This window comes from Micromonospora fiedleri (assembly GCF_016774385.1).
GTDB lineage: Bacteria > Actinomycetota > Actinomycetes > Mycobacteriales > Micromonosporaceae > Micromonospora > Micromonospora gifhornensis.
The window spans coordinates 1-227,557 of the sequence record NZ_JAETXL010000010.1 but is presented as its reverse complement, the minus strand read 5'-3'; the positions used below and the strand labels follow the sequence as shown (position 1 = coordinate 227,557).

Annotated in this window: 203 protein-coding genes, 1 pseudogene and 1 riboswitch (1 of these 205 cut by a window edge); of the genes and pseudogenes, 95 read left to right on the top strand and 109 right to left on the bottom strand. The window is 71.8% G+C overall.

Annotation, left to right across the window (positions count from 1 at the left end; translation table 11 throughout):
* Window positions 1–2,059 carry the 5' end (the start) of an ATP-binding protein gene (locus tag JMF97_RS25890; RefSeq protein ID WP_203223879.1) on the bottom strand. Its footprint begins 3,404 nt before the window's first position, so only the first 2,059 of its 5,463 coding nucleotides appear in the window; its start codon is at window positions 2,057–2,059; the stop codon falls past the left edge of the window.
* Window positions 2,060–2,336: 277 nt separating this feature from the next.
* Here JMF97_RS25890 and JMF97_RS25885 point away from each other — a divergent pair, with 277 nt between their 5' ends.
* The 5 genes from JMF97_RS25885 to JMF97_RS25865 all read left to right on the top strand — a co-directional run bounded on the left by JMF97_RS25885 (window position 2,337) and on the right by JMF97_RS25865 (window position 8,069).
* Window positions 2,337–2,783: a helix-turn-helix transcriptional regulator gene (locus JMF97_RS25885; protein ID WP_203223878.1), complete on the top strand. Its 447-nt coding sequence runs from the start codon at window positions 2,337–2,339 to the stop codon at window positions 2,781–2,783.
* A gap of 37 nt (window positions 2,784–2,820) precedes the next feature.
* A complete protein-coding gene (locus JMF97_RS25880; protein WP_203223877.1) occupies window positions 2,821–5,205 on the top strand; it encodes an ATP-binding cassette domain-containing protein in 2,385 nt (794 codons plus the stop codon).
* Between the two features lie 54 nt (window positions 5,206–5,259).
* Window positions 5,260–5,670 (top strand): VOC family protein, encoded by a 411-nt coding sequence (locus JMF97_RS25875; protein WP_203223876.1) that lies wholly within the window; start codon window positions 5,260–5,262, stop codon window positions 5,668–5,670.
* A 115-nt stretch (window positions 5,671–5,785) separates the two neighbouring features.
* Entirely contained in the window at window positions 5,786–6,310 is a 525-nt protein-coding gene (locus JMF97_RS25870) for a hypothetical protein (protein ID WP_203223875.1), read from the top strand.
* Window positions 6,311–6,485: 175 nt separating this feature from the next.
* Window positions 6,486–8,069: a GGDEF domain-containing protein gene (locus tag JMF97_RS25865; RefSeq protein WP_203223874.1), complete on the top strand. Its 1,584-nt coding sequence runs from the start codon at window positions 6,486–6,488 to the stop codon at window positions 8,067–8,069.
* Between the two features lie 38 nt (window positions 8,070–8,107).
* Here the strand turns inward: JMF97_RS25865 and JMF97_RS25860 are convergent, their stop codons facing one another.
* Window positions 8,108–8,674, bottom strand: coding sequence for a nucleosidase (locus tag JMF97_RS25860; RefSeq protein ID WP_203223873.1), 567 nt, complete (start codon window positions 8,672–8,674; stop codon window positions 8,108–8,110).
* A gap of 59 nt (window positions 8,675–8,733) precedes the next feature.
* On the bottom strand, window positions 8,734–10,071 hold the full coding sequence (locus JMF97_RS25855; protein WP_203223872.1) for a glycoside hydrolase family 18 protein: 1,338 nt from the start codon (window positions 10,069–10,071) through the stop codon (window positions 8,734–8,736).
* A gap of 200 nt (window positions 10,072–10,271) precedes the next feature.
* On the opposite strand from JMF97_RS25855, the gene JMF97_RS25850 reads away from it, so the two are divergent.
* The 10 genes from JMF97_RS25850 to JMF97_RS25805 all read left to right on the top strand — a co-directional run bounded on the left by JMF97_RS25850 (window position 10,272) and on the right by JMF97_RS25805 (window position 19,421).
* Window positions 10,272–11,039 (top strand): (Fe-S)-binding protein, encoded by a 768-nt coding sequence (locus JMF97_RS25850; protein ID WP_203223871.1) that lies wholly within the window; start codon window positions 10,272–10,274, stop codon window positions 11,037–11,039.
* Window positions 11,040–11,056: 17 nt separating this feature from the next.
* Window positions 11,057–12,466, top strand: coding sequence for a lactate utilization protein B (locus JMF97_RS25845; protein WP_203223917.1), 1,410 nt, complete (start codon window positions 11,057–11,059; stop codon window positions 12,464–12,466).
* On the top strand, window positions 12,463–13,065 hold the full coding sequence (locus JMF97_RS25840; RefSeq protein WP_203223870.1) for a LutC/YkgG family protein: 603 nt from the start codon (window positions 12,463–12,465) through the stop codon (window positions 13,063–13,065). The genes JMF97_RS25845 and JMF97_RS25840 overlap by 4 nt, the downstream gene beginning before the upstream one ends.
* A 247-nt stretch (window positions 13,066–13,312) precedes the next feature.
* Entirely contained in the window at window positions 13,313–14,053 is a 741-nt protein-coding gene (locus JMF97_RS25835) for a cellulose binding domain-containing protein (RefSeq protein WP_238360124.1), read from the top strand.
* 68 nt (window positions 14,054–14,121) lie between these two features.
* Window positions 14,122–15,018 carry a bile acid:sodium symporter family protein gene (locus JMF97_RS25830; RefSeq protein WP_203223869.1) on the top strand — a complete coding sequence of 299 codons (897 nt, stop codon included), beginning with the start codon at window positions 14,122–14,124 and terminating at the stop codon, window positions 15,016–15,018.
* Window positions 15,019–15,192: 174 nt separating this feature from the next.
* Window positions 15,193–16,566, top strand: a complete 1,374-nt coding sequence (locus JMF97_RS25825) for an FAD-dependent monooxygenase family protein (protein ID WP_203223868.1) — start codon at window positions 15,193–15,195, stop codon at window positions 16,564–16,566.
* An 81-nt stretch (window positions 16,567–16,647) separates the two neighbouring features.
* A complete protein-coding gene (locus JMF97_RS25820) occupies window positions 16,648–16,968 on the top strand; it encodes a DMT family transporter (protein WP_043723563.1) in 321 nt (106 codons plus the stop codon).
* A gap of 150 nt (window positions 16,969–17,118) precedes the next feature.
* Entirely contained in the window at window positions 17,119–18,033 is a 915-nt protein-coding gene (locus tag JMF97_RS25815; RefSeq protein WP_203223867.1) for a cation diffusion facilitator family transporter, read from the top strand.
* A gap of 114 nt (window positions 18,034–18,147) precedes the next feature.
* The gene (locus tag JMF97_RS25810; RefSeq protein ID WP_203223866.1) at window positions 18,148–18,804 is read left to right on the top strand and encodes a DsbA family protein; all 657 of its coding nucleotides are present in this window, start codon (window positions 18,148–18,150) and stop codon (window positions 18,802–18,804) included.
* Window positions 18,801–19,421: a vitamin K epoxide reductase family protein gene (locus JMF97_RS25805; protein ID WP_203223865.1), complete on the top strand. Its 621-nt coding sequence runs from the start codon at window positions 18,801–18,803 to the stop codon at window positions 19,419–19,421. Before JMF97_RS25810 ends, JMF97_RS25805 begins: the two co-directional genes overlap by 4 nt.
* Before the next feature lie 25 nt (window positions 19,422–19,446).
* Here JMF97_RS25805 and JMF97_RS25800 read toward each other — a convergent pair whose 3' ends face one another.
* Window positions 19,447–20,052 carry a DedA family protein gene (locus tag JMF97_RS25800; RefSeq protein WP_203223864.1) on the bottom strand — a complete coding sequence of 202 codons (606 nt, stop codon included), beginning with the start codon at window positions 20,050–20,052 and terminating at the stop codon, window positions 19,447–19,449.
* Between the two features lie 126 nt (window positions 20,053–20,178).
* Between JMF97_RS25800 and JMF97_RS25795 the strand changes: the two genes are divergently transcribed.
* The gene (locus JMF97_RS25795; protein WP_203223863.1) at window positions 20,179–22,524 is read left to right on the top strand and encodes a flippase-like domain-containing protein; all 2,346 of its coding nucleotides are present in this window, start codon (window positions 20,179–20,181) and stop codon (window positions 22,522–22,524) included.
* On the opposite strand, the gene JMF97_RS25790 is transcribed toward JMF97_RS25795, so the two are convergent.
* The 4 genes from JMF97_RS25790 to JMF97_RS25775 form a co-directional block, all read right to left on the bottom strand.
* On the bottom strand, window positions 22,482–22,838 hold the full coding sequence (locus JMF97_RS25790; RefSeq protein ID WP_203223862.1) for a hypothetical protein: 357 nt from the start codon (window positions 22,836–22,838) through the stop codon (window positions 22,482–22,484). The genes JMF97_RS25795 and JMF97_RS25790 overlap by 43 nt on opposite strands.
* Complete coding sequence (locus JMF97_RS25785; protein ID WP_307817106.1) at window positions 22,826–23,851, bottom strand: polysaccharide deacetylase family protein; 1,026 nt, start codon at window positions 23,849–23,851, stop codon at window positions 22,826–22,828. Before JMF97_RS25785 ends, JMF97_RS25790 begins: the two co-directional genes overlap by 13 nt.
* 80 nt (window positions 23,852–23,931) lie before the next feature.
* Window positions 23,932–24,312 (bottom strand): YccF domain-containing protein, encoded by a 381-nt coding sequence (locus JMF97_RS25780; protein ID WP_119574031.1) that lies wholly within the window; start codon window positions 24,310–24,312, stop codon window positions 23,932–23,934.
* Between the two features lie 94 nt (window positions 24,313–24,406).
* On the bottom strand, window positions 24,407–26,506 hold the full coding sequence (locus JMF97_RS25775; RefSeq protein ID WP_203223861.1) for a cellulase family glycosylhydrolase: 2,100 nt from the start codon (window positions 26,504–26,506) through the stop codon (window positions 24,407–24,409).
* Window positions 26,507–26,751: 245 nt separating this feature from the next.
* On the opposite strand from JMF97_RS25775, the gene JMF97_RS25770 reads away from it, so the two are divergent.
* Window positions 26,752–27,948 (top strand): FUSC family protein, encoded by a 1,197-nt coding sequence (locus JMF97_RS25770; protein ID WP_203223860.1) that lies wholly within the window; start codon window positions 26,752–26,754, stop codon window positions 27,946–27,948.
* Window positions 27,949–27,980: 32 nt separating this feature from the next.
* On the opposite strand, the gene JMF97_RS25765 is transcribed toward JMF97_RS25770, so the two are convergent.
* The 4 genes from JMF97_RS25765 to JMF97_RS25750 form a co-directional block, all read right to left on the bottom strand.
* On the bottom strand, window positions 27,981–28,514 hold the full coding sequence (locus JMF97_RS25765; protein ID WP_203223859.1) for a DUF3558 family protein: 534 nt from the start codon (window positions 28,512–28,514) through the stop codon (window positions 27,981–27,983).
* Between the two features lie 21 nt (window positions 28,515–28,535).
* Window positions 28,536–29,048, bottom strand: coding sequence for a hypothetical protein (locus JMF97_RS25760; protein WP_203223858.1), 513 nt, complete (start codon window positions 29,046–29,048; stop codon window positions 28,536–28,538).
* A 110-nt stretch (window positions 29,049–29,158) separates the two neighbouring features.
* Window positions 29,159–31,927, bottom strand: coding sequence for an AAA family ATPase (locus JMF97_RS25755; protein ID WP_203223857.1), 2,769 nt, complete (start codon window positions 31,925–31,927; stop codon window positions 29,159–29,161).
* A 134-nt stretch (window positions 31,928–32,061) separates the two neighbouring features.
* Window positions 32,062–33,789 (bottom strand): hypothetical protein, encoded by a 1,728-nt coding sequence (locus JMF97_RS25750; RefSeq protein ID WP_203223856.1) that lies wholly within the window; start codon window positions 33,787–33,789, stop codon window positions 32,062–32,064.
* 292 nt (window positions 33,790–34,081) lie between these two features.
* Between JMF97_RS25750 and JMF97_RS25745 the strand changes: the two genes are divergently transcribed.
* The 4 genes from JMF97_RS25745 to JMF97_RS25730 are packed head-to-tail and all read left to right on the top strand — an operon-like array spanning window position 34,082 to window position 39,033.
* Window positions 34,082–34,915 (top strand): ABC transporter ATP-binding protein, encoded by an 834-nt coding sequence (locus tag JMF97_RS25745; protein ID WP_203223855.1) that lies wholly within the window; start codon window positions 34,082–34,084, stop codon window positions 34,913–34,915.
* A 33-nt stretch (window positions 34,916–34,948) separates the two neighbouring features.
* Window positions 34,949–35,935, top strand: a complete 987-nt coding sequence (locus tag JMF97_RS25740) for an ABC transporter substrate-binding protein (RefSeq protein WP_203223854.1) — start codon at window positions 34,949–34,951, stop codon at window positions 35,933–35,935.
* Window positions 35,932–38,040: an iron ABC transporter permease gene (locus tag JMF97_RS25735; RefSeq protein WP_203223853.1), complete on the top strand. Its 2,109-nt coding sequence runs from the start codon at window positions 35,932–35,934 to the stop codon at window positions 38,038–38,040. Before JMF97_RS25740 ends, JMF97_RS25735 begins: the two co-directional genes overlap by 4 nt.
* Before the next feature lie 33 nt (window positions 38,041–38,073).
* Window positions 38,074–39,033: a siderophore-interacting protein gene (locus JMF97_RS25730; RefSeq protein ID WP_203223914.1), complete on the top strand. Its 960-nt coding sequence runs from the start codon at window positions 38,074–38,076 to the stop codon at window positions 39,031–39,033.
* Between the two features lie 202 nt (window positions 39,034–39,235).
* On the opposite strand, the gene JMF97_RS25725 is transcribed toward JMF97_RS25730, so the two are convergent.
* Both JMF97_RS25725 and JMF97_RS25720 read right to left on the bottom strand, forming a co-directional pair.
* A complete protein-coding gene (locus JMF97_RS25725) occupies window positions 39,236–39,751 on the bottom strand; it encodes a 2'-5' RNA ligase family protein (RefSeq protein ID WP_013732513.1) in 516 nt (171 codons plus the stop codon).
* A gap of 32 nt (window positions 39,752–39,783) precedes the next feature.
* The gene (locus JMF97_RS25720) at window positions 39,784–40,830 is read right to left on the bottom strand and encodes an NAD(P)-dependent alcohol dehydrogenase (RefSeq protein WP_203223852.1); all 1,047 of its coding nucleotides are present in this window, start codon (window positions 40,828–40,830) and stop codon (window positions 39,784–39,786) included.
* Between the two features lie 150 nt (window positions 40,831–40,980).
* On the opposite strand from JMF97_RS25720, the gene JMF97_RS25715 reads away from it, so the two are divergent.
* The gene (locus JMF97_RS25715) at window positions 40,981–41,880 is read left to right on the top strand and encodes a DUF72 domain-containing protein (RefSeq protein WP_203223851.1); all 900 of its coding nucleotides are present in this window, start codon (window positions 40,981–40,983) and stop codon (window positions 41,878–41,880) included.
* A gap of 75 nt (window positions 41,881–41,955) precedes the next feature.
* On the opposite strand, the gene JMF97_RS25710 is transcribed toward JMF97_RS25715, so the two are convergent.
* The 4 genes from JMF97_RS25710 to JMF97_RS25695 form a co-directional block, all read right to left on the bottom strand.
* Window positions 41,956–42,336 (bottom strand): hypothetical protein, encoded by a 381-nt coding sequence (locus JMF97_RS25710; protein WP_203223850.1) that lies wholly within the window; start codon window positions 42,334–42,336, stop codon window positions 41,956–41,958.
* Window positions 42,337–42,447: 111 nt separating this feature from the next.
* Complete coding sequence (locus JMF97_RS25705; RefSeq protein ID WP_203223849.1) at window positions 42,448–43,077, bottom strand: hypothetical protein; 630 nt, start codon at window positions 43,075–43,077, stop codon at window positions 42,448–42,450.
* Window positions 43,078–43,159: 82 nt separating this feature from the next.
* A complete protein-coding gene (locus JMF97_RS25700) occupies window positions 43,160–44,011 on the bottom strand; it encodes an alpha/beta hydrolase family protein (RefSeq protein WP_013732518.1) in 852 nt (283 codons plus the stop codon).
* Between the two features lie 87 nt (window positions 44,012–44,098).
* On the bottom strand, window positions 44,099–45,310 hold the full coding sequence (locus JMF97_RS25695) for a globin domain-containing protein (protein ID WP_307817105.1): 1,212 nt from the start codon (window positions 45,308–45,310) through the stop codon (window positions 44,099–44,101).
* A 146-nt stretch (window positions 45,311–45,456) separates the two neighbouring features.
* On the opposite strand from JMF97_RS25695, the gene JMF97_RS25690 reads away from it, so the two are divergent.
* Window positions 45,457–45,891: an RrF2 family transcriptional regulator gene (locus JMF97_RS25690; protein WP_203223848.1), complete on the top strand. Its 435-nt coding sequence runs from the start codon at window positions 45,457–45,459 to the stop codon at window positions 45,889–45,891.
* A gap of 52 nt (window positions 45,892–45,943) precedes the next feature.
* Here the strand turns inward: JMF97_RS25690 and JMF97_RS25685 are convergent, their stop codons facing one another.
* Entirely contained in the window at window positions 45,944–47,203 is a 1,260-nt protein-coding gene (locus JMF97_RS25685) for an SGNH/GDSL hydrolase family protein (RefSeq protein WP_203223912.1), read from the bottom strand.
* Window positions 47,204–47,539: 336 nt separating this feature from the next.
* Between JMF97_RS25685 and JMF97_RS25680 the strand changes: the two genes are divergently transcribed.
* Both JMF97_RS25680 and JMF97_RS25675 read left to right on the top strand, forming a co-directional pair.
* Window positions 47,540–49,597, top strand: coding sequence for a DNA gyrase/topoisomerase IV subunit B (locus JMF97_RS25680; RefSeq protein ID WP_203223847.1), 2,058 nt, complete (start codon window positions 47,540–47,542; stop codon window positions 49,595–49,597).
* A 31-nt stretch (window positions 49,598–49,628) separates the two neighbouring features.
* Entirely contained in the window at window positions 49,629–52,112 is a 2,484-nt protein-coding gene (locus JMF97_RS25675; RefSeq protein WP_203223846.1) for a DNA gyrase/topoisomerase IV subunit A, read from the top strand.
* A 128-nt stretch (window positions 52,113–52,240) separates the two neighbouring features.
* Here the strand turns inward: JMF97_RS25675 and JMF97_RS25670 are convergent, their stop codons facing one another.
* From JMF97_RS25670 to JMF97_RS25635, 8 genes are all read right to left on the bottom strand, one after another.
* The gene (locus JMF97_RS25670; RefSeq protein WP_203223845.1) at window positions 52,241–53,584 is read right to left on the bottom strand and encodes a uracil-xanthine permease family protein; all 1,344 of its coding nucleotides are present in this window, start codon (window positions 53,582–53,584) and stop codon (window positions 52,241–52,243) included.
* Window positions 53,585–53,871: 287 nt separating this feature from the next.
* The gene (locus JMF97_RS25665) at window positions 53,872–54,906 is read right to left on the bottom strand and encodes a PseG/SpsG family protein (RefSeq protein ID WP_203223911.1); all 1,035 of its coding nucleotides are present in this window, start codon (window positions 54,904–54,906) and stop codon (window positions 53,872–53,874) included.
* Window positions 54,903–55,637, bottom strand: coding sequence for a cytidylyltransferase domain-containing protein (locus JMF97_RS25660; protein WP_203223844.1), 735 nt, complete (start codon window positions 55,635–55,637; stop codon window positions 54,903–54,905). Before JMF97_RS25660 ends, JMF97_RS25665 begins: the two co-directional genes overlap by 4 nt.
* Window positions 55,630–57,453, bottom strand: a complete 1,824-nt coding sequence (locus JMF97_RS25655; protein WP_203223843.1) for a class I SAM-dependent methyltransferase — start codon at window positions 57,451–57,453, stop codon at window positions 55,630–55,632. The genes JMF97_RS25660 and JMF97_RS25655 overlap by 8 nt, the downstream gene beginning before the upstream one ends.
* Window positions 57,450–58,289 (bottom strand): hypothetical protein, encoded by an 840-nt coding sequence (locus JMF97_RS25650; RefSeq protein WP_203223842.1) that lies wholly within the window; start codon window positions 58,287–58,289, stop codon window positions 57,450–57,452. The genes JMF97_RS25655 and JMF97_RS25650 overlap by 4 nt, the downstream gene beginning before the upstream one ends.
* A 9-nt stretch (window positions 58,290–58,298) precedes the next feature.
* Window positions 58,299–59,456: a DegT/DnrJ/EryC1/StrS family aminotransferase gene (locus JMF97_RS25645; protein ID WP_203223841.1), complete on the bottom strand. Its 1,158-nt coding sequence runs from the start codon at window positions 59,454–59,456 to the stop codon at window positions 58,299–58,301.
* On the bottom strand, window positions 59,453–60,463 hold the full coding sequence (gene pseB, locus JMF97_RS25640; protein ID WP_203223840.1) for a UDP-N-acetylglucosamine 4,6-dehydratase (inverting): 1,011 nt from the start codon (window positions 60,461–60,463) through the stop codon (window positions 59,453–59,455). The genes JMF97_RS25645 and pseB overlap by 4 nt, the downstream gene beginning before the upstream one ends.
* Before the next feature lie 109 nt (window positions 60,464–60,572).
* The gene (locus JMF97_RS25635; RefSeq protein WP_203223839.1) at window positions 60,573–61,082 is read right to left on the bottom strand and encodes a GNAT family N-acetyltransferase; all 510 of its coding nucleotides are present in this window, start codon (window positions 61,080–61,082) and stop codon (window positions 60,573–60,575) included.
* Between the two features lie 77 nt (window positions 61,083–61,159).
* On the opposite strand from JMF97_RS25635, the gene JMF97_RS25630 reads away from it, so the two are divergent.
* From JMF97_RS25630 to JMF97_RS25615, 4 genes are all read left to right on the top strand, one after another.
* A complete protein-coding gene (locus JMF97_RS25630; RefSeq protein WP_238360123.1) occupies window positions 61,160–61,411 on the top strand; it encodes a phosphopantetheine-binding protein in 252 nt (83 codons plus the stop codon).
* The gene (locus JMF97_RS25625; RefSeq protein ID WP_203223838.1) at window positions 61,408–62,652 is read left to right on the top strand and encodes an AMP-binding protein; all 1,245 of its coding nucleotides are present in this window, start codon (window positions 61,408–61,410) and stop codon (window positions 62,650–62,652) included. The genes JMF97_RS25630 and JMF97_RS25625 overlap by 4 nt, the downstream gene beginning before the upstream one ends.
* The gene (locus JMF97_RS25620; protein ID WP_238360122.1) at window positions 62,645–63,403 is read left to right on the top strand and encodes an SDR family NAD(P)-dependent oxidoreductase; all 759 of its coding nucleotides are present in this window, start codon (window positions 62,645–62,647) and stop codon (window positions 63,401–63,403) included. Before JMF97_RS25625 ends, JMF97_RS25620 begins: the two co-directional genes overlap by 8 nt.
* Before the next feature lie 346 nt (window positions 63,404–63,749).
* A complete protein-coding gene (locus JMF97_RS25615; protein WP_238360121.1) occupies window positions 63,750–64,172 on the top strand; it encodes a hypothetical protein in 423 nt (140 codons plus the stop codon).
* Window positions 64,173–64,824: 652 nt separating this feature from the next.
* Here the strand turns inward: JMF97_RS25615 and pseI are convergent.
* Window positions 64,825–65,874, bottom strand: a complete 1,050-nt coding sequence (gene pseI / locus JMF97_RS25610) for a pseudaminic acid synthase (protein ID WP_203223837.1) — start codon at window positions 65,872–65,874, stop codon at window positions 64,825–64,827.
* A complete protein-coding gene (locus tag JMF97_RS25605; RefSeq protein ID WP_203223836.1) occupies window positions 65,871–67,004 on the bottom strand; it encodes a glycosyltransferase family 2 protein in 1,134 nt (377 codons plus the stop codon). Before JMF97_RS25605 ends, pseI begins: the two co-directional genes overlap by 4 nt.
* 233 nt (window positions 67,005–67,237) lie before the next feature.
* On the opposite strand from JMF97_RS25605, the gene JMF97_RS25600 reads away from it, so the two are divergent.
* The 5 genes from JMF97_RS25600 (at window position 67,238) to JMF97_RS25580 (ending at window position 72,194) form a co-directional block, all read left to right on the top strand.
* On the top strand, window positions 67,238–68,362 hold the full coding sequence (locus tag JMF97_RS25600) for an acyltransferase family protein (protein WP_203223835.1): 1,125 nt from the start codon (window positions 67,238–67,240) through the stop codon (window positions 68,360–68,362).
* A 106-nt stretch (window positions 68,363–68,468) separates the two neighbouring features.
* Complete coding sequence (locus JMF97_RS25595) at window positions 68,469–68,888, top strand: hypothetical protein (protein WP_203223834.1); 420 nt, start codon at window positions 68,469–68,471, stop codon at window positions 68,886–68,888.
* A gap of 223 nt (window positions 68,889–69,111) precedes the next feature.
* The gene (locus JMF97_RS25590; protein ID WP_203223833.1) at window positions 69,112–69,861 is read left to right on the top strand and encodes a hypothetical protein; all 750 of its coding nucleotides are present in this window, start codon (window positions 69,112–69,114) and stop codon (window positions 69,859–69,861) included.
* 318 nt (window positions 69,862–70,179) lie between these two features.
* Window positions 70,180–70,322, top strand: a riboswitch (cyclic di-AMP (ydaO/yuaA leader).
* 126 nt (window positions 70,323–70,448) lie between these two features.
* Window positions 70,449–71,345 (top strand): C39 family peptidase, encoded by an 897-nt coding sequence (locus JMF97_RS25585; RefSeq protein WP_203223832.1) that lies wholly within the window; start codon window positions 70,449–70,451, stop codon window positions 71,343–71,345.
* 105 nt (window positions 71,346–71,450) lie between these two features.
* Window positions 71,451–72,194, top strand: coding sequence for an alpha/beta fold hydrolase (locus JMF97_RS25580; RefSeq protein WP_203223831.1), 744 nt, complete (start codon window positions 71,451–71,453; stop codon window positions 72,192–72,194).
* Between the two features lie 10 nt (window positions 72,195–72,204).
* Here JMF97_RS25580 and JMF97_RS25575 read toward each other — a convergent pair whose 3' ends face one another.
* From JMF97_RS25575 to JMF97_RS25555, 5 genes are all read right to left on the bottom strand, one after another.
* Window positions 72,205–72,426, bottom strand: a complete 222-nt coding sequence (locus JMF97_RS25575; protein ID WP_203223830.1) for a hypothetical protein — start codon at window positions 72,424–72,426, stop codon at window positions 72,205–72,207.
* Window positions 72,427–72,531: 105 nt separating this feature from the next.
* On the bottom strand, window positions 72,532–74,229 hold the full coding sequence (locus JMF97_RS25570; RefSeq protein ID WP_203223829.1) for a CDP-glycerol glycerophosphotransferase family protein: 1,698 nt from the start codon (window positions 74,227–74,229) through the stop codon (window positions 72,532–72,534).
* A gap of 34 nt (window positions 74,230–74,263) precedes the next feature.
* On the bottom strand, window positions 74,264–75,766 hold the full coding sequence (locus tag JMF97_RS25565; RefSeq protein WP_203223828.1) for a bifunctional cytidylyltransferase/SDR family oxidoreductase: 1,503 nt from the start codon (window positions 75,764–75,766) through the stop codon (window positions 74,264–74,266).
* Window positions 75,767–75,914: 148 nt separating this feature from the next.
* Entirely contained in the window at window positions 75,915–76,715 is an 801-nt protein-coding gene (locus JMF97_RS25560; protein ID WP_043720190.1) for an ABC transporter ATP-binding protein, read from the bottom strand.
* 10 nt (window positions 76,716–76,725) lie between these two features.
* On the bottom strand, window positions 76,726–77,625 hold the full coding sequence (locus tag JMF97_RS25555; protein WP_203223827.1) for an ABC transporter permease: 900 nt from the start codon (window positions 77,623–77,625) through the stop codon (window positions 76,726–76,728).
* Window positions 77,626–77,843: 218 nt separating this feature from the next.
* On the opposite strand from JMF97_RS25555, the gene JMF97_RS25550 reads away from it, so the two are divergent.
* The 5 genes from JMF97_RS25550 (at window position 77,844) to JMF97_RS25530 (ending at window position 83,697) form a co-directional block, all read left to right on the top strand.
* Window positions 77,844–78,443, top strand: a complete 600-nt coding sequence (locus JMF97_RS25550; RefSeq protein ID WP_203223907.1) for a TetR/AcrR family transcriptional regulator — start codon at window positions 77,844–77,846, stop codon at window positions 78,441–78,443.
* 195 nt (window positions 78,444–78,638) lie between these two features.
* Window positions 78,639–81,017 (top strand): DUF6077 domain-containing protein, encoded by a 2,379-nt coding sequence (locus tag JMF97_RS25545; protein ID WP_238360120.1) that lies wholly within the window; start codon window positions 78,639–78,641, stop codon window positions 81,015–81,017.
* 139 nt (window positions 81,018–81,156) lie between these two features.
* Window positions 81,157–81,468 (top strand): hypothetical protein, encoded by a 312-nt coding sequence (locus tag JMF97_RS25540; protein WP_013732551.1) that lies wholly within the window; start codon window positions 81,157–81,159, stop codon window positions 81,466–81,468.
* A 98-nt stretch (window positions 81,469–81,566) separates the two neighbouring features.
* The gene (locus tag JMF97_RS25535) at window positions 81,567–82,223 is read left to right on the top strand and encodes a response regulator transcription factor (RefSeq protein ID WP_203223825.1); all 657 of its coding nucleotides are present in this window, start codon (window positions 81,567–81,569) and stop codon (window positions 82,221–82,223) included.
* 10 nt (window positions 82,224–82,233) lie between these two features.
* Window positions 82,234–83,697 carry a sensor histidine kinase gene (locus JMF97_RS25530; protein WP_203223824.1) on the top strand — a complete coding sequence of 488 codons (1,464 nt, stop codon included), beginning with the start codon at window positions 82,234–82,236 and terminating at the stop codon, window positions 83,695–83,697.
* A 9-nt stretch (window positions 83,698–83,706) separates the two neighbouring features.
* Here the strand turns inward: JMF97_RS25530 and JMF97_RS25525 are convergent, their stop codons facing one another.
* The 4 genes from JMF97_RS25525 to JMF97_RS25510 all read right to left on the bottom strand — a co-directional run bounded on the left by JMF97_RS25525 (window position 83,707) and on the right by JMF97_RS25510 (window position 88,034).
* Complete coding sequence (locus tag JMF97_RS25525) at window positions 83,707–84,669, bottom strand: TAXI family TRAP transporter solute-binding subunit (RefSeq protein ID WP_203223823.1); 963 nt, start codon at window positions 84,667–84,669, stop codon at window positions 83,707–83,709.
* Window positions 84,670–84,766: 97 nt separating this feature from the next.
* Window positions 84,767–85,441 (bottom strand): hypothetical protein, encoded by a 675-nt coding sequence (locus JMF97_RS25520; RefSeq protein WP_203223822.1) that lies wholly within the window; start codon window positions 85,439–85,441, stop codon window positions 84,767–84,769.
* A gap of 99 nt (window positions 85,442–85,540) precedes the next feature.
* Entirely contained in the window at window positions 85,541–86,335 is a 795-nt protein-coding gene (gene yaaA, locus JMF97_RS25515) for a peroxide stress protein YaaA (RefSeq protein ID WP_203223821.1), read from the bottom strand.
* Between the two features lie 67 nt (window positions 86,336–86,402).
* Entirely contained in the window at window positions 86,403–88,034 is a 1,632-nt protein-coding gene (locus JMF97_RS25510; protein ID WP_203223820.1) for an ArnT family glycosyltransferase, read from the bottom strand.
* A gap of 176 nt (window positions 88,035–88,210) precedes the next feature.
* Here JMF97_RS25510 and JMF97_RS25505 point away from each other — a divergent pair, with 176 nt between their 5' ends.
* Window positions 88,211–89,251, top strand: coding sequence for an App1 family protein phosphatidate phosphatase (locus tag JMF97_RS25505; protein ID WP_203223819.1), 1,041 nt, complete (start codon window positions 88,211–88,213; stop codon window positions 89,249–89,251).
* A gap of 397 nt (window positions 89,252–89,648) precedes the next feature.
* Here JMF97_RS25505 and glgB read toward each other — a convergent pair whose 3' ends face one another.
* From glgB to JMF97_RS25485, 4 genes and pseudogenes are all read right to left on the bottom strand, one after another.
* On the bottom strand, window positions 89,649–91,751 hold the full coding sequence (gene glgB, locus JMF97_RS25500; RefSeq protein ID WP_203223818.1) for a 1,4-alpha-glucan branching protein GlgB: 2,103 nt from the start codon (window positions 91,749–91,751) through the stop codon (window positions 89,649–89,651).
* On the bottom strand, window positions 91,739–93,802 hold the full coding sequence (locus JMF97_RS25495) for an alpha-1,4-glucan--maltose-1-phosphate maltosyltransferase (protein ID WP_203223817.1): 2,064 nt from the start codon (window positions 93,800–93,802) through the stop codon (window positions 91,739–91,741). The genes glgB and JMF97_RS25495 overlap by 13 nt, the downstream gene beginning before the upstream one ends.
* Window positions 93,803–93,864: 62 nt before the next feature.
* Window positions 93,865–94,227: an SDR family oxidoreductase gene (locus JMF97_RS25490; RefSeq protein ID WP_307817110.1), complete on the bottom strand. Its 363-nt coding sequence runs from the start codon at window positions 94,225–94,227 to the stop codon at window positions 93,865–93,867.
* Between the two features lie 139 nt (window positions 94,228–94,366).
* Window positions 94,367–95,113: pseudogene (locus tag JMF97_RS25485) on the bottom strand (FAD-binding protein); the annotation flags it as partial.
* A gap of 139 nt (window positions 95,114–95,252) precedes the next feature.
* Here JMF97_RS25485 and JMF97_RS25480 point away from each other — a divergent pair.
* The 3 genes from JMF97_RS25480 (at window position 95,253) to JMF97_RS25470 (ending at window position 96,644) form a co-directional block, all read left to right on the top strand.
* The gene (locus JMF97_RS25480) at window positions 95,253–95,864 is read left to right on the top strand and encodes a dihydrofolate reductase family protein (RefSeq protein WP_203223816.1); all 612 of its coding nucleotides are present in this window, start codon (window positions 95,253–95,255) and stop codon (window positions 95,862–95,864) included.
* Window positions 95,865–95,959: 95 nt separating this feature from the next.
* Window positions 95,960–96,199: an AbrB/MazE/SpoVT family DNA-binding domain-containing protein gene (locus tag JMF97_RS25475; protein WP_126712329.1), complete on the top strand. Its 240-nt coding sequence runs from the start codon at window positions 95,960–95,962 to the stop codon at window positions 96,197–96,199.
* 13 nt (window positions 96,200–96,212) lie between these two features.
* Window positions 96,213–96,644, top strand: coding sequence for a type II toxin-antitoxin system VapC family toxin (locus JMF97_RS25470; RefSeq protein ID WP_307817104.1), 432 nt, complete (start codon window positions 96,213–96,215; stop codon window positions 96,642–96,644).
* A gap of 131 nt (window positions 96,645–96,775) precedes the next feature.
* Here JMF97_RS25470 and glgA read toward each other — a convergent pair whose 3' ends face one another.
* Window positions 96,776–97,999 carry a glycogen synthase gene (glgA, locus tag JMF97_RS25465; RefSeq protein ID WP_238360118.1) on the bottom strand — a complete coding sequence of 408 codons (1,224 nt, stop codon included), beginning with the start codon at window positions 97,997–97,999 and terminating at the stop codon, window positions 96,776–96,778.
* 71 nt (window positions 98,000–98,070) lie between these two features.
* On the opposite strand from glgA, the gene glgC reads away from it, so the two are divergent.
* Together glgC and pgm are read left to right on the top strand one after the other, a co-directional pair.
* Window positions 98,071–99,303 carry a glucose-1-phosphate adenylyltransferase gene (glgC, locus tag JMF97_RS25460; RefSeq protein WP_203223814.1) on the top strand — a complete coding sequence of 411 codons (1,233 nt, stop codon included), beginning with the start codon at window positions 98,071–98,073 and terminating at the stop codon, window positions 99,301–99,303.
* Between the two features lie 52 nt (window positions 99,304–99,355).
* Complete coding sequence (gene pgm, locus JMF97_RS25455; protein ID WP_203223813.1) at window positions 99,356–101,002, top strand: phosphoglucomutase (alpha-D-glucose-1,6-bisphosphate-dependent); 1,647 nt, start codon at window positions 99,356–99,358, stop codon at window positions 101,000–101,002.
* A 39-nt stretch (window positions 101,003–101,041) separates the two neighbouring features.
* Here pgm and wecB read toward each other — a convergent pair whose 3' ends face one another.
* Window positions 101,042–102,127, bottom strand: coding sequence for a non-hydrolyzing UDP-N-acetylglucosamine 2-epimerase (gene wecB / locus JMF97_RS25450; protein WP_203223812.1), 1,086 nt, complete (start codon window positions 102,125–102,127; stop codon window positions 101,042–101,044).
* A 173-nt stretch (window positions 102,128–102,300) separates the two neighbouring features.
* Between wecB and JMF97_RS25445 the strand changes: the two genes are divergently transcribed.
* Window positions 102,301–104,469 (top strand): Gfo/Idh/MocA family oxidoreductase, encoded by a 2,169-nt coding sequence (locus tag JMF97_RS25445; protein ID WP_203223811.1) that lies wholly within the window; start codon window positions 102,301–102,303, stop codon window positions 104,467–104,469.
* Window positions 104,470–104,562: 93 nt separating this feature from the next.
* Here JMF97_RS25445 and JMF97_RS25440 read toward each other — a convergent pair whose 3' ends face one another.
* The 3 genes from JMF97_RS25440 to JMF97_RS25430 all read right to left on the bottom strand — a co-directional run bounded on the left by JMF97_RS25440 (window position 104,563) and on the right by JMF97_RS25430 (window position 108,835).
* Complete coding sequence (locus JMF97_RS25440; RefSeq protein WP_203223810.1) at window positions 104,563–105,732, bottom strand: glycosyltransferase family 4 protein; 1,170 nt, start codon at window positions 105,730–105,732, stop codon at window positions 104,563–104,565.
* Window positions 105,729–107,729, bottom strand: coding sequence for a heparinase II/III domain-containing protein (locus JMF97_RS25435; protein ID WP_203223809.1), 2,001 nt, complete (start codon window positions 107,727–107,729; stop codon window positions 105,729–105,731). The genes JMF97_RS25440 and JMF97_RS25435 overlap by 4 nt, the downstream gene beginning before the upstream one ends.
* Before the next feature lie 176 nt (window positions 107,730–107,905).
* Entirely contained in the window at window positions 107,906–108,835 is a 930-nt protein-coding gene (locus JMF97_RS25430) for an NAD(+)/NADH kinase (protein WP_203223808.1), read from the bottom strand.
* A 243-nt stretch (window positions 108,836–109,078) separates the two neighbouring features.
* Between JMF97_RS25430 and JMF97_RS32095 the strand changes: the two genes are divergently transcribed.
* A complete protein-coding gene (locus JMF97_RS32095; RefSeq protein ID WP_203223807.1) occupies window positions 109,079–110,086 on the top strand; it encodes a glycosyltransferase in 1,008 nt (335 codons plus the stop codon).
* A 10-nt stretch (window positions 110,087–110,096) separates the two neighbouring features.
* On the opposite strand, the gene JMF97_RS25420 is transcribed toward JMF97_RS32095, so the two are convergent.
* The 10 genes from JMF97_RS25420 to JMF97_RS25375 form a co-directional block, all read right to left on the bottom strand.
* Entirely contained in the window at window positions 110,097–111,239 is a 1,143-nt protein-coding gene (locus JMF97_RS25420) for a glycosyltransferase family 4 protein (protein WP_203223806.1), read from the bottom strand.
* Window positions 111,226–112,455 carry a hypothetical protein gene (locus JMF97_RS25415; RefSeq protein ID WP_203223805.1) on the bottom strand — a complete coding sequence of 410 codons (1,230 nt, stop codon included), beginning with the start codon at window positions 112,453–112,455 and terminating at the stop codon, window positions 111,226–111,228. Before JMF97_RS25415 ends, JMF97_RS25420 begins: the two co-directional genes overlap by 14 nt.
* A complete protein-coding gene (locus JMF97_RS25410) occupies window positions 112,448–113,554 on the bottom strand; it encodes a polysaccharide pyruvyl transferase family protein (RefSeq protein ID WP_203223804.1) in 1,107 nt (368 codons plus the stop codon). The genes JMF97_RS25415 and JMF97_RS25410 overlap by 8 nt, the downstream gene beginning before the upstream one ends.
* Window positions 113,551–114,708 (bottom strand): glycosyltransferase family 4 protein, encoded by a 1,158-nt coding sequence (locus JMF97_RS25405; protein WP_203223803.1) that lies wholly within the window; start codon window positions 114,706–114,708, stop codon window positions 113,551–113,553. Before JMF97_RS25405 ends, JMF97_RS25410 begins: the two co-directional genes overlap by 4 nt.
* Window positions 114,709–114,725: 17 nt before the next feature.
* Window positions 114,726–116,576, bottom strand: coding sequence for an ABC transporter ATP-binding protein (locus JMF97_RS25400; RefSeq protein ID WP_203223802.1), 1,851 nt, complete (start codon window positions 116,574–116,576; stop codon window positions 114,726–114,728).
* On the bottom strand, window positions 116,573–117,418 hold the full coding sequence (locus JMF97_RS25395) for an FkbM family methyltransferase (protein ID WP_203223801.1): 846 nt from the start codon (window positions 117,416–117,418) through the stop codon (window positions 116,573–116,575). Before JMF97_RS25395 ends, JMF97_RS25400 begins: the two co-directional genes overlap by 4 nt.
* 34 nt (window positions 117,419–117,452) lie before the next feature.
* Window positions 117,453–118,601 carry a DegT/DnrJ/EryC1/StrS family aminotransferase gene (locus JMF97_RS25390; RefSeq protein ID WP_203223800.1) on the bottom strand — a complete coding sequence of 383 codons (1,149 nt, stop codon included), beginning with the start codon at window positions 118,599–118,601 and terminating at the stop codon, window positions 117,453–117,455.
* Window positions 118,598–119,230, bottom strand: a complete 633-nt coding sequence (locus tag JMF97_RS25385; RefSeq protein WP_203223905.1) for a sugar transferase — start codon at window positions 119,228–119,230, stop codon at window positions 118,598–118,600. The genes JMF97_RS25390 and JMF97_RS25385 overlap by 4 nt, the downstream gene beginning before the upstream one ends.
* 200 nt (window positions 119,231–119,430) lie before the next feature.
* Window positions 119,431–119,847: a hypothetical protein gene (locus tag JMF97_RS25380; protein WP_203223799.1), complete on the bottom strand. Its 417-nt coding sequence runs from the start codon at window positions 119,845–119,847 to the stop codon at window positions 119,431–119,433.
* Between the two features lie 78 nt (window positions 119,848–119,925).
* Window positions 119,926–122,379 (bottom strand): Tex family protein, encoded by a 2,454-nt coding sequence (locus JMF97_RS25375; protein WP_203223798.1) that lies wholly within the window; start codon window positions 122,377–122,379, stop codon window positions 119,926–119,928.
* 62 nt (window positions 122,380–122,441) lie between these two features.
* Between JMF97_RS25375 and JMF97_RS25370 the strand changes: the two genes are divergently transcribed.
* A complete protein-coding gene (locus JMF97_RS25370; RefSeq protein WP_203223797.1) occupies window positions 122,442–123,953 on the top strand; it encodes a deoxyguanosinetriphosphate triphosphohydrolase family protein in 1,512 nt (503 codons plus the stop codon).
* 10 nt (window positions 123,954–123,963) lie between these two features.
* Here the strand turns inward: JMF97_RS25370 and JMF97_RS25365 are convergent, their stop codons facing one another.
* The 7 genes from JMF97_RS25365 to JMF97_RS25335 all read right to left on the bottom strand — a co-directional run bounded on the left by JMF97_RS25365 (window position 123,964) and on the right by JMF97_RS25335 (window position 131,884).
* Window positions 123,964–124,647 (bottom strand): NeuD/PglB/VioB family sugar acetyltransferase, encoded by a 684-nt coding sequence (locus JMF97_RS25365; protein ID WP_203223796.1) that lies wholly within the window; start codon window positions 124,645–124,647, stop codon window positions 123,964–123,966.
* A gap of 141 nt (window positions 124,648–124,788) precedes the next feature.
* A complete protein-coding gene (locus JMF97_RS25360) occupies window positions 124,789–125,928 on the bottom strand; it encodes an MBL fold metallo-hydrolase (protein ID WP_203223795.1) in 1,140 nt (379 codons plus the stop codon).
* A gap of 51 nt (window positions 125,929–125,979) precedes the next feature.
* Window positions 125,980–127,056 carry a serine hydrolase gene (locus tag JMF97_RS25355; protein ID WP_238360115.1) on the bottom strand — a complete coding sequence of 359 codons (1,077 nt, stop codon included), beginning with the start codon at window positions 127,054–127,056 and terminating at the stop codon, window positions 125,980–125,982.
* An 81-nt stretch (window positions 127,057–127,137) separates the two neighbouring features.
* Window positions 127,138–128,322: a zinc-dependent alcohol dehydrogenase gene (locus JMF97_RS25350; RefSeq protein WP_203223794.1), complete on the bottom strand. Its 1,185-nt coding sequence runs from the start codon at window positions 128,320–128,322 to the stop codon at window positions 127,138–127,140.
* A 174-nt stretch (window positions 128,323–128,496) separates the two neighbouring features.
* Window positions 128,497–129,255 carry a succinate dehydrogenase/fumarate reductase iron-sulfur subunit gene (locus JMF97_RS25345; RefSeq protein ID WP_203223793.1) on the bottom strand — a complete coding sequence of 253 codons (759 nt, stop codon included), beginning with the start codon at window positions 129,253–129,255 and terminating at the stop codon, window positions 128,497–128,499.
* Window positions 129,252–131,189 carry a fumarate reductase/succinate dehydrogenase flavoprotein subunit gene (locus tag JMF97_RS25340; protein ID WP_203223792.1) on the bottom strand — a complete coding sequence of 646 codons (1,938 nt, stop codon included), beginning with the start codon at window positions 131,187–131,189 and terminating at the stop codon, window positions 129,252–129,254. The genes JMF97_RS25345 and JMF97_RS25340 overlap by 4 nt, the downstream gene beginning before the upstream one ends.
* Before the next feature lie 2 nt (window positions 131,190–131,191).
* Window positions 131,192–131,884 (bottom strand): succinate dehydrogenase cytochrome b subunit, encoded by a 693-nt coding sequence (locus tag JMF97_RS25335; protein ID WP_203223791.1) that lies wholly within the window; start codon window positions 131,882–131,884, stop codon window positions 131,192–131,194.
* A 71-nt stretch (window positions 131,885–131,955) separates the two neighbouring features.
* Between JMF97_RS25335 and JMF97_RS25330 the strand changes: the two genes are divergently transcribed.
* The 3 genes from JMF97_RS25330 (at window position 131,956) to rfbB (ending at window position 135,657) form a co-directional block, all read left to right on the top strand.
* Window positions 131,956–132,894 carry a LysR family transcriptional regulator gene (locus JMF97_RS25330; RefSeq protein ID WP_203223903.1) on the top strand — a complete coding sequence of 313 codons (939 nt, stop codon included), beginning with the start codon at window positions 131,956–131,958 and terminating at the stop codon, window positions 132,892–132,894.
* Between the two features lie 65 nt (window positions 132,895–132,959).
* Window positions 132,960–134,303 carry an FAD-dependent oxidoreductase gene (locus JMF97_RS25325; protein WP_203223790.1) on the top strand — a complete coding sequence of 448 codons (1,344 nt, stop codon included), beginning with the start codon at window positions 132,960–132,962 and terminating at the stop codon, window positions 134,301–134,303.
* 307 nt (window positions 134,304–134,610) lie between these two features.
* Entirely contained in the window at window positions 134,611–135,657 is a 1,047-nt protein-coding gene (rfbB, locus tag JMF97_RS25320; RefSeq protein ID WP_203223789.1) for a dTDP-glucose 4,6-dehydratase, read from the top strand.
* A gap of 4 nt (window positions 135,658–135,661) precedes the next feature.
* Here rfbB and hrpA read toward each other — a convergent pair whose 3' ends face one another.
* Window positions 135,662–139,720, bottom strand: coding sequence for an ATP-dependent RNA helicase HrpA (gene hrpA, locus JMF97_RS25315; protein ID WP_203223788.1), 4,059 nt, complete (start codon window positions 139,718–139,720; stop codon window positions 135,662–135,664).
* Window positions 139,721–140,550: 830 nt separating this feature from the next.
* Here hrpA and JMF97_RS25310 point away from each other — a divergent pair.
* Window positions 140,551–140,931: a cytidine/deoxycytidylate deaminase family protein gene (locus JMF97_RS25310; protein WP_203223787.1), complete on the top strand. Its 381-nt coding sequence runs from the start codon at window positions 140,551–140,553 to the stop codon at window positions 140,929–140,931.
* A gap of 247 nt (window positions 140,932–141,178) precedes the next feature.
* Here JMF97_RS25310 and JMF97_RS25305 read toward each other — a convergent pair whose 3' ends face one another.
* Window positions 141,179–142,072 (bottom strand): putative endonuclease domain-containing protein, encoded by an 894-nt coding sequence (locus tag JMF97_RS25305; protein WP_203223786.1) that lies wholly within the window; start codon window positions 142,070–142,072, stop codon window positions 141,179–141,181.
* A 192-nt stretch (window positions 142,073–142,264) separates the two neighbouring features.
* Complete coding sequence (locus tag JMF97_RS25300) at window positions 142,265–142,909, bottom strand: hypothetical protein (RefSeq protein WP_203223785.1); 645 nt, start codon at window positions 142,907–142,909, stop codon at window positions 142,265–142,267.
* 189 nt (window positions 142,910–143,098) lie between these two features.
* Here JMF97_RS25300 and JMF97_RS25295 point away from each other — a divergent pair, with 189 nt between their 5' ends.
* On the top strand, window positions 143,099–144,700 hold the full coding sequence (locus JMF97_RS25295) for a COG1361 family protein (protein WP_238360112.1): 1,602 nt from the start codon (window positions 143,099–143,101) through the stop codon (window positions 144,698–144,700).
* 189 nt (window positions 144,701–144,889) lie between these two features.
* Here JMF97_RS25295 and JMF97_RS25290 read toward each other — a convergent pair whose 3' ends face one another.
* Window positions 144,890–147,394: a DEAD/DEAH box helicase gene (locus JMF97_RS25290; RefSeq protein ID WP_203223783.1), complete on the bottom strand. Its 2,505-nt coding sequence runs from the start codon at window positions 147,392–147,394 to the stop codon at window positions 144,890–144,892.
* Window positions 147,395–147,512: 118 nt separating this feature from the next.
* Entirely contained in the window at window positions 147,513–148,154 is a 642-nt protein-coding gene (gene trmB / locus JMF97_RS25285) for a tRNA (guanosine(46)-N7)-methyltransferase TrmB (RefSeq protein WP_238360145.1), read from the bottom strand.
* A 216-nt stretch (window positions 148,155–148,370) separates the two neighbouring features.
* On the opposite strand from trmB, the gene JMF97_RS25280 reads away from it, so the two are divergent.
* Complete coding sequence (locus tag JMF97_RS25280) at window positions 148,371–148,964, top strand: aldo-keto reductase family protein (protein WP_412101328.1); 594 nt, start codon at window positions 148,371–148,373, stop codon at window positions 148,962–148,964.
* Between the two features lie 327 nt (window positions 148,965–149,291).
* A complete protein-coding gene (locus JMF97_RS25275; RefSeq protein ID WP_203223901.1) occupies window positions 149,292–149,972 on the top strand; it encodes a class F sortase in 681 nt (226 codons plus the stop codon).
* A gap of 71 nt (window positions 149,973–150,043) precedes the next feature.
* On the opposite strand, the gene JMF97_RS25270 is transcribed toward JMF97_RS25275, so the two are convergent.
* The 3 genes from JMF97_RS25270 to JMF97_RS25260 all read right to left on the bottom strand — a co-directional run bounded on the left by JMF97_RS25270 (window position 150,044) and on the right by JMF97_RS25260 (window position 152,234).
* Complete coding sequence (locus JMF97_RS25270) at window positions 150,044–150,355, bottom strand: antibiotic biosynthesis monooxygenase family protein (protein WP_126712604.1); 312 nt, start codon at window positions 150,353–150,355, stop codon at window positions 150,044–150,046.
* 58 nt (window positions 150,356–150,413) lie between these two features.
* Window positions 150,414–151,211: an exodeoxyribonuclease III gene (locus JMF97_RS25265; RefSeq protein WP_203223781.1), complete on the bottom strand. Its 798-nt coding sequence runs from the start codon at window positions 151,209–151,211 to the stop codon at window positions 150,414–150,416.
* A gap of 111 nt (window positions 151,212–151,322) precedes the next feature.
* The gene (locus JMF97_RS25260; RefSeq protein ID WP_203223780.1) at window positions 151,323–152,234 is read right to left on the bottom strand and encodes a proteasome assembly chaperone family protein; all 912 of its coding nucleotides are present in this window, start codon (window positions 152,232–152,234) and stop codon (window positions 151,323–151,325) included.
* 191 nt (window positions 152,235–152,425) lie between these two features.
* Here JMF97_RS25260 and JMF97_RS25255 point away from each other — a divergent pair, with 191 nt between their 5' ends.
* Window positions 152,426–153,196 carry an EcsC family protein gene (locus JMF97_RS25255; protein ID WP_203223779.1) on the top strand — a complete coding sequence of 257 codons (771 nt, stop codon included), beginning with the start codon at window positions 152,426–152,428 and terminating at the stop codon, window positions 153,194–153,196.
* Here JMF97_RS25255 and JMF97_RS25250 read toward each other — a convergent pair.
* Window positions 153,184–154,032 carry a GDSL-type esterase/lipase family protein gene (locus JMF97_RS25250; protein WP_126712602.1) on the bottom strand — a complete coding sequence of 283 codons (849 nt, stop codon included), beginning with the start codon at window positions 154,030–154,032 and terminating at the stop codon, window positions 153,184–153,186. The two genes, JMF97_RS25255 and JMF97_RS25250, sit on opposite strands and share 13 nt — an antisense overlap.
* Before the next feature lie 180 nt (window positions 154,033–154,212).
* On the opposite strand from JMF97_RS25250, the gene JMF97_RS25245 reads away from it, so the two are divergent.
* The 3 genes from JMF97_RS25245 to JMF97_RS25235 are packed head-to-tail and all read left to right on the top strand — an operon-like array spanning window position 154,213 to window position 156,909.
* Window positions 154,213–154,476 (top strand): DUF6343 family protein, encoded by a 264-nt coding sequence (locus JMF97_RS25245; RefSeq protein ID WP_203223778.1) that lies wholly within the window; start codon window positions 154,213–154,215, stop codon window positions 154,474–154,476.
* A gap of 16 nt (window positions 154,477–154,492) precedes the next feature.
* On the top strand, window positions 154,493–155,905 hold the full coding sequence (locus JMF97_RS25240; RefSeq protein WP_203223777.1) for an NADP-dependent succinic semialdehyde dehydrogenase: 1,413 nt from the start codon (window positions 154,493–154,495) through the stop codon (window positions 155,903–155,905).
* Window positions 155,906–155,946: 41 nt separating this feature from the next.
* On the top strand, window positions 155,947–156,909 hold the full coding sequence (locus JMF97_RS25235; RefSeq protein WP_203223776.1) for a TIGR03885 family FMN-dependent LLM class oxidoreductase: 963 nt from the start codon (window positions 155,947–155,949) through the stop codon (window positions 156,907–156,909).
* Between the two features lie 116 nt (window positions 156,910–157,025).
* Here JMF97_RS25235 and JMF97_RS25230 read toward each other — a convergent pair whose 3' ends face one another.
* Both JMF97_RS25230 and JMF97_RS25225 read right to left on the bottom strand, forming a co-directional pair.
* Window positions 157,026–157,547: a GNAT family N-acetyltransferase gene (locus JMF97_RS25230; protein ID WP_203223775.1), complete on the bottom strand. Its 522-nt coding sequence runs from the start codon at window positions 157,545–157,547 to the stop codon at window positions 157,026–157,028.
* A 180-nt stretch (window positions 157,548–157,727) separates the two neighbouring features.
* Window positions 157,728–160,340 (bottom strand): glycoside hydrolase family 9 protein, encoded by a 2,613-nt coding sequence (locus JMF97_RS25225; protein ID WP_203223774.1) that lies wholly within the window; start codon window positions 160,338–160,340, stop codon window positions 157,728–157,730.
* A 219-nt stretch (window positions 160,341–160,559) separates the two neighbouring features.
* Here JMF97_RS25225 and JMF97_RS25220 point away from each other — a divergent pair, with 219 nt between their 5' ends.
* The gene (locus JMF97_RS25220; RefSeq protein WP_203223773.1) at window positions 160,560–161,288 is read left to right on the top strand and encodes a PP2C family protein-serine/threonine phosphatase; all 729 of its coding nucleotides are present in this window, start codon (window positions 160,560–160,562) and stop codon (window positions 161,286–161,288) included.
* Window positions 161,289–161,433: 145 nt separating this feature from the next.
* Here the strand turns inward: JMF97_RS25220 and JMF97_RS25215 are convergent, their stop codons facing one another.
* Together JMF97_RS25215 and JMF97_RS25210 are read right to left on the bottom strand one after the other, a co-directional pair.
* Window positions 161,434–161,634, bottom strand: coding sequence for a DUF397 domain-containing protein (locus JMF97_RS25215; protein ID WP_203223772.1), 201 nt, complete (start codon window positions 161,632–161,634; stop codon window positions 161,434–161,436).
* Between the two features lie 43 nt (window positions 161,635–161,677).
* The gene (locus JMF97_RS25210) at window positions 161,678–162,520 is read right to left on the bottom strand and encodes a helix-turn-helix domain-containing protein (protein ID WP_203223771.1); all 843 of its coding nucleotides are present in this window, start codon (window positions 162,518–162,520) and stop codon (window positions 161,678–161,680) included.
* A gap of 145 nt (window positions 162,521–162,665) precedes the next feature.
* Here JMF97_RS25210 and JMF97_RS25205 point away from each other — a divergent pair, with 145 nt between their 5' ends.
* Genes JMF97_RS25205 through JMF97_RS25195 form a run of 3 tightly spaced genes read left to right on the top strand, consistent with a single transcriptional unit; the run spans window position 162,666 to window position 165,458 of the window.
* Window positions 162,666–163,292: a GOLPH3/VPS74 family protein gene (locus tag JMF97_RS25205; RefSeq protein ID WP_203223770.1), complete on the top strand. Its 627-nt coding sequence runs from the start codon at window positions 162,666–162,668 to the stop codon at window positions 163,290–163,292.
* A gap of 40 nt (window positions 163,293–163,332) precedes the next feature.
* On the top strand, window positions 163,333–164,859 hold the full coding sequence (locus tag JMF97_RS25200; RefSeq protein ID WP_203223769.1) for an APC family permease: 1,527 nt from the start codon (window positions 163,333–163,335) through the stop codon (window positions 164,857–164,859).
* On the top strand, window positions 164,859–165,458 hold the full coding sequence (locus JMF97_RS25195; RefSeq protein ID WP_203223768.1) for a GNAT family N-acetyltransferase: 600 nt from the start codon (window positions 164,859–164,861) through the stop codon (window positions 165,456–165,458). Before JMF97_RS25200 ends, JMF97_RS25195 begins: the two co-directional genes overlap by 1 nt.
* Window positions 165,459–165,513: 55 nt before the next feature.
* Here the strand turns inward: JMF97_RS25195 and JMF97_RS25190 are convergent, their stop codons facing one another.
* The gene (locus tag JMF97_RS25190) at window positions 165,514–166,335 is read right to left on the bottom strand and encodes a SigB/SigF/SigG family RNA polymerase sigma factor (RefSeq protein ID WP_013732617.1); all 822 of its coding nucleotides are present in this window, start codon (window positions 166,333–166,335) and stop codon (window positions 165,514–165,516) included.
* A 272-nt stretch (window positions 166,336–166,607) separates the two neighbouring features.
* Between JMF97_RS25190 and JMF97_RS25185 the strand changes: the two genes are divergently transcribed.
* Together JMF97_RS25185 and JMF97_RS31835 are read left to right on the top strand one after the other, a co-directional pair.
* A complete protein-coding gene (locus JMF97_RS25185; RefSeq protein WP_203223767.1) occupies window positions 166,608–167,330 on the top strand; it encodes an acetoacetate decarboxylase family protein in 723 nt (240 codons plus the stop codon).
* Between the two features lie 47 nt (window positions 167,331–167,377).
* Window positions 167,378–167,506 (top strand): hypothetical protein, encoded by a 129-nt coding sequence (locus JMF97_RS31835; RefSeq protein WP_013732619.1) that lies wholly within the window; start codon window positions 167,378–167,380, stop codon window positions 167,504–167,506.
* A gap of 50 nt (window positions 167,507–167,556) precedes the next feature.
* Here the strand turns inward: JMF97_RS31835 and JMF97_RS25180 are convergent, their stop codons facing one another.
* Together JMF97_RS25180 and JMF97_RS25175 are read right to left on the bottom strand one after the other, a co-directional pair.
* Window positions 167,557–168,546 carry a pirin family protein gene (locus JMF97_RS25180; protein WP_203223766.1) on the bottom strand — a complete coding sequence of 330 codons (990 nt, stop codon included), beginning with the start codon at window positions 168,544–168,546 and terminating at the stop codon, window positions 167,557–167,559.
* Window positions 168,547–168,557: 11 nt separating this feature from the next.
* Window positions 168,558–169,034: a MarR family winged helix-turn-helix transcriptional regulator gene (locus JMF97_RS25175; RefSeq protein WP_203223765.1), complete on the bottom strand. Its 477-nt coding sequence runs from the start codon at window positions 169,032–169,034 to the stop codon at window positions 168,558–168,560.
* A gap of 168 nt (window positions 169,035–169,202) precedes the next feature.
* Between JMF97_RS25175 and JMF97_RS25170 the strand changes: the two genes are divergently transcribed.
* Entirely contained in the window at window positions 169,203–169,727 is a 525-nt protein-coding gene (locus tag JMF97_RS25170; RefSeq protein ID WP_203223764.1) for a GNAT family N-acetyltransferase, read from the top strand.
* 74 nt (window positions 169,728–169,801) lie between these two features.
* Here JMF97_RS25170 and JMF97_RS25165 read toward each other — a convergent pair whose 3' ends face one another.
* Window positions 169,802–170,389, bottom strand: a complete 588-nt coding sequence (locus JMF97_RS25165) for a general stress protein (protein ID WP_203223763.1) — start codon at window positions 170,387–170,389, stop codon at window positions 169,802–169,804.
* A 143-nt stretch (window positions 170,390–170,532) separates the two neighbouring features.
* On the bottom strand, window positions 170,533–171,903 hold the full coding sequence (locus JMF97_RS25160; protein ID WP_203223762.1) for a glycoside hydrolase family 6 protein: 1,371 nt from the start codon (window positions 171,901–171,903) through the stop codon (window positions 170,533–170,535).
* A 184-nt stretch (window positions 171,904–172,087) separates the two neighbouring features.
* Between JMF97_RS25160 and JMF97_RS25155 the strand changes: the two genes are divergently transcribed.
* Window positions 172,088–173,047, top strand: coding sequence for an NAD(P)/FAD-dependent oxidoreductase (locus JMF97_RS25155; RefSeq protein WP_203223761.1), 960 nt, complete (start codon window positions 172,088–172,090; stop codon window positions 173,045–173,047).
* A 33-nt stretch (window positions 173,048–173,080) separates the two neighbouring features.
* Here the strand turns inward: JMF97_RS25155 and JMF97_RS25150 are convergent, their stop codons facing one another.
* Window positions 173,081–175,201 carry a SpoIIE family protein phosphatase gene (locus JMF97_RS25150; protein ID WP_203223760.1) on the bottom strand — a complete coding sequence of 707 codons (2,121 nt, stop codon included), beginning with the start codon at window positions 175,199–175,201 and terminating at the stop codon, window positions 173,081–173,083.
* Between the two features lie 189 nt (window positions 175,202–175,390).
* On the opposite strand from JMF97_RS25150, the gene JMF97_RS25145 reads away from it, so the two are divergent.
* Window positions 175,391–176,233, top strand: coding sequence for a mechanosensitive ion channel family protein (locus JMF97_RS25145; RefSeq protein ID WP_203223759.1), 843 nt, complete (start codon window positions 175,391–175,393; stop codon window positions 176,231–176,233).
* A 52-nt stretch (window positions 176,234–176,285) separates the two neighbouring features.
* On the opposite strand, the gene JMF97_RS25140 is transcribed toward JMF97_RS25145, so the two are convergent.
* From JMF97_RS25140 to JMF97_RS25115, 6 genes are all read right to left on the bottom strand, one after another.
* Window positions 176,286–176,660, bottom strand: coding sequence for a DUF6401 family natural product biosynthesis protein (locus JMF97_RS25140; RefSeq protein WP_043720247.1), 375 nt, complete (start codon window positions 176,658–176,660; stop codon window positions 176,286–176,288).
* A gap of 286 nt (window positions 176,661–176,946) precedes the next feature.
* On the bottom strand, window positions 176,947–177,159 hold the full coding sequence (locus JMF97_RS25135; protein WP_126712589.1) for a hypothetical protein: 213 nt from the start codon (window positions 177,157–177,159) through the stop codon (window positions 176,947–176,949).
* Between the two features lie 119 nt (window positions 177,160–177,278).
* Window positions 177,279–177,536 carry a hypothetical protein gene (locus tag JMF97_RS25130; RefSeq protein WP_013732636.1) on the bottom strand — a complete coding sequence of 86 codons (258 nt, stop codon included), beginning with the start codon at window positions 177,534–177,536 and terminating at the stop codon, window positions 177,279–177,281.
* Window positions 177,537–177,677: 141 nt separating this feature from the next.
* Complete coding sequence (locus JMF97_RS25125) at window positions 177,678–178,139, bottom strand: SRPBCC family protein (protein ID WP_013732637.1); 462 nt, start codon at window positions 178,137–178,139, stop codon at window positions 177,678–177,680.
* 49 nt (window positions 178,140–178,188) lie between these two features.
* Window positions 178,189–178,605 (bottom strand): DUF2795 domain-containing protein, encoded by a 417-nt coding sequence (locus tag JMF97_RS25120; RefSeq protein ID WP_203223758.1) that lies wholly within the window; start codon window positions 178,603–178,605, stop codon window positions 178,189–178,191.
* A 46-nt stretch (window positions 178,606–178,651) separates the two neighbouring features.
* Window positions 178,652–179,632, bottom strand: a complete 981-nt coding sequence (locus JMF97_RS25115) for a YihY/virulence factor BrkB family protein (RefSeq protein WP_203223757.1) — start codon at window positions 179,630–179,632, stop codon at window positions 178,652–178,654.
* 142 nt (window positions 179,633–179,774) lie between these two features.
* Between JMF97_RS25115 and JMF97_RS25110 the strand changes: the two genes are divergently transcribed.
* Window positions 179,775–180,176: a ChaB family protein gene (locus JMF97_RS25110; RefSeq protein WP_203223756.1), complete on the top strand. Its 402-nt coding sequence runs from the start codon at window positions 179,775–179,777 to the stop codon at window positions 180,174–180,176.
* Between the two features lie 82 nt (window positions 180,177–180,258).
* Here JMF97_RS25110 and JMF97_RS25105 read toward each other — a convergent pair whose 3' ends face one another.
* Window positions 180,259–181,692 carry an aldehyde dehydrogenase family protein gene (locus tag JMF97_RS25105; protein ID WP_203223755.1) on the bottom strand — a complete coding sequence of 478 codons (1,434 nt, stop codon included), beginning with the start codon at window positions 181,690–181,692 and terminating at the stop codon, window positions 180,259–180,261.
* A gap of 69 nt (window positions 181,693–181,761) precedes the next feature.
* Between JMF97_RS25105 and JMF97_RS25100 the strand changes: the two genes are divergently transcribed.
* On the top strand, window positions 181,762–183,375 hold the full coding sequence (locus tag JMF97_RS25100; RefSeq protein WP_203223754.1) for a phytoene desaturase family protein: 1,614 nt from the start codon (window positions 181,762–181,764) through the stop codon (window positions 183,373–183,375).
* Window positions 183,376–183,450: 75 nt separating this feature from the next.
* Here the strand turns inward: JMF97_RS25100 and JMF97_RS25095 are convergent, their stop codons facing one another.
* On the bottom strand, window positions 183,451–184,218 hold the full coding sequence (locus JMF97_RS25095; RefSeq protein ID WP_013732643.1) for a polyprenol monophosphomannose synthase: 768 nt from the start codon (window positions 184,216–184,218) through the stop codon (window positions 183,451–183,453).
* A 126-nt stretch (window positions 184,219–184,344) separates the two neighbouring features.
* Window positions 184,345–184,791, bottom strand: coding sequence for an SRPBCC family protein (locus JMF97_RS25090; RefSeq protein WP_203223753.1), 447 nt, complete (start codon window positions 184,789–184,791; stop codon window positions 184,345–184,347).
* Window positions 184,792–185,006: 215 nt separating this feature from the next.
* Between JMF97_RS25090 and JMF97_RS25085 the strand changes: the two genes are divergently transcribed.
* From JMF97_RS25085 to JMF97_RS25050, 8 genes are read left to right on the top strand one after another with little or no spacing between them, the layout of a single operon-like run.
* Window positions 185,007–186,623, top strand: a complete 1,617-nt coding sequence (locus JMF97_RS25085; RefSeq protein ID WP_203223752.1) for an HAD-IIIA family hydrolase — start codon at window positions 185,007–185,009, stop codon at window positions 186,621–186,623.
* Window positions 186,620–187,591 (top strand): glycosyltransferase family protein, encoded by a 972-nt coding sequence (locus tag JMF97_RS25080; RefSeq protein WP_203223751.1) that lies wholly within the window; start codon window positions 186,620–186,622, stop codon window positions 187,589–187,591. Before JMF97_RS25085 ends, JMF97_RS25080 begins: the two co-directional genes overlap by 4 nt.
* Window positions 187,582–188,799 carry a glycosyltransferase gene (locus JMF97_RS25075; RefSeq protein WP_043720253.1) on the top strand — a complete coding sequence of 406 codons (1,218 nt, stop codon included), beginning with the start codon at window positions 187,582–187,584 and terminating at the stop codon, window positions 188,797–188,799. The genes JMF97_RS25080 and JMF97_RS25075 overlap by 10 nt, the downstream gene beginning before the upstream one ends.
* Entirely contained in the window at window positions 188,799–189,503 is a 705-nt protein-coding gene (locus tag JMF97_RS25070) for a D-sedoheptulose-7-phosphate isomerase (RefSeq protein WP_438803777.1), read from the top strand. The genes JMF97_RS25075 and JMF97_RS25070 overlap by 1 nt, the downstream gene beginning before the upstream one ends.
* 10 nt (window positions 189,504–189,513) lie before the next feature.
* A complete protein-coding gene (locus JMF97_RS25065; RefSeq protein WP_203223750.1) occupies window positions 189,514–190,941 on the top strand; it encodes a PfkB family carbohydrate kinase in 1,428 nt (475 codons plus the stop codon).
* A complete protein-coding gene (locus JMF97_RS25060; protein WP_203223749.1) occupies window positions 190,938–191,633 on the top strand; it encodes an SDR family oxidoreductase in 696 nt (231 codons plus the stop codon). The genes JMF97_RS25065 and JMF97_RS25060 overlap by 4 nt, the downstream gene beginning before the upstream one ends.
* Window positions 191,630–192,583 carry a glycosyltransferase family 9 protein gene (locus tag JMF97_RS25055; protein WP_203223748.1) on the top strand — a complete coding sequence of 318 codons (954 nt, stop codon included), beginning with the start codon at window positions 191,630–191,632 and terminating at the stop codon, window positions 192,581–192,583. The genes JMF97_RS25060 and JMF97_RS25055 overlap by 4 nt, the downstream gene beginning before the upstream one ends.
* Window positions 192,567–193,550, top strand: a complete 984-nt coding sequence (locus tag JMF97_RS25050; protein ID WP_203223899.1) for a DNA topoisomerase IB — start codon at window positions 192,567–192,569, stop codon at window positions 193,548–193,550. The genes JMF97_RS25055 and JMF97_RS25050 overlap by 17 nt, the downstream gene beginning before the upstream one ends.
* A 7-nt stretch (window positions 193,551–193,557) precedes the next feature.
* On the opposite strand, the gene JMF97_RS25045 is transcribed toward JMF97_RS25050, so the two are convergent.
* Complete coding sequence (locus JMF97_RS25045) at window positions 193,558–194,313, bottom strand: TetR/AcrR family transcriptional regulator (RefSeq protein WP_203223747.1); 756 nt, start codon at window positions 194,311–194,313, stop codon at window positions 193,558–193,560.
* Between the two features lie 84 nt (window positions 194,314–194,397).
* Here JMF97_RS25045 and JMF97_RS25040 point away from each other — a divergent pair, with 84 nt between their 5' ends.
* Entirely contained in the window at window positions 194,398–195,363 is a 966-nt protein-coding gene (locus JMF97_RS25040) for an ATP-binding cassette domain-containing protein (protein ID WP_203223746.1), read from the top strand.
* Complete coding sequence (locus JMF97_RS25035) at window positions 195,356–196,120, top strand: ABC transporter permease (protein WP_203223745.1); 765 nt, start codon at window positions 195,356–195,358, stop codon at window positions 196,118–196,120. The genes JMF97_RS25040 and JMF97_RS25035 overlap by 8 nt, the downstream gene beginning before the upstream one ends.
* Before the next feature lie 86 nt (window positions 196,121–196,206).
* On the opposite strand, the gene JMF97_RS25030 is transcribed toward JMF97_RS25035, so the two are convergent.
* The 3 genes from JMF97_RS25030 to JMF97_RS25020 form a co-directional block, all read right to left on the bottom strand.
* Window positions 196,207–196,710 (bottom strand): hypothetical protein, encoded by a 504-nt coding sequence (locus JMF97_RS25030; protein ID WP_203223744.1) that lies wholly within the window; start codon window positions 196,708–196,710, stop codon window positions 196,207–196,209.
* A gap of 69 nt (window positions 196,711–196,779) precedes the next feature.
* Window positions 196,780–198,411 carry a RecQ family ATP-dependent DNA helicase gene (locus JMF97_RS25025; protein WP_043720261.1) on the bottom strand — a complete coding sequence of 544 codons (1,632 nt, stop codon included), beginning with the start codon at window positions 198,409–198,411 and terminating at the stop codon, window positions 196,780–196,782.
* Window positions 198,412–198,468: 57 nt separating this feature from the next.
* On the bottom strand, window positions 198,469–199,419 hold the full coding sequence (locus JMF97_RS25020) for a TIGR03557 family F420-dependent LLM class oxidoreductase (RefSeq protein ID WP_013732658.1): 951 nt from the start codon (window positions 199,417–199,419) through the stop codon (window positions 198,469–198,471).
* A 310-nt stretch (window positions 199,420–199,729) separates the two neighbouring features.
* On the opposite strand from JMF97_RS25020, the gene JMF97_RS25015 reads away from it, so the two are divergent.
* The gene (locus tag JMF97_RS25015; protein ID WP_126712581.1) at window positions 199,730–201,241 is read left to right on the top strand and encodes a glycoside hydrolase family 3 protein; all 1,512 of its coding nucleotides are present in this window, start codon (window positions 199,730–199,732) and stop codon (window positions 201,239–201,241) included.
* Here the strand turns inward: JMF97_RS25015 and JMF97_RS25010 are convergent.
* The gene (locus JMF97_RS25010) at window positions 201,225–201,506 is read right to left on the bottom strand and encodes a GNAT family N-acetyltransferase (RefSeq protein WP_232510765.1); all 282 of its coding nucleotides are present in this window, start codon (window positions 201,504–201,506) and stop codon (window positions 201,225–201,227) included. The two genes, JMF97_RS25015 and JMF97_RS25010, sit on opposite strands and share 17 nt — an antisense overlap.
* A gap of 76 nt (window positions 201,507–201,582) precedes the next feature.
* Between JMF97_RS25010 and JMF97_RS25005 the strand changes: the two genes are divergently transcribed.
* The 7 genes from JMF97_RS25005 (at window position 201,583) to JMF97_RS24975 (ending at window position 205,850) form a co-directional block, all read left to right on the top strand.
* On the top strand, window positions 201,583–201,942 hold the full coding sequence (locus JMF97_RS25005; RefSeq protein WP_203223898.1) for a hypothetical protein: 360 nt from the start codon (window positions 201,583–201,585) through the stop codon (window positions 201,940–201,942).
* Between the two features lie 60 nt (window positions 201,943–202,002).
* Entirely contained in the window at window positions 202,003–202,824 is an 822-nt protein-coding gene (locus JMF97_RS25000; protein ID WP_203223743.1) for a DUF1206 domain-containing protein, read from the top strand.
* A gap of 107 nt (window positions 202,825–202,931) precedes the next feature.
* Window positions 202,932–204,122 carry a mechanosensitive ion channel family protein gene (locus tag JMF97_RS24995; protein ID WP_013732664.1) on the top strand — a complete coding sequence of 397 codons (1,191 nt, stop codon included), beginning with the start codon at window positions 202,932–202,934 and terminating at the stop codon, window positions 204,120–204,122.
* Between the two features lie 204 nt (window positions 204,123–204,326).
* Window positions 204,327–204,797: a phage holin family protein gene (locus JMF97_RS24990; RefSeq protein ID WP_013732665.1), complete on the top strand. Its 471-nt coding sequence runs from the start codon at window positions 204,327–204,329 to the stop codon at window positions 204,795–204,797.
* Window positions 204,794–205,114, top strand: coding sequence for a DUF3618 domain-containing protein (locus JMF97_RS24985; RefSeq protein ID WP_013732666.1), 321 nt, complete (start codon window positions 204,794–204,796; stop codon window positions 205,112–205,114). Before JMF97_RS24990 ends, JMF97_RS24985 begins: the two co-directional genes overlap by 4 nt.
* On the top strand, window positions 205,111–205,383 hold the full coding sequence (locus JMF97_RS24980; RefSeq protein WP_013732667.1) for a DUF4235 domain-containing protein: 273 nt from the start codon (window positions 205,111–205,113) through the stop codon (window positions 205,381–205,383). Before JMF97_RS24985 ends, JMF97_RS24980 begins: the two co-directional genes overlap by 4 nt.
* Window positions 205,384–205,646: 263 nt before the next feature.
* Entirely contained in the window at window positions 205,647–205,850 is a 204-nt protein-coding gene (locus JMF97_RS24975; protein WP_013732668.1) for a cold-shock protein, read from the top strand.
* Window positions 205,851–205,949: 99 nt separating this feature from the next.
* Here the strand turns inward: JMF97_RS24975 and JMF97_RS24970 are convergent, their stop codons facing one another.
* On the bottom strand, window positions 205,950–206,225 hold the full coding sequence (locus JMF97_RS24970) for a hypothetical protein (protein ID WP_013732669.1): 276 nt from the start codon (window positions 206,223–206,225) through the stop codon (window positions 205,950–205,952).
* Window positions 206,219–207,202, bottom strand: coding sequence for an aldo/keto reductase (locus JMF97_RS24965; RefSeq protein WP_013732670.1), 984 nt, complete (start codon window positions 207,200–207,202; stop codon window positions 206,219–206,221). The genes JMF97_RS24970 and JMF97_RS24965 overlap by 7 nt, the downstream gene beginning before the upstream one ends.
* A gap of 91 nt (window positions 207,203–207,293) precedes the next feature.
* Between JMF97_RS24965 and JMF97_RS24960 the strand changes: the two genes are divergently transcribed.
* Both JMF97_RS24960 and JMF97_RS24955 read left to right on the top strand, forming a co-directional pair.
* The gene (locus JMF97_RS24960) at window positions 207,294–208,088 is read left to right on the top strand and encodes a trans-aconitate 2-methyltransferase (protein WP_203223742.1); all 795 of its coding nucleotides are present in this window, start codon (window positions 207,294–207,296) and stop codon (window positions 208,086–208,088) included.
* Window positions 208,085–209,110 carry an adenosine deaminase gene (locus tag JMF97_RS24955; protein ID WP_203223741.1) on the top strand — a complete coding sequence of 342 codons (1,026 nt, stop codon included), beginning with the start codon at window positions 208,085–208,087 and terminating at the stop codon, window positions 209,108–209,110. The genes JMF97_RS24960 and JMF97_RS24955 overlap by 4 nt, the downstream gene beginning before the upstream one ends.
* Window positions 209,111–209,372: 262 nt before the next feature.
* On the opposite strand, the gene JMF97_RS24950 is transcribed toward JMF97_RS24955, so the two are convergent.
* A complete protein-coding gene (locus tag JMF97_RS24950; RefSeq protein ID WP_203223740.1) occupies window positions 209,373–210,785 on the bottom strand; it encodes a HAMP domain-containing sensor histidine kinase in 1,413 nt (470 codons plus the stop codon).
* 29 nt (window positions 210,786–210,814) lie between these two features.
* Window positions 210,815–211,504: a response regulator transcription factor gene (locus JMF97_RS24945; protein WP_043720268.1), complete on the bottom strand. Its 690-nt coding sequence runs from the start codon at window positions 211,502–211,504 to the stop codon at window positions 210,815–210,817.
* A 74-nt stretch (window positions 211,505–211,578) separates the two neighbouring features.
* Here JMF97_RS24945 and JMF97_RS24940 point away from each other — a divergent pair, with 74 nt between their 5' ends.
* Complete coding sequence (locus tag JMF97_RS24940; protein WP_203223739.1) at window positions 211,579–212,499, top strand: ADP-ribosylglycohydrolase family protein; 921 nt, start codon at window positions 211,579–211,581, stop codon at window positions 212,497–212,499.
* Window positions 212,500–212,509: 10 nt separating this feature from the next.
* On the opposite strand, the gene JMF97_RS24935 is transcribed toward JMF97_RS24940, so the two are convergent.
* Window positions 212,510–213,373, bottom strand: coding sequence for a DUF1775 domain-containing protein (locus tag JMF97_RS24935; protein WP_203223738.1), 864 nt, complete (start codon window positions 213,371–213,373; stop codon window positions 212,510–212,512).
* A gap of 199 nt (window positions 213,374–213,572) precedes the next feature.
* Between JMF97_RS24935 and thrS the strand changes: the two genes are divergently transcribed.
* The gene (thrS, locus tag JMF97_RS24930; RefSeq protein WP_203223737.1) at window positions 213,573–215,573 is read left to right on the top strand and encodes a threonine--tRNA ligase; all 2,001 of its coding nucleotides are present in this window, start codon (window positions 213,573–213,575) and stop codon (window positions 215,571–215,573) included.
* A 52-nt stretch (window positions 215,574–215,625) separates the two neighbouring features.
* Here the strand turns inward: thrS and JMF97_RS24925 are convergent, their stop codons facing one another.
* A complete protein-coding gene (locus tag JMF97_RS24925) occupies window positions 215,626–216,375 on the bottom strand; it encodes a D-Ala-D-Ala carboxypeptidase family metallohydrolase (protein ID WP_126712575.1) in 750 nt (249 codons plus the stop codon).
* A gap of 213 nt (window positions 216,376–216,588) precedes the next feature.
* On the opposite strand from JMF97_RS24925, the gene JMF97_RS24920 reads away from it, so the two are divergent.
* Window positions 216,589–217,101: an HIT family protein gene (locus JMF97_RS24920; RefSeq protein ID WP_013732680.1), complete on the top strand. Its 513-nt coding sequence runs from the start codon at window positions 216,589–216,591 to the stop codon at window positions 217,099–217,101.
* Between the two features lie 33 nt (window positions 217,102–217,134).
* Here the strand turns inward: JMF97_RS24920 and drmC are convergent, their stop codons facing one another.
* The 6 genes from drmC to JMF97_RS24890 all read right to left on the bottom strand — a co-directional run bounded on the left by drmC (window position 217,135) and on the right by JMF97_RS24890 (window position 225,542).
* Window positions 217,135–217,938, bottom strand: coding sequence for a DISARM system phospholipase D-like protein DrmC (drmC, locus tag JMF97_RS24915; protein ID WP_203223736.1), 804 nt, complete (start codon window positions 217,936–217,938; stop codon window positions 217,135–217,137).
* Entirely contained in the window at window positions 217,935–219,779 is a 1,845-nt protein-coding gene (gene drmB, locus JMF97_RS24910) for a DUF1998 domain-containing protein (RefSeq protein ID WP_203223735.1), read from the bottom strand. Before drmB ends, drmC begins: the two co-directional genes overlap by 4 nt.
* Window positions 219,776–223,279, bottom strand: a complete 3,504-nt coding sequence (gene drmA / locus JMF97_RS24905; protein WP_203223734.1) for a DISARM system helicase DrmA — start codon at window positions 223,277–223,279, stop codon at window positions 219,776–219,778. The genes drmB and drmA overlap by 4 nt, the downstream gene beginning before the upstream one ends.
* Window positions 223,280–223,375: 96 nt before the next feature.
* A complete protein-coding gene (locus tag JMF97_RS31545; protein ID WP_307817101.1) occupies window positions 223,376–223,795 on the bottom strand; it encodes a hypothetical protein in 420 nt (139 codons plus the stop codon).
* Between the two features lie 319 nt (window positions 223,796–224,114).
* A complete protein-coding gene (locus JMF97_RS24895; protein WP_203223733.1) occupies window positions 224,115–225,029 on the bottom strand; it encodes a DNA-processing protein DprA in 915 nt (304 codons plus the stop codon).
* A 174-nt stretch (window positions 225,030–225,203) separates the two neighbouring features.
* The gene (locus JMF97_RS24890) at window positions 225,204–225,542 is read right to left on the bottom strand and encodes a hypothetical protein (RefSeq protein WP_203223732.1); all 339 of its coding nucleotides are present in this window, start codon (window positions 225,540–225,542) and stop codon (window positions 225,204–225,206) included.
* A gap of 108 nt (window positions 225,543–225,650) precedes the next feature.
* On the opposite strand from JMF97_RS24890, the gene JMF97_RS24885 reads away from it, so the two are divergent.
* Both JMF97_RS24885 and JMF97_RS24880 read left to right on the top strand, forming a co-directional pair.
* Window positions 225,651–226,535: a helix-turn-helix domain-containing protein gene (locus JMF97_RS24885; RefSeq protein ID WP_307817100.1), complete on the top strand. Its 885-nt coding sequence runs from the start codon at window positions 225,651–225,653 to the stop codon at window positions 226,533–226,535.
* Window positions 226,536–226,640: 105 nt separating this feature from the next.
* Window positions 226,641–227,534: an IS5 family transposase gene (locus tag JMF97_RS24880; RefSeq protein WP_203220936.1), complete on the top strand. Its 894-nt coding sequence runs from the start codon at window positions 226,641–226,643 to the stop codon at window positions 227,532–227,534.
* The last annotated feature ends 23 nt before the right edge of the window (window positions 227,535–227,557 follow it).

Below are 227,557 nucleotides of genomic sequence, written 5' to 3'. Positions count from 1 at the left end.
GCGCCGGGACCTGCCCGGGGGCGGTCGGCAGATCCAGTTCGACGGCGGGGCCGGCCGGGTCGGCGCCGGGCTCGGCGTCGTCGTCGGCGATCGGGTCCAGCCGCAGCAGCGGCGCGCCCGCCTCCACCTGACTGCCCACCGAGACCGCGCACTCCTTGAGCCGCGCCCGGAACGGCGCCCGCAGCACCGTCTCCATCTTCATGGCTTCCAGCACCAGCACCGGCGCGCCCGCCTCGACCTCCGCGCCCACCGCCAACGGCGTGGCGACGACAAGCGCGGGCATGGGCGCCCGGAGCACACCGCCCTCGTCCCGGCTGACCCGGTGCGTCACCCCGTCCACCTCGACCAGGTGGATCGGCCCGTGCGTGGCGGTGAGCAGGCGGTGCTGGGCGCCGTTGACGACGATCTGCCCGGTGTGCCTGTCGAAACGGTCGAGTTCGACGTCCGCGGTACGGACCTCGCCGCCGACCTCGATCCCGACCCGGAACCGGTGCGCACCGGTACGCGCCACCCGCATGCGGTAGCCGACGCCGCGCAGCTTGAGGTCCAACGGTCGACCGCCGACGTGCTGCACCTGTGGGCGTCCACCGGCCGCCGTGGCCAGCAGCCGGTGCCGCTCGCCGCGCTCCTCTTCCTCGTACGCCTCGATGGCGGCGGCGGCCAGCGCGACGGCGGAGTGCCGGTGCCCGACGAGCCCACCGGCGCCACGGACCCGGTCGATCCAGCCGGTGTCCGCGCTGGCCTCGATCACCTCGGGCTGGTCGAGCAGGTCGAGGACGAAGCTCTTGTTGGTCGCGCCACCCTCGATGATCACCGTGGTCTCGGCCATCGCCCGACGGAGTCGACCGAGCGCCTCGTCGCGGTCCCGACCGTAGGCGATGATCTTCGCGATCATCGAGTCGAAGTCGGCCGGGATGGTGTCACCCTCGCTGATGCCGGTGTCCACCCGGATGCCCGGGCCGGCGGGCAGGTCCAGCCGGGCCACCCGGCCGGGGGAGGGGGCGAAATCGCGGTCGGGATCCTCGGCGTTGAGCCGGGCCTCGATGGCGTGCCCCCGCTCGACGGGCGCCTCGCCTTCCAGCCGTCGACCCGCCGCCACCCACAGCTGCGCCTTCACCAGGTCGAACCCGGTGGTGGACTCGGTGATCGGGTGCTCGACCTGGAGTCGGGTGTTGACCTCCAGGAAGGCGAACAGCCGGTCACCGGGGTGGTAGAGGAACTCGACGGTCGCCGCTCCCCGGTAGCCGACGGCCAGCGCCAGCCGCTCGGCCGACGCCTTGAGCTCGGCTGCCTGCTCGGCGCTGAGGACCGGCGAGGCCGACTCCTCGATGATCTTCTGGTTGCGCCGCTGCACCGAGCAGTCGCGGACGCCCAGCGCCCAGGCGGTGCCCTGACCGTCGGCGATCACCTGGACCTCGACGTGTCGGGCGCCGGTGACCAGGCGCTCCAGGAAGACCACCCCGCTGCCGAACGCCCGTGCCGCCTCCTGGCTGGTGCGCTCGTACGCGTCGGCCAGCTCGGCCTCGCTGGTGATCACCCGGATGCCGCGCCCACCACCGCCGGCGGTGGCCTTGAGCATCAGCGGGTAGCCGATCTCGGCAGCCGCCGCCCGCGCGGCGTTGAGGTTCTCGACCGCGCCCCGGCTCCACGGCGCGACCGGCACACCCACCTGCTCGGCGAGCAGCTTCGCACCGATCTTGTCGCCGAGTTGGCGCATCGCCTCCGGGCTCGGCCCGATGAAGGTGACACCGATCTTCTCGCACAGCTCCGCGAAGGCCGGATCCTCGGCGACGAAGCCCCAACCGACCCACGCCGCGTCGGCCCCGGTCGCCACCAGGGCGCGCTCCAGGGTCGCCAGGTTGAGGTACGGCCGCGCGGAGGCGGGGCCGAGCTCGTAGGCCAGGTCCGCCTCGCGTACGAAGGTGGCGGTGCGGTCCACGTCGGTATAGAGGGCGACGGTCTCGATCCGTGTCCCGGTCTGCGCAGCCAGTTCTCGGGCCGCGTGAATGAGCCGCATGGCGGCCTCACCCCGGTTGACGATGGCGATACGGCTGAACACCCGACCGACCCCTCCGGTAGACCTGTGACGTACGGTGCGCCGAGGACGGCAGCCCCGGCAGTGAACACTGTTCTGCCTGAGAACGGGTAGCGCCATGCCGTAACCGCCGAAGCCTGCGCGGCCGGGTTGTAGGAACCACACAAAACCTTTTGGTGTCTTCGCCTCAACTGCGCGATCCGGTCCTTGACCTCCTCGCCCCCGGTCGGCACGAGAACGACACGGCGGGGCCGTCGCCGGAAGTGGGCAACTGCCGGTGCGCCATGGCACGATTTCGCGGGTGACCAGCAGAGCCTCGGCCGAGCAGCTGCGGGACCTGGCGCGGCTGCGTCGGGTCCGGGACCGGATCGACCGTGAGTACGCTCAGCCGCTGGACGTCGAGGCGCTCGCCCGTGGGGTGAACATGTCGGCCGGTCACCTCAGCCGCCAGTTCCGGCTCGCCTACGGCGAGTCGCCGTACGCCTATCTGATGACCCGGCGCATCGAGCGGGCGATGGCGCTGCTGCGTCGTGGCGACCTCAGCGTCACCGACGTCTGTTTCGCGGTCGGTTGTGGCTCGTTGGGCACGTTCAGCACCAGGTTCACCGAATTGGTCGGGGTGCCGCCGAGCACCTACCGGCGTCAGGCGCTCACCGGCGCCGCGGAGCTGCCCGCGTGCGTGTCGAAGCAGGTGACCCGGCCGATCAGGATTCGAGAAGCGTCGGTGGGCCGGCCGCAGCTAGCGTGACCGGCGCACACGAACGTTCACGGGGATGGAGAGATCGATGAGCAGGACCACGAGCGCGGGCGCCCCGTCGTCGCACGTCGCCGACAGCCACGACCTGATCCGGGTGCACGGCGCACGGGAGAACAACCTCAAGGACGTCAGCATCGAGATCCCCAAGCGCCGGCTGACGGTGTTCACCGGGGTCTCCGGCTCGGGCAAGAGTTCGCTGGTGTTCGGCACGATCGCCGCCGAGTCGCAACGGCTGATCAACGAGACGTACAGCGCCTTCGTCCAGGGCTTCATGCCGACCCTGGCGCGCCCCGAGGTCGACGTGCTCGACGGGCTGACCACCGCGATCATCGTCGACCAGGAACGGATGGGCGCGAACGTCCGCTCGACGGTCGGCACGGTCACCGACGCCAACGCCATGCTGCGGATCCTGTTCAGCCGGCTCGGTCAGCCGTACATCGGCTCGCCGCAGGCGTTCTCCTTCAACGTGGCGTCGATCAGCGGCGCGGGTGCGGTCACCATCGAGCGCGGCGGCGCCACGACGAAGGAGCGCCGCAGCTTCACCATCACCGGCGGCATGTGTCCCCGCTGTGAGGGAATGGGCCGGATCAGCGACTTCGACCTGTCCGCGCTCTACGACGACAGCAAGTCGCTCAACGAGGGCGCCCTGACCATCCCGGGCTACAGCGTCGACGGCTGGTACGGCCGCATCTTCAGCGGTAGCGGCTTCCTCGATCCGGACAAGCCGATCCGCAAGTTCACCAAGCGCGAGCTGAACGACCTGCTCTACAAGGAGCCGACCAAGATCAAGGTCGACAACGTCAATGTGACGTACGAGGGCCTGATCCCGCGGATCCAGAAGTCCTTCCTGTCCAAGGACCGGGAGGCGATGCAGCCGCACATCCGCGCCTTCGTCGACCGGGCGATCACCTTCGGCACCTGTCCCGACTGCGGTGGCACCCGGCTCAGCGAGCTGGCCCGCTCCTCGAAGATCGACGGGCGCAACATCGCCGACCTCTGCGCCATGCAGATCAGCGACCTGGCCGAATGGGTCCGGTCGCTGGACGCGCCGTCGGTGGCGCCGCTGCTGACCTCGCTCGGGCACACCCTCGACTCGTTCGTGGAGATCGGTCTCGGTTACCTCTCCCTCGACCGGCCGTCGGGCACCCTCTCCGGTGGCGAGGCGCAACGCACCAAGATGATCCGGCATCTCGGGTCGTCGCTGACCGACGTCACCTACGTCTTCGACGAGCCGACCGTCGGGCTGCACCCGCACGACATCGCCCGGATGAACGACCTGCTGCTGCGGTTGCGGGACAAGGGCAACACGGTGCTCGTGGTCGAGCACAAGCCGGAGACCATCGCGATCGCCGACCACGTCGTCGACCTCGGCCCCGGCGCGGGTACGGCCGGCGGCTCGGTCTGCTTCGAGGGCACCGTCGAGGGGCTGCGGGCCAGCGGCACCCTCACCGGTCGGCACCTCGACGACCGGGCCAGCCTCAAGGAGAGCGTACGGACCGCCACCGGCGCGCTGGAGGTCCGTGGCGCGGCGACGCACAACCTGCGCGACGTCGACGTGGACATCCCGCTCGGCGTGCTGGTCGTCGTCACCGGGGTGGCCGGCTCGGGCAAGAGTTCCCTGATCCACGGCTCGGTTTCCGGGCGCGACGGCGTGGTGGCCGTCGACCAGACCCCGATCCGGGGCTCGCGGCGCAGCAACCCGGCCACGTACACCGGACTGCTCGAACCGATCCGCAAGGCGTTCGCCAAGGCCAACGGGGTGAAGCCGGCGTTGTTCAGCGCCAACTCCGAGGGCGCCTGCCCGACCTGCAACGGCGCCGGTGTCATCTACACCGACCTGGCCATGATGGCCGGGGTCGCCACCACCTGCGAGGACTGCGAGGGCAAGCGGTTCCAGCCCGCGGTGCTGGAGTACCACCTCGGCGGGCGGAACATCAGCGAGGTGCTGGCCATGTCCGTCACCGAGGCTGAGGCGTTCTTCGGCAGCGGTGAGGCTCGTGTCCCGGCCGCGCACGCCATCCTGGCCCGGCTGGCCGACGTCGGGCTCGGCTACCTCAGCCTCGGCCAGCCCCTCACCACCCTCTCCGGTGGTGAACGGCAGCGACTCAAGCTGGCCACCCACATGGCGGAGAAGGGTGGCGTCTACGTGCTCGACGAGCCGACCAGCGGCCTGCACCTGGCCGACGTCGAGCACCTGCTCGGGCTGCTCGACCGGCTGGTCGACGCCGGCAAGTCGGTGATCGTCATCGAGCACCACCAGGCGGTCATGGCGCACGCCGACTGGATCATCGACCTCGGTCCCGGCGCCGGCCACGACGGCGGCCGGGTCGTCTTCGAGGGCACCCCCGCCGATCTCGTCGCCTCCCGCGCCACCGTCACCGGTGAGCACCTGGCCGGCTATGTCGGTCGGTGAGGTGGTCAGGAATCGAGAAGCCGCATTGGTCCGGGCGCGATTAGCGTGACCAGCATGAACATCACCATCAACGCGAGCTTCCTGCCGCACACCGACCCGGAGGCGGCGCTGGCCTTCTACCGCGACATCCTCGGCTTCGAGGTCCGCCTCGACGTGGGGCACGGTGGGATGCGCTGGATCACCGTCGGTCCGCCCGGACAGCCCGACACCTCCATCGTCCTCACACCGCCGGCGGTCGACCCCGGCATCACCGCCGACGAACGCGCCACCATCGCCGAGATGATGGCCAAGGGCACCTACGCCGGCATCCTGTTGGCCACCCCGGAGCTGGACAAGACCTTCGACCGGCTCCAGGCCGCCGACGTCGAGGTGGTCCAGGAGCCGACCGACCAGCCGTACGGGCGACGCGACTGCGCCGTACGCGACCCCTCCGGCAACCTCGTCCGCATCCAACAGGTGCCCTGAACCCACCGAAGCCGTCGTTGTGGCAGCGGAGCTGGTCCGCACCCCGGGTGCCGGCCAGCTCCACTGCCACAACCAGGCGGGCGGGGTGGGAATGGGGAGTGGTTAGGCTGCGGGGGTGGGCGAGGAGGGGCGGTGGCTGGCGGAGCGGGTCGACCGGCTCGCCTTCACCGATCTGAGCACCGACCAGGTCACCGCACTGTTGGTCGACACCGTCGCGGACTGGGCGCAGGGGCGCGGCTGGCGGGTCTACCGGCGGGCGCCGAGCGTACTGCCGCTGCCGCCGCCGATGTCCGCCCAGCAGTCGGTGCTCGACGTGGCCTGTGCCCGCCCCGACGGGCCGCCGGTCGTCGTCGAGATCGACCACGGCACCCGCCGCCGCACCTGGGAGAAGCTGCTCGCCGAGGCGGAAGCCGGACGGATACCGCTCTGGCTGCGCTGGGGCACCGGCCGCTTCACCCCACCGCCGCCACCGATCCAGATGGTGACCTGCGAGGTGACCGTCCGGCCGGATCCGGCCGGACGGGGCCGGGTGCACACCCGGCTGCCCCGGGCCGAGAAACAACCACCGGCCCACTCCGCGGTACGGCTCGGTGACCCGGCCGCCGTCGAACTGCCGCTGCCACCGATCACCTCACCGTGACCCGGGCCTGCTTGGTTGAGGCGCGCCGCATCGCCGAAACGGCGGGGTGCGTGGCGGTGTGAGACCGCTGTTTCGGCGGAACGGAGTTGATCACCGCGCTGGCCGGTGACTCCCCGAAGCGAGGCCGTTGCCGTACCATCGGGCTGATTTCCTACCTGGCCGGTGCGGAGGCCGCATGGACGAGGTGACCCTCGGGGCGCTCCGCCTCCTTGAGGAGGCGCAGGCCGGTGGCGCGGCGCAGGTGTTGACCGCCGCGGAGTCGGCGCTTCGCGAACCCACCGGGCAGATCGCCGACGGCCCGGCGGCGATGCACTTCGCCCGCGTGGTGGCCCTGACCCGCCTGGGTGACCTGCGGGCCGCGATCGACGCGGCCGACCTGATGCTGGCCGCCGCCGACCGTGAGGGCAGCGCCGGCTGGCGGTCCTGCGCGCTGTCGCTGCGGGCGACCCGGCGGCTCCGCCTCGGCGGCCAGGACCTCGCCGAGTACGACATCGAAGCGGTGCTCCGCGATCTCGTCAGCGCGGAAACCGCTCTGCTGGCCGACGAACCCAACCCGGTGATCACGGGCAACGCGCACACCGGGATCGCGATCGGCTACGCCCAGCTTCGCCTCTACGAGCTGGCCGCACCCCAGTTCGAGGCGGCCTACCAGGCGACCCGGCGCGCGTCCTATCCGGACAACGGCAACCGGGCGATGTGGCTGTGCAACCTCGCCGAGCTCAACCTGATCTGGGCGTTGGAGCTGTACCAGGTCGGTCAGATCGCCGAGGCGGAACGGCACACCACCGCTGCGGAGGAGTACGCGATGCGGGCGGTCGCCGAGGCGTCCGGCCCGAAGGCGGAGGTGTGGCGGCTCTCGGCCCTGCTGTACGCGGCGTGCTCCCGAGCCGACCGGCAGGACCCGGCCGCTGCGGCGGTCGACATTCCCCGCTACACCAACCTGCTGCGCATCCACGGACTGCCCGAACAGCATCAGGAGATCCTGCTGTGCCGGCCCTTCCACGCCGTCGCGCTGCGCCGCTCGGGGCGACCCGAGGAGGCGCTGCGGGTCATCGAGGAGGCCGTCGCCCTGCTGTCACCCGAGACCGACTGCCTGATCTCGGCGGCGGTGCACCGTACCCACGCGGTGCTGCTGGCGGCGACCGGCTCGGCCGGTGCGAGACCCGGGCTCACCTACGGCGACACCCTCGCCGAGTTGCTGTGGCGGCAACGGCACCACTGGCTGCACACCGCGATGACGATGCAGGCGTACGACGCGCTGCGGTGGCAGCACGAGCAGGCCGAGCGGGCGGCGCAGACCGATCCGCTGACGGGTGTGGCGAACCGCCGTGGTCTCGACAGGTTCCTGCGTGCTCTGGCCCATCCCGACGCCGCCGACCACCCGGTGGCGGTGCTGGCGGTGGACATCGACCGGTTCAAGCACATCAACGATTCGCTGGGCCATTCCACCGGCGACGACGTGCTGCGGGCGGTGGCCCACCTGCTCACGACGAGCGTGCGGCAGGGCGACTTCGTGGCGCGGTTGGGCGGGGACGAGTTCGTCGCCATCCTGCCGGGCGCGGACGCCACGCTGGCCCGGCTGGTGGCGCAGCGGACCGTGGAGGCCGTGGCCGGTCTGACCGCCTGGCCGGCGCAGGTCAGCGTCGGGGTCGCCTGCGGCCCGGCGTACTGCCTGGAGCAGGCGCTCAGCCACGCCGACAGCGCGATGTACGCGGCCAAGCGGGCGGGCGGCAACCGGGCCAGCTGCCTGGCGGTCTGACCGGCCCGGCCGCTGCCGGGTTGGGGGGCTGATGTGGCTCAGAGGTGGTCGCGGACCCAGTCGGCGAGCTGCCGGGCGCACTGGTCCACCGACTCCTGCCAGGTACGCGCCGCCCCGTCGCCGGCCTCGTCGCTGACCTGCTTGATCAGACGGACCGGTACGCCGAACCGCTGGGCGGTCGAGGCGACCGCGTAGCCCTCCATGTCGACCAGGTGGGCGCGGGTGGCCAGGGCGGCGCGGGCGTCGTCGTCGGCGATGAACTGGTCGCCGGTGGCGAGCACCGGGCCGTCGCCGAGGGCCAGCGGTGCCCCGACGGACTGACCGGTCAACCGGCGGAGGAAGTCGGTGTCCAGGTCGTGTTGCAGGACGCTGCCCACCTCGTGGGTGCCGGCCCAGCCGGGTTGCAGCGCGCCGGCGGTACCGAGGTTGATCACCGCCGCGGGCAGCGGTGTGCGGGCCAGGGTCGCCGCGACGGCGGTCGCCGCGTTGATCTTGCCCATGCCGGTGAGCAGCACCGGCAGGCGCGCATCGAGGTGGGCGGCCTCCTCCGCGAGGGCCAGCACGAGCAGCGGGCGATCAGGGCTGATCGTTCCTCGAAGATCCATCGGGCGATGGTAGCCGGAGGCCGGGGCCGGCCAGCGGTGCCGGCCGGTCCCGGTGACGGCTACCGCGTCGTCAGTCCGAGGCTGATCGTCCTGGTCAGGGTGGCGTTGTCGTCGTCGCCGTCCAGCGACCAGATCATCGCCCCGCCCAGCCCGGTCCGCCGGATGTAGAGCGTCTTCTGGAGCACCACCGCCGGATCGTCGTACGTCCAGAAGGTCGTACCGTCGAACAGCCAGGCGTGCCCGGCGCGGAGGTCGCGGTGCACGGTGAAGCCCTTGCCGGTCAGCGTCTTCAGCTGCTTGTAGTCCTCGTAGCCGGCGGCGTGGGTGGCGGGTGCGGGCCCGGTGGCGGGCCGGAACAGGCCGTTGCCGCCGCCGGTGACGCCGGTCCAGCCCTGACCGTAGTAGGGGATGCCGAGGACCAGCTTGGCCCGGGGCGCGCCACGGGCGAGCCAGCCGTCGACGGCCACCTCGACGGAGAAGTCCGGGCTGCCCGGTGCGCCCCGCGGCACCCGCAGCGCCGACTGCTGGTTGGTCACCGTCTCCCAGGTGCCGTGGAAGTCGTAACCCTGCACCGTGGCGAAGTCCAGGTACTTGAAGATCTTGCGGCCCTCGTACCCGGCGTCCATGGTCGCCGGGTTGGCCGGCAGGAACGCGGTGAGCGGGTGGTGTCTGCGGGTCGTACGACCGTAGGCGTCGAGTTGCCGGCGGAACTCGGCGAGCAGCTTGGTGAAGTTCTCCCGGTCCTCCGGGCGGATCACGTTGCCCGGTTCGCCGGGCCAGTTCGGCCACTCCCAGTCGAGGTCGATGCCGTCGAACACCCCGGCGGCGGCACCCGGTCCGCCGCTGCCGCCGTCGAGGATCGGCAGGTTGCCCTTGAGGTAGAGGTCGATGCAGGAGGCCACGAACGCCTTGCGGCTGGCGTCGGTGCGGGCGGCGTTGGAGAAGTACGTCGACCAGTTCCAGCCGCCCAGCGAGATCAGCACCTTGAGGTCGGGGTGCTTGGCCTTGAGCTTGGCCAGCTGGCCGAAGTTGCCGTTGAGCGGCTCGCCCCAGGCGTCGGCGACGCCGTCGACGCTCTCCTCGGCGGGTACCGGTCGCTGGTAGTCGGCCCAGGCGTCACCCTCGCCCGGTCCACCGTCGACGAAGCAGCGACCATCCTCGCTGACGTTGCCGAACGCGTAGTTGATGTGGGTGAGCCGGGCGGCCGCACCCGAGGTGTCGAGCTTCTTGACCGGGAAGGCCCGGCCGTAGATGCCCCACTGGGTGAAGTAGCCGACCCGGTGGTACCCGGCACGGCGGTGCTCGCCCGCGCTGGCGGTGCTCGGCGGCGCGGCGGTGATCAGCAGGGTGGTCAGGGCGACGAGGGCGGTGAGGCGGCGGTGGCGGAACGGTCGCATCGGCACTCCCACGAGGGATGAAGCGAAATCAGTAAAGAGACCTTCCTGATCGATGAAGCTAGGCGGATCATCGCCTGCGGTCAATAGCCGTCCCGGCCGTACCGGCGCGCTCGCCTGGCGACGGTCGGTGCGGCAGACTCAGGTGATCGCGCGGCCGGCCGGGGCCGCCGTACTGCCGGTCACCCGGCGGGAGGTGAGACGTGCGCATCGCGTTGTTCGTGACCTGCCTGGCCGACACCGTCTTTCCCGAGGCGGCGAAGGCCACGGTACGGCTGCTGGAGCGGCTCGGTCACGAGGTGGTCTTCCCGTCCGAGCAGACCTGCTGCGGGCAGATGCACGTCAACACCGGCTACCAACGCGAGGCGCTGCCGTTGATCCGTCGACACGTACGGACCTTCGACCCGTACGACGTGATCGTGGCGCCGTCGGGGTCGTGTGTGGGGTCGGTGCGCCACCAGCACCCGCTGGTGGCCCGACGGGCGGGCGACGACCGGTTGGCCGGCCGGGCCGAGGACGTGGCGGCGCGGACGTACGAGCTGTCGGAACTGCTCGTCGACGTGCTTGGGGTGACCGATGTGGGCGCCTACTACCCGCACCGGGTCACCTACCACCCGACCTGCCACTCGTTGCGGATGCTGCGGGTCGGCGACCGGCCGCTGCGACTGCTGCGCGCGGTACGCGGTCTGGACCTGGTCGAGCTGCCGGACGCCGAGCAGTGCTGCGGATTCGGGGGGACCTTCGCGGTGAAGAACGCCGACACCTCGACGGCGATGCTTGCCGACAAGATGCGTCACGTGCTGTCCACCCGGGCGGACGTCTGCACGGCGAGCGACTCCTCGTGCCTGATGCACCTCGGCGGCGGCCTGTCCCGGCTGCGTACCGGGGTCCGGACGGTGCACCTCGCCGAGATCCTGGCCTCGACCGAGCGCAGCGCGACCGCCGGTGAGCGTGTGGCGGTGCAGCGGTGACCCACACCTTCCTCGGCATGCCGTCGACCGCGCCGCCCGGCGTGGGACACCTGCGCGGCACGGAGCCGTTCCCGAGCGTGGCCCGGCGCAGCCTCGCCGACCCGCAACTGCGGCGCAACCTCGGGCACGCCACCGCGACCATCCGGGCCAGATCGGCCGGGATGATCGCCGAGGTGCCGGACTGGCAGCAGTTGCGCGAGGCCGGCCGGGCGATCAAGACCGATGTCCTGGCGCGCCTGCCGGAGCTGCTGGAGCAGCTGGAGGAGCGGGTGACCGAGGCCGGGGGAGAGGTGCACTGGGCTGCCGACGCCACCGAGGCCAACCGGATCGTCACCGACCTGGTGCGGGCCACCGGCAGCGAGCGGGTGATCAAGGTCAAGTCGATGGCCACCCAGGAGATCGGGCTCAACGAGGCGCTGGCCGCCGCTGGGATCACGCCGGTGGAGACCGACCTGGCCGAGCTGATCGTCCAACTCGGTGACGACCGCCCGAGCCACATCCTGGTCCCGGCCATCCACCGCAACCGGGCCGAGATCCGGGAGATCTTCCTGCGGGCCATGCCCGGCGTGGATCCCGGGCTGACCGACGAGCCGGCCGCCCTGGCCGCCGCCGCCCGTGGCTACCTGCGGCAGACGTTCCTCACCACGAAGGTGGCCGTGTCGGGGGCCAACTTCGCCGTGGCGCAGACCGGCACCCTCGCGGTGGTGGAGTCCGAGGGCAACGGGCGGATGTGCCTCACCCTGCCGGAGACGCTGATCACCGTGATGGGCATCGAGAAGGTGGTGCCGACCTGGCAGGACCTGGAGGTGTTCCTGCAACTGCTGCCCCGCGCCTCGACGGGGGAGCGGATGAACCCGTACACCTCGATGTGGACGGGCGTGACCCCCGGCGACGGGCCGCAGGCGTTCCACCTGGTGCTGCTGGACAACGGGCGCAGCGCCGTACTGGCCGACCCGACCGGCCGGCAGGCGCTGCACTGCATCCGCTGCTCGGCCTGCCTGAACGTCTGCCCGGTGTACGAGCGCACCGGCGGACACGCCTACGGGTCGGTCTACCCGGGGCCGATCGGGGCGGTGCTGTCCCCGCAACTGACCGGGGTGGCCGACAACGCCTCGCTGCCGTACGCCTCGTCGCTCTGCGGCGCCTGCTACGACGCGTGCCCGGTGATGATCAACATCCCGGAGCTGCTGGTGCAGTTGCGGGACCAGGCGCCGCACCCGCGCGCCGAGGCGGCGGCGATGGCGGCGGCCGCGTACACGATGGACCATCCGCGGCTGTACGAGGCGGCGCAGCGGGCCGTACGGCTGAGTCGGCTCGCCGGGCGGCGTGGGCGCGCGCTGCCGCCGCCGCTGGACGGCTGGGCCGCAAGTCGTGATCTGCCCGACCCGCCGGCGCAGACGTTCCGCCAGTGGTGGGCCGGGCGATGAGCTCCCGGGACCTGATGCTCGGTCGGTTGCGCGCCGCCCTCTCCGCCGGTGGCCCGGTCGCTCCCGTCGAGGTGCCCCGGGACTACCGGCACACCGGCCCGCTCGACCTGGACCGGTTCGTCGCGCGGCTGATCGACTACCGGGCCCGGGTGCACCGGGTGAGCGAGGACGCCGTCGCCGACACGATCGCCGCGATCCTGCCGGCGGGAGCGACGGTCGTCGTACCGCCGGGGTTGCCGTCGGCCTGGTTGCCGTCGACCGTGACCGTGCGGCCCGACCATGACCTCGACAACGGGCGGATCGCGGCGGCGGACGCCGTGGTCACCGCCGCGGCGGTGGCGGTCGCCGAGACCGGCACGGTCGTCCTCGACGGCTCACCCGACCAGGGTCGACGGGTGCTCAGCCTGCTGCCGGACCGGCACGTCTGCGTGCTGCGGTCGGCCCAGGTGGTGGCGACCGTGCCCGAGGCGCTCGCCCGGCTCACCCCGCGGCGTCCGCTGACCTGGATCAGCGGTCCGTCGGCCACCAGCGACATCGAACTCAACCGGGTGGAGGGCGTGCACGGGCCGCGCACCCTGCACGTCGTCCTGTTGCCCTGATCCGGAAACCACGCCGTCGACGCAAGGCCCGTTCGGTCGATGGCCGGCTCCGGTCGGGCCCCGGATCTTCGTCACGACAACCGTTGTATCGACGATCGTCGACTGAAAGACTCGGTGCGGATCGCGTCGGGAGCCGCGCGATTCGTTGCAGGGCAAGGGGACGCACGGGAAGAACCCCGTGCCGGGCCCTCCTCCTCCAGTTGGAACGACCGGCCGCCGCGAGAGGTGGCCGACCCGGGAGGTACGGATGAAACGCATCTTCGGCGTGGTGCTGGCCACCGCGACCCTGACCCTGGCCGCCGGGCTCGCCACGCCCGCCGTCGCGCAGACCGCACCCGTGGCGACCCCGACGCCGTCGCCGACCCCGGTCTGCCCACCGGTGCTGCCGATCAACGCCATGGTGACCGGGACGACCGCCACCAGCGTGACCATCACCTACAGCGCGTTCGTCGTCCCGCCCTGCGGCTACGACCCGCCGATCACGTTCCACCTGTTCGGCAGCCACGACGACGCCATCGACTGGCAGGACCCGATCGCCCAGGGCACCTCGGGACCGGAGCGCTCCGGCACGGTCACCATCGACGGGTTGACCCCCGGCACCGAGTACTGGTTCCGGATCAGCGACGCGCACGGGGTACGGGACCGGTACGTCATCGGCGGGCCGGCGCGGACCGGGCTGCCGGCACCGTGCAGCGCGACCGCCACCGTCGACAGTGGATGGGGCAGCGGTTTCGTCGCCACGGTCACCGTCCGCAACACCGGTGCGGAGCAGCTCAACGGATGGCGCGTGCGGTGGAGCTGGCCCGGCGGCGGCAGCGTCCAGTCGATCTGGAACGCGGTGGTGGAGACGGCGTCGACCGAGGTGACGGCGCGGCACGCCGACTACAACCGCGTCCTCGCACCCGGTGCGTCGACGACCTTCGGTCTGCTGGCCGCGACCAGCAGCGTGCCGGCGGGGTTCGAGCTCACCTGCGAGCGGTGGTCCTGACAACTGCCGCAGCATCCGGCCACACGGATGATGGTAAATGCGTTACCGGGTGGTAACGATGTTGTGTCATGGACTCCGCCCTGACCCTGATCGGACTACCCATCGCCCTCGGCGTCATCATGCTCGGTCTGGGTCTCGGCCTGACCGTCGCCGACTTCCGCCGGGTGGCCCACCATCCGAAGGCTGCCGTGATCGCGCTGGCGTGCCAGGTGCTGCTGCTACCGGCGCTCTGCTTCGGTCTGGTGCTCGCCTTCGGTCTGCCGCCGGAACTGGCCGTCGGGATGATGCTGCTCGCCGCATCGCCCGGCGGCACCACGGCCAACCTCTACAGCCACCTCTTCGGCGGGCACGTCGCGCTCAACATCACGTTGACCGCCATCAACTCGGTGCTCGCCGTGTTCACCCTGCCGATCGTGGTCAACCTCTCGGCGGCGCACTTCCTCGGCGACGCGCGCAGCATCGGTCTCCAGTTCGACAAGGTGCTCCAGGTCTTCGCCATCGTGCTCGTCCCGGTCGCCATCGGCATGCTGGTCCGTGCCTGGGTCCCCCGCCTCGCCGAGAGCCTGAACCGCCCGGTCCGCATCCTGTCCGTGGTCGTGCTGGTCGCGGTGATCGCCGGTGCCGTGGTCGGCGAACGGGACAACCTGGCCGACTACTTCGTCTCGGTCGGCCTCGCCGTGCTCGCGTTCAACCTGTTGAGCCTCGGGATCGGCTACGGAGTGCCCAGGCTGGCCGGCATCGACCGCGATGCCGCCAAGGCGGCCGGGTTCGAGATCGGCATCCACAACAGCACGCTGGCCATCACGATCGCGCTCAGCCCGGCGTTGCTCAACAGCAGCCAGATGGCGATCCCGGCGGCCGTGTACGGCGTCGTCATGTTCTTCACCGCCGCCGCCTTCGGCTATCTGGTGAACCGCATCGGCACCCGGACCAGCACCTCTCCGAGCGGTGCCACCGCCGTGTGAGGTACGCGACTGTCGTGACGCTGACAGTCCGTGGGGCCACGGGTGACGCGCTGTGCGGGTACAACGAACGGTGAACCGTCATGTCACCACCCGGTCCCGCCGGCCTGTCGCTGCCGTGTCGCCACGGCAGGCGCGCGGGGGCAGGCGCCGCCTCGCACCCTCTTTGGAGAGCCCATGTCCCTCTCTCCGGCCCAGGTCTTCGCCACGTTGAACGCGGTGCGACCTCTCGACCAGCCGTCGCCGTCCATCGACAGGGCCGTCGTGCTCGGCGGCAGTGTCGCCGGTCTGCTGGCCGCGCGGGCGTTGGCGGAGCACGCGCAGAGCGTCGTCGTCATCGATCGGGACGACCTGTACGTCCCGGGCCACCGGCCCGGCGTGCCGCAGGGGACGCAACTGCACGCCCTGCTGCCGGGTGGTTTCCTGCAACTCGAGCGGCTCTTCCCGGGCTTCGGCAGGCAGGCCGTGGCCCAGGGAGCGGTCGAGGCACCACCCGAGGCCCGCCGCAGCTACCTCGACGGGCGGTTGAAGGTCGTCGTGCCGGACGACGCCGACAGCCTGGCCGGCAGTCGGCCGCTGCTGGAAGGGCTGATCCGGCAGCAGGTCCTGCGGTTGCCCAACGTCAAGACGATCACCGCCCGCGCCACCGGTCTGGTCTTCGACGGCGCCGTCACCACCGGGGTCCGCTACGAGGTCGGTGGCACTGCCGGTACGGAGAACGCGGATCTCGTGGTGGACGCCATGGGCCGGTCGAGCCGGCTCTCCGACTGGCTGGAACAGGCCGGCTGGGAGCGGCCCGAGATGCGGCGGATGAGCGTGCACCTCAACTACGCCACCGCGCTGTTCCGGCGTCGGGAGGACAAGCCGCAGCACACCGTCGTGCTGGCGCTGAACAGCCCGCGGACGTCGGCGGCGGTGGCCGGGGCGGCGTTCTTCGCCATCGAGGGCGGCCGGTGGATGGCGATGATGGCCGGCTACGCGGACAATCGTCCGGGCCGTACACCCGAGGACTTCGTCCGTCGGCTGCGCGAGTTCCCGCCTGAGTTCCACGAGGTCGCCGACAGCGAACTGCTCGGCGACGTGCAGACCTACCGGCACGCCGACAGCCGGCGGCGGGACTTCCACGAGCTGAGCCGCTTCCCCGCCGGGCTGGTCCCGGTCGGCGACGCCGTCGCCTCCTTCAACCCGGTGTACGGGCAGGGCATCACGGCGGCGGCCCTGCACGCCGCCTGCCTGTCGACGTACCTGCGTGCCGGGCCGGATCTGCGGCAGCCGGCCCGCGAGTTCCTCGCCCTCCAGCAGGTCGTGGTCGACGCCGCGTGGTCGATGTCGACCTCCGCCGACCTGGCCCTGCCGCACGTCGACGGCCCGTACCCGCGGGGCTACCGGTTCTCCCGCTGGGTCAGCCGGCAGATCGTCGATGCGACCGTCACGGACATCGCCACCGCCCGCCGGTTCAACGACGTGGTGTCCCTGTGCGCGCACCCGAACTCGCTGGCCGGGCCCGGGGTCATCCTGGGTGCGCTGCGCGCGAACCTGCGGGCCCGGTGACGAGGCACGCCTCTGGTGATCGCCGCGCCCGACCGGCAGAGTGATCTCCGTCGGCTCATCCGGAGTGGAACGGAGTGCATGGTGGCGTACGTCTTCCTGCTGCTCGCCATCGCCGCCGAGGTCACCGGGACCAGCCTGCTCAAGGCCACCGAGGGATTCACCCGCCTGTGGCCGACGCTCGGGCTGGCGGTGTCCTACCTGACGGCGTTCGCGCTGCTCGCCCAGGCGGTGAAGGGCATCGAGGTCGGTGTCGCGTACGCCCTGTGGTCGGGGTTGGGCACCGCGGCGATCGTGGCCATCGGCGCGACAGTGCTGGGTGAACCGCTGACCGTCACCAAGGTGGTCGGGGTCGGCCTGATCATCGCCGGCGTCGTCCTGCTCAACCTGCGCGGCGCGCACTGACGTCCCGGTGTGACCCCGCTGGTCACGCCGGGACCGGCCGCGCAGCATTTTGCGCGAACCGCGGTACCGGCCGCCCGTCGACCGCTAAAGTTGCACTTATTGCAATGCCCGCATATGTTGATCGGCGACTGCTGGGCGGGAGGGCGCACGATGGGTGCCGGGCACGACCACGGGCAGCAGGTGCTGCGCGCCGGAGAGAAGCACCGTGGGCGGTTGTGGGCGGCTTTCGCCCTGCTGGCCGTCTTCATGGTGGTGGAGGCCGTCGGAGCATGGGTGACCGGCTCGCTGGCCCTGCTGTCGGACGCCGGGCACATGTTCACCGACGTGCTCGGCATCGGCATGGCCCTCGCCGCGATCACCGCGGCGAGCAAGGCGTCCCGCGACGGCCAACGCACCTTCGGGCTGTACCGCATGGAGGTGCTGGCGGCACTGGCCAACGCGGTGCTGCTGTTCGGGGTCGCCGTCTACGTGGTGATCGAGGCGGTACGCCGATTCGACGAACCGCCGGAGGTGCTGGTCGGCCCGATGCTGATCGTCGCCGTGGCGGGTCTGGTCGCCAACGTCGTGGCGTTCCTGCTGCTGCGCTCCGGCTCCAAGGAGAGCCTCAACGTGCGCGGGGCGTACCTGGAGGTCCTCGGTGACCTGCTCGCCTCGGTCGGCGTGATCGTCGCCGCCGTGGTGATCGCAGTGACCGACTGGTGGTACGCCGACCCGATCGTCGCCGTGGCGGTGGGCGCGTTCATCCTGCCCCGCACCTACAAGCTGGGCCGGGCCGCCCTGCGGGTGCTCGTCCAGGCCGCGCCGCCACACGTGGACATCACCGAGGTACGGGCCGGGCTGCTCGCCCTCGACGGCGTCGCCGACGTGCACGACCTGCACGTGTGGACCCTGACCTCGGGCATGGAGGTGGCCTCGGCGCACCTGAAGCTGACGGCCGGGGCGGACCTGGGCCGGGTGCTCAGCACCGCCCGGCAGGTCCTGCACGACCGCTTTGAGATCGAGCACGCCACCCTCCAGGTGGAGCCGCAGGACGCCGAGGACGTGTGCCACGGCGCGCACTGGTGACACCCGGGCGGGGCCACGACCGCCCGGTGCGGGGCCGGCAGCGCGGGCTTTCAGGAAGCTGACAGGAAACCCGGCCAGCATGGGGCGCACCCGCACCGAAAGGCTGGCTCCGGCATGACGAGGAATACGCGACTGACCCTGGCGATGATCCTGGTGGTCATTCTCGCCATGATCGTTGTGATCGCCGTGAACCGGAACACCAGCCGGCCCGTCGCCAGCGGCGCGCCGGTCGACCCGGCCGTGCTGGTCCGCGACGACAGCCACCGACTCAGCACGGCTACCGACGGCAAGGTCACCCTGGTGGAGTTCCTCGACTTCGAGTGCGAGGCATGCGGTGCGGTCTACCCGTCGATCACCGAGATCCTGGACACCTACCAGGACCGGATCACCTTCGTGGTGCGCTACTTCCCGATCGCCAGCCACCCCAACGCCGACCTGGCCGCCCGCGCCGCGCAGGCCGCCGCCGAGCAGGGCCGGTTCCCCGAGATGTACGCCACGCTGTTCGAGAACCAGGCGCAGTGGGGACACCAGAGCACGCCACAGACCGACAGGTTCGTCGGGTACGCCCGGGACCTGGGCCTGGACGTGGACCGTTTCCGGCGCGACCTCGACGCCCCGGCCACCGCCCAGCGGGTGGCTGCTGACCGGGCCGACGGCGAGACCGCCGGGGTACGGGGCACCCCGACGTTCTTCCTCAACGGCCGGCAGTTGACCGAGGTCCGTACCCAGTCGGACATGGTCGCCGCCATCGACGCCGCGCTCGCCCAGTGACCGCCACCGTCGCCCGCCGTCCCGAGACGCCGCAGGTCGGATTCGTCGCCCGGGTCACCGCCTGGGTCCTGGCCGTCGGCGGCGGCATCGGACTGCTCGCCGCGGGCACCCTGACCGTCGAGAAGATCAACCTGTTGGCCGACGCCGACTACGTGCCCACCTGCAGCATCAACCCGATCCTGTCCTGCGGCTCGGTGATGACCACGCCGCAGGCCGCCGCCTTCGGCATCCCCAACCCGCTGCTCGGCATCGCCGGCTTCGCCGTGGTCACCACGCTCGGCGTCCTGCTGCTGGCCCGGGTGCGGCTGCCCGGCTGGTGCTGGCTGGGCCTGCAGGCCGGGGCCACCTTCGGCGTGGTCTTCGTGCACTGGCTCATCTACCAGAGCCTCTACGTGATCTCGGCGCTGTGCCCGTACTGCATGGTGGTCTGGGTCGTCACCATCGCGATCTTCCTTTACACCACCCTGCGTAACCTCGGCGCGGTCGCGCCGACGTCGCCGCTGGCCCGGCTCTCCGGTCTCGCCGGCTATCACAGCCTCATCCTGGTCGCCTGGTACGTGCTGATCATGCTGGCCATCCTGGTCCGCTTCTGGGACTACTGGTCCACCCTCTGGTGAGCCCGCCCGCCCCGACGGTCGGCGGTCAGTGCGCCCGCCGGCGGTGCCGCCAGAACGCCAGCACAGCGAGCACCACGATCACGGCGAGCAGCGTGTACGTGCCGATGCCCAGTTCCCGCTCCAGATAGCGGTAGGAGGCCGAGCCGAGGTAGCCGAGCGTCGCCACCGCCACCGCCCAGAGCAACCCGCCGGTGACGTTGGCCCAGCCGAACGTGCTGCGCCGCATGCCGCTGGCTCCGGACGCCAGCGGCACCACCACCCGCAGCACGGCCACCCACCGGCCGATCACCACCGCCATCGCTCCTCGTTCGGCGACCAGGCGTCGGGCCCGGTCCAGGTCGAGGCGACGACGGAGCACGGCCGGCGCGCGGGCCAGCAGCCCGGGCCCGTACCGACGCCCCAGCAGGTAGCCGACCTGGTCGCCGAGGCAGGCCCCGACGGCCGCGGCAACGATCACCGCCCACAGCGGCAGCCCACTGAGGTGCGCCACCACGCCGCCGACCAGTACGACGGTCTCACCGGGTATGAGCAGCCCCAGCAGCGTCGAGGACTCCAGCGCGGGCAGCAGGAACACCAGAGTCAGCACGACCAACGGCGGCAGTGCGGCGATCCCAGCCAGTACCCGGTCCATCTGCTGATTCTGGCGCTTCGCGACGGCCCGGCGGGCGGGCGAACCGGGAAACCACCAACCGGCGGCAGGTCAGCCCGTAGCGTACGAATCGAGAGCAGGTCAACGAACGCCCCAGGGACGAGGACTGTGCTATCCCGGACGCATCGTCCGTCGCCGGCGTTGCTGGTCAGCCTGGCGGTCTCGACCGTCCTGCTGGTCGGGCTGGGCGTGCTGGTCCGCCAGCACCCGGTGGCGGCCTGGGAGCGGGACGTGTTCACCCTGCTCAACCGCCTGCCGGCAGGGGCGACGCCGGTCCTGATCGTGGTCATGCAGCTCGGCTCGTACCTCACGGTGTTCGGTACGGCTGCGCTCGCTGCCGTGCTGCGGCGCTTCGCGATCGCCCGTGACCTGCTGCTGGCCGGAAACCTGGCGTACTGGCTGGCGGTGGTCAACAAGGTCGCGGTGGCTCGGCAGCGGCCCGGAGCGCTGCTGACCGAGGTGGTGCTGCACGATCGGGTCGGCGGCTCGCTGGGCTATCCCTCCGGACATGTCGCGGTCGCCACCGCCCTGGCACTGGTGGCGGCGCGGGCCGGCGGCACCCGCTGGCGGCGCCTGCTCTGGCCGGCGGTCGCGGTGGTCGCCGTGGCGCGCGTGCACGTCGGCGCTCATCTGCCGGTGGACGCCATCGGCGGGCTGCTCGTCGGCTGGCTCGCGGTCTGTCTGACCCGGCTGGTCGTCGGGGAGGTCGGTCCGCAGCGCTCCACCGGCGTGCTGCGCGAGGCACTGCGACACCGTGGCTTCGACGTGGTCCGGCTCGCGCCGCTGAGCGGCGACGCCCGCGGCTCGTGGCCGTGGCTGGTGGTCACCGGCGACGGGCGGCGGTTGTTCGTCAAGGTCACCGGTGGGCAGCAGCGGGACGCCGACTGGGCCTACAAGCTGTACCGGCGGTTGCGTTTCCGGCACGTCGCCGACGAGCCGCCGTACCTCAGCGCGAAGCAGCAGAGCGAGCACGAGACCTGCCTGACGCTGCTGGCCGAACGGGCGGGCGTACGGGTTCCGTCGGTCGTCACCACCGCCACCCTGCCCGGTGGGGAGGCCGTGCTGGTGCAGGAGTTCATCGACGCGGCACCGCTGGACGCCACGTACGGACCACTGCCGAGGGCGTTGGTCGCCGACGTGTGCCGGCAGGTGGCGCTGCTGCACCGGGGCGGGATCGCCCATCGTGACCTGCGGGCGGCCAACATCCTGGTCGACGGCGACTGCGCGTACCTGGTCGATTTCGGGTTCGGCGTCGACGACGCCGCCGCCGACCAGCGGGCCCGGGACGTCGTCGAGCTGCTGGTCGCCCTCGCCGGCCGGGTGGATCCGGGTACGGCGGTCGACGTGGCGATTGCCGAACTCGGTGTCGACGAGATCGCGGGAAGCCTGCCGTACCTGCAACCGGCAGTGCTCTCCCGGGCCAGCCGTGACCTGCTGCGACATACCCCTGACCTGCTGGAGCAGCTACGCGGCCAGATCATGCACCGCTGCCCGCAGCGGGAACAACGGCTGGCCCGGGTCGTCCGGATCACGCCCCGGGGCGTCCTGTTGCTGATCGCGCTCGGCCTGCTCGTACACCTGCTGCTGCCGCAGCTCGGCGAGGTACGCGCCGCGCTGCGCCTGATGCTGCACGCGCATCCGCCGGCCCTGGCCGCCACCCTGCTCGGCTCGGCCGCGACCTACCTGCTCAGCGCCGTCGTACTGCGGCTGGCGTCGAACAACCGGGTGCCGCTCGGTGAGGCCACCGCGGTGCAGGTGGCCGCGTCGTTCGCCAACCGGCTCGCGCCCGGCAGCGTCGGCGGCGCCGCGCTGAGCCTGCGCTATCTGCACCAGAAGGGATTGCGGGCCGCCGAGTCGGCGACCGCCGTGGTCGTCTCGCGGGTGGCCGGCGTGGTGTCGGTGGCGCTGCTGCTGCCGGTGCTGTTGCCCTTCGCCCGCCGACCTGCCCGCGCCGCCGAGCAGGCCGTCACGGCCAAGGCGCTGCCCGTGCTGCTCGGTGTGTTGCTGGTGCTGCTCGCCGTCGCGGCGGTGCTGGCGGTGCCTCAGCTGCGCCGTCGTGGCCGTGCGGTGCTGCGGGAGAGCATCGCCGCCCTGCGCGCGCTGCCCCGCCGGCATCGGCTGACCCGGCTGATCGGCGCGGCCCTGGCGCTCACCCTCGCGTACGGGTTCAGCCTCTACTTCGGGTTGCTCGCCGTCGGTGAGCCGATCGATCTCGCGTTGCTGGCGCCGGTGATCCTGGTGTGCGTCGTCGGGGAGGGGGTGGCCTCGGCCGCACCCACTCCCGGCGGCCTGGGCGCCACCGAGGCGGCCCTGGTCTCCGGGCTGCTGCTCTACGGGGTACCCGTCGACACCGCCGTCGCCGGCGTGCTGCTCTACCGGCTCGCGACGTTCTGGCTGCCCGCCCCGCTCGGCTACGTGGCGCTGCGGATCCTGGCCCGGCAACGGCTGGTCTGAGGCGCGGCCGCGGTCACGGTTGCCGCACCGCCAGAAGCCATCGGGATCCAGTTCGGCCCCGGCCCGTCATCGAAGGTGAGCGCGACGAGTTTGCGGTCGGTGCGGCCGAACCAGTTCACCTCCAGCCGTCCGCTGCCGAGCAGATCGGGTCGGCCCGGCACCACGGCGCTGGCCGCGCCGCCGCGGATCGGCAGTTTCCGGTCGGCCACGTCCGCCGCCTCGGCGAAGCCGACCACCCCGAGTCCGGCCCCGAACGTGACCAGAGCGCCGCCGCGCAGCAGGTCCCGGCGCCGGCTGCGCTTCAGCCCGGCCATCCCCACCTCATCGGCGTCAGTACGTCGGCCACGACACCGGCCATGTCGATGCGCGCGTCGGCACCTGGGTCGCCGCCCTCGGCTGCGGCCAGCAGCTCGGTCAGGGCCGGTCGCAGTCGCTGCGCGGAGTCGATGTGACTGGTCAGGGCCGAGCGGCTGAGCAGGTCTGCGTTGGCCCGGCCGTGCCCGGCGATGGGCCGGTAGGTGATCGTGGGGCGGCCCGAGGCGAGGGCTTCCTGGCAGGTGAGCCCGCCGGCGTTCTCCACCACGACGTCCGCCGCCCGCATCAGGGTGGGCATGTCGTCGACCCAGCCCAGTACGTGCCCGGGGAACCGCCGCAGCCGGCGGTACAACCGCTGGTTACGTCCGCACACCACGACCGGCTCGACGCAGCCGGTGGCCAGCACCTCCGTCGCGGTCCGGGCCACGTCACCCATGCCCCAGGAGCCCGCGACGATCAATGCGAGGCGACCCTGTTCGGGCAGCCCGAACTGTCGCCGTGCGGCCTGGGCGCTCAGCTGGGCAGAAGCGGCGAACCGGGCGTTGACCAGGGGGCGGACCACCCGGACCGGGGCGCTGCCGACGGCGGTGGCCTGCTGGCGGGAGAGTTCGTGATCGGTCAGCTCGGCGATGCGGTCCCGGGCGCGGGCGATGTCGGCGTACGTCGCCGACGGGGTGCGGCACAGCAGGTTGTGGTGTTCCCAGCCGTGCACCGCCACCTCGTGGCCCTGCGCGGTCATCTCCCGGCCGAGCCCGGGATCGCGGTCGAGCAGGCTGCCGAGCAGGAAGAAGGTCGCGCGTACGCCCGCCCGGTCGAGCCGGTGCAGGAAGCGGGGCGTGGACCGGCGGTCCGGCCCGTCGTCGAACGTCAGCGCCACGTGCCCGGGCCGGCCGATCCCACTCAGTGCGGGCAGCAGCCGACGGCGTACCGGCGCCACGGACGTCAGCGCCGGTACGGCGTGCAGCGCGAACCCGGCGGCCGTCGTGCCGGCGAGCATCCGGAGAGACGGCACACCTTCTTTATACCCAGCGGTCGGCGGTGCGGGCCGCCGATCGCGGCACCGGCTCCGTGCGACGGTGGTGTCGGTCCGGCCTACGGCGCGGGGACGACCTCCTGGCCCAGCGGCCAGATCGCGGCCGGGACGAGTTTGAAGTTGGCCACGCCGAACGGGATGCCGATGATGGTGAGGCAGAGGCTGACGCCGGCGACGATGTGGGACAGGGCGAGCCACCACCCGGCGAGCACCACCCAGATGACGTTGGCGACGCCGGAGGCGACACCGACACCGGGCTTGGGGACCAGGGTGCGGCCGAAGGGCCACAGCGAGTACGACGCCAGCCGCAGCGAGGCCACCCCGAAGGGGATGGTGACGACGAGGACGAAGCAGATCAGAGCGGCGATGCCGTAGCCGACCGCCAGCACGAGCCCGCCGCCGAAGATGAGCCAGAGCACGTTCAGTACGAATCGGATCATGAACCAATCATGACCGGTGCGCGCCACCGGCCCCCGGGGGAGGGCCGGGCACCCCGCAGGGGGCGGCCGGGGGAGGCCGGTGGCGCGCGGCGGGTCAGCCGGCCTGGCCGGTGACGCTGCCGCCGGACTTCGTGACGCGGTAGGTCACCTGGGCACCGCTCCAGAAGTGGAAGGTGAGGGTGACCGGGCTGCCGTCGCGTACCTCACCGAAGAAGGTGTCGGTGAGGGTGATCCGGTTGCCGGTGTAGTCGGGGGAGAAGGTGACGTCGAACTCCTTGAACGACGTCCAGTCGTGCGGTCCGGCGTTGCTGCCGTCGGCGTACCGCGCCTCCATCGTGGCGAGCTGGTCGCCGCGGAACTGGGTGGGGATGGCGAAGGAGGCGGTGGTGCCGGTGGCGTTGGACAGCACCGGCGGGTCGTAGCTGATCACGTCGATCCGCCACGGTACGCCGGCCGAGAAGCGCGCCTGGAGGGTGGCGTTGACGCCGTACGCCCGGTTGCCGACCAGTCGGGTCACCGTGCCGGCGGTCAGCGTCAGCTGGTTGCCGGAGACGGTGTAGTCGGTGCCCCGGACCAGCTCGGTGCTGCCCTGACGCAGACCGGAGAAGGTGGTGCCGTTGAGGTTGAGGGTCAGCGTCTTGGCGGTGATCGTGCCGGTACGCGGCACGTACACCTGGTCGGACGACGCGGTGCCGGAGCGGGTCGTCCAGCTCGACTTGATCTGGTTGATCAGCTCCGCGTCCCGCCAGACGAAGGTGGTCCGGTTGAAGTGCTGGCCGTTGTCCCAGAGCTGGGTGGTCAGCTGTCGGTGCCGGGCGTAGTAGCCGAAGTACTCGAAGAACTTCAGCTTCTCGCCCTGCTGGATGGTGCCGGTGTGCCGGTCGAAGCCGAGCAGGCCGTACTCGCCGATGACCACCGGGATGCCCCGGGTGACGAAGGCGTTGTACACCCGGTCGAAGGCGTCGACGAGGTCCTGCTGGGTGGTGGCGTCGAAGCGGGTGCCGCCGGCGACGTTCACGCTGAACGGCCAGTAGCCGTAGAAGTGCACGGTGGCGATCAGGTTGCGGTCGTTGAGCTGGTTGATCGTCGTGGTCAGCTCGTTGATCCGGGCCTGCTCCGAGGAGGTGTGCAGGGTCGGCAGGACCAGCATCCGGGTGGCGTTGTTGCCGCCGGAGGCGCGCACGATCCGGTGGAAGTTGACGTTCAGCTCGTGCAGCAGTTGCGCGTTCTGGGCGTCACCGGAGCTGTTGGCGAACTGCGGCTCGTTGACGCTCTCGAAGTGCAGCTTCGGTGAGGCGTCCCGGAACGCCGCGGCGATCTGGGTCCAGAGCGCGTTGTAGCGGTTGAGCACGGTCGTCCGGTTGGTGGGCATCTCGTGGATCCACTGCCACGAGTCGTGATGCAGGTTGATCATCACGTAGAAGCCGTCGTCCAGGGCCCAGCCGACGACCTCCTTGACCCGGTTCAGCCAGGCCGCGTCGATGGTGTACGACGGCGCGGGCCCGTGGCGGTTGCTCCAGGTGACCGGGATCCGGATGCTGTTGAATCCCTGCGCCCGGATGGCGTCCAACTGGGCCTCGGTGACCCGCGGGTTGCCCCACGCGGTCTCGTCGGCGCCGACGGAGTCGAAGGTGTTGCCGAGGTTCCAGCCCGGCTGCATCGCGGCCACGTAGGCCATCGGGTCACCGGTCGGCGGCGGGGTCGTCGGGGGCGGGTCGGTCGGCGGCGGCGTGGTCGGGGGAGGGGTGGTCGGGCCGACGCTGCCGGTGCAGGTGACCCCGTTGAGGGCGAACGAGGTGGGGGCCGTGTTGCTGCCCGACCAGGAGCCGTTGAAGCCGAACGACACCGACTGGTTGGTGCCGAGCGCCGCGTTGTAGCTGACGTTGGTGGCGGTGACGTCGTTGCCGGTGGCGGTGACGGTGGCGTTCCACGCCTGCGTCACCCGCTGACCGGAGGGGAAGGTCCAGGTCAGCCGCCAACCGTTGAGCGGGTCGCCGAGGTTGGTCAGGTCGACGTTCGCGGTGAAACCGCCCGGCCACTGGCTCGGCGCGGAGTAGACCACCCGGCAGCCGGCCGCCGCGTGGGCGGCGCCCGCGCTGACCAGTCCGACCCCGGCCAGCAGGGCGGCGACCCCGGCGCCGACCACGCCCAGTCGCCATCGTGTCCTTCGTAGTGTGCCGCGCAGCCCGGCCATGACGCTCCTCGTGTGGTGATGGTGTCGACGGGTGGCTGGCCGCGTGTCACCGGAACGCCGGCAACATCCGGCCGGCTCGCACAATAAGTTGGGATCATGAACTTTGTCAATCGACGCAACGCGATGTACGGGGCTTCTGTGCAGGTGGCACCGCACTTCACAATTCGGCCCGTGTCGCCTGAACGTGCGATCTGTTCGGGAACAGCCGGTGTGAATGAGCGTGGCCCGCCGGGGTAGTCGGCCGCGTGGCGGCGGGCGAGCGGAACGGGAACCGGGCGCGTGGCGTCGCCGGCTGGACGAGGGACCGGGTCGCCGCGACAGTTGCCGCGCTCAGCGTCCGGCTCGACTGGCGGGAACGGCGGCGGAGCCTGGAGCTGTACGCGATCCTCGCCGTGCAGGCCGGGGTGGCCGCCGCGCTCGCCTGGTGGGTGGCGCACAACCTGCTGCACCATCCGTCGCCGGTCTTCGCCCCCACCGCCGCCGTCGGCACCATCGCCGCGGCCATCGGCCGACGCACCCGGCGTACCGTCGAACTGCTGCTCGGCGTGTTGGCCGGGCTGCTGGTCGGCGACGCCCTCATCGCGGTGATCGGCACCGGCCCCTGGCAGACCGGTGCCGTGGTCACCCTGGCCATCCTGCTCGCGCTGAGCCTGAGCCGGGGCGGACAGGTGGTCACCCAGGCCGGCGGCACCGCCGTGCTGATCGCCACGTTGGCACCGGTGCAGCGCGGGCTGGAGGTGCCCCGCATCGTCGACGCCGTGATCGGCGGGGTGACCGCCGTGGTGGTGGTCGCCGTGCTGCCGGTCAACCCGGTACGGATTATCCAGCGGGCGGCCCGTCCGCTCTTCGCGGCCCTGATCGAGCACCTGCACGGCGCCGCGGACGGCATCTCCCGCGGCGACTACCCGGCCGTGATCCAGGCCCGGGACGCGTTGAGCGGGCTGGACCCCCAGCTCAAGCTGCTTGAGGACGCGGTCTCCGGGGCCGGGGAGGCGGTGGCCATATCACCGGCGCGGTGGCACCGGCGCAAAGAGTTCGAGCACTACGAACGCGGCACCCGCTATCTCGCCCTGGCCATCCGGGGCGGCCAGGAGATGCTGCGCCGGGCGGCCACCGCGATCCGGGACGACGAGCCCATGCCACCCGGGCTGGCCGCCGCCGTGCACTACTTCGGTGACGCCCTCGCGCTGCTCCAGGTCGAGGCGGAGAGCGGGCGCCCCACCGACCGGTCCGAACAGTTGATCCTCAAGGCGGTGGACCGGGCCGCCGAGGCGTACGCCGAGGGGGTCGGCTTCTCCGGCAGCGTGGTGGTGGCGCAGATCCGTACCGTCGCCACCGACCTGCTGCGCAGCCTCGGCTGCGACGAGCAGGAGGCCAGCGGTGTGATCCGGAAACGCTTCGACGCGCGGTGCGAGACCACCGAGCAGCGCGACCCGACGTGACCGACCTGGCCGACGTGACCGAAGCGGGCGGATCAGAGTCGGCCGGCGACCGTCCGCGCCAACTCGGTCAGCCGCTCGTCGTACTTGGCCATGTCGTCGGTGCGGACCAGTCGGATGGCCACCCAGACCCCGGAGACGTTGACGAAGACCATCCCCTCCTCGAGGTACGCCTCGTCCCCGATGCCGGACAGCGTCTCGAACTCGTGCTTGAGGTCGCGGTCGATGTCCAGGATCTTCTTCGCCCCGTCGCCGACGTGCACCTCGACCTGTGCCACCGGCCCGGAGACGGGCCCGGTGAACCAGCAGGTCTCCCCGCTCGGCAGCGGGTCCTCCAGCGGCGTACCGGCCAGCTTCTCGGCATCCTCCTTCGAGACCAGCGCGCAGGCGTCGACCGGCGCCGCAGCGGAGGGCTCCGGTGCCTCGGTGGCCTCGGTCGGTGCCGCGGCCTCCGTCGGCTGCGCCGGTGCCGGCGGTGCCGCCGCGGGCTCCGTACCGCCGCAGGCGGCCAGGACGGTGAGCACGGTGGCCGCCACGGCGAGTCGGGCGACGCAGGTCAGGTGCCGCACGGTGTCTCCTTCGTCGGGGCTTCAGCTCGGCAGGGCGTCGGCCAGTTTGCGCATCGCCTGGGCATATCCGTCGGGTTGGGCGCCGAGACGCGGGAAGCTGCTCAGCGTCACGGTGAAGCTGCCCGCACCGTTGATCACCACCGCCTCCGCCTCGATGTCCTTGACCGCCAGGTAGCCCTTGTCGCCGACGCCGAGGTCGGTCACCGACTGGTAGGTCTGGTCGGCCTGCTGGCGCTGGTAGTCGTAGGTCATCTCACCGGCGACCCGCGACGCGGTGGTCACGGTGAGCAGGGCGATGCCGTCGCCGAAGCTGCAGTTGCCCTTGTCGTCCAGTTGCTGGCCGACGATCCCGGTGACCTGCTCGGCGGTGAAGGGGCAGGCCGGCCGGACCGCGTCGGCGCCGTCGACGGGCAGGTCGAGATCGGCGTCCGAGCCAGCGTCCGACCCGGTGCCCGGCGCTGCCGGTTCGCTGTCGCCGCAGCCGGTCAGTGCCAGGGCCGTCGCGAGCAGCACAGGCAGAATCAGTCGTCGCACCGGTCAGTTCCCCCTCTTCCGCCCGGGCGCAGGCGCTGCGCACCAGCGCTGCGACAGTCGGGTGCACTCGACGGTACGGCCCTGGGCCGGGGAAGGAATCCGGTGTTTCCCTAGCCTTTGTGGCCGCCGGCCGGCACCACGTCGGCGCTGATCCGGGCCAGTGCCGCGTTGAGTTCGGCCCGTCGGGAGATGCCCAGCTTGCGGTACACGCGGGACAGGTTCGTCTCCACCGTCTTGGGGCTGACGAACAGTTCGTCGGCGATGGCGCGGCTGGTCCGTCCGAGCGCGGCGAGCCGCGCCACCCGCTCCTCGGTGGCGGTCAACGCCGACGGCGCCGGCGGCCGCCCACCCAACCGGGCCGCCTCCGCCTGGGCCCGCGCGGCGAACGCCGCCGCGTCCAGGGCGTCGAACTCGGCCGCTGCCGCCGTGAGCGCCTCCCGGGCCGGGCGTTTACGGCGCAACCGCCGGTGCACCACCCCGGCGACCAGCAGACAGCGGGCCCGGTCCAGGGGCAGCACGTCCGGCGCCACCGCCGCGCGGGCGGCGGCGAGATCGTCGAGGGCGGCCGACGGGTCCCCGCCCTCGGCGCTGTCCAGCAGGGCCCGACTGCGGGCCAGGCCCAGCAGCGTCCACGGCCGCGGCAGGCGTCGATGCCGCTCGGTCAGCCGGTGCAGGGCGACGCGGGCGGTGGCGAGATCACCGGCGGCCACGCACGCTTCGATCCAGTCCGGCTCGAAGCGCTGCGCCAACGGCTCGGTCAGCCCCATCCGATCCACCAACGCGGCCAGCCGACCGTAACCGGCCGCCGCGTCGGCGACCCGGCCGGCGCAGAGCGCGACGAACGCGCCGAGTTGCAGGTGGATCCGGCGGCACCAGTCGTCGTCGAGTTCCTCGCCCAGGCGTACGCCCGCCTCCGCCACCCGCGCCGCCGCGTCGAGCCGCCCCCGCAGGGCGTCGAGCAGCCCGGTCAGCCAGGTCTCCGCGGTCAACTCGGTGCCCAGCAGCTCACCGAGGTCACGGGCCGCCGCGATGTGCCGCTCGGCCATTGACCAGCGTCCGGCCAGCAGTTCGGTCTCACCGAGATGCTTGAGCAGCTCGTACTGGGAGGGTTCGTCGCCGCGCGCCGCCGCCCGGTCCAGCAGTCGGGTCAGCCGGTCCCGGGCCCGGTCGGGATCGTCGATGCCCTTCCACCAGACCGCCGGGATGGTGCCCGCCAACCAGGACGGTTCCGGCCCTTCCATGGCCAGTGCCCGGTCGAGCAGCTCGGTGCGGGGTGGCGCACCGGCGCGTACCTCGCTGTTGAACAGGTGCAGCAGCGCCGCGGCCAGCAGTTCCCGGTCCCCACCCGGGCCGCTCAGCAGAGCGATGGCCGACTCCGCGTGGGTACGGGCCGGGTCCGGCAGGTCGACGAAGAGGGCCAGGTGGGCGTGGATCCGACCGGCCAGCGGGGAATCGGGCTGCGTGGCGGCCAGCGCCCGACCGGCGGCCGCCAGCGCGGTGCCGCCCGGCTCGTCGGCGCTCCACGCGACCACGGCGCGCAGCAGCAGCGCCTCGGCGCGGATGTGACCGGTGAAGCCGGCGGCCACCTCCTCGGCGGCGGTGCGGGCGCCCGGATGGTCGCCACAGTCGAACCGGCACCGGGCCGCCGCCAGCAGCCGCTGCCCGAGAGTGGGGCGGTCGTCGGCCGGGGTGAGCCGCGCGGCTGCCTCGTAGAGGTTCGCCGCCGCGTCCGGCGCACCTCGGGCGTGTTGCCGTGCGGCGGCTGCGGCGAGGGCGTCGGCCACCACCGGATCGGCGGTGGTGGTGCAGGCGGCCAGCTGGCGTACCCGCTCGTCGGGGTCGGCGACCACCTCGGCCAGCCTGCGGTGCAGCCCTCGGCGGACACCGGGCGGGATGCCGGCCCGCACCGCCGCCGCGTACACCGGATGGGTGAACTCCACCCGGGCCGGTGTCACCGCCAGCAGTCCGGCCTCCTCGGCGGCGTCGAAGGCGCGCGGCCCCACGCCCGCCGCCGCGAGGTCCCGCAGCAGGGGGACGGTGAGCAGTGCCGCGAGCCGTACGGCGTCGCGACACCGGGCCGGCAGTTCGGCGAGCACGTCGGCGAGGAGCTGATGCATGGACGAGGCGACGGGCAGCTCCTGTGCCGGCTCCGGTGGCTTCGGTAGCCGCTGCACCGCGCGGGCCACCTCGATGGCGACCAGCGGATTACCGCCGGCTTCCCGGGCGATGCGGGCCAGCAGCGGACGGTCGAGATCGGCACCGACCCGCTCGCGCAGGACATGGTGCAGCGCGTTCACACCCAGCGGCGTCACCTCCAGCCGGGTCAGCCGACCGGAACCCGCGTCGAGCCCGAGCGGGGCCGCCGGCACCGCCGGCCCGCTCGCGCTGCGACTGCTGACCAGGGTGGCCGGTCCCGGGCCGACCCGGCGCAGGGCGAACCGCAGGGCGCGTTCGCTCGGCCGGTCGAGCCAGGGCGCGTCGTCCACGGCCAGCAGCACCGGCCGGCCCGAGGCGAGCGCCGCCTCCAGCAGCGACCGGGTGGCCGCCCCGATCACGCGTTCGTCGATCGTCTCGTCGCTGTCGCCGGTGACCAGGACGGTTTCGGCGGCGATGCGCTGCGGGCGCGGCAGCTCCGCCGCCAGGTCGGCCAGCGGGCGGAGCAGGTCGGCGAGGGCGGCGAAGGGGAGTTCGGCTTCGCATTCGGTCGGCGCGCAGGAGAGCACGAGCCAGCCCGACCGGGCCGCCTCGGCGGTCAGCGCCCGCAACAGCGCGGTCTTGCCGATGCCGGCGGGCCCTTCCAGCAGCACCTGCCCAGGCTCGCCCAGCGAGCGCCAGGCCTGGTCGAATACCTCGTCCCGGCCGACGAGCGCACGCCGCATGGGGCGATTCTGGCACCGTGCACCGCCGGTGACCATCGTGCGGACGCCTGACGCGCCGAGCACGTTCAGCGGTGTCAGACGCGAGAGATGCCCGGCCCCACGCTCCACAGTGGCGCGCGCGGCCGGGCTCGTGATCAGTGTGTCGACGGCTGCGGCGCGCGATCGGCCGCGTCGTCCTCCTGCCCCTCGGGCTGCCCGGCGAACCAGTTGATGCCCGGCGGGCCGCCGGCCGCGAGCGCCGCCTCGGCCCGAGCCAGCGCGGCGTTCGGCACCGCGACGGTCGGTCCGAGGTGCGACTGTCCCGTCCGTTCGCCCTCGGCGGCCGGTTCGAGGTGCGACTGTGCCGCCCGTTCGCCCTCGACGGTCGTTTCGCCGCCGGGTGCTTCCAGGCTCGGTGGCGTCGGGCGGGCGTCGGCAGTCGGGCTCGTCGTCGGCTGGCCGTCGGCTCCGGCGCCACCGTCACCCGCGTGCGCCTCGTGGGCACCGCGCTCGGGCGTGGCGTCGCGCACGATCGGCTCGGCCTCCGCCGGCGTCGGCGGGCGTTGCCCGGCACGGGCACCGACCACCGGATACTCGGCGGTCTCGCCACCGCCGGCCGCGGCGGCCATCACGGCTGCGGCGGCGAGGTCGGCGACCCGCTTGGCCTCCCGCTGCACCCGTGCCCGGGTCTCCTTGGCGTGCCGTTCGGCGGCCTCGACGGCCCGGCGTACCTCGTCCAGCCGCTGGCTTTCCGCGGCGAGGTCCCGGACGGTCTCCTCCAGCTGCTGGCGCAGCCGGGTCAGCTCGGCCTCGGTGGCCTCCCTGCCCTGCTGCGTCTCGTCGAGCTGTCGGCGGGCGGTGTCCAGCTCCTCCCGCACCCCGGCCAACGCGTCCTGCTGCTCGCCGATCTCCAGCTGCACGGCGTGCAGTTGCTCCTCGGCGGCTGCGGCCTGCTCGTCGCTGTGCCTGCGGACCTCGGCGGCCTGTTCGTCGGCGCGCTTGCGGATCTCTGCGGAGTACTGCTGGGCGTCCGCGATCATCGAGCTGACCCGCTGCTCGGCGGCGCTGCGTTGGGCGGCCAGCTCGCGTTCGACGGCAGCGCGCTGCTCGGCCAGATCCTCCTCGGCCGTGGCGCGCCGCTCGGCCAGCTCCTCCTCGACGGCCGTCCGCCGCTGGGTCAGCTCCTGCTGGCTCTTCGACCGGGCCGCCTGGATCTCCTGGTGGATCTGGGTACGCGCGGAGGTGGTCAACGCCTCCGCCGCCGCGCGGGCCTGCTCCACCTGCTGGCGGCACTGCTCCCCGATGCGGTGGGCCTCCTGCTGGGCCCGCTCGTGTGCGGCCTCGCCGTCGGCGCGCAGCTTGTCGGCCCGCTCCCGGCTCTCCGCCAACTCGGCGTCGGCGGCCGCGCGGAGTTCTTCGTACTTCTTGTCGTGCTCGGCGCGGCGGGCGGCGAGTTCCTCTTCGAGGTCGGCCAGCGCCTTGACGGTGCGTTCCCGGGCGTTGGCGAGCGTCTTCTCCGCCTCCGCCTGGAGCTTGTTGGCCCGCTGGGTGTGCGTGTCGATGATCGCCGCGGCCTGCTTCTCCGCGAGATCCAGGATCTGGCCGACCATCGGGCCCACATCCTGGAAGGTCGCCTTGTCCAATTGCGCCGGTCGCTGCCGCAGGTCGGCGACCTCGGCCTGGGCCGCCTGAAGTTTGGCGGTCAGCTCTCGAGCCCGCCCGAGGGCCCGGTCCCGCTCGGCCGAGACCGTGCTGAGTTGACCGTCCAACTGCTCCACATAGCGGTCGACCTGTTTTCTCTCGTAACCGCGCAGGGTCACCTCGAAGGTCGGCCGCGAGGCCAGGTCGTCGCGGATGGCGTACGGCTCCTCGCCGATGGACATGCCTCATCCTCCGTACGATCGCGGGTCGGCGCACCGGCGACCCGGCGGCGATGACGCGCAACGCTACCGCCGCTCGTGTCGATCTGTCGTCCCACCCCGGTACGTTTTCGCGTTCCCCGAGTGCCGGTTTCGCAGGTGTCCGCAGCGAGGGTTGCCGAGCGTGTCCGGCCGGCGACCGAAGGCGGTCGGAGTCGGTCGGTGGCATCGAGGGATGTCGACCGGGACGGGGCGCCGCGGAACGTGAAGAAGGCCCGCGTCTTGACACTCGATTAGGTTAGGCTAACCTAATCGCATGTCGAGCGGACTAGCGTCGAACGACGCTGACCAGCGCCTACGCGGCGTCGACCTCTGCCTGGGATACCACGGTACGGCAGTGGTTCACGGTGCCTCGATAGGGCTCCGTGCCGGGAAGGTGACCGCCCTCGTCGGCCCGAACGGCAGCGGCAAGTCCACCCTGCTGCGCGCGCTGGCCCGGCTGCACCCGATCGACACCGGCACGGTGCTCTGCGCCGACGGGATCGCCGCTTCCAGCCTGCCGGCCAAGGAGTTCGCCCGCCGGGTCACCCTGCTCGCCCAGAGCCGACCGGTGCCCAACGGCGTCACCGTCCGCGACGTGGTCGGCTACGGCCGCCACCCCTACCGGGGCCGCTGGCGCACCGACGACCCCGAGGGCCCGGCCGCGATCGCCCGCGCGATGGCGGTCACCGGGGTGGCCGCGATGGCCGACCGGCCCGTCGACGAACTCTCCGGCGGCGAACTCCAGCGGGTCTGGCTGGCCACCTGCCTGGCCCAGGACACCGCGGTGCTGCTGCTCGACGAACCCACCACCTTCCTCGACCTGCGCTACCAGGTCGAGATCCTCGATCTGATGCGCGACCTGGCCGACGAGCACGGTGTCGCGGTCGGCGTGGTGCTGCACGACCTCAACCAGGCCGCGGCGGTGGCCGACGAGGTGGTCCTGCTGCACAACGGCCGGATCCGTGCCACCGGCACCCCGGCGCAGGTCTTCACCGAGACCGACCTGACCGAGACGTACGGCATCCGCATCGAGGTCGCCACCGATCCCCTCACCGGTCTGGTGACCACCCGCCCCGTGGGCCGGCACCTGACCCGAATCCCGGTCTGAACCCGGACCGGTCCTGCAACGAGAAAGAACACCATGTTCCGTACCCGTGTCACCGCCCTGGTCGCCGCCACCGCCACCGCGCTGCTGCTGGCCGCCTGCGGCACCACCGAGAACACCGCCGAGCCCGCACCCTCCGCCTCCGCGGCCGGTGGCCCGGTCACCGTGACCGACAGCCGCGGCAAGGAGATCAAGCTCGACCGCCCCGCCACCAAGGTCGTCGGCCTGGAGTGGGGCGAGGTCGAGATGCTGGTCAGCCTCGGCGTCATGCCGGTCGGTGTCGCCGACCCCAAGGGCTACGCCACCTGGGTCACCGCCGCCAAGCTCGACCCCGCCGTCAAGGACGTCGGCACCCGCGGCGAACCCAGCGTCGACTCGATCGTCGCGCTCGCCCCCGACCTGGTGGTCGTCTCCGACGGTCGCGGCGCCACCCTGCTGGACCAGCTCGAGAAGTACGTGCCGGTGCTGGTGACCAAGAGCAGCGACGCCACCGACAACGTGGGCCGGATGCGCGCCGACCTCAACATGATCGCCAAGGCGGTCGGCAAGACCGCCGAGGCGGAGAAGCTGCTCGCCGACTTCGACGCCGCCCTCGCCGACGGCAAGAAGAAGATCGCCGACGCCGGTGCCGCCGGCAAGCCGTTCGCCATCGCCGACGGCTGGAAGGAAGGCAGCACCGTCAGCATCCGGATGTTCGGTCAGGGCGCATTCGTCTCCCAGCTCGGCATCCAGCTCGGCCTCACCAACGCCTGGAACGGCAAGGTCGACGAGGTGTGGGGCCTGGGACAGACCGACGTCGAGGGCCTGACCGCACTCAAGAGCCCGGACCTGCACTTCTTCTACAACGCCTCGGACGGCACCGACGTCTTCGCCGACGGTCTCGCCGACAACGCGATCTGGAAGTCGCTGCCCTTCGTCAAGCAGGGCAACCTGCACCGGATGCCGGACGGCATCTGGACCTTCGGCGGGCCGCTCTCCGCCAAGCAGTACATCGACCAGTTCGTCAACACCTACGCGGTGTGACCGAGCTGTCCGCGCCTCCGCGTTCGGAGCCGGCCCTCGGGCCGGCTCCGGCCGGACGCCTACCCGGTACCCGCGTCGTCGGGGCCTTCATCGCGGCCACCGCGCTGGCGCTCGTGGTCGCCGTCGTGCACCTCACCCAGGGCACCTCCGCCGTGGGCGCGCTCGACCTGCTGCGGCTGCTCACCGGCGGCGACGACGAAACCGTACGGGTGCTCGTCGCCTCCCGGATGCCCCGGTTGCTCGCCGGGCTGGCCATCGGCGTCGCGCTCGGCTTCGCCGGTGCGGCCCTGCAGTCCATCGCCCGCAACCCGCTCGCCTCGCCGGACACCCTCGCCGTCAACGCCGGTGCCCACCTGGCCATCGTCTCGGTCGCCGCGTTCGGCATCGCGTTGCCCGCGTTGCCCGCCGGCGGGCTCGCCTTCTGTGGCGGCCTCGCGGCGGCGGGACTGGTGATGGCGATGTCCTCCGGCGGGCAGGCCGGCACCACCCGGCTGATCCTCGCCGGCTCGGCCACCGCGCTGGCGCTCAGCTCGGTGACCATGCTGCTGCTCCTGCTCTTCGAACAGGCCACCATCGGCCTGTTCGCCTGGGGCAACGGTTCGCTGGTGCTGAGCGACCTGAACGCGCTCACCCAGCTCGCCCCGGTCATCGGCCTGGCCATCGTGGCGCTGATGCTGCTCGGTCACCGCCTCGACATCCTCGCCCTCGGCGACGACACCGCCGCCGTGCTCGGTCTCGACGTGCGGCGTACCCGGCTGATCGTCACGGTGCTGGCCGTCCTGCTCTCCGCCGCGGCGGTCACCCTCACCGGTCCGGTCGGATTCGTCGGCCTCTGCGCGCCGGTGATCGTCCGGCTGCTCGGGCCACTGGTGCCCGGCGTACACCGGCACCGGGTGCTGCTGCCGCTCTCCGGCATCGCCGGAATGATCATCGTGCTCGGCTCCGACGTGCTGCTGCGGGCCGTCATGGGTGCCCAGGCCGGTGTCGACATCCCCACCGGCGTGGTGACCACCCTGCTCGGCGCGGCCATCCTGATCTGGCTGGCCCGACGACACCGCGACGCCGGCCCCACCCGCCGACCGCCGGGCGGTCACGCCGCCGTCCGCTCGGCCGGCTTCCACCGCACCGTCGTCATCGTGGTGGCCACGGTCGCCGGCGTCGCGGTGGTGCTCGGCATGCTGGCCGGGGACACCTGGGTGCTCCTCGGCGACCTGGTCAACTGGATCAACGGCAACACCGGTCCGGCGTACACCTTCGTGCTGGACCAGCGGTGGCCGCGCGTCGCCGCCGCGCTGCTGGCCGGCGCGGCCCTCGCGGTGGCCGGCACCACCGTGCAGGCGGTCTGCCGCAACCCGCTGGCCGAACCCGGCATCCTCGGCATCACCGCCGGCGCGGGACTGGGCGCGGTGTCGCTGATCACCTTCGTGCCGCTGGCCAGCGTCTGGGCCGTCTCCGGGGTGGCCGGGCTCGGCGCGATGCTCGCCTTCGCCCTGGTCTACGGCGTGGCCTGGCGAGGCGGGCTCAGCTCCGACCGGCTGGTGCTGATCGGGTTCGGGGCGTGGCAGGGCGGCATGGCCCTGATCACCTTCCTGATCGTCGCCCACGACCCGTGGAACACCGGCAAGGCGCTGACCTGGATGTCCGGCTCCACCTACGGACGCACCGCCACCCAGGTGCTGCCGGTGGCGATCGCGCTGCTGGTGCTCACCCCGGCCGTGCTCGCCGCCCGCCGCGAGCTGGACCTGATGGCGTTGGACGACGACACCCCCCGGGTGCTCGGAGTCCGGCTGGAACGCACCCGACTGGTCGCACTCGGCGCGGCGGCGCTGCTCACCTCCACCGCGGTCTCCGCCGTCGGCGTGATCGGCTTCGTCGGTCTGGTCGCCCCACACGCCGCCCGCGCCCTGGTCGGCGGCCGGCACGCCCGGGTGCTCCCGGTCGCCGCACTGCTGGGCGCGGCCCTGGTCAGCGTCGCCGACACCCTCGGCCGCACCGTGATCGCCCCGGCGCAGATCCCCGCCGGTCTGGTCACCGCCCTGATCGGCACCCCGTACTTCGTCTGGCTGCTGTGGCGCTCGCGTGCCTCAGCCCCTCAGTCCCGGTAACCGGTCCGCGTGGCCCGCACCCTGGAAGGCAGCATGACCAACACCCTGCCCGTCGCACCGTGGCGGTTGTTCTCCGTCGAGATCCGCGCGGTACGCCGGCTCAGCCCCTCCTTCGTCCGGGTCACCTTCACCGGCCCGGACCTGGACCGCTTCGCCGACAACGGCTACGACCAGCGGATCAAGCTGGCCCTGCCGCTGCCCGGCCAGCGGGCGGTCTACCTGCCGCAGGGCCCCGACTGGTACGCGCAGTGGCGGGCGCTGCCGGAGCACCAGCGCAACCCGATCCGCACCTACACCGCCCGAGCGGTCCGGCCGCACCTGCACGAACTCGACGTCGACCTGGTGCTGCACGGCGACGGTGGCCCGGCGAGCCGGTGGGCCCAGCAGGTCCGTCCCGGCGACGAGATCGCCATCGCCGGCCCGGACGCCGGCTACGAGGGCGACCACGGTGGACGGGAGTTCCGGCCGCCGTCGACCGGGTGCCTGCTGCTGGCCGGGGACGAGACGGCGGTCCCGGCGATCAGCGGCATCTGCGAGCGGCTGCCGCTGGACGCCTGCGGCCGGGTGCTGCTGGAGGTTCCCGACGCGGCGGACGTACTGCCGCTGGTCGCGCCCCCCGGCGTCGAGGTCACCTGGCTGCCCCGCAACGGCGGACAGTACGGCGACCGCCTGATCGGCGCCGTCGCCGACGCGGCCCGGAACCTGCTCGCCGCGCCAGGCGGCCAGCACCAGCACTCCACCCCGGGCGCGCCGAAGGTCGGTGCCGAGGCGGTTGCCAGCGCCGGGGCGGTCGACGACGTGGACGTGGACACCACGATCCTCTGGGAGGTCCCCGACGTACCGCCGTCGGCCCCGCTCTACGCCTGGCTGGCCGGGGAGGCGGGCGTCATCCGTACCCTGCGCCGCCACCTGGTCTCCGACTGCGCCCTCGACCGCCGCGCCGTCGCCTTCATGGGCTACTGGCGCCAAGGCCGCCCCGACCCCACCTCCTAACCCCACCCCTCCCACCACGCCCCCTCCCCACGCACCCCTTCCTCCCCACGCGCCCCTGTCTCCCCGCGCACCCTTTCCCCGTCGATCTTGCACTTTGTGTCTCCGTGAATCAGTCCTAAGTAGGGCAAATACGCGACCAAAAGTGCAAGATCGACGGGGAGAGCGGGTGGGGCGGGGAGGAAGGGGCGTGGGGTGGGTGGGGCTAGGGGAGGGGGTGGGAGATGTTGTGGGCGTGGTCGGTGAGGGCGGCTGAGGTGATGGTGGCCTCCAGGGGGAGGACTTCCAGGCAGCGGCGGATGGCGGCGGCCATCAGGGTGTTCGGCACGCGCATCGACAGGGTGCAGTGCGGGATCCAGCGGCCCGGGTGGTAGTGCTCGTGCAGGGTGATGCCGGCGGCGGCGAGTCGGTCGTAGACCCGTCGGTGGTGTGCCAGCAGTTCCGCCGTGGGTGCCGGGCCCAGCCAGAGCACCCGGCCGACGAACTGCCCGGCGTGCTGGAACGACAGCCGCAGCGGTGCGGCCACCGTGAAACCGGCCAACGCCGCCGCCACCTGCTCGGGGTCGAACCGGGGCGCGACCGCGAGCGAGACGTGCGGGCGGTGCCGTTGTTCCAACAGCGACCGCAGGCTCTGCACCCCCTCGGCCTCCAGGGCGTCCCAGAGCACCCGGATCCGGCGGGTGGCGACCGGGTCCAGGTAGAGCTCCAGCGCGGCGACCACATGATCATCCTAGAGGGCGCGGGAACCGGTGGTCAGGGCACGATCACGGCGCGGCCTTCGAGGGTGCCGTCCTGCATCTTCCGGTACGCGCTCATCGCGTCGTCCAGGGAGAACGTGGTGGTCTTCGGCCGAAGCAGCCCACGTGCCCCCAGGTCCAGCACCTCGATCAGCTCCGGTCGGCTGCCCCAGTAGGTGGTCTGGATGCTGACCTCGTACGGCACGGAGAAGAAGCTCACCGGCAGTGACCCGCCGCCGATGCCGACGATGGTCAGGTCGCCCACCGTACGCGCGGCAGCGGCACCCATCTTCATGGTGGCGTCCGCGCCGACGAAGTCCAGCACGACGTCCGCGCCCCGGCCGCCGGTGGCCGAGCGGATCTCCTCGACGGTCCCCTCACCCGAGCGCAGCGTCTGGTCGGCGCCGCACTCCTCGGCCAGCCGCAACGCCTCGTCGCGGGTGTCCACGGCGATGATCCGGGTAGCGGTGGTGGCCTTGAGGATCTGCACCGCGACATGACCGAGCCCACCCACGCCGATCACCACGGCCGTGCTGCCGGGCGGCAGCTTCGCCCAGGAGCGGCGGATCGCGTGGTACGGGGTCAGGCCCGCGTCGGTCAGCGGCGCCGCCAGCACCGGGTCCAGCCCTTCGGGCAGCGGCACCACGAGCCGGGCGTCCGGCACCAGTTCGTACTCGGCCATCCCGCCGTCCAGGCCGAGACCGCCGCCGCCACCGGGGATGGGTGCGGCGGCCGGGTTCTCGCAGTAGTTCTCGGCGCCGACCCGGCAACGGGCGCAGACGCCGCAGCCCCACGGACCGTAGACGGCGACCGGTTGGCCGATCTCCAGTCCGGTCACACCGGCGCCGAGGGCGTGCACCCAACCGGCGTTCTCGTGACCGAGCGTGAACGGCGGATTCCAGGGCAGGGAACCGGCCTCGAAGTCGTGCATCAGGTGCAGGTCGGAGTGGCATGCGCCGGCGGCGCCGATCTTCACCACCACCTCGCCCGGGCCGGGTGTCGGCTCGTCGACCTCGACCAGTTCCGGGTCGCTCTTCCATGCAGGCAGCCGTAGCGCACGCATCCTTGCCTCCTGTCGTCCGCTGTCGCCAACCAGTGGGCTCCCCGGTGGACGCCGGCCCAAACCTCGTGGACGCCGGCCCAAAATTCCCGGCGTCAGGGCCGATCCCGCCAGCGGTTGCCGATCCCGGCGGGTGGCGGTGCACTGAACTACATGACTGTCATCAAGGTGGGCACGTCCTCGTGGGCCGACCGGACGCTGTTGCGCTCCGGCTGGTATCCACGCGAGGCGAACACCCCGGCCGGTCGGCTGAGCTACTACGCGGGCCGGTTCGCTCTGGTCGAGGTGGACACGTCGTACTACGCCGTGCCGGCACCGGAGACGACCCAGGGCTGGGTGGACGCCACCGGAGACGACTTCACCTTCAACGTCAAGGCGTACCGCCTCTTCACCGGCCACCCGACCCCGGTCGCCACACTTCCCGCCGACCTGCGCCCGGTCGGCGGGCCGGCCCAGATCCGTCGGCGTGACCTGCCGCCGACGGCGTACGACGAGTTGTGGCGGCGGTTCCGCGCGGCGCTGGACCCGATCGCGGCGGCCGACCGGCTCGGCGCGGTGCTGTTGCAGTTCCCGCCGTGGCTGGCCCGCGGCGACGCGGCCCGGCGGCGGATCGCGGAACTGGCCGACCGTTGCCGGCCGTGGCGGGTCGCCGTCGAGCTACGGCACGGGTCCTGGTTCGACGGTCGGGCGGCGCTGGAGACGCTGGCCTTCCTCCGCGACCACGGGCTCACGTTCTGCTGCGTGGACATGCCGCAGGGCCACCCCGAGTCGGTGCCACCGATCCTGCACGCCACCGCCGAGCTGGCGATGGTGCGGATGCACGGGCACAGCACCGCCTGGGACGGCGGAGACAAGGAAGACCGCTTCCGGTACGTCTACGGCGACCGGGAACTGCGCATCTGGTCGGAACTGCTGACCGAGCTTGCCGAGCAGGCCGACGAGCTGCACGTGTTGTTCAACAACTGCTGTGCCGGGCAGGCCCAGCGCGACGCCGAACGGCTCACCGAGCTGCTCGCCGCCCGGCGGGTACCCGCCGGACGATCGCGCCGCTGAGCGGGCCGTCCCCGAGGCCGCGCTCAGCCGCGCGGGCTCGTCCCGAGGCCGTGCTCAGCCGTCCCGAGGCCGCGCTCAGCCGCGCCGGGAGATCCCTTCCGGACGCATGCCGGTCGCCTCCTCCAGCGCGTTGTCCGGCAGATCCTCGCCGGCCACCTCCTCCGGAAACGAGCGGCTCGGCGGCGCCGGATCCGGCGGTGCGCCCGGGCCGGCCGCCGGCGTCCGGGTCGGCTCCACCGATCCGAACCCGTGCCGGCCGGCGGGCGGATGCTCCCGAGGGGTCTCACCCGCCCGCCGCTCACCACGCCGACCCTCCGCCACGGCGGTCGGCTCACTGCCCTCATCCATCGGCGAGTCCGCGCCGACGCCCCACGGCGGGTCGGCATCGAAGCCGTCCGTGGTCCCCCAGGGCTCGACGCCCTCGGGGCCCTGGTCCTGCCTGTCCCTGTCCGTCATGGCCACCTCGCTGATCGGCGCCGGTTGCCGGCCGGCGGTCCGGATGCTGCCCCTCGGCCTGCGCGGCGCGACCTCGCCCTGCGCCGCCGGACCGCCCGCGTCACCGCCGTGTCAGTGGCCGTTGCGGCTCATCGCCTTCGACATCTGCATCAGGCCGCCGCCCTTGGCCATCGTCTTCGGTGTCTGCATCAGGCCGTTGGCCCGGCCGAGCACGCCGCGCAGCACCTGCCCGGGCTTCTGCTGCTCACCCATGTACGCGGTGACCACGATCAGCGCGCCGGTGAGCGCCGGGATCGCCCACTGGAGCAGCTTGAGCTGCCGCTGACAGGCGGCCACGTTCTGCGGCGTCTGCTGGTTCGGCTCGGTGACGCCGGCCACGCTGGTGCCGCCGGCCCTGGACAGCCGATTGCCGAGCATCCGGCTGTAACCGGTCGCCGCGAGGGCGCCGACGGTCAGGGCCGTCTTCAGCGTGCTCGCCCGACCGACGCCGCGCTGGGCGGCCATCCGCGGGCTCTCGGTGACCAGTTCACCGACCGCGCCCGCGAGGTGGGCGCCGATGGCGGCGGCGTTGACCGGCGTCCACTTGGACCAGCCGGCCGAAGCCACCGGGATTCGCTGGGTCGAGTCGCCGACCCGGGCCGCGGCGCCGTTGACGCCGAACGCCCCCATCAGGGAGCCGCCGAACCAGGCCGCCAGGCCCAGGTCGTGCATGGATCGCAGGGTGGTGTGCGTGTCCGACATGATGTGTCCCCCTCAGCCGTTTCGAGCGCTGCGGCTTACCCCCGATGCGGGGCACTAATCGTGGGGTCGGGGACGGCTTGGGTCAGCGTGCGGGAAGGGTGGCGGCGAACGCGGCGACCCGCGCGGCCAGCGGCTCGGCGGCATGCCGTACCCAGGTGAAGTGGTCCAGCGCGACGCCGTCCGGGCCACCGTGCCGCTCGCGTACGACGGGAGCCGCGGCGAGCTTGGCGCAGAGTCGGTCCAGCGTCGGATGGGGGGTGTACTGGTCGTCGTCGACGCTGACCGCCAGCACCGGGGTGCGGATCTGCCGCACCGCCGCCTCGGTGTCGACGCCGTCCAGGTGCGGGAAACGGCCGGTCCGCGCGGTGTGCGCCCAGTCGCGGATCACCCCGCGCGCCTGCCGGCCACCGAATCCCCAGCCGGGCCAGACCCCGAGCAGCCGGGTCGTGGCGGCGATGCCCTGGGTGTACGGCAACACGCCGTACCGCCGTGGGCCGGTGAAGTCCCGCCAGTACGGGATGCCGACGGCCACCAGCACCAACCCGTCGACCTCCTGCTCGCCGTGCAGGGCCAGGTGCAGCACGGCGGCCTGTCCACCGAGGGAGTGCCCGAGCAGCAGGGTGGGCCGACCGTCGAAGCGGGCCTTGAGGGCTGTGCGTACCGCACCGATGTCGGCGGCCAGTTCGGTGTAGCCGTACCGGCAGGCCCGGCTCGGTCGGGGGGTGCTCTCGCCGGTGCCGCGCAGGTCGGCCACGACCACGGCCAGCCCGGCGGCGCGCAGGGCGGTGGCGAACGGCCGGTAGTACCGCGCCCGTACCCCCATGGCCGGCGCGACCAGCACCACCGGTGCTCCTGCCGGGCCGACCGGCTCGGGGTAGACCTGGATGCCGAGGCGGGCGCCGTCGACCTGGACGAAATCCTGCACATATTCCACCGTCGCGCTCACCCGTACAGGTTACCCGCGAGTAGGGTGCGGCGGGGGTGGCCCCGGCGGGTCGAGCGACCCGCCGGGGTCGGCACGCTAGCCGCGCAGCATGCCCGGACCGAACACCTCGTAGGCGATCCGCTCCACCGGTACGCCCCGGCGCAACAGTCCACCCCGGACGATGTTCATGAACGGCAGTGGCCCGCAGAGGTGCACGTGGGCGTCGGGGGAGAGCGGGATCGACTCGGGGTCCACCCGGCCGCCGGTCACCTCGACGGGCACCCCGGGCAGGGCGACGTCGCTGGTGTCCTCGTACCACAGCCTGGTGCGCAGGTTCGGCAGCGCGGCGTGCAGGCGCGGCAGGTCGCCGCGCAGCGCGTGGGCGGCGCCGGCCCGGTCGGCGTGCACCAGCACCACCGGGCGCTGCGGCGCGGTGACCGCCAGATGTTCCAGCGCGGCCATCGCCGGGGTCAGCCCGATACCGGCGCTGACCAGCAGCAGCGGGCCGTCGCCCGCGACGGCGTTGACCTCGCCGAAGGGTGGGCTGAGCTGCAGCGTCGTACCGACCGTCACGTGTTCGTGCAGGAAGGTCGAGACCTGGCCGTCCGGTGCGCCGTCGATCCCGCGCAGCCGCTTGACGGCGATCCGCCAGTGCGCGGCACCCGGGCGTCCGGCGAGGCTGTACTGGCGGATCTGCCGGCCGCGGCCGCCGCCGAGGTCGACCGCGACCGAGGTGTACTGGCCCGGCACGAAGGTGGGCACCTCGCCGGAGTCGTCGGGCGTCACGGTGAACGAGACCACGTCGGGGGTCTCCTGCCGGCGCGCCGTCACCCGCCACGGGCGCCACACCGGCTCGCCCTCGGTCAGCCCGGCGGCGGCGTAGAGCCGGGCCTCCCGGGCGACCAGTTCGACGGCGAGCAGCCAGTAGACCTCGTCCCAGGCGAGCGCGACGGACGGGGTGACCGCGTCGCCGAGCACCTCGCCGACGGCGGCGAGCAGGTGCCGGCCCACGACGGTGTACTGGGCCGGAGTGATCCCCAGGGAGGCGTGCTTGTGCGCGATGCGGTCCAGCACCGGACCCCACGGCGTGGCGCCCGCGCCGATGAGGTGCTCGGCGTACGCGACCACGGCGGCGGCCAGGGCCGCCTGTTGGCTGCCGCTGGCCTGGTTGCCCCGGTTGAACAGGTCGAGCAGCTCGGGATGCGCGGCGAACATCCGCTGGTAGAACCGGCGCGTGATGGCTTCGCCGTGCGCCCGTACGGCGGGCAGGGTCGCCGTAACCACCTCTGCTGAGGACTGGGTGAGCACGATGTTCTCCTTCGGGACGAACGTTACGGACGCGCCCACAAAAACAGGTATTGCAGTTACCTCTTTAGGGTCGAAGGTCCCGGATCGCCGGTCGCGCGGATCACACCGGCGGCCGGTGCGGCGCGCGGCCACCGTAAGGTCGAAAGGTGAAGCTCAACCGGTCCACCGACATGGCGATGCGGATCGCCATGCTGACCGCCGCCTCCGGCCGCAGGACCACGGTGGACGAGTTGGCGCAGCGACTGGCGCTGCCCCGCAACCACGTGGCCAAGGTGGTGCAGCGGTTGCAGCACCTCGGCGTGCTGGTGACCATCCGGGGCCGCTCCGGTGGGGTGGCGTTCGCCGCGGACGGCGCGATCTACACCGTCGGGCAGGTCGTCCGGGCGTTCGAGGGCGACGGTGAGGTGGTCGACTGCGAGGCGCCGGCCTGCCCGCTGCGGGCGGCCTGCCGGTTGCGGGTCGAGCTGCGCCGGGCGCAGGAGGCGTTCCTCGCCGTGCTCGACCAGGTCAGCCTGGCGGATCTCGTCGACTCACCGACCGGCCCGGTGCTGCTCGCGCTCGGTGCCCCGCCTGCGCCCTGAGCGGTGACGGCGACCGGCCCGCACCCACGGGATGCGGGCCGGTCCCGGATGGTCAGGAGACGCTGATCGTGCCGTTCGAGGCCCGTACGCAGGCCACCGAGCGGGCGGTGGTGGTGGCCGCGCCGGACAGGCACTGGCCGAGCACCTGGTGCCCGGCGGCGTTCGGGTGCCACGACTCCTGGCAGGTCTGGAAGTAGGTCACGCAGGTGTTCGCGATCCGCTGAATGGCGATCTTGTCCTTGCCGGAGAGGCTGGTGACGAAGGTGCCGTTGGGCGGGTTGTCCATCAGCCGGATCGGGGTGGCCAGCGTGCCGGTCGGGCTGTTCGAGTTCTCGCAGAGCCGGGCGCCGTCGAAGGCCCGCTGGACGTTGAGGTAGACCAGGTCGGCACCGGGGAACTCGGCGGCCAGGGTGTCCCGGGTGGAGCGCACGATGGTGCCGAGCCCCTGGGAGAAGCGGTGGCCGGGGGCGAGGCTGGCCCGGTGGATCGGGCAGCCGGCGGCGTACCGCTCGGCGCCGAGGGCGCGGAACTTGTCCCGGGTGTCGTCCCGGCTGTCCTCGGAGTGGTACGGCGAGGCCAGGTCCAGCGGCAGTGGGTTCGTGTAGTCCTGGAGCACCACCCGGTGCTGACCGTCGGCGTCCACCTCGCGCAGGGTGGTCAGGATCTGGCGTACCGCGGCGGTGGTCTCGGCGGTCGCGGCGCTGATCTGGGCGGCGGTGGCCAGGTCCGCGTCGGTGCAGGGCTTCTGCTCCACCGGGCCGTTGAGGTACGCCCAGAACTCCCACCAGCCGGTCCAGGCGTCGGCGATGAACCGGTTGGCGCACTTCTCGGCGACCCCGCCGAAGGTGAACGAGCTGTTGTTGGAGCCCAGCCCGATCAGCACCAGGTCGATGTCGTGGGTGCGGGCGACGGCCCGGAGTTGGTCGAGTTGGGCGGCCACCTGACGGCCGCTGGTACGCGCCGAGGAAGCGGCGGCGATGTCGTGCGGCTGGCCTCCGGAGCAGGCCAGGTTGAACCGGTCCTGGATGCCGGGCAGCGACGCCTTGTGCAGTGAGGCGTTGGCCGACCGGTGGCAGAAGAAGGCGTTGCTGTTCGCCGCGGTCCAGCCCGGGAAGCTGCGCGCGACCCCGGTCACGTCGACCACCGGCTGGTACGTCCCGGCACCCTCGCCGCTGATGAAGCTGTCGCCGAGGGCGACCGCTGCGGTGGGCGATGCCGCGGTCGCCGGGGCGGCGGTGGTCACGGCGGTGGAAAGGGTCGCCGCGGCGACGGCCAGGGCCATCGCGGCAGCGGTACGACGCAACCCGGACATGGCATCCCCATCCATTCATCGAAATATGAAAGATCCTCTTGTGCGTGATGGAATCACGCAGGTGTGACGTACGTCAACAGCGGGAAACAGATGTGACATCTGGGTCAGGCGGGAGTTAAATCCCAGCCCACACCGGAGGCGGCGCCGGGCATAAGGCGCGGCGCCGGGGCGTTGACCGCGGCAGGTACCACCAGCAGCGGCCTCCTGCGGCGCGCCGCGCGGGTGTCCGCATCACCTGTCGGGGCGTACGGCTACGCTCGCTGCGGCCGTCCCACGCTGGGCCAACCACCGACGGTGCGGGGCAGCGCATCGCCGAGACCGGGGAGTACGACGGAGTTGACCGCAGAGCCAGAGACCCTGTACGGGGCCGACGACCTCACGCACCTTGAGGGGCTGGACGCCGTCCGCAAACGGCCCGGCATGTACATCGGCTCCACCGACAGCCGTGGCGTGGGTCACCTCGTCAACGAGATCCTCGACAACTCCACCGACGAGGGCGTCGCCGGCCACGCCACGACGATCGAGGTCACCCTGCACGCCGACGGCTCGGTGCAGGTCGACGACGACGGCCGGGGCATCCCCACCGACGTGCACGCCCGCTCCGGCATCTCCGGCGTCGAGCTGGTGCTCACCCGGCTGCACGCCGGCGGCAAGTTCGGCGGCTCCGGCTACAAGACCTCCGGCGGTCTGCACGGCGTGGGCGCCTCGGCGGTCAACGCACTGTCCCGCCGCTTCGACGTCACCGTGCGCCGCAGCGGCAAGGTGCACACCATGTCGTTCCGCCACGGCGTACCGGGCATCTTCGACGGCGACGGCCCGGACGCGCCGTTCACCCCCGGCCCGGGCCTTCAGGTCGTCGGCGCGATGAAACGTGGCCAGCGCACCGGCACCTCGATCCGCTACTGGTACGACCCCCGCTACTTCGAGACCGGCGCCACCCTCGACCACGACGCGGTCCGCGCCAAGCTGCGCCACACCGCCTTCCTGGTGCCCGGGGTCAGCTACACCCTGCGCGACCTCACCGCCGAGGAACCCACCAAGGAGCAGTTCCACTACCCCAACGGGCTCACCGACATGGTGGAGTTCCTCGCCCCGGCCGGCGACCGGCCGGTCTCCGGCACCCTGCTGGTCACTGGCGAAGGCACCTACCGGGAGAACGCCGCCGACGCCAACGGCGTCATGCAGTCCAACGTGCAGCGGCGCGCCGAGATCGAGGTGGCGTTCCGCTGGGGCACCGGCTACGAGCGCACCGTCGAGTGCTTCACCAACACCATCCGCAACGCGCACGGCGGCACCCACCGCAAGGGCTTCGAGCGGGCGTTGGCGCGTACCCTCGCCGATGCCGTACGCAACACCCGTGGCCTGCTCAAGGCCAAGGAGGACGCGCCCACCCTGGACGACGTGCTGGAGGGCATGACCGCGGTGGTGCACGTACGGGTGCCCGAGCCGCAGTTCACCTCGCAGACCAAGGACGAGTTGTCCACCGCCGGGGTCACCAAGGTGGTGCAGGGCCTGGTCGAGCAGCACCTCAAGTCCTGGCTGGAGGACCGCAAGACCAAGACCGAGGCGCGTACGGTCCTACAGAAGATCGTCGACGCCGCGCGGGTGCGCCTGACCCAGAAGCAGCAGAAGGACGCCGCCCGCCGCAAGACCGCCCTCGAAGGCGCCGCCATGCCGGCCAAACTGGTCGACTGCCGCGCCTCGGGTATCGATAGAAGTGAATTATTCATCGTGGAAGGGGACAGCGCCCTGGGCACAGGGCGACTTGCCCGTTCTGCCGAATATCAGGCGCTTCTGCCGATTCGCGGCAAGATCCTCAACGTGCAGAAGGCCAACCTTCAGCAGGTGCTGGACAATGCCGAGTGCGCGGCGATCGTGCAGGTGCTCGGTGCCGGCTCCGGGCGTACCTTCGATCTGTCCGCCTTGCGGTACGGCCGGGTGCTCATCATGGCCGACGCGGACGTCGACGGCGCCCACATCCGGACCCTGCTGATCACCCTGTTCGCCCGGTACATGCGGCCGTTGATCGAGGCGGGTCGGCTCTACGCCGCGATGCCGCCCCTGCACAAGATCACCACCAAGGGGCGTAACCCGGAGACCGTCTACACCTATACCCAGGCGGAGATGGAGGCGACGGTCCGCAAGCTGGAGAAGGCCGGCAAGCAGATCGTCACCCCGATTCCCCGGTTCAAGGGTCTCGGTGAGATGGACGCCGACGAGTTGTGGGAGACCACGATGAACCCGGCCACCCGGTCGGTGCGCCGGATCACCCTGGAGGACGTCGACGCCGCCGAGCGCATCCTCGAACTGCTGATGGGGGAGAAGGTCGAGCCGCGCCGCAACTGGCTGATCGACTCCGCCGACCGCGTCGACCGCGACGCCATCGACGCCTGACCAACGGGTTCTTCGGAAGGAAAGCTGAACCATGGCACGCCGCAAGGAAACGAAGGTCGACCACTCCGCGTTCGACCGGGCCGGCGCGCGGGTCTTCGACAACCCGCTGGTCACCGAGGTCTCCGACTCCTACCTGGAGTACGCCTTCTCGGTCATCCACTCCCGGGCCCTGCCGGACGCCCGCGATGGCCTCAAGCCGGTGCACCGGCGCATCCTGTACGCCATGTACGAGTCGGGCTTCCGGCCCGACCGGGCGCACGTCAAGTCGGCCCGCGTGGTCGGTGACGTGATGGGGCGCTACCACCCGCACGGCGACACCGCGATCTACGACGCCATGGTCCGAATGGCGCAGGACTTCTCCCTCAACGTCCCACTCATCGACGGACATGGAAATTTTGGGAGTCCGGACGATGGACCGGCAGCGGCGCGCTATACCGAGGCGCGGATGTCGCGGGAGGCGATGCTGCTCGTCGGCGAGTTGGGTGAGGAGACCGTCGACGTCGAGCCCAACTACGACGGCTCGCTGACCCAGCCCACCGTGTTGCCGGCCGCCTTCCCGAACCTGCTGGTCAACGGCACCTCCGGGATCGCGGTCGGGATGGCCACCAACATGATCCCGCACAACCTGGGGGAGGTCGTCTCGGCGGCGCGCTGGTTGATCCGGCACCCCAACGCCACCCTCGACAAGCTGATGGAGTTCGTGCCCGGCCCCGACCTGCCCACCGGTGGGCTGCTGCTCGGCCTCGACGAGGTGCGCCGCGCCTACGAGACCGGCCGGGGCGTGGTGCGCATGCGCGGCAAGGTGGAGATCGGCCCGCTGGAGGGCAGCCGGGGTCGGCAGGCGATCACCGTGGTCGAGTTGCCGTACGGGGTGGGCGCGGAGAAGGTCATCGCGGCCATCACCAACGAGGTCACCAAGACCAAGCGGCTCACCGGGATCGCCGACGTCAAGGACCTGACCGACCGGGAGAACGGCACCCGCCTGGTCATCGAGTGCAAGGTCGGGGTCAACCCGCAGGCGCTGCTGGCCGACCTGTACCGCCTCACCCCGCTGGAGCAGTCTTTCGGCGTGAACAACCTGGTGCTGGTCGACGGGCAGCCGCGCACCCTCGGGCTGAAGGCGCTGCTGGAGGTGTTCCTGGCGCACCGCTACGAGGTGGTGACCCGGCGCAGCGCATACCGCAGGCGTAAGCGCCAGGAGCGGCTGCACCTGGTCGACGGTCTGCTGATCGCCCTGCTCGACATCGACAAGGTGGTCAAGCTGATCCGGGCCAGCGAGGACGCCCAGGCCGCGAAGGACGGCCTGATGCAGAAGTTCAAGCTCTCCGAGATCCAGGCCAGCTACATCCTGGACACCCCGCTGCGTCGACTGACGAAGTACGACCGGCTGGAGTTGGAGGCCGAGCAGGAGAAGCTGCGCGCCGAGATCGCCGAGCTGTCCACGATCCTCGACGACGAGAACGTGCTGAAGAAGCTCGTCTCCGACGAGTTGGCCGCGGTGGTCAAGCAGTTCGCCGCCCCGCGTCGGACCACGCTTGTCGACGGTGACCTCAAGGAGGTGCTCGCCGCCTCCGCCCCGGCCGGGCCGCTGGAGGTGGCCGACGACCCGTGTCAGGTGATCCTGTCCGCCACCGGTCTGGTGGCGCGGACCGCGGCCGAGTCGGAGGAGGCCGCCGAGGGGCGGCGTCGGCACGGCCGGGTCAAGCACGACGCGGTACGCGCGGTGGTGCACTCCACCGCCCGAGGGCGGGTGCTGCTGGTGACCAGCGCCGGTCGGGCGTTCAAGGTGGACGTGCTGCCGCTGCCGGTGTTGCCGGAGCAGGCGGGCACGGTGTCGCTGCGTGGTGGGATGTCCGCGGCCGAGTTGGTGCCGTTGGAGCCGGGGGAGAGCGTGGTCGGTCTGGCGCCGCTCGGTCCGACGGCCGAGGGTTCACCCGGTCTGGCGTTGGGCACCCGTCAGGGGGTGGTCAAGGTGTGTGCCCCGGACTGGCCGGTCCGTTCCGACGAGTTCGAGGTGATCGGGCTGCGGGACGGCGACGAGGTGGTCGGGGCGACCTGGTTGACCGACGGTGCCGAGTCCCTCGCCTTCCTGACCAGCGCGGCGTCGCTGTTGCGTTTTCCCGCCGGCACGGTTCGCCCGCAGGGGCTCAAGGGTGGCGGCATGGCCGGTGTCGCCCTGCCGGACGGGGCGCAGGTGGTGTACTTCGGTGCGGTGCGCACGGATGATCCGCAGCACGGTGAGCCGATGGTGGTCACCTCCACCGGCGCCACGGTCAAGGTGACGCCGTTCGCGGCGTACCCGGCGAAGGGGCGGGCGACCGGCGGGGTGCGCGCGCAGCGGTTCCTCAAGGGTGAGACCGACGTGGTCGTCGCCTGGATCGGTCCTCGCCCGGTGGGTTCGACGGCCAATGGTGAACCGGTCGAGCTGCCGACCGCCGATCCCCGTCGTGACGGTTCCGGTTTCGCCGTGATGCTCGGCCCCACCGTGATCGGTCATCAGATCGATCGTCAGTAGCTGGAGGCCTCCGGTCGGCCCGGAAGTGTGAACCGGGCCGGCCGGGGCACATCACCACCGTCTACTCGGGCTGCCGTGCCGGGTATCCGGTTCAGCCCTGACGCTGCTGGCGAGCCGAGTGGATCTGCTCAGAGTTCCGGCTCGGGGCCCTGGCCGGAGGTCGGGGTGGTGTTGCGGAGGCGGGCGATGAGGCGCATACCGTGGTAGGCGATCAGGGCGGCGGCGGTGCCCAGGGCGATGCCGTTGAAGGAGAGGTCGCCGGCGGTGAGGGTGTAGTTCGCGGCACCGATGATCACCGCGACGGCGGCGGTGAGCAGGTTCACCGGGTCCTGGAAGTCGACCCGGTTGTCCAGCCAGATCCGGGCGCCGAGGATGGCGATCAGCCCGTACAGGGCGGTGGTGGCGCCGCCGAGCACACCGGCCGGCACGGTGAGGATCAGCGCGCCGACCTTCGGGCTGAGCCCGAGCAGCACCGCGGCCAGCCCGGCCACCCAGTACGCGGCGGTCGAGTAGACCCGGGTCGCCGCCATCACGCCGATGTTCTCGGCGTACGTGGTGGTGCCGGAGCCGCCGCCGGAACCGGCGAGCACGGTGGCCAGGCCGTCACCCATGAACGCCCGGCCCATGTCCCGGTCCATGTTCCGGCCGGTGGTGGCGGCGACCGCCTTCACATGCCCGGCGTTCTCCGCGATCAGCACCAGCACCACCGGGATGATCAGCACCACCGCACGCAGGCTGAAGCTGGGCGTGTGGAACTCGGGCAGCCCGATCCAGGCGGCCTCCCGTAGGCCGGTGACCGTCGCCGGGGCCAGCCCGCCGGTGAACGCGGCGAGCAGCCAGCCGACGAGCACGCCGAGCAGGATCGACAGCCGGGCCAGGAAGCCCCGGAACAGCACCGTGAACAGCAGGATCGACACGAGCGTGACGACCGCGATCAGGGGTTGGGCCTTGACCCCGCCGTCGCCGCCGCCGTCCCAGGCCACCGGGGCGAGGTTCAACCCGATCAGCATCACGATGGCGCCGGTGACCAGGGGCGGCATCAGCCGGGTGATCCAGCCCGCGCCGGCGACCTGCACCACCAGGCCGACCAGGGCCACCGCGACGCCGGCCACCACGATGCCGCCGAGCGCCGGGCCGATGTCACCGCCGGCCTTGGCCGCCAGCACCGGGGCGATGAAGGCGAACGACGAGCCGAGGTACGACGGCAGCCGGTTGCCGGTGATGAGCAGGAACAGCAGGGTGCCCAGCCCGGAGAAGAAGAGCGTGGTGGCGGGCGGGAAACCGGTGATCAGCGGCACCGTGAAGGTGGCGCCGAACATCGCCACCACGTGCTGCACGCCGATGCCCAGGGTGCGGGGCCAGGAGAGCCGCTCGTCGGGCTGCACCACGTCGCCGGGGCGTACGGTGCGGCCGTCGCCGTGCAGCGACCAGGGCGACCAGCGGGAACGCGGTTCGGTGGGGGACTGGGTCATGGTGGCCCTTCGCGTCGGAGTGCTGACGGGGGCGATCGACCCTGGAGGTAATTTCTAGCACGGCCGGTCGCGGGGCCTGCGGAGGTGGCGCGGGCGCTCCACCAGCCGAGCCCTGCGCTGTGCCGTCAGGCGACGCCGGCGGGGCGCCCCGACGACTCAACGGATGCCGGCGCAGTCGTCCCGGCAGCGGCCCGAGCGTCGGCTCCGCGTCGGTGACGTCCAGCATCGACGGCTGGTAGGCGGCCTGCGACATAGGGGCACCCTAGCGGGCGATTAGCACAGGCGTTCTACCAAGACGCCAGGCGTTCGAGAACAGCGTCGACCACCCGGACTCGCCCCCGCCCGTCAACCGCCGACCAGGCCCGCTGCGACAGCGCCGCCCGGTGTTCCGCACTGCCCAGCAGCGCGTCCAGGGTCTGCGCGGCGGCGGCCCGGGCGGTCGGGTCGGCGACCAGGGTCGGCAGCTCGCCGAGCCCGGCGGCCAGCCCGGCGGAAACCACCCGTTGGTACGACTCGCGCTGGTTGTCCACCACGCAGACCAGCGCCGACGGCGCACCCAGGCAGCACAGCTCCCAGGTCGACGTGCCGGCCGCGCTGACCACCAGGTCGGCTTCGGCGATCAGGGCCGGCAACCGGCCGGTCGGCGGCAGCACCGTCAGCGTCTGCCCCGGCGCCGGGGCGAGCCGGGCCAGCCGGTCGGCCAGCTCGGGACGGCCGGCGACGACGGTGAGCGCCATCTGCCGGCCGGTGGACAGCAGCACCTCGGTCAGCAGCGGCGCCGCGCCGGCCGCATCGGTGCCACCGAAGAAGGCCAGCACCGTCGGACGATCCACCGGCACCGCCGGGCGGGCCGCCGCCGGCCGGGCGGCCAGCACCTCACCCCGCAGCAGGGCGTACGCGCTGCCGGCCAGCAGCCGCCCCGTCGGCACCACCAGGTCGGTGTCGAAGTTCTGGTCGAGGTAGAGGTCGGCGTCCTGTCCCCGGGTGTCGCCGTCGACGATCGCCAGGGTCACCACGCCCGCCGCACGCACCGCGCCGGCCGCGGCCGGATCCAACTCGTACGAGTCGAGCACCAGCACGTCCACCTCGTGTCGGCGTACCGTCTCGACCAGTTCCTCGGGGGTTTCCGGGCCCGGATGTCGTGGGATGCCTCGGGCGGCGAGTTGGTCGGCCGCCCAGTCGACGCCGGCCACCGTGCCGAACATCTGGACCCGGGCACCCCGGCTCAGGAACTCCTCACCGAGGGCGAGGCAGCGGACCAGATGCCCGACCCCGCGCTGCGGCCCGGCGTCGCACCGCAGACCGACCCGTGGCGTGTTCAGCTCTCCTCCAACCGCTTCTGCCGGACGTCGGCGTTGAGGGCCCGCAACTCCGGCTGCCCGTCGAGCCAGTCGGCGAGCTTGGCCAACGGCACGCTGACGTCGCCGAACTGCTCCACCACCGCCCGCACCAGCTGCCAGTCCGGCTCGGTGTCCAGGGTGAGCCGCAGCGCGGAACGATCCGGGGTCAGCGTCACGCCGAGCACCCGGAACAGCTCCGGATGACGGTACGCGTACGAGGTGACGTGCACCCGGTGGTGCGCGGTGGCGAGCCGATCCACGGTCCGCAACGCGTCGGCCCGGATGATCTCGACGTCCAGCCCGCGGGGCAGCGTACGGGCGATCGACGTGCTGACGTAGTCGAGACCCGGCGCGCCCCGGTACACCCCGGCGACCAGGGCGACGATCTCCGGATCGAGCAGCGGGCAGTCGGCGGTGAACCGCATGACGGCGTCGGCGGGATGCGCGTCGAGCGCGCCGACGAACCGGGTCAACACGTCGTCGACGGGCCCGCGATGCCAGGCCACCCCGAGCCGGTCACACTCGGCGACCACCGCGTCGTCGGAGCAGTCGGTGCTGGTCGCCACCACCAGGTCGGCGAGCACCCCGCTGTCCTGAGCGGCCCGCACCACCCGGCCGAGCACACTGCGTCCGGCCAGCGGGCGCAGCACCTTGCCCGGTAGCCGGGACGAACCCATCCGGGCCTGGACGATGCCCACGATCCGGTCACTCACGGTTGCCGTCCTTCCGGGTGATGGCCGCACGGGCCCGTCGTTTCGCGGCCCGCGCCCCTCGACGGGCGATGCGGGCCGGGGTGATGGCCAGCCGGGCGAGCTGGTAACTGACCGTCCCGCTGAGCAGGTCGAGCTTCGCCTCGGCCCGGCGCAGCGCCTTCTCCCGCGAGGCGAGCAGGTCCTCGGTCCACTTGAGCGCCGCGGCCAGCCGGGTGTTCTCGTCCCGCTGACGCAGCCAGGCGTCGCGCAGCTGCTGGTAGCTGTGCCGTCCGGGCGGCGGGTCGGTGGAGGTGACCGTCCGCAACCCGGCCTCGGGTCCCCCGCCTCGCTCCACGTCCGGGCTGTCCCGGTGTTCTGCATCTCGGATGCGTCGGACGGCGGCTTCGACGTCCAACGCAGCGTCGACGACGGCCCGGTCGAAGTCCCGCCCGGCCACGCCACCGAGGACCACGGTCAGGCCGACCGCGTCCAGTGTGGAGGTCCACGGGTGGGCGTAGCCGCCGGTGAGCAGTTCGGTGGCGAAGCGCCACAGGGCGCGGAACAGCACCACGTCGACAGGTAACGGGTCGTCGGCCCGCCAGCTCGGGTCGAGCACCGCGAACCGGTCACCGGCGACGACCAGGTTGTCCACCCCGGCCAACGCCACCGCACCGGTGAGCCGGTCGGTGGCGGCCTGGTTGGTGAGCCAGTCGGCGTAGTTGCGTAGCAGTCGGCGCAGCAGGGCCGTGTCGCGGCGCAGGCAGCCGTCCAGCAGCAGGCTGTGCAGCAGCCGCCCGTCGGGCACCGGCCCGTCCGGCGCTGCCGGGTCGAGGCAGGCGATCTCCCGACTGGCGTACGGCGCAGGCGTCGCCGCGGCCGCCACCGGACCCGGTCGATGCCAGTGCCAGCCGTGCGGACCGTCGACGACCTCCACGATCCGGGCAACGCGGTCGCCCGTCGACAGCACCGCCGCCGGCAGCGGGGTACGGGTGGCGGTGAGCCGGTCGCACTCGTCGTCGAAGGCGGGTGGACGGTGCGCGACGGCCAGCCAGGAGGGGGCCAGATCACCCGCCCGCCCGGCGTACAGCGCGTCGACCGCCAGCCGGGCCGGGTCGGCGAGCACGAACCGGCCGGCGTAACCGCGGGTGCAGCTCTCCTGCAGGACCGCCTCGAACAGCCCGGACGTGGTCCGCCGGGCCAGCTCGTCGGTCGCCAGCAACGCGGTGGTCGACTCCGGGCGGGGATAGCCGGCGTAGCTTCCCGTCACCCGCAGTCCCACCGCGTCGAGCCGCAGCCGCAACTGGTCCAGGTTCGCCGGGCGACCCGTGTCGAGCACCCCGCCGACCGTCCACTCGGCATCGTCCCGGCCGACGTACCAGCCGGAGGCCGCCACCAACCGGTGGACACCGAGCGGGTTGTCCAGCCGCAGCAGCAGGACACCGCCGGGGCGTACCGCCGCCGCCAACCGGCCCAACACCCCGCCCCAGCCCAGCCGGGGCCCCTCGACCGACTCGACCGCATCCAGCCCGGCGGCGGCGATCACCACGTCGTACGCCTCGCCGGTCGGCAGGCCGGTCGCTCCGGCGGCCATCACCCGGTCGACCCGGTCGGCCAGCGCCGCCGCGTCCGGGTAGCCGCGCAGCAGAGCGGTGACCCGGGCCCCACCCAGCGCGTCGAGCACCGCCGGATCGACCGGCCCGGCCAGCAGCACGTCGGCGCCGGGCGGCACCAGCCGCGCCACCAGCGCGGCCAACGGCCGGTTGCCGGCATCGGCACGCCGGTCGGACCAGGTCAACATCTCACCGCCGGGCAGCGTCACCGCCGTCTCGGTCGTCACGCGCTCTCCTCCTGAACAGCAGCCGTCCAGCCGAGCAGTTCGCGTAGCGCGGCCGGTGGGTAGCGGTGGTCGACGCCCAGTTCGGCACGGGCGATCTCCACGGCGGTCGGCAGGTCCACCTGTTCGCCGTGCAGCTCGGGCCACTGCCGCCGGATCCGGGCGGTACCGCCGAAGGTCGGATCCTCGCCGGCCAGCACCATCGGATTGCCGTACACCGCCGGTTCGCAACCGGCCGCGATGCCGTAGAAGATGGCGCTGGTCAGCCGGTTGGAGGCGACCCGGGCGTGCCGGCGCAGCTCGGTGAGTTGACGATCCAGGAATTCCGGGTCGGTGTCGGACCACCAGTGGCCGCGATAGCCGTGGCAGATGACCCGGAAGCCGGCGTTCTCGTACCGGCGGCGTACCCGAGGCATCCGGTGCTCGTGCCAGTAGAGGCAGACCGTGACCGGCCCGGGTTCGGTCTGCCGGATCTGGGCGATCAGCCGATCGTGGTCCCCCTCGACGTGCTGACCCTCCCAGCCGTGGAACGGGTACCAGATCGTCCCGGCCCGCTGCGGCGGCGACTGCGCTTCGGGGCGCATCGCCAGCAGGTAACCGAACGGTGCCCCGATCACGGTGACGTTGCGCCGCCCGACCGACCAGGCCCGCCGCCGGGTCTGCTCCGACCACAGCAGACTCGGCGTGCCCTCGGCGTACGGGTGTCCGGGGGCCAGGCCGTCACCGATGTTCCAGCCGTGCTGGACGTACCCGTTGATCCGCGGTGGATGCCCGTCGCCGAGTCCCGCGTAACGGGCCAGCACGTGGGCGTGGCCGTAGAAGTGGTTCGCGTGGTGCATCGGCGTCCCTCAGGCGACGGGACGGACCGGAACGCCACGCAGGGCCGCGGCGAGCGCGTCGACGACACGCTCCTGGTCGGTGTCGCTGAGTCCCGGGAACAGCGGCAGCGACAACTGCTGCGCGTAGAACCCCTCGGCCACCGGGCAGCTGCCCCGCCGGTAACCGAGATCGGCGAACGCCGGATGCCAGTGCACGGGAAGGTAGTTGACCTGCACCCCGATGCCGGCGGCGCGCATCGCGTCGTACACCTCGCGGCGTCGACCGTCGAGCACCCGGATCGGGTACAGGTGCCAGGCCGGGCTCGCCCAGTCCCGTCGCCCCGGTGTCAACACGCCCGGCAGGTCGGCGAGGGCCTCGTCGTAGCGGGCCACCAGTTCGGCGCGGCGGCGCAGGAAGGCATCGAGGCGGCGCAGTTGGCTGCGACCCAGCGCGCAGAGCACGTCCGGCAGCCGGTAGTTCAGCCCGAAGGCGTGCACCTCCTGGTGCCAGCCGCCCTCGTCGGGCCACCGCAGCTCGTCGCGTTCCCGGACCAGTCCGACGGTGCGGAAGCGGCGCGCCCGGGTGAGCAGCTCGGGATCGGCGGCGGCGACCGCGCCACCCTCGGCGGTGGTCAGGTTCTTGGTGGGGAAGAAGGAGAACGTGGTCAGGTCGGCCAGCGAACCGACCGGACGGCCCCGGTAGGTGGCGCCGATGGAGTGCGCGGCGTCGGCGAGCAGCAGCGCGTCGCTGCCGGCGAGACCGGCCCGCAGGGCGTCGTAGTCGGCCGGGTGACCGGCGTAGTCCACGGCGGCGACGACAGCCGTCCGCCCGGTGGTCGCCGCCGCCACCGCCGCCGGGTCGAGAGTGAACGTCTCCTCCTCGACGTCGGCGAATACCACCCGCGCGCCCAACGCGACCGCGCTGCTCGCGGTGGCGACGAACGTCATCGGCGGCACGATCACCTCGTCGCCCGGGCCGACCCCGGCCGCCGCGTACGCCACGTGCAGCGCCGCCGTGCCGTTGGAGACCACGGCCACCCCGGCCCCGCCGGCCCACCGGGACAGCTCCGCCTCGAAGGCGGCGACCTCGGGGCCGGTGGTGAGCCAGTCGCTGCGCAGCGCCGCGACCACGGCCGCGACGTCGTCGTCGGTCACCGACTGCCGGCCGTACGGTAGGAAAGAGGTCATGCTTCGCCACCGGGCGACAGGCTCGCCGCCGTAATGCCGAGCATGTCGCGCAACTGCGGCACGCTGAGCCACTCGTCGTTGGTGTCCGACTGGTACGCGAAGCCGTCCGGCACCGGCTCACACTCGACCGGCGGCTGGTAGCCCCAGGTGGCGATGGTCGGCTGGACGATGAACCGATCCTTGGCGATCAGCGTCCGGCGGCTGTCGTCCGGCGCGATCATCTCCTCGTGCAGCTTCTCTCCGGGGCGGATGCCGATCTCGTGGGTGGTGGCGTCCGGGGCGACCGCCTCGACCAGGTCGAGGATGCGCATGCTCGGGATGCGCGGCACGAACAGCTCGCCACCCTGCATCTGGTCGAACGAGTCCATGACGAACTGCACGGCCTGGTCCAGCGTGATCCAGAAGCGGGTCATCCGCTTGTCCGTGATCGGCAAACTCTTGCCCTCGGCGGCGAGCCGACGGAACAGTGGCACCACCGAACCCCGGCTGCCCACCACGTTGCCGTAGCGCACCACGGCGAACCGGGTCGGGTGGTGCGCGGCGTAGTGGTTGGCGGAGATGAACAGCTTGTCGCCGACCAGCTTGGTGGCGCCGTACAGGTTGATCGGGCTGGACGCCTTGTCGGTGGAGAGCGCGATGACCTTGCGTACCCCGGCCTCGATCGCCGCGTCCACGACGTGCTGGGAACCGGTGATGTTGGTGGCGATGAACTCCGACGGGTTGTACTCGGCCGTGTCGACCTGCTTGAGGGCGGCGGCGTGCACCACGTGGTCGACGCCGTGCATGGCCCGGGTCAGCCGGTGCCGGTCCCGGATGTCGCCGATGAACCAGCGCAGTCGGGGGTCGTCACCGAGCTGCTGGCGCAGTTCGTACTGCTTGAGCTCGTCGCGGGAGAAGACCACCACCCGCGCCGGGTCGGCCTCGGCGAGGAGATGCCGCAGGAAGGTCCTGCCGAAGGAACCCGTACCCCCGGTGACGAGGATGGACGATCCACTCAGCTCGCTCAATGTGGTGCTCCCGTGTTCGTCGGTGATGCGGTTAACCGGACCCACTCAACCGGTGCATGGACAGCCAGGGGAAAACGGTTCATGAACAGTTGATGGACGGTACGGTAAATCAGCGCCTGCGGCGAGCAGCGCGATCGAGAGAAATGGGAATGACGGTGATTTCCCGACCGTCGTGAATCTCGATCCGTCCGGTGCCTTCGACGAATCGAAACCGTCGGTTCATCTGTCGTACGGCGGTGTTGTGCGCGAGCACCTCGCCGTCGAGCCGGTCCAGATTCAGCACATCGAAGGCGTGGTCCACCGCCGCGCGCATGACGTCGATCCAGGCGGGCAGCGTCTCGCCCCGCTCGGCCAGCGCGTCACCATCCAGGTAGAAGCCCCAGGAGCCGGTACGCGCAGCGGCGAACCGCAGGTCGAAGAAGTTCACCACCCCGCTGGGCAGCCCGTCGCGCAGGTAGATCAGCACCCGCCGGGTCGGGTCGGTCCGGACGGCTGCCCACCAGCGGACGTGCTCGTCGGCGCTGATGACATGGTGCGTCTTGCTAGCCAGTCGGTTGATTTCCTGATTACGCCAGGACAACATCAGGTTAACGTCTTCCTCGGTGGCGTCACGCAGCATGTCCCGCTCGCTTTCTGATCCATTTCCGGGCCCCCGGGAACCCTAGTCACCAACGATCTGGCTGTACACTCCGGCGCATGACGGAATTGAGTCGTGCACGAATTCGCGACCTCATGGGACAGGTGCTGGCCAATCAGGGCAAGGTGCTGCCCGATGACGACGGCGCGGATCTGCGGGAGATCGGCTTCCGGTCGTTGGACTTCTCCGAGTTGGCCTTGCGGGTGGAGGACGAGACCGACGAGGAGTTGAACTTCGACGCGGCGGGACTGCGCCGGATCGCCACCGTCGGCGACGTCCTGGACTTCCTCGCCGACCTCCAGCGGCCGTGAGCGTCGACACCGCGCGCCCGGCCGCACCGCCCCCGGCCGGTCTGGACAACCGGGTCGTGGTCGACGGCACCGCGTTGTCCTGGCGGGACCTGCCGGAGCTGAGCCTGCCCGCCCCGGTGGCGCTGCTCGCGCACCGCGCCCGGTACGCCCTCGCCGCCGCCCGCCACCACACGGTGCACGGCACCGAACTGCTGCTCACCACGGCCAGCCGGGCCGACAGCGTGCTGCGCACCGAACTGTCCGGGGCCGGCTTCACCGTCACCGACACCGGCGGTGCCGACCTCGCGCCGTCGCGACCGCGGGCCGGCGAACCCGGCCGACTGTGGCTGCTCACCTCCGGCACCACCGGCCGCCCCAAGCGGGTCGGGCACACCCTGGAGTCGCTGACCACCGTCCGTGGCCGCCAACCCGACCGCACCTGGCTGTGCCCGTACGCGCCGGGCAGCTACGCCTGGTGGCAGGTGGTGACGCTGTCACTGACCCAGCCGGGGCAGCATCTGGTGGTGGTGGAGCCGGAGCAGCTCGACGACTGGCCGGCGCTGGCCGCGACGCACGGGGTGGACGCGGCCTCCGGCACCCCGACCTTCTGGCGTCGAGCCCTGCACCGCGACCCCGCCGCCCTCGCCCGGGTGCCGCTGCGCCAGCTCACCCTCGGTGGCGAACCGGTCGACCAGGCGATCCTGGACCGGCTCCGCGAACTCTTCCCCACCACCCGGATCTCCTGGATCTACGCCTCCTCCGAGGTCGGCGCGGCGATCGTGGTGCACGACGGCCGGGCCGGGTTCCCGGTCGAGTGGCTGGACCGGCCGGCACCGGGACGCCCCACCCTCGGTGTACGCGACGGGGAACTGGTGGTCACCTCGCCGTATCACGGCGTCGGCCTGGCCGGCCCGATCCGTACCGGCGATCGGGTGCAGGTCGTCGACGGCCGGGTCCTGATCACCGGTCGCCTCGACTCCGACGAGATCAACGTGGGTGGCAGCAAGGTCTCCGCCGGCGCGGTACGGGACGTGCTGACCGCCCACCCGCAGGTGGCCTGGGCCCGGGTCGGTGCCCGGCGCGCGCCCCTGCTCGGCCACCTGGTCGTCGCCGAGGTGGTACCCACCGCCACTGTCGGGCCGCCCGACGAGGCGGCGCTGGTGCGCTGGTGCGCCGACCGGCTACCGGAGTACGCGGTGCCCCGCCGGATCCGTCTGCTGCCCGAGATCCCCGTCAAGGAGACCCTGAAAAGCGATGTCTGACCCCACCATGTCCGCCCCGGCAGTCCCGCCGTCCACAGTGGTGCTCGTCTCCGGTGGTTCCCGCGGGCTCGGCCTCGCCATCGTCACCGACCTGCTCGACGCCGGTCTGCGGGTGGCCGCCTTCGCCCGCACCGTCACCCCGGAGTTGGCGAAGCTCGCCGACACCCACCCGGACCGGACGCACGTCGGCTCGGTCGACGTCACCGACCTCACCGCCGTGCAGGCGTTCGTCCGGGCCGCCGAGCAACACCTCGGCCCGATCGACGGCCTGGTCAACAATGCCGCCATCGGGCAGGACTCCCTGCACGTACACACCGCCACCGCCGACCTGGCCGGGATCGTCGAAACGAACCTGACCGCGCCGCTGCAACTGACCCGCCTGGTCGTACGCCGAATGCTGGCGCAGGGCCGACGCGGCCGGATCGTCAACATCACCTCGATCTGCGGGCAGCGCGGCTTCCCCGGCCTGGTCGCCTACTCGGCCACCAAGGGCGGCATGGACGCAGCCACCCGCTCCCTGGCCCGGGAGTTGGGCGGCCGCGTCCTGGTCAACGCCGTCGCGCCCGGCTTCTTCGCCTCGGAGATGTCGGCGGTGCTGGGCCAGACCCAACTGGACCAGATCGTCCGCCGCACCCCGACCGGCCACCTGACCGAGCCCGACGAGGTGCTCCCGGTGGTACGGATGCTGCTACGCGAGCAGACCAACATCAACGGCCAGGTCCTCGTGGTCGACGGTGCTGCCTCGATCTGACGCCGCCTACCGCCACGGCCAAGCCGGCGACCCCATCCCCTCCGCCCCGCCCACCGCCGACGCAGGCTCATCCGCACCCACCGCCGACGCAGGCTCATCCACGTCCACCGCCGACGCAGGCTCAACCGCACCCACGGCCCGGCCCGAGGCACCTACGGACGGGTTCGAGGCGCCGGCGGACGGCTTCGGGGTGCAGCCGGGAGGGTTTGGGATGCAGTCGAAAGGGTTCGGGGCACCGTCGGCCGGGTCCACGCCGACGCCGGCCGGGTTCGGGGCGCCGATGGTGGGCATGCGAGTGGCGAGGGCTGCCACGCCGCCGGCCGGCACGCGGGCCGAGATGTCTCCGATGCCGTCGGTGGTATCGCTGCTCGCGGTCGCCCACCGACACCTGCGTCTCGCCACCCCGGCCGAGTCGGCCGACGCGACCACCCGCAGCTATCTGGACGACGGCCGCTGCCTCGGCTGGTACGCACCGCCGGTACCGCGATGGCGGGTGGCGATCGACGCCGAGCGAGTCGGCGCACCGGTGCCGACGGCGCTCGCGCGGCGCTTCGGCACCGGCGAATACTGGGCCCGCTGGACCCGCGCCGAATGCCTGGCCAAGCTCACCGACGTCCCGATGGCCATCTGGTGGCAGCGGCACGGACTCGAGGTGCCGCCCCGCATCGACTGGCTGTGGCGCACGCTGACCCTCGCCGACCTGGTCGTTACCGTCGCCTTCGTCGCCACCGACCGGCCCCACAACACCGCGGACGGTACCCCTACCTGACGGCGACCCCCCCGGGGCGCGACCCCCGGGGCGCGACCCCCGGGGCGCGATGCCCGTGTGGCGATGCCCGTGTGGCGACGCGGCCCAGCCAGCAGCCGCAGCCCACTACCGCAAGTAACAACCGATCTCCTCCGCCACGGTCACCGCCCGTGACAACGATCCACCACCCGCCCATGTCCCCTGCCCGCCCTTTGCTCTGCTTCAACCCACGCAATAGCTCGCGAGCAGGGAAGTTGTCGGGGGAGGCTGCGTGTCGTCTCGGTGACTGTTCACCGAGGGTGACTGTTGCGTATGTTGAAGCAGAGCAAAGGGCCAAGAGCGGACCTGGCGGCCGGGCGGGGTTGAACACCGATAGTGACGCCGGGGCGAGTCGGTGTCGACTCGCGGATGGGCCGGCTCGCGGTCGTGGTCGGGTTGCGGTCTTGGGCGACTCGCTGGTCGTGTCAACTCGCGGATCGTGTCAGCTTGTGACCGTGGTCGGCTTGCCGTGGTGAGCGGCTTGCGGTGGTGAGCGGCTTGCGGTGGTGAGCGGCTTGCGGTGGTGACCGGCACACCTGGCGGCATCCCCGAGCGGAGGGCTTGTCGGAGGTTGGTGTCGGTCAGGCTTCCGTTGGCCGGCTTGAGGTCGGCGGCCCGGTGGCTCGCCTGATCGTCAGATTAGGTCCCAGCTGAGCGGGGTGCCGCGTGCGACGTCGGCGGTGAAGTGGCGGCCCAGGACGCGGTCGATTTCCACTGGGGACAGCCCGCCGGCAGGTCGGATCGAGCGGACGTTGGCGGGGGTGACCTCGTCGCCGGCGCGGACGTCCGCTACCACGTAGAGGGAGCGGCGGAAGCGTAGTCCTTCCCGTTCGGCGGGGGTCGGGCCGATGGCGGTGCCGCCGAGTGCCGCGTGGGCCCGTTCCGCCTCGACGACCAGGGCCGACAGTTCCGCGGGGTTCAGGGAGAAGTCGGAGTCCACGCCGCCGTCGGCCCGGTCCAGCGTGATGTGCTTCTCGATGAAGCAGGCGCCGAGGGCCACCGACGCCACCGGCACGCCGATGCCGGGGGTGTGGTCGGAGAGGCCGACCGGTACGCCGAACGCCTCGGCGAGCACCGGGATGCGGCGTAGGTTGCTGTCGGCGGGTGGTGCCGGGTAGGCGGCGGTGCAGGCCAGCAGCACGATTCCGCCAGCACCGGCGGACCGGGCCGTACGGACCGCCGCGTCGATCTCGGCCAGGGTGGCCATTCCGGTGGAGATGATCACGGGTTTGCCGGTGGCGGCGACGAGCCGGATCAACGGCAGGTCGACCAGCTCCGAGGAGGCGATCTTGTATGCGGGCGCGTCCAGCCCTTCCAGCAACTCGACAGCGGTGGCGTCGAAGGGGGAGGAGAAGACGGTCAGGCCCCGCTCGCGGGCCCGCTCGAAGATCGGACCGTGCCACTCGTACGGGGTGTGGGCCCGCTCGTAGAGCCGGTACAGGTTCTGCCCGCCCCACAGCTCGTGGCCGCCGGAAATCCGGAAGGCCGGGGTGTCGACGTCGATGGTGATGGTGTCCGGCCGGTACGTCTGGAGCTTCAACGCGTGCGCACCGCTTTCGGCCACGGCGTCCACGATGGCCAGTGCCCGATTGAGGTCACCGTTGTGGTTGCCGGACATCTCCGCCACCACGAAGGGACGTTCGCCGGTGCCGACCAGATGCGGCCCGATCTTGAGCGTGGTCATCGCGTTCCGTTTCCGTGTGTCCGCACCAGTGTGCGAGGTTGCGTGGGGTCGGACCCGGCGTCGTGGTCGGCGTCGGGGCCGGTCGTCGCGGGTGGTGGGGCCGCCGGGCCGCGTAGCCTGCCGGCCAGCCGGTGAGCGCGGCGCAGTGCCACGTACGCCAGGTAGTTGTTCCGGTCGACCAGCCGGTGCTTGAGCCCGGCCACCCCGCCCGGCCGGGGGTAGCCGCCGCCGGGTAGGTGCCGGCGGTAGTGCGCGGCGACCCGGCGGAAAAAACGGCGCCGCAGGTGCGGGTGCAGCCGGTCGTCGTTGCCGACCACCACCAGGAAGTGGTTCACCATGAGGTCGAACAGTTCCGCGTGCCAACGCCCGTCGGGGTGGTGCTGCCGCAGCCAGGCGAAGAGCCGGTCGTACTGGTCGAAGGCGTCGAAGTGCCGGCCGCTGCGGGTCGAGGTGATGGCGCCCTGGCGACCCTGCCGGTACAGGTAACAGACCCGGTCCAGCACCGAGATCCGATCCGCGCCGATCAGTAGCGGATGGCTGAACGGGATGTCCTCGTACCAGCCGGGGTGGAAGCGCAGCCCCAGCTCAGCCATGAACGCCCGGCGTACCACCTTGTTCCAGGCGGTGTGTTGTACCCGCAGCAGGTGCGGCCGGTCGACCAGCCGCACCACGCCGGATGTCCCGCGCAGCAGGCGACTGCTGGCGTCGATGTCGCGACGTCCACACTCGTGCACCCGGAGATGGTCGATCATCATCACGTCGGGCCGGTCCGTACGCAGCCGGTCGAGCATGGCCGCGATGGTGCCCGGCGGCAGCCAGTCGTCACTGTCGACGAACCAGACGTACTCGCCGGTGGCCACGTCCAGGCCCGCGTTGCGCGCGGGCCCGAGACCGACGTTGGTCTCCAGGTGCAGCACCCGCACTCCGGGGTGGTCGGCGGCGTACTCGCGCAGCAGTTGTCCACAGCCGTCCGGTGAGGCGTCGTCGACCGCGATCAACTCCACCGCCGCCGTCTCGTCCGCGGGCACGTCCTCACGAATCGAGTCGAGGCACTGACGCAGGTACGCCTCGACGCCGTAGACCGGCACGACGATGCTCAGCAGCGGCGCTTGCGTCGGCTGATTGACCACGCCGACACCCTCGACCGCCCGGATGGACAGGACGGGAACCAGACATGGCCGGCAGCGGTGAACCGATTGAACAGCGTGACAGCGTACGGTCACCGATCACCCGACGAGTGGATCGATCAGTCAGCGGGTAGGGTGCCCGACGGGCGACGCCGGGTGGCCCCGGCAGCCGATCGGAACGGGCCAACCGGCCCTGGGGAGGGGAGACGCGTGCCGCCGACGCCGGAGGTGCCCGCATGACCAGCGCACCGGTGGCGGCACCGCCGGGCTCCGCGACCGACCGGGCCCTGGCCAGCCGGCTACCGTCGTTGACCGGGCTGCGGTGGATAGCCGCGCTGCTGGTCTTCGGCTTCCACGCCGGCACCATGCGGATCATCGCCGAACCGGATTACCAGGCGGTCGTCGGCAAGGTCTTCACTCTGGGCCTGTCCGGAGTGCAGTTCTTCTTCATCCTCAGCGGCTTCGTGCTGGTCTGGTCGGCCCGACCCGGCGACTCCCGGCGGCGGTTCTGGCGGCGCCGGTTCGCCAAGATCTATCCGAACCACGTCCTGCTCTGGGCGTTGGCCATGGGGGCCGCCGTCTGGTTCGCCGATCCGATCAACCCCGTCGCGGCGCTGGAGAACCTGTTCCTGATCCAGGCCTGGGATCCCCGTCCCGGGTACTTCTACAGCGTCAACAACGTGAGCTGGTCGCTCTCCTGCGAGCTGTTCTTCTACCTGTGCCTGCCGCTGGTCCTGCCACTGGTACGCCGGGCTCGGCCCTGGCAGCTGTGGGCCGTGGTGATCGCCGTACCGCTGCTGATCCTGGCGCTGTGGCCCGCCCAGACCCTGGTGCCGGAGCAGAGCCGGTGGTGGTTCACCCAGGTGTTCCCCCTGGTCCGCTCGCTGGAGTTCTGGATGGGCGTGGCCGCCGCCGAACTCATGCTGCGCGGGCGGTGGCGGGGTCCCGGCCTGCCACTGGCGAGCCTGATCTTCGTGGTCACCTGGGTGGCCGCCGCCGAGTGGATCCGGGCCGAGTTCTGGGCGGCGCTGCTGGCGGCGGCGTACGTCCTGGTCATCGCCGCGGCGGCGGACGCCGACGTGCGGGGGCGGCGTTCCCCGCTGCGGTCGCGTCCGATGGTCTGGCTCGGCGAGGTCTCGTTCGCCTTCTACCTGGTGCACGTGTTCGTGATCATGACGATTCTCCGGATCACCGGGGACTGGGGGACCGGCCTGCCCGGCTGGTGGGGCCCGGCCGCCGTGATCGGCTTCCTGGCGCTCACGCTGGGGCTCGCCGCACTGGTGCACCGCTTCGTCGAACAACCGATGATGCGTCGCCTGGCCCCGCGCCGGTCCCCTCCCGCTGTCCAGCCTGGACGGTGAGCTCACTCCGCTGACCCGCGGCGCTCCGGGCAACCCGAATCAGGTTCTTCGCTGCGACACGCCCGGCGGCAGTGCGGCCCGCGGGACCTGGCGGTAGCGTGGCAGCGTGCTCCCGATCGTCCCCACTCGTCCTCCTCTGTGGTGGTTGGCGCGTCGGGTGGCACGGCTGCTGACCGGATTCGCCGTCGCCGCCGCGTTCGCCGTCGGTGCCTGGACGATGCCCGCACCCGCCGCTCATCCCGGTGATCTCGGACCGGCGGCGGGCCCTGCCGGGCAGCCCAGCATGGTCAGCTTCGCTCCGCCGACCGAGGCGCTGGCATCCGACCGGTGCGCCGCGATCCCACCGACGGCCGATGAACTGGTGAGCGGCGGCGACGACCGCCCCGGCGCTGGCGCCGCGACGACACCGGTGCCGTCGGCGCGGACGGAACAGGGCGTCGACCTGGCCGGCGCGGCTGCCGACGATCAGCCTCCTGCGGTGGACGCCTCGGGTCTGCGGTGCGGCCGCGCCCCGCCCGGCGCCTGATTCCCGCCCGTACCGTCGGTTGACCCGGACGGCCCTCGTACGGCTGTCCCGGTTGTGCCTTCCGCATTCCGCGCCGGCCGCCCGCCTGCGACGGGCCGCGGCGATCGGGCCCCCACCGTGGGTGTCCCGCCGCGCTCCACCACCTTGACGATCCGCCGCTACCCGGCGACCCGACACCGGCGGCACCCCCAGGCCGCCACATCCGCTCCCGCGAGGTATCGACATGGAGAAGACCGTTCTCTACCAGTTCCTGATCGACGCGCCTCGGGCCGCCGCCATCTGGTCGGTGCTGCTGGTGCTCGCGCTGGGCGTGCTCACCGCGCTCGTCGCCCGACCCGAGCCGGCCCCGCCGACCGACCGGACCCCGGACCTCCCGGACAACGACGAGGTCGCGGACCAGCGTCGCTACGCCGGTGAGGTTGCCGTCGCGGCGGCGGGCGCCGCGCAGAACGCCGGCCGCCACCGGGCGGCATGGCACCGCGCGCAGACGGAACTCGACCGCGCCTGGGCCGCGTACGACGAGGCCGAGGCCGCCGCCCGACGGCTCGCCGCCGCCACCGCCTGGCCCAGCCCCGGTACGCCCCGGACCCCCGCCGAGTACGCGGCTCGGGAGCGCTGGCTGCACCACGCCGCGATGACGGCATACTGGCGCGGCGACCTGACGGGGCGGCAGCTCGCCGACGCGCTGGCTCACCGGGCCGGCTGGGATCCCCGACGGCACCCCGCCGAGCAGGAGATCTTCCTGGCCCGCGTGGTACGTGACGGCCGCCTCGCGGCGTACCAGGCCGCCGCGCAGCAGGAACGCGACGCCTGGCGGACCGCGGAACTCGCCGCCGACGCCGCCCGCGCGCTCTCCACCGAGGCGTACGCCGCAGCGCAGCGGCTACGGCCGAACCCGCTGCCGGTGCCGCGTCGGGTGGTCGTCGGCCGGCCCGCAGCGGCCCTGCGCTGGCGGCCGGCCCGGGTGGGATGAGCCGTCGCCTCCTCGCCAGTTCAGCGACAGGTGGGCCGAAATTCGGTGACCCCGGTCACAGCAATTGCCGAATCGGTCAACGTGGGTCAGACGTCGAAGGCGGGGCGCAATGTGCGGGGCATTGTGAACGTCCGGTCCGGTTACCGCCTCGACAGGGATGTCCGCGAGTGCTGTCCCATTGAGCGACGACAGTTCCGCGATACCCGAAAATAATCGCACCGGGCCAGGTTTAAGCAGGTCAGGGCAGGCTTGGCAGGAGCGATACCGACCAGTAGTGTCGCCCTGTCCGGTGCGGTAAATGATCGCAAGTGGCGACGCCGCGCCGACCCGCTCAATCGTGATCACACGAACCGGGGAACCACTGCACCACTTGGGGTGAATCCGCGAGCCACGGCTCGCGGTAGGGCGATCTTCCCGCCCGAATCCGTCAGCTAACCCGGTCGGCGGTGTCGGAAGGAGTTCCTGTCCTCGTGCAGCACAATTCGATCCCCCCGATATTCCCCCGCCTCCACGGCACCGTGGTGCCTGCGCTCGCCGGTCCGCTCTCCGCAGCCTGAGCCAGGCCCCACCCGTCCACCCCTCAGCCCGTGGAGGATCTCGTGAAGCACACCCTCAAGCGTCAGCTCCGTAAGCTGGCCACCGAACGCCCCTATCAGCTCCTCGCCACATCGGCGGCGGCCCTCGTGCTGGCCACCGGCGCCGGTGCCCTGGTCGCCCGGACCGACGACAACCTGGGCGACGCGCCCACCGCGACCGCCGTGGCCGAACTGCGCGACGACAGTGCGGCCTCCCGTTCCCTGGCGCGGGTCGCCACCGCCCCCAGCAGCGCCGCTCCCAGCAGTGCCGACCCGAGCAGCGCCCCGAGCAGCGCCGCCCCCGGCAGTGCCGCGCCGAGCAGCGCAGCTGCCTCGCCGTCGGCGCGGGCCGCCACCGCGGACCCGGACGTGGCCAGTAAGAAGGCCGCCCCGAAGCCGCCGGCGGAAAAGGTGCTGTCGTACGACTACCAGGCCCAGATCAACGGTTACTACTGCGGCCCGGCAGCGGTGCGCAACGCGCTCAGCGCCGCCGGCATCGAGCGCGGCCAGGAGACCCTCGCCGCCCAGATGGGCACCACCTTCGCCGGCACCAACTCGGCGTACGACACCACTCGGGCGCTCAACGCCGCGGTCAAGGGCGAGCCGTACAAGACCACGATGATCCCCGGCGGCGCGGCGACCCCGGCCCAGATGGACCAGCTTCAGGCTGATGTCGTGGCGGCGATCTCCGACGGGCGTGGCGTCGTGGTGAACGTCGCCGGCAGCGTCGTGGACACCGCCGGTGGCTGGCACTCCTTCCCCGGCGGCCACTACGTCGCCGTGGTCGGCTACGAGGACGAGGGCCGGATGGTGAAGATCGCCGACTCGGCCGACGCGTCGTACTACTCGTACTGGTTGAGCACGATCGACCTGGCCAACTGGGCTGCCACCCGGGGCTATTCGTCCTGATACCTGCTGTTCGTGCCGGGCGTCGACCCTTCGGGGTCGGTGCCCGGTGTCGTATCCCGGTCGCGGCTCTCGCCGACCGGCCCGGGCGGTGGCAGACTGCCCGACATGATCACGGAGTCGGGTGAGCGGGGCAGCGCGCCGGTGTTGTTGCTGCTGCACGGGATGGGCGCCACCGGCGACGTGTGGCTGCGCTGCGCGCCGCTGCTGCACCAGCGGTGGCCGGGACGGTGGATGGCCCCCGATCTGGCTGGCCACGGCGCGTCACCCCCGCTGCCGGCGTACTCGTTCGCCGCACTCGCCGATCAGGTCGCCGCGAGCCTGCACCCCGGCGATCGGGTGATCGTGCTGGGCCACTCGCTCGGCGGGGTGGTCGGTCTGGCGCTCGCCGCCGTGAGCCGGGCGGTCACCGTCGACGCGGTGGTCGGGCTCGGCATCAAGGCGGTCTGGTCCCCGGCGGAGTTGTCCCGCGCCACGGATCTGGCCGCCCGCCCGGTCACCTGGTTCGACAACCGCGACGAGGCGGCGCGCCGGTACCTGCGGGTCGCCGGGCTGGCCGACCTGCTCGGCCCGGAGGATCCCGCCGTGGCGGCCGGATTACGGCAGGAAAACGGCCGGTGGCGGTTGGCGATGGACCCGAGTGCCTTCGGTGTCGGCGAGCCCGACCTGGGCGCCCTGCTCGCCACGATCGACGCGCCGGTCCTGCTGGCCCGTGGCGAGCACGACCCGATGGTCACCGACGCGCAGCTCAAGGAGTACGGCGTACCGGTGGTGACGCTGCCCGGGCTCGGCCACAACGCCCACGTCGAGGATCCGGCGGCCGTACTGGCGCTGCTCGACGCCGTACGGTGACCGGTCCTGGTCAGGGCCGTTCGCCGTCGCCGGCCTGCTCGGGGGAGGCATGTTCCGTGGACTTGCGTAACCACAGGACCACCCCGAGCACTCCTGCCACTGCGCTGCTGATCGCGATCGCTGTCTCCGCCAGTTCGGGCCAGTCGTCCATGAACGGGTAGACACGCGAGAGGACCATCCCGACGAAGCAGTACAGCAGCAGAGCGACGGCGACGACGCGCTGGAGAATCATGGCCCTCATTGGAGCACAGTGTCGCGAGCGACCGTCGGGGCACCATCCACAGTGTTCAGAACTGAGCCGGCCGCCCGCCGGGCCGGTACCCGGCGGCGGCATCGCTCAGGTGGCGGGGGAGAACGGGGCGTCGCTGGCGGACCGGGGGGCCGGGGCGGCCCAGTGCGGGTCCAGTTCGCGCCGGGCGGCGGTCAGGAACCCCTCGGCGTACGTCTCGGTCGGGAAGTCCCCCAGGTACCGGCGGCGGGTGGCCCACCGGGCCTCGGCCAGGGGGTCGGTGTCCAGCAGTCGGGTCAGCACCTCGTCCACCTCGTCCAGGTCCCGACGCAGCACGTAGCCGGAGGCGGCCAGCGGGAACCGTTCCAGGAACCGGTCGCCGTCGACCCCGGTGTCGGTGACCGCGTACGGCTTGCCGGAGTGCAGCCAGTCGGACACCACCCCGGAGACGTCGGAGATCAGGGCGTCCGCGCGGTTCACCGACTCGGCCAGGGTCAGCGCGCCGGCGGCGGCACCGAACAGGTGCGGGCGACCGGTGCGGGCCCGGTCGGCGGCCAGCAGGTCGTGCAGCCGCCCCAACTGGCGGGCCGAGGCCGGGTTGTGGGCGGTGTACGGGTGGGGCCGCACGATCACCGTGGCCCCCCGGTCGAGCAGCCGGGTCAGCAGGGCCTCGGCGAACGGCAGAGAACAGTAGTCGGCGTCGGCGTGGTGCCCGGTCCAGGTGGGGGTGTAGAGCACGGTGGGGTTCGGCAGGTGGCGGACCGGGCCGGTGCGCACCTCGATCGCCTCGACCTGGGGACGGCCGACCACCACGAACTTGTCGGCCGGGATGTCCACCCCGGCCCGGGCGTACCGGTCGATGGCCGCCTCGCCCGCGACGAAGATCCGGTCGAAGATCGCCGACACCGGGTTGGCGCTGGAGGCCTTGTCGCTGTCGCCGTGGTGCAACTGGATGTGGGTGAGCTGGGTGAAGCGCAGGCAGTGGCTGTTCTTGGCGCCGTGGTTGACGTAGAACGCCGCGCGCAGGCTCGGCACCAGCACCTCGTCCATGGTGCGCAGGGTGGGGCAGTAGAGCACGGGAGCGGTGGTCGCCGCTGCGATGACCGGCAGCGCGTCCGGCTCCCGCAGCATCACCACGAACGGCCGTCCGATCCGCTCCAGGTACGGCAGCCACATGGTGACCTGGTACTCGGACCCGGGCGGGGCGGAGAAGTAGAGCAGGAACTCCGGCTGGTGCCGGCGCAGCTCCCGGGTCACCGGGGAGTCGCCGGAGGCGGGACGCAGCCGCCGCTGGGCCAGCTTGACGGCGACCGCGCCGACGGCCCCACCGGCCAGCAGGCTCGCCGCCAGGGCGACGACGGCGGGCAGCGTCGCCAGTGCGGCCAGCGCCAACACCGCGAGCAGGGCGGCCACCAGGTCACCGAGGCGGGCGGTGACCTGCGGCACCCAGGTGCGTACCGGCAGGTTGGCAGCGCGCAGTTCCAGGTGCCCCGCGTCGCGCAGCGGGCCGGTGAGCACCATCAGCCCCAGCAGGATCAACGCGGTAGCGGCCAGGGCCGGGTCGAAGCCGGCGTCGAGCTGCCGGGCGTAACCGACAAGCACCCCGGCCGCGATCAGCGTGGTTTCCGCACCGCTGTCCGCCCCGGGGCGGACGCGACGTTCCCAGACCGTGGCGGCGAGGGCGAGCACCGAGAGCGCGAGCCCCCAGGTGGTCGCGCCGGTGAGCGCGACCACGATGAACGCCAGGACTGCCGCACCGGTGGCCAGGCCCCGGGCGGCCAGCTTCCTGACCAGGTCACCACGCATCTCGGTGTTGCCTTCCGCGGTCGTCGTGCGTCGGTCAGCCGACGGGGGTGGTGCTGGTCGGCCGGCTGCCCTGGGCCGGCACCACGGGGGTCGGCGCCTCGCCCGGGGAGCGGCGCACGTCGATCACCTGGCCGGTGAGCTCCGAGACGAGCACGTCCAACGAGGCCTGGGCGACGATCTCGGCGGCGAGCAGCGTGTGCTCGGGCTCGGCGCCGAACGCCTTGGTCCGCATCGGGGTGGCGGTCCGCTCGGGGTTGATGACGTTGACGCGTACGCCCAGCTCGGCCCATTCGTCCGAGAGCGCCTGGGTGAGGTTGACCAGGGCGGCCTTGGTCGCCGAGTAGAGCGCGTAGTCCGCCCGGCCCCGGGTGTACGAGCTGGAGGTGTACAGCAGCAGCTGGCCCTTGGTGTGCTGGAGGTAGGGCAGCGACTGCCGGGCGACCGTGACCGGGCCGACGAAGTTGACCTGGAGCACCCGGTCGATGGTCTCCTGGTCCATCTCGGCCAGCGCGCCCTTCTCCAGGATGCCGGCGGTGACCACCACGTAGTCGATCCGCCCGGTGGCCTCGAAGGCCGTCTTCAGCGCGGCCTCGACATCGGCGGGGCGCTCGACGTGGGTGCCGGTGCTGGAGCGGCTGAACGGGAAGACCTGGGCGCCGTAGCCCCGGGCCAGCTCGGTCAGGTCGTGGCCGATGCCGTAGCTGCCGCCGAACACGACGATCGTGCGGCCCGCGACCTCGTCACTGTAGGCGCGCTGGTCGGCCAGGCGGGGCACCTTGGCGGCGGCCAACTGGAAGAGCTTGTCCGCCAGGTGCACGTCGACCGGGTGGGTCACCTTGATGTTCTCGTCCGAGCCGTCGATCACCTTGATCGGCACCTCGGGCAGGTAGCGCAGCACCACACCGCAGTCGTCGGTGGCGGCGAAGTTCGGGTCACCGGCGGCCCGCCGGTACGCCTCCCGGATCGTGCTGGACCGGAACGCCTGCGGGGTCTGGCCCCGGCGCAGCGTGGCGCGCACCGGGATGTCGGTGATGCACTCGTTCTCGTCGACCTGGATGATCGTGTCGGCCGACGGGATGGCCACGTCGACCGCCGAGTACGTCCAGAGGGCGTTCACGCACTCCCGCACGATCCGGCCGCTGAGCAGGGGCCGTACCGCGTCGTGGAAGAGGATGTTGCAGTCCTGCTCGCCGACCGCGTCCAGGGCGATGCGGGTGGTGGCGTTGCGGGTGTCCCCACCCTCGATGACCTTGGTGACCTTGCGGAAACCGGCCTTGTCCACGATCTGCTGGGCCTCGGCGACGTGACCGCTGGCCATCAGCACGATGATCTCGTCGATCTCCGGTGCGGCCTCGAAGACGGCCAGGGTGTGCTCGATGATCGGCTTACCGGCGATCTTCAGCAGCTGCTTGGGGATGCCGAGGCCGAGCCGGGTACCGGTGCCGCCGGCCAGCACCACGGCCACCGTCCGTGAGGGTCGCCACGGCGCCGTGTTTTGCGGCGTGGTGCCCGAATCGGTGGTCTGGTCCTGCGTCATTGCCGGTCCTCACTCTCGGTACATGGCGGTGGGGGGTTGTGTGAACGGAAGGTGTTGTCGGCGGGGCGACGGGATGAACGATAACGCGAGTGGGCATCGTTCGGACGCGGCGCTGTCGCCCGAACGATGCCGGACATTCACCGAAACTCTACTTCCCGCTGGTGAATGCCTCGTACGCCTTCAATACCTCGTCGGTGGGGCCATCCATCTTGATTACACCGGATTCCAGCCAGATTGTCCGCTCACACGTGTCGCGTACCGAGGAGAGCTGGTGACTGACCAGGAACACCGTTCCGGCGTTCTCCCGCAGCTGCCGCACCCGCGCCTCGCTGCGCTTGCGGAACCGCTTGTCACCGGTGGCCAGGGCCTCGTCGATCAGCAGCACGTCGTGCTGCTTGGCCGCGGCGATGGAGAACCGCAGCCGGGCCGACATGCCGGAGGAGTAGGTGCGCATCGGCAGCGAGGCGAAGTCACCCCGCTGGTTGATCCCGGAGAACTCGATGATCTCCGGCAGTTGGCGCTGCACCTCGGCCGGGGACATGCCCATGGCCAGGCAGCCGAGTGTGACGTTGCGCTCGCCGGACAGGTCGTTGAGCAGCGCGGCGTTCACCCCGAGCAGCGACGGCTGGCCCTCGGTGTAGACCGCGCCCCGCTCCACCGGCAGCAACCCGGCGATGGCCCGCAGCAGGGTCGACTTGCCGGAGCCGTTGGTGCCGATCAGGCCGATCGCCTCGCCCCGGTACGCGGTGAAGGTGACACCCCGTACCGCGTGCACCTCCCGCACGTTCGGTGTCGAGGTGCGGGTCACCAGCCGCCGCAGCGCGGCGACCGGACTGTGGCTGCCGGCGGCACCCTTGTGCACCCGGTAGACGACGTGCGCGTCGTCCACCACCACCGTCGGGATCCGATCCTGGATCCGGGGCAGGGTCACCGTCACGTCGTTGGACATCGCGAGGTGATCAACCACGGCCGTACTCCTGTTCGCCGCGCCAGAAGTAAAGGTAGCCCCCGAGGCCCATCACGAGCGACCAGCCGATCGCGACCAGCCAGGTCAGCGGCAGGGAGTCGTTGAGCAGGGGAGTGTTCTCCAGCAGCGCCACGCGGGCCAGCTCGATGTAGACGAGCATCGGGTTGAACTGCACGATGGCGGTGGCCCAACCCGGCAGGTTCTCGGCGAACAGCTCGACGCTGTAGAGCACGCCGGAGCCGTACATCCAGGTCCGCAGGATGAAGGGCATCACCTGCTTGAGGTCGGTGGCCTTGGCGCCCAGCCGCGCCACCGTCATGGTCAGCCCGGCGTTGAACACCGTCTGGAGCAGCACCGCCGGCACCAGCATCAGCCACATCAGGGTGATCGGCTCACCGGTGATCAGCACGATGGCGATCAGCACCGCCATCGAGCCGAGCAGTTGCTGGAACTGGGTGATGGTGATGGCCAGCGGCAGGCTGGCCCGGGGGAAGTGCAGGGCGCGGATCAGCCCCAGGTTGCCGCTGATCGCCTGGGTGCCCTGCTGCACGCTGGTCTGGGTGAAGTTGAAGATGAACAGCCCGGCGGTCAGGTAGGCGATGAAGTTGTCCATCCCCCGGCTCTGCTGGAGCACCAGACCGAAGATCAGGTAGTAGACCGCCGCGTTGCTCAGCGGAGTGAGCACCTGCCAGAGCTGCCCGAGGCGGGCGTTGCTGAACGAAGCCGCCAGTTTCGCGTTGGCGTACGCGGTGATGAAGTGCCGGTAGCGCCAGAGCTGACGGCTGTAGGCGCCCAGGGTGGGGCGTTGACCGGCCATGCGCAGCCCGTGCCGGGCGGCCAGCTGCGCAGGGGGAAGGCCGGAGTCGGGATCGGCCAGCGTGCTGTTGGCCATAGGGATGGGCGCTCCGATCTTGTCGAGCCGGCGGGTGCGTTCGCGACGATGGAATCTAGCGTGTTCGTACCCGGAGCGCCGCCTCGCCGCTGCGTGGACAGTAGTCCGAAACACGTCGGGACGCAACCGTACCGTCGTTGCGGTACATTGTCCTGCGTGACAGCCGAGAAGAGTCCCAGGTGACGACCGGGAAGAGGCGTGCGCCGGCCGGTGCGGCGGTGCTTCGTGGAGAAATCACCACGGCCATCCGCCGCGCCCTGATGCAGGAACTCGCCGCGGTCGGCTACGGCCGACTCTCCATCGAGGCGGTGGCCCGCCGCGCCGGAGTCAGCAAGACGGCAATCTATCGCCGCTGGAACTCGAAGCTCGACCTGGTCCTGGAGGTGGTCACCGCCGCCGCCGGCGCGCGACTGCCCGCCCTGGACACCGGCAGCCTGCGCGGCGATCTCGCCCTGCTGTTCCAGGTGGTGGCGCACGCGCTCGGGCACCCGCTGGCCGCGCAGATCATCCCGGACCTGCTCGCCGAGGCCGCCCGCAACCCGACCATCGACGAGACGCTCCAGCAGGTGCTGCGGGCCCGGCAGCAGGAGGTCGCCGGTCGGCTGATCACCCGTGCCGTGGACCGGGGCGAGTTGCCGGCCACGACCGATCCGGACGCGGCGGTGGACCTGATCGTGGGGCCGCTGTACTGGCGGCTGGCCATCGCCCGTACCCCGGTCACCGACAGCTACCTGGAGACCCTGGTCGACTCGGTGCTGCGGGCGCTGGGCGGGGTGGACCCCCTGCCCCGTCAGCGTGCATCGCCGACATCGGGTTGAGCTGGGCGGGCCCGGGGTATGGCTGACTCGGGCCGGCACCGCGACCCGGGCACGGACCGCCACCGCCACCGCCACCACCGGTCCCGGGGATCCGGCTACTACCCTCGGTGGATCCGCTCGGCGCGGTGGCTGCCGCAGCGATAACCGTCCGCCTGAGCCGCACCTGCCCGTACGACGACAAGGACGCTCGTGTCGATGACCGACCACTCGGTCGCTGTCGCCGCAATCAGCACGGCTGACGAACCAGCCGAACCCGCTCCGGTCCACCGCAGCCGGATCCGGGTCGTGCTCGGTGGGATCCGTGACGGCATCGCGGCGATACCCGCGCTGCTGACCGACTGCGCCGTGCTGGCCTTCGCGCTCTTCACGCTGCTCTACCACGCGGCCCTCCCGTTGGGCCTCGCCCCGTCGCTGACACTGCGCATCTGGCTGGTCGCCGGATCGGTGCTGGCCGTGCTCGCCGTCCTGCTCCGGGTCGGCCTGCGCTGGCGACGCCGACGCGCGACCCCGGGCCCGGCCAAGACGGCGGAACCGGCACCGATGCCGCAACCCACGCCCGAGCCCGCGCACGCCGACTCCGTCGCGGCCCCGGGTTCCGACTCCGACCCGGACACCGCGGCCGAAGCTGCCTCCGACGCTGAACCCGGACCGGACGGCGTGGCCGGGACCGCGTCCGACACTGCTCCCGGTCCGGACGCCGTGACCGAGGCCGCCTCCGGTCCTGAACCCGCCTCCCGGTCGGCCGAGTCGGTGCCGGCGTCGTCGGCCGTCGACCGGGCCGGACGGATGAGCGTGGCGCAGCGGTGGGGGACGGTACTGACCCTGCTGGTCGGCACCGTCGCGGCGATCACGGCCGGCTTGGCTGGCACCCCGGCCGGTGCGGACATCTCCTGGTGGGTTCCGGGCTCCGCCGGGCTCGTCGCGGCGGTCGGTGCGGTGCTGCTGACCTGGCAGACCTGGCGGGCCACCCCGCCGACCCGGACGGACGCCCCCGCGCCGAAGGCCTGGCAGTCGGTGTACGCGCTGCTGATCGCCGGGCTGGCTGCGGTCGCCTCGCTCTACCTGGCCCGCAGCACCCCCGACGACATCTACTACGTGGGCCGCTCGGTCTGGGTGGCCGAGCGCGACATCGTCCCCCTCAACGACTTCCTGTTCAGCGAGAACGTGCTCCCGGCGATGGCCTCGCAGCCCCCGGTCGCCAGCATCGAGGTCTTCGCCGGAGCACTCGCCCGCTTCTTCGGCATCCCGGCCGCCTCGGCCACCTGGTACCTGCTGCTGCCCGTCCTGGCCGTCCTCGCGGTACTGGCGCTGTGGCGGCTGGTGCAGCGGTGGGCGCCGCGCCGTCCGGTGCTCGCCTTCACCGTGGCCGTCACCTTCCTGGCGCTGGTCTGCGGCCCGGACGCGGCGCTGGGCACCTTCCACCTGCCCCGCCTCTACCAGGGCAAGGGCATGTTCGTCTCCGCGGTCGTGCCGTTGATGTGGCTCTACCTGACCCGCTGGTTCGACGACCGCTCCAAGCGCAACCTGGTGCTCATCGTCGCCCTGTCGATCACCGCGATCGGGCTCACCACCACTGCGGCGATCATCCTGCCGATGCTGGTCGGTGGGGCGGCCCTGATGATGCTGCTGGTGGGGCGCTGGTCCTCGGCACTGGTCGCCGGGGTCGCCGCGTTGGCCTACCCGGTCGGGGCGGTGGTCGTCACCCAGTTGCTGATCGGCACGTCCGCCAACGAGGCGGCGGCGGACGTCAACTTCTACGACGCCGCGCACACCTACCGGCGGACCTTCGAGATCGGCATCGTGGGCGTGATCGGCGGGCTCGCGTTGTGGTGTGGTCCGTTGCTGGCCCGCCGTCGTACCCCGGCGTTGCTCGCGGCCGGCGGTGCGCTGACGCTGAGCGTCCTGCTGGTTCCCGGGGTGCTGGAGTGGCTCAGCGCGGTCACCGGCATCTCGGTGGTGCTCTGGCGGGTTCCCTGGCTGCTGGCAGTCCCGGCGCTGATCGGCCTGCTCTGCACCGTCTGGCTGCCCACCCGGCTGCGGGTGGTGCGGGCCGTGGTCGGTGTGGTGCTGGCCGCCGCGATGGTGACCTCGTTCGCCGTCTACGCCGTGCCGATGTGGGACGAACGCAGCGGCGTGCTGGTGCACGAGGAGCCCACCTGGAAGATCCGGCCGCAGCGGCAGGCCATCGCGCAGTTCATCATCGATCTCGACCGCCCGGACGGCCTGGTGCTCGCCCCGGCCAGCATCATGCGGACCATCCCGGTGATGAGCAGCGCACCCCGGGTGGTGCTGCCCCGCGACTTCTTCCTGGTCGAGTACGACATCAACTCGCAGTTCTCGCAGGACCGGCTGCTGCTGACCAAGTTCGCCAACGGGGGCCCGAGGGTGGAGCGGCCGGAACGTGACGACGTGATCGCCGCGCTCCAGCGGCTGGACGTGGGGACGATCTGCTTCTACAGCCAGAACCGGTACGCCCTGCGTACCGGTGAGCGGGCTGGCTACACCATGATCGCCGAGCGGCCCGCCGAGCCGCCCGTGCACCCCAACGCGGTGACCTGCATGGTCCGGCAGTGACCAGCTCCGGCCGAGCCCGTCGCCGGGCTGAGCCGGACCGAAAATCCGCGTGGCCGGCGGCGGCTTGGGCCGTACCCGCCCGATCCGTCGCCGGGGCGGGCATGCTCACAGGGCAGGCCGCCGCACACAGGAGATAAGCATGGAGAGCTACCACGAGGACTGGACCGACAGTCAACGCGCGCTCTACGACGAGTGCTACCGCTGCGGAACCGACTGGGCCGACGATCCGGCGACGCCCGCCGAGGACGTGCAGCACGTGATCAATCTCGGCGAGGCCGACGACGACACCCTCGCCGACGCCGAGATCGACTTCCCGCCGCTGGTCGACGCGGTCACCCAGGCCACCGGCGAGATCGTCACCACGGTGCCCGCCAGCCACGACGACCCCGCCTTCAAGGGCTTCGTCGACGGGGTACGCGACGCCACCTCCGACGAGGTCTTCGGTCTCTGAGCACGGGTCAACCGCCCCCAGGCCTGTCACCCCGGCCGGTCTTCTGCCACCATCAACCGGAACCGTTCCGGCGCGGAGCAGACCTGATGGGAGGCCAGGTGCGGATCCTGTTGGTCGAGGACGACCGCCGGGTGGCCGGTGCCCTGTCGTCGGCCCTGCACCGGCGCGGGTACGACGTGGAGCACGCCGCCACCGTCGCCGCCGCCCTCTCGGCCGCTCCGTGCGACCTCGTGTTGCTCGATCTGACCCTGCCCGACGGAGACGGCACCGACCTGTGCCGGGAACTGCGTCGGCGCAGCAGCCAACTCGGCATCATCGCGGTGACCGCCCGGGGTGAGGAACGCGACCGGGTGCTCGGCCTGCGGATCGGCGCCGACGACTACGTCGTCAAACCCTTCTCCATGGTGGAGTTGCAGGCCCGGATCGAGGCGGTGCTGCGGCGGGCCTCGCACGCCACGCCGCACCGCAGCCTGATCGAGGTCGGCAAGATCCGCGTCGACGTGTCGGCGCGTACGGTCGCCGTGGCCGGCGAGCCGGTGTCGCTGACCCGCAAGGAATTCGACGTCCTGCTCTCGTTGGCCCGGCAGCCCGGCGTCGCCGTACCCCGGGACCGGATCCTGCTCGACGCCTGGGGCACCACCTTCGCCGACCGGCACACCGTCGAGGTGCACGTCGGCTCGCTGCGCGGCAAGCTGGGCGACCCACGCCTGGTGGAGACCGTCCGCGGCGTCGGTTACCGGCTACGGGCCGAGTGAGGGGCCGGGTGTGCGACGCCGCCTGGTGATCAGCTATCTGCTGCTGATGGTGCTGGTGCTGGTGGCGTTGGGGACGCCGCTGGCGATGACGCTGGCCACCCGGGAGACCGACCGGATCCGGGCCGACCGGATCGCCGACGCCACCCGGTTCGCCTCGCTGGCCGGGCCGGCGTTGCGCGACGGCACGACCGGCCCGCTGGCCAGCGAACTGACCAGCTACGAGGGGCTGTACAGCATCAACGCGGCGGTGGTCGACCGCGACGGCGCGGCGGTGATCCCGTCGCCGGGCTGGCAGTGGACCCTGGGCACCCGGGAGGCGCTGGACGTCGCGTTGTCCGGGCAGCAGACCAGCCGGCCCGACTCGGTCTGGCCGTGGGTGGACGACCCGATCGTGGTGGCGGTGCCGATCAACGACGGTGGCGAGGTCCTCGGGGCGGTGATCACCGCCAGTCCGTCCGACGGAGTTCGTCGTACGGTGACGACCTGGTGGCTGCTGCTGACCGGCAGCGGCCTGGTCGCCGTGCTGGCCTGCGTCCTGACCGCGTTCGGGCTGGCCGGCTGGGTGCTGCGCCCGATCACCGAACTCGACGCGGTGACCCACGAGATCGCCGAGGGGGACCGGGGCGCCCGCGTGCAGCACCGGCTCGGCCCGCCGGAGCTGCGTCGGCTGGCGGCGAGCTTCAACCACATGGCCGACGTGGTGTCCGACGTGATGGACCGGCAGCGGGCCTTCGTCGCCCACGCCAGCCATCAGCTGCGCAACCCGCTGACCGCGCTGCGGCTGCGGGTGGAGGAACTCGGGCCGAGCCTGACCGACGAGGATGGCCGCGCCGAACACCAGCTCGCGTTGGAGGAGACCGACCGGCTCACCCTGCTGCTGGACGGGCTGCTCACCCTGGCCCGGGCCGAGCGCCGGGAGAACCAGCGGGTGACCGTGGACGCGGTGGAGGTGGCCGAGTCCCGGGTGGCGGCGTGGGAGCCGCTGGCCCGGTACCGGTCGGTGACGCTGCGGCTGACCACCGGCCCGGCCCCGGTCTACGCCCAGACCGTGCCGACCGCGATCGACCAGGCACTCGACGCGCTGATCGACAACGCGGTGAAGTTCAGCGGCGCGGGCGGCGAGGTGACGGTGACCGTCACGGCCCGCGACGGAGGCTGCGCGCTGGAGGTACGCGACACCGGCCCCGGCATGACCCCCAGTCAGCTCGGCCAGGCGACCGAGCGGTTCTGGCGGGCCCCGGAGGTGCAGAACGTCGACGGCGCCGGGCTGGGGTTGACCATCGCCGCGGTGCTGGTCGACGCCTCCGACGGTCGCCTCACCATGCAGCCGAACTCGCCCCGTGGACTGGTCGCCGCGCTGTGGTTCCCCGCCCCCGACGAGCCGTCCACCTCGGCCGAGTCGTCGGACCTCGACGTGCCACCCGCTGCCGACGGCCCGCCCGCCGAACTGGAGTCGGCCGTGCGATCCGGCTGACCGGCCCGGTCAGGGTTTGCTGTCGCGGTAGTACTCGGCGGCACCCGGATGCAGCGGCAGCGGCGGGGTGGCGATCGCCGACCGGGCACTGATCCGCCCGGCCGCCGGGTGCGCCTCGGCCAACTCGGCGCGGCGCTCCATCAGCAGCCGGGTCACCTGACGGACCAGGTCCTCCGGCAGGTCGGCCCGGACCAGCAGGTAGTTGGGGTTGGCCACGGCGGTGACCGGATCCATGCCGTACACCGACCGGGGGATGTCCCGGGGCACGTACACCTCCCGGTTGCCCCGGCGCAGCGGCACCGTCCACTCGCCGAGGTCGACGATGCGGGCCGGAGTGTCCTCGACGAACTGGGCCACGGCCCGCACCGGCAGACCGCCGGAGAAGAAGAAGGCGTCGATCTCACCACGGCGCAGCGCGCTCACCGAGTCGTCCAGACCGAGCTGCACCCGGTGCAGCCCGGCGTCGTCCAGCCCGGCCACGGTGAGCAGCCGGTTGACCGTGATCTCCGTGCCGGAGCCGGCCGCGCCGATGGACACCCGCCGACCCGCCAGGTCGGTCAGCTTGCGGATCGGGCTGGCGGCGGTGGTGACCAGGTGCAACAGGTCGTCGTAGACCCGGGCGACCGCCACCACCGGCGGATCCGGCCCCGGATAGGCCGGCAGCACGTCGGCCTGGGTGAACCCGAGCTCGACCTCGCCGGCCTTGAGCAGCCGGACGTTCTCCACCGAGGCGGCGGTGACCAACACCTCAGCGCGTACGTTGGGCAGTTCCCGGTTCAAAATGGTGGCCAGCGACGTGCCGAAGGCGTGGTAGACGGCGGTCGGGCTGCCGGTGGCGATGCGGATGCGTACCGTATCGTCGGGATCGTCCCGGCAGGCGCTGAGGCTGGGCAGCCCCAGCAGCACGGCGACCAGGACGACCGTGCTGGCGACGGGCCGCCGGTCTCGGGCAGCATACCGGGTACGGGTCACGGGCAGCACTGTGCGCCGCCGGACCCCTGTGGCGCAACCCCAGGGTGGCGGAGTTCGTCCCAACCGCGGTGCAGTTTGCCCTGACCGGGTCGTTTACTCAGGCGACCGGGCGGTGGGCCACCTCCTCACCGGCATGGTGCAGGATCCGGTCGCGGTCCGGGCCGTGGGCGACGCTGACCAGGTAACAACCGGTGCCGGCGCGCAGCAGCGCCGGTACGTCGAGCAGGGCGGCGCCACGGACCAGCACGGCGGCGAGTTCCCGGTCGGTGATCCGTACCCCGAGGATGTGCCGGCGTACGTGTCGTCCACCGGCCAGCAGCGCGGCCCGCCAGGCAGCGGAGGCCAACCGGGTGCGCCACTGACGGCGGGCCGTCGAGGCGCCCGGCGCCGGGCCGCCGAGCAGTTCCCGTCGGCCCCGGTGCCAGCCGTTCTCCATCAGCGCCGTGTAGTCGGATCGCGCGTCACGGTCCACGTGCAGCCGGTGCAACTCGTAGCGGCGACGCAGGCCACCGACGGCCAACTCGTGCTGTACCGGGATACCGAGCCGGTCCAGCAGTTGTCGCGTACGCCGGGCCGCCTCCTCCCGGTTGAACTCGATCGCGGTGGGCAGGCTGGGACGCTGCCCGGCGTGGCGTTGACCGGGCGTGGCCGGCGGCGGCATGCAGCGCAGCAGGCAGGCTGCTTCGAAGGCGTCGGCCAGCGTCGTCCAGTCCAGCGGCGGCAGGGTCGACGGCGAGCGGGGTCGGTCGAGCAGAATCGGTTCGGCAACCACCCGGAGGGCCTCCTCGTGGTGTCGGGTGTCATAACGGTGACCCGAGACGCCCTGCTGTGGTACCGATCAGGCCCAGCCTTGAGGAAATCTTGCGGCTGGTTACAGGGCCGACACGACAACGTCGATCTGCCGTGACCGTCCCGGTGCCGACGGCTGCTCGCACACCGTGTATTTCAGGTCGCGCAGCGCGCCCACCAGCGCGTCGGCGCTGCGCGCCCGGACGTCGTGCAGCAGCAGATCACGCACCAGCCGACCCTTGGTGGCCTTGTTGAAGTGGCTCACCACCGAACGCACCGCTGTCCCGTCGACCTCCCGCTCGTGCAGCACCCGGACGGTGACGGTGCGTTCCGCCAGCTCGCCACGGGGCGTCCAGGCAGCGGCGTAGGCACCGGAACGCAGGTCGAGCACCGGTCCGGTACCCGCCGCCGAGGTCAATGCCGGCCCCAACACCGGCCGCCAGAGCGCGGGCAGCGCGCCGACGCCGGGCAGCCGGGCCCCGATCGGGCAGCGGTACGGCGGAATGCGGTCGGTCAACCGGACCGCCCCCCACAGGCCGGAGGAGATCAACACCTGCCGGGCCGCCGCACGCTGCGCCGCCGCCGGGAGGGTGGCCAGGTCCAGCGCCTCGTAGAGCACCCCGGTGTAGATCCGGCCCGCCGGTGCGGTGGCCGCCCGCTCCAGGCGGGCGTTGCGGCGAAGTTCACCCTGCTGGCCGCTGCCGAGCCCGAGCGCGGTCAACGCCGCCTCCGCCGGCCCCGCGCGCAGCGTCAGCAACGCGGCGAGCACCTGTTCGCGGACGGGGTTCAGCTCCGGCAGCGAGAGCCGGGTCAGGTCCAGGCGGCGACCGGCGCCGGCCTCGGCCTTGCCCTCCGAGGGCGGCAGCAGGATGAGCATCGACAGACTCCTCGACGTCCCGGACCGCACCATCCGCGCCGGGGGTCCGGCCAGCGTACGACCCGGCTCACCGCCACGGCCGCAGCGGCGTCGGCGGGTGGTAGACGCGGAAGCCGCCGACCTCGGCCAGCAACGCGGCGTCCGCCCCCTCGCCGAGCAACTCCCGCAGGCGTCGGTCCGCCGACCCGCCGGCCTCCAGCACGTAGCCGGGCCGTGCCGCACGAGCCAGCCGCCACCAGTACGCCGGGTAGCGGTTCTGCCCGGGATGCAGCTCACCGTCGAGCACACCACAGACCACCTGCTCGCCGGTGTTGAAGACCAGCCGGTTGCACGTCCAGTACTCGCCGTACACCTCACGCAGCCCGGCGGCACGGACCGTGTCCGCGAGTTGGCGGGACTCGCGCTCCTGAACCCGGCCCGGTGCCGCGCCGACGGTGGCGAACAGCACGGTGACCACCAGCGACGTCGCCGCCAACGCGGCCAGCAGCGCGGTCGCCAGCGCGCCGACGAGCCGACCGGCAGCGCCGACCGTGCCGCGCGCGCACGCCACCGCCGCCACCCACAGCGGCCACAGCACCGCCGGTAGCGACAGTTGCAGCACCGACAGGTAGCGGGCGTTGCCCAGCGGATCCGTCGCGGCGAGCGAACTGCGCACGTACGCCAGCAGGGTCGCCGCCGCGCCGACGAGCAGCGCGAGATGCACCACCGCCACCACCCGCTCACCGCGTCCGACCCGGCGGCGGTACGCGAGCCCGGCGAGCACCGCCGCGACGACCAGCAGCACCGGGTAGAGCAGGCCGAACCACTCCTGCCAGCCGGCACAGCCGGTCATCGGGCACAGCCCGGCGGCCAGTGGCACCCCCTCCAGCAGCCCGCCGTCGAGCCGTTGCCCCCACATCGGGGACGGCCCCTGCGCGCCGCTGATGCGGCCCAGCACCGACAGGGAATCCTGCCCGGCCGGGGCCACCAGGTTGTCGCGGATCATCGGGGCGATCCCGACGCCGAACCCGACGACCAGCAGCAGACCGGCCCCACCGAGCAGTTCCCGGCGCAGCACCCAGAGCAGGGCCGCCCCGGCCACCGCCAGGTACGGCGCGATCAGCCAGTCCGACCACAGGGCCAGCCCGGCGAGCAGCCCGAAGCCGCCCACGGCCCACCGACGGTGCCGCACCGTGCCGCGGGCCAACCCCACCACGATCAGCAGCATCACCAGCACGGCGACCTTGACCTCCGGCCGGCCACCGACCGTCGTCACCTGGTCGCGGATGACCCGCTCGGAGCCGAGCGCCAGCAGACCGACGATCGCGGTGGCGAACCATGGTGAGCCGATCCGCCGGGTCAGTCGGTGGATCAGCCAGAGGAACAGCGCGTAGAGCGCGAGCACCGGCAGCCGCAGCGCCGGCCAACTCGGCCCGGTGACCGCGAGCAGGGGCGCCGCCAGGTAGGACTGCAGCATGCCCATGTACCGCTGGCCGTACAGGAAGACCGGATGTTCCCGGCCCTGGGCGATGTGCAGGGCGGCCAGCCCGAAGGTCGCTTCGTCACTGTTGGCCACCGGCACGGTGTTCAGCACCAGATACAACCGGTAGCCGACCCCGAGCACGCCGAGGATCAGCGCGACCAGGGCGGGCCGGTCCAGCCGTGGCTGCCACCGCCCGCGCCGTCGCTGTGCCCGCGACTCTGCCTGTGGCACGACCATCGCCCCCGTCGTCGTCCCGACCGGAGTGTTTCACGCTCGGCAGTCGCCCCGGGCGCGGTTGCCCTTGATCGTCTTCATTCCCGCCGCCGTGCCCCGCGGGGCAGCTCGAGCGGAGACGATCAAGAAGCCCGGGTCTCGCGTGGCCGGGGTCGGCGGGGTGTGGCAGGGTTGCAGACGTGCCATCCACACCCGCAGGCCAGTTGGCCATACCGAACCTGCATCGGGCCGCGCGGATCGAGGACGCCGTGCACAAGCTGGTCGAACGCCGACTCCGGCGGACGGGCTGGCGGACCAACATCATCGCCTACACCGGCTACGGCGCGCCCGGTTGGGCGCGGGTGATGTGCCGGGTGCTGCTGGGCCGACCGGACACCCGGCAACGGGGGCGGCTGGAGAAGGTCCGAGGCTGGCGCAGCTTCACCACCCTGCCGGCCAAGCACGTCACGGTGACCATCGAGACCGGTGGGGTGGTGCACGAGGCACAGGCCGACCGCAGCGGTTTCATCGACACCACCGTCGAGGCGGATCTGCCTCCCGGCTGGGGCTCGGTGCGGCTCAGCATGCCCGACGCCGAACCGGTCGAGGCACCGGTACGCATCCTGGATCCCGAGGTCCGCTTCGGCATCCTCTCCGACATCGACGACACGGTGATGGTGACCGCGCTGCCCCGCCCGCTGCTCGCCGCCTGGAACACGTTCGTTCTCGACGAGCACGCCCGCGCCGCCGTGCCCGGCATGGCCGTGCTGTACGAGCGGCTGGTCACCGCCCACCCCGGCGCACCGGTGTTCTACCTGTCCACCGGCGCGTGGAACGTCGCCCCGACCCTCACCCGCTTCCTGTCCCGGCATCTCTACCCGGCGGGACCGCTGCTGCTCACCAACTGGGGTCCCACCCAGGACCGCTGGTTCCGCAGCGGCCGGGAACACAAGCGGGCCACCCTGGCCCGGCTGGCCAAGGAATTCCCCGACGTACGCTGGCTGCTCGTCGGCGACGACGGCCAGCACGACCCGGAGATCTACCGGGAGTTCGCCGCCGCCCACCCGGACAACGTGGCCGCCGTGGCGATCCGCCGCCTCTCGCCTGCCCAGTCCGTGCTCGCCGGCAGCCTGCCGGTCCCGCACGACCAGCCGACCGAGGGCCCGATAGGCCAGAAGTGGCTCTCCGCCCCCGACGGCGCGGGCCTGTGGACCCTGCTCCGCGGCGCCGGCCTGGTCTGAGTCAGCCTGCTCCGGCACCCTGCCTGCTCTGGCCGCTCTGAGTGGGTCTGCTCTGGTGCCGCGGCTGTTGTTGCCGGCGCTGCCCGGCGGGCTGGCGGAGCTGGCTGGCGGTCTGCTGTGGCGTGCCGAGCCGCCCGAGCCCGGCACCCAGTGCACCACCGCGACGTCCAGCCTTCGTGCGGCCAGCCCACGGGCGTCCAGCCCTCGTGCGGCCCGCAGGCCGAGCAGCCCAGCGCTGCGGAGACCTCTCACGTCCCCCTTTGCTCTGCTTCAACCCACGCACAGGTTTTCGGTCAGGAACGGTGCGTGGGTTGAAGCAGAGCAAAGGGGTTGTGGGGGAGTACCGGCGGTCGCCGGAATCGCTGGTGAACGGGCAACCCCGCGCGGGGTTGCCCGTTCACGCGGGGCGGAGCCAGAGGGCGCCGAGTGGGGGGACGCGCAGCGTCACCGAGGCGGGTTGGCCGTGCCAGGGGACGGGCTCGGCGTGCACGGTGCCGAGGTTGCCGACGCCGGAGCCGCCGTACGGGTGGGCGTCGGTGTTGAGCACCTCGGCCCAGGCTCCGGCGGCCGGTAGGCCGATGCGGTAGTCCTCCAGCGGCAGGGCGGAGAAGTTGGCCACGCAGACCAGGGTGGCCCCATCGGGGGCGATCCGGACGAACGAGACCGTGTTGTTGGCGACGTCGTCACCGGCGAGCCAGCGGAAACCTGCGGGGGAGGTGTCCTGCGCCCACAGCGCGGGGGTGTCCCGGTAGACCCGGTTGAGGTCGCCGACCAGGCGTTGCACGCCGGCCCGGGCCGGGTCGTGCAGCAGGTACCAGTCGAGGCCGCGCTCCTCGCTCCACTCCCGGTCGTCGGCCAGCTCGCAGCCCATGAACAGCAGTTGCTTGCCCGGGTGCGCCCACATGTACGCCAGCAGCACGCGGACGTTGGCCAGTCGTTGCCACTGGTCGCCGGGCATCTTGCTCAGCAGCGAGCCCTTGCCGTGCACCACCTCGTCGTGGCTGATCGGCAGCACGTAGTTCTCGCTCCAGGCGTACGCCAGGGAGAAGGTGAGCTGATGGTGGTGGTGCTGCCGGTAGATCGGGTCCTTCGAGGTGTAGAGCAGGGTGTCGTGCATCCAGCCCATGTTCCATTTGAAGCCGAACCCGAGCCCGCCGTCACTTGTCGGGCGGGTCACTCCCGGCCAGGCGGTGGACTCCTCGGCGATCATCACCACCCCGGGGTGGTGCTTGTAGACCGTCGCGTTGGTCTCCTGCATGAACGCGATGGCCTCCAGGTTCTCCCGGCCGCCGTACTGGTTGGGCACCCACTGCCCGTCGTTGCGGGAGTAGTCCAGGTAGAGCATCGAGGCGACCGCGTCGACCCGCAGCCCGTCGACATGGAACTCCTCCAGCCAGTAGAGCGCGTTGGCGACCAGGAAGTTGCGCACCTCGCGGCGACCGAAGTCGAAGACGTACGTGCCCCAGTCCGGGTGCTCGCCGCGACGCGGGTCGGGGTGCTCGTAGAGCGGGGTGCCGTCGAAGCGGGCGAGGGCCCACTCGTCCTTGGGGAAGTGCGCCGGCACCCAGTCTAGGATCACCCCGATGCCGGCGGCGTGCAGCCGGTCCACCAGGTAACGGAAGTCGTCCGGGTCACCGAAGCGGGAGGTCGGGGCGAAGTAGCCGGTGACCTGGTAGCCCCAGGAGCCGCCGAACGGGTGCTCCATCACGGGCAGGAACTCCACGTGGGTGAAGCCCAGTTCCGTCACGTACGCGGCCAACTGCTCGGCCAGGTCCCGGTAGCCGAGGCCGGGCCGCCACGAGCCGAGGTGCACCTCGTACACGCTCATCGGCTCCTGGTGCGGCTGCTGCTTCGCCCGCCGCGCCAGCCAGTCCGCGTCGCCCCACTCGTACGTCGAGCGGTGCACCACCGAGGCGGTGGCCGGCGGCACCTCGGCGTACCCGGCCAGGGGGTCGGCCTTGTCCCGCCAGTGACCGTCGGCGCCGAGGATCCGGTACTTGTACCGGGCCCCCACCTGCACCCCCGGCACGAAGATCTCCCACACGCCGGTGGAGCCCAGGGACCGCATCGGCCAGCCGTCGTCGGGCGCCCAGCCGGTGAAGTCACCGACCACCCGCACGCCCCGGGCGTTGGGGGCCCAGACCGTGAACGCCACTCCGCCGTCGAGGACGCGGGCGCCGAGGGCCTCCCAGAGCCGCTCGTGCCGGCCCTCGCCGATCAGGTGCAGGTCCAGCTCGCCCAGGGTCGGCGGGTGCCGGTACGGGTCGTCGTGCGGCTGCCCGTCCCACTCGATGCGGTAGTCGAGCACCTCGCCGGGCACGGTCGCCTCGAAGACGCCCACCTCGTGCACCCGGGTCATCGGGTACCGCTGTTCACCCACCAGCAGGCACAGGTCGGTCGCACCCCGCCGCAGGCTGCGGATCACCGTACGGCCGTTCGCCGGGTGGGCACCGAGCACGGCGTGCGGGTCGTGGGTCTCCCCGGAGATCAGCTGGTCCATCGGGCGTCGTCCTTCGTCGCGGAGGCGGTGCCGCCACGGGGACCGGCGGCAGTGGCGGGCTCGGTGGTGGTGGCGGGCACGGTGGTGGCGGGGCGGCGCAGGGTGAGCACGTGGGCGGGTTGCAGGTACGGGTCGAGCCGGACCGCGTTGCGCTGCCCCCAGTCGTAATTGGCCCCGGTCAACTCGTCGTGCACGGTGAACCGGTCGTGCCAGTCCAGGCCCAGCGCCGGCATGTCCAGCGTGGTGTTGCCCCACTGCACGGTGTGCGAGTCGAAGGAGCAGACCACCAGCACCGTGTTGCCGGTCACCGGGTCGTGTTTGGACCAGCACAGCAGCGCCGGGTTGTCGATGTCGTGGAAGACCAGGTTGCGCAGCCGGTGCAGGGCCGGATTCTCCCGCCGCACCCGGTTCAGGGTGGCGATGAACTGCGCCAGCGACCGCCCCTGCGCCTGGGCCTGCGCCCAGTCCCGGGGCCGCAGCTCGTACTTCTCGTTGTCGAGGTATTCCTCCGCGCCCGGGCGGGCGACGTGCTCGAACAGCTCGAAGCCGGCGTACATGCCCCAGGAGGGGGAGAGCAGCGCGGCCAGCACCGCCCGGATCTTGAACATCGGCGGCCCGCCGTGCTGCAGGCTCTCGTGCAGGATGTCGGGGGTGTTGGGCCAGAAGTTCGGCCGCATGTAGTCGGCGGCCGCCACCAGCTCCGCGCAGTATTCCCGCATGTCGGCGGCCGAGGTCCGCCAGGTGAAGTACGTGTACGACTGGGTGAAGCCGACCTTGGCCAGCCCGTGCATCATCGCCGGTCGGGTGAACGCTTCGGCGAGGAAGAGCACGTCCGGGTCGACCCGCTTGACCTCCCAGATCAGCCAGTGCCAGAAGTCGACCGGCTTGGTGTGCGGGTTGTCCACCCGGAAGATCTTCACGCCCTCGCCGACCCAGTGCCGCACCACCCGCAGCACCTCGGCGCGGATGCCCTCGGGATCGTTGTCGAAGTTCAGCGGGTAGATGTCCTGGTACTTCTTCGGCGGGTTCTCCGCGTACGCGATGCTGCCGTCGGCGCGGGTGGTGAACCATTCCGGATGCTCGGTGACCCACGGGTGATCCGGCGCGCACTGCAACGCCAGGTCCATCGCCACCTCCAGGCCGTGTTCGGCGGCGGCGGCCACGAAGTCGCGGAAGTCCTGCGGCGTACCCAGGTCGGGGTGAATGGCGTCGTGGCCGCCCTCGGCCGCGCCGATCGCCCACGGCGAACCCACGTCGTCCGGCCCGGCGACCAGGCTGTTGTTGGGGCCCTTGCGGTTGACCCGGCCGATCGGGTGGATCGGCGGCAGGTACAGCACGTCGAAGCCCATGTCGGCCACCCCGGGCAGCCGTTCGGTGGCGGTGGCGAAGCTCCCGGAACGGGCCGGCGTCTCGGCCGTGGCCAGGATCGCCCCCTCCGAGCGGGGGAAGAACTCGTACCAGGCGGAGTACAGCGCCCGCTCCCGGTCCACCCAGATGCGGTACTCCTCGCCGGTGGTGACCAGCTCGCGTACCGGGTGCGCCCAGAGCAGGTCGGCCAGGGCCAGCGCCGGGGCGCTGCGCTGCGGCAGCGGCAACGTCGCGTCACCCAGGGCGGCGACGGCCTGCGCGATCCGGGCCTGCTCGGCCGCCGGCACCAGGTCGGCGGCGGCGCGCAGCACCCGTACGCCTTCGGCCAGGTCGTTGGCGAGGTCTTCCGCGCTCTGGCCGGCGGCGATCTTCTTGGTCACCGCGTTGTGCCAGGTCAGGTACGGGTCGCTGAACGCCTCCACGGTGAAGACCCACTCGCCGACCGCGTCCGGGGTGATGGTGGCGTGCCACCGGTCCCGGCCGGGCTCGCCGGGGTGCATCCGGGTGAACGGGCGGGCCCGCCCGTCCGGGCCCAGCCAGACCACGTTGCAGCCGAGCGCGTCGTGCCCCTCCCGGTACGCCGTCGCCGACACCGGCAGGAGTTCGCCGACGACCGCGCGGGCCGGGTAACGCCCGCAGGAGACGACGGGGGAGACGTCTTCGATCGGGAACCGTCCAGTCACCCCGTCAACCTACTGCGCGAGATCCTTTCGCGCTCGATTGCGCGCTGCTTCCACCACGCCGGTCAGCGCCGCGCCCGCCATGCCTTGGCGCGCCGCAGATAGCGCAGCACCCCGACCGGGCCGGTCGAGACGGGCCAGTCGTCGGTGCGGAAGTAGGCGTCCGAACCGCCGTCCAGGAAGATCACCGAACCGCAGAGAAAGTCGGCGGCCGGCGAGAGCATGAACGCCACCCACTCGCCGACGTCCGCCGGGTTGCCGCGCCCGCCGATCGGCACCGGCAGCCCTTCGACCGCCTCCTTCTCGCCCCGGGCCATCTGCTCCTCCAGCAGCGGGGTGGCGATGATGCCGGGGGCCAGGACGTTCACCCGGATGCCGACGCCGGCCCACTCCGGCGAGATCGCGGCGCGGCGTGCCCACCGCGTCACCGCCAGCTTCGAACTCGCGTACGCGAACGGTGCCGAGCGCTTGCCGAAGCGCCCCACCACGCGCAGCGCCCTGCCGGAGGGGCCGCAGGTTCGGGTTCGGCGTCACCGTCGGATCGCCGTAGTAGCGGTCGTACGCGCTTGCGCCGCGCGCGAAGTCGTCGTCGACGCCGGCGGCGGCGAACCTGTTGAACCGCGCCAGGGTGGCGGTCAGCGCGTCGGCGTCCACACCCATCGACCGGGCGAGGTCACCGGGGGTGCCCGCGCGGTGCGCGATGCCCGCCGCGTACCAGGACTTCGGCAGCGGGGCGCGGGGGAACTGCGTGCCGGCGAAGACGTAGCTGTCGCGGTACCGCTTGTCGAAGACCAGCCACATGGTCGGCAGCGCCCCACCTTCGCGGGCGAGGCCGAGCACCCGCTGCCCGAACGTCATGTAGTCGCAGGACTCGTTGACGAACCGACGGCCCGTGCCGTCCACCATGAGCGACCCGGGCAGGGAACGCTCGGCGAGGAGCACCGACGGCGCGGCGTCGCCGACCGGCGCGACGGCGGGGAACCACCACGCCTGCTCCATCAGGTCGGTGCCGGCGCCCGCCTCCTGGGCGGCGGGGATCCCGTCACCGGTGTTGCTGTCCGCGCCGAGGCTCCAGCCGCCCAGGTCGCGGTGGTGGTGGGCGTGCCGCAGCGGCAGGTCGTGGTCGAAGCCGCCGGTGGCGAGCACGACACCCCGCTCGGCCCGTACGGCGAATGTCGTCTCCCCGTGGCGCAGCTCGGCGCCGACGACCCGGTCCCCCTCGACCAGGAGCCGCTCCAGCGCCGTCTCGGTCCAGACCGGGATGCCGGCGCGGCGGACGCCGGCGAAGAGGCCGGTTTGGCAGGAAGCGTCAATAATCGGCCGCCGGCTGGGCCTGCCGTCGGCCGGCTGGAATGTCGGACGGGTGCGTCACGATGTCATCGATCCGGATTGCCCGCTTCGACCGCGTCCGGTGCTCGTACCTCTGCTGGCTCGACTCGAAAGGACCACGGCGATGGCCAAGGTCGTCTCCACGCTGTTCATCTCCGCCGACGGGGTAGCCGAGATCGACCCCGACTGGCACTTCCCGTACTTCGACGACAACATGGGCCGCGCCGTCGACGAGGACTACGCCACGGCCGACGTGATGCTGATAGGCCGCAAAACCTACGACAGCTTCGCCGGGGCCTGGCCCGACCGCGAGGCCACCGGCGGGGAGGACGCGGCGTTCGCCAAGCAGATCGGGGACATGCGCAAGGTGGTCGTCTCGCGCCAGCAGCTGCAGTTCTCCTGGCGGAACTCGGAGCTGATCGAGGGCGACCTCGTCGACGCCGTCGCCGCGCTCAGAGCCGACGCCGGTATCCGGGGCGTCCTCATCCCCGGGTCGATCTCCGTGGTGCGGCAGCTGCTCGCTGCGGGGCTGGTCGACGAGCTGCGCCTGCTGGTGCACCCCGTCGCGGCGCGCAGGGGGCGCCGGCTGTTCGATGACGGCGACGCCCGGTATCACCTGCAGGTGCTGGCGACGGAGGTCTTCCCGACGGGCGTGATCCGGGTGAACTACGCGCCGACCGCCGCCCCCGCGCAGGCCGGCTACGACGACGTCAAGAGCCAGCTCCAGGCCGGATGACGTGTCCGGTCATGATCGTTAGCTCGGAAATGCTGCCACACTGTCGGCATCCGCTTGTAACACGTATCGTGTGTATTACGTATCAGGGGGCAGCCATGAAGCTGAACAGCAAGGGGCAGGTGACCATCCCGGCCGAGCTGCGCGTTCGGCACAACTTGCACGAGGGCGACGAGGTGGACGTGATCGAGGAGGGTGGCGCCCTGCGCATCGTGCGCGTCGAGGACGCCGAGACCCGTGGGCGACGCCTGGTTCGGCACATGCGTGGGCGGGGCGGTGCCCGGGAGGTGGAGGGCATGTCGACCGACGACCTGATGGATCTGCTTCGTGGCGACTGAACGGATCCGGGGCGTGGCCAACCGGGCACCCGACACGATCGCGACTCTGGTCGACACCAACGTCCTGCTGGACATCTTCACCGACGATCCGAAGTGGGCCGACTGGTCGGCTGAGGCACTGGCTGCCGCGCGCGACGCCGGCGTGCTGGTGATCAACCCCATGGTGTACGCCGAGGTGTCCGTGCGGTTCGCGCGGGTTGAGGACCTCGACGATGCCCTGCCCGCCACGGACTTCCTCCGCGAGGAGCTGCCGTACTCCGCAGGCTTCCTCGCCGGCAAGGCGTACGCGCGATACCGCAGGCAGGGCGGCGCCAAGCGTTCGCCGATTGCCGACTTTTACATCGGGGCACACGCGGCGGTTTGCCGCTACCGGCTACTCACCCGCGACAGCAGCCGCTACCGCACGTATTTCCCGACCTTGACGCTGATCGCGCCCGAGGCGTAGTCATGGCTCGCCCGGCGACGACTCGTGGGTGACGGCCGCTGCCACCGTGCCGCTCGCCCAGGCCCTCCGGCCTGCTCCGGCTGGCCGCGAGTATCCACGTCCCCTCAGTGGGGCGCGAGAGGGGTGCTCGTCTATACCGTGGGCGTTGGCAGGGGGCCCTTCCTCACCTCCTCGTAGAGCGCGAGGGTGCGGGCGGCGATGGCGTCCCAGGAGAAGTGCTCGACCGCGCGGCGACGTCCGGCCCGACCGAGCGCGGCGGCGCGCTCGGGGGAGGCCAGCAGCTCGTTCATCCGCGCCGCCAGGTCGGCCTCGAAGCGGGCCGGGTCCACCGGCGTGCCGTCCAGACCGGCCTGCTCGATCGGGACCAGCAGCCCCGTCTCGCCGTCGGCGACCACCTCGGGGATGCCGCCGGTGGCGGTGGCGACCACCGCGGTCTCGCAGGCCATCGCCTCCAGGTTGACGATGCCCATCGGCTCGTACACCGACGGGCAGACGAAGATGGTGGCGTGGGTGAGCACCTGGATCACCTCGGGCTTGGGCAGCATCTCGGCCACCCAGATCACCCCGGACCGGCTCGCCCGCAGCTCGGCGACCAGACCCTCCACCTCGGCGGCGATCTCCGGCGTGTCCGGTGCCCCGGCCAGCAGCACCAGTTGGGTGTCCGGGGGCAGGTCGCGGGCGGCGCGCAGCAGGTGCGGCAGGCCCTTCTGCCGGGTGATCCGCCCGACGTAGACCACGCTGGGCAGGGCCGGGTCGATGCCGAGTCGGGCCAGCACGTCGGTGCCCGGATCGGGGGCGTACTGCGCGGTGTCGATGCCGTTGTAGATCACGTGCACCCGGTCCGGATCCACCGACGGGTACGCGGTCAGCACGTCAGCACGCATGCCGGCGCTGACCGCCACGATCGCGTCGGCCGACTCGTACGCGGTGCGTTCACACCAGGAGGAGAGCGCGTAGCCGCCGCCGAGCTGCTCGGCCTTCCACGGTCGCAGCGGCTCCAGGCTGTGCGCGGTCACCACGTGCGGCACCCCGTACAGCAGCTTCGCGGTGTGCCCGGCCAGGTTGGCGTACCAGGTGTGGCTGTGCACCACGTCCGTGCCGGCACACCCGGCGGCCATCTCCAGGTCCACCCCCATGGTCCGCAGCGCCGGGTTCGTCCCGGCCAGACCCGCCGGTTCGGCGTACGCCCGCACGCCCGGCTCACTGCGCGGCGCGCCGAAGCAGTGCACCCGGACCTCGGCGAGCCGACGCAGCTCCCGGGCCAGGTACTCGACGTGCACCCCGGCGCCGCCGTAGACCTCCGGCGGGTACTCCCGGGTGAGCAGGTCGACGCGCAGCGGGGTGGAGTCGGTCATGCCCGGCACCCTAGTGCAGAAGTGTGCCCGTACGAGTGGTGAAGCGGCACCGGGATGGATAGCGTCTGGTCATGGCTGAGAAGGTGCTCGCGATCGTCCTGGCCGGCGGAGAGGGCAAGCGTCTGATGCCGCTCACCACGGATCGGGCCAAGCCGGCCGTCCCGTTCGGCGGGATGTACCGCATGGTCGATTTCGTCCTCTCCAACCTGGCCAACGCCGGGTACCTGAAAATCGTGGTGCTGACTCAGTACAAGTCCCACTCCCTCGACCGGCACATCACCAAGACCTGGCGGATGTCGACGCTGCTCGGCAACTACGTCACGCCGGTGCCCGCGCAGCAGCGCCGCGGCCCGTGGTGGTTCGCCGGCTCGGCCGACGCGATCTACCAGAGCTTCAACCTGATCTACGACGAGCAGCCCGACTACGTGATCGTCTTCGGTGCCGACCACATCTACCGGATGGACCCACGGCAGATGGTGGAGGAGCACATCGCCTCCGGCGCCAGCGTCACCGTGGCCGGCATCCGGCAGCCGCTGTCCACCGCCGACCAGTTCGGTGTCATCGAGGTCGCCGAGGACGGCCGACGGATCCGGGCCTTCCGGGAGAAGCCCACCGACGCGGTCGGGCTGCCCGACGCGCCCGACGAGATCTACGCCTCGATGGGCAACTACGTCTTCACCACCCGGGCGCTCATCGACGCGGTCGAGCGGGACGCCGAGGACCGGTCCAGCAAGCACGACATGGGCGGCAGCATCATCCCGATGCTGGTCGAGCGGGGCGAGGCGAACGTCTACGACTTCCGCGACAACGAGGTGCCCGGCAGCACCGACCGGGACCGGGGCTACTGGCGTGACGTGGGAACCCTCGACTCCTTCTACGACGCGCACATGGACCTGATCAACGTCCACCCGGTGTTCAACCTCTACAACTTCGACTGGCCGATCTACACCGAGCAGCCGCCGTACCCGCCGGCCAAGTTCGTGCACCAGTGGGGCGAGCGGGTCGGTCGCGCGGTCGCCTCGATGGTCTCGCCCGGCGCAGTGATCTCCGGCTCACTTGTGGAGAACTCGATCGTCTCGCCCAAGGTGAAGGTGCACTCCTGGGCGCACGTGGACGGCTCGGTGCTGATGGAAGGTGTCGAGATCGGCCGACACGCGGTGGTGCGCCGGGCCATCCTGGACAAGAATGTCCACGTTCCCGAGGGCGCCGAGATCGGCGTCGATCTGGAACGCGACCGGCAGCGCTACACCGTCTCCGACAACGGCATCGTCGTCATCGGCAAAGGTCAGAAGGTGGAACCGTGAGCGCGAGGAGTGAGCTTGCGAGCCCCGCAGTCGCGAACGAAAGGCAAGCACAGTGAGTGGTCACCCTCGTGCCGGGCAGCCGGCGCAGCCGGCCGATCTGGTCGACGTTCCGCGACTGGTGACTGCCTACTACGCCGAGCATCCGGACCCCGCCGACCCGGCCCAGCAGGTCTCCTTCGGCACCTCGGGGCATCGCGGGTCGAGCCTGCGCAACGCGTTCAACTCCGACCACATTCTCGCCGTCACCCAGGCGCTCTGCGACTACCGGCAGGCCCAGGGCGTCGACGGGCCGCTCTTCCTCGGCCGGGACACCCACGCGTTGTCCGCGCCGGCCGCCGTCGACGCGCTGGAGGTGCTCGCCGCCAACGAGGTCACGGTGCTGCTGGACAGCCGCGACGGCTACACCCCCACCCCGGCGGTGTCGCACGCAATCCTCACCCACAACCGGGGCCGCACCGCCGGGCTCGCCGACGGCATCGTGATCACCCCGTCGCACAACCCGCCGGACGACGGTGGGTTCAAGTACAACCCCACACATGGCGGCCCGGCCGACTCCGACGCCACGAAGTGGATCCAGGACCGGGCGAACGCGATCCTGGCCGCCGGGGGAAAGGAGGTGCGCCGCATCCCGTACGCGCGGGCCCGCGCCGTCGACACCACCGGCACGTACGACTTCCTCGGCGCGTACGTCGACGACCTGCCGGCGGTGCTCGACCTGGACGCGATCCGGGCCGCCGGGGTCCGCATCGGCGCCGACCCGCTCGGCGGCGCCAGCGTCGCCTACTGGGGTGAGATCGCCGACCGGCACCGCCTCGACCTGAGCGTGGTCAACCCGACCGTCGACCCGACCTGGCGGTTCATGACCCTCGACGGCGACGGCAAGATCCGGATGGACTGCTCCTCACCGAACGCGATGGCGTCGCTGATCGCCATGCGCGCGGACTACCAGGTGGCCACCGGCAACGACGCCGACGCCGACCGGCACGGCATCGTCACCCCGGACGCTGGGCTGATGAACCCGAACCATTACCTGGCCGTGGTGATCGCCCACCTGTTCGGCACCCGTGAGCAGTGGGGTCCGGCCGCGGCGGTCGGCAAGACCCTGGTCTCCTCCTCGATGATCGACCGGGTGGCGGCCGACCTCGGGCGTCCGCTGCTGGAGGTGCCGGTCGGCTTCAAGTGGTTCGTGCCCGGGCTGCTCGACGGCACGGTCGGCTTCGGTGGGGAGGAGAGCGCAGGGGCGTCGTTCCTGCGCCGCGACGGCGGCACCTGGACCACCGACAAGGACGGCATCCTGCTCTGCCTGCTCGCCTCCGAGATCATCGCGGTGACCGGCCGTACGCCGAGCGAGCACTGGGCCGAGTTGGCCGGACGTTTCGGCGCGCCCGCGTACGCCCGGATCGACGCCCCGGCCACCCGGGAGCAGAAGGCCGTGCTCGGCAAGCTCTCCCCGGAGCAGGTACGCGCCACCGAGCTCGCCGGTGAGCCGATCACCGCCACGCTCACCACGGCGCCCGGCAACGGGGCGCCGATCGGTGGGCTGAAGGTGACCACCGAGTCGGGCTGGTTCGCCGCTCGCCCGTCCGGCACCGAGGACGTCTACAAGATCTACGCCGAGTCCTTCCAGGGCCCGGAGCATCTGGCCCGGATCCAGCAGGAGGCCAAGGACGTCGTCGACTCGGTGCTCGCCGGCGGGTAAGGCTGCCCACGCCCGGCGGTCTCGACGGTGGACTCCCGCTCAGCGGAGGAATTCGGCGATCACCTTGGCGATGCGTTCACCGGCTCGCCCGTCCCACAGTGGCGGCACCGGCCAGTCGGCGGCGGGTCGGTCGGTGGCCAGCAGGGCGCGTACCTCGTCGACCAGGCCGGCCCGGGTCACCAGCCGGTTCGTGCCGTGGGTGATGGTCACCGGGCGTTCCGTCTCGGCCCGCAGGGTCAGGCACGGCACGCCCAGCACCGTCGTCTCCTCCTGGACGCCACCGGAGTCGGTGACGACCGCCCGGGCGCCGCGCACGAGGCTGAGGAACTCCAGGTAGCCCAGGGGTTCGACGACCCGGATCCCTGGGTACGGGTACAGGCCGGCTGCGGCGAGTCGTTGCCGGCCGCGCGGGTGCAGCGGGAGCACGACCTCGATCTGGTCGGCGACGCCGTGCACGGCCTTGGCCAGTTCGGCGGCGTCACCGGGATCATCCACGTTGGCCGGTCGGTGCAGGGTGGCCACCACGTACCGCTCGGGTAGGCCGAGTTGGCCGCGGATGGCGGCCGCGTCGAAGCGGGGCAGGTTGGCCAGCAGCGTGTCGATCATCGGGTTGCCGACGAAGTGCACCTTCTCCGCGGCGATCCCCTCGTTGCCGAGGTGCACCAGCGCGTCCGGGCTGGTGGCGAAGAGCAGTTCCGACAGCCGGTCGGTGACCAGCCTGTTGATCTCCTCCGGCATGGCCCGGTTGAAGCTGCGCAGCCCGGCTTCCACGTGGGCCACCGGGATGGCGAGCTTCGTGGCGACCAGGGTGGCCGCCAGCGTCGAGTTGACGTCACCGTAGACGACCACCAGGTCGGGGTCGGCCTCCTGGAAGGACGTTTCGAGCCGCACCATCATGTCGGCGGTCTGCCGCCCGTGGCTGCCGGAGCCGACGGCCAGGTTCTCGTCCGGTTCGGGGAGCCCGAGCTGCCGGAAGAAGACGTCGGACATGCGCTCGTCGTAGTGCTGTCCGGTGTGCACCAGTCGCTGGGCGACGTCGTGACCGTCGAGCGCACGGATCACCGGTGCCGCTTTCGGAAAGTTGGGACGCGCGCCGGCGATGTGCAGAACCGTGGCGGTAGACAAATATTCCTCGCATGATTCGGCAGCTATTGTGCAATGACGCGCCAATGATACAAGTTATCCGGTTTGGTAATGGTATTCACCGTACAATTTGGCGCGACGGAGGCGTCGCTGTGTGCACCGCCGGAAGGGCTGGCTGTCGCGGACGCCAGGTGTTCTCCCCGAAGGCAGGTCCCGTGAAGCAGGTCGTCCAGTCCGTGTCCGGTGGCGAGGTCAGGATCGTCGAGGTTCCGCAGCCCGAACCGACCGCCACCGAGGTGCTCGTGGCCGTACGCCGGTCCCTGCTCTCCGCCGGGACCGAACGTGCCGTCCGCGAACTGGCGTCGGCGAGCCTGCTCAGCAAGGCACGGGCCCGGCCGGACCTGGTGCGTCAGGTCGTGCACAAGGCCCGCACGGACGGGCTGCGTACCACGCTCGCGGCGGTGCGGGGCCGGCTCGACGAGGACATGCCGCTGGGGTACAGCGCCACCGGTGTGGTGGTCGCCGCCGGTGCCGCCACCGACGGCCTCCGGCCGGGCATACGGGTGGCCACGGCCTCGGCGGGGCACGCCGAGTACCAGACGGTGCCCGGCCTGCTCGCGGTCCCCGTACCCGACGGGGTGTCGGACCAGGCCGCCGCCTTCGGTGCGGTGGCGGCCATCGCGATGCAGGGACTACGACAGGCCGAGGTGGGAGTGGGCGGCACGGTCGCCGTCGTCGGCCTCGGTCTGGTCGGGCAGCTGACGGTCCGGTTGGCGCTCGCCTCGGGGCTTCGCGTCATCGGTGTCGACCTGCGCGAGTGGACGGCCGAACTGGCCACCAGCGGTGGTGCGACCGGCCTGGTCGAGGCCGGCGCGGCGACCACCGAACAGATCATGGAGCTGACCCGGGGGCGGGGCGTCGACGCGGTCCTGATCACCGCGGCGACCCGCTCCTCGGGGCCGGTCACCCGCAGCGCCGAGATCGCCCGGGACCGCGCCCGGCTGGTCGTGGTCGGCGACGTCGGGTTGGAACTCGACCGGCGGGCCTTTTACGAGCGGGAACTGGACCTGCGGTTCGCCCGCAGCTACGGTCCCGGCCGTTACGACCGGGCCTACGAGGAGTGGGGCGTCGACTACCCGGCCGGGCACGTGCGCTGGACGGCGCGCGGCAACATCGAGACCTACCTCGACCTGGTGGACAGCGGTCGGGTCGCGGTCGACGACCTGGTCACCCACGTGTTCGAGGTGGAGCAGGCGACCGCGGCGTACGAGGCGCTGGCCGCCGATCCGCGTTCGCTCGCGGTGCAGTTGAGCTACGCGGCCCCGACCGAATCCCGCGCCGACGCGGTGCTGCTGCGTCCACGCCGTGCCTCGTCGCGGCCCCGGGCCGGGCTGATCGGGGCCGGGCTGTACGCCAAGGCCACGTTCCTGCCCGCGCTCAAGGCCGCCGGCTGGGCGGACGATCTCGCCGCCGTCACCTCCGCCAAGGGGCTGTCCGCGCGACACCTCGCCGAGCGCAACGACATCCCGCTCGTGGTCGGGACCGCGGCGGACCTGATCGGCCGCGACGACATCGACGTGGTGTTCGTCCTCAGCCGGCACGACTCGCACGCCGGCCTGGTCCGGCAGGCGCTGGACGCCGGCAAGCACGTGTTCGTGGAGAAACCACTGGCGTTGACGCAGGACGAACTCGACGAGGTCGTCGACGCGTACCACCGCAACTCCGGTCACCTGTTCGTCGGCTTCAACCGGCGGTACGCGCCGATGGTGGGCCACGCGAAGAAGATCCTGGCCGCCGGTGGCGGGCCGGTGACGGTCGCGTACCGGATCAACGCGGGACGGTTGCCCGACTCGCACTGGTATCACGACCGACGGCAGGGCGGCCGGATTCGCGGCGAGGTGTGCCACTTCATCGACCTCGCGTCGTGGCTGGTGGGGGCGGCGCCGAGCGTGGTGCACGCGTACGGCGGCGGACGGGGTGAGCCGGGGCTGGAGGAGGACGTGAGCATCCTGCTCGGATACCCGGACGGCTCCACCGCGACGATCAGCTACTGCACCGGCGGCAACCGGAGCACCGCCAAGGAGCGGGTGGAGATCCTCGGCCGTGGACACACCGTACTGATCGACGACTTCCGGCGGCTGGAGGTCGACGGCCGGGAGGTACGGCGGGTGGCCGCAGGCAAGGGACATCAGCAGCTGCTCGCCCTGGTCAGGCGGACGATCGTCGGTGACCGGTCCGACGATCGGGAGATCGAGGCATCGTTCGTCACCACCCGCACGGCGCTGGCCGCGGTCGCGGCGCTGACCGGCCCCGCCGAACAGCCGTCGATTCCGCCCACCCGGACGGGCGACGACGTCAGCGTGAGCGTCCCACTCGGCTCGTGACTCATGAGGGCGGCGGTCGGCCGAGGCCGACCGCCGCGCCACGCTTGTGCCGAAGACGGCCGCTGCGCGTACCGCTCGGTTTGGGATGTGGGATCAGCGCTCGACGAGTGGGGCGAGCAGCTGCGCGAGGGCGTGGGACATCGCGGTGCGCGACTGGTTGGCGCGGATCCAACGCCGACCGGACGTGCCCATCTTCGTCAGCTCGTCGCGGCCGGCCGAGACCATCTGGGTGAGACCGTGTGCGAGTTGGCCGGGCGAGGTCACATAGCCGCAGCCGGCGCCCAGGACCAGGTCACCGACCACGCCCGGGCTGTTGGTGACCACCGGCAGCCCGGCGGCCATGTAGTCGAACACCTTGTTGGGGCTGACCGCGGAGCGGAACAACTCGACGTCGGCCAGGACGTGCACGCCGATGTCCGCGGCGTGCAGAAGGTCGGGCACCTCGGTCTTCGGCACCGGATCCAGGAAGCGGAGGTTGTCGATGCCGGTCGCCGCGGCCCGTAGCCGCTCCTTCTCCACTCCCGAGCCGACCAGCACGACGTCGATCTCGGGCACCGATCGGGCGGCGTCCAGAAGCTGATCCAGACCGTTGGCCGGGCCGTGCGCGCCGGCGTAGACGGCGGTCCGGCGGGTGAATCCGTACCGTGCCCGCAGGGTGTCCCGGTCGGCGCTGGGCAGGAAGTCGTCCGGGTCGGCGGCGTTGGGGATGTAGGCGATCTTCTCGGGCGCCACCCCGTGCGCCGCGACGACCTGCACCACGTCGGGCGCCATCACGACGACCCGGTCGGCCCGCAGGTAGAGGAACCGTTCCAGCCGTGCCAGCGCCCGGTACGCCAACGACGTCTCGGACAGCACTCCCATGTCGACGAGGAAGCGCAGCCACAGGTCCCGGATCTCCAGCACGAACGGGGTACGGCGCAGCGCCGCAACCGTCCAGCCGGTCAGCCCGGCCAGCAGGTGCGGCGAGGACGCGTACACCACGTCGGGGCGGGGTTGTCGCAGCCCGGCGATCGCGGCGGTCACCGTGTAGCTGACCCAGTTGAGGACGCGGTCCAGACCGTTGCCCCGGTACGGGGTCACCGCTACCGGGTGGAACCCCGGCTCCGCGCGCTGCGGCAGACCGGTGATCAGGTTGCGCCGACCGGCGATGATCACGTAATCCCAGCCGGGCAGCCGGCCGAACATCTCGACGTGCCGGGTCCCGCCGGGATAGCCCCGGGGCACGGCGAACTGGTTGAAGACGGCGATCCTGCGAGTGGTCATGTCGGCACTTCCCGGTGCTGGACCTCCCCGGACAGGAGGTCGGTGACGGCGAGCGAGGCGCTGGAGGGCTGCCAGGTCACCGCGAACCCGAGACCGTCGAGCGCATGCGCCTGCGGTGTTCCGGGGACTGCGCCGAGCCCCCAGACGGTGGTGTCGGCCCGGTCCTCGACGGTGATCCAGGTCGCCGGTTCCCAGGACCCGTAGGTGTGGCTGTGCCAACCCGCGAACGGCGTCGATCGGCCCCGCACCAGCGCGCGCCCGGGCAGGCCGAACAGGCCGACCTTGGTCCCGCCGCTGACCAGGGTGTTGTCCTCGATCGTCACGTCAGGGTGCAGCGGCACGGTGAGCGACCACGTCCGGTCGGCGGCCGGCTCGTCGGCGAACTCGACGATCGCCACGTACCCCTCGGCCACCACCACCGCGCGGCCGACGCGTACCGGTCGCGGGCCTCGCGCGTACGCGTCGTGCCAGCCGAACAGGATGGTGCGGTCCGCCAGCACGAGGGGCGCCCCGAGGTGCCCGGACGCGGTGTGCAGCCAGCGGAACGCGCGGTGTGGCACGAGCTGGTCCTGACCGTCGGGTCGGCGCACCGGGTGGGCGGCGGAGGTACGCAGCCCGTTGCGGACCTCCAGCGGCCCGTTGTAGGTGCCGGTGCCCGGGTCCGCGATCAGCCATCGACCGTCGTGCTTGACCCAGACGGAGGTGAGGTCGGCGTGTCCGTGCGACGGTCCACCGGCCACCTTGAACCAGACCTGCCACGGACCCCGGTTGACGTACCCGATGCCCCCGGACACCACCGCACCCGGCCGCCCGGCCGCGCGGGGGGTCGTGGTGGGCGCGGTGGCCTCCGGTGGGGCGGGCGCGTACCAGGCCAACTCGTCGTGGTCGGCGTACCACTGCGCGGGCACCTGTTCGCCGCTGAGCACCAGCCCGAGCGCGACCGAGCCGGCCACGTCGAGGGGGTCGCCGGAGGACGCCAGCACCCGTCCCTCGTCCCAGTCGCCGTACTGCGGGAGGTCGCCGTCGAACACGCCGAGCCGGGCCAGGTGCAGGCTGGCCGCGTGCAGGTCACGTCGCAGCTGCGCCGGTGCGTTGCCGAGCAGCACCCGGACGATGAGCATCTCCAGGACGAACCGGTGGTACGACAGCGAGTCCTCGATCATCCGGCCGTCCGGGGCGAGGTGCCGACGCCACTGGGCGGCGAACATCCGCTCGCCGGTACGCGCCCACCGGGTCGCGTGCCGTGCGGTGGGGAACATCCGTGCCAGCAGGATGAGCCCGAGCGCGTCGCCGAGCATGTGGTTGTTGCGCATGCTGCTCACCGTGTACGGCAACTCGATCATCAGATGCCGGGCGCTGGCCAGCAGCAGCCGTTCGGTGGCGGTCACCACCTCGGCCGGGAGCCGCTCCCCGACCAGCGCCAGGACCTGGCTCCAGCTGATGGCGCGCAGCGCGAGTTCGAGGCTGGAATGCCAGTGCACGCCCTGTTCGGGTGGGCACTGTTCGTGCCAGGAGCGCAACAGGCGGGTGAGTTCGTCGCACCACGGGCCGTCCGGGTCGAGGCGGGCCGCGCGGGCCAGCACGACCAGGTCGCGATGCCGTCCCGCCTCCCAGCTGTACTTGACGTCGGAGAGTCGGGCCTCGGACCGGATGTCGATGCGCCACCACGGTTCGTGCGCCGGCCACGACCGTCCGGTGAGCGGGTCGGTGGACCAGGCGGCCGTCACCCCCGTCGCGGCCCGGTGCCCGAAGACGCGCAGCCCTTCCTGCCGGATGCGGCGGGCGTCGTCGAGACACCGCTGCCGGGCCTCGGGGCCGGTCGGCACGTCGGTGGTCAGCGGTACCACGGTGGCCCGGTGGTGCTGCGGTGGCGCACCGCGGAACAGCACCTGGTGGAAGCCGCTGCGTTTCGACAGTTCGTACGCGGCGCGTAGGGGTGCGGCGCGGCCCAACGTCCGCAGGTCCGCGACAATAGTGCGCGGAACCGATTTCCTCATCAGTTCTCCCCTCCGCAACTCGCCCGGGCCGACGCAGGCCGATACGGTGCTGCCCCGCGAATCTGCACGCCAGACGATTAACGGCGGGAATCAGTGGCGAGTTACGTACGCCGACAGAAAGGGGATTTGGCCGCCGCCGGGTGTGCGCGGCGCGATAATCTGGGCCGTTCGGTGTTTCACAGTGGTGGGGGAAGCTCCCGTTCATCGAGCCGGCGGCGCACTTCCTCGGGAAGGAGTTCCCGCAATTGTGCGGGCAGCAGCGGCAGGTCGAGCAGGCCCAGCTTCAGCGCGCTGCGTTCCTGGTAGCGGCGCGGATCCAGGCGCACCACGTGGCCGGCCTCGGGGCGGTACCGGATCTCCACCGCGCCCGACGTCGAGCCGTCCCGGATGATCTGGCCGTCCACCTCCACGGCCACCGGCCCCGAACCCGACTTCAGCTCCAACCGGACGGTCTCCTCGGGGGAGAGCACGACCGCCCGGGAGATGCCGGACATCGGGGCGCTCGGCGTCACCACCACCGCCCGGGTGGCCGGGGAGACCAGCGGCCCCCCGGCGGCGTAGCTGTACGCGGTCGACCCGGTCGGGGTGCTGATCACCAGCGCGTCGCAGCGGTAGTAGCCGTACCGTTGCCCGTCCACGGCCAGGGTGGCGGTGACGAAGCCCTGCCCCGGGGTACGGATCAGCGCGACGTCGTTGAACGCGACCACGTTGTCGCCGCACACCGCGCACTCCAGGCAGCCCTGGCCGACAAGCGTGTAGTCGCCGGTCAGCAGCCGGTCCAGCGCCGCCGGCAGCTCCTGCGGTTCGACCTCCACCAGGAACCCCAGCTTGCCCAGGTGTACTCCGAGGACCGGCTTCGGATCCGGCACGGCCAGCCGTAGCGCACCGAGCATGGTGCCGTCGCCGCCGACGCTGAGCAGCATGTCCGATGCGGCCGTGAGATCGGTTTCCGGCACCGCCCGGACCGACTCGGGCACCCGGTGCCGGTCCTCGGCGCGTACCGTCAGGGCGGCGTCGTGCCGGGCGGCCCAGGCCACCATGGTGTCCACCACCGGGGACACCTCCCGGGTGGGGTGCAGCACCAGCCCGAGCCGGATCCGAGGCATGTCCCCAGCTCACCACAACCGGGCCGCGGCCACGCCCGGTACCGGGCACACCGGCGACACCGGTCGGGTCGACATAGCCACGCGGCGATTAACCGATTCGACGATCGTGTGTCGGATGACTTGTTCGGGTAACCGGTCCAATTCTCGATCGTTGCTCCTGTGTCTCCGCAGTGCGGACGCCCGACTGCGTGTTCCGCGATCTATTCGCGTATGGCGGAGGAATTGTCGATCGGGGGCCAATTCGTGAACAAGGTGGTTGACCTGTCCGGCGGCCCCTCCGGCGGTTCGGGCCGTTTCCGGGAACAGTGCCTGCGCTATCTCGCCGAGCCGGACTCCGCACCGGTGCGGGTGCTCGGGGCCGACCGACGGGTCACCGCCCGCTGGCTGCTGCGGCGGGAGCTGATGGTGCGCTCCGCCGCCCGCCTCGTGTCCACCAACAACGTGGGGTTCGCGACCGGCCGGGGGGTGCGCGTCACGCTCGTCCGCAACGCGAACCACTTCCTCACCGAGCAGGAGTGGGCCCGCAGCAAGCGGTACTTCCGGCCCGGCTTCGCCGCGCAGATCGCCTGGGTACGCGCCGGCCTGCGCCGCGCCGACGTCATCGTGGTGCCGAGTTCCTCGATGGCCGAACGGGTCGGGCACGTCCTGCCCGGCGTACGGGACCGGGTCGTCGTACGGTTCCATCCGCTGCGCCAACCCGCCCGCACGGCCGCCGGCCCCGACGAGCGGTTCCTGCTCTGCCCGATCGTGGACTCGCCGTTCAAGCGGATGCGTGTGCACCTGACGGAGCTGGCGCGGGTGCTGCCGTCCGGAGTGCGGGTGGTCTCCACCATGCGGCCCGACACCGCCCCGCCGGAGCTTCGGGACGACCCGCGGTTCCGGTTCGTGGGGGTGCTGGACCGCGATCGTCTCGCCGAGTACTACGCCCGGTGTGCCGCGGTCTACTACCCGACGGCCGTCGAGTCGTTCGGCTACCCGCTGGCCGAGGCCCGATCGGCGGGTATTCCGGTGATCGCCCAGGACAGCGCGCACAACCACGAGATCGCCGCGTTGGCGCTGCACCCCTTCGACCCGGGTCACAGCGCGAGCCTGCGCGATGCCGTCGAGGCCGCGCTGCACGCCGTACTCACACCGGATCCGGAGCCCTTCGCCGCGGACTCGTACTTCGACTGGCTCTTCGACCACCACCGCAGCCCGCTCGACAGCGTGCCGGCCGGCCAGCGCGAGTGGGCGCGGGACGTGCCGGCCTGACCGGCACCGGTCAGCGCACGCTGGTGGTCCGGGCCCACGGCGGCACCGGCCTCGGCGCGCCGTCGCGCAGATGGGCGACCAGGTCGAGCAGGTACTGGGCGCCTCGTTCGGGGGCGAGATGCGCCGTCGCCCACCCGATGCGGGCCGCCCGTTCCTCGTCGTCGACCCGCCCGTAGCCGGCCGACGCGGTCAGAGCCCGGGTCAGCGAGGTCACGTCACCCGCCGGGAAGACCCGGCTCCGCTCGTCGGCGACGACGAGATCCTGGGCCCCACACCGATCGCTGGTGACCACCCGGGTACCGGCCAGCAGCGCCTCGTTCACCACCGCACCCCAGCCGTCGTACCGGCTCGGCAGGACGAGGATGTCGCTCGCCCCGACGATGCCCCGGGCCGTGGCGTTGTCCACCCGCCCGTGCCAGCGGATCCGGCGGTCGATGCCGAGCCGGCCGGCCAGCGCCATGGCACGCTCCCGCAGCGGCCCGTCGCCGACGACGTCCAGCGTCCAGTCCCACGCCAGCCGGGCCAGGGCGGTGAGCAGCAACTCCGGCTGCTTGCCCCGGTTGACCGAACCCACGAAGACCAGCCGTACCGCGTCCCGGCCCGCTGCGGCGACGGCATCGCCGCCCATCTGGTCGTGCACGTCGACGAAGTACCCGAACCGGAACACCCGCGTGGCCGGGAAGCCGACCCGGACGTACTGCTGCTGTCCGAGTGGCCCGGTGGTGAGCAGGAAGTCGACGCTCGCCCGCAGCCGGCGTGCCGCGACCCGGTAGCGCAGCGGGCGCAACCGACCACGCCAGCCCGCCGGGTCCCACGGCTCGGCGTAGACGCCGACGAGAGTGTCACCGTGGCCACCCACCGACAGCAGGGACCGGGTGGTCGCGGGATAGGCGCCGAGCCCGGAGAAGACGTGCACGCCGCCGGCCAGGCTCGTTTCGAGTCGCCGGCGCTCGGCCTGCTCGGGGGCGACGACCAGGGTCGCCGCGCCGTAGTCCGGCAGGTGCCAGCCCAACTGCTGACGCCGGGGGGACAGGCCGAACTCGGTGATGACGACGACCCGCGCGCAGCTCTGCCGGGCGAGCGCCCGCATCAGCGGCGCCTGGTGTATCGACGGCGTGTTCTGCCAGAACACGATCGGGTCAGACGACGGCATAGCTGCGTTCCCGGGTCGCGGCCGGCATCGGCGTACGGGCGGTGTGGCGGGGCAGCGACGGCGGTGGTGCCTCGCACTTCGCCAGGGCACACCAGACGGCCACGAAACACATGGTCATCGGCCCGACCGGTGACAGCAGCCAGCCCTCGGAGAGGCTGTGCACGACCATCACGCCGCCGAACAGCAGGGTCTGCCGGCCGACCTTCGCCGAGAAGTAGAGGATCACCGCATACATGGCGGCCACCAGCAGGCCACCGGCGAGCCCGGCGTGCACCAGGGCGCGCAGCGGAGTGCTCGCCACCTGCACCAGCTCGTTACCGAGCCCGATGCCCTGCCACCCGGTGTCGGCCAGGACCGTCATCGTGTACGCGTACGAATCGTGCCGCGAGTTGTTGGACCGCAGGATGGTCAGGTCGCTGTCCGTCATCCAGGCCGGGTTGCTCAGCAGCAGCACGAGACCGGTCGCCCCGAGGAGGATCCACAGCGCCCGCAGCCGGCTCTGTCTCAGCGCGAGATGCGCCGTCACCAGCAGCACCGTCGCGATCAGCGAGGAACGACTGGCCGTCCAGATCAGCGCCGCGCCGGTCACCGCGCCGACGGGCAGCATCCAGAGGCGGAACGTCCGGTACGACAGCAGCAGCGCGAAGATCATCACCGCGTAGAAGCCGAGCAGGTTGGGGCTGCTGACCAGACCTCTCAGCCGCTCACCGAGGATTCCGTCGCCGGCCCGGACGATGCCGAACACGACGCTGCCCGAGATCGCCAGGACGAGCGCGATGAGGATCCCCGCGCGGATCTGCGGGCCGCTGATGCGTCGCGCGATCAGCGAGCCGTACACCACGGTCAGCACCGCGCCGGCACTGTAGAGCAGCAACTCCTGGTACATCCCGTGGCCGATGGTGGCGAATGCCAGGTACGCCACGATGGTGGCGGCCAGGACCCGGACGAACTGGCCACACCGATCCGCCAGCGCGGGATCCTCACTGCGATCCTGACTGGCCGCGCTCCAGATGAACCGGGCCAGCACCAGCACGCTGGCCACCCGGACCACCTCGGAGAACCCGGTGTTGGTCGAGCGTTCCACGTACGTCGACGAACACAGCACCAGCACGATCGAGATGGCGATCATCGGGGTGGCCGGAATCCGCAGCACGCTGAACAGGAACAACACCACCGTGCCCGCCAGTACGATCTCCCAGGCGATGCCGCTATCCATCGAGCGTCTCGTACGCCTCGATCGCGGCCAGGCCGATGGCCGCGCGACGGTCCGTCACCTGCTCGGCGAGCGTCTTCATCGCGCTCTCCCGTTCGTCGTAGAGTTGATGCGTCATCGCGGCCAGGGCGCCCCCGGTCGCCTCCGAGGTGCGGATCGTCCAGCGTCCCGCCCCCACCGACTCCTGGAAGTCCCGACACTTCGGGCGGTACTCCAACGCGATCGAGGGCGTGGCCACGCAGGCGGCCCCGACGACCGCGTGCAGCTTCTGGGCGACGAGGATGTCGATGTCGCGCATGACCCGGCGCATCGCGCCGGCGGTGCGCATCTGCGCGGCCAGCACGGCCGGGCAGCCCAACTCGTCGGCCACCGACGCGGTGAGTTCGTCGTCGCGGTCCCAGACCGAGATGAGCAGCACCTCCACCCCACGCTCGCGCAACCCGCGGCCGTACGACACCACGGCGCGGACCAGCTCGGCCGGGTCGCGTTGCCACTGGTTGCCGGTGATGCCGAGGTTGATGCCGATGCGCCCCACGGCGGGCCGGTGGCGCAGGTCGGCGTCGAGCGCGAACAACAGCACCGGGTCGCCGCTGATCTCGGCGTCGACGCCGACCTCCCGCAGCAGGTGCTGCGACAGCGGCCCACGCACCCACACCTTCGGCATCCGGCGCAGCAGCGGCACCCACGCCCGCAACTCGCGGTTGTCACCAGGTACGCCGGTCGACGGCATGACCGGGTCGTCGACACCGGTGCCGATGTTGACCACCGGCAGCCCGTCCAGCAGGCGCAGACTCGATTCCAGACCCCGCCGGAAGCTGGGCGAGCCGATCAGCGTGCCGCCACCCAGGACCGTCCCGCGCAGCTGCCGACGCCGTAGCGCGCGGGCACCGGCCAGCGCGGGAACGGTGTGCACCTGGCGCAGCGGGATGTCGGGCAGCGCATGCTGATGCGCCCAGTACAGAAGGTTGTCGCCGAGGTTGAGGTTGCCCGGCACCCGTGGGCCGACGTACACGCAGGTTCCCGCCTCGGTCCCGTTGAGGCGGGCGGTGTCCTGCGCGTACGTGAGGAGCCGGCGACCCAGTCTGCGTACGGTTGGCGTCACGATGCCGTCACCGCTTTCTTGTTCAGCACGGAATGGGTGAGCACGTCGACCAGGGACTCGGCGTGGGCCTGCCAGGTGCATCCCTCGGCGAGGGCGTGACCGAACGCGACGGCCTGCTCGTACTGCGCGGGCGTCGACAAGATCGCGTCGGCCTTGGCGAGCAGCTGCCGGCTGTCGTCCGGATCGTGCAGGTACCGGTCGTCGTCGATGAGCGCGGCGAGGCCGGCGGAGCGGGACACCAGCGTCGGCACGCCCACGGCCATCGCCTCCAGGTAGACACAGCCGAACGCCTCGGTCCGCGACGGCAGGACGAACAGGTCGGACTCGCCGAGCACCCTCGCCACCTCGTCGGGCGCGACCCGACCGGTGAAGTGGATCCGGTCGCCGTGGCCCAACTGGTCGCGGAGCCCTTCCAGCCGGTGCCGCTCGGGTCCGTCGCCGACCACCCACCAGCTCGCCGCGGGCCACCTGTCCCGGATCGCGGCGAAGGCCCGCAGCAGGGTCTCCTGGTTCTTGTTCGTGTCGACGTTGCCGACGGTGACGAACCGCGGGAAGTCGTCGGCGCTCAGGCGTTGCGACGCGGACCCGGCGCGCGGGGCGAAGGCGTCGAGCAGCACCCCGTTGGGCACCACGTGGCACCCGGCCCGCAGCTCGGGTGGCAGGTCGTCGACGATGTCGGGGCCCACCGCCACCAGCGCCTTCGCCCGCCGCAACGAGCCGGCGATGATGCCGCGTCGCACCGGGTCGGTGCGCGCGCCGGAAGCTGTCATCGGGGCCCGGCCGTGCAGCACCACCACCATCGGCGCCTCGACGCGGCGCAGCAGGCTGCTCGCCCACACCCCTTCGGCCAGTACGGCGTCGACCGGCTCGGACCACAGGCGTCCGCCGTGCACCAGCGACGCCAGGTGGTGTGCGCCGAGAATCCGACGCCGGGTGTGCGGGACCGCCGTGCGATCCGCCGGGTCGATCTCGTGCATCCGCGCGGTCAGGCCGTCGCGGGTCAGCTTGAACACCCGGATCCGTACGCCGAGGTCACGCAGGGCGTCGCACTGGTTGGCGACGAACGTGCCGTCCCACGGCCGCTCGGGTTCGGGATACCAGGGTGTGAAGACCGCGACCGTCAGCTGGCGGTCCACGGCGGTGCGTACGGTCACTGGTGCTCGCTTCCCACTCAGCCGGTCGCGGGTACTTCGGGCAGGGCGTGCTGGTGCGGCGGCTGCACCGCCGAGCGGGCGCGGACGGTCTCGATGCGCCCGTGTTCCAGGCGTACGCGCAGGTCACAGCGCTCGATGGTGCTGAGCCGGTGGGCGATCATGATGATGGTGACCGCACCGTGGAGCCGTTCGATGGTGGAGACGATCTGACTCTCGGTGCCGCTGTCGAGGGCGGCGGTCGCCTCGTCGAGCACCAGCACCCGCGGGTGGTGGTACAGCGCGCGGGCGATGCCGATGCGCTGGCGCTGCCCACCCGACATGCGCACGCCACGCTCACCGAGGCGGCTGTCCAGGCCCTCGGGCAACGCCTTGACCAGGTCCTGCAACTGCGCCTGCTCCAGCGCCCGCCAGACCGCCCGGTCGTCGATGTCCGCGTCGTCGAGCCCCAGGGCGACGTTTCGCCGGACGGTGTCGTCCACGATGATCGTCTCTTGTGGCACGTAGCCGATCTGGGCGCGCCAGGACGGCAGGTTCGCGCGCGTGATCTGCGTACCGTCGACGTAGAGGCCACCCGCCGAGGGCGGCAGCAGGCCGGTGAGGACGTCCACCAGGGTCGTCTTCCCCGAGCCCGAGGTGCCGACGATGCCCACCGACTCGCCGTACCGGATGGTCAGGTTGATGTCGTGCAGGGCCGGTGCCGCCGCGGACGGATACCGGTAGGCGAGGTCGCGGAACTCGATGTGCCGGCGGAACGGGACGGGCGCCGGTGGCGTCGATCGTGGCTGTTCCGGCGTGCTGGAGTTGGCCAGCAGCAGGTCCCGCTCGATGGTGTCGATGCTGCCGGCGCCCACCCTGATGGTGTTCAGCGCGGTCATCATCCGCTGGACCGAGGGGAGCAGGCGCATGGAACCGGCGAGGATCACCCCGATCGAGCCCAGCGCCGCCGCCTGACCGCCGGACAGGGCCGCCGCGGCGATCGTGGCGGCCATGACGAGAACGACCGCCTCCAGGTAGTAGCGCGAGAAGTTGGACATGAACAGCAACCCGCGCAGGGTCTGGGCATGCCGGTGGCGGGAGGTGTCGAAGCGGGCGATCACGTGCGAGCGCCGTTCGAGGATGGTGAGCACCTTCACCGCGCCCAGACCCTCTTGGATGATCCGCTGGTCGGCCGCGTTGAGCTGCTCGTCCTCGATGCCGATGCGCCGCGCCTTGCGCCGCACGACGGCCAGGTAGCCGGCCATCGCCAGCCCCAGGGTGGTCATCGAGGTCAGGGCCGGTGCAGGCTCCATGATGAACAGCGCGGCGCCGAGCCCGACGATGAGAGCGCCCTCGATGACCACGGCCGCGCCGGGCAGCAGCACCCGGCCCATCAGCGACCGTACGGACTGGGCCACCGTACGGGTCAGGTCGGCCGAGTGGTGTTCCAGGTGGAAGCCGTAGTCGGCGGAGAGGAACGTGCGGAACAGCCGGGTCGACAGCACCGCCTCGGCCCGGGCCAGCACACCGGCCTGCCACCACGCCACGATCGAGGCGAACACGCCCCGGGCGATCAGCAGGCCGACCGCGAACGCCCCGACGGTGGCGACGAAGCCGGTGGGTGACTGTGCATCCACGACGTTCTGGGCGAGGCCGATCAGGCTTCTCGGCCCGGCGGTGGTGAGCAGGCTGGGCGTGGTCAGCACCTGCACCACGGCGGCCAACGCGATGAAGCCGACCAGTTCGAGCACCATGACGATCAGCGCGGCCGGCACCGCCAGCGCGTAGCGACGGCGCGAGCGGCGATCGAGCAACGCCACGGCTCTGCGCAGCGTACGCATCATGCCGCCGCCGCCCCCGCGGCCCGCATCCGTCGCCTGCGTTTGCGTCATCGGTACTCCGGAAGCACCGCGAAGATGTCCTCCGCCGCCGTCGCGGTGACCTCGGTGTCCTGGAACAGTCCCTGCTCGTCGGGGCGGACGAACTCGTAGCCGCACTCGCTGAGCAGGGCGGCGATGGGCAGCCGGTCCTCGCCCAGCAGGCGGCGACTCATGCCGTTCCACTCCAGCTGCAACACCCCGATGCGGCGTTGGCGCAGGGCCTCGCGGGCACCGTCGAGCACGAGCCGTTCGACGCCCTCGACGTCGATCTTCACGCCGACCGCGAACCGGTCACCGAGGACGTTGTCCAGGGTGTCCACGGCGATCGACTCGCCGGCCGCCGCCGGATCGAGCAGCAGGTGGTTTGTCGAGTCGCGCCCGGTGGTCAGCTGGAGCTGCCCCGGCCGGTCGGCGAGCCCGCACTCCAGCACGGTGATCGGAAAGTCGTTGAGCGCCACGTTCTCCCGCAGGCGTCGCGCCGCGTCGCGGCCCGGCTCGACCGCGATGACCTGCGCGCCCGCGTCGGCGGCCCACAGCGCGTACGCGCCGACGTTGCTGCCCACGTCGACGAACAGGTCACCCGGTGTGAGGATCCGCCGCCACGCCATCATCTCGTTCCAGTCCGGGGGCGGGGCATAGACGACCTTCGACGCCGCGCTGCAGTGCAGCTCGGCCCACATCCGACCGCCCTGACCCACCCGGGTGAGGGTGCGCAGGCCCAGGCGACCCCGCACCTGGAAGCGGACGGCACGGGCGACCCCGCTGAGCCGGGCACCCCGGTTGGCGGGATGTGTCCAGACGTAGTGGAGCACCCGGCCGCTGTTGCGCACGGTCGGTAGGACGGCCCAGTTCATTGGTTCTCCTCGGTGGTGAGCGCAGCCGGCGGCATCACGTGGACGACGCTGCCGTCCGGGCGGTCACGAAGTCGTCGATCATGCCGAGCACGAAGGTGATCTGCCGTTCGGTGAGCGCGCTGCCGCTGGGCAGGGTCAGCCCTTCGGCGCACAGGGCGTCGGCGGCCCCGGTGAGCAGGCTCTCCGCGCCCGCGTACGCCGGCTGCTGGTGCATCGGCTTCCACACGTGGCGGGTCTCGATGTTCCACTCGGCGAGGTGCGCGGCGAGGTCGGCGGCGTGCCAGCCGGACCGCTGCGGATGCACCCGGATGGCGGTGAGCCAGCAGTTCGAGCCGGAGTCCTCGGCGCCGATCAGCTCCACGCCGGGCACCGGGGCGAAGAGCTTTGCGTACCTGTCGCGCAGCTGTCGCCGACGGTCGATCATCTCGTCCAACCGGGCCAGCTGGGCGCGGCCCAGCGCGGCGAGCAGGTTGCTGAGCCGGTAGTTGTAGCCGGTCTCCCGGTGCTCGTACTGGATCATCGGTTCCCGCGCCTGGTGGGCGAGATGCCGCGCCCGGGCGAGCAGAGCCGCGTCGTCGCCGACGAGCATGCCCCCGCCCGAGGTGGTCATGATCTTGTTGCCGTTGAAGGAGAGCGCGCCGACCCGACCGAAGGATCCGGCGGCCCGACCGAGGTGGGTGGCACCGAGCGCCTCCGCCGCGTCCTCGACCACCGGGACGTCGGCGGCGGCGCAGATCGGCAGCAGCGCGGTGTAGTCGGCGCAGCTGCCGAAGAGGTCGACCGGGATCAGCGCGCCGACCCGCTCACCCCGCGCCCGCAGCCGTTGCAGCAGGTCGGCGACCAGCCCCACGTCGACGTTGCCGGTCCGGGGGTCACAGTCGACGAAGACCGGCCGGGCACCGGTGTAGGAGACCGCGTTGGCGGTGGCGACGAAGGTCAGCGTCGGTACGAGCACCACGTCGCCCGGCCCGACACCCAGCCCGAGCAGCGCCAGATGCAGCGCGGCGGTGCCGGAACTGACCGCCACCGCACCGGTGGTGCCGACCCGGGCCGCCACCTCCTGTTCGAAGGCGTCGACATCCGGCCCGAACGGGGTGACCCAGCCGGAACGCAGCGCCGAGATCAGGTACGACTCCTCCAGCGCGCCGACGTCCGGCGAGGACAGGTAGATGGGTTCGGTCATCGTCGGCTCCCGAGGAACTCCGGTGCCGTCGCGTGGCCCTCGGCGGAGATGCCTTCCCGGCGCAGCGTCGTACCGACGGTGGCGACCAGGATCGCCAGGTCGAGGCGGAACGTGCGCTGCTCGACGTAGTCGACGTCCAGGCTGAGTCGGGCGTCCCAGTCGAGGCTGTTGCGTCCGCTCACCTGGGCCAGGCCCGTGACGCCGGGCCGGACCTCGTGTCGCCGGGCCTGCCGGGGGGAGTACCGGCTCAGGTACTGCGGCAGCAGCGGTCGGGGCCCGACGAGGCTCATGTCACCACGCACCACGTTCCACAAGCTGGGCAGTTCGTCCAGGCTGGTGGAACGCAGCCACCGACCGAGCGGGGTGAGCCGATCGGCGTCGCTGACCCGCGTGCCCCGAGGCTCGTGCATGGAGCGGAACTTGACCAGCTCGAACGGGCGCTCGTCGAGGCCGATGCGGCACTGCCGGAACAGCACCGGGCGACCCAACCCGACGGCCACCACCACCGCCACCACCGCCATGACCGGTGCGGTCAACAACAGCAGCACCGCTGCCACGACCACGTCGAATACTCGCTTCGCCCGATCGCCGGATCGCGTGACCCGGGGAGGGCGTACGGGTGGAGCCACCGAGGATACCGGCACCGTTCTGATCTCCGTCCGTCAAACCGGTCATTGTGCGCTAAAGGGGTTGTATCAGCTACAGCGCTGCCGCCGAGGGCAAATGGCGACAGCAAGGCTGATCCCGGGCACAACAACCCGTGGACGGAACGAAAGGATGCGGTCCACCGGCGCGTCGGATCGCGCTCGCGGTGTGTCGGACGGTCGGCTCAGTCCTCGGCGTCGAGGCGGCGTTGCAGCATCGTGCGCAGCGGAAGCGATTCGCCGTCGCGCCCACCCGCGCCGATGATCAGGGGCGCCGGACTGGGTTGGGGATCGGCGCCGAGCAGCCGGGCGCGCAGCGTACGCGGCACGGTCAGCAGGTGGAATCGCCCGTCCACGTCGACCGCGCGGCTGCGGGCCCGGTCGATGTACCAGCCGTGCAGCCGGGTCCGGTAGCGGGCCCGCCCGTCGTAGGACCGGGCGACGAGCCGGGTGGTGGGCAGCCCTCGCCGCCGTGCCTCGGCGACGAAGTCGCTGACCAGCGTCGCCGCCTCGGCCTGCTCGGCGAGGCGGCGACGCTCAGCGGCGGCCGCGTGCGCCAGCACCGCGTGCTGACGCGCCGCCTGCCAGTCCTCGTCGGTCACGCTCCCGACGGTACGCCCACCCGATCACCGGTGCCGGCCCGGCCCGACGCTACGCCCGCCCGGTGCGGCGGGGTCGGCTCAGAGCAGCCCGGCGCGGCGCAGCGCGTCGGCCATCGCGCCGTCGGCGGGCGGCTGCGAGCTGCGGCCCTGCCGCACCTGGCCGCCCCGACCCTGCCGGTCCTGGCCGCCGCGACCCTGGCCACCTCGTCCCTGCCGGTCCTGACCACCCCGGCCCTGGCCGCCGCGACCCTGCGGGTCCTGGCCACCCCGTGCCTGCGGCTCCTGGCCGCCGCGCCCCTGGCCGCCGCGGGCCTGCCGGTCCTGGCCGCCGCGCGGACCCGGTTCGGCGTCGTCGTCCAGCCGCAGGGTCAGCGAGATGCGCTTGCGCGGCACGTCCACGTCCAGCACCTTGACCCGGACCACGTCGCCGGACTTCACCACCTCGTGCGGGTCCTTGACGAAGGTGCGCGACATCGCCGACACGTGCACCAGGCCGTCCTGGTGCACCCCGACGTCGACGAACGCGCCGAACGCGGCGACGTTGGTGACCACACCCTCCAGCACCATGCCGGGGGTCAGGTCGCTGATCTTCTCCACGCCCTCGGCGAAGGTCGCCGTCTTGAACTCCGGACGTGGGTCGCGGCCCGGCTTCTCCAGTTCGGCGAGGATGTCGGTGACCGTGGGCAGACCGAACGTGTCGTCGACGAAGTCGGTGGCGCGCAACCCGCGCAGGATGGCGCTCTTGCCGATGATCGAGCGCAGGTCCTGCCCGGTCGAGGAGAGGATCCGACGCACCACCGGGTACGCCTCCGGGTGCACGCTGGAGGAGTCCAGCGGGTCGTCGCCGCCGGGGATGCGCAGGAAGCCGGCGCACTGTTCGAACGCCTTCGGGCCGAGGCGGGACACCTTCTTCAACTCGGCGCGGGTGCGGAAGGGGCCGTTGGCGTCCCGGTGCAGCACGATGTTCTCGGCCAGTCCCGCGCCGATGCCGGAGACCCGGGTGAGCAGGGGCGCGGATGCGGTATTGACGTCCACGCCGACGGCGTTGACGCAGTCCTCCACGACGGCGTCCAGCGACCGGGAGAGCTTCACCTCGGACAGGTCGTGCTGGTACTGCCCGACCCCGATGGACCGCGGGTCGATCTTGACCAGTTCGGCGAGCGGGTCCTGGAGGCGGCGGGCGATGGAGACCGCGCCCCGCAGCGACACGTCCAGCCCGGGCAGTTCCTGCGCGGCGTACGCGGAAGCGGAGTAGACCGACGCGCCCGCCTCGGAGACCACCAGCTTGGTCAGCTTCAGCTCGGGGTGCCGCTTGATCAGGTCGGCGGCCAGCTTGTCGGTCTCCCGGCTGGCGGTGCCGTTGCCGATGGCGATCAGTTCGACCCCGTGCGCGGCGGCCAGGGTGGCCAGGGTGTGCAGGGAGGCGTCCCACTGCCGACGCGGCTCGTGCGGGTAGATGGTGTCGGTGGCGACCACCTTGCCGGTGGCGTCCACCACTGCCACCTTCACCCCGGTCCGCAGGCCCGGGTCCAGTCCCATGGTGGGCCGGGCGCCGGCCGGTGCGGCGAGCAGCAGGTCCCGCAGGTTGGTGGCGAAGACCCGGACGGCCTCCTCCTCGGCCGCCTGCCACAGCCGCATCCGCAGGTCCGCCCCGAGGTGGATGAGGATGCGGGTACGCCAGGCCCAGCGCACCGTGTCGGTCAGCCACTTGTCGGCCGGCCGCCCCTGGTCGGTGACGCCGAACCGGCCGGCGATCGCGGCCTCGTACCGGGTCGGGCCGGTGACGACCGCGTCGGCGTCGCCGTCGGCCTCCGGGTCCATGGTCAGATCGAGTACGCCCTCCTTCTCGCCCCGGAACATGGCCAGGATCCGGTGCGAGGGCAGCCTCGGGTACGGCTCGGCGAAGTCGAAGTAGTCGGCGAACTTCGCCCCGACGGTCTCCTGTCCCTCGCGTACCCGCGACACCAGCCGGCCCCGCGACCACATCTGCTCCCGCAGCGTGCCGATCAGGTCGGCGTCCTCGGCGAACCGCTCGATCAGGATGGCCCGGGCCCCGTCCAGCGCGGCGGCGGCGTCCGCCACGCCCTTGTCGGCGTCGACGAACCCGGCCGCCACCGTCTTCGGGTCCTGCGTCGGGTCGCCGAGCAGCGTGTCGGCAAGCGGCTCCAGCCCGGCCTCGCGGGCGATCTGGGCCCGGGTCCGCCGCTTGGGCTTGTACGGCAGGTAGATGTCCTCCAGCCGGGACTTCGAGTCGGCGGCCATGATCTGCGCTTCGAGGGCCTCGTCGAGCTTGCCCTGGTTGCGGATCGACTCCAGCACCGCGGCCCGCCGCTCGTCCAGCTCACGCAGGTACCGCAGCCGCTCCTCCAGGGTGCGCAGCTGGGTGTCGTCGAGCAGCCCGGTGGCCTCCTTGCGGTACCGCGCGATGAACGGCACCGTGGCGCCGCCGTCGAGCAGCTCAACGGCCGCGCGTACCTGGTGCTCGGCGACGCCGAGCTCGCCGGCGATGCGCTGATGAACAGAGAGGGTCACGATGTCGCTCCGCCTTCTGGTGTGGGTTCCGTCGTGCATTCTGCCGGGCTACCGTGGCGATCATGGAAGCACCTGTGGAGCCTCGGGCGCGGCGGCTGTTCGGCGGCAGCGCACGCGCCCTCGGCGACCTTGCGACCAGCCCGTTCCGCACCGACCGGGACCGCATCGTCGGCTCGCCGTTCTTCGCCCGGCTCGGCGGGGTCACCCAGGTGGTGAGTCCCGGCGGCTCCGGGCTGCTGGTGCACAACCGGCTCACCCACAGCCTCAAGGTCGCCCAGGTGGCCCGGGCGATCGCCGAACGCCTCACCGCCGACGGCTGGCAGCGTGACCTGGCGGAGAAGTTGGGCGGCTGCGATCCGGACGTGGTGGAGGCCGCCGCGCTCGCCCACGACCTCGGCCATCCGCCCTTCGGGCATCTGGGGGAGCGGGTGTTGGACCGGCTGGCTCGGCATCGGCTCGGCCTGCCCGACGGGTTCGAGGGCAACGCCCAGTCGTACCGGATCGTCACCTCGACGGAGATCCGGGGCGCGGCCACCACCGGCCTGGACCTGACCGCGGCGGTGCGGGCCGCGATGCTGAAGTACCCGTGGACCCGGCTCGACCATCCGGACCCGCATCCGCGCCTGTTGGATCCGCCGCCGCGCGGGGCGAGCCCGCCGCCGGACGACCCGGACAGCGGCTCGGCGAAGTTCGGGGCGTACCGCACCGAGGTGGATGATCTGCGGCAGGCCCGGGCACCGTTCGTCGGGCGGATCGCCGACTGGCAGCAGACCGTCGAGGCGTCGGTGATGGACATCGCCGACGACATCGCGTACGCCATCCACGACGTGGAGGACTTCTACCGGGTCGGGGTGCTCCAGCAGGGTGCGGTGGCCGCTGAACTGATGGCCTGGCAGCGCGAGGGCGGGCACCTGCGGGCCATCACCGACGCGGCGCTGACCACCTCGGCGCGCCGCCCCGGCGCGGCGATCGAGCGGCTGCGTCGCCAGCTGCACCGCAAGGACAGCTGGGTCGCCGACGACGACGCCTTCGCCTCGGCGGTCGAACACGTCCGCGAGGAACTTGTCGACGGGCTGCTCGCGGTGCCGTTCGACGGTTCGATCGAGGCGGAACAGTACGTGGCCCGTTTCTCCGCCCGGTGGACCACCCGGCTGGTCGACGCGATCACCATCACCGAGAAGCCGTCGCTGCGTTCCGGGCACGTGCTGCTGGCCCCACCGCAGTGGCACGAGGTGCAGGTGCTCAAGTTCGTCCACCACCGGTTCGTGCTGGCCCGCCCGGATCTGGCGTTGCACCAGCGGGGTCAGGCCCGGCTGCTCGGCACCCTGGTCGAGGCGCTGCTGGAGTGGCTGCTCGACCCGGAGGAGGAGTCCCGGCTGCCTCGCCGCCTGCACGACCTGGTGGAGTTGGCCGAGGCGGAACTGCATCCGCGTACCCCGGACCGGATCGGCCGGGCCCGTGGCCGGGCCATCGTCGACTTCGTCGCGCAACTGACCGACGGGCAGGCGGTGGCGATGCTCGACTCGCTGTCCGGCCGCTCCGGCGCGCTGTGGACCGACGCGTTCGTGCTCTGAGCGGCGCGACTCAACGGGCCGGTACGCCTTTGACCACGGTGTCCGGCGGCACGTCGCGTACCACGCAGGCCCCCGCGCCGACGATCGCGCCGGCACCGACGCGCAGCCTGGGCAGCACCACCGCACCCGCGCCGATCAGTGCGGCGGTGTCCAGACGGCAGTCGCCGGAGACGGCCGCGAGCGGGTGCAGCGAGACATGGTCGCCGACCACGCAGTCGTGGGCGAGGGTGGCGTTCTGGTTGACGTGCAGGTGCCGTCCGGCGGTGACGTTCGTGGTGATCCGGGCCCCGGCGAACACCACCAGCCCTTCGGCGCAGACCAGGTCGGCGCCGACGGTGGCGTCGGGGTGTACCAGACTGGCCACCGGCAGGCCGAAGGCGTCGACGCGGGCGGCCACCGTCCGGCGGACCCTCGGGTCGCCCAGGGCGAGCGTGACGTGGGTCTGCGGGGGCAACTGCCCGAGTACGGCGAGGGTGCCGAGGTACGGCAGCCCGGTCGCCTCCGCCCGTTTACGGTTCACGTCCGACGGGGCGTCGTCGACGAAACCGACCGGCCGCCAGACCGGCCGACCGGCCGCCTCGTTGACCGCCGCCACCAGTTGGGCGATCTCCCGACCGTGGCCGCCGCAACCGACGATGACGAGGTCGAGACCCGCCTGCGGGAGGGCGGTCGCCTGGTGGCGGCGAACCTGCATGCGTCTCCTCCGCCCACTGACCGATGACCACTGACCGCTGGCCGATCCGCGAGCAGATTAGCCAGTTTGTCGCAGTAGGCGCGGTTATCCGCCGACCCCGGCGAGTCATCGGTGTCCGCGGCCGGGCGTCCGGCCGACGTCTCAGGCGATCGCCTGCCACCAGCCGTCGACCGAGGGCGGGTCGTCGACCGTCACCCGCTCACCCGGGCGCGGCACGGCCAGCCGGACGTCGCGCGCCTTGGCCTCGGCCCAGAGCCGGTCCACCGGCTCCGACCAGTCGTGCAGCGCCAGGTTGAAGGTCGCCCAGTGCACCGGTACGAGCAGTCCACCGCGCAGGTCGACGTGGGCGGCGACCGCCTCCTCCGGGAACATGTGGATGCTCGCCCAGGCGTGGTCGTACGCGCCGATCTGAATGAGCGTCATGTCGAACGGGCCGTACGCCGCGCCGATCTCGGCGTAGCCGGCGAAGTAGCCGGAGTCTCCGGTGTAGTAGACCCGGCGCTGCCGTCCGGCCACCACCCAGGAACTCCAGAGGGTGCCGTTGCGGCGCAGCCCGCGCCCGGAGAAGTGCTGGGCGGCGGCGCAGGTGATCTCCAGGTCGGCCACCCGGTGGGTCTGCGCCCAGTCCAGTTCGATGATCCGGTCGGCCGGCACGCCCCACCGGTCGAGGTGGGCGCCGACGCCCAGCGGCACCAGGAACGGCGCCGACTGCCGGGCCGTCAACTCCCGGACGGTGGCCATGTCGAGGTGGTCGTAGTGGTCGTGGGAGATCAGGATGGCGTCGAGGTGGGGCAGTTCGTCGAGGCGTACCGGCGGCTCGTGCAGTCGGCGCGGGCCGAGCGCGGACGACGGCGAGCACCGCTCGCTCCACACCGGGTCGAGCAGCACCCGCCGTCCCTCGATCTCGATGAGCGTGCTGGCGTGGCCGTACCAGATGACGGTCAGTTCGCGGGCCGGGTCGACAGGTGTGGCCGCGACCGGGCGGACCAGTGGCACGGGGGCGCTCGGGCGGCGTTTCTGCTTACCGAAGAGCAGCTCCCGGAGCAGGTTGCGGTCCGGATCCGGGGCGGTGATCGGGGTGCCCGGCCGGTTGTGGAAGACGCCGTCGCGGAACTGCGGCGAGCGAGCCGCCCGGTCCGCCCGGGCCCCGGCGAGCCGACCACCGAGCGCGGCCGGGACGTCCCGGGCCGCCCAGGCCAGACCGGTCAACCCGGCCAGGGCGGCGAGCCCCGCCATCGAGCCGCTGATCCGTCGCCCGGTCACCTTCTTCGACGCCCGCATGGTTCCCCCTCCGTCGCGGCCCGGAGTCCACGTTAACCGCCGTCGGCTCGGTCAGCCGCCGTTGCTGGGTCGGTGCAGGTGGGCGCGGTGTCGGGTCCCGCTGCCGCCGACCCGGTCGGTGGCGTCCAGGAACCGCCGCCCCAACCTGGCCCGGGCCGCCACGGCGGGGTGGGTGGCGCCGTAGTCGTCCGCGCCCGGCTGGCCGTCGGCGAAGAGCGCGTACGTCAGCACCGGTGCCCCGGCGGCGTCGAAGATGACCCCTGCCTCGTGCCGGGCGTCGGCGAACCAACCCGCCTTGGTGGCGATGCGGGCCCGCTGCGCCGACGACATCTCCCGGCGGATGCCGTCGGTGAACGCCACCGGCGAGCGCAGCAGCCGTAACACGACATCGGTCGAGGACGGTGTGAGCAGGGTGCCGCCGACCAGGGCCCGGAGCAGGTCGTGGGTTTCCCGGGGGGTACTGGTGCCGAGGAAGAACCGGTTCGGGTTGGCCACCGGCTGCACCTGGGTGTTGGGGAAGCCCTTGGCCTGCAGGATCTGGTTGAGCTCGGCGGCCGGGCAGACCAGCCCGCAGAGCCGTACCGCGGTGTCGTTGGAGACGGTCAGCAGGTTGGCCAGCACGTGTCCCAGGGTCACCTGGCTGGGGTAGGCACCGTCGAGGCTGAAGATGCCGTCGCCGCCGGGCACCACGATGGCGGCGCTCACCTCGACCCGCTGGTCGAGGGTGAGCAGACCCCGGTCGACCTTGTCCAGCACGGCGACCGCGACGGCGATCTTGTTGACGCTGTACGCCTCGATCCGGCGGTCCGCCGACTCGGCCACCGCGACCATCGGGTCACCGCCGGTCGGGCTGGTGAGGCTGACGTACGCCTGCCAGTTCCCGCCGGCCCGGCCGGTCTCCCGCCGGTACGCGGCAGCGACACGCGCCACGGCACTCCTGCGCTCGGCGCTGCCGGTGCCCCCGGCCGGGCCCGGCTGCGCGGTCGTCCCGGCCTGGCCCGGCTCCGCGGCGCTCATCGCAGCCTGGCTCGGCTCAGCGGCGGCCGGCACGCTGGTGCCGAACACGGTGCCGGCCGTGGCCACGGTGCCCAGGCCGAGCGCGGTCCTGCGGTTCACTCGGATGGTCAATCGTCTCTCCCGTCGGTGCCCGATCGTGTCCTCGGGACACCTTAGGCCGACGGATCGACGCGTGTGCGCCCGTCGATGCGCTCACGGGGCGAGCACGACCTTGACGCAGCCGTCCTCCTTGCGCTGGAACATCTCGTACGCCTGCGGGGCCTGCGCCAGCGGCATCCGGTGGGTGCGCAGGTCCGTCACGCCGAGCGGGTCGCTGCCGTCGGCGAGCAGCGGGATGATCTCGTCGGTCCAGCGTCGGACGTGACACTGGCCCATCCGCAACTGGATGCCCCGGTCGAACATCTCCATCAGCGGCAGCGGATCGACCTCACCGCCGTACACACCGGAGATGGAGACGGTGCCGCCGCGCCGTACGGCCTTCAACGCGGCCTTGAGCACGACGAGCCGGTCCACCCCGGCCTTGTCGATCATCTGCCCGGCCAGCTTGTCGGGGAGCAGCCCGGCGGCGGTCTGAGCGATCTTGCCCAGTGGCGCGCCGTGCGCCTCCATGCCGACCGCGTCGATCACCGCGTCCGGTCCGCGCCCGTCCACCAGGTCGATCAACGTGCCGGACACGTCGTCGATCTGGCTGACGTCGAGGACCTCGACGCCGTGCCGGCGAGCCATCTCCAGACGCTCCGGCACCACGTCGAGGCCGATCACCCGTTCCGCGCCGAGGTGCCGACCGACCCGGGCGCAGAACTGACCCACCGGGCCGAGGCCGAAGACGGCCAGGGTGCCGCCGCGCGGGGTGTCGGCGTACTTCACCGCCTGCCAGGCCGTCGGCAGGATGTCGGAGAGGTAGAGCCACTGCTCGTCCGGACCGGTCTCCGGCACCTTGATCGGCCCGAACTCGGCGTGCGGCACCCGCAGGTACTCGGCCTGACCGCCGGGCACCGAGCCGTACAGGGAGGTGTAGCCGAACAGGGCCGCGCCCTTGCCCTCCGAGGTGACCTGGGTGGTCTCGCACTGCGCGTACAACTGGCGGGAGCACATCCAGCAGGAGCCGCAGGCGATGTTGAACGGCACCACCACCCGGTCGCCGGGCTTGAGCCGGGTCACCCCCGCGCCGACCTCCTCGACGATCCCCATCGGCTCGTGCCCGAGCACGTCACCCGGCTTGAGGTACGGCCCGAGAACCTCGTACAGATGCAGGTCCGACCCGCAGATCGCGGTGGAGGTGATCCGTACGATCGCGTCGGTCGGCTCCTCGATCCGCGGGTCCGGCACCTCCTCGACCCGCACATCCCGCTTCCCCTGCCACGTCAACGCCCGCATACCGCCCCTCCTCGCCATCGTCCGAATACCGGCCTGCTACCCCCACCACTGGCCTTCAACCGGACAGACAGAGTTGATCATGAGGTTGACGGCAGTTGTTGATCGCTGCACTGCCGCCAACCTCATGATCAACGGAGGAGTTGGGGGTGGGGTGGGGGTGGGTGGGGGTGGGCGTTAGGGGGTGTCGGGGCGTTTGGTGGTGGTGGCGGCTAGGTAGTCGCGGTTGAGGCGGCCGATGGTGGTCAGCGGGATGCCCTTGGGGCAGACGGCGGTGCACTCGCCGGCGTTGGTGCAGCCGCCGAAGCCGGCCTCGTCGTGGGCGTCGAGCATGCCGATGACCCGGGTGTACCGCTCCGGCTGGCCCTGGGGCAGCAGGCCCAGCTGGGTGACCTTGGCGGCGGTGAACAGCATGCCGGAGCCGTTCGGGCAGGCCGCCACGCAGGCGCCGCAGCCGATGCAGGCGGCGGACTCGAAGGCGGCGTCGGCGTTGGCCTTGGCCACCGGCACCGAGTGCGCCTCCGGTGCGCTGCCGGTCGGTGCGGTGATGTACCCGCCCGCAGCGATGATCCTGTCGAAGGCGCTGCGGTTGACCACCAGGTCCTTGATGACCGGGAAGGCGCGGGCCCGCCACGGCTCGATGTCGATGGTGTCGCCGTCGGAGAACTGTCGCATGTGCAGCTGGCAGGCGGTGGTGCCGCGCTGCGGCCCGTGAGCGTTGCCGTTGATCATCAGGCCGCACATGCCGCAGATGCCCTCACGGCAGTCGTGGTCGAAGGCGACCGGTTCCTCGCCGGCGAGGATGAGCCGCTCGTTGAGCACGTCGAGCATCTCCAGGAACGACATGTCCGGGGAGACGTCCTCGACCTGGTAGGTCACCATCCGACCCTTGTCCGCGGGGCCGGATTGGCGCCAGATGCGCAGGGTCAGGTTCACTTGTAGCTCCGCTGCGTGGGGTGGACGTATTCGAACTTCAGGTCTTCCTTGTGCAGCACCGAGGGCTCACCGGTGGCGGTGAACTCCCAGGCGGCGACGTAGGCGAAGTTGTCGTCGTCGCGCTGCGCCTCGCCGTCGGGGGTCTGGTGCTCGGCCCGGAAGTGGCCGCCGCAGGACTCCTCCCGGTGCAGGGCGTCGATGCACATCAGCTCGGCCAGCTCGAAGAAGTCGGCCACCCGGCCGGCCTTCTCCAGCGACTGGTTGAGCCCGTCGGCGTCACCGACGATGCGGACCCGCTGCCAGAACTCCTCGCGCAGCGCACGGATCTCGTCGATCGCCTTGCGCAGCCCGGCCTCGGAGCGCTCCATGCCGCAGTGCTCCCACATGATCTGACCGAGCTCGCGGTGGAACGAGTCCACCGTCCGGTCGCCGTTGACGGCGAGCAGCCGCTGGAGGCGGTCCTCGACGTTGCGGCGGGCCTCGATCGCGGCCGGGTGGCTGCCGTCGATCTTCTCGAACGGGCCGGCGGCCAGGTAGTTGGCGATCGTGTTGGGCAGCACGAAGTAGCCGTCGGCCAACCCCTGCATCAGCGCCGAGGCGCCGAGCCGGTTCGCGCCGTGGTCGGAGAAGTTCGCCTCGCCGATCACGAACAGGCCGGGGATGGTGGACTGCAGGTCGTAGTCGACCCAGAGGCCACCCATCGTGTAGTGCACGGCCGGGTAGATCCGCATCGGGACCTCGTACGGGTCCTCGCCGGTGATCCGCTCGTACATCTCGAACAGGTTGCCGTACTTGGCCTCGATGGCCTTGCGGCCGAGCCGGTTGATGGCGTCGGCGAAGTCCAGGTAGACGCCGAGCTTGGTCGGGCCCACGCCCCGACCCTCGTCGCAGACGTTCTTCGCGGCCCGGGAGGCGATGTCCCGGGGCACCAGGTTGCCGAAGGACGGGTAGATCCGCTCCAGGTAGTAGTCCCGCTCGTCCTCGGGGATGTCCCGGGGGGCCCGGTCGTCACCCTTGGCCTTGGGCACCCAGACCCGGCCGTCGTTGCGCAGCGACTCGCTCATCAGGGTCAGCTTCGACTGGTGGTCGCCGGAGACCGGGATGCAGGTCGGGTGGATCTGCGTGTAGCAGGGGTTGGCGAAGTACGCGCCCTTGCGGTGGGCCCGCCAGGTGGCGGTGACGTTGCAGCCCTTGGCGTTGGTGGACAGGTAGAACACGTTGCCGTAGCCGCCGGAGGCGAGCACCACCGCGTCGGCGAACTCGCTGGTGATCTCACCGGTGACCAGGTCCCGGACCACGATGCCCCGGGCCTTGCCGTCGACGACGATCAGCTCCAGCATCTCGTGCCGGGCGTTCATCTCCACGTTGCCCAGGCCGATCTGCCGCTCCAGCGCCTGGTACGCGCCGAGCAGCAGCTGCTGGCCCGTCTGGCCCCGGGCGTAGAAGGTGCGCTGCACCTGGGCGCCACCGAACGAGCGGGTGTCGAGCAGGCCGCCGTACTCGCGGGCGAACGGCACACCCTGGGCGACGCACTGGTCGATGATGTTGACCGACACCTCGGCCAGCCGGTGCACGTTCGACTCGCGGGAGCGGAAGTCGCCACCCTTGACGGTGTCGTAGAAGAGCCGGTGCACCGAGTCGCCGTCGTTGCGGTAGTTCTTGGCGGCGTTGATGCCGCCCTGCGCGGCGATCGAGTGTGCCCGGCGCGGGCTGTCCTGGTAGCAGTAGGACTTGACCTGGTAGCCCTGCTCGGCGAGCGTGGCCGCGGCCGAGCCGCCGGCCAGACCGGTGCCGACCACGATCACCGTCATCTTGCGTCGGTTGGCCGGGTTGACCAGCTTGGCCTCGAACCGGCGGCGTTCCCAGCGGCTCTCGATCGGGCCGTCGGGAGCCCGGGTGTCGGCGACCGGGTCGCCCTCGATGTACAGATCCATGGTCAGGACACCAATCCGGTGAGTACGGCGAACGGGACCACGAGGTAGCCGGCGACGAGCGCGGCGGAGAAGACCAGCGCCACCGCCTTGGCCCGCTGCTCGCCGCGCGGGGTCTGCTGGCCCAGGCTGCGCAGTGCGCTGAAGACACCGTGGCGCAGGTGGAAGCCGAGCGTGACGACCGCCAGGGTGTAGAAGAGCGTGACGTACCACCGTTCCGGCGCGAAGGTGGCGACGACGTTGGCGTACGGCCGGGACGGGTCGCCGACCGGGTTCAGGTGCCCGGTGGTCAGGTCGAGCAGGTGGTAGATCACGAAGAAGAGGATGATCACGCCGCCCCAGCGCATGGTGCGGGCGGCGTAGCTGCCCCGGACCTTCTTGCGGTGGGCGTAGCGGACCGGGCGGGCGGCACGGGCGCGCAGGGCCAGCACGGTGGCGGCCCAGATGTGCCCGACGGCCGCGACGACGAGGCCGATGCGCATGAACCAGAGGAACCAGACGCCCGGCAGCAGCGGCTTGCCGACCTCGCGCAGCCAGTGCGCGTACCCGTTGAACGAGGAGTCGCCCGAGAAGACCTTCAGGTTGCCCAGCATGTGTGCGATGAGGAAGAACACCAGGAAGATGCCCGTCACCGCCATGACGGCCTTGAGGCCGACGTTGGAGCGGATGGGCGACCGAGTTCGAGTCGTGACTACCACGTGCCCGACGCTAGGAGCACTTCGATCAGTCGTCCAATGCATCGACACCGCAGTCTTGATAGCCATAGGCTATCCAGATGCAGCTCCATCAGCTCAAGTACTTCATTGCAGTAGCCGAAGTACGACATTTCACCCAGGCGGCCGATGTCGTCGGGATAACCCAGCCGTCGCTGAGTAAGCAAATTCACGCCCTGGAGGACACCCTCGGCGCCCCGTTGTTCGAGCGGGTAAGGGGCAACATCACCCTGACCGCGGCCGGTGAGGTGCTGCTGCCCCTGGCCAAGCGGATCCTCGCCGACGTGGAGACCGCCACCCGCGAGGTGCAGGAGCTGGTCGGTCTGCGGCGCGGGCGGGTCCGCCTCGGTGCCACCCCGAGCCTGGCCACCTCCCTCGCACCGCCGGTGCTGCGCCGCTTCCGCGACGTCCACCCCACCGTCGACCTGCGGGTGGAGGAGGGTGGCTCACAGGACCTGGTCCGCCACCTGCTCCGCGGCGACCTGGACCTAGCCTTGATCATCATGCCGGCCCAGGGCATCGACCCGGGGCTGCGCGCCGACCCGATCCTGACCGAGAGCCTGGTGGTCGCCTCGGTCGATCCGCTGCCGACCGCGTACCCCGGAACCGACCTGCAGATCACCGACCTGCGCGACCAGCCGCTGGTGATGTTCCGCGAGGGCTACGACCTGCGCGACGCCACCCTGCAGGCATGCCGGGCCGCCGGGTTCGAACCGACCCTGTCGGTCGACGGCGGCGAGATGGACGCGGTGCTCAGCTTCGTCGAGGCCGGGCTGGGCATCGCCCTGGTCCCCGGCATCGTGGTGGCCCGCCGGCCCGGCATCCGGGTCACCCGACTGGCCCCACCCGGGGTACGCCGCACGATCGCGGTGGCCCGCCGCCGCGACGTGGTGCCCACCCACGCCGGCCGCGAACTGCGCCGCATCCTGCTCGACTACGTGCACACCGCCACCGCCGGCGACGAGCTTCCGCCCGGGGTCGAGCCGCTGACCTGAACCAGCACGGCATCGAGCACGATCGAAGCAGCCAGGGGTCGTGGCGCGCGCATAGGCTGCCCCGCATGGCAGCCTCCGGTCGCGCCGTCGTCATCGGAGCCAGTCTGGGCGGACTGCTCGCCGCCCGGGCGTTGGCGGAGAGCTTCGCCGAGGTGATCCTGCTGGACCGGGACACCCCGCCGGACGAGCCGGTGCACCGCCGAGGCGTCCCGCAGGGCCGTCACGTCCACGTCCTGCTCGACCGGGGCCGCCAAGCCCTGGAGAGTCTCTTCCCCGAGCTCGGCGCCGAGCTGTACCGCCTCGGCGCCACTCCGGTCGACCTGCACGGTCAGGTGCACTGGTACAACGACGGGCACCGGATGCTGCCGGCCCGCTCCGACCTGACCGCCTTCGGCATGAGCCGACCGCTGCTCGAACAGGTGGTCAGGCAGCGCACCATGGCGCTTCCCGGGGTGACCGTGGTGCCCGACTGCGAGGTGACCGGTCTGCTCGCGACCGACGACCACCGCCGGGTCACCGGAGTACGACTCGCCCCGCGCGACGGCCGACCATCAGCCCTGACCGCCGATCTCGTGGTCGACGCCGGTGGCCGGGCCAGCCGCAGCCCGATCTGGCTGACCGAGCTCGGCTACCCGACGGTGGAACAGGAACGGGTCGAGGTCGGGGTCACCTACGTGACCCGCCGATACCGGCGCGAGGCCGGCCAACTGGAGGACAAGCTCGGTGTCCTGTCCAACGCGATGCCGGGCTGTCCCCGCTACGGCGTCGTCGCACCGCAGGAAGGTGGGCGGTTCGCGGTCACCATGGCGGGCATCCTGGGCGAGGAACCCCCGGTCGACGAGGCCGGATTCGTCAGGTACGCGACCTCGCTGGCCGCCCCGCAGGTAGGCGAACTGGTCCGGCACGCCCAGCCGCTGGACGAGCCGGTGCTGATGCGCTTCCCGGCCAGCGTCCGACGTCGCTACGAGCGGCTGCCCCGCTTCCCGGACGGCCACCTGGTCTTCGCCGACGCGCTGTGCAGCCTCAACCCGGTCTACGGGCAGGGCATCACCGTCGCCGCCGTACAGGCGTTGCTGCTGCGCCGGCTGCTCGCCCGCGGGCGTCACCGGTTGGCCCGGCGGTTCTTCCGGCGGGCGGCGCGTGTGATCGACGCGCCGTGGTCCATCGCCGTCGGCACCGACCTGCGCTTTCCGGGAGTCACCGGGCGGCGTACCCGCAAGGTCCGGTTCGTCAACGCCTACCTGGCCCGGCTGCACGCGGCGGCCGCGCACGACGTGGCGCTCGGCGCCGCCTTCCTGCGGGTGATCAACCTGATCGACCCGCCGACCCGGCTGCTCGGCCCGCAGGTGATGCTCCGGGTGCTCGTCAACGGACGCCGGCGCCCCTCGGCGCCGTCCACGGCGGGGTAGGCGCGGGTCCCGCCGCGCCCGTCCCACCGCTCCGCCTGTCGTACGCCGCCGTTCGGACCGAGCTGTCTGTCCGGTTGTGCGGCCCGACGTTTAATTCGTCCTTAAGCTCCCAATATCCACCACCCACAGCACGCTCGTCACCTATCGTGAGGTCTTGCACGAGGGCTTGTCCCTCTTTTGTCGCTTTTCGAGGCCAAACCATCTGCGGGCGCGGCGCGACCACAGGGTGGGTGAGATGGCGGCCCACCCGGAGAGTCCGGGGGTGGATAGACGATGCGCGGATTCGCGTGGCAGGGAGGCCACATACATGAGGATCCTGGTGACCGGTGGTGCTGGCTTCATCGGGTCTCACTTCACCCGGTGCCTGTTGGAGGGACGTTACCTCGGCTTCGAAGGCAGCGCCGTCACAGTGCTGGACAAACTCACGTACGCCAGTGACCGCAGGAACCTGCCCGCCACCCATCCGCGGTTGACCTTCATCCGCGGTGACGTCGCCGACGTGTCACTCCTTCGCGAGGTGGTGCCCGGCCACGACGTGGTGGTGCACTTCGCGGCCGAGTCGCACGTCGACCGGTCGATCGACGACCCTGCGCCGTTCTTCGAGAGCAACGTGATGGGCTCCCACCGGCTGATGGCCGAATGCGTCCGCAGTGGAGTGAGCCGCGTCGTGCACGTCTCCACCGACGAGGTGTACGGCTCGATCGCGGAGGGCTCCTGGGACGAACGCTGCCTGCTCGAACCGAACTCGCCGTACGCCGCCTCCAAGGCCGCGAGCGACTGCGTGGTGCGCTCCTACTGGCGGACCTACGACCTCGACGTGTCGATCACCAGATGCGCCAACAACTACGGGCCGTACCAGCACGTGGAGAAGGTCATTCCACGCTTCGTGACCAGCCTGCTCTCCGGCCGGGACGTCACCCTGCACGGCGACGGCAGCGCGGTACGGGAATGGTTGCACGTCGACGACCACTGCCGGGCCATCGCCCTCGTGTTGGCCAAGGGACGCGCCGGCGAGGTCTACAACATCGGCGGCGACATCGAGCTGACCAACCGGGACCTGGCCGACCGGATCCTGCAACTGGCCGGTGCCGGTTGGGACCGGGTCCGGCACGTCGCCGACCGCAAGGTGCAGGACCAGCGCTACTCGCTGGACTTCCGCAAGATCTCCGAGGAGCTGGGCTACGAACCGCGGATCAGTTTCGACGACGGGCTGATCGAGGTCTTTCACTGGTACCGGGAGAACCGGGAGTGGTGGGGCACGACCTGCCCGGAGCCCCGTTCGGCGGGTGGAGAACTGACCCGTACGGTGGCGGATCTGCCCGTCGGCTGGGACTTCCCGGTGCAGGTCGGCTGAGCACTCAGCGTCCTTCGGCGTCGTCCATGGCCCGGTAGATGCGTTGCTCCGAGATCGGGTACGGAGTGCCCAGGGCCTGCGCGAAGACGCTCACCCGCAGTTCCTCGATCATCCAGCGGATCTGCTGTACGGCGACGGAGTCACGTCGGGCCGGCGGGAGTGCGGCGAGCATCTCGTCGTACTCCCGCTGGACCACCGCGATCCGGTCCTGCAACTGCTTGTCCCGGGGCGGATTGCCGGGCAACCGGTCCAGCCGCCGCTCGATGGCGGTCAGGTAGCGCAGCAGATCGGACAGCCGGGCGTAACCGACCTCGGTGATGAAACCGGCGTGCACCAGCCCGGTGAGCTGGTTACGGATGTCGGCCAGGGCGGCCACCACGGCCAGGTTCCTCGTCGCGCCGAGCCGCTGCTGCACCGCGTACGCGGCGGCGAGCACCGCCCGGACCCGCTCCATCACCTCCACCACGGTGTCCACCAGGTCGGCGCGGACCTTGTCCCGCAGCGCGGTGAAACCCTCGGCGTCCCAGACGGGCCCGCCGGCGTCACCGATCAGCTTGTCGATCGCCGCGCCGGTGGCGTCCTCGATCAGCGCCTGCACCCCGCCGTGCGGATTGCGCGACAACGCCAGCTTCGCCTCGTTGGAGAGCCGACCCTGGAGGAACTTGGCCGGTGACGGCACGGTCAGCCGCAGCAGCCGCCGGGTACCCGCCCAGTGCGCGGCCTCCTGCTCGCCCGGCGAGTCGAAGACCCGTACGCCGACCGTGGCGCCCTCGTCCACCAGCGCCGGGTACGCGGTCACCGCGTACCCCGCCCGCACCTGCTCGATGGTGCGCGGCAGGGTACCGATCTCCCAGCCGGTCAGCCCGGTACGCGCCACGTCCGGCGCGGCGGCGGCCACCACCTGGCGTACCTCGGCCTTGAGCTGGCGTTGCAGGGCCGGCAGATCCTTGCCCTCGGCGACCGGCTTGTCGTCGTCGCCGAGCACCCGGAAGGTGACCCGCAGGTGCGCCGGCAACCTGCCGAGATCCCAGGCCTCGCGGGGCACGGTCACCCCGGTCATCCGGCGCAACTGCCGGGTCAGCGCATCCAGCAGCGGCTCCTCGCCGGGCGTGATCGCGGCCAGCGCGGCGCGCGCGAAGTCCGGCACCGGTACGAAGTTGCGCCGCACCGGCTTGGGCAGCGAACGGATCAACGCGATGACCAGTTCCTCCCGCAGACCCGGCACCTGCCAGTCGAAGCTCTCCGCCGGGACCTGGTTGAGCAGCGGCAGCGGGATGTCGACGGTCACCCCGTCGACCGGGGACCCGGGCTCGAACGTGTACGTCAACGGCAGCTCGACACCCTCGGTGCGCCACCGGTCGGGGAAGTCCGCCTCGTCCACCCCGCCCCGACCCGCGTTGACCAGCAGCTCACGGGTGAAGGTGAGCAGCTCCGGCCGCTCCCGCCGGGTCTTCTTCCACCAGCTGTCGAAGTGCCGCCCGGAGACCACGTCGGCGGGAATCCGCTCGTCGTAGAACTGGAAGATCGTCTCGTCGTCGACCAGGATGTCACGCCGCCGGGCCCGGCTCTCCAACTCCTCCAACTCGGTACGCAGCCGCTCGTTGTCCCGCCAGAACTGGTGGTGGGTGGACCAGTCGCCCTCGACCAGCGCATGCCGGATGAACAACTCCCGGCTCAGCACCGGATCGATCCGACCGAAGTTGACCTTGCGAGAGGTGACAAGCGGTACGCCGTACAGCGTCACCTTCTCGTACGCCATCACCGCCGCCTGCTTCTTCTCCCAGTGCGGCTCGCTGTAACTGCGTTTGACCAGGTGCTGGGCCAGCGGTTCGACCCACTCGGGTTCGATCCGCCCGTTCACCCGCCCCCACAGCCGGGAGGTCTCCACCAACTCGGCGGACATCACCCAGCGCGGCGGCTTGCGGAACAGCGCCGAGCCGGGGAACAGTCCGAACTTCGCCCCCCGGGCACCCAGGTACTCGTTCTTCTGGGCGTCCTTGAGCCCGACGTGCGACAGCAGGCCGGGCAACAGCGACTGGTGCACCTTCGGGGTGTCGATCTCCTCCGGCAGGTCCGCGCCGGCCTGGCGTCGCCCACCTCCGCGCGGGGCGTCGTCGTCGGCGCCTCGCCGTCCGCGCCCCCGGCCCTCCGAATCGGCGGTACGCAACACCTGGCGCAACTGGCTGACGATGTCCTGCCACTCGCGTACCCGCAGGTAGTTGAGGTACTCGGCCTTGCACATCCGACGGAACGCGCTGGAGGACAGGTCCTTCTGCTGTTGGCGCAGATACCGCCACAGGTTCAGAAACGCCACGAAGTCCGACTCTTTGTCGGCGAACCGGGCGTGCGCCTGGTCGGCCTGGGCCTGCTTGTCGGCCGGCCGCTCACGCGGATCCTGGATCGACAACGCCGCGGCGATCACCATCACCTCGGTGGCGCAGCCGTTGCGCTCCCCTTCGAGCACCATCCGCGCGAGCCGGGGGTCGACCGGCAGTTGGGCCAACCGCCGCCCGAGCGCGGTGAGCCGCCGATCCAGGTCGGTCTCGGCCGGGTCCAGAGCACCCAGCTCGTGCAGCAGGTTGACCCCGTCGGCGATGTTGCGCCGGTCCGGCGGATCGATGAACGGGAAGGCGGCGATGTCACCCAGCCCGATGGCGGTCATCTGCAGGATGACCGAGGCCAGGTTGGTGCGCAGGATCTCCGGGTCGGTGAACTCGGGCCGCGACAGGAAGTCCTGCTCGTCGTAGAGCCGGATGCAGATACCGTCCGAGGTACGCCCACAGCGGCCCTTACGCTGGTTGGCGCTGGCCTGCGAGACTGGCTCGATGGGCAGCCGCTGCACCTTCAGCCGCTGCGAGTAGCGGGAGATCCGGGCGGTACCCGGGTCCACCACGTACTTGATGCCGGGCACGGTCAGCGACGTCTCCGCGACATTCGTCGCCAACACCACCCGCCGACCGGAGTGCGGGGCGAAGACCCGGTGCTGCTCGGCGACGCTCAACCGGGCGTACAACGGCAGGATCTCGGTGCCGAGCAGCGACCGCTTGTTCTGCACCAGCTTGCCCAGCGCGTCCGCGGTGTCCCGAATCTCCCGTTCCCCGCTGAGGAAGACCAGGATGTCACCCGGGCCCTCGGCGGCCAGTTCCTCGACCGCGTCACCGATGGCCTGGATCTGATCGCGGACGTTCTCCTCGTCCGCCTCCTCCTCGTCGGCGTCCGCCACCTCGACCAGCGGCCGGTAGCGCACCTCCACCGGGTACGTCCGTCCGGACACCTCGACCACCGGCGCCGGTACGCCCTCGGGATGCTCCTCGGTCGGTGGCCCCGCGAAGTGCCGGGCGAACCGGTCGGTCTCGATCGTCGCCGAGGTGATGATCACCTTGAGGTCGGGTCGACGGGGAAGCAGTTGCTTGAGATAGCCCAGAATAAAATCGATGTTGAGGCTGCGCTCGTGCGCCTCGTCGATGATCAAGGTGTCGTACTGGCGCAGCATCCGGTCGTTCTGCAACTCGGCCAGCAGAATGCCGTCGGTCATCAACTTGACCAGGCTCTGCTCACTGACCTGATCGGTGAAGCGCACCTTGTAACCGACCACGTCACCCAGCTCGGTGCCCAACTCCTCGGCGATCCGATCGGCCACCGTACGCGCCGCCAGCCGACGAGGCTGCGTGTGCCCGATCAGCCCGCTGATCCCACGCCCCAACTCCAGGCAGATCTTCGGCAACTGGGTGGTCTTGCCCGACCCGGTCTCACCGGCCACGATCACCACCTGGTGATCCCGGATCGCGGCGGCAATATCGTCCTTGCGCTCGCTGACCGGCAGCGCCGCCGGATAAGTGATCTTCGGCAGCGCGGCCCGGCGCCGTTCCAGCCGCCCCTCCGCCGCAGCCACCTCGGCCGCGATCTCAGCCAGCGCCGACTCCCGCCGCTGCGGGTCGCGCAGCCTGCGCACCCCGTCCAGCCGCCGGCGCAGCTGACGCTGGTCACGGAACATCAACGGGGGAAGGCGACGCTGCAACGCGCGGATCGGATCGGTCGCGGCAGGTGAGACTGGATTCTGCATGTCGTGCCCAAGGATAGGCAGCCCGCCGCCGCCCCGCCTCCGGGTTACCCCCGCCCCGCCCCGAGCCCGCGCCGCCCCGAGCCCGCCCCGTCCCGGGCCCGCGTCGCTCCGGGCCCGCGTCGCTCCGGGCCCGCGTCGCTCCGGGCCCGCCCCGCTCCGGGCCCGCCCCGCTCCGGGCCCGCCCCGCTCCGGGCCCGCCTCGCTCCGAGCCCGCCCCGCTCCGAGCCCGCCCCGCTCCGAGCCCGCGCCGCTCCGAGCCCGCGCCACCCGGGCTAACCGCGCCGCCCCGAGCTCGGGGCGTTCTGAGCCTGGCCGTCCCAAGCCCAGCCCAGCCCAGCCCAGCCCAGCCCAGCCTGGCCCGGCCGTCCCGAACCGCGCCGTCCCGGAGTTGATCGTCCCGGGCCCGGTCGACCCCGGACCTGGCCGCCCGAGCGGTGACAGGTAGACCGCAGCACCCCTTTGCTCTGCTTCAACCGGCGCAACGGATGTCGTCGCCATTCGGTGCGTGGGGTGAAGCAGAGCAAAGCGGCGTCGTCCAAGGGCTAGCGATCCGAGTGTGGCCAGATGGTCCGCGACGCCCTTCTGCTCCGCTTCAACCAGCGCAGTCGTCCCGAGCGGTGGCCAAGTGGTCCGCAGCACCCCTTTGCTCTGCTTCAACCGGCGCAATGGGCGTCGTCGCCATTCGGTGCGTGGGGTGAAGCAGAGCAAAGGGCGCTGATGTGACACGGTCTCGTCCACCATCCGCAGTGTGCTGTTGGGTGCGGCGGGGGTGGCGGGGGATGACGGTCTATCGTTGTGCGTCGAGCGGGGGATGGAACACGGGGAAGCCGATGACGATGCGTGACACCGATCGGGCCTTGGTACAGGCCGCCAGCGCGGTGGCGAAGCTGCGCTGCCGCAGCGCTGCCCACACTCTCGCCGCGGCGGCCCGTACCGCCGATGGCCGGGTCGTCTCCGCCGTGAACGTGGTGCACGCGACCGGCGGAGCCTGCCCCGAGGTCGTCGCGATCGGCACCGCCGTGACCCAGGGCGTGGGCGCACTGGAAACCATCGTCACGGTCGGTGACCGCGGCCGGACCCTGGTCACCCCGTGCGACGCATGCCGCCAACTCCTGGGCGACCTTTTCCCATCGCTGCGCGTGATCATCGGCCCCCTCGACACCCCCCGAGTCGTACCGATCACCGACCTCCCCCCAACCACCCCCCACTGACCTTCCAACGCCCCCACTGCCCCCGCGCCGCTGCCCTCGCTGCCCGCCGGAGTCAAGGTGGTGTGCAACTTCGGGGAAGATGTCGCCTCGGCGCGGGCGGAGGCAGCATTTTCCCCGAAGTTGCAGGGTGCAGGGGGCGGCTGGGGAGGTGTGGGGCCGGTGCAGGGGAGGCGCCGGGCAGTCGGGCGGTGGAGGCGGCCGGGGAGGTGTCAGGCAGCTGCAGGGCGCGGGGTGGTGGGGTGGGTGGTTAGCGGGTGCGGGTGTGGATTGCTTGGCGGAGTTCGGTGAGGAAGCCGTCGAAGTCTTCGCGGAGGCGTCGGGCTGTCACGTGCAGGACGATCCAGTCCTCGCCGAGCAGGCGGTTGAGGCGGCGGCGGTCGCGGTGCAGCTGCTCCGGGTCGTCGTGCCAGAGGCCGTCGTACTCGACCGCGATCCTCAGGTGCGGCCAGGCGAGGTCGACGCGGGCGATGAAGCGACCGTCTCGCTGTACCACGAACTGGGTGACCGGCTGCGGGACGCCGGCCAGCACGATCCGCACTCGAAGCCGTGACTCCTGTGCCGACTCCGCACCGGGGTCGGCCAACTCTGCCACCCGCAGCATGCGTTTCCAGCCGCGGGCGCCGCGACGATCGTGTGCCAGGTCCCGCAGTTGACCGGCGCGTACCAGCCCACGGCCGAGCAGGCGGTCCACCACGACCACAGCCTCTTTTAGATCGAGCCACTGGGCCAGATCCCAGCAGGTCCGCAGCGGTGTGGTGACCGACATCCCGTCGTGCGACAGCACCTCGAACCGGTCGACCTCAGCGGTGTGCACGGCGAGACCGGCCACCGGCCCGAAGCGTTGCCCGGCGGGCACCAGCACGTCGAGCGGCTCGGCGTCGGCGACGAATCCGGCACCGAACAGTGCCGCGGCGCTGCGCCCGGCGATCGCCGCACCGGGAGGGAGCAGCCATCGCGCCGCGGCCCGACAACGGGTGCGGTGCGAGACCGTGAGCTGGGCGTCGGCGTACACGTCTCGGAAGATCGCCCGCCATGCCTTGCTGCGCAGCTCACCCCGGGTCAGCAACCCCCGGGCCACGGCACGGGACCCTCGGAAGACGCGCCCGCGTAACTGCGGCGGACGCCGAGCGGATATGGCCATGAAATCCACTCTGGACGAGCAAACCCACTCTCGACACCCCCTGTGGATAACCCCCTGCCCCGCAACGCCGACGCCGACAAGGCGCGGTGGGTGCAACTACGGGAAAGATGTCGCCTCGACGCTTGCGGAGGCGGCATCTTCCCCGAAATTGCACGGCGGGGTGCGGTGGGCAGGGCGGCGGGTGTGGGTGGGTTATGCGGCGGCGGACCAGATGGCGCGGAAGGCGGCGGCTTCGCCGGCGAGCCAGCGTTCGATCTCGTCGGACTTGGCGCTCTCGGGCATCCGGTGGGTGACGCCTCGGCGTACGTCGACCAGGATCGGCTCGGCGTGCGGCAGGACGGCGTCCATGTGCCGGGCCATCAGGTGCAGGGTGGCGAGCGCGGCCTCCTCGCTGGGCGGCGTCTCGTCGAAGTGCAGCCGGACCGCTTCGGCGCGGCCGTCGCAATGGCGTACGCCGAAATGAAGGTTGATCTTGACGGGTAGGTCGCCGAGCAGGGCGAGGGCGTCACGGGTCTGGGCGAGGTCCACCTCGCGCGGCTCGCCCAGGGAGTGCAGCCAGGCCGTGGCGCCCGGCACCAGCGCCTGGTAGAGGGGGCGCCACCGGGGCTTGACCACGTCGACCACCTGCGCCAGGTGGGTGCCGCCGGTGTGGAAGGCGATGTCGGCCTTGAGCGCCTTCACGAACTGGCCGTGCGGGTTGAAGCCGGAGCGGCTGGCCCGCTGTCGACGCAGACCGCCGACGAAGCTGGCTTTCGTCGGCCCGGTGCGGTCGACGTAGCGGGTGAAACCGAGGAGGGTGGCGTACGGCGTGAGGGGGGCGGAGATGGGCGCGGTCACGAGCATCCTCCCAGGTCAGGAACTCGATTAGTACATACATTCTAATCGACGGGTCTGACATCGCCCAGGGGAGAAAACGGGCCGTCCGGTGCGGTACGGGCCCTGCGCACGGGACAACGCGTTGCTCGGAGATCGTCTAAAGTCCGGGCTTCCCCATTTCTCTCTCGGAGTGCACATATGACATCCCTCATGGCTCGTTGGCCACGCCTTGCCGTGGGCACGGGGGTGCTGACGACGGCGGCGCTCTTCGGCTCCGTCCCCGTGGCGCAGGCTGCGGACGCACGTCCCGACCTGTTCGTCTCCTTCACCCAGGAGCCGGTCGCGGAGGTCGACAACAGCGGCACCACCGTCGGCATGTACGTGTACAACTACGGTGAGGCGGACGCGAGCGCGGTCACCGTCACCATCGACCTGAGCAAGCTCTCCGACGCGATCGTCGCGACCGTGCCGGACTGGGTCGAGAACTGCAAGCTTGCCGACGAGAAGATCACCTGCGATGTCGGCGTGCTCGTCGCCGGGCAGGTCGACACCCTCTACCCGATGTCGTTGGCCAGCCGTCAGGGTGCCAAGTCCGGCGATGCCGGCTCGGTCTCCGTGACCATCGCCGGCGCGGAGGAGGACGCGAACCCGGACGACAACACCACGACCTTCCCGGTTTCGGTGGTCGCCTCCGGGCCCGATCTGGTGGTCGCTGCCGCGGACCTGAACGACAAGTCCGACCGGGTCGGCCCGGGCGACACGGTTCCGCTCTACAGTGCCGTGTTCAACGAGGGTGACACCGCCGCCACGGACTTCACGTTCACCGTCAGCCTGACCACCGGCGCCACCTTCGTCGAACGCTACAGCGACTGCACGTACGCCGACTACTTCCCCGACGATGTCGGGGCACCCTATGTGTACGGGCCCAGCGAGGTCACCTGCGTCCTGCCGCTGACCCTCGAACCGGGTGAGGGGCTGCTGCTGTTCGACGACGAGACCGGCGAGTCGATCTTCAACGTCACCTTCGGTCGCAACCTGCCCGGTCCCGGCGAGCACTACGGTTTCGTCAGCGTCGCCCTGGCGGGGGAGTCGCGAGCGGCGAAGAAGGTCGCGGGCAGCAAGGGTACGGGCCCGTCCTTCGCCGACGCCGTCAAGGCCCTGCAGGTCAAGGCTGCGGATGCCAAGGTCGCCCGCCAGTCCGGCACCAAGTGGGAGCTCGACGAGTCGGACAACTACGCGGACTTCCGGTTCTGGAGCAAGAAGAACACGATCGACGTCGCTGTCTCCGCCCCGGCCATCAAGGGCACCGTGGGTGAGACGGTCGACCTGACCTACGAGGTCGTCAACAACGGTCCCTCCGACGGCGGCGGCCCGCGCGTGCTCATCACCGCGCCCAGCGGCACGGTGCTGCTGCCCGCCGAGTGGTGCTACACCGACGGCGAGCCCGGCGGGACGCTGCCCGAGTCGAAGAAGCTGCGCTGCAACTTCGAGAGCGAGTTCCCGAGCACCGCGTCCGGCTATGGTCGGATCAAGGCGACGGTCCAGCTGAAGATCAAGTCAACGCCGGGTACGGACGGCATGATCGTGGTCGACGGCGCCAGGTACTCCACCGAGTCGAAGCCGGAGAACAACACCGCCCGCATCGTCATCGACACCGGTGACGGCGACGGCGGCTCCGGCGGCGGCCTGCCGGTGACCGGCGCCCCGGCTGCCGCCGTGGCCGGCGTGGGTGCCGCCGTGGTGGCGCTCGGCGCGGTCCTCTTCGTGATGTTCCGTCGTCGCCGCCTGGCATTCCAGGCCCCCCGCGACTGACCGACAGCTGTCACCCGCAGGGGTGGGACCGGTCCTCCGCTCCCACCCCTGCGGCGTCCCGGCAGCGGCCAGCACGACCAACAACAGCGGTAACCACGGTTGATCAAGAGGTTAGCGTCGGCGATCGCCGAATTCCTGACGCAAACCTCTTGATCAATGAGTCGGTGCCACGCGAAGGGTCGGGCCGGGTCAGAGTTGGCCGACGTTGGTGATGCGGATGATGGCGGTGCCGGCTTCGTCGGAGGCGGCGAGGTCTACTTCGGCGCTGATGCCCCAGTCGTGGTCGCCGTCGGGGTCGTCGAGGATCTGCCGTACCGTCCAGCGGTCGCGACCCTGTTCGATCATGAGTAGGGCCGGGCCGCGGGCGTTCGGGCCGGTGCCGATCTCGTCGTACGTGTCGAAGTAAGGTTCCAGCGCGTCGGCCCAGGCGTCGGCGTCCCAGCCGGCGGCGGCGTCCAGTTCGCCGAGGGCGTCCCAGTGGCGTAGCGCCGCCAGTTCGACCCGGCGGAACAGGGCGTTGCGGACGAGGACCCGGAAGGCGCGGGCGTTGCGGGTGACCGCCGTGGGGCGGTCGTCCAGGGCGGCGGCGACGTCCGGCAGGTCGGTGGGGTTGCGCAGTCGCTCCCACTCGTCGATGAGGCTGGAGTCGACCTGGCGGACCAGTTCGCCGAGCCACTCGATCAGGTCGATCAGCTCGTCGGTCTTGGCTTCCTCGGGCACGGTCTGCCGCAGCGTCTTGTACGCGTCGGCCAGGTAGCGCAGCACCAGGCCCTCCGAGCGGGACAGCCCGTAGAACTGCACGAACTCGGTGAAGGTCATCGCCCGCTCGTACATGTCGCGGACCACGGACTTGGGGGAGAGCTGGTGGTCGGCGACCCAGGGGTGGCCCTGCCGGTACATCTCGTACGCGTTGTTCAGCAGTTCGGCCAGCGGCTTGGGCCAGGTCACCTCGTCGAGCAGTTCGAGGCGGGCCTCGTACTCGATGCCCTCGGCCTTCATCGCGGCGACCGCCTCACCGCGGGCCTTGAACTGTTGCGCGGAGAGCACCTGGCGGGGGTCGTCGAGGATCGACTCGATCACGCTCAGCACGTCGAGGGCGTACGACGGGGACTCGCTGTCCAGCAGTTCGATGGTGGCCAGGGCCAGCGGCGACAGCGGCTGGTTGAGTGCGAAGTCGAGTTGCAGGTCGACGGTGAGCCGGACCCGTCGGCCGGTCTCGTCCGGCTCGGGCAGCTCCTCGACCACCCCGCCGGCCTTCAGTGCCCGGTAGATGGCGATGGCCCGGCGGATGTGCCGGCGCTGGGCGGCGGCGTCCTCGTGGTTGTCGGTGAGCAGGTGCCGCATGGCGGCGAACGCGTCACCGGGGCGGCCGATGACGTTGAGCAGCATCGAGTGGCTGACCTGGAAGCTGGAGGTCAGTGGCTCCGGCTCGGCCTCGACCAGGCGCTGGAAGGTCGGCTCACCCCAGCCGATCGAGCCCTCCGGCGGCTTCTTCTTCACCACCTTGCGGCGCTTCTTCGGGTCGTCACCGGCCTTGGCGAGGGCCTTGGCGTTCTCGATCACGTGTTCGGGGGCCTGCACCACGACCCGGCCGAGGGTGTCGAAGCCGGCGCGTCCGGCCCGGCCGGCGATCTGGTGGAACTCGCGGGCCTTGAGCAGCCGGGTACGCACCCCGTCGTACTTGGACAGGCCGGTGAACAGGACCGTACGGATCGGCACGTTGATGCCGACGCCGAGGGTGTCCGTCCCGCAGATGACCTTGAGTAGTCCGGCCTGGGCCAGGGTCTCCACCAGTCGGCGGTACTTGGGCAGCATGCCGGCGTGGTGCACGCCGATGCCGTGGCGGACCAGCCGGGACAGCGTCTTGCCGAAGCCGGAGGTGAACCGGAAGCTGCCGATCGCCTGGGCGATCATGTCCTTCTCGGCGCGGGTGCAGACGTTGACGCTCATCAGCGCCTGGGCGCGTTCCAGCGCAGCGGCCTGGGTGAAGTGCACGACGTAGACCGGGGCCTGCTTGGTCTCCAGCAGTTCCTCGAGCGTCTCGTGCAGCGGCGTCATCGCGTACGTGAAGATCAGCGGAACCGGCCGCTCGGCCGAGCGGACGACGGCGGTGGACCGGCCGGTACGCCGGGTCAGGTCGTCGACGAACCGGGTGGTGTCGCCCAGCGTGGCGGACATCAGGACGAACTGCGCCTGGGGCAGTTCGATGAGCGGTACCTGCCAGGCCCAGCCCCGGTCCGGTTCGGCGTAGAAGTGGAACTCGTCCATGATCACCTGGCCGACGTCGGCCCGGGCGCCCTCGCGCAGCGCCAGGTTGGCCAGAATCTCCGCCGTGCAGCAGATGATCGGCGCATCGGCGTTGACGCTCGCGTCGCCGGTGAGCATGCCGACGTTCTCCGCGCCGAAGACCTCGCAGAGCGCGAAGAACTTCTCCGACACCAGGGCCTTGATCGGCGCGGTGTAGAAGGTCGTCCGGTCGTCGGCCAGCGCGGCGAAGTGCGCCGCGATCGCGACCAGGCTCTTGCCCGAGCCGGTCGGCGTATTCATGATCACGTTGGCGTCGGAGACGATCTCAATGACCGCCTCCTCCTGATGGGGATAGAGGTCGAGGCCGCGCGCGGAGGCCCAGCCGGCGAACGCGTCGTAGAGAGTGTCGGGGTCGGCGGTCTTGGGCAGCGCGGCGGTGAGAGTCATGGCCGGTCCATGGTGCCTGGATCATGCCCTCCGACGCCAACCGGGTGCCCGGATTGGTCGGGCCCGGACCCCTTCACTCCGCGGGACGTGGAGCAGGGGTCCGGTCGACAGCCGGCGGTCAGCGGCGGCGGTAGATCAGGTCGGCGATCGGGCGGCCGGCGCGCAGCGCCCGCCGTTCGAACCGGGTCACCGGCCGGTGGGCGGGCCGAGGCGCGTACCCGTCGTGCAGGTTGACCAGGCCCGGGTCGGCGTCCAGGGTGACCCGCATCGCCTCGGCGTACTCCGCCCAGTCGGTGGCGCAGTGCAGCGTGCCGCCGACGGCCAGCCGGGAGCGCAGCAACGCCACGTGCGCCGGCTGGATCAGCCGCCGCTTGTGGTGCCGCGACTTCGGCCACGGGTCCGGGAAGAAGACGTGCACCGCGTCCAGCGAGTCCGCCGGCATCGCCCGCAGCAACTCCACCGCGTCGCCCTCGGCGATGCGGACATTGCGCAGCTCACGCTGGTGGACCAGGTCCAGCAGGTTGGCGATTCCGGGCGTGTGTACCTCGACCGCCAGATAGTCTCGATCCGGGTCGGCGGCGGCCATCTCGACGGTCGTGTCACCCATGCCGGACCCGATCTCCACCACCAGCGGAGCCCGGCGGCCGAAGAGCCCGGCAGCATCGAACGGCACGGCAGGATCGGACGACACGGCATCGCAGACGCGCAGGCCGTACACCGGCCAGAGCTGTTGCAGCGCCGTCGTCTGCCGGTCGCTCATGCGGCCGCGCCGCGGGTGGAAGGTGCGGATCGCCCGCGCCGGATGCGGCGCGGTGCCTGCGGAGATGGGTTCGGTGGAGGTCACAGCGAACCGAGCTTACGCGAGCACGGTGCCGGATCGGATGTGATGTACGACCGGGGGTGAGACCATCATCCCGTACGGCAGACCGGGTGTCCGGCGGCGCCCGGCGACTGCTCCGTCGCGCCGGGAGGGGGCATCGTGTCAGTGACCCGTACTCGCCCAGCGCTGTCGGCCGCCACCTTCGCGGCCCCGGTGCTCACCCTCCTCACCGTCACCCCGCTGCTCGCCATGGCCCTGGTCGGGGCCCCGACGCCCGCCAGGGCCGCCGGCCCGGCCGCCACCCACGCCGTGGCGCAGCCGGTCGCCGCCCCGCAGCCGCCGGGCCCGAACGTGTTCATCGAGGTCAGCCCGAGCACCGTGGAACCGGGACATCTGGTCGGTCTGCGGGCCAGTTGCCAGGACAACTCCGTCGGCGCCATCGCGGTGTCGGACGCCTTCGGTCGGGTCGCCGTGCAGCCGCAACGCGGGCTGCTGACCGGCACCGCCCAGGTGAAGGACCGGGTGCTGCCCGGCAACTACCGGGTCAAGCTGGAGTGCCGGGGCGGGGAGAGCGCCTCGACGATGCTCCAGGTGGTCCGCGCCGTCAAACCCAGCCGGGGACCGGCCACCGGATTCGGTGGCGGGGCCGGGGGCACCTCCGGTCTGCTGCTGCCCGGTGGGCTCGCGTTGACCGTCAGCGGCATGATCCTCTGGGTCGTGGCCGCCCGGCGTCGCCAGACCGGCCGGTGACCCGCCATGGCCGCCGCACGGGCACCCCGCCCCACCAACTCCGCCCGTGGCTCACGGCCGGTCGGCGCGGTGCGCGGCACCGGGAGCGTACGCACCGGCCGAGCGCCGGGTAGCCGACCGAGCCCCGTACCCCGACCCGAGATGTTCGTGCCGCCCGCCGGCGATCCGGCGCGGCGGTCGACCGGCACCCACCCCGACCTCTTCGTACCGCAGCCACCGACCACTGAGCGTCCGGCACCACCGACCACTGAGCGTCCGGCACCACCGACCACCGAGCGGTCGGAGCCGGCCGGCCATCCGGCGCGTGGCTCCGCCAGACCGCCCCGGCTGACCGGTTACGCCGGAAAGCCCTCGACCGCCAAGCCGGCCCGACGGGACACCCGATCAGGCCGTAGCCCCTGGTCACTGCCGCTGGCCGTGGTGCTCGTCCTGCTCGGTGTCTTCGCCACCGGTGCCGGGCTGGGGCGCAGCGTCGGCGATCCACTGCACTGGGCGACCGCCGCCGGTGGCGAAACGTCGACCCGGGGCGTGCCTGCCGCGCCCACCGCACCGCGACCGGTGAGCCTCACCGTCGCGGCGGTCGACATCTCCGCCGCGGTGAAGCCGGTCGGCGACGCTCCGGACGGCACCATCGACGTGCCGCCGTTGAGCCGGCACGAGGAAACCGGCTGGTACGACCGGGGACCGGTGCCCGGCGAGCCCGGTCCCGCCGTCATCGTCGGCCACGTCGACACCAAGAGCGGCCCGTCGGTCTTCTACGACCTGCACAAGCTGCGCGTCGGCGACCCGATCGAGGTGAAGCGGGAGGACGGCTCGGTGGCGGTGTTCACCGTCAACTCCGTCGAACGCTTCCCCAAGGACGAACTGCCGGCCGACCGGATCTACGGCCACGACGGCCCGCCGAGCCTGCGGCTGATCACCTGCGGCGGTCAGTGGGTCGGTGGCCCGACCGGATACGCCGACAACGTCATCGCCTTCGCCACCCACACCACGACCCGCCCCGCCTAGCGCCTGTCTCGACGTCCCCGGCCGGCAAGACCCTGGGCGTCATCGAGCGGGGCGGCCCGCGGGTAGGCAGCTCAGGGGACCTGCTGGACGACCTCGAATTCGAGCAGGTTGGCGCCGGTGGCCACCGGCGGGCGCTGCTCGGCGCCGGGCGGGGCGGCGTGCGCGGCCCGAGCGGGCCCGGCGGCCCAGTCCTGATAGGCCTGCTCGCTCTCCCAGCGGGTGTACACGAAGTAGCGGCTCTCCCCGGCGACCGGGCGCAGCAGCTCGAAACCGAGGAAGCCGGGCGAGTTCTGCACGGCGTGCGCCCGCGCGGCGAACCGCTTCTCCAACTCCTCGCCGGCCCCCGGCGGTACGTCGATTGCGTTGATCTTCACGACTGCCATGCCCTCACCCTAGACGCGCTCCGCGCCTGCCACGGCTCAGAGCCGTCCTTCGCCCCGGTCAGAACGTCTCGACGCTCGGGGTGGGGCTGGCGTCGACGACGATCGGGGCATGGTCGGACGGCGACCTGCCCTTGCGGGCCTCCCGGTCCACGTACGCCGAGCGGACCGTACGGGCGAACGGCGCCGAGGCGTACACCAGGTCGATCCGCATGCCCTTGTTCTGGTGGAACATCCCGGCCCGGTAGTCCCAGTAGGTGAACGGGTGCGGCCCTTTCATCGGTGTGGGCACCACGTCGACGAGGCCGAGGTCCCGCAACGCCGCCAGGGCGGCCCGTTCGGCCGGCGTGACGTGGGTCGACGTGGCGAACAGCGCCGGGTCCCACACGTCGTCGTCGGTCGGGGCCACGTTGAAGTCGCCGCAGACCGCCAGGGCCGTCCCGTCGGTCAGTTCGGCGTCCAGCGCGTCCCGCAGCGCCGCCAGCCAGGCCAGCTTGTAGGCGTAGTGCGGGTCGTCGGGGGTGCGCCCGTTCGGCACGTACACCGACCAGACGCGTACCCCGTCGCAGGTGGCGGCGATGGCTCGGGCCTCGGGCTCGGGGAAGCCGGGCTCGCCGGGAAAGCCGACCGTGACGTCGGACAGGCCGATCCGGGACAGGATGGCCACCCCGTTCCACCGGCCGTCGCTGTGGCTGGCCACGGTGTAGCCCAGGTCGCCCACCTCGGCCACCGGGAAAGCGCCGTCGGGGCACTTGGTCTCCTGGAGGCAGACCACGTCCGGCTCGGTGCCGGCGAGCCAGTCCAGCAGCCGGGGCAGGCGGGCCTTCACCGAGTTCACGTTCCAGGTCGCCAGGCGCATGATGCCAGCCTGCCGTATCGGGGGCGGTTCCGTGCGCCGCCACCCCTGAGGTTGTTAACAGGGGGCCCCTGCTCTGCACCAGGCGTTAACAAGGGGCCCTTCCTTACACCCTCACTCGTTGTTGGGGCGGGTTTGCTCGGCGAGGAAACGCTCCAGTTCGGCGCCGAGCTCCTCCGCGGTGGGCAGGGGACCGTTCTCTGCCGCCAGCAGGTTCTTACCTTCCCGACCCCGGGCGTACGCGTCGTACTGCTCCTCCAGCGCCTGGACCAGGGTCGCCGCCTCCTCGCTCTGCGCCACCTGGCGGTCGATCTCCACCCGGACCGCCTCGGCGGCCGAGCGCAGCCCGTCGCGGGGCAGCAGCAGCCCGGTGCTGCGCGACACCGAGGCGAGCAGCACCTCGGCGGCGGCCGGATACTCGGCCTGCGCCACGTAGTGCGGCACGTGCGCGGCGAAGCCCAGCGCGTCCCGACCGGCCTCACCGAGGCGGAACTCCAGCAGGTGGCCCACGCTGCCGGGCACCTGCACCCGCTGCAGCCACGGCTCGTAGCCGACGATCAGCTCGCGGCGGGTGGCGTGCGCGGTCACTCCGGCGGGCCGGGTGTGCGGCACCGCCATCGGGATCGCGTTGAGCCCGACGGTGAGGCGTACATCCAGCCGGGTGGCGAGTCCGGCGACGGCGGCGACGAACCGCTCCCACTGCAAATCCGGCTCCGGCCCGGTGAGCAGCAGGAACGGGGTCTCGTCGTCGTCGTGCAGCAGGTGCAGCACCAACTCCGGCGTGTCGTAGCTCTCCCAGTGATCCTCCACGAAGGTCATCACCGGGCGGCGGGAACGGTAGTCGAAGAGTTGGTCCAGGTCGAAGCGGGCGATCGGACGGGACTCCAGCGAGGTCAGCAACTGCTCGCGGGCCAGCCGGCTGGCATTGCCGGCGTCGACGAAACCGGTGAGTGCCTGGATCAGGACCGGTTGCCCGACGTCGGGCAGGTCGTCGGTGAGTTCGTAGAGCTCGTGTGGGTCGAGCACCGGTGCGGCCTCCCTGGTTGCGCGTAACGGGTCACCTTCGTTGACGGCTCCCCGATCGCCAGAACGTACCCGCCATCCTGGCGCATTCCTGCCGCGCCGGTCCGCGCGGCCCGGATTCGACCCGACCCTGCCCGAATAAGGCGTTGCGGGGCCGGGGTACATATGAGTCGGCACCACGGAAGGGAGAGTCGATGAGCGACCCGGCTGCGGCCGACAGACAGCCCGGTACCCCGGCAACTTCGGGACCCCGGCCCGCCGACGACGCCCCCGAGACGCCACCGGTCACCCTCTGGGACCGGATGCGCCAGGACCCGCAGTACGCCCCGGAGCATCTCGCGTTGGAGGCGGTGCGCCGGCTCGGCCCGGAGGCCACCAACTGGGTCCGGCAGGCCCGCGCCCAGCGGCCCGAGGTCACCGCCGAAGCCCTCGCCGAGCAGGCGGTACGCCGGTTCGTCAACCAGGCCCGGCTCTCCGGTGCCGTCTCGGGCGCCGCCGGGCTGCCCGGCGCGGTGCTCGACGTCGGCCTGCTCGCCTGGACGCAGGCCCGCATGGTGCTGCACATCGCCGCCGCGTACGGCGTCGACCCGGCGCACCCGGACCGCGCCGCCGACCTGCTGGTCCTGCAGAAGGTGCACAAGGTGGCGTCGAGTGCCCGGCTGGCCCTGGGGGTGGCGGCGGGCCGGGAACGGGCCGGGGCGCTGTTCGGCGGTGGCGGCCAGACGACACTCGGCCGGGCGATGCTGCGGCTGGGTGTCCGGTTGGCCCAGATGGCCGGGGTGCGGGCCGCGAAGCGGGTCTTCGCCAAGATCGTGCCGGGTGCCGCCATCATCCTGGGCACCTGGGCGAACTCCTCGGCCACCAAGAACCTCGCCGAGCGCTCGCGTGTCCACTACCGCCAGCACGGCAACCCGCACATTCCCCAGCCCCGCCGTTCTCCCGAGGACGACGATCAGTCGGCGTAGCCGGAGGACCGCCAGGTCACCTCGGCCAGCCGGGACTGGCCGGCCGTGTTGGGGTGGAAGTAGTCCAACGGGTTGACCAGGTCCAGGTCGAACTTGACCCGGTGCACCGCGCCGCCGTCGTACCGGCAGCGGGAGCCGTAGGCACGGCAGGCAGCCGACAGTTGCCTGTTGTAGGCGGCGACCCGCTCCTTGAACGCCGCCCGGCGAGCCCGGTCGGCGGGTGCCGTCGACGTCGGATCGGCCAGCAGCGCCGGACAGACGCCGCGTCGCCAGGCCCGGGCCGCCCGGGAGTCGTCGTGCCCGACCTCCCAGAGCCGGTACAGGTTGGGGATGCTGACCACCAGCACCCGCGCCTTGGGGCGACCGTCGCGCAGCACCCGCAGGCCCCGGTCCACCTCGGCCCGGAACTCGGCCACCGGGGTCATCGCCTCGATCGTGCCCCGGCAGGCGTCGTTGGCGCCGATCAGCACCGTCACGTAGTCGGCCCGGTCGCGTACCGCCGCCTCCGCCTGGCCGGCCAGGGCGGCGGCCCGGGCGCCCGGCCGGGCGTGGTTGTACGCCTTGTCGCGCAGGCCCGGGTTGCGGTCGAGCAGCCGCCGGTAGTGGCTGTCGACCCGCAGCCCCGAGCCGGTCGACCAGGAGTTGCGTTCGCAGGAGGTGAGCACGAGGCAGGAGCCGAAACCGGTGGTGATGGAGTCACCGAGGGCGGCGACCACCTTGGGGGAGCCGGGCGGGGCGCTGCCGGTCGGCCGTGGTGTCACCTCTGAACCGGCCTCGCAGGCCAACGCGACCAACGCGAGCAGGCAGACGGCGGCCGTTGTCCAGCGTCCCGGCATGACTTCCCCAGCCTCGTAGCGCGCAGCAATGGCATGGTGACTGTACGCGTGGGTCCGGTGGTGTTCGTGCCGCCTTGTCGGAGATGCGGCAGACCCCTGTCGCCGGGGCGGTGAGCGTGTTAAGCGGCACCGGATCCGGTGCCGACGGTTAGGCCGGGTGCTGTCGGGTAGGTGGGAGTGATGACGAGATCACAGCCCCGGCGTGCCCGCGGCACGGTCGGCCACGCGAACAGCGCGCTCAACCTGCGGCTCGTGCTGGCCGGCTTCGGGCTCGTCACCATGGTCGTCTTCGCGGTGCTGGCGTTCCGCGCCGAACTGGCCTGGCTCGGCGTCGCCTGCGTGATCTTCGCGGTGGTCGCGGTCGTCGACCTGGCCGTCATCCAACGCCGCCGTGCCGCCCGCCGCCGTGAACAGCCCGGCGTACGGCACTCGCTCTTCGAGTGACGGGAGAAAAGCCCTGATGACCATCGCCACCACGAACCCCCTCACCGGCCAGGTGCTCAAGACGTACGAGCCGATGTCGGACGAGCAGCTCAGCGGTGCGATCGAACGGGCCGACCTGGCGTACCAGCAATTGCGTGGCACCACGATCGAGCAGCGCGGGCAGTGGTTGACCGCGGCGGCGGACCTGATGGAGGCGGAACGCGACGACATCGGCCGGCTGATGACCACCGAGATGGGCAAGACGTACGCCGCCGCCAAGGCCGAGGTCAGCAAGTGCGCCGCCGCCTGCCGCTTCTACGCCGCCCGCGCCGCCGAGTTCCTCGCCGACGTCCCGGCCGACGCGACGGCGGTCTCCGCCACCCGGGCGTTCGTCCGCTACCAGCCGATCGGGCCGGTGCTCGCGGTGATGCCCTGGAACTTCCCGCTCTGGCAGGTGGTGCGCTTCGCCGCGCCGGCGCTGATGGCCGGCAACACCGGGCTGCTCAAGCACGCCTCGAACGTGCCGCAGACCGCGCTGCTGCTGGAGGACGTGATCCGCCGCGCCGGCTTCCCCGAGGGCGCCTTCACCACCCTGCTGGTCGGCTCCGAGGCGGTCGAGCAGATCCTGGCCGACCCCCGGGTACGCGCCGCGACCCTGACCGGAAGCGAGCCCGCCGGCCGCTCCATCGCCCAGATCGCTGGCCGCGAGCTGAAGAAGACGGTGCTGGAACTGGGCGGCAGCGACCCGTTCGTGGTGATGCCCTCGGCCGACGTGGAACTGGCCGCCGAGGTGGCCACCACCGCGCGCTGTCAGAACAACGGCCAGTCCTGCATCGCGGCCAAGCGGTTCATCGTGCACACCGACGTCTACGAGGCCTTCGCCGAGGCGTTCGCGCACCGGATGTCGGCGCTGCGCGTCGGTGACCCGATGGACGCCGACACCGACGTCGGGCCGTTGGCCAGCGAGCGGGGCCGCGACGAGGTCGACGCCCAGGTCCGCGACGCGGTCGACAAGGGCGCCACCGTGCTCTGCGGCGGGGAGAAGCCCACCGGGGAGGGCTGGTTCTACCCGCCGACCGTCGTGACCGACCTGGACCGGAGCATGCGGATGTGGGACGAGGAGGTGTTCGGGCCGGTCGCCGGGTTGTACCGGGTGTCGTCGTACGACGAGGCGATCGAGGTGGCCAACGGCACCGCCTTCGGGCTCGGCTCGAACGCGTGGACCCGGGACCCGCAGGAACAGGAGCGTTTCGCCACCGACCTGGTGGCCGGGGCCGTCTTCATCAACGGCATGACCACGTCGTACCCGGAACTGCCCTTCGGTGGGGTGAAGAACTCCGGGTACGGCCGGGAGTTGTCCGCCCAGGGCATGCACGAGTTCTGCAACGTCAAGACGGTGTGGATCGGTGAGGGAACCGCCGGTGTCGGTGCCGGCGCCCACGCCGAGTAGCCCGGCTTACTTTCGGGCCGGCCTGGGTAGGGATGGCCGGCATGACGGCGATCGCGTTCCACGCTTCCCACGAGCAGATCCATCCGCGTGCCCTGCTGGAGGCGGTGTGCCACGCCGAGCAGGTCGGCTTCGACGCCGCCATGTGCTCCGACCACTTCGCACCGTGGAGCGAGCGCCAGGGGCACTCCGGGTTCGCCTGGTCGTGGCTGGGTGCCGCGCTACAGGCCACCGGGCTGTCGTTCGGCGTGGTCAACGCGCCGGGCCAGCGGTACCACCCGGCGATCATCGCGCAGGCGATCGGCACCCTGGCCGCGATGTACCCGGGCCGGTTCTGGGCCGCGCTGGGCTCCGGTGAGGCCGCCAACGAGCACGTCACCGGCGACGCCTGGCCGCGCAAGGACGTGCGGAACGCCCGGCTGCGCGAGTGCGTCGAGATCATCCGGGCGTTGCTGGCCGGTGAGGAGGTCAGCCACGACGGCCTGGTCCGGGTCGACCGGGCCCGGCTCTGGACCCGCCCCGAGCAGCCGCCGGCGCTGGTCGGCGCCGCGGTCAGCGTCGAGACCGCCCGCTGGTGCGCCGAGTGGGCGGACGGGCTGATCACCGTGAACGCGCCGACCGAACACCTCCGCCGCATGATCGACGCCTACCGGGAGGCCGGCGGTCGCGGCCCGGTGCACCTCCAGGTGCATCTGAGCTGGGCGAACACCCAGGCCGAGGCCGAAGCCATCGCGTACGACCAGTGGCGCAGCAACGTCTTCGCCCCACCGGTCTGCTGGGACCTGGCCACCCCCGAACACTTCGACGTGGTCTCCGCGCAGGTGCCCATGTCCCGCCTGGCCGAGGTCGTCAACATCTCCGCCGACCTCGCCCGACACACCGCCTGGCTGGAGGACTACATCAACCTCGGCTTCGACCAGATCGCCCTCCACCACGTAGGCCAGGACCAACGCCCCTTCCTGGACGCCTTCGGCACCCAAGTCCTCCCCAAACTCCCCCACCCCTAACCCCCCCACCCACCCCCCCACCCTGCCGGTCGATCATGAGGTTGACGGCAGTTGTCGATCTCCAGACTGCCGCCAACCTCATGATCAACGCGGCCGGTGACGGGGGCAGGAGGGGGTCAGGGGTGGTGGGTGAGGAGTTGGCCGGGCCAGGGGGGTCGGCCGGGGCGGTCCACGGTGAAGCGGGCGGTGCGGGTGAAGCCTTGGCGCTCGTACCAGCGCACGAGGGCGCCGTCGTCGCCGGCGTAGCAGTCGACTCGTAGCAGGTGGACGCCGCGGTGTCGGGCCAGGTCGGCGGCGTGCGCCAGTAGTCGAGCACCGATGCCGGCGCCGGCGTACGCGCGGTCGGTGACCAGCAGGTTCACGTACAGCTCCGGTTCGGTGGCGGGTGGCACGTAGTCGTTGGCGCTACCTACCACCAGCGCCCCGACCGGCTGTTCCCCCACCTGCGCCAACCACAGACCGCCCCCGTTCGCCCAGCCCTCGGCCTGCGCGATGCGGCGCGGGTCGGCAGAAGCCGGCTCCGTACCCCACTGCCCCGTACGCCCCTGCTCCACCAACCACGCCGTAGCGCCATCAAGCAGCCCCAGCACCGCCGCCGCGTCCCCCGGCCCACCCGCCCGCACCACCACATCCACCATCTCCCCATCCTCCACCCCACCCCCTCCACCCACGAGGGCCCGGTGATCAAGAGGTTTTGGTCGCCTGGATGTGGAATCCAGACCAAAACCTCTTGATCAACCGGGCCCTGGTGGGGTGGTGGGTGGGGGAAGACGGGGGCCGGGTGGGGTGCCGGTCGCCGACGGCACCCCACCCGGGGATCAGGAGACGGTGCAGGGAGCGCCGTTGACCGTGATCAGGTTGGGGGCGGGGTTGGCGCCCGTGCCGGTGGTGGCGTTGAAGCCGAACATCGCCGTGCCGCCGGGGGCGATCTTGCCGTTGTACGACTCGTTCTTCGCGGTCACCGTGGCACCGGACTGCTTCACGTCGGCCATCCACGCCTCGCGCACCTTGGCGTCACCGGTGAAGGCGAACGTGGCGGTCCAGCCGTTCAGCGTGGTGCTGCCGGTGTTGCGGATGGTCAGCTGGCCGGTGAAGCCGGTGCCGCCCTGCCAGGAGCCGTAGTTGGTGTACGTCACCGAGCAGCTCGGTGCCGGCACCGCCGCCGAGTCGCCCTGGTCGGCGAGGAACGAAGCGATCCAGGACAGCGCCGAGTTCCAGTTGATCGCCACCTCGTTGGTCGAGTAGGAGGCGATGTCGTCGACGTAGCAGAACATCGGGGCGCAGCCGGCGAGCAACTGCTCCACGAACGGGTCCTGCAGGTCGGCGTTGGGACCACCGGCCAGCGAGCCGGCGGGCGGCTTCGGCATGCTCGGGTCGAGCTGGTAGCCGAAGATGCGGCTGTGCTGGTTCTGCGCGGCGTGCTCGCCCCAACCGGTCACGTACGAGATGTTCAGCGCGTTGCGGCCGAAGATGTAGTCCATCGTCTGCACCGCGCCGTCGCGGTACTTCGCCTGGCCGGTCAGGTCGAAGGCGGTGGCCAGCACGATCGCGTTGTTGATCACGTTGCTGTTGCCGCCCCAGAAGTAGCTGCTGGCCTCACCGGGCATCGGCAGCCCGTACGCCTGCCGGGCGATCTCGGCGAGGTAGCGGTCGGCGGCGTCGGTGACCGACGCCCGGATGCGGGTCACCTCGGCGGTCGGCAGCCCACTGGGCACGGTGGCCAGGTCGAGGCGGCCCAGGGCGGCCACGCTCTGCCAGCCGAAGCCACGGGCGTCGAACACGTCGCCGGTGTGGTGCGGCGAGGCGGTCAGGTCGGCCAGGTAGCTGGTCTCACCGGTGGTCAGGTACAGCTCGGCCGCCGCCCAGTAGAACTCGTCGGTGACGTTGCTGTCGTCGTACGCGCCACCGCCGTTGCCGTCGGTCGGGCTGGCGTACCGGGTCGGGTTGGCCTTCGCCGCGGCGTAGGCGGTCTTCGCCGCGGTGCCGCAGCGCTGCGCGAACGCCGCGTCGTACGGGGCGAACAGCCGGGCGCACTGGGCCGCGACGGCGGCCAGGTTCAGCGTGGCGGCGGTCGATGGCGGGTGCAGCTCGCGCAGTTCGTCGTCGTCCTCGGGCTGCAACGGCAGGCCGGTCCAGTTCTGGTCATGGATCTTGTGGTGGGCCATCCCGGCCAGCGGCTTGCCGGCCGGCACCTGCATGCGCAGCAGGAACTCCAGCTCCCAGCGGGCCTCGTCGAGGATGTCCGGTACCCCGTTGTCCCGCTCGGGCAGCCGCAGCGTGCCGTCGCCGAGGGCGGCGCCGAACCCGGCGGTGGCCGCGTTCTTGGTCCGCTCGAAGGCGCTCAGCAGCTGGTAGGTGGCGATGCCGCCGTTGACCACGTACTTGCCGTGGTCGCCCGCGTCGTACCAGCCGCCGCGTACGTCGAGCCGGTAGTCGCAGACGCCGGGCTGGCACGGCACGTCGGTGTCGCCCTGGTTGGGGGCGACGCCCAGGTGGCCGGCCGGGCGGGCGTACTCCTCGCCGACCAGGTCACCGTCGATGGCGATGCCGCTGCGCTGGATGTAGAAGAACTGCAGCGCGTCCGAGCGCAGCTGCTCGTAGATCGTGCCGGAGATGTCGAACGGGTGGCTGACCTCGCCGTCCACGGTCAGCGTCACGCCCTGCCCCGGGGTGCGGTACGACGAGAAGTCGACCGAGTGGACGTTCTGGGCCGACGCCGGGTCGACACCGCGCGGGGTGGTGGTGCCGCTGGCCAGCACCGCGCCGGAGGCGGACTTCAGCTGCCAGGGCAGCGCCTCGGTGGCGTCGGTGACCACCGTTGCGTTCTTCGGCCCGTGCGGCAGGTAGCCGACCTGGTTGACGCGGACCCGGGGGCCGGTGTCCGGCTCGTACGGCTCGGGCGGGTTGCCGCCGCGCAGCGAGACGTTGTCCAGGCAGACCGTCTGCTCCTGGGCGGCGCCGCCGACCTGGAAGATCAGCTGGGCGCGGCTGTCGTCGGTCGAGGCGACGAAGGTCCGCTCGACACGCTGCAGGGTGGGCGTGGCGGCCGCGGTGACCGAGTAGTAGCCGGTGTAGGGCGCGGAGCCGAGTTGCAGCACGGCGGTCACCGAGGTGCCCGGGGTGGCGTGCACGTCGAAGCCGAGGGTGTATTCGGCGCCGGCGATCAGCGGGACGCCGTCGTGGCCGATGCCGGCGTCCCACGGATTGGCCAGGCCGCCGGCGACGGTGGTGCACAGCTCGCCGTCGACGACGCCGAGCGGGCCGGTGCCAAAGGAGAACCAGGGCGACGAGCCGTTGCTGAAGTCGCCGTTGTTGATCTGTTCGGGTGCGTCTGCCGGGGGGTCGGCGTACGCGGTGCCGGCGGTGGTGCCGGCCAGCGCCACGGCGGTTGCCGCGGCGAGTACCGCGAGACGACGTCGGGGTGGCGTCACGGGGGATCCTTCCGACGAACGGGGGACGGGCGAATGGTGGCGAAAAAGAAGCTGGGAGCGCTCCCAGGTATCGGGCATGTTTCCAGGCACAGTCGACCGTGTCAATCGATCGCATCCGATCTTCTTCAGGGGCGCTCGCCAGTGAGATTCGCCGCGCCACGCCCGGTCGTCCCGATCTCCTAGAGACAACCGCGCCCTTCGCCTGGCAGGCTGCGTCCCATGACCCTGAAGCTACGTTCTGCCGGAACGAGCGACTGTGGGCTGATCCGCAGCGGTAACCAGGACGCCCTGCACGCCGGTGCCTGGCTGGTCGCGGTCGCCGACGGCATGGGCGGCATGGCCGCTGGCGACCTGGCCAGTTCGATCGCCATCGAGGCGATGGCGCCGCTGGACGTGGAGACTCCCGAGCACGCGTTGGTCGCCGCGTTGCAGAGCGGCATCCAGTTGGCCACCAACCGGATCCGCCAGGCGGTCGCCGAGGATCCGCAGCGGCAGGGGATGGGCACCACACTGACCGCGCTGCTGTTCGCGCGTACCGGCAGCTGCCTGGCGTTGGCGCACGTGGGCGACTCCCGGGCGTACCTGTTCCGCGAGGGCGTGCTCAAGCAGATCACCCGGGACGACACCTTCGTGCAGATGCTCGTCGACCAGGGCCTGATCACCCCCGACCAGGCCGGCAGCCACCCCCGCCGGGCCGTGGTCACCCAGGCGTTGCAGGGCGAGGAGGTCTCACCGACGTACGCGACCATGCTGCCCTGGGCCGGCGACCGCTGGCTGCTGTGCAGCGACGGGTTGTCAAACGTCGTGAGCGCCGAGACCCTGGCCGAGGTGCTGGCCGGATATCCGGACCGTCAGGAGTGCGCGCGTCGGCTGATCGATCTCGCGTTGCGGGCCGGCGGACCGGACAACGTCACGGTCGTCGTCGCGGACGTGGTCGACGAGGGCTGAACCGCCCCCGCAGCGCCACCGACCGGCGCAGCGCTGTCGGATCGGGGGTCGCGCGGCACGTGCGCAGGCCGGGTGTGCCGTGCGGACAGCGGCAGCCCCATCGGGGTGCTGCCGCTGTCCGACGCTGGTGTTCGTCCCGGCCGGGTCAGCGACTGCCGTCGTGGTGGAGGCCGCCGACGAAGGAGGTCCAGGCCGACGGTGGGAACGTCAGCACCGGTCCGCCGCGGTCCTTGCTGTCCCGCACCGCGACATGACCGTCGAGTGTGGCGACCTCCACGCAGTTGCCGTTGCCCACACTGCGGGTGCTGGTGCGCCACTTCGCTCGGGACGGGTCGAGCGCGGTCATCGCGATCCCTTCATCGATACTCAGGGTGATCGCGGCGACGCGATCACGTAAAGTAGCGAGAGGCCTCTTTGAGGCGGACCAGGGATGCCGCCGGATCCAGCGCCAGTTGGCGCAGCCTCTCGTGCACAAGGCTATACGAGCGCACCTGCGCAGCCTCCTCCAGTGCCAGGCCTGTCGTGAGATTTTCCAGGTAGACCACGGCGGCGTCGGCGGCGTCGGGGAACGTGAGGATCACGTACGGGGAGTTCAGCGCGGGATGACCACCGGCCTCGAACGGCAGTACCTGGATTGTGACGTTCGGTAACTGAGCGACATCCTCCAAATAAGACAGTTGCCCGGCCATCACGCCTCGATCGCTAACCGGGCGTAACAACACGGACTCGTTCAACACCACCGACAGGTCGACCGGCTGATCGCCGCGCAGCACGTTCTGTCGGCGTAGTCGGGCGGCGACCTTGCGGTCGAGGTCCTCCTCGCCGGCGGTCAGGCGGTAGACCTCCCGGGCGTACGCCTCGGTCTGCAGCAGGCCGGGCACCGCCTCGGCCTCGTACGTGCGCAGGGTGGCGGCCTCGGCCTCCAGGCCGACGTAGAACTCGAACCACTCCGGCAGTACGTCGCTGTAGTGCTGCCACCAGCCGCGTTGCTGGGCGCCACGGGCGATCTCGATGAGCGCCTCGGCGTCGCTTCCGGTCACCTGGTACAGCGCCAGCGCGGCACGTACGTCGCGCGGCTTGATGCCGATCTGGGCGTTCTCGATGCGGGACAGGTTGCTCTTGGACATGTCCAGTTGCCGGGCGGCGACATCCAGGGTCATTCCAGCGCGTTCGCGCAATTGACGTAGTTCCCGGGCGATGCGGCGGCGTCGGACAGTGGGGCTCGCAGTCACCCTCCGAGTCTGTCACGGGAAAACCTGCAGGTCGCATCAGCACGGAGTGCAACTGTCGAAAACGGGAGTTGCATTGCATGGGTCCGACGTGCATGCTTGCCCCCGAGCTAGCGATCACAATGGACGGCGATTCGGGGGAGGACCGGTGCTCATCGCCGACGAGTTCTTCCTGATCGCGCACAACGACATCCGGGGCAGGGCGAAGCTGCATCCGGCGGCCACCGGCCTCGGTCTTGCCGGTGGTCTGCTCGGTGAGCTGATCCTCTACGGACACATCACCGTCGCCAATGGTCAGGTCGGCGTGATCGACCGCCGTCCGCCCGCCGACGCGTTGGCGCACACCGTGCTCGACCAGCTGATCGGTGAGGCCCAGCACCAGTCGGTGCGTACCTGGCTCAGCTTCCTCGCCCAGACCGCGGTGACCGCGGTGGGGGAGCGGCTCGCCCGGGCCGGCGCGCTACGCCGGCAGGAGAGCCGCCGGCTGCTGCGCACCACCGTCAGCTACGTACCGATCGACCCCAATGTGGCCGCCTGGCCGGCCACCCGGCTGCGCGCGGTGCTGGAACGCCCCGATCCGCCAAGCGTGCCCGACGCGCTGCTGCTCGGCCTCGTCTCCTCCGCCGGGTTGACCCGGGAGGTGCTGTGGAGCGCCGGCCCTCGCGCACACCACCGGCTCAATCTGATCATCCCCGCGTTGCCGGCGCCGCTGAAGGAACTCGTGGCGCACACCGAGGCCGCCGTGGGCGCGGCCGTGCTGCGCGGCATTCCCTGAGCCGGCACCCCCTACCCCTCACTCTCACACCGGAGCTCCCATGTCCTCCACAGTGACATCGCAGCGACCAAGCAACGTCTCCGAGGCGTTGGCCCGTGGCCGCCTCGGCGTACCCTCCGTGGTCTTCTTCGTCCTGTCCGCGGCGGCGCCGCTGACCGTGGTCGCCGGGGTGGTCACCACCGGCTACGGGGTCATCGGCGTGCTCGGCATCCCGCTGGCCTTCCTGGCGGTCGCCGCCGTGCTGGCCATCTTCTCCGCCGGCTACGTGGCGATGGCCCGTCGGATGGCCAACGCCGGCGCCTTCTACGCCTACGTCGCGCGTGGCCTGGGTCGCCCCGCCGGGGTGGGTACGGCCTGGGTCGCGCTGCTGGCCTACAACGCGTTGCAGGTCGGGCTCTACGGCACCATCGGCGCGGCGGCCACGCCGGTGCTGGACCGGCTCTTCGGCATCACCCCGCAGTGGTGGATCGTGGCGTTGGTGGCCTGGGCGCTGGTGGGGGTTCTCGGCCTGCTCCGGGTGGACATCAACGGCATGGTGCTGGCCGCGCTGCTCTGCGCCGAGATCGCCATCATCGTGCTGTTCGACCTGGGTCAGCTGAGCAACCCGGCCGCCGGGGGCGCGACCTTCGCGGCCTTCTCGCCGGACAACTTCTTCGTGCCGGGACTCGGCGCGGTCCTGGTGCTGGCGATCCTCGGTTTCGTCGGCTTCGAGGCCGCGGTGGTGTTCAGCGAGGAGAGCAAGGACCCGAAGCGGACCGTGCCGATGGCGACCTACCTGTCCGTGGCGATCATCGGCGTGATCTACGCGCTCTCCTCGTGGAGCATGACCGTCGCCGTGGGACCGGACCGCATCGTCGAGGAGGCCGGTACCCAGAGCATCGACCTGATCTTCAACCTCGCCGGGGCGCACCTGGGCGACACCGTGCTCACCATCGGCCAGGCGCTCTTCCTGACCTCGGTGCTGGCCGCCATGATCTCGTTCCACAACACGACCGCCCGGTACGCCTTCGCGCTGGGCCGGGAGCGGGTGTTGCCGGCGGCGTTCGGACGGACCTCGCCGGTCACCGGCGCGCCCCGGGCCGCCTCGCTGGCGCAGAGCACGCTCGGCCTGGCGGTGATCCTGCTGTACGCCGTCAACGGCTGGGACCCGGTGCTCCAACTGTTCTTCTGGCTGGGCACCAGTGGCGGCTTCGGCGTGCTGCTGCTGATCGCGACGACCGCCATCGCGATCATCGTGTACTTCGCGCGCAGCGGTGAGCAGGAGACCCTGTGGCGGCGGCTGATCGCGCCCGGCATCGCCGCGATCGCGCTGTTCGCGATCATCGTGCTGGCGGTGCAGAACTTCGCCAACCTGCTCGGCGTGGAGCCCGACTCGCCGCTGCGCTGGCTCTTCCCGGCGGCGTACCCGGTGGCCGCCGCGCTCGGTGTGCTCTGGGGCGTGGTGCTGCGGCGCACCCGGCCCGACACGTACGCCCGGATCGGGCTGGGTGCGGAGAGCACCGCGGCGGTCGTCGGGCTGCCGCCGGCGGGCACCGATCCGGCGCAGCCCACGACGGGGGTGCGGTGATGACGCAGGCGGACATCGATCGTCTCGGCCCCGCTGACGCCCGGTGGGTGGCCGAACGGATCGCCGAGGCGTTCCTGGTGCTGGACGCGACCCGGTGGCTGGTGCCGGACGAGGCCAAGCGGGAGGCGGTGCTGGCCGCCCAGTTCGAGATCGTCGTGTCGCACGCGCTGCGGCACGGGCTGGTCTTCGGCACCGCGGACCGGGTCGGCGTGGCCGTCTGGCTGCCGTCGGTCGGTGATCCGCTGCCCGAGCCGGAGGACTACGACGCCCGGCTGGCCGCCGCGTGCGGGGAGTGGACGCCCCGCTTCGCCCACCTCGACGAGTTGTTCGCGGCGAACCACCCGCATGCCGACCACCACCACCTGGCGATGCTGGCCGTACGGCCGGACCGCCAGGGCGCGGGTGTGGGGAGCGCGTTGCTGCGGCACCACCATGCCTGGCTGGACGCCAACGGCGTACCGGCCTATCTGGAGGCGAGCAGCGAGACCAGCCGGGACCTGTACGCCCGGCACGGTTACCGGGTCGCCGAGCCGTTCCGGCTGCCGGACGGCACGCCGTTCTGGCCGATGTGGCGGGAACCGGGCAGCCAGCCGGCCTGATCGTGAACACGTCGATGGCCGGGCCCGCCGGCCCGGCCATCGTCGCCACCCCCTCTTAGTACGTTCCGTCGAGCTGCCCCCGCAGCTTCGTCAGCGCCCGGGCCAACAGCCGGGACACGTGCATCTGCGAGACGCCGATCTGCTCGGCGATCTGCGACTGCGTCAGGTTTCCGTAGAAGCGCAGCGTCAGGATCTTCTGCTCGCGCTCGTCAAGCGTGGCCAGTGCCGGCCCCAGCGCCACCCGCAGCTCGGCCAGCTCGAACTCGCTGTCCTCGCCGCCGAGCATGTCGCCGAGCTCGGTCGCCCGGTCACCGTCGCCGGTGGGCGTGGACAGCGACACCGCGTTGTAGGCGCGGGCACCCTCCAGGCCCTCCAGCACCTCTTCCTCGGTGAGCTTGAGGTGGGCGGCGATGTCCGCCACCGTCGGCGAGCGGCCCAGGGTCTGCAGCAGCGAGCTGTTCGCGTCCGAGATGGCCAGGCGCAGCTCCTGCAGCCGCCGGGGGACCCGGATGTCCCAGGTGCGGTCGCGGAAGTGGCGCTTGAGCTCGCCGATGATGGTGGGGATCGCGTAGCCGGCGAAGTCGACGCCGCGCGTGGGGTCGAACTTGTCGATGGCCTTGATCAGGCCGACCGCCGCCGTCTGGGCCAGGTCGTCGGTCGGCTCGCCCCGGCCGCTGTAGCGGTGGGCGAGGTGGTTCGCCAGCGGCAGCCATGCCTCGATGGCCCGGTCGCGCAGCGCGGCACGGGACGGGTGCCCGGCGGGCAGCGCGGCCATCGCGTTGAGCAGGTCGGTGGCGCTGTCGGTGAGCGCTCGCGGGTCGAGTTTCGTCGCGGTCGTCGGCGCGGTTGCCGGCTCGGTGATCGTTGGCGCGGTCATGGTGGTCCTCCCTGCACCTCGTCCGCGGATAAAGACGTGACGCTTCGGTTGGGCGCTGTTCGTACGTTCGGGAGTCACCATAGCCTGATAGGGCAGCGGAAATCTAGCCGAACGGACGATGTCTTTAAGTGATTTCAAGTCACTAAACGACATGAACCGGACACAAGTTGGTGGTTTGGATGGCGGAAGGATGGTGACTGTCGAGTTTTCGCCCTTGTCCCGTCGGCGGGACTGGCCGTAGCGTCGCGGTACATCCCCTGTCCGGAGGCGCCGTGCTCGATCCTGCCGTTCCCCACCTCGTGGTCAACAGCCGCGCGCTCTACTTCAGCTGGCTGCCGGCGGATCCCGAGGCGGTGGCCGCGCTCGTTCCAGCCGGCCTGCGACCGCATCCGGACCGGCAGGTGTTCATGAACCAGTACGTGGTGGACGACGCCGCCCAGACCTCCGGGTTCGGCTCGTACTCGCTTGCCTATCTCGGCGTGACCCTGGCCGACGTGCCCGCTCCGGACGGGGTGACCCCGGGCGGCTGGTGGACCCATTACGTGGCCTCCAGCGACCAGGTCCGCGACTACGCCCTCGCCCGCGGCGCTCCCGCCCTGGCCGGCAGCACCACCATCAGGTCGGGCCACGACAAGGTGGTGGCCGAGACGGAGATCGGTGGAGTACCGGTGATCCGGGCCCAGGCCCGCGTCGGCGAAACGGGCACCACCACACACAACGGCCACCACCGCTATCTCACCGCGCTGGGCGGGCAGGTGGTCAGCAGCACCTATCCGGTGATCTCCGAACCGGTGGGCGAGTTCGAGATCGAGTCGGTGGAGTTCCTCGAACCGGAGCATCCGATCTACGCGCTGCGCCCGGAGAATCCGCTCACCATCGCCTGGGGCTATTACGCCCCACGGTCGTCGTTCGCCTACCCGGGCGGGCTGACGGTGTGCGGCGAACTGGAGCTCGCCAGTGGCGCGACGGGGGTTTCCGCAGGCCCATTCGGGTAACCCAGGGGCTGGATCGGCATTCACCCCTACCTCGAGGAGGCCGCACCATGCCCGGCGAGACGACAAGCGCTGTGACCGAGCACCGCGAGCAGGCGGTGGAGGGGGAGCGGGGAGCGCTGTTGGCCGTACTGGTGATGGTGGTGCTCGGCGTGGCCGGGATATTCGCCGTTTCCTGACCAGCGGGGGCGCCCCGGTCGCATCGGGCGCCCCCATCTGTCGTCACCGGTCAGGGTCGCGAACCCTGGCCGTCGGTGTGCGCCAGCCGATCGGCCGGGATCACCCCGAGCCGGCCGGCCTGGTAGTCCTCGAAGGCCTGGATCAGCTCGTCACGGCTGTTCATCACGAACGGGCCGTACTGGGCGACCGGCTCGCGGATCGGCTGACCGCCCATGATGTACAGATCCAGCGTCGGCGTGCGGCTGTCCTGCCGGGCGTTGGCCCGGAACCGCAGCGCATCACCCGGGCCGTGCACCGCGAGCTGCCCGGTGCGTACGCCGCGGCCGTTGGCGCCGATCGTGCCGCGCCCGCCCAGCACGTAGACCAGGGCGTTGAAGTCGGGCCGCCAGGGCAGGTCGACCTGCGCCCCCGGCTCCACCGTCACGTGGGTCACGGTGATCGGGGTGTACGTCGAGCCCGGTCCCTGGTGTCCGGGGATTTCACCGGCGATCACCCGGATCAGCGCGCCGCCGTCCGGCGTGGTGAGCAGAGCGGCCTGGTTGCCCCGGATGTCCTGGTATTTCGGCGGGCTCATCTTCGCCACCTTGGGCAGGTTGACCCAGAGCTGGGTGCCGTGGAACAGGCCGCCGCTGACCACCAGATGCTCCGGCGGGGCCTCGATGTGCAGAAGGCCACTGCCCGCCGTCATCCACTGGGTGTCGCCGTTGGTGATGGTGCCGCCACCGCCGTGCGTGTCCTGGTGCTCGAAGACCCCGTCGATGATGTAGGTGACGGTCTCGAAGCCCCGGTGCGGGTGCCAGCTGGTGCCCCGTGGCTCGCCCGGGGCGTACTCGACCTCGCCCATCTGGTCCAGGTGCAGGAACGGGTCCAGCTCGCTGGTCGGTACCCCGGCGAAGGCCCGGCGCACCGGGAAGCCCTCGCCCTCGAAGCCGCTCGGCGCGGTGGTCAGCCGGCGGACCGGGCGGATGGTGGTGGTGGACTCGTCGAGCCGGGGCAGTCGGGGCAGGACGAGGACGTTGTCGACGGTGATCGCGGGCATCGGAGGCTCCTTCAACTGTCGCTGTGAGCGGGGCTGGCGGTGGCCTGCAGCCGCTGGCCGAGTCGGGTGAAAATCCTGGTCAGGCAGGCGATCTCGGCGTCGTCGAGGTCGTCCATCAGGTGCGTGCGTACCGAGTGCAGGTGCTGCGGTGCGGCCTCGCGCAGGGCCAGCAGGCCGGCGGCGGTGAGCACCGCCTCGCTGCCCCGCCCGTCCTGCGCACACGGCTGCCGCGCCACCAGGCCGCGCCGTTGCATCGAGGAGATCTGGTACGTCAGGCGGCTGGGTGAGAAGACCAGCCGGTCGGCCAGCTCGCCCATCCGCAGGCGTTGCCCGGGGATCTCGCTGAGCAGCACGAGCACGTGGTAGTCGGCGAGGCTCAGGTCGCTGGTGGCGCGCAGATCCTCCTCCAGCCGGGTGAGCAACCGCTGGCTGGCCTCGATGTACCCCCGCCAGGCGGCCAGGCGGTCCGGGCTCAGGCTCTCGGTCATGCCCCAACGGTAGCACAAACTAAAATTTGAACTATCTCGCCGAAGTGCTGGCGGTGAAGCGGGTGATCGAGGTCATCGGGGAAGATATTGAAGGTTTGAATGAAAGCCTCGGACCGGTGACCGTATTCCAGCGGTGGTACGCGAGGAGCGTGTGCCACACTGCCCGACGTGGTGAACCTGACCGGCCCTGGCCTGCTGCTACGTCCCTGGCGGGACGGCGACGCCCCCGCCGCCCTCGACGCCTTCGGTGACCCGGAGATCGCCCTGTGGAACCCCCAGGGCGACGGTCTCGACCTGGACGCCGCTCGACAGTGGGTACGGCGGCGGGCCGCCTGGTCGAACGGCGCGAACGTGGCGCTGGCGCTGGCCGATCCGACCGATCCGGCAGTGCTGCTCGGCTCGGTGTCGCTGCACCGCATCCACGACGGGGAAGCCTCGATCGGCTACTGGGTGGTGCCCGCGGCCCGCGGGCGAGGGCTCGCCTCGGCCGCGGTCGTCCGCGTCACCGCCTGGGCCTTCGCGGAACTCGGACTGCACCGCATCGAGTTGTGTCACGCGGTGGGCAACCCGGCCTCCTGCCGGGTCGCCGAACGGGCCGGCTACCTGGCCGAAGGCACCCTGCGGCAGTCGCACCGCTACGGCGACGGCCGGCGCCACGACGAGCATCTGCACGCCCGCCTGGCCACCGACTGACCGTCGCGGGCACGCGATCCGCCCCCGACCGGACCGGTCGGGGGCGGCAGGACTCGTGCGTGCGTCGGTTGCGGTCAACCTGCGGTCTGCGGGGCGCGCGCACCCAGGTGCAGCCGGCCCAGCAGTTGACGGGCCTGTTCGGCGACGTCCGCGTCGACGATGACGGCGTACTGGTTGGCGCGCAGCGAACTGGCCGAGGTGAAGTCGCGCTTGCCGCCCGTCATGGCGTGGGCGACCGCGCCGAACACCGCGCCCCAGATCGCACCGATGACCAGGCCGGCCAGGATCACCGCGAGCCAGTTGCCGACGGTGAAGATGCCGAACAGTAGGCCGATGAACAGCCCGAACCAGGCACCGGTGCCGGCGCCGATCAAACCGGCACGAGCGGTCGTCATCCGACCCAGCACGGTCTCCACCAGGGTCAGATCGGTGCCCACGATCGCGCTGCGTTCCACCGGGAACCGGTTGTCGGCCAGGTGGTCCACCACCCGTTGGGCGGAGGGATAGTCCGGGTAGGCCCCGATCGTCACGGTCGGCGGGCCGAACTGCGGAGCGTGCCCGTCGCCGCTGGGCGCCGTGGTACGGCCACCCGGCCCCGACGGGAGGGTGCCGCCACCGGTCACGCCCGGCTGCCAGGCCGGGGGATTCGACTGTGTGGTCATGGGTCTCCTCCTTCGTCGCTCCACGCGTTCCCGCCCGATGGCAGCGGTAACGCGTCCGCGCCGGTCAGGCCGACGGAGGTGACGCAGGCGTGGGCCCCTCGCCGATGCCCGAAGGCGGTGGCGAGGGGCCCACGCGGGTGCGATCAGGTGCAGTTGGTGCCGTTGAGGGTGAAACCGCTCGGGGCCGGCAGGCTGCTGCCGCTGTAGGTGCCCTGGAAGCCGGTGCTGAGGGTGCCACCGCTGGGCAGGCTGCCGTTCCAGTCGGCGTTACGGACCGAGATCCGGTCGCCGGACTGGCTCCAGACGCCGTTCCAGCCGTTGCTCAGCCGTACCCCGGAGCCGGCCGTGAAGGCCAGGGTCCAGCCGTTCACCGCGCTGCCGCGGTTGGTCACCCGGATCTCGGCGGTGAAGCCACCGGTCCAGGTGTTCGGGGTGAACGTCACCGTGCAGCCTCCGCCCGGCGGCGGGGTGGTCGGCGGCGGAGGAGTGGTGGGCGGCGGGGGAGTGGTGGGCCCCGGGGTGGTGGGGGCCGGCGTGGTGGGCAGCGGCCCGGCCGCGATGGCCAGGTCGTACGCCCGCTGCGGCACGAACTGACCGGCGGCGGCGATGCAGCCGTCGGCCTCGCCGGGCAGCTTGACCCAGAGGAAGGCGTCGATCGCCGAGTCGCCGGTGTTGGTGGTGCTCGGCGTGCCGATGGCCCGCCCCGGCGGGTCGCACCACTCGGAGCCGGCGGGACCGTTGCCGTTACGGCTGGTGTCGATGACCGCCTTCAGGCGGGAGATCCCGGTCGCCGCGATGATCGACTTGGCGTAGGAGACCTCGCCGGCGGTGCTGCGGTAGTTCGACACGTTCACCGAGATGCCGTCGGCGCTGTTGGCGATGTCCGCGGCGAGCAGCCGGTTGGCGGCCTCGCCGGCCGAGAGCCAGCCGCCGTGGCCGATGTCGTAGTAGACCTTCGCCGCCGAGGAGGCACGCTTGAGGGCCTTGCCGGCGTACGCCATCGAGGCCCGGACCTCGGCCTGCTGGTTGCCGTCCATGCAGCTGGTCATGATGGGGAGCACGTCCGGCTCCAGGATGATGGTGGCCGGTCGACCCTGCAGGCCGGCCGCCACCTGGTCCACCCACTGACGGTAGGCGCTGTGGTTGGGCGCTCCGCCACCGCTGTGGTTGCTGCAGTCGCGGTTGGGGATGTTGTAGACCACCAGGATCGGGATCTTGCCCGCTGCCGCGGCGGCGCCGACGAACTGGCTCACCTCGCCCTGCACGGTCGAGGTGTTGGTGGTGGTGTACCAGCGGGGCTGCGGCACGTTGGCGATCCGGTCCCGGATCACGGCGGCCCGGGAGTCACCCGGGTTGGCCGCCACCCAGCGGGCGGCGCTGGTCTGCGGGTCCACGTAGAAGGCGGAATCGGCAGCCGCGGCGGGCGCCGCCAGCAGCGCGCCCACGCCGACGGTGGCGGCGACGGTGAGTGCCGTCACCGCGCCGACCACGGCGGACGTGCGTCGGGTTCTCATGGTCTGCTCCTCGGATATATCGAGCAAGTTGCGTGGAAGCGCTCCCACATGTCCGCCAAGGTACGCACCCGTTGCGAGATTGTGAAGACCTTCCGGAAGCATCGATGGCTTTAGGTATGTTCGACGGACTGGCCAGCGGCCAGGTACGACGGAACCGGCGAGACCCGGTACGTAAGATCACCGGGTGACTACGGAGCGAACCGGCGTCGTGGTGGTCGGTGCCGGCATCGCCGGTGTGGCGTGCGCGGTGCAGCTGCGACGGGCCGGGGTGCCCGTGGAGATCAGGGAACGTGCCCAGGGGCCCGGCGGCCGGATGTCCAGCAAGCCGTTCGACGGGCGTCCGGCCGACCTCGGCGCGGCCTACTTCACCGTCAGCGATCCGGACTTCGCCGAGGTGGTGGCGCAGTGGCAGGCCGCCGGGCTGGTCCGGGAGTGGACGGACACCTTCGTCGCGTACGGCGCGCAGGGGCGGCACGAGGTCCGTGGCCCGATGCGGTGGGCGGCACCCCGCGGACTCCGTTCCCTCGTCGAACACCTGTCACAGGACCTGCCGGTGCTGGTGAACCGGCTGGTGCTCGACGTCGCCCCGGGACCGTCGGTGGACGGCCACCGGTGCCGGGCGGCCGTGCTGGCGATGCCGGGGCCACAGGCCGCGTTGGTGCTCGACCCGGCCCTGACCGTCGCCACCGAGGCGCTCCAGCACCAGCGTTGGTCACCGTCGCTGGCGGCGATGCTGCGGTTCCCGCACCGGCGCTGGCAGGAGTTCCGGGGCGCCTTCGTCAACGACCACCCGGTGCTGCGCCTGGTCTGCGACGACGGGGACCGTCGTGGTGACCGGGCGCCCGTGCTGGTCGCGCACACCACCGGGTCGTTCGCCGCACGGCATCTCGCCCAGCCCAGCGCCGCCGCCCCGGCGGTCGAGGCGGCGGTACGCGACCTGCTCGCCCTGCCCGATCCGGCGGTACGCGTGCACCTGCACCGGTGGACGTACGCCCAGCCCACCGCCGGCTCCGCCGCCGGGTTCCACCTCGACGACGAGGGGATCGGGCTGGCCGGAGACGCGTACGGCGCGCCACCCCGGGTACAGACGGCGTGGCGCTCCGGCCACGACCTCGGCCGTGCGCTGGCCCGCCGGCTGACCTGAGCTACCCGCGCCGGGGCCTACTGCGCAACGGCCCTACTGCGGCGGAGTGAGGATCTCGAACCAGACGGTCGAGCCCCGCACGGTGGGATCGGTGCCCCAGGCGTCGCTCAACTCCTCGATCAGACCCAGCCCACGGCCCCGACTGCTCAACGTGTCCGTCCGGGTCCGGGTGACCGTGCCGCGCGAGCCCGAGTCGGCCACCGACACGAGCAGGCGCTCGGGGCTCAGGTCGATCTCCACCCGGGCCGCCGTGCCGGCGTGCAGCAGGGCGTTGGTGGTCAACTCGCTGGTGCACAGCACCGCCGCGCCGATCACCGACTCGGCCACCTGCCACTCGGTGAGCTGGGCGGTCATCCAGTGCCGTACCCGGCTCGGCGCCGTCGGCTCGGCCGGTACCTCCATCCGGGCGGACCGGCTCGGCCGCAGCGCGTACTCGACGGCGAGCACGGCCACGTCGTCCTCGGTGGCGCCGGGCACCGCGGCGGTGGCGGTGGCACACAGCGCGCGGGGGTCGCCGCTGTGCGCGGCGGCCACCGACTCGACCAGCCGAGCCAGACCGTGCGAGAGCCCCTGCCGTCGCCGTTCCACCACGCCGTCACTGAACAGCAGTAGCGTGTCGCCGGGCGGGAACGCGACGGTGCAGGTCGCCGCCTGGTATCCGACGCCCAGCGGCGCGCCGGCCGGCACCTGCACGTACTCGGCTCGCGGCTCGCCGTCGGCCGAGCACCGTCGGATCAGCGGTGCCGGGTGACCCGCACTGGCCAGGGTGAGCAGTTCCCGGGCCATGTCGATGACCCCGAACGCCACGGTGACGAACAGCTCGTGCGTGCCGGCCTCGGCACCCAGGCTGCTGACCAGGCGGTCGAGCCCGACGAGCACCTGGTCCGGGCGCGGGTCGTTGAGGGCCAACGCCCGCAGGGCCGCGCGTACCTGACCCATCCGGGCCGCGGCCTGCACGTCGTGTCCGGCGACGTCACCGAGCACCACGCCCAGCTCACCGGTGGGCAGCACGAAGGCGTCGTAGAAGTCCCCACCTGCGGCATTGCCGTCCACGCCCGGGTCGTAGCGCGCCGCGATCCGCAGCCGGGGCAGGCCCGGCAGATTCTCCGGCAGCATGCTGCGCTGCAACAACTGGGCCGTACCGTGCTGGGTCTCGAAGCGGCGGGCCCGCTCGGTGGCCTGGCCGACCAACTCGGCCGACGCCGCCAGCAGCACCCGCTCCTGCGCGGACCAGCTGTGCGGGGAGCGGTAGCCGACGGTGAGGGCGCCGCGGACCACGGCGGCGCTCAGCGGCACCGTGGCCAGGGAGCGGATCTTCTGGTCGTGGCGGTCGGCGGCGACCTCGCGCAGCGGCTCGCCGTCGTCGGTGTAGCTGGCCCGTCCGGTGCGGGCGCTGACCACCGCCGGGGCCGGCCAGTCCGCCGGCCCGCGTCGCCACAGCGGCGGAAGCCGCTCGTCGGCCTCGTCCACCAGCTCGCCCCGCACCCGTCGGGCGAGCCGCCAGCCGCCACCGTCGTCCACCGCGAAGGAGACCCGGTCGGCGTCGAACGAGGTGATCGCGTAGCGCAGCGCGACCCGGGCCACGTCGTCGAGGGTGAGGGTGCCGGACAGCGCCGCGGCGAGTTCGCTGATCCCCTGCAACTGCCGGATCGCCGGGTTGGTCTCGGTGATCACGGACAGCACACCGACGATGCCGCCCCGGCTGTCCCGCACCGGGGAGCAGGCACGTACGTACACCACCTGGTCGAGTTGCCCGTTGGCCCGGCGCAGCGGCAGGGTCATCTCCCGTTCCAGGAACGGTTCGCCGGTGCGGTAGGTGTGCTCGACCACGTCGCCGATGCCCGGCATCGGCCAGATGTCCGCGAAGACCTGCGGCGCGGGCTGCCCGAGGGCCGCAGGGTGCTTGTCGCCGATCAGTTCGGCGTACGCGTCGTTGTAGAGCAGGAAGAACTCGTCGCTCAGGTGCAGCACCATCGGTGCCGGCGAGGCGAGCACGATCTCGGCGGCGGCCCGTACGGCCAGGTCCCAGTACTCCGGGGGGCCGAGCCTGCTGCCGCTCCACTGATGGCGGCCGACCATGCCGGTGACGCCAGGCATCCGCGCGCTCGGGACGCTGCCTGCTGGCGTGGGGACTCGCCCGACCGTTCCTGGCATGACAGCAGCCTAGTCCGGCGAGCCGAACAGTGTTTCGATCTTGCGCTGCGATCCCCGAGGTGCGGGACATAAGTCCAGGTCAGAGCAACCGTGTGGCGATGTGTCGAGAAAAAGGAGGCGATCGGCGCGGCGTGCCGTCCGAGTGAAGGGGTAAGCGCGCGGGGCAGACCATGCGACAGGAGGGACATCATGCCGGAAACCTTCGCGGCCAGGCAGGTCGACATCGGCAATGCCGTGGCTGACATGTGGAGGTCGGTGCTGCTGTTCGTACCGAGGGCCATCGCGTTCATCGCGATCCTGGTGGTCGGATGGCTCATCGCCAGAGCCGTACTCAAGATCGTCGACGCGGCGCTGGAACGGGTGGGGTTCGACCGGGCGGTCGAACGAGGTGGCATCAAACGAGCACTGGAACGAACGAAGTACGACGCCAGTGACATCCTGGCGAAGCTGGCGTACTACGCCGTGCTGCTGTTCACGTTGCAGTTCGCGTTCGGGGTCTGGGGACCCAACGCGATCAGCAACCTGATCTCGGGTGTGGTGGCCTGGTTGCCACGCGCGTTCGTCGCGATCGTCATCGTGGTGATCGCCTTCGCGATCGCCAACGCCGTACGGGACATCGTCAGCGGGTTCCTGGGCGGCCTGTCGTACGGCAAGGTGCTGGCCGACGTGACGGCGTTCTTCGTGATCGCCCTGGGTGTGATCGCGGCGCTCAACCAGGTGGGCATCGCCACCACCGTCACCACGCCGGTGCTCATCGCGGTGCTCGCCACGGTGGCCGGCATTCTGATCATCGGCGTCGGCGGTGGTCTCGTCCGGCCGATGCAGAACCGCTGGGAGGACTGGCTGCGCCGGATCGCCGACGAGTCGCGGGCCGTTCGTGAACAGCGGCAGGGCGCTGCGGCCGGTCGCGGCGACACCCAGCGGCAGATGGCCGACCGGGCCGGTGCCGAGCGGAGTCAGGCGATGGCCGGTGGCCGGGCGACCCACCAGTCCGGGACCGCGAGTGACGAAACGCAGCAGTTTCGCCGGTGAGCACGGCAGCAAGACGCAACGGGTGTCCGCCGACGGCGGGCACCCGTTGCCGTCACAGCGGCGGCGGCTGCGGGGCCGGGGTGTCCAGCGCGGCGGTCAACGCGCAGACGGCGAGCAGGCGCACCAGCACCCAGTCGGCCTCCGACCAGTCGATCGGATCGGTGGGCGGCTGCCACCCGTGTTCGTCGGCTGCGGCGCGTACGCCCTCGGCGTAGCCGGCCAGCGCGGCGGCGGTCAGCGGGCGCTGGTCGCCGTGCAGGCTGTCGCGTACGGCGGCGGCGTGCTGATCAACGACCGCGAGCAGCCCGGGCAGCTGGTTGGCGGCGGCCAACCCGTCGAGCCCGACGGCGTTGGCGAGCCCCACGAGGGTGGTTCGCGTCGCGTCGACAGCAGTGGAGGTGGGAACCTCGTTCGGGGGCACGCGCATGGGGAACGAATCTAACCAACCCGGACCGGTAGCGTCCTCGTCCACTCGGTTGGCCGGCGCATCCACCGCTGGTCGCCATCGGCTGTCCGCGCGTTCCAAGTCGGTGCGGACCGGGCAGGCCACGCCGCCGCGGATGGTGCGCCAACCCTCAGCAATGCACGAAACGGACCAGCGGGCGACGTCACCGAGCGACCCCGCCCATCGGCCGGGGTGACCGATCACACAGCCGCGGCACCCGATCAGACAGCCGTCCACGGCCCGGCGAGCCGGGCCGTCGGCGGTGAAGTCAGTCGGACGAGCGGGCGTCGGCGGGGCGCCGGCGGGCGGCGTCGTCGGCGATGATCACAGTGGCCACCATCAGCGCGACGCAGAGGCTGAACAGCCAGGAGCTGTCCGCGACCAGCCGGGCGGAGACGGGTGCCTGCACGGCGGCGAGGAGGAAGCCGATCCATGCCAGGCGGCGCTGACGCGTGGTGAGGAAGCCGGAGCCCTGATGCATTCCGAAAGTCTTACGCGCATCGAGGGCGTTGCCGTCAGCCGAACGGCCGATTCTGGCCGAGCTGTCCGAATTTCCGACCGTCCGGCCGGAACCTCGCCGCCCCCCGGTCGGGGCGGGCCTCACATGGTGTCGGGTCCGGTCCGGCCGGTGGTCGACGGGCGGTAACCCCGCTCCGGGTCGGTCGGCTCCAGGTCGCTGCCGGGCACGACCCGACCGCGGTCGGCCGGCTCCGGGCCGTGCCCGAAGGCGGCCTCCTCGCCGGCGTCGTTGGCGGTCACGTCATCGGCCTGCCCGTCGAGCGTGTTGCGGGCCACGGCCCGGTCCAACTCCTCCAGCGAGAGCCGCTCCTCTTTGCGCCACGTCCTGTCGTCCGTCATGCCTTGAGCCGTACCCCCGCCCGGTCGCCGCAAACGGGAGCCGGCCACCGACGGTGCCCGGCCGGCCCGGCGACCAACGGCGCGGCGCGCACGGCGACGGCCGCCGGTGCAGGACACCGGCGGCCGTCGACGAGATCATGCTCAGGGCTGCGGTCGGTCGACCTTGCCGCGCCAGGCGCCGGTCTCCTGCCCGCGTCGTTCGATGAACTGCTTGAACCGCTGCAGATCACCCTTGGCCCGCCGGTCGACCACGCCGAGCTTGTCGCCGGCCTGCTCGATGACGCCGTGCGGGTCGAACTCCAGCTGCAGGCTGACCCGGCTGCTGTGCTCGTCGAGCCGGTGGAAGGTCACCACCCCGGCGTGCTGGGTGCCGCCGGTCGAGCGCCACGCCACCCGCTCGTCGGGCAGCTGCTCGGTGATCTCGGCGTCGAACTCCCGCTTGACCCCGGCGATCTCCACCGTCCAGTGGGTCATCGTGTCGGACAGCTGGCGTACGGACTCCACGCCCTCCATGAAGTGGGGGAATTCCTCGAACTGGGTCCACTGGTCGTACGCCGTCCGCACCGGGACGGCCACGTCGACATGTTCGGTTACGCCACTCATCAGCATCCCTCCCTGCGCCGGCGGGGGCGGCGGGCCTGGACAGCCCGTCTCACCAGCGCGTCGTCTCGTTCTTGTGCCCCAGCGCCGCCCACACCTCGGACACCGTCTGGTACCGGGTGCCGTCGGGCAGACGCTCCAGCGCGGCGATCACGTCGTCGGGTGCGTCGTTCTCCCGCGCGTTGGCGAGCAACGCGGCCCGGTCACCGGGCAGGGCGGTCATCGTGATGAACCGCCCGAGCCGGCTTCGCGCCTCGACGTCCTCGGAGGTCATCCCCTGTGGGGTGCCGCTGCGCAGATCACCGCCTACAGCGGTGGTCGTCTCCGGCTGGTCTTCCCCGGCGGGTTCCGGCACCCGGGACTCGTCGACCCGCGAGCCACCGGTCCCCGGCCCCTGTACCAGGCCGTTGACCTCCTGACTCATCTGCTCGTCGACTCTCGGTGCGTGCTTGCTGTTGCCGCGATCCATGTCTTCTGCGCTACCCGCCACGGCGGGTGGTAAACCCGGCAAGCAGTCACGAACCGGCCGGTGACCGGGGCGGCAACACCGGTTCGGTGGGGTCGCTCGCGCCGGACTGGATCACCCGACCGCGCTGGAGTTCGGCGTTGATCTGGACTCCGAGCATCAGCGCCGAGTTGGACAGGAAGAGCCAGACCAGGAACGCGATCACCGCGCCGAGGCTGCCGTAGGTGGCGTCGTACGAGCCGAAGTTCGCCACGTACAGGCCGAAGCCGAAGGAGGAGATCATCCAGGCGAGCAGGGCCACCACGCCGCCCGGGGTGAGCCAGCGGAAGCGGGGCTGGCGCACGTTCGGCGCGACCCAGAACAGCAGGGACAGCAGCAGCATGGCGATCATCGCCAGGGCCGGCCACTTGGCCACCGCCCAGGCCGTACGGGCCGCGCTACCGGCGCCGATCAGGTCACCGACCGCGTCCGCGACCGGGCCGCTGACGATCAGACCGGCGGCCACCGTGGCGAGCAGGACCAGCGACAGTGCGGCGAGCCCGATCTGCATCGGACGCAACCGCCACATCGGCCGGCCCTCGGTCACCCCGTAGATCGCGTTCGAGGCGCGGGTGAACGACGCGATGAAGTTCGAGGCCGACCAGAGGGCACCGAACAGGCCGAAGCTCAGCAGGACCCCGGCCGAACTGTTCTGGTCCACCAGCGCCCGAACCACCCCGACGAAGCTCTCGTTGCCCACCACCGCGCCGGCGCCGACGCCACGGGCCAGGTCCAACACGGTGTCGACGGTGCGTTCGCCGTCGGAGACGAGACCGACCAGGGCGACCACCACGACGGTGGACGGAAACAGCGCGAGCACCCCGTAGTAGGTGAGCGCGGCCGCCCAGTCCGTGCAGTTGTCCCGCAGGAAGTTGCGGCCGCTGCGGATCAGCACGCCACGCCAGGTCGACCAGCTCAGTTGGCGGATCCGGCGGGGCAGCGCGGCGGTGCGACCGTCGGTCGGCGGGACGTCGGAGTTCGTCGTGGTCATCACCGCTCCCTCGCAGTTCGCGACCCGGTTCGGGTGGCCCGGCCGGTACCCGGCCTCAGCCGTCGGCAAACCGCTCGCCCGTTTACCGGCTGCGGCAACGGGGACGCCACCAGGAAGGCTCGCAGACGACAGGAGGACCGAGATGCCCGGGCGCGAGGTACTGCCCAGCACGCTGCGGCGCTCCCCGGAGAAGGCCCAGCGCACCTGGGAGAAGACGCACGATTCCGCCGTCGAGACCTACGGCGAGGGTGAGCGGGCGCACCGTACCGCCTTCGCCGCGGTGAAGCACCAGTTCGAGAAGGTGGGCGACCACTGGGAGCCGAAGGGCCGCAAGGGCCCCAGCGACGCGCAGGCCGCAGGTGGTGGCCCGCAGCGGCGGGCACCCACCGCCGGTGGGGTGGACGCGAACGCCCCGAAGGACCATCTTCTGGCGGTGGCCCGCAAGCTGGACGTGCGGGGCCGGTCGAGCATGACCAAGCCGGAACTGGTCAAGGCCATCGAAAAGGCCAACGACCGGCAGACCCGCAAGGCCCGCGGCGACTGACCCGGTACGCCGGACCGAGGGTCCCCGGTCGCCCGCGTACGCCCGGCGACCGGGGACCCTCGCGTGACCGGGACCCTCGCGTTCACCAGTGTCCGCCGCCGGGCGCCTCGATGTGCACCACCTTCATCGCGGTGAACTCGTCGAGCAGTTCCGGCCCGTAGCCGAAGCCCTGACCACTGCCCCGACGGGGATGGGCGGCACCGGCGGGGGCGCCGCCGAAGACCGCGTTCACCTTGACGGTGCCGACCGGCAACTCCCGCCAGGCCCGCTGGGCGTGACTCATCGACCCGGTCAGCACCGTGGCGGCCAGCCCGTACGGCGAGTCGGCCGCACACCGCAGCGCCTCGCTGAACGAGTCGACCACCACCACCGGCGCGACCGGGCCGAAGGTCTCCTCGCGGACCAGCGTCAGGTCGTGCCGACAGTTGTCGACCACGGTGGCGGGATAGAAGGCGCCGGGGCCCTCGGGCAGCGTGCCGCCGACCCGGATCCGGGCACCGTCCGCCGCCGCCGCGGTGACCTGCCCGTGCACCTGGTCACGGTGCCGCCGGTCGACAAGCGGGCCGAGTTCGGTGTCCGGATCGCGGCCCGGTCCGACGCGCAGCGCCGCAGCCCGTTCGACGAGCGCGTCGACGAAGTCTTCCGCGACGTCCCGATGGGCGTAGATCCGTTCCACGGCGACGCAGATCTGCCCCGCGTTGGCGAACGCGCCCTGCGCCGCCTGGCCGGCCGCCCAGACCGGGTCGACGTCCGCGTCGACGATCAGCGGGTCGCTGCCCCCGTTCTCCAGCAGCACCTTGGCGCCGCCGGCCGCGGCCGCAGCGGCGATGGCCCGGCCGGTGGCGGTGGAGCCGACATGCGCCACCACGTCCACCTCGGCCGCGGCCAGCGCCGCACCCGTCTGCGGCCCGCCGGTGAGCAGCGACAACACCCCGGCCGGCAGCGCGGTGTCGAACGCCCGGGCCAGCAGCCACCCGGTCGCCGGGGTCCGTTCGCTCGGCTTGTGCAGCACCACGTTGCCGGTGACCAGGGCCGCGCCGAGCAGCCCACAGGCCACGGCCACCGGATCGTTCCACGGGGTGATCACGGCGACCACCCCGCGTGGCTCGGGGGCCATGAAGTCGAGGGCGGCGGGATCGCCGTGCAGGGTGCGCCCACCACGCGCCGCGGCCAGTTCGGCGTACTGGCGCAGGGTGCCGATGCCGGCCTCGACCCCGCCCCGGGCGTCGGCCAGCGGCTTGCCCATCTCCGCCGTGGTGGCCCGGGCGAGTTCGTCGGCGGCCTCGGCCACCGCGTCGGCGGCGCGGTGCAGCGCCGCCGCCCGTTCCGCCGGGGCGGTCGCCGCCCACTGCGCGGTCACCTCCCGGGCCGCCGCCACGGCCTTGCCCACCTCGTCGGCGGTCGCGATCGGTGCGGTGCTCACCCGGCTGCCGTCGGACGGATCATGGACCACGAACTCGCCGTCGTCCCCGCCGGCCCCCCACACCCCGCCGATCAGCTGCGCAACCGTGTACATGGGCGCTGGATGCCCGACGTCGGGGCCGGCAAACGTTTCGTCCGGTTGGCCGCGGGGTAGCGTCCGTTGATGATTTCGCCGGGTTCCACCGGTTCCGAGCGGGCGGACGCCGTCGTCATCGGAGCGGGACACAACGGACTGGTCGCCGCCAACCTGCTCGCCGACGCCGGCTGGGACGTCCTGGTGCTGGAGGCGACCCAGGTGCCCGGCGGGGCGGTGCGGTCGGCCCAGGTCACCGCACCGGGTTACCTGAGCGACCTCTACAGCTCCTTCTACCCGCTCGGCTACGTCTCGCCGGTGCTGCGGGACCTGGACCTGCCGCGGCACGGGCTGGTCTGGCGACACGCCCCGGACGTGCTGGCGCACCTGTTTCCCGACGGGCGGGCGGCACTGCTCAACCGCGATCCGGCGGTCACCGCGGCCTCCCTGGAGGAGTTCGCGCCCGGCGACGGGCAGCGCTGGCTGACCGCGTACGAGCAGTGGCGGCAGGTCGCCGAACCGATGATCGACGTGATCACCACGCCGTTCCCGCCGGTGCGCGGTGGGCTGGACCTGCTGCGTCGGGTGCGGGTCGGCGGCGCGCTGCGGCTGGCCCGACGGATGGTGCTGCCGGTACGTCGCCTCGGTGCGGAACTGTTCGCCGGTGACGGCGGCACCGCGCTGCTCGCGGGCTGCGCCCTGCACACCGACCTGTCCCCCGAGGAGGCCGGCTCGGGAGTGTACGGCTGGCTGCTGGCGATGCTCGGGCAGCAGGTCGGCTGGCCGGTGCCGGTCGGCGGGGCGCAGAAGATCACCGATGCGCTGGTGGACCGGCTGACCGAACGGGGTGGCCGGATCATCTACGGCGCCCGCGCCGACCGGGTGCTGATCGCCCGGGGACGGGCGGTGGGCGTACGCACGACTGGTGGACGGTTGTGGCAGGCCCGCCGGGCGGTGCTGGCCGACGTGCCCGCGCCCGCGCTCTACCTCGACCTGGTCGGGGCCCAGGCACTACCGCCCCGGCTGGTGGCGGATCTGGAACATTTCCGCTGGGACGGCTCGACGCTCAAGGTGGACTGGGCGCTGTCCGGCCCGGTGCCGTGGCGCAACGCGCGGCTGTCCACCGCCGGCACCGTTCACCTCGGCGCCGATCTCGGCGGGCTGACCGGGTACGCCGCCGACCTGGCCCGTGGCGAGCTGCCGCGCGATCCGTTCCTGCTGCTCGGGCAGATGTCGGTGGCCGACCCCAGCCACTCCCCGCCGGGCACCGAGTCCCTCTGGTCGTACACCCACCTGCCGTTCCGGCAGGACTGGCGGGCCGAGGAACTGATGACGCACGTCGAGCGGATGGAGGAGGTGCTGGAGGCCGCCGCTCCCGGCTTCCGGCAACTGGTCGTCGGCCGGCACGTGGCCGGACCGGCCGAGTTGGAGCAGGCCAACCCGAGCCTGGTCGGCGGGGCGCTGGGCGGCGGCACCGCCGCGCCGTACCAGCAGTTGTTCCTGCGCCCGATCCCCGGCCTGGGCCGGGCCGACACGCCGGTGGACCGGCTCTTCCTGGCCAGTTCGTCGGCGCACCCCGGCGGCGGGGTGCACGGCGCGCCGGGCGCGAACGCCGCCCGGGCCGCGCTGGCCCGCGACGGCGTTCTCACCGGCGACCTCTACCACGGCGCGGTACGCACCGCGCACCGCGCGATCTACCGCTGACCCGCGCGGTACGCCGCGCTACCGCTGACCCGGTCGCGCGGTGCGCACCGCGCGACCTGCCGCGGAACGGTCGGCTCAGCGCTCGATGTGGCGATGCCGGGTGCGCAGCTTGAACGGCATCAGCGCGCTTTCGATCTTGGTGGCGGTGGTCATCTTCGAGATGCCGTCCCGCCGCTCCTCGAACCGGATCGGCACCTCAAGGATGGTGTGCCCGAGCTTCGTGGCGAGGTAGTGCATCTCGACCTGGAAGCTGTAGCCGTTGGACTGGACCCGCTCCAACCCGATGTCGCGCAGCGCGTCGGCCCGCCAGATCTTGAAGCCGGCGGTCAGGTCCCGGATGCGTACCCGCAGCAGGGTGTGCACGTACAGATTCGCCCAGCCGCTGAGGGCCCGCCGGTACAGCGGCCAGTTCTCGTCCAGCTCGCCACCGGGGACGTACCGCGACCCGATCACCACGCCGGCCTGGGTGGACAGCAGGGCGCCGAGCATGCCGGGCAGCGCCTCCGGCGGATGCGACAGGTCGGCGTCCATCTGGGCCACGTACTCCGCCCCACCGTCGAGGGCCCGACTGATCCCGTCCACGTACGCGCGCCCGAGCCCCTCCTTGCCCGGCCGGTGCACCACCTCGACCCGCTCGGGATGCTCGATGGCCAGCTTGTCCGCCACGTCGCCGGTGCCGTCCGGCGAGTTGTCGTCGGCGACCAGCACCTTCAGGCCGGGCAGTGGCAGCGCCAGGAGCCGCTCGACCAGCGTCGGCAGGTTGCCGGCCTCGTTGTAGGTCGGCACCACGACAGTCAGGCGCGCGTCCCGCCACGGCGAGGGCAACTGGACGGGTTCGATCATGGGGGACATCCTCGGTCTGCGAACAGGGTCTCTCAGAGAGTAGCTACTTGCCCCTTCCGGGGCGAAATGGCTCCCCCGCCCGGTGTCGGCCGGTCTGCCGGCACGCGGCCGGTCGACGGGACCGGATCAGTCCGGGGTCTTCTGCCGGCGAGCGATGTCGGAGAGCCGGTTGAGCGTCTCCTTGTTGCGCTGGTGCAGCACCAGGTCGTTGAGTTTGGTGCGCACCCAGCGCAGCGGGCCGGCGGCGAAGTCCTCGCCCAGCGACACCCGGGTGGCGTCCGGACCGACCGGTTCCAGGGCGAACACCACTATCGCCTCACCGGCGGGCCAGAGCTTCACCCGCAGCACCAGCTTGCGTTCCGGCTCGCACTCCAACACCAGGGAGGAATCCTCCAGCGAGAACGGCCAGGGACCGGCGCGGTGATGCAGTCGGGTGCCGACCGCCGGCCAGCCGTCGTCCACGTTGCGCATGTGGGCGGTGCCGACCACCCAGTCGCTGTAGGTCCATCCGTCCGCGAGGACCGCCCAGACCTGCCGGACCGGAGCCTTGATCACTTGCTGCACGATCGCCACCGGTTGTCCGTACCCCACCGGCGTCGCCGGCTAACCGCACCCGGGTTAGCTTCTCCGGGGCGACGGGTAAGGCCACCGCTGGCGGCGCCTGTCAGGCCGCCGACGCGCGGCATTCGTCCGCCGCGTCGCGATCGACGTTTACTCCTCGGGGCGTCGGGAACCCGCCGCCCGTGCGAGGGGACCGTGGGGAACCGGATAAGCGCAGGTCAGCCGGGGTGCTGGCCGGCGCGGGACCGGCCGGTCGCGAGTCCCCGCTGTTCGACGCGGTGCTGCTGGACCGCGACGGCACCCTGATCGAGGACGTGCCGTACAACGGTGATCCGGACAAGGTACGGGCCATGCCCGGCGCCCGCGCGGCGCTGGACCGGCTGCGTGCCGCCGGTCTGAAACTCGCCGTGGTGACCAACCAGTCCGGGCTGGCCCGAGGCCTGTTCACCGAGGCGCAACTGGACCGGGTGCACCGCCGGGTCGAGGAACTGCTGGGGCCCTTCGACAGTTGGCAGGTGTGCCCGCACGACGACGGCGACGGCTGCGCCTGCCGCAAGCCGGCACCGGGTCTGGTGCACGCCGCCGCCGAGGCGCTGGGCACCGTACCGGCCCGCTGCGCGCTGATCGGTGACATCGGGCGGGACGTCACGGCCGCCCTGGCCGCCGGTGCGGCCGGCATCCTGGTGCCGACGCCGGTCACCCGGACCGAGGAGATCGCCGCCGCGCCCTGGGTGGCCGACGACCTGCCGTCGGCGGTCGCGGAGATCCTGCGTCGCCAGCAGGCGCTGCAACCGGCGACGACCGCCACCCGCGCCGACGGGCCACGGACCGTGCTGGTGGTCCGCTCCGACTCGGCGGGCGATGTGCTGGTGACCGGGCCGGGCATCCGGGCGGTGGCCGCCGGCGCCGACCGGGTGGTGCTGCTCTGCGGTCCGCGTGGTCGGGCCGCCGCCGACCTGCTGCCCGGCGTCGACGAGGTGATCGAACACCGGCTGCCGTGGATCGACCCCGCGCCCGGACCCGTCGACCCGGCGGAGATGACCACGCTGATCGCCCGGCTCGCCGCCGTCGCCGCCGACGAGGCGGTCGTCTTCACCTCCTTCCACCAGTCGCCGCTGCCGTTGGCGTTGCTGCTGCGCATGGCCGGTGTCGCGCGGATCGCCGCGATCAGCGACGACTATTCCGGCTCGCTGCTCGACGTACGGCACCGGGTACCGGCCGGCGTGCCGGAGGCCGAGCGTGCCCTGTCGCTGGCCGCGGCGGCGGGCTACCCGCTACCGCCCGGCGACGAGCCGCGCCTGCGGTTGCGGCCGGCGCCACCACCCCCACCCGAGGCCGGCGAACCGGGGTACGTGGTGCTGCATCCCGGCTCGGCGGCGCAGGCCCGGGGTTGCCCACCGGAACTGGCCGAACGGATCTCCCGAGAACTGGTCGACGCCGGGCACCGGGTGGTGGTCACCGGCGGCCCGCAGGAACGCGACCTGACCGCCCGGGTGGCCGGTGCCCACGCCGTGGACCTCGGCGGCCGGACCGGGCTGGCCGAGTTGTCCGGGGTCGTCGCGGCGGCCGGCGCGGTCGTGGTGGGCAACACCGGCCCGGCACACCTGGCCGCCGCCCACGAGGTGCCGGTGGTCAGCCTCTTCGCGCCCACCGTCCCGTTCGGCCAGTGGGGACCCTGGCGGGTGCCGACGGTACGCCTCGGCGACGCCACCGCCGCGTGCCGCGACACCCGGGCCGCGCGGTGTCCCGTACCCGGGCATCCCTGCCTGAGCCGGGTCGAACCCGAAGCGGTCCTGACCGCCCTGCGGTTGCTGGCCGTGCCGAACGGTGGGAGCGGCCGATGAACATCCTGCTCTGGCACGTGCACGGCTCCTGGACCACCTCCTTCGTGCACGGCAAACACCGCTACCTGGTGCCGGCCACCCCGGACCGCGGTCCGTACGGCCTGGGCCGCGCCCGCACGTACACCTGGCCGGAGAGCGCGACCGAGGTGAGCCCGGAGCAGTTGCGCGACGCCGAGGTGGACGTGGTCATCCTGCAACGCCCCGAGGAACTGGACCTGGCGGCCGAGTGGCTGGGCCGCCGCCCCGGCCGGGACCTGCCGGCGATCTACGTGGAGCACAACACCCCCAAGGACGGCGACGTCCCGCACAGCCGCCACCCGATGGCCGACCGGGACGACCTGCTGATCGCGCACGTGACCGCGTTCAACGAACTCTTCTGGGACACCGGGGCGACCCGGACCACCGTCGTCGACCACGGCATCGTGCCCCCGGCGGTGGAGTACACCGGTGAGCTGGACCGACTCGCCGTCGTGATCAACGAGCCGGTACGCCGCTGGCGGGTCACCGGCACCGACCTGCTGCCCCGGTTCGCCGAGATCGCCCCGCTGGACGTCTTCGGCATGAAGGTGGCCGGGCTGGCCGACCACCTCGGGCTGCCCGCCGACCGGCTGATGAGCCACGACGACGTGCCGCAGCACCGGATGCACGCCGAGTTGGCGCGCCGCCGGGCGTACCTGCACCTGTGCCGGTGGACCTCACTCGGGCTGAGCCTGATCGAGGCGATGAGCATCGGCATGCCGGTGGTGGCGCTGGCCACCACCGAGGCGGCGATGGCGGTGCCGCCGGACGCCGGTGCGCTCTCCACCCGGGTCGACACCCTGCTCGCGGCCGCCGACCGGTTCGTCGCGCAGCCGCAGCAGGCCCGCCGAGCGGGCCTCGCGGCCCGTGCCGCGGCCAGGGAGCGCTACGGCCTCGACCGATTCCTCGCCGACTGGGACCGGCTGCTGGAGGAGGAAGTATGCGGATAGCGATGATCTCGGAGCACGCCAGCCCGCTCGCCATCCTGGGCGGTGAGGACGCCGGCGGCCAGAACACGCACGTCGCGGAGCTGTCCGCCGCGCTCGCCGCCGCCGGGCACGACGTACGGGTCTACACCCGGCGCGACGCGGTCGACCTGCCGGTGCTCGTCCGCAGCCCGGACGGCTACGACGTGGTGCACGTGCCGGCCGGCCCGGCCGAACCGGTGGCCAAGGACGCGCTGCTGCCCCACATGCGACCGTTCGGCGCGTGGCTGGTGGACCGCTGGCGCGGCGGCGACTGGACGCCCGAGGTGATCCACGCGCACTTCTGGATGAGCGGACTGGCCGCCCTCCAGGCCGGCCGGGCCCTCGGGATACCGGTGGTGCAGACGTACCACGCGTTGGGCACGGTCAAGCGCCGCCACCAGGGCGTGCAGGACACCAGCCCGGCCCGCCGCATCGGCTACGAACTGCACCTCGGCCGCTGCGTCGACCGGGTCATCGCGCAGTGCCGCGACGAGGTGGGGGAACTGGTCCGGATGGGGGTGCCCCGCTCGGCGATGACAGTCGTCCCGTCCGGGGTGAACCTGGGCACCTTCGCACCGCTGGGACCGACCGCCGAGCGGGAACCCGACCGCCCTCGGATCCTCACCGTCGGCCGGCTGGTGGAACGCAAGGGCTTCCAGACCGTGGTGCGGGCGATGGCACACGTACCCGAGGCGGAATGCGTGGTGGTGGGCGGTCCACCGGCCGGGTTGCTGGAGACCGACCCGTACGCCCGGCGGTTGCGGGCCCTGGCGGGCAGTTGCGAGGTGGCCGACCGGGTACGGCTGGTGGGCGCGGTGCCCCGGGAGGAGATGGGCCGCTGGTACCGCTCGGCGGACATCCTGGTCGCCGCCCCCTGGTACGAGCCGTTCGGCCTGACCCCGCTGGAGGCGATGGCGTGCGGAGTGCCGGTGGTGGCCACCGCCGTCGGCGGCCTGCGGGACACCGTGGTCGACGGGGTGACCGGGGACCTGGTGCCGGCCCGCGATCCCCGGGCGCTGGGCGAGGCGCTGCGGCGGCTGCTCGACGACCGGATCCGCCGGTTCGCCTACGCGGGTGCGGCGCGGGCCCGGGCCCGGCAGCACTACTCGTGGACCGTCACCGCCGAGCGGATCGCCGAGGTGTACGCCGAGGTGGTCGCCGTACGCCGGCCGACCCGGGTGGTGGCCTGATGCCGGCGGCCACCCTGCTGGAGCGGCACCTGGCGAACCTGGCCGCGGCGCTGCCGCCGTACCAGCGGTGCGAGCCGCTGCTCGCCCGGTGGGGTGCGACGCTGGCGCAGCGACTCACCGCCGGTGGCCGGCTGCTGGTGGCCGGCAACGGCGGCAGCGCCGCCGAGGCGCAACACCTGACCGCCGAGCTGGTCGGCAAGTTGCGCGACGACCGTCAACCCCTGTCGGCGATCGCCCTGCACGCCGAGACCTCGGCGTTGACCGCGATCGGCAACGACTACGGCTACGACGAGGTCTTCGCCCGCCAGGTCCGGGCGCACGGCCGGCCCGACGACGTACTGCTGCTGCTGTCCACCAGCGGTGGCAGCGGCAACCTGCTCGCTGCGGCCCGGGCCGGGCGGGAAACCGGGCTGCGGTGCTGGGCCTTCACCGGACCGGCCCCGAACCCGCTGGCCGACGCCTGCCACGAGGTGCTCGCGGTGGAGTCGTCGGACAGCCAGGTCGTGCAGGAGTTGCACCTGGTCTCCAGCCACCTGCTCTGCGAGTACGTGGAGCAGGCGATGCCGGAGCACACGGGCGGCACGACACCGCGCTACGTCGAGCCGCAGGTGCCGGCGGTGTCGAACGCCCCGGCGGAGGGCCCGGTGCGGGCGGGTGTCGAGGTGGTGCTGGACGGCGGCGCAGGGCGACCGGTCGAGGCGTGAGGAGGCAAGCGTGACAGGACCCGTGGTGGTGCTCGGCGACACCCTGCTCGACCGCGACGTCGAGGGTGTGGTCAACCGGCTCTGTCCGGATTCACCGGTGCCGGTGCTCGACGAGATGGCGCACGTCGACCGGCCGGGCGGCGCCGGTCTGGCGGCCGTCTTCGCGGCGGCCCAGGGCGCCGAGGTGGTCCTGGTCACCGCACTGGCCGACGACGCCGGTGCGGCCCGCCTGGGTGTGCTGCTGGCCGCCGCCGGGGTGCAGGTGTATCCGTTGCGGCTGGCCGGGGCCACCCCGGAGAAGATCCGGCTGCGCGCCGGCGGGCGGGTGCTGCTGCGCCACGACCGAGGTGGTGGTGTCAGCGAGCCGGGGGAGCCCGCGGAGGCGGTGCTGAGGGTGATCGACCGGGCGTCGGTGGTGCTGGTCAGCGACTACGGCCGGGGGGTGGCCCGCCAGCCGGCGCTGCGGGCGGCTCTGGCGGCGACCCGGGCCCCGGTGGTCTGGGACCCGCACCCCCGCGGGCCTGCGGCGGTTCCCGGGGTACGACTGGCGACGCCGAACGAGGCGGAGGTGCGGGAACTGGTGGAGGCGTCGCCGGGGGCGACCCGGTTGGCCACCGCCGCCGAGGGTGCCGAGCGGCTGCGGCAGCGGTGGCGGGCGGGCGCGGTCGCCGTGACGCTGGGTGCCGACGGCGCCCTGCTCAGCCAGGCCGGCTCGACCCCGTTGATGGTGCCCGCTCCGGTCTCCGCCGAGGGGGACACCTGCGGTGCGGGAGATCGTTTCGCGGCCACCGCCAGCCTCGCCCTGGCCGGTGGGGCGCTCGCCTCCGAGGCGGTGACCGAGGCGGTGACCGAGGCGTCGGCGTACGTGGCGGACGGGGGAGTGGCCACGGCGCTGCCGCAGCCGGTGCGGCGGGCCCCGCAGCCGGTGCACACCGCCGCCGCCGGTGACCGGGTCGGGGTGGCGGCGGCCGCCGCGGTGGTGGCCCGGGTCCGGGCCGCCGGTGGCACGGTGGTCGCCACCGGCGGCTGTTTCGACCTGCTGCACGCCGGTCACCTGGCCACCCTGCAGGCCGCCCGGCAGCTCGGTGACTGCCTGGTGGTGTGCCTCAACTCCGACACCAGCGTCAGCGGGTTGAAGGGGCCGGACAGGCCGGTCATCGGGCAGGCCGACCGTGGTCGACTGCTGGCCGCGTTGAGCTGTGTCGACGCCGTGGTGATCTTCGAGGAGTCCACCCCGGCGGCGGCGCTGTCCTGGCTGCGACCGGACATCTGGGTCAAGGGTGGCGACTACGCCACCGGTGGCGCCGACGGTGAGGCGTTGCCCGAGGCGGAGATCCTGCGCCGCTGGGGCGGTCACAGCGTGGTGGTGCCCTATCTGGACGGTCGCTCGACCACCGGACTGATCGCCGCCACCCGGGCCACCGGAGCGCTGGCATGAGCGCCCCGGACACCGGCCGGACGGTGCTGGTCACCGGCGGATCCAGCGGTCTGGGGGCGGCGGTGGTCGCGGCGGTGGCCCGCTCCGGCGGCCGGCCCCTGGTGCTCGACCGGCAGCCGCCGGCCGACGGCGTGCCGTGGATCGAGTGCGACCTCGCCGACACCCGGGGTGCGGAGGAGGCCACCCGTCGGCTCGTCGAGCGCACGGGTGGGCTGGACGCGGTGGTCACGGCGGCGGGCATCGACGTGCCGGGCCGGCTGGCGGACGTGCCCGGCGAGACGTGGGACCGGATCGTCGCGGTGGACCTGCTGGCCACCGCCGCGGTGATCCGGGCGGCGCTGCCGTTCCTGGAGGCGTCGAGGGGGCACATCGTCACGGTGGCCTCCACCCTCGGGCTGAAGGCGGTCAGTGACGCGACGGCGTACTGCGCGGCGAAGTTCGGCGTGGTCGGGTTCACCCGGGCGCTCGCCGCCGAGCTGGCCGGGTCGGTGGGGGTGACCCTGCTGGTGCCGGGCGGGATGCGTACCGCCTTCTTCGACGACCGGGACGCGCAGTACCGCCCCGGGCCGGACGCGATCCTCAACGAGCCGGCGGACACCGCCGCCGCGATCATGTTCGCGCTCTCCCAGCCCGTCGGTTGCGCGGTCCGTGAGCTGGTCGTCTGCGCCGAGCAGGAGACCTCCTACCCGTGATCGTGGCGCTGCGTGCCCTGGGTGTCGGTGACCTCGCCACGGCGGTCCCGGCGTTGCGGGCGTTGCGGGCGGCGTACCCCGATGGTGAGTTGGTGCTCGCCGCGCCGGCCTGGCTCGCCCCGCTGGTGGAGCTGGTCGGTGGGGTCGACCGGGTGCTGCCGACCGCCGGGCTGGACCGGCTGGCGCGGCCCGGGGCGGCGGTCGAGGTCGCGGTCAACCTGCACGGGCGGGGGCCGGACTCGCACCGGCTGCTGGCCGCCGTCGGCCCCGGCCGGTTGCTCGCCTTCGCCAACGCCGAGGCCGGGCATCTCGACGGGCCGACGTGGGACGACGACGAGCACGAGGTGGCGCGCTGGTGCCGGCTGCTGGCCGCGTACGGCATCGCGGCCGACCCGACGGACCTGGACCTGCGTCGGCCGGCGACGACGAGCCTGCCCACCGGGGTGACGCTGCTGCATCCGGGGTCGAAGGTGCCGGCCAAGTGCTGGCCACCCGGGCGGTACGCGGCGCTGGCCCGGACGTTGACCGAGCGGGGGCACCGGGTCGTGTTGACCGGCAGCGCGCAGGAGCGGGACACCGTCGCGCGGGTCGCCGCCGAGGCGGGCCTGCCGCCGGAGGCGGTCTTCGCCGGGCGCACCGACGTCGCCGGGTTGGCGGCGCTGGTCGCGGGCGCCCGCCTGGTGGTCAGCGGGGACACCGGGGTGGCCCACCTGGCCACCGGCTACCGCACCCCCTCGGTGGTGCTGTTCGGCCCGGTCCCGCCGAGCCGGTGGGGACCGCCGCCGGAGCGGCGGCGACACCTGGTGCTCTGGGCGGGCGGCGGGGCATGGCCGGACTGGGACGGGGTAGGTAGTCACCCCACGATGGCCGCGCTCGGTCTCGACCAGGTGCTGGCGGCCGTCGACGAGGTGGAACGGACGGTGCGTGCGGACCGTGCGGTTGCGGCGTAGCGATCCGGGTCGGCCGGGGTACGGACGCCGCCGGCGCGGCCAGGGCTGGTCGTACCTCGGGCCGGGCGGGGAACCGGTACGCGACCCCGACGAGCTGGCCCGGTTGCGGGCGCTGGTCATCCCGCCGGCCTGGCGCGACGTGTGGATCTCGCCGTACCCCAACGGGCACATCCAGGCCATCGGCATCGACGCCGCCGGTCGTAAGCAGTACCTCTACCACCCGGTCTGGCGACAGCGTCAGGACCAGGCGAAGTTCGACCACGTGCTGGAGGTGGCCCGCCGGCTGCCGGTGCTGCGGGAACGGGTCGGTCACGACCTGGCCGGGCGAGGGCTGCGCCGGGAGCGGGTGCTGGCGACCGTGACCCGGCTGCTGGACATGGGCACCTTCCGGGTCGGCAGCGACCAGTACGCCGCCGGGGACGACCCGACCTTCGGGGTGGCCACCCTGCGCGCCGAGCACACCCGGCTGCGGCAGGGCTGCGTGGTCTTCGAGTTCCCCGCCAAGGGCGGCGTCGAGCAGGTGCGGCTGGTCTCCGACCCCGAGCTGTGTCAGGTGCTGGCCAACCTGCGTCGGCGGCGGCGCGCGGCGCAGCGGCTCTTCGGCTACTGGGACGGCCGGGACTGGCGCGACGTGCGTGCCGACGAGGTCAACGACTACCTGCGCGAGGCCAGCGGCGGGGAGATGACCGCGAAGGACTTCCGGACCTGGCACGCGACGGTACGGGCGGCCACCCAACTGGCCGCGCTGGGCACCCTGCGGTCGGCCACGGCCCGTCGCCGGGCGGTGGCGGGGGTGATGCGGGAGGTCGCGGAGCTGCTGGGCAACACCCCGACGGTGGCGCGTACGTCCTACGTGGACCCTCGGGTGGTCGACCTGTTCCACGACGGTGTGCTGGCGCCGGTGGACGTGGACGCCCCTCGCGAGCAGGCCGAGCGGGCGGTGTTGACGCTGCTGGAGGGGGCCTGAGGGCAGGTCAGCGCCGGGGTGGGCCCGAGGCGCGGCTGCGGATCAGCATCTCGACACCGTCGAGCATCCGTTCGAGGCCGAAGCGCCACTCCTCGTCGGGGTGCTCCTCGTCGTCGAACGGCTCGGCCAGCAGCTCGTGGATGGCCGGGTACGGGCCGGGCGCGGTGAGCACGGCGAGGTTGCGCCAGTAGCGCAGGCCGACCTCGTCGGGGGTCTGCCCGGACCGGGCGGCGGCCTCGGCGAGATCCAGACTGATCATGGCCCAGCTGCGGGCGTACCCGCTGACCAGCATGATGGTGGAGATCCGCTCGGTGGCCCGTAGCCCGGTGCCCCGCAGGGCGAGCAGCCCGTACTCGAACCAGCGGACCTGGTTGGGGTTGATCGGTGGACCGCTGATCGCCACGTGGCGCATCCAGGGCTGTCGGCGCAACGCGACGAGGTTGCCCTCACCCCAGCGGGCCAGGGCAGCTCGCCAGCCCTCGTCGGGGGCGCGGGGTGGTGGCGGCGGGCCGAACGCGGTGTCGACCATGAGATCGAGCAGGTCGTGCTTGGTCGGCACGTACCGGTACAGCGACATGGTCGATACGCCCAGCTCGCCGGCGACCCGGCTCATCGAGACCGCCGGTAGCCCCTCGGCCTGGGCGACCTGGATGCCGGTGGCGACCACCTGCTCCAGGCTGAGACTGCGTTTCGGGCCGCGACTCGACCGGTCGCGCAGCCCCCAGGCGAGCGCGATGTTCTCGGGCAGTTCGACGTCGTCCACTCCACCTCCCTTGACCGTCATCCTAGCTTCTGCGTATGGTCTACGCAGAAACGCGTATGGAATACGCAGTTGAGGAGAGTGATCATGGCGCACGGACCGCCGGCAGTGGAACTGCACGACCTGCGCAAGACCTACGGCAACCTGGTGGTGCTGGATCGGCTGACCATGCGGGTGGCCGCCGGCGGCGTGCACGCGCTGCTGGGACCCAACGGGGCGGGCAAGACCACCACGGTGCGGATTCTGGCCACCCTGACCCGGCCGGATTCGGGGACCGCCCGGGTCGCCGGGCACGACGTGCTGCGCCAACGGCGGCAGGTGCGGCGGGCGATCAGCCTCGCCGGCCAGCACGCGGCCCTCGACGACGGGCAGACCGGCGTGGAGAACCTGACCATGCTGGCCCGGCTGGCGGGTCTGTCGCCGTCGGCCGCCCGGCAGCGGGCCGCCGCCCTGCTGGAACGCTTCGACCTGGTCGAGGCCGCCGGCCGGCGGGTACGGACCTACTCCGGTGGCATGCGACGCCGGCTCGACCTCGCCGCCAGCCTCGTCGGCACGCCGTCGGTGGTCTTCCTGGACGAGCCGACCACCGGGTTGGATCCCCGCAGCCGGCAGGGCCTGTGGGAGGTGATCGGCGACCTGGCCCGCTCCGGCGTCACCGTGCTGCTGACCACGCAGTATCTGGAGGAGGCGGACCGCCTCGCCGACCGGATCACCGTGCTGCACCAGGGTCGGCTCGCCGCCGAGGGCACCGCCACCGAGCTCAAGCAGCGCTTCGGCGCCCAGCGGCTGGAGTTGGTCTGGCGGGACGCGGTCGCCTTCGACCGGGCGGCGCAGCGACTCGGCGACCGGGTCACCCACCGCGACCCGGCCCGGCGGGAACTGTCGGTCACCACCGACGGCAGCGCGCCGGACGTCCGACGCCTGCTCGACGACCTCGACCCGGACCAGCACGGGGTGGTCCGGTTCACCGTCCGGGAGGCGACCCTGGACGACGTCTTCCTCACCCTCACCGGCCGACCGACCGGTGCGCCGCAGGAGGTGGCGAATGTCTGAGCTGGCGGTACGGGGTACGCAGACCGCGGTGATGATCAGCCGCTGCGTCCGGCTGTCCCGGCGCAACGTCGACGCGCTGCTCACCTCGCTGGTGCTGCCGGTGCTGCTGATGCTGCTCTTCGTCTACCTCTTCGGCGGGGCGATCGAGACCGGCTCGGCGTACGTGACCTACGTCGTGTCCGGCGTACTGCTGCTCTGCGCGGGCTTCGGCGCGGCGGGCACCGCGGTGAGCGTGACCACCGACCTGACCGAGGGGATGATCGAGCGGCTGCGCACGATGGACGTCGGCGCCACCTCGATCCTCGCCGGTCACGTGGTGGCGAGCGTGGCCCGCAACCTGGTCGCCACGGCGCTGGTGCTGGCGGTGGCCGTCGCCATCGGGTTCCGTCCGGCCGTCGCGCCACTGCGCTGGCTGGCCGCGGCCGGGCTGCTGGTGTTGTTCGTGCTGGCGGTGTCCTGGGTGTCCGCGGCGTTCGGCCTGCTGGCCCGTACCCCCGAGGCGGCCAGCGGCTACACCTTCCTGGTGATGTTCCTGCCCTATCCGAGCAGCGCGTTCGTACCGGTGGAGACGATGCCCCGGTGGCTGCGCGGCTTCGCGGAGCACCAACCGGTCACGCCGGTCATCGAGTCCCTGCGCGGGCTGCTGCTGGACACGCCGGTCGGATCGGCGCCGGCCCACGCGCTGGCCTGGTTCCTCGGCATCCTGGCCCTCGGGGTGGTGCTCTCCGCGGTGCTGTTCCGCCGCCGGGTCGCCTGACCCGCCGTCGCGGTCGGCGAAGTGGGCGGCACGTGGTCCGACACAGCCGTACGGCGGCGCTGACACAGCGCCGCCGTACGGTCGAATCAGTCGTCGAGAACCTGCGCCAGCCGGTCGCGGAAGCGTCGCTCCGACGGGCTGACCTGGCTGCCGCCCAGGCCGAGGACCCCGCCGCTGCTGGCCGCGCCGACGACCCGCTCGGCGATCTCCACCAGCCAGTGCCGGTACGCCCCGGCCTCACCGGAGTCGACCTTGGCCGCCAACAGCGCCATCGCCTCCTTCGCCCGGACCAGCACGTCCTCGGCGTAGGCGCGCGGGTCGGCCGGGGCGATGGCGGGCAACTCCTCGCCGGCCTCCGGGTCGCCGACCCGGGTCACCAGCTCACCGGCGACCGCCGCCACCAGCGGGCTGGCCGACTCCCGGCCGGCGGAGATGCTCTCCAGCCCGGCGGCGCTCTCGGCCATTGTCGCCTTGGTGCCGTCGGACTCGGCGGCGCTCGCCGCGGTGAGCACCGACTGCGGCAGACCGACGAGCAGCCCCCATTCCTCGTCGGTGAAACCGAAACCGGTGTACGCCGGCTCTTCGATCATGTGCCCTCCCGCTCGTCGTCGGTCTCCTCGCCGCACCCGGGCAAGGGTGCGGCCGATGGCTGGCCCAGGTTAGTCCAGCGACAGCAGCCCCTGTTCGGACACCACGCTGACCGACAACGTCTTGTACCCGACCTCGTCGAACAGCACAGTCATCCGGCCTTCCTCGTAACTGAGCACCAGGCCCGCACCCCACTCCGGATGCCGGACCTGGCTGTGCACCGGGAACGGCCCCACCGCGCCGTCGTCGGCGACGCTGGTGCCGGCGTGACAGTTGTCGCAGTGCCCGCAGATCGCGCTCATCTGCTCACCGAAGTACGCCAGCAGGGTCTGGCCACGGCAGGCGTTGGTCTCGGCGAAGGCGCGCATCATGTCGGTGCGCGACCGGGTGAGGTTCTGCTGCCGCTCGGCCTCGGCCAGGGCCGCCTCGGCGGCCTGGACCGGGGTGGGGGAGTAGCGGGGCGCGCCGACCCGCTGCCCGGCGCGCGGTTGCGCGGCGCCCACCTGCTCCAGCAACGCCAGGTACTGGCCGAGCTTGCGCGGCCCCAGGCCGGTGGTCTCGCGCAGTTCCTTACGGGTGGTCGGGCCACTGCGCAGCAGCGCCGCCAGGTCGCGTAGCTCGGTGACGTCCGGCAGGCCGCCGCTGAAGTACCGCTGCAACCCGACGTCCTCGGCCTGCCAGAGCAGCAGGACCCGGGCGGGCTGGCCGTCGCGTCCGGCGCGACCGATCTCCTGGAAGTAGCTGTCCGGCGAGTCGGGCAGCGCCATGTGCACCACCCAGGCGATGTTGGGCTTGTCGATGCCCATGCCGAACGCCGAGGTGGCCACCATGATCGGCACCTGGTCGGCGAGGAACGCCTCGTGCAGCCGGGCACGCGCACCGCCGGCCATTCCGCCGTGGTAGTACTGCGCCGGGAAGCCGGCGGCGGTGAGCCGCTCGGCCAGCTCCTCGGCGGCCCGACGGGTCGGCACGTAGATGATGCCCGGCCGCTCGTCCTGCTCCAACAGCGCGATCAACCGACGCCACCGGTAGTCCTCGGTCGGACAGTGCGCCACCTCGAAGAAGAGGTTCGGCCGGTCCAACCCGGACACCACGATCTCCGGGTTGCGCAGCCGTAGCCGGGCGACGATGTCCTCGCGTACCGGCGGGGAGGCGGTGGCGGTCAGCGCCACCACCGGGGGTCGACCGATGCCCTCGATGAGCTGGCCGAGGGCCAGGTAGTCCGGGCGGAAGTCGTGCCCCCAGGCGGAAATGCAGTGCGCCTCGTCGATGGCGACAAGCGCCGGTTTCAGGTCGCGGACCTCGGCCAGCCGCTGCGGGTTGGCCAGCTGCTCCGGGGTGATGAAGAGGAACTCGGCCCGCCCGTCGCGGATCTCGGCGATCGCCTCGGCCTGCTGGCTGGGCGCCTCGTCCGAGCTGATCCGCACCGCGCGCAGCTCCGGTCGCTGCCGTTCGTTGAGCGCGGCGATCTGGTCCTGTTGCAGGGCGAGCAGCGGCGAGATCACCACGGTGGGGCCGGGGATCAGGCTGGCCGGAATCTGGTAGATCGCCGACTTGCCGGCGCCGGTGGGCAGGACCACCAGGGCGTCGCGGCGCTTCATCACGGCCCGCATGGCGGCGAGCTGGTTGGGCCGCAGGGTGCTCCAACCGAACAGGCTGCGAGCCGCGCGGCGCAACGACATCGAGTGCGTGGTCAGTTTCATCGAGGGCCGCAGGTACCCGGGCGCTGCCGCGCCGAAACCGGATACCGGAGTCGCCGGTCAGGTCAGTCGGGGCAGCACCTCCCGCTGGTACAGGTCGAGCAGCTCCTGCCAGTGCGGTCCGGTGTTGGCGACGTAGACCTCGTCGAAACCGGCCTTCGCGTACGCGTCGATCCGCGCCAGGTGTGCGTCGGTGTCGTTGCCGCAGACGATCGCCTCGCGCATCGCCTGCGGGTCGACCAGTTGGGCGGCCTGCTCGAAGTGCCGGGGCGAGGGCAGCACCTGCAACAGTTCGCCCGGGATCGCCTCGGTCGGCCACCGCTCGTACGCCAGCCGTACGCCCTCCTGCTCCGTCGGCGCGTACGCGGCCTTGAAGCCGGCCTGGCACGGCTTGTCGCCGCCGCCGTTGTCGCGGAACCGGCGCACCAGATCGGCGTCGGGCACGGTGTTGATGAAGCCGTCGCCGATGCGGGCCGCGAGGTCGACCGCCTTGGGGCCGAACGCGGAGACGTAGACCGGCGGAGGGGTCTCGGGCCGCGTGTAGAGGCGGGCGTGTTCGACCTGGTAGTGGCGCCCGTGGTGGTTGACGAACGTGCCGTCCCAGAGTTTGCGCATCACCTCGACCGCCTCCTCCAGCATCTCAAGTCGAATGCCGGCCTGCGGCCACCGGTCGCCGAGGATGTGCTCGTTGAGCGCTTCGCCGGAGCCGACCCCGAGGACGAAGCGTCCCTCGTGCAGCACCGCGCTGGTGGCCGCCGCCTGGGCCAGCACGGCGGGGTGGATGCGCGTGGTCGGGCAGGTCACCGCCGTGGTGACGGGCAGCCGGGTGACCTGGCTCAGCGCGCCGATCATGGACCACGCGAAGGGTGCCTGGCCCTGCGCGTCGATCCACGGGTGGTAGTGGTCGGAGATCCAGAGGGCGGCGAATCCGGCCCGTTCCGCGGCCCGTGCCTGGGCCAGCAGCTCCGCAGGCGCATACTCCTCAGTGGACAGAAAGTAGCCGATCTTCATGGGCTGCCCCTCGCTGTGTCGGTGTCTGCGGCAGGCGGTACCCCACGGTGTTCCGGTCACACCCGACGGGGGTCAGCGCCGGAACATCGCCCGGATCGCGAGGAGCAGCAGCAGGCCGCCGACCACCAGGCCGAGCAGGCGTACGCCGGGGATGTCGGCCGCGTTCGTCGCGTCGGCGAGCAGCAGTTCCATCCCCGCACTCTCGCGGGGCAGCGCTCCCAAGGCAACTGTAAGGTTTATTGACTATTCGTTGGCGCGGTGTGACCATGTCTGCACCGTCGGGTGGCGGTACGAGCGGAGGAGAGCGGGCATGAGCGCGTCCAACGGAAACCTGGCGGCGTTGGCGACGGCCGTTCTCCAGCCGGGTTTCGTCGGCACCGTCCCACCCGACTGGGTCCGCCGCTGGCTCGGCGACGGGCTCGGGTCGGTGGTCCTGTTCAGCCGCAACGTCGTCGACCCGGAGCAGGTCAGCGCGCTGACCGCCGCGCTGCGGGCGGAACGGCCGGACGTGATCGTCGCGATCGACGAGGAGGCCGGCGACGTCACCCGGATCGAGTCGGTGCGGGGCAGTTCCCGGCCGGGCAACCTCGCCCTCGGCATCGTGGACGACCCGGCGCTCACCGAGGAGGTCGCCCGCGACCTCGGGGCCGAACTCGCCGCCGCCGGAGTGACCCTGAACTACGCGCCGGACGCCGACGTCAACTCCAACCCGGACAATCCGGTGATCGGGGTCCGTTCCTTCGGCGCCGACGCCGCGCTGGTGGCCCGGCACACCACCGCCTGGGTACGCGGCCTTCAGTCCAGTGGTGTCGCCGCCTGCGCCAAGCACTTCCCCGGCCACGGCGACACCCACGTCGACTCGCACCACGACCTGCCCCGCATCACCGCCGACCGGGCCCGGCTGGACGCCGTCGAGCTGGCCCCCTTCCGGGCCGCTGTCGCCGCCGGCGTGCAGGCGGTGATGACCGGCCATCTGCTGGTGCCCGCGTTGGACCCGCACCTGCCGGCCACCTTGAGCAGCCGGATCCTCGGTGGCCTGCTGCGGGAGGAGTTGGGCTTCAGCGGGGTGGTGGTGACCGACGGGATCGAGATGCAGGCCGTGGCGGGCCGGTACGGCCTCGCCGGCGCCGTCGTACGGGCCCTCGCCGCCGGTGCGGACGCGATCTGCGTGGGCGGTGAGCACGCCGACGAGCAGACCGTCCGTCACCTGCGGGACGCCATCGTGGCCGCGGTCGTCACCGGGGACCTGCCGGAGGAGCGGCTGGCCGAAGCGGCCAAGCGGGTCGGTCAGCTCGCCGCCTGGACGGTGGCCGCCCGGGCGGCCGGGCCACTCGGCGATCCGGCTGACGGCACCGGTTCGGCGGTCGGTCTGCACGCGGCCCGTCGCGCCGTCCGGATCACCCGGACCGGCGGGGAGGCCGCGCTGCCGCTGGGCCGCGCCGCGCACGTGGTGGAGTTCGCGCCACCGCACAACATCGCCATCGGCGCGGACACCCCGTGGGGCGTGGCCGCACCGCTGGCCGAACTGCTGCCGGGCACCACCGTCGCCCGCTACACCGAGGCGGCGACGCCGGCCGACCCGGGCGCCGACGCCGCCGGCCGTCCCCTGGTCCTGGTGGTGCGGGACCTGCACCGGCACACCTGGATGCGCGCCGCCGTCGACCGGGCGCTGATCGCCCGCCCCGACGCGGTGGTGGTGGAGCTGGGAGTCCCCGCGCTGGTCACCGGGCCGGTGCACATCGCCACCCACGGCGCCACCCGGGCCGCGGGACGGGCCGCGGCCGAGGTGCTCAGCGGGGTCACGGTCACGTCAGGCTGGTGACCAGGTCGGCGTACTCGGGGTGGCGTTTGATGAACGCGGCCATGAAGGGGCACTGCGGCACGATCCGCTGACCCTGGGCGCGGACCTGCTCCAGCGTGCCGCGCATCAGCGCCGAGCCCACACCCATGCCCTGGAACGCCGGGTCCACCTCGGTGTGGGTGAAGACCAGCGCCTCCCCGCGGGGCAGGTACGCGGTGAACCCGGCCAGCGCGTCGTCGACCAGGATCTCGTAGCGGTGTTTGGCGGCGTTCTCCTCGACCAGCATGCTCACGCCGCCCATTGTCCACCGGCCGGCGCGACGCCGACGGCGTTCGCCGGCGTCTCGTACGCTGGGCGGTGTGATGAACCGACCCCCCGCCGGTAAGACTCCCCGCACCCGCAAACTCGCCGGTCTGCTCGCCGGCCTCGCCCTGGGCACGGCACTGCTGGCCGGTTGCAGCTCGGAAGGCGCCAGCACCAACTGCGGCCTGGACGCCTGCACGGTGACCTTCGACCGTGGCGTCGAGGCCAATGCCAACATCTTCGGCGTCGAGGCCAAGCTGGTCGGTGTGCAGAACGACCAGGTCACCCTCGACATCGCCGGTGAGCAGTTGACGTTGACCGTCGGCCAGCAGGCCGCCGAGGTCGGTGGCCTCGGGGTCACCCTGGACAGCGTCACCGATTCGCAGGTCGCGGTCCGGATCGCCCGCAACCCGGGCTGAGCGGTCACGGCGGGCGGCGGCCCACGTTTGGAAATCTTCGTGTTCGGTGATTGAGAGCCCATGTCTCTCACCCGGAACGCCGAAGCCACCGCCGCCCGTACGGCCGACAGCCGGTGGCTGGAACTCCTCGCCCGGGCCGGTTTCATCGGCTACGGGATCGTGCATCTGCTGTTCGGCTGGCTGGTCCTGCAGCTCGCGTTCGGCAAGTCTGCCGACGACGGCGACCAGTCCGGCGCGCTGCGTACCCTCGCGGCGCAACCCATGGGCAAGTTCCTTGTCATCGCGATCGCCGTCGGCATGCTCGCCATGGCGATCTGGCAGGCCCTCGAGGCGGCCGTCGGGCACCACGCCGCGCAGGGCAACGACCGGACCAAGGAGCGGGTCGTCTCCGCCGCCCGGACGGTCATCTACCTCTGGTTGGCCTGGACGGCCTGGAAGGTCTTCGCCAATGCCAACTCCGACAGCGCCTCCCAGCAGGAGGAGCTCACCGCGCGGATGATGGAGTCCAGCGGTGGCCGCTGGCTGGTCGGCCTCGCCGGTCTGGTGCTCGCCGGCGTCGGTGTCGGCATGGTCATCTACGGGGCCAAGAAGAAGTTCATGAAGCGGCTGAAGACCGGCGAGATGAACGCCCGGACCACCCAGCTCGCCCGCCGTCTCGGCATGGCCGGCTACATCTCCCGGGGCAGCGCCTTCGCGGTCACCGGTCTGCTGGTCGTGCTGGCCGCGGTCAACTACGACCCGGAGAAGGCCCGTGGCCTGGACGCCGCGCTGCGGACGCTGCGTGACCAGCCGTTCGGCACCATCCTGCTGATCCTTATCGGCCTGGGCATCGCCGCCTTCGGCGTCTACTGCTTCCTCCAGTCCCGCTACCGCAAGGTCTGAACCCTCCGGCCGGCCACCGCGTCCCCAGCGGTGGCCGGTGACGGCGATCCGAGGCAACATGGCCCCTTTGTGCGGATCTTGTCGTCGGACCGGAGGGAGAGGAACACGTGCACAGCTACCTGGTTACGGTCGTCGCCGCGCTCGTCGCGGCGGCGGCCGCTGTCGTGGTCGTCGAGGTGGTGCATCGGCTGATCGGACGGTGGGGACGGCGGTCGGTGCTGCTGACCGAGTTGGCCGAGCACGCGCACCGCGCCGCACAGGTGACCGCGACGGTGCTGTCCGTGCAGTTCGCCGTCCGTTTCAGCACCGGCTACGCCGTCGACGCCACCTGGCGGCGGGTGCTGCTGCATCTGCTGGTGCTCGCGGTCATCGCCGCCGGCGCCTGGCTGGTCGCCGCCCTGCTGGTGGTGGTCGAGGACACCGCGCTGGCCCGGTTCCGCGTCGACGTGCCCGACAACCGGCACGCCCGCCGGGTACGCACCCAGGTCGTCATGCTCCGCCGGGTCACCATCGTGGTGATCGTGATCCTCACCCTCGGCGTGATGCTGATGACCTTTCCCGCGGTCCGCGGCATCGGTGCCGGTGTGCTGACCAGCGCCGGGGTGGTCGGTATCGTCGCCGCGCTGGCCGCACAGAGCCTGCTCGGCAACCTCTTCGCCGGGCTGCAACTGGCCTTCAGCGACGCGGTCCGCCTCGACGACGTGGTGGTGGTCGAGGGGGAGTGGGGCCGCATCGAGGAGTTGACCCTCAGCTACGTGGTGGTGCAGATCTGGGACGACCGGCGGCTGATCCTGCCCACCTCCTACTTCACCAGCACCCCGTTCCAGAACTGGACCCGGACCGAGGCCGCCGTGCTGGGCACGGCCGAGTTCGAGGTCGACTGGTCGGTGCCGGTGCAGGCCATGCGGGAGGAGTTGCGTCGCCTGGTGGAGGGCACCGACCTGTGGGACGGCCGGGTCTGCGTACTCCAGGTGACGGACGCGACCGGCGGCATGATCAAGATTCGCGCGTTGGTGAGCGCCGCCAGCGCCGGCGCGTTGTGGGACCTGCGCTGCCTGGTCCGCGAACACCTGGTGGCCTGGGTACGCGACCAGCGGCCCACCGCGATGCCCCGGCTGCGGGCCGAGGTCGGCGACGGCGCCGGCACCCTGCCCTGGCAGTGGGTGCGGCCCGCACGGGCCCCACGCCGTCGCTCCGACGTGCCGGACGACGCGCGCCTCTTCGGTGGCAGCGACGACGGCGAGGCCCGCAGCGAGGCGTTCGTCGGCCCCGACGAACCCGCCGAGGCGCGCCACTGACGCGGCGCCGGCCGCTCTGGCGCGGGACGTCTCTGCATTCGGATTTCACATCCGGCTCGGTGGCGTCCGTTTGCCGGCGCGTTTTCTGGGGACCTGCTGCGGGACGCTTCTGTCCCATCTCGGTGCTGCGCCGGGTGACGAGTCGAGGATTGACCGGCGGCGAGTTCGGGCATACAGCGCGGTGATGAACGAGAGGGGGACAGCATGGCCGACGTGGCGAACATCCGGACATCCCACAACGGGAGGACATCCCACAACGGGAAGACCGCCCATCTCGGGAGCGAACCGTCCACCGCCGAGCTGGTCCAGCGGGCGGCCGAGCAGGTCTCCCGGCTGGTGCGCGACGAACTCACGCTAGCCCGCGCCGAGCTGACGGAGAAGGGCAAGCGCGCCGGTATCGGTGCCGGTCTGCTCGCCGGCGGCGGCGCGTTCGCGTTCTTCGGTCTCGGTGCGCTGGTGACCACCGCGATCCTGCTGCTGGCCCTGGTGCTGCCGGCGTGGGCCGCCGCGCTGATCGTGGCGGTGGCCATGTTCCTGATCGCCGGCGTGCTGGCGCTGATCGGACGCCGTCAGGTCAGCCGGGCGGTGCCGCCGGTGCCGCAGGCGACCGTGCGCAGCCTGCGCGCCGACGTCGACGTGGTCAGCGCCGCGGTGAAGGACAGGGGACGGGCATGACGCGCAACGGCACCGGCGACACCGAGGCGCTGCGGGCGGAGATCCAGCGGACCCGGGTCGAGTTGGGCGAGACGATGGAGGCGCTGGCCGCGAAGGCCGACGTCAAGAAGCGGCTGAAGTCCTCTGCGGACCAGGCCCGGGAGCGGGTGCGTGACCAGGCCGCGATGACCGTCGCCCGGGTCCGTGCACAGACCGGCCTGCGCCGGGAGATGTCCGCAGACGGGGCTCGCGGCGGTCCGGCACCCTTCGTGGCGCTGGCCGCCGGCGCGGTCGTCGCCGCGGTGATTCTGGCCATCATCCAGGGGAGGCGTCGATGAGCAAGGGCATCGGCAAGGCCGCCTATCGGCCGGTCGGGGTGCTGATGGGCATCGCCGCCGGTGCCATCGCCGGCAGCATCTTCCGTCAGGTGTGGAAGATGACCGCCGGCGACGGCGAGGCGCCCAACGCGACCGATGAGGACCGTCGCTGGGGTGAGATCCTCGCGGCGGCGGCCCTGCAGGGAGCAATTTTCGCGGTGGTACGGGCCGCCGTGGACCGCGGCGGAGCGGTGGGCGTACGCCGCCTGACCGGCAGTTGGCCGGACTAGAACGGCCGCGCGCAGGGCACTTTCGACTCATGCACAGCCACCGCCGAGCGGTCCCGACGTATCCGTCAGGTCACATGTCGGAGAATTTCGTCCGGTAGGCTGTGCAGAGTTTTTGCGTACGTGGTTTGCTGTTCCACGCTGTTGAGAGATGGCGTGGTTGAGAGAAGCTCTCCTTCACCGGGGGCCGCCTCAGGCACCGCTGCTCGAAAACGGCCAACCGGCCGCACGGCGTGCTGGGCCGCCAGTTTTAGAAGGAGATACACATGGCGCAGGGAACCGTGAAGTGGTTCAACGCTGACAAGGGCTTCGGCTTCATCACCGTCGACGGCGGGGGTGCAGACGTGTTCGTCCACTTCTCGGCCATCCAGTCCAGCGGCTACCGCACGCTGGAGGAGAACCAGCGGGTGGAGTTCGAGATCGCCCAGGGCCAGAAGGGTCCGCAGGCCGAGCAGGTCCGCCCCCTCTGAGAACACCGGTCGGCGGCTGCCGGCCAGTGGCGAGGCCGCCCCACACATCGGTGTGAAGCCCCGCGTTCCGACAGGACGCGGGGCTTTTTCCTGCCCACCTCAGGCAGGCGGTCCCGACCCTCGGCGGTTGCGGGCGCGCGCGCCCAGCCAGAGCAGGACCAGGCCAGCCAGCATCAGCACCGGGCCGATGACGGCCCAGATCCGCTGGCCGGCCATCACGCTGCCCTCGACATAGCCCAGCCCCTGCACCGTGCAGGCCGCGCCGAGGACCACGCCCAGCAGGCCGAGGGTGAGCCGGAACCATCCGCTCATCGCGATCTCCTGGTCGTCGGGCCGGCGGGGCGCGACGCTGTCGGCCGGTGTGTCACTCACCATCGGTGATGCACCTGCGGCCGGATCAGCTCGTCGTAGACCGAGGCCACCTCGGCCAGCTCCGATGTCGACAGTGGCGGTTGATCGGCTGCGGCGACGTTGGCGCGGGCCTGTGCCGCGTCCCGGGCACCGGGGATCACCACGGTGACGCCCGGCTGGTCGAGCACCCAGCGCAGCGCGAACTGGGCCATCGTCCGGTCGTCGCCGACCAGCGGGGCGAGGCGGCGTACGGCGGCCAGGCCGGTGGTGAAGTCGACGCCGGAGAACGTCTCGCCGACGTCGAACGCCTCCCCGTGCCGGTTGTACGAGCGGTGGTCGTCGGCGGCGAAGGTGGTGTGCTCGTCGTAGCGGCCGGAGAGCAGACCGCTGGCCAGCGGCACCCGGGCGATGATGCCGACACCGGCGTTCGCGGCGGCCGGCAGCACCCGCTCCAGCGGCTTGTGGCGCAGCGCGTTGAGGATGATCTGGACGCTGGCCACCCCGGGGCGGGCGATCGCGGTCAGCGCCTCGTCGCAGGTCTCCACGCTGACGCCGTACGCGGCGATGCGCTTCTCCTCGACCAGGGTGTCCAGGGCGTCGAAGACCGCGTCGTCGGCGAAGACCACCGTCGGCGGGCAGTGCAACTGCACCAGGTCCAGAGTGTCCACGCCGAGGTTGGCCCGGGACCGGTCGGTCCAGGCGCGGAAGTTGTCCAGGGTGTACGCCTCGGGGGTCTGCGGCACGCGGCGGCCCATCTTGGTCGCCACGGTCAGCGCGGTGTCCGGGCGGGCGGCCCGGAAGCGGCCGATGAGCTGCTCGCTGCGCCCGTCGCCGTACACGTCGGCGGTGTCCAGGAAGGTGACGCCGGCCTCGACCGCGGCATCGAGCACCGCCATCGCGTCGTCCTCGCTGACCGTGCCCCAGTCGGCACCGAGCTGCCAGGCGCCGAGGCCGACCACGCCGGCCTGCCGACCCAGTCGGGGGAAGGTGCGTTGCTCCATGAGGCTGAGCCTAGTTGCTCACTTGCTGTGAGCCGGAGCGGGCCGTACTCTAACAAGACGTACGTACGGTTTGTATCTCTGGAGGCGTGAGATGTGGGACCCGGCGACCTACCTGCGTTACCGCGACGAACGTTCCCGGCCCTTCGAGGACCTGCTCGCCCGGGTGCCGGCCGAACAGCCGAGGACGGTGGTCGATCTCGGCTGCGGCCCGGGCACCCTGACCGCCACCCTCGCCGCCCGCTGGCCGGACAGCCGGATCGTCGGCCTGGACTCCTCGCCGGAGATGATCGCCCGGGCCGCCACGCTCGACGTACCGGTCACCTTCGAGGTGGCCGACCTGCGTGACTGGCATCCCGACCCGCACACCGACGTGCTGGTCAGCAACGCCGCCCTGCAATGGGTGCCGGACCACCGTGAGCTGCTCACCGGGTGGGCCGCGCAGCTGCCCGCCGGTGCCTGGATGGCGATCCAGGTGCCCGGCAACTTCGCGGCCCCGTCGCACCGCGCGCTGCGTGAGGTCGCCGGGCTCGCGGCCTGGCGCGCCGAACTGGCCCCGTTCCAGCGGGAGGCGCCGGTCGCCGAGCCGGCCGACTACGCCGAGTCGCTGGTCGCCGCCGGCTGCGCCGTGGACGCCTGGGAGACTACCTACGTGCACCTGCTGGAGGCCCGGCCCGATGCGGATCATCCGGTGCTGACCTGGATGGAGGGCACCGCGCTGCGTCCGGTCCGGGCCACGCTCGACGCCGCCGGCTGGTCGGCCTTCCGGGCCGCCCTGGGCGTACGCCTCGCCGAGGCGTACCCGGTGCGGCAGGGGCAGGTGTACTTCCCGTTCCGCCGGATCTTCGTCGTCGCCCGTGTCGGCGCCAGCGCCCAGGAGAATCTGTGACCGATCTGCGTACCTTCATCGCCGGACTGCCCAAGGTGGAGCTGCACGTGCACCACGTCGGCTCCGCCTTACCCCGGATCGTGGCCGAGTTGGCCGCGCGGCACGAGGGGCGCAGCCCGGTCCCGGCGGATCCGCAGCAGCTGGCCGACTACTTCGTGTTCCGCGACTTCGCGCACTTCATCGAGCTCTACCTCAGCGTCGTGGACCTGATCCGCGACCAGGAGGACGTCTGGATCCTCACCCACGAGGTGGCCCGGGAACTGGCGCGCCAGCAGGTCCGCTACGCCGAGCTGACCGTGACGCCGTTCTCGCACGTACGCCGCGGCATCCCCGCCCCGGCGTTCTGCGAGGCCATTGAGGACGCCCGCCGGCGGGCCGCCGCCGACTTCGGCATCGAGCTGCGCTGGTGCTTCGACATCCCGGGCGAGGCGGGACTGGAGGCCGCCGAGGAGACGCTGCGGATCAGCCTGGACGAGCGCCCGGACGGGCTGATCAGCTTCGGCCTGGGCGGGCCCGAGATCGGGGTGCCGCGCCCGCAGTTCAAGCCCTACTTCGACCAGGCTCGGGCGGCGGGACTGCGCTCGGTGCCGCACGCCGGGGAGACCACCGGCCCGCAGACCGTCTGGGACGCGCTGCGCGACCTGGGCGCCGAACGCATCGGTCACGGCATCTCCGCCGCGCAGGATCCCGAGCTGCTGAAGTACCTCGCCGAGCGGCAGATCCCGATGGAGGTGTGCCCGACCTCCAACGTGCGCACCCGGGCGGTGCCGGCCATCGAGGAGCACCCGCTTCCCCTCCTCGTCGAGGCCGGGCTGCTGGTGACCATCAACTCCGACGACCCGCCGATGTTCGGCACCACCCTCGACGACGAGTACGCGGTGGCCGCCCGGCTGCTCGACGCCGGCCCGGAGCAGGTGGCGCAGCTGGCCCGCAACGCGGTGGCCGCGTCGTTCCTCGACGAGACCGGCAAGCGCCGGATCCTCGACGAGATCGACGCCTACCTGGCGACCGCGCTGGCCTGAGCACCGGCGCAGAAGCGCAACGACCCGAGCGAGTGGCGCGCGGCGGGAGGAGGTGTGGGGGGACCATGTCTCCCGCCGCGCGCACGGCTCCACCGGCCGGTGCGCTGGGAGCGAAAGGCCGGTGGAACTGCTGGGTTCGAAGGAATCCTGCCAGTGGACGGCGAGCGCACGGCCCGGGTTAATCCCGATCTAAGGAAGACTTGTTCCGGGGCACAACCCGTTCATCTCGGCGACGCCTGACGGTCACCGTACGCGTCGAGGTTCACTGGCCCGTCGGACGCTGCCGGGGCCACCGCCGCCCGCTGCTCTTCTGCTCCCGGGCCATCCGCCCGACCAGGCCGAAACGACTGACCTGACGCGGTGTCGCCTCCGGGTCGGCGAGCAGCATCACCACGCTGGCCCCGCCGAGCCGGGCCCGGTCGATGCTCACCGAACCGTTGGCCTGCAACGCCACCCGCTTGGCGATGTCCAGCCCCAGCCCGGTGGAGCCCTGGTCGCTGGCACCCCGGCGCAGCGCCCGGTCGGCGTCGGGGATGCCCGGTCCGGCGTCGTCGATCCGGATCGCCACGTACCCGTCGCGTCGGGAGACCGCCACCTCGAACGCGGTGCCCTGCGGGGTGTAGCGGAACACGTTGCCGATCACCGCGTCCAGCGCGGCGGCCAGCTCCGCCCGGGGCACCGGCGCGGGAATCCGCAACTGGGCGCCGATCACCCGGTGCGGACGGTTCTGGTCGCCCGCCAGGGCCGCCCAGAAGACCATCCGGTCCCGGACCACCTCACTGACGTCGCACATGGCCGGCCCCGCCTCGGTGGCCACCGCCTTGCGAGTGGTCTTGATCAGCGTGTCGATCTCACCCTCCAGGGTGACGATCGCCTGCCGGATGCGCCGGATCCCCCGCCGGTGGTCCAACTCCGCCTGGCTGAACGAGCCCACGCTGGTGTCGTCGGGCTCCAACGCCTCCGCGTCGAGCCGTAGCACGGTCAGTGGGGTACGCAGCCGATGCGACAGGTCCGCCACGAGTTCCCGCTCGTCGGTGCGGGCCGCGACGAGACGTTCGGCCATCCGGTTGAAGGCGTGGCTCGCCTCGGCCAACTCGCGTGGGCCGCTGGGCTCGACGCGTACGCCCAGGTCGCCGTCGCCGACCGCGAGCGCCGCCTTGACCAGATCCCGGGTGGCGTCCACGGTCCGCGCGGCGACCCGGTCCACCACCAGCACCGCCGCGCCCACCAGGGCGACGGCCACACCGGCGAGCAGCAGCCACCGGTTGCCGGCGTCCCCGCCGAGGGCGGAGTCCGGCACGAAGACCTCCACCACGGCGGTCCGATCGGCCAGCACCACCGGATCCAACCGCAGCACGCCACCGTCGACGTCGAGCACCACGGAACGTCGCTCGGCCTGCGCCTGCGCCAGCTGGTCGGCGTCGGCCCGTCCGGTCGCGGCGACGTCGACTTCGGAGTCGGCGTCGGCCAGGCCGTGCACCACGGGGCGGGTCGCCGCGTCGTCGCCACTGGCCTCAATCGCGCGGGCCACCACGTCGGGGTCGGTGCTCACCGCGAGCGCCCCGGTCACCAGCGCGCTGCGCCGGGCGGCGTCGGCGATCGCCTCCTCCCGGGCCTGGCTGCCGAGGGTCAGCCCGAGCGGCACCAGGAAGACCAGCGCCAGCAGTACGCCCATGCCGGCCGTCGCCAGGGCCAGGGCACGCCTCAGTCCGGCGCCACCAGCCGGAAGCCCACCCCCCGCACGGTGCGCAGGTAGCGTGGCTTCGCCGCGGACTCGCCCATTTTGCGGCGTAGCCAGTACAGGTGAACGTCGATGGTCTGGTCCTCGCCGACCGATGGCTGCCGCCATACCTCCTCCAAGAGCTCCCGCCGGGACACTACCCGGCCGGGACGCGCGGCGAGGTATGCCAGCAGGTCGAATTCCTTTCGGGTCAGCGCCAGCGACTCCCCGTCGAGCTGTGCGCTGCGTTCGCCGAGGTCGACCCGCAGGCCGCCGACGCTGAGCACGACCGGCTGCTCCGCCCGACTGGCCCGGCCCACCCGCCGCAGCACGCTGGTGATCCGGGCGTCCAGGTGTGCGCCGGTGAACGGCTTGACCATGTAGTCGTCGGCCCCGGCCCGCAGCAGTTTGACCACGGACTGCTCGTCGTCGCGGGCGGTGGCGATGATGATCGGCACGTCGGTGATGCCGCGCAGCATCCGCAGCGCGTCCGAGCCGTCCAGATCCGGCAACCCCAGATCGAGGACGACGAGGTCAGGCGCCTCCGCAGCGACCCGCCGCAGCGCGTCCAGGGCGGTGCCCACGGCGTGTACCGCGTGACCCCGGTCGGTGAGCGAACGCAGCATCGCGCCGCGTACGACATGATCGTCTTCGACCAGGAGGACGGTGGCCACCCCAGCACGGTACTCGGCGCGGCGGATGGTTCGTCGTTGCGGCCCACCCCGGAACCCGCCAAGCTGGTACGACGATGACGTTCACTCTCTACCCGGACACCCGACTGACGCTGGCCCGGGACAGCCTCGCGGGTCTGTCGGTCGGTGATGCCCTCGGATCCCAGTTCTTCGTACCGGGCCGCCAGCCGGCCGACCTGGCTGCCGGGCTGCTTCCGCCAGCACCGTGGCAGTGGACCGACGACACCGAGATGGCCTGCTCGGTGCTGGCCGCCCTGGCGCAGACGGGCAGCATCGACCGGGACGCCCTGGCGGTCGCGTTCGCCGAGCGCTGCGAACCGTACCGGGGTTACGGCCCCGGTGCCGTGCGCATCCTGCGGCTGATCCGTACCGGCACCCCCTGGCCGGTCGCCGCGGCCGCCGCCTTCGACGGGCAGGGCTCCTGCGGCAACGGCGCGGCGATGCGGGTCGCGCCGCTGGGCGCGTACTTCGCCGACTCGACCAGCCGGGCCGCCGCGCAGGCGCAGGCGTCGGCCGAGGTGACCCACGCCCACCCGGAGGGGATCGCCGGTGCCGTCGCGGTGGCGGTGGCCGCGTCGCTGGCCGCGCGGGCCCGCCTGGACGGCGACCGACCCGACCCGGCCCGGTTGCTCGCCGGGGTGGCCGCCGCGCTGGATCCGGCGACCGAGGTGCACCGGGGCGTACGCCGGGCAGTCGACCTGCTCGGTCGACCGCTGGCCGAGGTCGTGGCGGCGCTCGGCAACGGCAGCCGGGTCACCGCCCAGGACACCGTCGCCTTCACCCTGTGGGTCGCCGCCAGCTACCTGGAGGACTATCCGGCGGCCGTACGGGCCTGTGTCGAGGCGGGCGGGGACGTGGACACCACCGCCGCCATCGTCGGCGGGACGGTGGCCGGGTACACCGGAGTGGGCACCTCGGGCGGGGTGCCCACTGGCTGGCTGACGGCCCGTGAACCGCTGCCGGAGTGGACCGGCTGACCTGTGCCGCTCAGCGGGTAGCGCCGGCCCGGGCCACCCGGTCGTCGCGGCGCTGCGTCGGCTCCGCGTCGGCCACCGCCGTCGGGCCGTTCTCGGCGGCGGGCTCTTCGTCGAGGACCGACCGGTCGATCTCCTCGGTGTCGGCGCGGCGGCGTCGGCTGATCAGCCAACCGACCACCGCGCCACCGCCGAGGCCGGCGACCAGGCCGGCGGCGAGCAGGCTGTTGGCGTTCGGTCCCTCGTCGGGCGTGGCGGTGGCCGGCGCGGGGGCGCCCGGCACCGCACCGCCGGGGGCCGCGCCGTGACCACCGTGGGCGGCACCCGGGTACGCCGGGTCGCCCGGGGTGAGGATCAGCGCGGGCAGCGGGCGCTGGCCGGGACGGTCGCCCCAGTGCACCTGGAGGCCGTCGGCGTAGGTCTGGGTCAGCTCGAACCGCACCTGGTCGGTCTGCGGCAGCGGCGCCATCGAGAACACCAGCCGGGCCGGGCCCGTGCCCGCCTCGCCGGTGCCCCGGGTCCAGGTCAGCGCGGCGGTCACCACGTCGGTCGCCGGGCCGTGCATGCCCGCGACCGGGACGTCCAGCTTGCGGGTGGTGATCGCGGGCGCCCAGCCCTGCACCGAGAGCGGATACACCTCGGCCACCGGAGTCTCCGCCGGCATCCGGATCTCGATCCGCTCGGTCCGGACCCCGGGCCGCTCGTCGGGCACCAGGAACTCGAGCTTGACCGAGTTGCCCTGCTGGGCCTCGGTCGGAGTGAACGTCACGCCGTCGGCCCACGCCGTGGTCGCGGGCCAGAGCAGCACCCCGGCCGTGGCCAGGGCGGCCACCAGCCCACCCCGGCGTCGACGGCTCCCGCCGCGCGTCATCGCCATCCTGGGTTCCCCATCCGTGTCGACGTGGCCGGAACCGGCTCCGGCCACACCTGGTAGTTCGGTTTCCGGGCCGAAAAGGTTCAACGCCGCCCGGATTCGTCCCCTACGGTGTCGGGGACGGTGGCCGTCGGGCCGACCGATACCATCGCGGTGAGCCGTCACCGGCACCTTCCGTCACATCTGCTGCGAGGAGTTCCCCGTGTCCGCACCCCGTACCCCCGCCGTGGCCGACCCTGTCGTCGTCGCCGCCGGGACGACGGCGGCCGACGCGGTGGCCGCCGCCGAACTGCCCACCAGCGGTCCGAAGGCGATCGTGGTGGTCCGTGACCCGCAGGGCGTGCTGCGGGACCTGGACTGGCGTCCGGCCGAGGAGACCGTCGTCGAGCCGGTCGCCCTCGACTCCCCGGACGGGCTCAACGTGCTGCGGCACTCGACCGCGCACGTGCTCGCCCAGGCGGTGCAGGACATCTTCCCCGAGGCCAAGCTCGGCATCGGCCCGCCGATCGAGAACGGCTTCTACTACGACTTCGCCGTCGACAAGCCGTTCCAGCCGGACGACCTGGCCAAGCTCGAAAAGCGGATGCAGGAGATCATCAAGTCCGGCCAGCGGTTCCGTCGCCGCCGCTTCGACAGCCTGGACGAGGCGAAGGTCGAGTTGGCCGCCGAGCCGTTCAAGCTGGAACTGATCGACGTCAAGGGCGAGGGGCTGGACTCCTCCGAGGTGATGGAGGTCGGCGGCGGCGAGCTGACCATCTACGACAACCTGGCCGCCACCGAGGACAAGGTCTGCTGGTCGGACCTGTGCCGGGGCCCGCACCTGCCCAACACCCGGCTGATCGGCGCGTTCAAGCTGATGCGTTCGGCCGCCGCGTACTGGCGTGGGTCGGAGCGCAACCCGCAGTTGCAGCGGGTGTACGGCACCGCCTGGCCGACCCGCGACGAGCTGAAGGCGTACCTGAAGCTGTTGGAGGAGGCCGCCCGGCGCGACCACCGCAAGCTCGGTGTGGACCTCGACCTGTTCAGCTTCCCCGACGAGCTCGGCTCCGGCCTGGCGGTCTTCCACCCCAAGGGCGGCATCATCCGTCGCGAGATGGAGAACTACTCGCGGCTCAAGCACGAGCAGGCCGGGTACGAGTTCGTCAACACCCCGCACATCACCAAGGGGCACCTGTACGAGGTCTCCGGTCACCTGGACTGGTACGCCGACGGCATGTTCCCGCCCATGGAGGTGGAGGGCGCCAGCTACTACCTCAAGCCGATGAACTGCCCGATGCACGACCTGATCTTCCGCTCCCGTGGCCGCTCCTACCGGGAACTGCCGCTGCGGATGTTCGAGTTCGGCACGGTCTACCGGTACGAGAAGTCCGGTGTGGTGCACGGTCTGACCCGGGTGCGCGGCATGACCCAGGACGACGCGCACATCTTCTGCACCGAGGAGCAGATGGCCGGCGAGCTGAAGTCGCTGCTCGCCTTCGTCCTCGAACTGCTGCGCGACTACGGCCTGGACGACTTCTACCTGGAGCTGTCCACCCGCAACCCGGAGAAGTCGGTGGGCACCGACGAGAACTGGGAGCGGGCCACCGAGGCGCTGCGCTCGGCCGCCGAGGAGTCCGGACTCACCCTGGTACCGGACCCGGGCGGGGCGGCCTTCTACGGGCCGAAGATCTCCGTACAGGTCAAGGACGCCATCGGCCGGACCTGGCAGATGTCCACCATCCAGGTCGACTTCAACCTGCCGGAGCGCTTCGGCCTGGAGTACCAGGCCGCCGACGGCACCCGGCAGCGACCGGTGATGATCCACCGGGCGTTGTTCGGCTCGATCGAGCGGTTCTTCGGGGTGCTCACCGAGCACTACGCGGGGGCGTTCCCGGCCTGGCTGGCCCCGGTGCAGGTGGTCGGCATCCCGATCCGTGACGACCACGCGGACTACCTGCACGGCTTCGTCGCCGCGCTGCGCGCCGAAGGCATCCGCGCCCAGGTCGACTCCGGTGACGAGCGGATGCAGAAGAAGATCCGTAACGCCCAGCAGCAGAAGATCCCGTTCATGGTGATCGCCGGGGACGACGACGTCGCCGCCGGTACGGTCTCGTTCCGCTACCGCGACGGCTCGCAGCGCAACGGCGTGCCGCTGGCCGAGGCGGTCACCCACGTCCTCGACGTGGTCAACACCCGCACCAACGTCGGCCCGTCCGCCGCCTGACCCGCCGTTGCGGCAGCCCCGCATTCGGCGGGGCTGCCGTCGCACGGGTGCGTCAGATCCCGCAGCTCGGTGCCGACCAGGAACGGCTGGGCGTGTTGCCCAGGTGGGTGTGGTCGTTGTGTCCCGGATATCCCGGGCCGAGGATGTTGGTGAACCCGTGGTTGCGGGCCTGCTGGGCGAGCGCGCAGAAGGAGTGCGACCCGACCAGGTCGATCCCGTCGCCGTAGAGGTGTCGGCTGTTGCTGGCGCCGCCGACCGCGCTGTTGCAGGAGTAGCTGCGGAATCCGCTGCTCAGGTAGAGCGGTGCGTTGCCCATGGCGCGGCGCATCGCCTGGAGCTTCCACATCGAGACCAGGGCGTTGAACCGGGCGGTGCTCGCCGACACCGCGCCGCCGGACCAGTCGCTGTTGCACCGGTTCCACTCGGCGTAGCTGAAGCTGACCGGCGTGCAGTCCGGATCCTGCAGGGCGTAGATCTGGTTGAAGGTCTGCGCACCGGCCACCCCGTCGGCGGCCAGCCCGTAGGCCTGCTGGAAGCGGATCACCGCCGACCGGGTGGCCGGGCCGTACGCCCCGTCGAGGGTGAGCACCGCGCCGTAGCCGGGGTAGCCGGAGACGCGGATCTGCAACTGGCGTACGTCCTCGCCGGTCATGCCGGAGGAGAGCGTTCGACCCCAGGTGTAGCAGGCGTCGGCCTGGGCGGGGGTGCCGGTGGCGGTCACCGCCGCCAGGCTGGCCAGTGCGGCCAGGGCGCAGGCGGTGAGGGCACTGACCAGACGGTGCCGGACGGTACGTCGCTCCACAACCACTCCAATCGACGATCTTCGAATTGTGAGGAGTGAAAGTTTCATCGACATCGATGTAATAGTCAAGAAATCCTTGTCGCATTCTGCAATTGGCCGTCACCCGGTGGCCGCGATCGCCGGACGTCTGCGGTACGGGGTGGCGAACCGGCCCCGTGCGGTACGTAGGATCGCCGTGTGACTGGGGCGGACGAGCAGCACATCGACAGGGACATGGCAGACGGGCTGGACCGGCTCTGGACCCCCCACCGGATGACGTACATCTCCGGTGAGGACCGGCCCGAGGGCGGCTACGAACAGCCCTCCGGCTGCCCGTTCTGCCTGGCCCCGGGTCGACCCCACGAGGAGAGCCTGGTGGTCGCCCGGGGCGAGCACGTGTTCGTCGTGCTCAACCTGTACCCGTACAACCCGGGTCACCTGCTGGTCTGCCCGTACCGGCACGTGGCCGACTACACCGACCTGGACGAGCCGGAGACGGTCGAGCTGGCCGCGTTTACCCAGACCGCCATGCGGGTGGTCCGCAAGGTCAGCAACGCACACGGCTTCAACCTCGGGATGAACCAGGGCGGGGTGGCCGGCGCGGGCATTGCCGCCCACCTGCACCAGCACGTGGTGCCCCGGTGGGGCGGCGATGCCAACTTCATGCCGGTGATCGGGCGTACCAAGGTCCTGCCGCAACTGCTCAGCGACACCCGCGACCTGTTCGTGCGCGCCTGGCCCAGCTGACCGGCGGGCACCTGCCGTCCCGCCCAGGCGGGTTCAGGTGAGCCGCTCCAGCGGGCCGGTGCGCGGGTCGGTGAGGGCGCGGAAGTGCGCGACGAGCCGCCCGACGACCTGCGGATCGTTGAGCATCACCCCGACCTCGATGTTGTCGGACAGCGCCCGGCCGGTGAGGTTGGCGCTGGTGATCACGGCTTGCCGGTCGTCGGCGGCGACGAACTTCGCGTGCAGTGCGGCGCGCGGGCTTCCGTCGGCGGTGCGGCGGGCTCCCGGCCAGTGCCAGAAGGTGGCCTGTCGGCGTACGGCGGCGAAGGCGGCTGCGGCCCCGGATGATCCCCGCAGGGCACCCCCGTTCTCGGCGGAGCTTTCCAGGATCAGATCGATGTGTACGCCCCGGTGCGCCGCCGAGCGCAACTCGGCGACGACCTCGGGCACCCGGTACGCGGCGAAGCTCGCCACCAGCAGACGGCTCCGGGCCTCGCGGATGACCTGCACGATCACGGAACTGGTCAGCCGGACCGGCACGGCGGGGCTGGTCGGGCCGCTGACCACCAACCGGGTCCGCTGTGCCTCGACCCGCTGCTGCATGAGTGCGGCGCTCCGCAGTGCGAGAGCCACTGCCGAGCCGGGCAGGTCGGGCGCCTCGGTCTGCCAGGCGGTGATCAGCCGGGTGGCCTGGGTGGCTACCGAGAACCCGTGCCGGGCCGCGATGAGGTCGACTGCCAGGGCGGCGCCCGGTTCCCGGTCCACGCTGCCGAGCACACCGGCCCAGGCGGCGATGTGGTCGGCGGGGAGAGCGGTGGCGATGTCGGCGATCACCTCGGCGAAGCGCTCGTGGCTCATGCGGTGAAGAAGCCGGAGCCGGGATCGGTGAGGGTGTCGACGAGCAGGGCCCGGTCCAGGTAGTGGTTGCCTCGTTCGCAGGAGGTCTCGGCGGCGAAGAGACAGGCGTGGCAGGCGGCGGCCGACAGCCGGGAGTGCACCCTCGGGTCGTGTTCCGCGCAGAGCGGATCCGAGCTGCACAGCCGGGCGGCCTCCAGGGCGCGTTCGATGAGCGCGCCCAGCCGGTCGGTGCGCCCCAGGGAGACGAGCCCGCCGAGGGTGCCCTCGCTGTCGGGTGCCGAGGTGTAGAGCAGGATTCCGGCGGCGGAAGCGTCGTCCGTTCCGGGGTAGATGCGTTCCCGGATGCCGGCGGCGCTGTAGCCGCATTCGAGAGCCAGCTCACGGATGAGCACGTGCGCGAACGTGTGCAGCAGGACGTATCGCGGCCCGGGATGGGGAGCCGGGTCCATGTTCCGCGAGGCCCGCCAACGGTCGTGGGCGACGGTCAACATTTTCTCGCGTTGCTTGACCTCCGGGCGGTGTTCCCACTCGACGATCCGTTCCTCGGCGAGGCGCAGGAAGATCCCCTCCCCGCGCATCTCCGCACAGGGCAGCCAGGTGGGTCGGCCGACCGTCAGCGGGGCCCGCCGCCGATCCGGGGTGTCGAGGACCACCCACTCGGGGCCGTCGATCCGGGTGAAGCCGTACAGCGCGGCGACCTCCCGCAGCCGGGGAACGAGGACCACGTCCCGCAGCCAATCCCGATGCTGGGTCGGTACCGGCTCCGGCCGGGTGGTGAAGTCGGGCAGCTCGAAGCTGCGGCCGGAGGTGAAGGCGAGCCACTCGGGCGTGTGCAGGTCGGTGTCGTCGTGGCTGGTGTCGTCGGTGCCTTCGGCGGCGGCGTGCCGTTGGATGGCCTCCCAGGCCCGGTCCACGCCGTACGGCCTCAACTCGGGCCAGCAGACCTGGGTCTGCATGATCTGCTTGGCGGTCTCGGCGTTCAGCCCGGCGAGAAAATGCAGGTGCTCCGCCCAGTTGTCGGCGACCACCTGGTCGACCGGGGTCTCGGCCCGGGGGAGGCTGATGACGCGCAGTTGCATCGCGAACCAGCTGTTGGTGGCGCCGAGCGCCAGGGTCCGGGTGGCGGCGCCGCAGGAGTCCCAGGTGCCCAGGTGGGGGTGGCGTCCACGACAGGCGGGAAGGGTCCGCTCGGCGGGCTTGCCGATCGCCCGGGACATCGCCATGGAGGCCCCGCACTCGCAGTTGATGATGATGTTGGCCGCCTCACCGGTGCTGCCGCGTTCGGTGAGCTTGAGGGTGTGGCCGGGGCCGGGATCGGTCCCGCCGTGTGCGACATACGACCAGGGGAAGTCGTCCAGGTGGCCGTTGTCGCAGGCCAGCACGAAGCGGGCAGGCACTGCGGTGGGCCGGGACGGGCCGTTGCCCCGGCAGCTGTGCACGTAGCGGGCCTTGTCCGGCTGGAAGGGGGAGGAGAGCAGGTCGAACAGCCCGGAGGTGACCGGGGCCAGCCGGTTGCACCGGGTGTCGGAGCAACGCAGCCAGGTGGGGAAGAGGGTCACCGGCACGCCCACCCGGGTCCAGTCGGCGAAGGGGTCGGAGGTCTCCGGCAGGTGCGGCGGCAGGCGCAGGCTCTCCACCTGGCCGCCGAGTCTGCGCCGGAGCGCCGCCAGCAGTCGCTCCTCGACGACCGGGACGGAGTGGGTGAGGTCCCAGTGCGCCAACCCGAGGGTCAACACCGACAGGCTGGGCAGGTCGGCGACCGACCCGACGCCGTAGGTGTGCAGGAGCTGGTTGGGACGCAGCGCCCCGACCCGGAGGCTGCGTTGCTGCGGGCCGGTCACGAGGAACCTACGGGCGCGCTGGCGACGGGCGGGACGAACGGTGGCGGCTCCTCGCCGAGGGCGGCGAGTTGCAGTTGGAGTTGGATGCCGGGTTCCACGTCGCGCAGGGAGGTGGGGCAGGTGGTCTGCTCCCACCGGCCTTCGTCCGGGCGGTGCAGCAGCCCGGCGATGTCGTCGCTGTGGTAGGGCTTGTCGTAGGCCAGCCGCCGCGCGGGTCGCATCCGTTCCCGGGCCCAGAGGTCCAGGCGGGCCTCCAACTCGTCCACCACCCGCCGGCTGATGGTGTTGTCGGCGGCCACTGTGCTGCGCCGCTTGAGGAAATTCACGACGTGCTCGGCGAGTTGACTGTGCCGGTCGAAGTCCCCGGCCCGAAGGTTGCCGTTGTAGGTGTCCTCCAGGTCGCGGATCAGCGCCACCAGCACTCCGGTCAGACCCCGGTCGATGGCCCGCTCGGCGAACGGGGTCACCGACAGGGCCTCGACCTGCCGGTAGACAGTGGCGTGGAAGTGATCGAACCGCTCATAGTGGGACAGGTCGCGCGGTCGGGCCCAGTTGTAGACGGTGAAGACCAGGCCCGGGGCCCGTCGGCCGACCCGGCTGGTGGCCTGGATGTACTCCGCGGCCGACTTCGGCTGATTGGCGACCACCATCACGCCGAGCCGATCGATGTCGACACCGACGGAGATCATGCTGGTGGCGAGGAGTACGTCGATCGGCCGTTGCCCGCCCTTGACCCGGGTGCCGGAGAACCGCACGGCGAGCCGGTCCAGCAGGGGCCGGATCGCGTCGGAGGACATCCGGGAGGTCAGCTCCTCCAGGTGCGGGTCGTAGCGCCGGGCCAGTCCGCGTTCGTCCGCGCGGGTGAGTCGGGTGGAGATGTCGTCCTCGACCACCCGCCGCATACCACCCAGATCACGCAGGCTGTTGAAGTATCCGACCAGGGTCATGTACGGGTCGGTGACCGGGTTGCCGCCGTACTTGTCGTGGAGCTTCTGCGCCGCCCCGAGCACCGAGACGTACACCCGGATCAGGGTTGACCGGAGCCGGTTGCCGTGCGCGCAGATGCCGACGTAGCGGCGACCCGGTTGCTGCTCGCGCTCGCGCTGCCGGGCGAAGAAGCTGTCGGCGGCGTCCAGCCCCGGCGGCGGAAAGACCTCGGTCCGCCGGTGGAACAACGCGCCGATCTGCTGCTGCGCGCGGCGGATGGTGGCCGTAGAGGCGATCACCTTGGGTCGGGACAGGTGCCCGGGCTCCGGCTCCCAACTGGCCAGCCGGTCCACCGCGGTCTCGTAGAGCCCGACCAGCGAGCCGAGCGGGCCGGAGATCAGGTGCAGCTCGTCCTGGATGATGAGGTCCGGCGGGCGCAGCGGCGGGCAGGGGAGCACCCGGTTGCCCGGCCGGTGTCGCCGGCGCTCCCAGTCGGTCGCTTCGAGGTCCTCAGTCAGGTAGCCGTGCTGCTCGCAGCGTTTGTGCACCCGGCCGAAGAGGGTTGCGGTCTCACCCTTCCACGGCAGTTGGGCGAACTTGTCGACGGTGGCGATCACCAGGGCCGGTGGGTGTCGATAGATCTCCTCGTCGACCAGGAGCACCGGAAGCCCCCGCTGGTCCTCGGGGAGCGAGAAGCCGCCCAGGGTGCTGAACGGGCAGTCCACGTCCGGGCAGAGCACCAGGGTGCGCCAGGGCTCCCGCTCCACGACGATGTGTCGACCCGGGTCGATCCTGGTGCCGCACCAGGGGCAACTGGTGAGCTGATGCGGCGAACCGACCCCCCGGTTGGGGCGATTCTGCCGCCGTTGATCCAGCCACTCCTTGGCGTCCTGGGTGCGGTTCGGGGTGACCCGGCCCCCGACCCACAACCCGATGCGGATCGGCGTCTCGCCCCAGGTCTGCGGCGCGGCGCGGCGCAGGGTCTCCGCCGCGCAGATCAGGGTGGCCGCCCGCTCGAACTGCTGGATCGTGAGCAGGCGCAGGGTGTAGCGCATCAGCACCGTCAGCCCGTCGCGGCCGGTCAGCCCGTGGTAGTCCGGCTGCCGACGGCGTACCGCGATGGCGAAGGCGGTGAGGCCGAGGTACGCCTCGGTCTTGCCGCCACCGGTGGGGAACCACAGCAGGTCGGCGATGGCCTGGTCGGTGTCGGCACTGCGCTCCGGGTGCCGGGGGTCGGCCAGCGCCGGCAGGTTGAGCAGGACGAAGGCCAACTGGAACGGGCGCCACCGGTGGTGGTCCGGCTGGTCGACGTCAGCTACCGCATCCGCCAGCGCAGTCTTCGGATCCTCCCGTCGGCGACTGGCGGCCATGGTGTGCACACGTTGCAGATACATCGCCCGGTTGGCGAAGCCGAACGCCTCGCGCGCCGTCGGATCTGCGGCCAGCAGGTTGATGCCGGCTTCGATCCGGTCGGCTGACGTCCGGGCGTCGCGCAGAGCGTCCCGTACCTCCGGGCGGTACTCGTCGAGTCGTCGGGCCGGGTCGCCGGCGCTCGCCTCGTTCTTGGTGATCCACCTGCGGTAGCCGGCGACGAGGGGCCGTAGCGCCCTGGTCAGCGTCGCAGCGGGCCCGGCCTCGGCCAACTCGGCGAGCCGCTTCATGTCCAGCTCCACCTCGGCCAGCTCGGGCAGCAGATCCTTGTCCTGCCTGCTGTCGGGCACGTCGGTGAAGGGCATCTCGTGGATGGGAACGGTGGTGGTGCGGATCTTGTGGGCTCGGAGTGGATCGGCGGGCGCCAGCTCGGCCGTGACGGCCGTGCCGTGCCCCACCGCGAACTCCGGCTGGAAGCGGTAGGCCATGGCCAGCCGACGCCGCTCGGCCTGATCTGCGGCGTCACCACCGGCGACCTGTTCCGGCCGGGGCACGAAGACCGGCTCGCCCTCCTCGGGGCCGGTCGCGCTCAACTCCACCTGAAAGATCCACTGCTTGGGATCCCGGGGGGACGGACTGGGCTGCCGGTTCTCCAGGAAGAGCGAGACCAGCCAGTGCTCGCCCAGGCGACGTGCCCGACCACGCATCACCACCTTCGGCTGCGCCGCGTCGACCGGCTGCGGAGCCAGCAACCCCTCAGCCAGGGTCACCGTCACCGGGCCGCCGCGCTGGTGCCGTCGCCAGACCCGCTGCCCGGCGTGCTCCTCCCGGTCGGACACCCCCATGTCGTAGCTGCCCCAGGCGGCGGTGACCCGCAACTGGGTCACCGACACCGGCACGGAGGTGGTGAAGCCGATCGCGGAGGGGGCCATGCTGGGCAGGCTCGGAGCGCTCGGCTCGGCACCCCCCTCCAGCGGATCGGACACAGTGGCCTCATCGAGGGTGTCCTGATCGGACGGGTCAACCGACTCACCGTTGGGGGCGAGTCGACCGAGCAGGTAGCGATCGAGTGGGTTCTCCCTGGTCGGAAACTCCTCCGCCGCACCATCGAGCGGCCCGAGCAGGTCAGCCAGGACCAACCCTTGCAGCTCGTCGCGGATCACCCGCTCATCCGGTACGGCGAGCACACCCTCCCCATTCATGAAGGTGACCGTAACGGTTAGGGACGACACCGGAGGAACCGGCCGCTGCGGCATCGTCGAGGGGCCGGCCCACATCGACGCCGGCGGAACTTGTGGTCAGCCGCTGTCTGCGGCACACCGATTGGTGTCGAATACCGGGTCAGCGATGGCATCGAGCAGCCGCTTTGCCGGAGCGTAGTTCGGATCTACGTGGCGACCGAGGACGATCGTTGCCACCGTGGCCGCGCCTGCGGCCTTCAGGGCGTAGGCGAGTGACTGCACACGGGCACCAGTCGTCCAGGTGTCTTCGAGGATCAGCGCGTGGATCGGCGCGCGGGACGAGGGCATTGTCGGGGCGAACCAGTCGGTATGGAAGTCGTGGTCGTCCGGCCCGTAGTCCGGGTTGACCGCGCTGTCTATCCAGGGCAGACCGAGCCGACTACCGACGAGCTCGGTGAGCGGGTGTGCCCCCGGACGGCTGCGGGTGCTGGGGACGGTGATGACGTGCGTCGGCGAGGCTCCGGTGCGGGCCGTCACGCAAGCAAGGTGGTCGTGCAGAAAGAGCAGCAGTACGGCGAGCAGGTTTCGCCGACTCTGCTCGGACCGGGCTGCGCCCTTGTAGGTCCGGAGATTGTGATGGTGTTGCCCGCTGCGTGGGGAGTAGGAAATCGGAAGGACGAGGTCTGCGAGGACGCCGTCCGACAGAGTCAGGTGGGACTGGCAGCGGAAACAGAGTGGGTAACCCGCACGCCGAACACCACGGCAGGTGGGACAGATCCAGGGGTACGCCGACAGCGGATTGCGTAGGTAGCCGCGCTGAACTTCGACGTATCGGCGGATGATGGTCCAGCGATGATCAGTGGAGTGCGAAGTCAGGGAAGTTCTCCAGGCCGGCTTCGGTGGGTTGGTAGCTGAGGATGTCATCGACGGCTTCCAACAGCTGTGCGGTGCCGTGGACGACGTAGACGCCGGGCTTTTCGGCGAACGCCTTGGCCCAGTCGCACTGCATGACCTGACTCGTGAGGACGACAGGACGACCGTGTTGGAGGGCGAGCCGGGCCTGGACCCGTGCTCCGCTGGTCTCTCCTGCCTCGACGACGACAGTCGCGACTGCGTACCCGCTCATTACCGCGTTGCGCATGGGGAAACTCTGTCGGCTCGGCGGGGCGTCGGGCCAGAACTGCGAGATCACCAGCCCCACGTCGGCGATGTGGTCCTGTAGGCGCCGGTTGTCCGCCGGGTAGTAACGGCGAATCCCGGTGCCGACGACGGCGACCGTGCGCCCTCCTGCCTCCAGTGCGGCGGTGTGAGCGGCGGTGTCGATGCCGGTGGCGAGCCCGCTGACCACGGTCACGCCACGCCCTGCCAGGGTGGTGGCACACGCTCGGGCGATCCGTAGCCCGTCCCTGCTTGCCTTACGGCTGCCGACGACGGCGACCGCCCGGTCGTAAACCCGCAGGTCACCCCGGCTAAACAGGAGCGGTGGCATCTCCCGGATGCCGAGCAGTTGGGCCGGGTAGGTGGCGTCGAAGAAGGCGTGAACGCCGATTCCCTCCGCCTGCCAATCGGCGATCTCGGCGGCGGCAGCGCCGAGCAGACTGGTTACCGAATCCGCATCCGGGAAGAGCGTGTCGGATTGGCCGACCGTGTGGTCAAGGACCGCCTTGGCGCTGCCGTTCTCCTGGATCTGCAGCGCCGTCTCGGGCCAGCTTGCATGGGGGCGGCGGAGTAGGGCAACCAGGGCCGCCCGCTCGATCGTCGCCGTGTCCATGCGCATGATGGTAGGCCCCGGCCTGCCCTCATGGTTCGACCATCCCGGCCGCGGCCGCCGATGGGAGTTCCCGCAGGAGATCACTGCTCGAACATATGTACGACCCTGCTCGACGTCAAGCGAGACTCGGGGGCAGGAAGGTGATGACGTCCGGAGGTCGTGTCGGGCGACGTTTCACCCATTGGTTGATCGGTCGGCCGGGACCAGGGCTTCGCTGCCGGACCAGTCGATGTTCTCGTCCGCGATCAACTTGTCCGGTTCGTCGTCCTCGTCGAGCGTGGAGAGGCTCGCGTAGTAGCGCCCGAAGCCGTAGCCACCGGCTCGCAAGGTGGCCAGCGCCCAGTCCCGAAGCTGATCATGCAGCGTCTCGGGCGTGTGCGGGTGCACCGGCACCCGGATGACCCCGAGCAGGTCGTACCACTCGTCCCGGGTGCTGGCGTCGACCACCCGGCAGAGCGACAGGGCGTGCCGCACCTCCGGCTCCCGAGGAAACCACCTGACCTCACCCAACATGCCGCCTCCCTGTGCCAGTCAAGCTCCTCATGGCAGCATCACCGATGTCGCCATTTATATCAAGGGCCTATCGCAAGGAGCAGTTGCCGGATATTGTGAGCGCCATAGATGCGCCAGCGAAGGGAGCGGATCGAGATGGCATCGAACTCCGGAAGTACTCGTCGTAAGCGGCCGATGCTTGTGTCCCCGACCGTGCAGGCATGGGAGCTTGGGCTGCGGCTGCGTGAGCGCCGCGAAGAAGTGGGGATGACGGCGGTGGCCGCTGGCAAGGCCAGTGGCATCACCCAGGCGTACATCTCCGGGGTGGAGGCCGGGCGAGTCAAGCTGCCGGGCGACCGGCTGGCCCAGCTCGTCAAGGTATACGAGATCGACCCTGCCGACGCCGCCGAGCTGGAGGAGCTGCGGGTCGCCGCCATGACGCGCGCTTGGTGGCACCAGTACTCCCAACTCTTCCCGGCCGAGTTCCTCCGCTTTCTCGGCTACGAAGCAGGGGCCGAGCACGTCCGGAGCTACCACAACGAGCTGGTAGATGGCCTGTTGCAGACCGAGGAGTACGCCCGCGCGGTGATCCGAGGCGGCAACACCTACGTCCGACTGACCGAGATGGACCGGCGGATCGCTGTGCGGATGGCGCGGCAGCAGCGGCTGCATGGTGACCACCCGCTGCGGCTGACCACCGTGATCGCCGAGGGCGCGCTACGGCAGCAGGTGGGCGGCCCCGAGGTGATGCGCGGCCAGCTCAATCACCTCGACCGACTGCTGACCGAGCGACCGGAGCAGTTCGAGATCCGAGTCATGCCCTTCACCGCCGGGGCGCATCCCGCGCTCGGTAGCCCGTTTCAGATCCTGTCGTTCCCGTCGCCCCGGTTGCCCGATCTGGTCTGGCAGGAGGTGCTCACCTCCAGCGACATCATCGACCAGTCGAGCCGGGTCGCGGACTACGTGGTCACCTTCGCCGAGGCGCGGGAGCGGGCGCTAGGCCGCGTTTCGTAAGTGCGGGCGGGGTGTGACGTGTCTGGGCGTGGCGGTTGTCGATACGAAGTGAGGTCTCCGGTAGATGGGTTAGCGACCAAGCAAACCTGAACCACCGGAGACCTCGTGCCCAGGGTAGTGGCAGCGAGGCGGCATGATCTCACCGACGCTCAGTGGGCGGTGCTGAGGCCTGCGCTGCCTGCGGATCCTCGGCGAGGTCGTCCGCCGCGATGGACGAAGCGGCAGATCATTGATGGGATCCGGTGGCGGGTTCGGGCGGGAACGCCGTGGCGGGACGTGCCCGAGGTGTACGCGCCCTGGCAGACGTTGTATCGCTGGTTTAGGCGGTGGCAGCGTGACGGGACCTGGGCGAAGATCCTGGCCCGGCTCCAGACCCGGGCCGACGCGGCCGGTGACATCGAGTGGGCGGTGAGTGTCGATTCCACGATCAGTCGTGCCCATCAGCATGCTGCGGGTGCCCGTCATGCAGGTGACCTGCAGAAGGAACCGCCGGGTGGAGTGTTCACCGAACCCGCCGATCATGCTCTGGGCAGGTCCCGGGGCGGGTTCACCACCAAGACCCATCTGGCCTGCGAACAAGGCCGTAAGACGCTGTCGACGGTGATCACTGCTGGTCAGCGTGGTGACAGTCCGCAGTTCATCACGGTCCTCGAACGGATCAAGGTCTACCGGGTCGGTGGTGGACGGCCCCGCACCCGGCCGGACCTGGTCTTGGCTGACAAGGCGTACACCAGCCGAGGCAATCGCGGGTACGCCCGCCGCCGCAGGATCAGGGTGTGCATCCCGAGCAAGGCTGACCAGGACGCCCACCGCAAGGCCAAAGGAGCCAAGGGCGGGCGTCCTCCGTCGTTCGACCCGGTCCTCTACCGGCAGCGTCACGCCGTGGAATGCGGCATCAACCAGCTCAAACAGAACCGGGCGATGGCCACCCGATACGACAAACTCTCCGTCCGCTTCGAAGCCACCGTCACCATCGCCGTCATCAACCAGTGGCTTTGACGGCCATTACGAAACGCGGCCTA

What these genes read in the sequence shown, in the direction of transcription:
- JMF97_RS25880 (WP_203223877.1), top strand. Translation starts at nt 2,821, where the DNA reads ATGAGCAGGACCACGAGCGCGGGCGCCCCGTCGTCGCACGTCGCCGAC.
- JMF97_RS25875 (WP_203223876.1), top strand. Translation starts at nt 5,260, where the DNA reads ATGAACATCACCATCAACGCGAGCTTCCTGCCGCACACCGACCCGGAG.
- JMF97_RS25865 (WP_203223874.1), top strand. Translation starts at nt 6,486, where the DNA reads ATGGACGAGGTGACCCTCGGGGCGCTCCGCCTCCTTGAGGAGGCGCAG.
- JMF97_RS25860 (WP_203223873.1), bottom strand. Translation starts at nt 8,674, where the DNA reads ATGGATCTTCGAGGAACGATCAGCCCTGATCGCCCGCTGCTCGTGCTG.
- JMF97_RS25855 (WP_203223872.1), bottom strand. Translation starts at nt 10,071, where the DNA reads ATGCGACCGTTCCGCCACCGCCGCCTCACCGCCCTCGTCGCCCTGACC.
- JMF97_RS25845 (WP_203223917.1), top strand. Translation starts at nt 11,057, where the DNA reads ATGCCGTCGACCGCGCCGCCCGGCGTGGGACACCTGCGCGGCACGGAG.
- JMF97_RS25840 (WP_203223870.1), top strand. Translation starts at nt 12,463, where the DNA reads ATGAGCTCCCGGGACCTGATGCTCGGTCGGTTGCGCGCCGCCCTCTCC.
- JMF97_RS25835 (WP_238360124.1), top strand. Translation starts at nt 13,313, where the DNA reads ATGAAACGCATCTTCGGCGTGGTGCTGGCCACCGCGACCCTGACCCTG.
- JMF97_RS25830 (WP_203223869.1), top strand. Translation starts at nt 14,122, where the DNA reads ATGGACTCCGCCCTGACCCTGATCGGACTACCCATCGCCCTCGGCGTC.
- JMF97_RS25825 (WP_203223868.1), top strand. Translation starts at nt 15,193, where the DNA reads ATGTCCCTCTCTCCGGCCCAGGTCTTCGCCACGTTGAACGCGGTGCGA.
- JMF97_RS25815 (WP_203223867.1), top strand. Translation starts at nt 17,119, where the DNA reads ATGGGTGCCGGGCACGACCACGGGCAGCAGGTGCTGCGCGCCGGAGAG.
- JMF97_RS25810 (WP_203223866.1), top strand. Translation starts at nt 18,148, where the DNA reads ATGACGAGGAATACGCGACTGACCCTGGCGATGATCCTGGTGGTCATT.
- JMF97_RS25800 (WP_203223864.1), bottom strand. Translation starts at nt 20,052, where the DNA reads ATGGACCGGGTACTGGCTGGGATCGCCGCACTGCCGCCGTTGGTCGTG.
- JMF97_RS25790 (WP_203223862.1), bottom strand. Translation starts at nt 22,838, where the DNA reads ATGGCCGGGCTGAAGCGCAGCCGGCGCCGGGACCTGCTGCGCGGCGGC.
- JMF97_RS25780 (WP_119574031.1), bottom strand. Translation starts at nt 24,312, where the DNA reads ATGATCCGATTCGTACTGAACGTGCTCTGGCTCATCTTCGGCGGCGGG.
- JMF97_RS25775 (WP_203223861.1), bottom strand. Translation starts at nt 26,506, where the DNA reads ATGGCCGGGCTGCGCGGCACACTACGAAGGACACGATGGCGACTGGGC.
- JMF97_RS25755 (WP_203223857.1), bottom strand. Translation starts at nt 31,927, where the DNA reads ATGCGGCGTGCGCTCGTCGGCCGGGACGAGGTATTCGACCAGGCCTGG.
- JMF97_RS25750 (WP_203223856.1), bottom strand. Translation starts at nt 33,789, where the DNA reads ATGTCCATCGGCGAGGAGCCGTACGCCATCCGCGACGACCTGGCCTCG.
- JMF97_RS25745 (WP_203223855.1), top strand. Translation starts at nt 34,082, where the DNA reads ATGTCGAGCGGACTAGCGTCGAACGACGCTGACCAGCGCCTACGCGGC.
- JMF97_RS25740 (WP_203223854.1), top strand. Translation starts at nt 34,949, where the DNA reads ATGTTCCGTACCCGTGTCACCGCCCTGGTCGCCGCCACCGCCACCGCG.
- JMF97_RS25730 (WP_203223914.1), top strand. Translation starts at nt 38,074, where the DNA reads ATGACCAACACCCTGCCCGTCGCACCGTGGCGGTTGTTCTCCGTCGAG.
- JMF97_RS25720 (WP_203223852.1), bottom strand. Translation starts at nt 40,830, where the DNA reads ATGCGTGCGCTACGGCTGCCTGCATGGAAGAGCGACCCGGAACTGGTC.
- JMF97_RS25715 (WP_203223851.1), top strand. Translation starts at nt 40,981, where the DNA reads ATGACTGTCATCAAGGTGGGCACGTCCTCGTGGGCCGACCGGACGCTG.
- JMF97_RS25710 (WP_203223850.1), bottom strand. Translation starts at nt 42,336, where the DNA reads ATGACGGACAGGGACAGGCAGGACCAGGGCCCCGAGGGCGTCGAGCCC.
- JMF97_RS25705 (WP_203223849.1), bottom strand. Translation starts at nt 43,077, where the DNA reads ATGTCGGACACGCACACCACCCTGCGATCCATGCACGACCTGGGCCTG.
- JMF97_RS25685 (WP_203223912.1), bottom strand. Translation starts at nt 47,203, where the DNA reads ATGTCCGGGTTGCGTCGTACCGCTGCCGCGATGGCCCTGGCCGTCGCC.
- JMF97_RS25675 (WP_203223846.1), top strand. Translation starts at nt 49,629, where the DNA reads ATGGCACGCCGCAAGGAAACGAAGGTCGACCACTCCGCGTTCGACCGG.
- JMF97_RS25670 (WP_203223845.1), bottom strand. Translation starts at nt 53,584, where the DNA reads ATGACCCAGTCCCCCACCGAACCGCGTTCCCGCTGGTCGCCCTGGTCG.
- JMF97_RS25650 (WP_203223842.1), bottom strand. Translation starts at nt 58,289, where the DNA reads ATGCACCACGCGAACCACTTCTACGGCCACGCCCACGTGCTGGCCCGT.
- JMF97_RS25645 (WP_203223841.1), bottom strand. Translation starts at nt 59,456, where the DNA reads ATGACCTCTTTCCTACCGTACGGCCGGCAGTCGGTGACCGACGACGAC.
- JMF97_RS25635 (WP_203223839.1), bottom strand. Translation starts at nt 61,082, where the DNA reads ATGCTGCGTGACGCCACCGAGGAAGACGTTAACCTGATGTTGTCCTGG.
- JMF97_RS25630 (WP_238360123.1), top strand. Translation starts at nt 61,160, where the DNA reads ATGACGGAATTGAGTCGTGCACGAATTCGCGACCTCATGGGACAGGTG.
- JMF97_RS25620 (WP_238360122.1), top strand. Translation starts at nt 62,645, where the DNA reads ATGTCTGACCCCACCATGTCCGCCCCGGCAGTCCCGCCGTCCACAGTG.
- JMF97_RS25615 (WP_238360121.1), top strand. Translation starts at nt 63,750, where the DNA reads ATGCCGTCGGTGGTATCGCTGCTCGCGGTCGCCCACCGACACCTGCGT.
- pseI (WP_203223837.1), bottom strand. Translation starts at nt 65,874, where the DNA reads ATGACCACGCTCAAGATCGGGCCGCATCTGGTCGGCACCGGCGAACGT.
- JMF97_RS25600 (WP_203223835.1), top strand. Translation starts at nt 67,238, where the DNA reads ATGACCAGCGCACCGGTGGCGGCACCGCCGGGCTCCGCGACCGACCGG.
- JMF97_RS25590 (WP_203223833.1), top strand. Translation starts at nt 69,112, where the DNA reads ATGGAGAAGACCGTTCTCTACCAGTTCCTGATCGACGCGCCTCGGGCC.
- JMF97_RS25580 (WP_203223831.1), top strand. Translation starts at nt 71,451, where the DNA reads ATGATCACGGAGTCGGGTGAGCGGGGCAGCGCGCCGGTGTTGTTGCTG.
- JMF97_RS25575 (WP_203223830.1), bottom strand. Translation starts at nt 72,426, where the DNA reads ATGATTCTCCAGCGCGTCGTCGCCGTCGCTCTGCTGCTGTACTGCTTC.
- JMF97_RS25570 (WP_203223829.1), bottom strand. Translation starts at nt 74,229, where the DNA reads ATGCGTGGTGACCTGGTCAGGAAGCTGGCCGCCCGGGGCCTGGCCACC.
- JMF97_RS25565 (WP_203223828.1), bottom strand. Translation starts at nt 75,766, where the DNA reads ATGACGCAGGACCAGACCACCGATTCGGGCACCACGCCGCAAAACACG.
- JMF97_RS25560 (WP_043720190.1), bottom strand. Translation starts at nt 76,715, where the DNA reads ATGTCCAACGACGTGACGGTGACCCTGCCCCGGATCCAGGATCGGATC.
- JMF97_RS25555 (WP_203223827.1), bottom strand. Translation starts at nt 77,625, where the DNA reads ATGGCCAACAGCACGCTGGCCGATCCCGACTCCGGCCTTCCCCCTGCG.
- JMF97_RS25545 (WP_238360120.1), top strand. Translation starts at nt 78,639, where the DNA reads ATGACCGACCACTCGGTCGCTGTCGCCGCAATCAGCACGGCTGACGAA.
- JMF97_RS25540 (WP_013732551.1), top strand. Translation starts at nt 81,157, where the DNA reads ATGGAGAGCTACCACGAGGACTGGACCGACAGTCAACGCGCGCTCTAC.
- yaaA (WP_203223821.1), bottom strand. Translation starts at nt 86,335, where the DNA reads ATGCTCATCCTGCTGCCGCCCTCGGAGGGCAAGGCCGAGGCCGGCGCC.
- JMF97_RS25510 (WP_203223820.1), bottom strand. Translation starts at nt 88,034, where the DNA reads ATGGTCGTGCCACAGGCAGAGTCGCGGGCACAGCGACGGCGCGGGCGG.
- glgB (WP_203223818.1), bottom strand. Translation starts at nt 91,751, where the DNA reads ATGGACCAGCTGATCTCCGGGGAGACCCACGACCCGCACGCCGTGCTC.
- JMF97_RS25480 (WP_203223816.1), top strand. Translation starts at nt 95,253, where the DNA reads ATGGCCAAGGTCGTCTCCACGCTGTTCATCTCCGCCGACGGGGTAGCC.
- JMF97_RS25475 (WP_126712329.1), top strand. Translation starts at nt 95,960, where the DNA reads ATGAAGCTGAACAGCAAGGGGCAGGTGACCATCCCGGCCGAGCTGCGC.
- glgA (WP_238360118.1), bottom strand. Translation starts at nt 97,999, where the DNA reads ATGACCGACTCCACCCCGCTGCGCGTCGACCTGCTCACCCGGGAGTAC.
- glgC (WP_203223814.1), top strand. Translation starts at nt 98,071, where the DNA reads ATGGCTGAGAAGGTGCTCGCGATCGTCCTGGCCGGCGGAGAGGGCAAG.
- JMF97_RS25440 (WP_203223810.1), bottom strand. Translation starts at nt 105,732, where the DNA reads ATGACCACTCGCAGGATCGCCGTCTTCAACCAGTTCGCCGTGCCCCGG.
- JMF97_RS25435 (WP_203223809.1), bottom strand. Translation starts at nt 107,729, where the DNA reads ATGAGGAAATCGGTTCCGCGCACTATTGTCGCGGACCTGCGGACGTTG.
- JMF97_RS25430 (WP_203223808.1), bottom strand. Translation starts at nt 108,835, where the DNA reads ATGCCTCGGATCCGGCTCGGGCTGGTGCTGCACCCCACCCGGGAGGTG.
- JMF97_RS25420 (WP_203223806.1), bottom strand. Translation starts at nt 111,239, where the DNA reads ATGCCGTCGTCTGACCCGATCGTGTTCTGGCAGAACACGCCGTCGATA.
- JMF97_RS25415 (WP_203223805.1), bottom strand. Translation starts at nt 112,455, where the DNA reads ATGGATAGCGGCATCGCCTGGGAGATCGTACTGGCGGGCACGGTGGTG.
- JMF97_RS25400 (WP_203223802.1), bottom strand. Translation starts at nt 116,576, where the DNA reads ATGACGCAAACGCAGGCGACGGATGCGGGCCGCGGGGGCGGCGGCGGC.
- JMF97_RS25395 (WP_203223801.1), bottom strand. Translation starts at nt 117,418, where the DNA reads ATGAACTGGGCCGTCCTACCGACCGTGCGCAACAGCGGCCGGGTGCTC.
- JMF97_RS25390 (WP_203223800.1), bottom strand. Translation starts at nt 118,601, where the DNA reads ATGACCGAACCCATCTACCTGTCCTCGCCGGACGTCGGCGCGCTGGAG.
- JMF97_RS25370 (WP_203223797.1), top strand. Translation starts at nt 122,442, where the DNA reads ATGGAAGCACCTGTGGAGCCTCGGGCGCGGCGGCTGTTCGGCGGCAGC.
- JMF97_RS25365 (WP_203223796.1), bottom strand. Translation starts at nt 124,647, where the DNA reads ATGCAGGTTCGCCGCCACCAGGCGACCGCCCTCCCGCAGGCGGGTCTC.
- JMF97_RS25360 (WP_203223795.1), bottom strand. Translation starts at nt 125,928, where the DNA reads ATGCGGGCGTCGAAGAAGGTGACCGGGCGACGGATCAGCGGCTCGATG.
- JMF97_RS25350 (WP_203223794.1), bottom strand. Translation starts at nt 128,322, where the DNA reads ATGCGGGCGTTGACGTGGCAGGGGAAGCGGGATGTGCGGGTCGAGGAG.
- JMF97_RS25340 (WP_203223792.1), bottom strand. Translation starts at nt 131,189, where the DNA reads ATGGATCTGTACATCGAGGGCGACCCGGTCGCCGACACCCGGGCTCCC.
- JMF97_RS25325 (WP_203223790.1), top strand. Translation starts at nt 132,960, where the DNA reads ATGGCAGCCTCCGGTCGCGCCGTCGTCATCGGAGCCAGTCTGGGCGGA.
- rfbB (WP_203223789.1), top strand. Translation starts at nt 134,611, where the DNA reads ATGAGGATCCTGGTGACCGGTGGTGCTGGCTTCATCGGGTCTCACTTC.
- hrpA (WP_203223788.1), bottom strand. Translation starts at nt 139,720, where the DNA reads ATGCAGAATCCAGTCTCACCTGCCGCGACCGATCCGATCCGCGCGTTG.
- JMF97_RS25310 (WP_203223787.1), top strand. Translation starts at nt 140,551, where the DNA reads ATGACGATGCGTGACACCGATCGGGCCTTGGTACAGGCCGCCAGCGCG.
- JMF97_RS25305 (WP_203223786.1), bottom strand. Translation starts at nt 142,072, where the DNA reads ATGGCCATATCCGCTCGGCGTCCGCCGCAGTTACGCGGGCGCGTCTTC.
- JMF97_RS25295 (WP_238360112.1), top strand. Translation starts at nt 143,099, where the DNA reads ATGGCTCGTTGGCCACGCCTTGCCGTGGGCACGGGGGTGCTGACGACG.
- JMF97_RS25290 (WP_203223783.1), bottom strand. Translation starts at nt 147,394, where the DNA reads ATGACTCTCACCGCCGCGCTGCCCAAGACCGCCGACCCCGACACTCTC.
- trmB (WP_238360145.1), bottom strand. Translation starts at nt 148,154, where the DNA reads ATGAGCGACCGGCAGACGACGGCGCTGCAACAGCTCTGGCCGGTGTAC.
- JMF97_RS25270 (WP_126712604.1), bottom strand. Translation starts at nt 150,355, where the DNA reads ATGGCAGTCGTGAAGATCAACGCAATCGACGTACCGCCGGGGGCCGGC.
- JMF97_RS25265 (WP_203223781.1), bottom strand. Translation starts at nt 151,211, where the DNA reads ATGCGCCTGGCGACCTGGAACGTGAACTCGGTGAAGGCCCGCCTGCCC.
- JMF97_RS25255 (WP_203223779.1), top strand. Translation starts at nt 152,426, where the DNA reads ATGAGCGACCCGGCTGCGGCCGACAGACAGCCCGGTACCCCGGCAACT.
- JMF97_RS25250 (WP_126712602.1), bottom strand. Translation starts at nt 154,032, where the DNA reads ATGCCGGGACGCTGGACAACGGCCGCCGTCTGCCTGCTCGCGTTGGTC.
- JMF97_RS25245 (WP_203223778.1), top strand. Translation starts at nt 154,213, where the DNA reads ATGACGAGATCACAGCCCCGGCGTGCCCGCGGCACGGTCGGCCACGCG.
- JMF97_RS25240 (WP_203223777.1), top strand. Translation starts at nt 154,493, where the DNA reads ATGACCATCGCCACCACGAACCCCCTCACCGGCCAGGTGCTCAAGACG.
- JMF97_RS25235 (WP_203223776.1), top strand. Translation starts at nt 155,947, where the DNA reads ATGACGGCGATCGCGTTCCACGCTTCCCACGAGCAGATCCATCCGCGT.
- JMF97_RS25230 (WP_203223775.1), bottom strand. Translation starts at nt 157,547, where the DNA reads ATGGTGGATGTGGTGGTGCGGGCGGGTGGGCCGGGGGACGCGGCGGCG.
- JMF97_RS25220 (WP_203223773.1), top strand. Translation starts at nt 160,560, where the DNA reads ATGACCCTGAAGCTACGTTCTGCCGGAACGAGCGACTGTGGGCTGATC.
- JMF97_RS25215 (WP_203223772.1), bottom strand. Translation starts at nt 161,634, where the DNA reads ATGACCGCGCTCGACCCGTCCCGAGCGAAGTGGCGCACCAGCACCCGC.
- JMF97_RS25200 (WP_203223769.1), top strand. Translation starts at nt 163,333, where the DNA reads ATGTCCTCCACAGTGACATCGCAGCGACCAAGCAACGTCTCCGAGGCG.
- JMF97_RS25195 (WP_203223768.1), top strand. Translation starts at nt 164,859, where the DNA reads ATGACGCAGGCGGACATCGATCGTCTCGGCCCCGCTGACGCCCGGTGG.
- JMF97_RS25190 (WP_013732617.1), bottom strand. Translation starts at nt 166,335, where the DNA reads ATGACCGCGCCAACGATCACCGAGCCGGCAACCGCGCCGACGACCGCG.
- JMF97_RS31835 (WP_013732619.1), top strand. Translation starts at nt 167,378, where the DNA reads ATGCCCGGCGAGACGACAAGCGCTGTGACCGAGCACCGCGAGCAGGCG.
- JMF97_RS25180 (WP_203223766.1), bottom strand. Translation starts at nt 168,546, where the DNA reads ATGCCCGCGATCACCGTCGACAACGTCCTCGTCCTGCCCCGACTGCCC.
- JMF97_RS25175 (WP_203223765.1), bottom strand. Translation starts at nt 169,034, where the DNA reads ATGACCGAGAGCCTGAGCCCGGACCGCCTGGCCGCCTGGCGGGGGTAC.
- JMF97_RS25165 (WP_203223763.1), bottom strand. Translation starts at nt 170,389, where the DNA reads ATGACCACACAGTCGAATCCCCCGGCCTGGCAGCCGGGCGTGACCGGT.
- JMF97_RS25160 (WP_203223762.1), bottom strand. Translation starts at nt 171,903, where the DNA reads ATGAGAACCCGACGCACGTCCGCCGTGGTCGGCGCGGTGACGGCACTC.
- JMF97_RS25150 (WP_203223760.1), bottom strand. Translation starts at nt 175,201, where the DNA reads ATGCCAGGAACGGTCGGGCGAGTCCCCACGCCAGCAGGCAGCGTCCCG.
- JMF97_RS25145 (WP_203223759.1), top strand. Translation starts at nt 175,391, where the DNA reads ATGCCGGAAACCTTCGCGGCCAGGCAGGTCGACATCGGCAATGCCGTG.
- JMF97_RS25140 (WP_043720247.1), bottom strand. Translation starts at nt 176,660, where the DNA reads ATGCGCGTGCCCCCGAACGAGGTTCCCACCTCCACTGCTGTCGACGCG.
- JMF97_RS25135 (WP_126712589.1), bottom strand. Translation starts at nt 177,159, where the DNA reads ATGCATCAGGGCTCCGGCTTCCTCACCACGCGTCAGCGCCGCCTGGCA.
- JMF97_RS25130 (WP_013732636.1), bottom strand. Translation starts at nt 177,536, where the DNA reads ATGACGGACGACAGGACGTGGCGCAAAGAGGAGCGGCTCTCGCTGGAG.
- JMF97_RS25125 (WP_013732637.1), bottom strand. Translation starts at nt 178,139, where the DNA reads ATGAGTGGCGTAACCGAACATGTCGACGTGGCCGTCCCGGTGCGGACG.
- JMF97_RS25120 (WP_203223758.1), bottom strand. Translation starts at nt 178,605, where the DNA reads ATGGATCGCGGCAACAGCAAGCACGCACCGAGAGTCGACGAGCAGATG.
- JMF97_RS25115 (WP_203223757.1), bottom strand. Translation starts at nt 179,632, where the DNA reads ATGACCACGACGAACTCCGACGTCCCGCCGACCGACGGTCGCACCGCC.
- JMF97_RS25110 (WP_203223756.1), top strand. Translation starts at nt 179,775, where the DNA reads ATGCCCGGGCGCGAGGTACTGCCCAGCACGCTGCGGCGCTCCCCGGAG.
- JMF97_RS25105 (WP_203223755.1), bottom strand. Translation starts at nt 181,692, where the DNA reads ATGTACACGGTTGCGCAGCTGATCGGCGGGGTGTGGGGGGCCGGCGGG.
- JMF97_RS25100 (WP_203223754.1), top strand. Translation starts at nt 181,762, where the DNA reads ATGATTTCGCCGGGTTCCACCGGTTCCGAGCGGGCGGACGCCGTCGTC.
- JMF97_RS25095 (WP_013732643.1), bottom strand. Translation starts at nt 184,218, where the DNA reads ATGATCGAACCCGTCCAGTTGCCCTCGCCGTGGCGGGACGCGCGCCTG.
- JMF97_RS25080 (WP_203223751.1), top strand. Translation starts at nt 186,620, where the DNA reads ATGAACATCCTGCTCTGGCACGTGCACGGCTCCTGGACCACCTCCTTC.
- JMF97_RS25075 (WP_043720253.1), top strand. Translation starts at nt 187,582, where the DNA reads ATGCGGATAGCGATGATCTCGGAGCACGCCAGCCCGCTCGCCATCCTG.
- JMF97_RS25070 (WP_438803777.1), top strand. Translation starts at nt 188,799, where the DNA reads ATGCCGGCGGCCACCCTGCTGGAGCGGCACCTGGCGAACCTGGCCGCG.
- JMF97_RS25060 (WP_203223749.1), top strand. Translation starts at nt 190,938, where the DNA reads ATGAGCGCCCCGGACACCGGCCGGACGGTGCTGGTCACCGGCGGATCC.
- JMF97_RS25040 (WP_203223746.1), top strand. Translation starts at nt 194,398, where the DNA reads ATGGCGCACGGACCGCCGGCAGTGGAACTGCACGACCTGCGCAAGACC.
- JMF97_RS25035 (WP_203223745.1), top strand. Translation starts at nt 195,356, where the DNA reads ATGTCTGAGCTGGCGGTACGGGGTACGCAGACCGCGGTGATGATCAGC.
- JMF97_RS25030 (WP_203223744.1), bottom strand. Translation starts at nt 196,710, where the DNA reads ATGATCGAAGAGCCGGCGTACACCGGTTTCGGTTTCACCGACGAGGAA.
- JMF97_RS25025 (WP_043720261.1), bottom strand. Translation starts at nt 198,411, where the DNA reads ATGAAACTGACCACGCACTCGATGTCGTTGCGCCGCGCGGCTCGCAGC.
- JMF97_RS25020 (WP_013732658.1), bottom strand. Translation starts at nt 199,419, where the DNA reads ATGAAGATCGGCTACTTTCTGTCCACTGAGGAGTATGCGCCTGCGGAG.
- JMF97_RS25015 (WP_126712581.1), top strand. Translation starts at nt 199,730, where the DNA reads ATGAGCGCGTCCAACGGAAACCTGGCGGCGTTGGCGACGGCCGTTCTC.
- JMF97_RS25010 (WP_232510765.1), bottom strand. Translation starts at nt 201,506, where the DNA reads ATGCTGGTCGAGGAGAACGCCGCCAAACACCGCTACGAGATCCTGGTC.
- JMF97_RS25005 (WP_203223898.1), top strand. Translation starts at nt 201,583, where the DNA reads ATGAACCGACCCCCCGCCGGTAAGACTCCCCGCACCCGCAAACTCGCC.
- JMF97_RS25000 (WP_203223743.1), top strand. Translation starts at nt 202,003, where the DNA reads ATGTCTCTCACCCGGAACGCCGAAGCCACCGCCGCCCGTACGGCCGAC.
- JMF97_RS24990 (WP_013732665.1), top strand. Translation starts at nt 204,327, where the DNA reads ATGGCCGACGTGGCGAACATCCGGACATCCCACAACGGGAGGACATCC.
- JMF97_RS24985 (WP_013732666.1), top strand. Translation starts at nt 204,794, where the DNA reads ATGACGCGCAACGGCACCGGCGACACCGAGGCGCTGCGGGCGGAGATC.
- JMF97_RS24980 (WP_013732667.1), top strand. Translation starts at nt 205,111, where the DNA reads ATGAGCAAGGGCATCGGCAAGGCCGCCTATCGGCCGGTCGGGGTGCTG.
- JMF97_RS24975 (WP_013732668.1), top strand. Translation starts at nt 205,647, where the DNA reads ATGGCGCAGGGAACCGTGAAGTGGTTCAACGCTGACAAGGGCTTCGGC.
- JMF97_RS24970 (WP_013732669.1), bottom strand. Translation starts at nt 206,225, where the DNA reads ATGGTGAGTGACACACCGGCCGACAGCGTCGCGCCCCGCCGGCCCGAC.
- JMF97_RS24965 (WP_013732670.1), bottom strand. Translation starts at nt 207,202, where the DNA reads ATGGAGCAACGCACCTTCCCCCGACTGGGTCGGCAGGCCGGCGTGGTC.
- JMF97_RS24960 (WP_203223742.1), top strand. Translation starts at nt 207,294, where the DNA reads ATGTGGGACCCGGCGACCTACCTGCGTTACCGCGACGAACGTTCCCGG.
- JMF97_RS24950 (WP_203223740.1), bottom strand. Translation starts at nt 210,785, where the DNA reads ATGGGCGTACTGCTGGCGCTGGTCTTCCTGGTGCCGCTCGGGCTGACC.
- JMF97_RS24940 (WP_203223739.1), top strand. Translation starts at nt 211,579, where the DNA reads ATGACGTTCACTCTCTACCCGGACACCCGACTGACGCTGGCCCGGGAC.
- JMF97_RS24935 (WP_203223738.1), bottom strand. Translation starts at nt 213,373, where the DNA reads ATGGCGATGACGCGCGGCGGGAGCCGTCGACGCCGGGGTGGGCTGGTG.
- JMF97_RS24920 (WP_013732680.1), top strand. Translation starts at nt 216,589, where the DNA reads ATGGCAGACGGGCTGGACCGGCTCTGGACCCCCCACCGGATGACGTAC.
- drmC (WP_203223736.1), bottom strand. Translation starts at nt 217,938, where the DNA reads ATGAGCCACGAGCGCTTCGCCGAGGTGATCGCCGACATCGCCACCGCT.
- drmA (WP_203223734.1), bottom strand. Translation starts at nt 223,279, where the DNA reads ATGAATGGGGAGGGTGTGCTCGCCGTACCGGATGAGCGGGTGATCCGC.
- JMF97_RS24895 (WP_203223733.1), bottom strand. Translation starts at nt 225,029, where the DNA reads ATGGACACGGCGACGATCGAGCGGGCGGCCCTGGTTGCCCTACTCCGC.
- JMF97_RS24890 (WP_203223732.1), bottom strand. Translation starts at nt 225,542, where the DNA reads ATGTTGGGTGAGGTCAGGTGGTTTCCTCGGGAGCCGGAGGTGCGGCAC.
- JMF97_RS24885 (WP_307817100.1), top strand. Translation starts at nt 225,651, where the DNA reads ATGCGCCAGCGAAGGGAGCGGATCGAGATGGCATCGAACTCCGGAAGT.